The sequence below is a fragment of the Micromonospora pallida genome (assembly GCF_900090325.1).
Lineage (GTDB): Bacteria > Actinomycetota > Actinomycetes > Mycobacteriales > Micromonosporaceae > Micromonospora > Micromonospora pallida.
The window spans coordinates 2,244,530-2,475,215 of record NZ_FMHW01000002.1 but is presented as its reverse complement, the minus strand read 5'-3'; the positions used below and the strand labels follow the sequence as shown (position 1 = coordinate 2,475,215).

154 protein-coding genes, 8 pseudogenes and 2 riboswitches (2 of these 164 cut by a window edge) are annotated in these 230,686 nt (G+C 72.4%); of the genes and pseudogenes, 97 read left to right on the top strand and 65 right to left on the bottom strand.

The genetic code is table 11. The features are described from left to right. From GA0074692_RS10575 to GA0074692_RS10560, 5 genes and pseudogenes are all read left to right on the top strand, one after another. Positions 1 to 7,578, top strand: the 3' portion of a protein-coding gene (locus GA0074692_RS10575) for a type I polyketide synthase (protein ID WP_091642583.1). 1,839 nt of this gene lie to the left of the window's left edge; the window shows 7,578 of its 9,417 coding nt (coding positions 1,840–9,417); its start codon lies off the left edge, out of view; it ends in the stop codon at positions 7,576 to 7,578. Next, positions 7,571 to 10,730 (top strand): annotated as a pseudogene (locus GA0074692_RS35905) (type I polyketide synthase); the annotation flags it as partial. The gene GA0074692_RS10575 and the pseudogene GA0074692_RS35905, both read left to right, overlap by 8 nt. A gap of 415 nt (positions 10,731 to 11,145) precedes the next feature. Then, positions 11,146 to 13,074, top strand: coding sequence for a KR domain-containing protein (locus GA0074692_RS34665; protein WP_176738386.1), 1,929 nt, complete (start codon positions 11,146 to 11,148; stop codon positions 13,072 to 13,074). Positions 13,075 to 13,173: 99 nt separating this feature from the next. Continuing rightward, positions 13,174 to 14,232, top strand: coding sequence for an ABC transporter ATP-binding protein (locus GA0074692_RS10565; protein WP_091642580.1), 1,059 nt, complete (start codon positions 13,174 to 13,176; stop codon positions 14,230 to 14,232). Next, positions 14,229 to 15,074 (top strand): ABC transporter permease, encoded by an 846-nt coding sequence (locus GA0074692_RS10560; protein WP_091642577.1) that lies wholly within the window; start codon positions 14,229 to 14,231, stop codon positions 15,072 to 15,074. The genes GA0074692_RS10565 and GA0074692_RS10560 overlap by 4 nt, the downstream gene beginning before the upstream one ends. Positions 15,075 to 15,201: 127 nt before the next feature. On the opposite strand, the gene GA0074692_RS10555 is transcribed toward GA0074692_RS10560, so the two are convergent. Both GA0074692_RS10555 and GA0074692_RS10550 read right to left on the bottom strand, forming a co-directional pair. Beyond that, on the bottom strand, positions 15,202 to 18,030 hold the full coding sequence (locus GA0074692_RS10555; RefSeq protein ID WP_091642572.1) for a helix-turn-helix transcriptional regulator: 2,829 nt from the start codon (positions 18,028 to 18,030) through the stop codon (positions 15,202 to 15,204). Between the two features lie 532 nt (positions 18,031 to 18,562). Then, entirely contained in the window at positions 18,563 to 21,328 is a 2,766-nt protein-coding gene (locus GA0074692_RS10550) for an AAA family ATPase (protein WP_091642567.1), read from the bottom strand. Positions 21,329 to 22,933: 1,605 nt separating this feature from the next. Here GA0074692_RS10550 and GA0074692_RS10545 point away from each other — a divergent pair. After that, positions 22,934 to 24,316: an AMP-binding protein gene (locus GA0074692_RS10545; RefSeq protein WP_091642562.1), complete on the top strand. Its 1,383-nt coding sequence runs from the start codon at positions 22,934 to 22,936 to the stop codon at positions 24,314 to 24,316. Positions 24,317 to 24,385: 69 nt separating this feature from the next. After that, entirely contained in the window at positions 24,386 to 25,045 is a 660-nt protein-coding gene (locus GA0074692_RS10540) for a 4'-phosphopantetheinyl transferase family protein (RefSeq protein ID WP_091642558.1), read from the top strand. A 64-nt stretch (positions 25,046 to 25,109) separates the two neighbouring features. Here GA0074692_RS10540 and GA0074692_RS10535 read toward each other — a convergent pair whose 3' ends face one another. Next, entirely contained in the window at positions 25,110 to 26,516 is a 1,407-nt protein-coding gene (locus tag GA0074692_RS10535) for an acyl-CoA synthetase (RefSeq protein ID WP_091642555.1), read from the bottom strand. A 212-nt stretch (positions 26,517 to 26,728) separates the two neighbouring features. Here GA0074692_RS10535 and GA0074692_RS10530 point away from each other — a divergent pair, with 212 nt between their 5' ends. From GA0074692_RS10530 to GA0074692_RS10520, 3 genes are all read left to right on the top strand, one after another. Next, entirely contained in the window at positions 26,729 to 27,403 is a 675-nt protein-coding gene (locus GA0074692_RS10530; RefSeq protein WP_091653206.1) for an HAD-IA family hydrolase, read from the top strand. Between the two features lie 226 nt (positions 27,404 to 27,629). Then, the gene (locus tag GA0074692_RS10525) at positions 27,630 to 28,571 is read left to right on the top strand and encodes an ABC transporter ATP-binding protein (protein ID WP_091642551.1); all 942 of its coding nucleotides are present in this window, start codon (positions 27,630 to 27,632) and stop codon (positions 28,569 to 28,571) included. Continuing rightward, a complete protein-coding gene (locus GA0074692_RS10520; RefSeq protein ID WP_091642546.1) occupies positions 28,568 to 29,305 on the top strand; it encodes an ABC transporter permease in 738 nt (245 codons plus the stop codon). The genes GA0074692_RS10525 and GA0074692_RS10520 overlap by 4 nt, the downstream gene beginning before the upstream one ends. A 203-nt stretch (positions 29,306 to 29,508) precedes the next feature. Here GA0074692_RS10520 and GA0074692_RS35345 read toward each other — a convergent pair. The 4 genes and pseudogenes from GA0074692_RS35345 to GA0074692_RS10505 form a co-directional block, all read right to left on the bottom strand. Continuing rightward, positions 29,509 to 29,935: pseudogene (locus GA0074692_RS35345) on the bottom strand (transposase); the annotation flags it as partial. Between the two features lie 126 nt (positions 29,936 to 30,061). Further along, on the bottom strand, positions 30,062 to 31,306 hold the full coding sequence (locus GA0074692_RS10510; protein ID WP_091642541.1) for an MFS transporter: 1,245 nt from the start codon (positions 31,304 to 31,306) through the stop codon (positions 30,062 to 30,064). Positions 31,307 to 31,384: 78 nt separating this feature from the next. Further along, complete coding sequence (locus GA0074692_RS34655; protein ID WP_176738385.1) at positions 31,385 to 31,543, bottom strand: hypothetical protein; 159 nt, start codon at positions 31,541 to 31,543, stop codon at positions 31,385 to 31,387. A 112-nt stretch (positions 31,544 to 31,655) separates the two neighbouring features. Then, positions 31,656 to 32,948, bottom strand: a complete 1,293-nt coding sequence (locus GA0074692_RS10505; protein WP_091642537.1) for an erythromycin esterase family protein — start codon at positions 32,946 to 32,948, stop codon at positions 31,656 to 31,658. Between the two features lie 121 nt (positions 32,949 to 33,069). On the opposite strand from GA0074692_RS10505, the gene GA0074692_RS10500 reads away from it, so the two are divergent. Continuing rightward, positions 33,070 to 34,293 carry a low temperature requirement protein A gene (locus GA0074692_RS10500; RefSeq protein WP_176738384.1) on the top strand — a complete coding sequence of 408 codons (1,224 nt, stop codon included), beginning with the start codon at positions 33,070 to 33,072 and terminating at the stop codon, positions 34,291 to 34,293. A gap of 24 nt (positions 34,294 to 34,317) precedes the next feature. On the opposite strand, the gene GA0074692_RS10495 is transcribed toward GA0074692_RS10500, so the two are convergent. Next, positions 34,318 to 35,361 carry a cation diffusion facilitator family transporter gene (locus GA0074692_RS10495; protein ID WP_091642530.1) on the bottom strand — a complete coding sequence of 348 codons (1,044 nt, stop codon included), beginning with the start codon at positions 35,359 to 35,361 and terminating at the stop codon, positions 34,318 to 34,320. Next, positions 35,358 to 36,101 carry a substrate-binding periplasmic protein gene (locus GA0074692_RS10490; RefSeq protein ID WP_176738383.1) on the bottom strand — a complete coding sequence of 248 codons (744 nt, stop codon included), beginning with the start codon at positions 36,099 to 36,101 and terminating at the stop codon, positions 35,358 to 35,360. The genes GA0074692_RS10495 and GA0074692_RS10490 overlap by 4 nt, the downstream gene beginning before the upstream one ends. 533 nt (positions 36,102 to 36,634) lie before the next feature. Between GA0074692_RS10490 and GA0074692_RS10485 the strand changes: the two genes are divergently transcribed. The 12 genes and pseudogenes from GA0074692_RS10485 (at position 36,635) to GA0074692_RS10430 (ending at position 61,310) form a co-directional block, all read left to right on the top strand. Beyond that, on the top strand, positions 36,635 to 36,844 hold the full coding sequence (locus tag GA0074692_RS10485; RefSeq protein WP_091642522.1) for an MbtH family protein: 210 nt from the start codon (positions 36,635 to 36,637) through the stop codon (positions 36,842 to 36,844). Between the two features lie 42 nt (positions 36,845 to 36,886). Then, a pseudogene (locus GA0074692_RS36905) lies at positions 36,887 to 38,635 on the top strand (condensation domain-containing protein); the annotation flags it as partial. Beyond that, positions 38,621 to 42,472: pseudogene (locus GA0074692_RS36900) on the top strand (amino acid adenylation domain-containing protein); the annotation flags it as partial. The pseudogenes GA0074692_RS36905 and GA0074692_RS36900, both read left to right, overlap by 15 nt. 42 nt (positions 42,473 to 42,514) lie before the next feature. Continuing rightward, entirely contained in the window at positions 42,515 to 43,288 is a 774-nt protein-coding gene (locus GA0074692_RS36895) for a lantibiotic dehydratase (protein WP_425413384.1), read from the top strand. Further along, positions 43,285 to 46,542, top strand: coding sequence for a non-ribosomal peptide synthetase (locus tag GA0074692_RS10465; protein WP_091642517.1), 3,258 nt, complete (start codon positions 43,285 to 43,287; stop codon positions 46,540 to 46,542). Before GA0074692_RS36895 ends, GA0074692_RS10465 begins: the two co-directional genes overlap by 4 nt. Next, complete coding sequence (locus GA0074692_RS10460) at positions 46,539 to 47,900, top strand: FAD-dependent oxidoreductase (RefSeq protein ID WP_091642513.1); 1,362 nt, start codon at positions 46,539 to 46,541, stop codon at positions 47,898 to 47,900. The genes GA0074692_RS10465 and GA0074692_RS10460 overlap by 4 nt, the downstream gene beginning before the upstream one ends. A 5-nt stretch (positions 47,901 to 47,905) precedes the next feature. Next, positions 47,906 to 48,640 (top strand): DUF6875 domain-containing protein, encoded by a 735-nt coding sequence (locus tag GA0074692_RS10455; RefSeq protein WP_091653202.1) that lies wholly within the window; start codon positions 47,906 to 47,908, stop codon positions 48,638 to 48,640. Then, positions 48,637 to 51,978 (top strand): non-ribosomal peptide synthetase, encoded by a 3,342-nt coding sequence (locus GA0074692_RS10450; RefSeq protein WP_091642510.1) that lies wholly within the window; start codon positions 48,637 to 48,639, stop codon positions 51,976 to 51,978. The genes GA0074692_RS10455 and GA0074692_RS10450 overlap by 4 nt, the downstream gene beginning before the upstream one ends. Then, positions 51,975 to 56,465, top strand: coding sequence for a non-ribosomal peptide synthetase (locus tag GA0074692_RS10445; RefSeq protein WP_091642506.1), 4,491 nt, complete (start codon positions 51,975 to 51,977; stop codon positions 56,463 to 56,465). Before GA0074692_RS10450 ends, GA0074692_RS10445 begins: the two co-directional genes overlap by 4 nt. Then, a complete protein-coding gene (locus GA0074692_RS10440) occupies positions 56,458 to 57,885 on the top strand; it encodes an MFS transporter (protein ID WP_091642501.1) in 1,428 nt (475 codons plus the stop codon). The genes GA0074692_RS10445 and GA0074692_RS10440 overlap by 8 nt, the downstream gene beginning before the upstream one ends. A gap of 48 nt (positions 57,886 to 57,933) precedes the next feature. Then, positions 57,934 to 58,989 carry a methyltransferase gene (locus GA0074692_RS10435; RefSeq protein ID WP_091642497.1) on the top strand — a complete coding sequence of 352 codons (1,056 nt, stop codon included), beginning with the start codon at positions 57,934 to 57,936 and terminating at the stop codon, positions 58,987 to 58,989. Further along, positions 58,989 to 61,310, top strand: coding sequence for a lantibiotic dehydratase (locus GA0074692_RS10430; protein WP_091642495.1), 2,322 nt, complete (start codon positions 58,989 to 58,991; stop codon positions 61,308 to 61,310). The genes GA0074692_RS10435 and GA0074692_RS10430 overlap by 1 nt, the downstream gene beginning before the upstream one ends. 42 nt (positions 61,311 to 61,352) lie before the next feature. Here GA0074692_RS10430 and GA0074692_RS10425 read toward each other — a convergent pair whose 3' ends face one another. Then, positions 61,353 to 62,153: an SIR2 family NAD-dependent protein deacylase gene (locus tag GA0074692_RS10425; RefSeq protein ID WP_091642491.1), complete on the bottom strand. Its 801-nt coding sequence runs from the start codon at positions 62,151 to 62,153 to the stop codon at positions 61,353 to 61,355. 760 nt (positions 62,154 to 62,913) lie between these two features. Here GA0074692_RS10425 and GA0074692_RS10420 point away from each other — a divergent pair. From GA0074692_RS10420 to GA0074692_RS10410, 3 genes are all read left to right on the top strand, one after another. Beyond that, positions 62,914 to 64,737 carry a hypothetical protein gene (locus tag GA0074692_RS10420; protein ID WP_091642487.1) on the top strand — a complete coding sequence of 608 codons (1,824 nt, stop codon included), beginning with the start codon at positions 62,914 to 62,916 and terminating at the stop codon, positions 64,735 to 64,737. Then, on the top strand, positions 64,734 to 68,066 hold the full coding sequence (locus GA0074692_RS35335) for an MFS transporter (RefSeq protein ID WP_218106616.1): 3,333 nt from the start codon (positions 64,734 to 64,736) through the stop codon (positions 68,064 to 68,066). The genes GA0074692_RS10420 and GA0074692_RS35335 overlap by 4 nt, the downstream gene beginning before the upstream one ends. Before the next feature lie 64 nt (positions 68,067 to 68,130). Further along, positions 68,131 to 69,561 (top strand): NAD(P)/FAD-dependent oxidoreductase, encoded by a 1,431-nt coding sequence (locus tag GA0074692_RS10410; RefSeq protein ID WP_176738382.1) that lies wholly within the window; start codon positions 68,131 to 68,133, stop codon positions 69,559 to 69,561. 87 nt (positions 69,562 to 69,648) lie between these two features. Here the strand turns inward: GA0074692_RS10410 and GA0074692_RS10405 are convergent, their stop codons facing one another. The 3 genes from GA0074692_RS10405 to GA0074692_RS10395 all read right to left on the bottom strand — a co-directional run bounded on the left by GA0074692_RS10405 (position 69,649) and on the right by GA0074692_RS10395 (position 74,265). Continuing rightward, a complete protein-coding gene (locus GA0074692_RS10405; RefSeq protein ID WP_091642480.1) occupies positions 69,649 to 71,445 on the bottom strand; it encodes a vWA domain-containing protein in 1,797 nt (598 codons plus the stop codon). Between the two features lie 85 nt (positions 71,446 to 71,530). Then, positions 71,531 to 72,889: a serine/threonine-protein kinase gene (locus tag GA0074692_RS10400; RefSeq protein ID WP_176738381.1), complete on the bottom strand. Its 1,359-nt coding sequence runs from the start codon at positions 72,887 to 72,889 to the stop codon at positions 71,531 to 71,533. A gap of 173 nt (positions 72,890 to 73,062) precedes the next feature. Beyond that, positions 73,063 to 74,265 carry a S8 family peptidase gene (locus GA0074692_RS10395; protein ID WP_091642474.1) on the bottom strand — a complete coding sequence of 401 codons (1,203 nt, stop codon included), beginning with the start codon at positions 74,263 to 74,265 and terminating at the stop codon, positions 73,063 to 73,065. Positions 74,266 to 74,825: 560 nt separating this feature from the next. On the opposite strand from GA0074692_RS10395, the gene GA0074692_RS10390 reads away from it, so the two are divergent. From GA0074692_RS10390 to GA0074692_RS10365, 6 genes are read left to right on the top strand one after another with little or no spacing between them, the layout of a single operon-like run. Further along, positions 74,826 to 75,578, top strand: coding sequence for a TauD/TfdA family dioxygenase (locus GA0074692_RS10390; protein ID WP_176738380.1), 753 nt, complete (start codon positions 74,826 to 74,828; stop codon positions 75,576 to 75,578). Beyond that, complete coding sequence (locus tag GA0074692_RS10385) at positions 75,575 to 76,888, top strand: PLP-dependent aminotransferase family protein (RefSeq protein WP_091642467.1); 1,314 nt, start codon at positions 75,575 to 75,577, stop codon at positions 76,886 to 76,888. The genes GA0074692_RS10390 and GA0074692_RS10385 overlap by 4 nt, the downstream gene beginning before the upstream one ends. Then, entirely contained in the window at positions 76,878 to 77,594 is a 717-nt protein-coding gene (locus GA0074692_RS10380) for a hypothetical protein (RefSeq protein ID WP_091642464.1), read from the top strand. The genes GA0074692_RS10385 and GA0074692_RS10380 overlap by 11 nt, the downstream gene beginning before the upstream one ends. Continuing rightward, positions 77,591 to 78,757: a hypothetical protein gene (locus tag GA0074692_RS10375; RefSeq protein ID WP_091642461.1), complete on the top strand. Its 1,167-nt coding sequence runs from the start codon at positions 77,591 to 77,593 to the stop codon at positions 78,755 to 78,757. Before GA0074692_RS10380 ends, GA0074692_RS10375 begins: the two co-directional genes overlap by 4 nt. A 45-nt stretch (positions 78,758 to 78,802) precedes the next feature. Then, positions 78,803 to 80,047, top strand: a complete 1,245-nt coding sequence (locus GA0074692_RS10370; RefSeq protein ID WP_091642457.1) for an aminotransferase class I/II-fold pyridoxal phosphate-dependent enzyme — start codon at positions 78,803 to 78,805, stop codon at positions 80,045 to 80,047. Between the two features lie 17 nt (positions 80,048 to 80,064). Then, a complete protein-coding gene (locus GA0074692_RS10365; RefSeq protein ID WP_091642454.1) occupies positions 80,065 to 81,375 on the top strand; it encodes a thymidine phosphorylase in 1,311 nt (436 codons plus the stop codon). Between the two features lie 7 nt (positions 81,376 to 81,382). On the opposite strand, the gene GA0074692_RS10360 is transcribed toward GA0074692_RS10365, so the two are convergent. Genes GA0074692_RS10360 through GA0074692_RS10325 form a run of 8 tightly spaced genes read right to left on the bottom strand, consistent with a single transcriptional unit; the run spans position 81,383 to position 90,022 of the window. Beyond that, positions 81,383 to 82,657: a condensation domain-containing protein gene (locus GA0074692_RS10360; protein WP_176738379.1), complete on the bottom strand. Its 1,275-nt coding sequence runs from the start codon at positions 82,655 to 82,657 to the stop codon at positions 81,383 to 81,385. Next, positions 82,647 to 85,070 carry a lantibiotic dehydratase gene (locus GA0074692_RS10355; protein ID WP_091642449.1) on the bottom strand — a complete coding sequence of 808 codons (2,424 nt, stop codon included), beginning with the start codon at positions 85,068 to 85,070 and terminating at the stop codon, positions 82,647 to 82,649. The genes GA0074692_RS10360 and GA0074692_RS10355 overlap by 11 nt, the downstream gene beginning before the upstream one ends. Positions 85,071 to 85,088: 18 nt before the next feature. Next, positions 85,089 to 85,640, bottom strand: coding sequence for an AAA family ATPase (locus GA0074692_RS10350; RefSeq protein WP_091642446.1), 552 nt, complete (start codon positions 85,638 to 85,640; stop codon positions 85,089 to 85,091). Between the two features lie 10 nt (positions 85,641 to 85,650). Continuing rightward, a complete protein-coding gene (locus tag GA0074692_RS10345) occupies positions 85,651 to 86,460 on the bottom strand; it encodes an ABC transporter permease (protein ID WP_091642443.1) in 810 nt (269 codons plus the stop codon). Then, positions 86,457 to 87,227, bottom strand: a complete 771-nt coding sequence (locus tag GA0074692_RS10340; protein ID WP_091642440.1) for an ABC transporter permease — start codon at positions 87,225 to 87,227, stop codon at positions 86,457 to 86,459. Before GA0074692_RS10340 ends, GA0074692_RS10345 begins: the two co-directional genes overlap by 4 nt. Continuing rightward, positions 87,224 to 88,180 carry an ABC transporter ATP-binding protein gene (locus tag GA0074692_RS10335; protein WP_091653199.1) on the bottom strand — a complete coding sequence of 319 codons (957 nt, stop codon included), beginning with the start codon at positions 88,178 to 88,180 and terminating at the stop codon, positions 87,224 to 87,226. The genes GA0074692_RS10340 and GA0074692_RS10335 overlap by 4 nt, the downstream gene beginning before the upstream one ends. Positions 88,181 to 88,208: 28 nt before the next feature. Next, complete coding sequence (locus GA0074692_RS10330) at positions 88,209 to 88,781, bottom strand: hypothetical protein (protein ID WP_091642435.1); 573 nt, start codon at positions 88,779 to 88,781, stop codon at positions 88,209 to 88,211. Continuing rightward, positions 88,778 to 90,022: a hypothetical protein gene (locus GA0074692_RS10325; protein WP_176738378.1), complete on the bottom strand. Its 1,245-nt coding sequence runs from the start codon at positions 90,020 to 90,022 to the stop codon at positions 88,778 to 88,780. The genes GA0074692_RS10330 and GA0074692_RS10325 overlap by 4 nt, the downstream gene beginning before the upstream one ends. A 197-nt stretch (positions 90,023 to 90,219) precedes the next feature. Between GA0074692_RS10325 and GA0074692_RS35895 the strand changes: the two genes are divergently transcribed. From GA0074692_RS35895 to GA0074692_RS10295, 6 genes are read left to right on the top strand one after another with little or no spacing between them, the layout of a single operon-like run. After that, positions 90,220 to 92,175, top strand: coding sequence for a condensation domain-containing protein (locus tag GA0074692_RS35895; RefSeq protein ID WP_091642426.1), 1,956 nt, complete (start codon positions 90,220 to 90,222; stop codon positions 92,173 to 92,175). Next, entirely contained in the window at positions 92,100 to 93,527 is a 1,428-nt protein-coding gene (locus GA0074692_RS36460) for a non-ribosomal peptide synthetase (protein WP_281198815.1), read from the top strand. Before GA0074692_RS35895 ends, GA0074692_RS36460 begins: the two co-directional genes overlap by 76 nt. After that, positions 93,524 to 96,313, top strand: a complete 2,790-nt coding sequence (locus GA0074692_RS10310) for a type I polyketide synthase (RefSeq protein ID WP_091642417.1) — start codon at positions 93,524 to 93,526, stop codon at positions 96,311 to 96,313. Before GA0074692_RS36460 ends, GA0074692_RS10310 begins: the two co-directional genes overlap by 4 nt. Before the next feature lie 8 nt (positions 96,314 to 96,321). Beyond that, complete coding sequence (locus tag GA0074692_RS10305) at positions 96,322 to 97,338, top strand: NAD-dependent epimerase/dehydratase family protein (RefSeq protein WP_141725224.1); 1,017 nt, start codon at positions 96,322 to 96,324, stop codon at positions 97,336 to 97,338. A 45-nt stretch (positions 97,339 to 97,383) separates the two neighbouring features. Further along, the gene (locus tag GA0074692_RS10300; RefSeq protein ID WP_091642411.1) at positions 97,384 to 98,544 is read left to right on the top strand and encodes an acyl-CoA dehydrogenase family protein; all 1,161 of its coding nucleotides are present in this window, start codon (positions 97,384 to 97,386) and stop codon (positions 98,542 to 98,544) included. A 19-nt stretch (positions 98,545 to 98,563) separates the two neighbouring features. After that, the gene (locus GA0074692_RS10295) at positions 98,564 to 100,411 is read left to right on the top strand and encodes an amino acid adenylation domain-containing protein (RefSeq protein WP_091642408.1); all 1,848 of its coding nucleotides are present in this window, start codon (positions 98,564 to 98,566) and stop codon (positions 100,409 to 100,411) included. Positions 100,412 to 100,419: 8 nt separating this feature from the next. Here the strand turns inward: GA0074692_RS10295 and GA0074692_RS10290 are convergent, their stop codons facing one another. The 4 genes from GA0074692_RS10290 to GA0074692_RS10275 form a co-directional block, all read right to left on the bottom strand. Beyond that, positions 100,420 to 101,235 carry a hypothetical protein gene (locus tag GA0074692_RS10290; protein ID WP_141725223.1) on the bottom strand — a complete coding sequence of 272 codons (816 nt, stop codon included), beginning with the start codon at positions 101,233 to 101,235 and terminating at the stop codon, positions 100,420 to 100,422. 754 nt (positions 101,236 to 101,989) lie between these two features. Beyond that, complete coding sequence (locus GA0074692_RS10285; protein WP_091642402.1) at positions 101,990 to 102,358, bottom strand: VOC family protein; 369 nt, start codon at positions 102,356 to 102,358, stop codon at positions 101,990 to 101,992. 119 nt (positions 102,359 to 102,477) lie between these two features. Beyond that, a complete protein-coding gene (locus GA0074692_RS10280) occupies positions 102,478 to 102,678 on the bottom strand; it encodes a helix-turn-helix transcriptional regulator (protein ID WP_091642399.1) in 201 nt (66 codons plus the stop codon). A gap of 76 nt (positions 102,679 to 102,754) precedes the next feature. Continuing rightward, a complete protein-coding gene (locus GA0074692_RS10275) occupies positions 102,755 to 102,991 on the bottom strand; it encodes a GntR family transcriptional regulator (RefSeq protein ID WP_091642397.1) in 237 nt (78 codons plus the stop codon). A 101-nt stretch (positions 102,992 to 103,092) separates the two neighbouring features. On the opposite strand from GA0074692_RS10275, the gene GA0074692_RS10270 reads away from it, so the two are divergent. From GA0074692_RS10270 to GA0074692_RS10250, 5 genes are all read left to right on the top strand, one after another. Continuing rightward, positions 103,093 to 103,338 carry a hypothetical protein gene (locus GA0074692_RS10270; RefSeq protein ID WP_141725222.1) on the top strand — a complete coding sequence of 82 codons (246 nt, stop codon included), beginning with the start codon at positions 103,093 to 103,095 and terminating at the stop codon, positions 103,336 to 103,338. A gap of 43 nt (positions 103,339 to 103,381) precedes the next feature. Beyond that, positions 103,382 to 104,392: a helix-turn-helix domain-containing protein gene (locus GA0074692_RS10265; RefSeq protein ID WP_091642388.1), complete on the top strand. Its 1,011-nt coding sequence runs from the start codon at positions 103,382 to 103,384 to the stop codon at positions 104,390 to 104,392. A gap of 115 nt (positions 104,393 to 104,507) precedes the next feature. Then, complete coding sequence (locus tag GA0074692_RS10260; protein ID WP_218106615.1) at positions 104,508 to 106,379, top strand: FHA domain-containing protein; 1,872 nt, start codon at positions 104,508 to 104,510, stop codon at positions 106,377 to 106,379. A gap of 184 nt (positions 106,380 to 106,563) precedes the next feature. Next, entirely contained in the window at positions 106,564 to 109,089 is a 2,526-nt protein-coding gene (locus tag GA0074692_RS10255) for a GmrSD restriction endonuclease domain-containing protein (protein ID WP_091642381.1), read from the top strand. A 48-nt stretch (positions 109,090 to 109,137) separates the two neighbouring features. Then, entirely contained in the window at positions 109,138 to 111,279 is a 2,142-nt protein-coding gene (locus GA0074692_RS10250) for a UvrD-helicase domain-containing protein (protein WP_091642377.1), read from the top strand. Between the two features lie 99 nt (positions 111,280 to 111,378). Here the strand turns inward: GA0074692_RS10250 and GA0074692_RS10245 are convergent, their stop codons facing one another. Continuing rightward, positions 111,379 to 112,845: a DUF8189 domain-containing protein gene (locus GA0074692_RS10245; RefSeq protein WP_091642373.1), complete on the bottom strand. Its 1,467-nt coding sequence runs from the start codon at positions 112,843 to 112,845 to the stop codon at positions 111,379 to 111,381. A gap of 103 nt (positions 112,846 to 112,948) precedes the next feature. Beyond that, on the bottom strand, positions 112,949 to 114,373 hold the full coding sequence (locus tag GA0074692_RS10240; RefSeq protein WP_218106614.1) for a DUF8189 domain-containing protein: 1,425 nt from the start codon (positions 114,371 to 114,373) through the stop codon (positions 112,949 to 112,951). Between the two features lie 224 nt (positions 114,374 to 114,597). Between GA0074692_RS10240 and GA0074692_RS10235 the strand changes: the two genes are divergently transcribed. Next, on the top strand, positions 114,598 to 115,590 hold the full coding sequence (locus tag GA0074692_RS10235; RefSeq protein WP_091642364.1) for a helix-turn-helix domain-containing protein: 993 nt from the start codon (positions 114,598 to 114,600) through the stop codon (positions 115,588 to 115,590). A gap of 71 nt (positions 115,591 to 115,661) precedes the next feature. Here the strand turns inward: GA0074692_RS10235 and GA0074692_RS10230 are convergent, their stop codons facing one another. After that, on the bottom strand, positions 115,662 to 117,113 hold the full coding sequence (locus GA0074692_RS10230; protein WP_091642361.1) for an MFS transporter: 1,452 nt from the start codon (positions 117,111 to 117,113) through the stop codon (positions 115,662 to 115,664). Positions 117,114 to 117,258: 145 nt separating this feature from the next. Here GA0074692_RS10230 and GA0074692_RS10225 point away from each other — a divergent pair, with 145 nt between their 5' ends. Next, positions 117,259 to 117,906, top strand: coding sequence for a TetR/AcrR family transcriptional regulator (locus GA0074692_RS10225; RefSeq protein WP_091642356.1), 648 nt, complete (start codon positions 117,259 to 117,261; stop codon positions 117,904 to 117,906). A gap of 16 nt (positions 117,907 to 117,922) precedes the next feature. Here GA0074692_RS10225 and GA0074692_RS10220 read toward each other — a convergent pair whose 3' ends face one another. The 3 genes and pseudogenes from GA0074692_RS10220 to GA0074692_RS10215 form a co-directional block, all read right to left on the bottom strand. Then, positions 117,923 to 118,678, bottom strand: a complete 756-nt coding sequence (locus tag GA0074692_RS10220; RefSeq protein ID WP_091642352.1) for a methyltransferase domain-containing protein — start codon at positions 118,676 to 118,678, stop codon at positions 117,923 to 117,925. A 161-nt stretch (positions 118,679 to 118,839) separates the two neighbouring features. Continuing rightward, positions 118,840 to 119,028, bottom strand: a pseudogene (locus tag GA0074692_RS35885) (IS5 family transposase); the annotation flags it as partial. A gap of 2 nt (positions 119,029 to 119,030) precedes the next feature. Continuing rightward, complete coding sequence (locus GA0074692_RS10215; RefSeq protein WP_176738375.1) at positions 119,031 to 120,608, bottom strand: Na+/H+ antiporter; 1,578 nt, start codon at positions 120,606 to 120,608, stop codon at positions 119,031 to 119,033. Positions 120,609 to 120,866: 258 nt separating this feature from the next. Between GA0074692_RS10215 and GA0074692_RS10210 the strand changes: the two genes are divergently transcribed. Both GA0074692_RS10210 and GA0074692_RS10205 read left to right on the top strand, forming a co-directional pair. After that, positions 120,867 to 122,456 carry a glycoside hydrolase family 64 protein gene (locus tag GA0074692_RS10210; RefSeq protein WP_091642343.1) on the top strand — a complete coding sequence of 530 codons (1,590 nt, stop codon included), beginning with the start codon at positions 120,867 to 120,869 and terminating at the stop codon, positions 122,454 to 122,456. A gap of 81 nt (positions 122,457 to 122,537) precedes the next feature. Further along, positions 122,538 to 124,091 carry a ricin-type beta-trefoil lectin domain protein gene (locus GA0074692_RS10205; RefSeq protein WP_176738374.1) on the top strand — a complete coding sequence of 518 codons (1,554 nt, stop codon included), beginning with the start codon at positions 122,538 to 122,540 and terminating at the stop codon, positions 124,089 to 124,091. A gap of 103 nt (positions 124,092 to 124,194) precedes the next feature. Here the strand turns inward: GA0074692_RS10205 and GA0074692_RS10200 are convergent, their stop codons facing one another. Both GA0074692_RS10200 and GA0074692_RS10195 read right to left on the bottom strand, forming a co-directional pair. Continuing rightward, positions 124,195 to 124,932: a VOC family protein gene (locus GA0074692_RS10200; RefSeq protein ID WP_218106613.1), complete on the bottom strand. Its 738-nt coding sequence runs from the start codon at positions 124,930 to 124,932 to the stop codon at positions 124,195 to 124,197. A 138-nt stretch (positions 124,933 to 125,070) separates the two neighbouring features. Then, positions 125,071 to 125,865: a hypothetical protein gene (locus tag GA0074692_RS10195; RefSeq protein WP_091642335.1), complete on the bottom strand. Its 795-nt coding sequence runs from the start codon at positions 125,863 to 125,865 to the stop codon at positions 125,071 to 125,073. A 190-nt stretch (positions 125,866 to 126,055) separates the two neighbouring features. Here GA0074692_RS10195 and GA0074692_RS10190 point away from each other — a divergent pair, with 190 nt between their 5' ends. Continuing rightward, the gene (locus tag GA0074692_RS10190; protein WP_176738373.1) at positions 126,056 to 126,868 is read left to right on the top strand and encodes an AfsR/SARP family transcriptional regulator; all 813 of its coding nucleotides are present in this window, start codon (positions 126,056 to 126,058) and stop codon (positions 126,866 to 126,868) included. Positions 126,869 to 126,894: 26 nt separating this feature from the next. On the opposite strand, the gene GA0074692_RS10185 is transcribed toward GA0074692_RS10190, so the two are convergent. Beyond that, positions 126,895 to 128,664: an ABC transporter ATP-binding protein gene (locus GA0074692_RS10185; protein WP_245730260.1), complete on the bottom strand. Its 1,770-nt coding sequence runs from the start codon at positions 128,662 to 128,664 to the stop codon at positions 126,895 to 126,897. Positions 128,665 to 128,737: 73 nt separating this feature from the next. On the opposite strand from GA0074692_RS10185, the gene GA0074692_RS10180 reads away from it, so the two are divergent. Further along, the gene (locus GA0074692_RS10180; RefSeq protein WP_091642328.1) at positions 128,738 to 129,310 is read left to right on the top strand and encodes a TetR/AcrR family transcriptional regulator; all 573 of its coding nucleotides are present in this window, start codon (positions 128,738 to 128,740) and stop codon (positions 129,308 to 129,310) included. 67 nt (positions 129,311 to 129,377) lie between these two features. Here the strand turns inward: GA0074692_RS10180 and GA0074692_RS10175 are convergent, their stop codons facing one another. Then, positions 129,378 to 130,151: an SAM-dependent methyltransferase gene (locus GA0074692_RS10175; protein ID WP_091642325.1), complete on the bottom strand. Its 774-nt coding sequence runs from the start codon at positions 130,149 to 130,151 to the stop codon at positions 129,378 to 129,380. A 241-nt stretch (positions 130,152 to 130,392) separates the two neighbouring features. After that, on the bottom strand, positions 130,393 to 130,941 hold the full coding sequence (locus GA0074692_RS10170; protein WP_091642322.1) for an AAA family ATPase: 549 nt from the start codon (positions 130,939 to 130,941) through the stop codon (positions 130,393 to 130,395). Between the two features lie 196 nt (positions 130,942 to 131,137). Here GA0074692_RS10170 and GA0074692_RS10165 point away from each other — a divergent pair, with 196 nt between their 5' ends. From GA0074692_RS10165 to GA0074692_RS10155, 3 genes and pseudogenes are all read left to right on the top strand, one after another. Beyond that, on the top strand, positions 131,138 to 132,496 hold the full coding sequence (locus tag GA0074692_RS10165) for an aminotransferase class I/II-fold pyridoxal phosphate-dependent enzyme (protein ID WP_091642320.1): 1,359 nt from the start codon (positions 131,138 to 131,140) through the stop codon (positions 132,494 to 132,496). Positions 132,497 to 132,627: 131 nt separating this feature from the next. Then, positions 132,628 to 133,269: pseudogene (locus GA0074692_RS35880) on the top strand (M23 family metallopeptidase); the annotation flags it as partial. 731 nt (positions 133,270 to 134,000) lie between these two features. Continuing rightward, entirely contained in the window at positions 134,001 to 137,240 is a 3,240-nt protein-coding gene (locus GA0074692_RS10155; RefSeq protein ID WP_176738372.1) for a beta-N-acetylglucosaminidase domain-containing protein, read from the top strand. Between the two features lie 20 nt (positions 137,241 to 137,260). On the opposite strand, the gene GA0074692_RS10150 is transcribed toward GA0074692_RS10155, so the two are convergent. After that, positions 137,261 to 138,034: a GntR family transcriptional regulator gene (locus GA0074692_RS10150; protein ID WP_091642311.1), complete on the bottom strand. Its 774-nt coding sequence runs from the start codon at positions 138,032 to 138,034 to the stop codon at positions 137,261 to 137,263. Positions 138,035 to 138,193: 159 nt separating this feature from the next. Between GA0074692_RS10150 and GA0074692_RS10145 the strand changes: the two genes are divergently transcribed. The 7 genes from GA0074692_RS10145 to GA0074692_RS10115 all read left to right on the top strand — a co-directional run bounded on the left by GA0074692_RS10145 (position 138,194) and on the right by GA0074692_RS10115 (position 144,587). After that, positions 138,194 to 139,459 carry an ABC transporter substrate-binding protein gene (locus GA0074692_RS10145; RefSeq protein ID WP_141725221.1) on the top strand — a complete coding sequence of 422 codons (1,266 nt, stop codon included), beginning with the start codon at positions 138,194 to 138,196 and terminating at the stop codon, positions 139,457 to 139,459. Continuing rightward, a complete protein-coding gene (locus GA0074692_RS10140; RefSeq protein WP_245730259.1) occupies positions 139,438 to 140,388 on the top strand; it encodes a carbohydrate ABC transporter permease in 951 nt (316 codons plus the stop codon). Before GA0074692_RS10145 ends, GA0074692_RS10140 begins: the two co-directional genes overlap by 22 nt. After that, positions 140,385 to 141,281, top strand: a complete 897-nt coding sequence (locus tag GA0074692_RS10135) for a carbohydrate ABC transporter permease (RefSeq protein ID WP_245730258.1) — start codon at positions 140,385 to 140,387, stop codon at positions 141,279 to 141,281. Before GA0074692_RS10140 ends, GA0074692_RS10135 begins: the two co-directional genes overlap by 4 nt. Beyond that, complete coding sequence (locus GA0074692_RS10130) at positions 141,278 to 142,213, top strand: N-acetylglucosamine kinase (protein ID WP_091642305.1); 936 nt, start codon at positions 141,278 to 141,280, stop codon at positions 142,211 to 142,213. The genes GA0074692_RS10135 and GA0074692_RS10130 overlap by 4 nt, the downstream gene beginning before the upstream one ends. Next, on the top strand, positions 142,210 to 143,436 hold the full coding sequence (locus tag GA0074692_RS10125; RefSeq protein WP_091642302.1) for a hypothetical protein: 1,227 nt from the start codon (positions 142,210 to 142,212) through the stop codon (positions 143,434 to 143,436). Before GA0074692_RS10130 ends, GA0074692_RS10125 begins: the two co-directional genes overlap by 4 nt. Next, positions 143,429 to 144,178 (top strand): sugar isomerase domain-containing protein, encoded by a 750-nt coding sequence (locus GA0074692_RS10120; RefSeq protein WP_091642299.1) that lies wholly within the window; start codon positions 143,429 to 143,431, stop codon positions 144,176 to 144,178. The genes GA0074692_RS10125 and GA0074692_RS10120 overlap by 8 nt, the downstream gene beginning before the upstream one ends. A 112-nt stretch (positions 144,179 to 144,290) precedes the next feature. After that, positions 144,291 to 144,587, top strand: a complete 297-nt coding sequence (locus GA0074692_RS10115) for a GYD domain-containing protein (protein WP_091642294.1) — start codon at positions 144,291 to 144,293, stop codon at positions 144,585 to 144,587. A gap of 55 nt (positions 144,588 to 144,642) precedes the next feature. Here GA0074692_RS10115 and GA0074692_RS10110 read toward each other — a convergent pair whose 3' ends face one another. The 3 genes from GA0074692_RS10110 to GA0074692_RS10100 are packed head-to-tail and all read right to left on the bottom strand — an operon-like array spanning position 144,643 to position 147,153. Continuing rightward, the gene (locus tag GA0074692_RS10110; RefSeq protein WP_091653177.1) at positions 144,643 to 145,470 is read right to left on the bottom strand and encodes a MetQ/NlpA family ABC transporter substrate-binding protein; all 828 of its coding nucleotides are present in this window, start codon (positions 145,468 to 145,470) and stop codon (positions 144,643 to 144,645) included. Positions 145,471 to 145,516: 46 nt separating this feature from the next. Next, positions 145,517 to 146,173 carry a methionine ABC transporter permease gene (locus tag GA0074692_RS10105; protein ID WP_176738371.1) on the bottom strand — a complete coding sequence of 219 codons (657 nt, stop codon included), beginning with the start codon at positions 146,171 to 146,173 and terminating at the stop codon, positions 145,517 to 145,519. Continuing rightward, a complete protein-coding gene (locus GA0074692_RS10100) occupies positions 146,170 to 147,153 on the bottom strand; it encodes a methionine ABC transporter ATP-binding protein (RefSeq protein WP_091642291.1) in 984 nt (327 codons plus the stop codon). Before GA0074692_RS10100 ends, GA0074692_RS10105 begins: the two co-directional genes overlap by 4 nt. A gap of 365 nt (positions 147,154 to 147,518) precedes the next feature. Here GA0074692_RS10100 and GA0074692_RS10095 point away from each other — a divergent pair, with 365 nt between their 5' ends. The 4 genes from GA0074692_RS10095 (at position 147,519) to GA0074692_RS10080 (ending at position 151,497) form a co-directional block, all read left to right on the top strand. After that, positions 147,519 to 148,784 carry a sensor histidine kinase gene (locus GA0074692_RS10095; RefSeq protein WP_091642288.1) on the top strand — a complete coding sequence of 422 codons (1,266 nt, stop codon included), beginning with the start codon at positions 147,519 to 147,521 and terminating at the stop codon, positions 148,782 to 148,784. Beyond that, positions 148,781 to 149,452: a response regulator gene (locus tag GA0074692_RS10090; RefSeq protein WP_091642285.1), complete on the top strand. Its 672-nt coding sequence runs from the start codon at positions 148,781 to 148,783 to the stop codon at positions 149,450 to 149,452. The genes GA0074692_RS10095 and GA0074692_RS10090 overlap by 4 nt, the downstream gene beginning before the upstream one ends. A 78-nt stretch (positions 149,453 to 149,530) precedes the next feature. Beyond that, positions 149,531 to 150,424 carry an ABC transporter ATP-binding protein gene (locus GA0074692_RS10085; protein ID WP_091653170.1) on the top strand — a complete coding sequence of 298 codons (894 nt, stop codon included), beginning with the start codon at positions 149,531 to 149,533 and terminating at the stop codon, positions 150,422 to 150,424. Then, entirely contained in the window at positions 150,421 to 151,497 is a 1,077-nt protein-coding gene (locus GA0074692_RS10080; protein WP_091642282.1) for an ABC transporter permease, read from the top strand. Before GA0074692_RS10085 ends, GA0074692_RS10080 begins: the two co-directional genes overlap by 4 nt. 86 nt (positions 151,498 to 151,583) lie before the next feature. Here the strand turns inward: GA0074692_RS10080 and cobF are convergent, their stop codons facing one another. From cobF to cbiE, 3 genes are read right to left on the bottom strand one after another with little or no spacing between them, the layout of a single operon-like run. Beyond that, positions 151,584 to 152,348: a precorrin-6A synthase (deacetylating) gene (gene cobF / locus GA0074692_RS10075; protein ID WP_091642278.1), complete on the bottom strand. Its 765-nt coding sequence runs from the start codon at positions 152,346 to 152,348 to the stop codon at positions 151,584 to 151,586. A 5-nt stretch (positions 152,349 to 152,353) separates the two neighbouring features. Continuing rightward, positions 152,354 to 153,124 carry a precorrin-4 C(11)-methyltransferase gene (gene cobM, locus GA0074692_RS10070; protein WP_091653167.1) on the bottom strand — a complete coding sequence of 257 codons (771 nt, stop codon included), beginning with the start codon at positions 153,122 to 153,124 and terminating at the stop codon, positions 152,354 to 152,356. Beyond that, entirely contained in the window at positions 153,121 to 154,347 is a 1,227-nt protein-coding gene (gene cbiE / locus GA0074692_RS10065; RefSeq protein WP_091642273.1) for a precorrin-6y C5,15-methyltransferase (decarboxylating) subunit CbiE, read from the bottom strand. Before cbiE ends, cobM begins: the two co-directional genes overlap by 4 nt. Positions 154,348 to 154,657: 310 nt before the next feature. On the opposite strand from cbiE, the gene GA0074692_RS10060 reads away from it, so the two are divergent. The 5 genes and pseudogenes from GA0074692_RS10060 (at position 154,658) to GA0074692_RS10045 (ending at position 160,461) form a co-directional block, all read left to right on the top strand. Beyond that, positions 154,658 to 156,703 (top strand): magnesium chelatase subunit D family protein, encoded by a 2,046-nt coding sequence (locus GA0074692_RS10060; RefSeq protein WP_091653163.1) that lies wholly within the window; start codon positions 154,658 to 154,660, stop codon positions 156,701 to 156,703. Beyond that, positions 156,703 to 157,317 (top strand): cob(I)yrinic acid a,c-diamide adenosyltransferase, encoded by a 615-nt coding sequence (gene cobO, locus GA0074692_RS10055; RefSeq protein WP_091642270.1) that lies wholly within the window; start codon positions 156,703 to 156,705, stop codon positions 157,315 to 157,317. Before GA0074692_RS10060 ends, cobO begins: the two co-directional genes overlap by 1 nt. After that, positions 157,311 to 158,702: pseudogene (locus tag GA0074692_RS35875) on the top strand (cobyrinic acid a,c-diamide synthase CobB); the annotation flags it as partial. The gene cobO and the pseudogene GA0074692_RS35875, both read left to right, overlap by 7 nt. 90 nt (positions 158,703 to 158,792) lie before the next feature. Beyond that, positions 158,793 to 159,707 (top strand): uroporphyrinogen-III C-methyltransferase, encoded by a 915-nt coding sequence (gene cobA, locus GA0074692_RS35870; protein WP_245730655.1) that lies wholly within the window; start codon positions 158,793 to 158,795, stop codon positions 159,705 to 159,707. A 40-nt stretch (positions 159,708 to 159,747) separates the two neighbouring features. After that, on the top strand, positions 159,748 to 160,461 hold the full coding sequence (locus GA0074692_RS10045) for a hypothetical protein (RefSeq protein WP_091642264.1): 714 nt from the start codon (positions 159,748 to 159,750) through the stop codon (positions 160,459 to 160,461). Between the two features lie 189 nt (positions 160,462 to 160,650). On the opposite strand, the gene GA0074692_RS10040 is transcribed toward GA0074692_RS10045, so the two are convergent. Together GA0074692_RS10040 and GA0074692_RS10035 are read right to left on the bottom strand one after the other, a co-directional pair. Continuing rightward, positions 160,651 to 161,361 carry a hypothetical protein gene (locus GA0074692_RS10040; RefSeq protein ID WP_091642261.1) on the bottom strand — a complete coding sequence of 237 codons (711 nt, stop codon included), beginning with the start codon at positions 161,359 to 161,361 and terminating at the stop codon, positions 160,651 to 160,653. Between the two features lie 156 nt (positions 161,362 to 161,517). After that, the gene (locus GA0074692_RS10035; RefSeq protein WP_091642258.1) at positions 161,518 to 162,723 is read right to left on the bottom strand and encodes a M14 family zinc carboxypeptidase; all 1,206 of its coding nucleotides are present in this window, start codon (positions 162,721 to 162,723) and stop codon (positions 161,518 to 161,520) included. 496 nt (positions 162,724 to 163,219) lie between these two features. On the opposite strand from GA0074692_RS10035, the gene GA0074692_RS10030 reads away from it, so the two are divergent. Further along, positions 163,220 to 163,882: a maleylpyruvate isomerase family mycothiol-dependent enzyme gene (locus tag GA0074692_RS10030; protein WP_091642255.1), complete on the top strand. Its 663-nt coding sequence runs from the start codon at positions 163,220 to 163,222 to the stop codon at positions 163,880 to 163,882. A gap of 109 nt (positions 163,883 to 163,991) precedes the next feature. On the opposite strand, the gene GA0074692_RS10025 is transcribed toward GA0074692_RS10030, so the two are convergent. Together GA0074692_RS10025 and GA0074692_RS10020 are read right to left on the bottom strand one after the other, a co-directional pair. Then, the gene (locus GA0074692_RS10025; RefSeq protein WP_091642252.1) at positions 163,992 to 165,068 is read right to left on the bottom strand and encodes a GH25 family lysozyme; all 1,077 of its coding nucleotides are present in this window, start codon (positions 165,066 to 165,068) and stop codon (positions 163,992 to 163,994) included. A gap of 132 nt (positions 165,069 to 165,200) precedes the next feature. Next, positions 165,201 to 168,344 (bottom strand): non-ribosomal peptide synthetase, encoded by a 3,144-nt coding sequence (locus tag GA0074692_RS10020; RefSeq protein WP_176738370.1) that lies wholly within the window; start codon positions 168,342 to 168,344, stop codon positions 165,201 to 165,203. Positions 168,345 to 168,698: 354 nt separating this feature from the next. Here GA0074692_RS10020 and GA0074692_RS10015 point away from each other — a divergent pair, with 354 nt between their 5' ends. The 7 genes from GA0074692_RS10015 to GA0074692_RS09985 are packed head-to-tail and all read left to right on the top strand — an operon-like array spanning position 168,699 to position 176,846. After that, entirely contained in the window at positions 168,699 to 169,514 is an 816-nt protein-coding gene (locus GA0074692_RS10015) for a thioesterase II family protein (protein WP_091642246.1), read from the top strand. 48 nt (positions 169,515 to 169,562) lie between these two features. Further along, the gene (locus GA0074692_RS10010; protein ID WP_245730257.1) at positions 169,563 to 170,300 is read left to right on the top strand and encodes a thioesterase II family protein; all 738 of its coding nucleotides are present in this window, start codon (positions 169,563 to 169,565) and stop codon (positions 170,298 to 170,300) included. Continuing rightward, entirely contained in the window at positions 170,297 to 172,042 is a 1,746-nt protein-coding gene (locus GA0074692_RS10005; protein WP_091642243.1) for a non-ribosomal peptide synthetase, read from the top strand. The genes GA0074692_RS10010 and GA0074692_RS10005 overlap by 4 nt, the downstream gene beginning before the upstream one ends. Next, a complete protein-coding gene (locus GA0074692_RS10000; protein WP_091642240.1) occupies positions 172,039 to 173,292 on the top strand; it encodes a cytochrome P450 in 1,254 nt (417 codons plus the stop codon). Before GA0074692_RS10005 ends, GA0074692_RS10000 begins: the two co-directional genes overlap by 4 nt. Further along, complete coding sequence (locus tag GA0074692_RS09995) at positions 173,289 to 174,836, top strand: condensation domain-containing protein (protein WP_091642237.1); 1,548 nt, start codon at positions 173,289 to 173,291, stop codon at positions 174,834 to 174,836. Before GA0074692_RS10000 ends, GA0074692_RS09995 begins: the two co-directional genes overlap by 4 nt. Beyond that, positions 174,836 to 176,104 (top strand): ATP-grasp domain-containing protein, encoded by a 1,269-nt coding sequence (locus GA0074692_RS09990; RefSeq protein WP_091642234.1) that lies wholly within the window; start codon positions 174,836 to 174,838, stop codon positions 176,102 to 176,104. The genes GA0074692_RS09995 and GA0074692_RS09990 overlap by 1 nt, the downstream gene beginning before the upstream one ends. A gap of 7 nt (positions 176,105 to 176,111) precedes the next feature. Further along, positions 176,112 to 176,846 carry a response regulator transcription factor gene (locus GA0074692_RS09985; RefSeq protein WP_245730654.1) on the top strand — a complete coding sequence of 245 codons (735 nt, stop codon included), beginning with the start codon at positions 176,112 to 176,114 and terminating at the stop codon, positions 176,844 to 176,846. A gap of 20 nt (positions 176,847 to 176,866) precedes the next feature. On the opposite strand, the gene GA0074692_RS09980 is transcribed toward GA0074692_RS09985, so the two are convergent. Genes GA0074692_RS09980 through GA0074692_RS09960 form a run of 5 tightly spaced genes read right to left on the bottom strand, consistent with a single transcriptional unit; the run spans position 176,867 to position 183,385 of the window. Beyond that, complete coding sequence (locus GA0074692_RS09980) at positions 176,867 to 178,435, bottom strand: AfsR/SARP family transcriptional regulator (protein ID WP_091642227.1); 1,569 nt, start codon at positions 178,433 to 178,435, stop codon at positions 176,867 to 176,869. Beyond that, positions 178,432 to 179,394, bottom strand: coding sequence for a GNAT family N-acetyltransferase (locus tag GA0074692_RS09975; RefSeq protein ID WP_091642224.1), 963 nt, complete (start codon positions 179,392 to 179,394; stop codon positions 178,432 to 178,434). The genes GA0074692_RS09980 and GA0074692_RS09975 overlap by 4 nt, the downstream gene beginning before the upstream one ends. A gap of 55 nt (positions 179,395 to 179,449) precedes the next feature. Further along, positions 179,450 to 180,706, bottom strand: a complete 1,257-nt coding sequence (locus GA0074692_RS09970; RefSeq protein ID WP_176738369.1) for an MFS transporter — start codon at positions 180,704 to 180,706, stop codon at positions 179,450 to 179,452. Positions 180,707 to 180,708: 2 nt separating this feature from the next. Then, positions 180,709 to 182,268, bottom strand: a complete 1,560-nt coding sequence (locus tag GA0074692_RS09965; protein ID WP_176738368.1) for an AMP-binding protein — start codon at positions 182,266 to 182,268, stop codon at positions 180,709 to 180,711. Between the two features lie 34 nt (positions 182,269 to 182,302). Beyond that, a complete protein-coding gene (locus GA0074692_RS09960; protein WP_091642211.1) occupies positions 182,303 to 183,385 on the bottom strand; it encodes a ferritin-like domain-containing protein in 1,083 nt (360 codons plus the stop codon). Between the two features lie 282 nt (positions 183,386 to 183,667). Here GA0074692_RS09960 and GA0074692_RS36455 point away from each other — a divergent pair, with 282 nt between their 5' ends. Beyond that, positions 183,668 to 186,508, top strand: a complete 2,841-nt coding sequence (locus tag GA0074692_RS36455; protein WP_141725220.1) for a helix-turn-helix transcriptional regulator — start codon at positions 183,668 to 183,670, stop codon at positions 186,506 to 186,508. A 53-nt stretch (positions 186,509 to 186,561) separates the two neighbouring features. On the opposite strand, the gene GA0074692_RS09950 is transcribed toward GA0074692_RS36455, so the two are convergent. Genes GA0074692_RS09950 through GA0074692_RS09925 form a run of 6 tightly spaced genes read right to left on the bottom strand, consistent with a single transcriptional unit; the run spans position 186,562 to position 204,179 of the window. Next, entirely contained in the window at positions 186,562 to 188,133 is a 1,572-nt protein-coding gene (locus GA0074692_RS09950) for an acyl-CoA carboxylase subunit beta (RefSeq protein ID WP_091653154.1), read from the bottom strand. 44 nt (positions 188,134 to 188,177) lie between these two features. Continuing rightward, complete coding sequence (locus tag GA0074692_RS09945) at positions 188,178 to 189,410, bottom strand: metal-dependent hydrolase family protein (protein ID WP_091642203.1); 1,233 nt, start codon at positions 189,408 to 189,410, stop codon at positions 188,178 to 188,180. Further along, on the bottom strand, positions 189,407 to 193,720 hold the full coding sequence (locus GA0074692_RS09940; protein ID WP_091642198.1) for a type I polyketide synthase: 4,314 nt from the start codon (positions 193,718 to 193,720) through the stop codon (positions 189,407 to 189,409). The genes GA0074692_RS09945 and GA0074692_RS09940 overlap by 4 nt, the downstream gene beginning before the upstream one ends. Positions 193,721 to 193,726: 6 nt before the next feature. Beyond that, positions 193,727 to 198,148 carry a MupA/Atu3671 family FMN-dependent luciferase-like monooxygenase gene (locus GA0074692_RS09935; RefSeq protein WP_091642194.1) on the bottom strand — a complete coding sequence of 1,474 codons (4,422 nt, stop codon included), beginning with the start codon at positions 198,146 to 198,148 and terminating at the stop codon, positions 193,727 to 193,729. Then, the gene (locus GA0074692_RS09930) at positions 198,145 to 203,277 is read right to left on the bottom strand and encodes a non-ribosomal peptide synthetase (protein ID WP_091642191.1); all 5,133 of its coding nucleotides are present in this window, start codon (positions 203,275 to 203,277) and stop codon (positions 198,145 to 198,147) included. Before GA0074692_RS09930 ends, GA0074692_RS09935 begins: the two co-directional genes overlap by 4 nt. Before the next feature lie 14 nt (positions 203,278 to 203,291). Then, positions 203,292 to 204,179 carry a DUF5829 family protein gene (locus GA0074692_RS09925; RefSeq protein ID WP_141725219.1) on the bottom strand — a complete coding sequence of 296 codons (888 nt, stop codon included), beginning with the start codon at positions 204,177 to 204,179 and terminating at the stop codon, positions 203,292 to 203,294. Between the two features lie 211 nt (positions 204,180 to 204,390). On the opposite strand from GA0074692_RS09925, the gene GA0074692_RS09920 reads away from it, so the two are divergent. Genes GA0074692_RS09920 through GA0074692_RS09900 form a run of 5 tightly spaced genes read left to right on the top strand, consistent with a single transcriptional unit; the run spans position 204,391 to position 209,953 of the window. Continuing rightward, positions 204,391 to 205,431, top strand: a complete 1,041-nt coding sequence (locus GA0074692_RS09920) for a beta-ketoacyl-ACP synthase III (protein WP_281198796.1) — start codon at positions 204,391 to 204,393, stop codon at positions 205,429 to 205,431. Next, positions 205,428 to 205,670 (top strand): acyl carrier protein, encoded by a 243-nt coding sequence (locus GA0074692_RS09915; RefSeq protein ID WP_091642180.1) that lies wholly within the window; start codon positions 205,428 to 205,430, stop codon positions 205,668 to 205,670. The genes GA0074692_RS09920 and GA0074692_RS09915 overlap by 4 nt, the downstream gene beginning before the upstream one ends. Beyond that, complete coding sequence (locus GA0074692_RS09910) at positions 205,667 to 206,881, top strand: beta-ketoacyl-[acyl-carrier-protein] synthase family protein (RefSeq protein WP_091642178.1); 1,215 nt, start codon at positions 205,667 to 205,669, stop codon at positions 206,879 to 206,881. Before GA0074692_RS09915 ends, GA0074692_RS09910 begins: the two co-directional genes overlap by 4 nt. A 52-nt stretch (positions 206,882 to 206,933) precedes the next feature. After that, on the top strand, positions 206,934 to 208,478 hold the full coding sequence (locus GA0074692_RS09905; RefSeq protein ID WP_091642174.1) for a GMC family oxidoreductase: 1,545 nt from the start codon (positions 206,934 to 206,936) through the stop codon (positions 208,476 to 208,478). Then, on the top strand, positions 208,475 to 209,953 hold the full coding sequence (locus tag GA0074692_RS09900) for an aldehyde dehydrogenase family protein (RefSeq protein ID WP_218106612.1): 1,479 nt from the start codon (positions 208,475 to 208,477) through the stop codon (positions 209,951 to 209,953). The genes GA0074692_RS09905 and GA0074692_RS09900 overlap by 4 nt, the downstream gene beginning before the upstream one ends. A 71-nt stretch (positions 209,954 to 210,024) precedes the next feature. Here the strand turns inward: GA0074692_RS09900 and GA0074692_RS09895 are convergent, their stop codons facing one another. Continuing rightward, on the bottom strand, positions 210,025 to 211,245 hold the full coding sequence (locus GA0074692_RS09895) for an RNA-guided endonuclease InsQ/TnpB family protein (protein WP_218106611.1): 1,221 nt from the start codon (positions 211,243 to 211,245) through the stop codon (positions 210,025 to 210,027). Between the two features lie 38 nt (positions 211,246 to 211,283). Here GA0074692_RS09895 and tnpA point away from each other — a divergent pair, with 38 nt between their 5' ends. From tnpA to GA0074692_RS09855, 8 genes are all read left to right on the top strand, one after another. After that, positions 211,284 to 211,679, top strand: coding sequence for an IS200/IS605 family transposase (tnpA, locus tag GA0074692_RS09890; RefSeq protein WP_091642171.1), 396 nt, complete (start codon positions 211,284 to 211,286; stop codon positions 211,677 to 211,679). A 108-nt stretch (positions 211,680 to 211,787) separates the two neighbouring features. After that, entirely contained in the window at positions 211,788 to 212,324 is a 537-nt protein-coding gene (locus tag GA0074692_RS09885) for a flavin reductase family protein (RefSeq protein WP_091642168.1), read from the top strand. A 27-nt stretch (positions 212,325 to 212,351) separates the two neighbouring features. Beyond that, positions 212,352 to 212,561 (top strand): MbtH family protein, encoded by a 210-nt coding sequence (locus GA0074692_RS09880; protein ID WP_091642165.1) that lies wholly within the window; start codon positions 212,352 to 212,354, stop codon positions 212,559 to 212,561. Positions 212,562 to 213,044: 483 nt separating this feature from the next. Continuing rightward, entirely contained in the window at positions 213,045 to 214,409 is a 1,365-nt protein-coding gene (locus GA0074692_RS09875) for a hypothetical protein (protein ID WP_141725218.1), read from the top strand. Between the two features lie 244 nt (positions 214,410 to 214,653). Further along, positions 214,654 to 215,028 carry a hypothetical protein gene (locus GA0074692_RS09870; protein ID WP_091642158.1) on the top strand — a complete coding sequence of 125 codons (375 nt, stop codon included), beginning with the start codon at positions 214,654 to 214,656 and terminating at the stop codon, positions 215,026 to 215,028. 259 nt (positions 215,029 to 215,287) lie between these two features. Continuing rightward, positions 215,288 to 215,584: a hypothetical protein gene (locus GA0074692_RS09865; RefSeq protein WP_141725216.1), complete on the top strand. Its 297-nt coding sequence runs from the start codon at positions 215,288 to 215,290 to the stop codon at positions 215,582 to 215,584. A gap of 191 nt (positions 215,585 to 215,775) precedes the next feature. Continuing rightward, positions 215,776 to 216,036: a hypothetical protein gene (locus GA0074692_RS09860; protein WP_141725215.1), complete on the top strand. Its 261-nt coding sequence runs from the start codon at positions 215,776 to 215,778 to the stop codon at positions 216,034 to 216,036. A 104-nt stretch (positions 216,037 to 216,140) separates the two neighbouring features. Next, on the top strand, positions 216,141 to 216,437 hold the full coding sequence (locus GA0074692_RS09855; RefSeq protein WP_141725214.1) for a hypothetical protein: 297 nt from the start codon (positions 216,141 to 216,143) through the stop codon (positions 216,435 to 216,437). An 85-nt stretch (positions 216,438 to 216,522) separates the two neighbouring features. Here the strand turns inward: GA0074692_RS09855 and cobN are convergent, their stop codons facing one another. Further along, the gene (gene cobN / locus GA0074692_RS09850; protein WP_091653143.1) at positions 216,523 to 220,203 is read right to left on the bottom strand and encodes a cobaltochelatase subunit CobN; all 3,681 of its coding nucleotides are present in this window, start codon (positions 220,201 to 220,203) and stop codon (positions 216,523 to 216,525) included. Between the two features lie 51 nt (positions 220,204 to 220,254). Continuing rightward, positions 220,255 to 220,336, bottom strand: a riboswitch (cobalamin riboswitch). A gap of 68 nt (positions 220,337 to 220,404) precedes the next feature. Here cobN and GA0074692_RS09845 point away from each other — a divergent pair. From GA0074692_RS09845 to GA0074692_RS09830, 5 genes and pseudogenes are all read left to right on the top strand, one after another. Further along, positions 220,405 to 221,604: a hypothetical protein gene (locus GA0074692_RS09845; protein ID WP_091653139.1), complete on the top strand. Its 1,200-nt coding sequence runs from the start codon at positions 220,405 to 220,407 to the stop codon at positions 221,602 to 221,604. After that, positions 221,601 to 222,230, top strand: coding sequence for a precorrin-8X methylmutase (locus GA0074692_RS09840; RefSeq protein ID WP_091642143.1), 630 nt, complete (start codon positions 221,601 to 221,603; stop codon positions 222,228 to 222,230). The genes GA0074692_RS09845 and GA0074692_RS09840 overlap by 4 nt, the downstream gene beginning before the upstream one ends. Then, positions 222,227 to 222,813, top strand: a pseudogene (locus tag GA0074692_RS35850) (precorrin-2 C(20)-methyltransferase); the annotation flags it as partial. The gene GA0074692_RS09840 and the pseudogene GA0074692_RS35850, both read left to right, overlap by 4 nt. 99 nt (positions 222,814 to 222,912) lie before the next feature. After that, positions 222,913 to 223,749 carry a precorrin-3B C(17)-methyltransferase gene (cobJ, locus tag GA0074692_RS35845; protein ID WP_342672863.1) on the top strand — a complete coding sequence of 279 codons (837 nt, stop codon included), beginning with the start codon at positions 222,913 to 222,915 and terminating at the stop codon, positions 223,747 to 223,749. A 203-nt stretch (positions 223,750 to 223,952) separates the two neighbouring features. After that, entirely contained in the window at positions 223,953 to 224,558 is a 606-nt protein-coding gene (locus GA0074692_RS09830) for a hypothetical protein (RefSeq protein ID WP_245730255.1), read from the top strand. Positions 224,559 to 224,573: 15 nt separating this feature from the next. Here the strand turns inward: GA0074692_RS09830 and GA0074692_RS09825 are convergent, their stop codons facing one another. The 5 genes from GA0074692_RS09825 to GA0074692_RS09805 are packed head-to-tail and all read right to left on the bottom strand — an operon-like array spanning position 224,574 to position 227,917. Then, positions 224,574 to 225,341: a cobalt-precorrin-6A reductase gene (locus GA0074692_RS09825; protein ID WP_091642140.1), complete on the bottom strand. Its 768-nt coding sequence runs from the start codon at positions 225,339 to 225,341 to the stop codon at positions 224,574 to 224,576. After that, the gene (locus GA0074692_RS09820; protein ID WP_091653130.1) at positions 225,338 to 226,159 is read right to left on the bottom strand and encodes an energy-coupling factor ABC transporter ATP-binding protein; all 822 of its coding nucleotides are present in this window, start codon (positions 226,157 to 226,159) and stop codon (positions 225,338 to 225,340) included. Before GA0074692_RS09820 ends, GA0074692_RS09825 begins: the two co-directional genes overlap by 4 nt. Positions 226,160 to 226,176: 17 nt before the next feature. After that, positions 226,177 to 226,923, bottom strand: coding sequence for a cobalt ECF transporter T component CbiQ (cbiQ, locus tag GA0074692_RS09815; protein WP_091642136.1), 747 nt, complete (start codon positions 226,921 to 226,923; stop codon positions 226,177 to 226,179). Further along, positions 226,923 to 227,240, bottom strand: a complete 318-nt coding sequence (locus GA0074692_RS09810) for an energy-coupling factor ABC transporter substrate-binding protein (RefSeq protein WP_091642132.1) — start codon at positions 227,238 to 227,240, stop codon at positions 226,923 to 226,925. The genes cbiQ and GA0074692_RS09810 overlap by 1 nt, the downstream gene beginning before the upstream one ends. Beyond that, entirely contained in the window at positions 227,237 to 227,917 is a 681-nt protein-coding gene (locus GA0074692_RS09805) for an energy-coupling factor ABC transporter permease (protein WP_091642129.1), read from the bottom strand. Before GA0074692_RS09805 ends, GA0074692_RS09810 begins: the two co-directional genes overlap by 4 nt. A gap of 28 nt (positions 227,918 to 227,945) precedes the next feature. After that, positions 227,946 to 228,115: riboswitch (cobalamin riboswitch) on the bottom strand. Positions 228,116 to 228,358: 243 nt separating this feature from the next. On the opposite strand from GA0074692_RS09805, the gene GA0074692_RS09800 reads away from it, so the two are divergent. Further along, entirely contained in the window at positions 228,359 to 229,969 is a 1,611-nt protein-coding gene (locus tag GA0074692_RS09800; protein WP_091653127.1) for an ABC transporter substrate-binding protein, read from the top strand. Beyond that, on the top strand, positions 229,966 to 230,686 hold the 5' portion of the coding sequence (locus GA0074692_RS09795) for an ABC transporter permease (RefSeq protein ID WP_091642126.1). The gene runs 293 nt beyond the window's last position; only the first 721 of its 1,014 coding nucleotides appear in the window; it begins with the start codon at positions 229,966 to 229,968; its stop codon lies beyond the right edge, outside the window. Before GA0074692_RS09800 ends, GA0074692_RS09795 begins: the two co-directional genes overlap by 4 nt.

Genomic DNA, 230,686 nt, shown 5'->3' with positions numbered 1-230,686 from the left:
TCGGTGTTGACCGGTGACGACGAGTCGTGGTTGGAGCGGGTCGAGGTCGTGCAGCCGGTCTTGTGGGCTGTCGGCATTGCCCTGGCTGCCGTCTGGGAGCACGTCGGGGTCAGCCCGGCGGCCGTGGTCGGTCACTCGCAGGGTGAGATCGGCGCGGCCTGCGTGGCAGGAATCCTGTCCTTGGAGGACGCGGCGAAGACCGTCGCGTTGCGGTCGCGTGCCCTTGCCGTGTTGCGGGGAACCGGGGCGATGGCGTCTGTCGACCTGTCCGCCGACGCGGTCGCCGAGCGGCTACCGCTGTTTGTGGGTGTGGGTGTGGCGGCGGTGAACGGGCCGTCGACGGTGGTGGTGTCGGGTCCGCCCCAGCCGGTGGCGGATCTGGTGGCCGCGTGCCAGGCCGACCGGGTGCGGGCGCGGGTCATCCCGGTGGACTACGCGTCGCATTCGCCGGCGGTGCAGGAGGTCGCCGAGCGGTTGCGTGCGGATCTGGCGGACGTCACGCCTCGGCCGGGGCACGTCCGGCTCGTCTCCACGCTGACCGGGGAGTGGGTGGTCCCGGAGAGCATGGGGGCGGAGTACTGGTACGAGAACCTGCGGCAGACGGTGTTGTTCGACCCGGCTGTCCGGGTTGCGGTCGAGGCGGGCCACACCACGTTCGTGGAGATCTCTCCGCATCCGGTGCTCACCATGCCGGCGACCGCGATCCTGGATGACGCCGGTGTCACTGGGCACACGCTGGGGACGTTGCGGCGGGGTGACGACGACGCCGCCCGACTGCTGACCAGTCTCGCCACCGCGTACACGATCGGCCTGCCGGTCGACCTGACCCGGGTCCTGGCGGAGACGGCGACCGTCGACCTGCCGACCTACGCCTTCGACCACCAACGCTACTGGCCGGCGCCGCCACTCTTCGTCAGCCAGGGCGACGGGAAGCCCGACCTCGACCGGTGGCGCTACCGGGTCACCTGGAAGGTACTGCCCGACCTGCCGCTGACTCGGCTCTCCGGCGCCTGGCTCGTCCCGGTGCCCGCCGCGCTCGCCGAGGACCCGCTGGTCTCCGGGGTGCTGGGGGCGCTCGGCAACGTCGGCGCGGACGTCGTACCCGTGCTGTTGGACGTGACCGACGAGCAGGCGGCGTTCACCGACCGGCTGCGCGCGGCCCTTCCCGCCGACGGCCCCGCCGCCGTGCTCTCCCTGCTCGGCCTCGACGAACGGGCCCACCCGGAGCACCCGGCGAGCCCGCTCGGCGTCACCGGAACCGCCCAGCTGGTGCAGGCGCTCGGCGCGCTGGGTGTGGAGGCCCCGCTGTGGTGCGCCACTCGACAGGCGGTCGCCGTCGGTGCCGACGATGTGCCGCCGAGCCCGGCGGCCGCCGCCGTCTGGGGATTCGGCCGGGCCGTCGCGCTCGAACACCTCGGCCGCTGGGGTGGACTCGTCGACCTGCCCACCGTCCTCGATGCGGGGAGCGGCGCGCGGCTCTGTGCGGTCCTCGGCGACAGCGGCGGCGAGGACCAGATCGCTGTCCGGGACACCGGCGTCCTCGTCCGCCGCCTCACCCGGATCACCGAACCCGAGCCGGCCAGCACCGACGCGGGTGCCGGCGGCTGGCGGATGCGCGGCACGGTGCTGATCACCGGCGGCACCGGCGGACTCGGCGGACACATGGCCCGCTGGGCGGCCCGCTCCGGCGCGGCGCACGTCCTGCTGGCCAGTCGACGCGGCCCGGACGCCCCGGGCGCCGCCGACCTTGTGGCGGAGCTGACCGAACTGGGCGTCCGCGTCACCGTGGCGCACTGCGACGTCACCGACCGGACGCAGCTCGCCGCCCTGCTGGCGGCCACGCCCGACGACGCCCCGCTGCGCGCCGTGCTGCACACCGCCGCCGTCCTCGACGACGGCGTCGTCGACACCGTCACCCCGGCCCGGCTGCACAACGTCGCGGCCCCCAAGTGCACCGCCGCCGAGCACCTGGACGAGCTGACCCGGGACCTCGACCTGGACGCCTTCGTCCTGTTCTCGTCGGTCGCCGGCACCACCGGCAACGCCGGGCAGGGCGCCTACGGGGCGGCGAACGCCCACCTCGACGCCCTCGCCGAGCGGCGTCGGGCTGAGGGGTGCCCCGCGCTCTCCGTTGCCTGGGGCGCCTGGAGCGGGGCGGGTTTGCCCGCCGAGAACGAGCGCGCCCGGCAGCGGCTCCAGCGCGGCGGCATGGTCGCCATGGACCCCGACCTCGCCGTGGAGGCGCTGGCCCGGGCCCTGCGGCGTGGCGAGACCAGCACAGTGATCGCCGACATCGACTGGACCCGGTTCGCCCCGGCGTTCGCCCTGGTCCGACCCAGCCCGCTGATCGGCGACCTGTCGGAAGTGCGGCAGTTGGCCCGCGCGGCGGACCAGCCGACCGGGGCGCCGGAGGACACGCCGTCGGCGCTCGCCCAGCGGCTCGCCAGGCTCAGCTCGACCGAGCGGAACGCGGAGCTGCGGGACCTGGTCCGGCAGTGCGCGGCCACTGCCCTGGGCTACGGGGCGGCCGACGACGTTCCCGCCAGCCGCCCGTTCCGGGACCTGGGACTGGACTCACTGACCGCGGTGGACATGCGCAACCTTCTCGCCACCGCGACCGGTCTGCGGCTGCCGGCCACTCTCGCCTTCGACTACCCGAACCCGACGGTGCTCGCTGCGCACCTCGACGAACTGCTTACCGGGAAGGCCGTCGACACGAGCGCGCCCGTCGCGGCGGCTGTGTCCGACGAACCCCTCGCTATCGTCGCGATGAGCTGCCGGTTCCCGGGTGGGGCGGACACCCCCGAGCGGCTGTGGCAGCTGCTCGCTGCCGGCGGCGACGCGGTTGGGGATTTCCCCACCGACCGGGGCTGGGACCTCGACCGGCTCTTCGACGCCGACCCCGCCAACGAGGGCACCAGCTACGCCCGCCAGGGCGCCTTCGTCCCCGGGGTCGCCGAGTTCGACGCCGGCTTCTTCGGCATCAGCCCGCGCGAGGCCCTCGCCATGGACCCGCAGCAGCGGCTGCTGCTGGAGACCTCCTGGGAGGCGATCGAGCGGGCCGGCATCGACCCGCAGGCGTTGCGGGGCAGCTCCACCGGCGTCTTCGTCGGCACCAACTACCAGGACTACCGGAACTTGATGATCGGTGCCGAGGGTGCCGAGGGTCATCTGATGACCGGCAACGCCGGCAGCGTGCTCTCCGGGCGGGTGTCCTACACCCTCGGGCTGGAAGGGCCGGCCGTCTCGGTGGACACCGCCTGCTCCTCGTCGCTGGTGGCGTTGCACTGGGCCTGTCAGGCGCTGCGTTCCGCCGAGTGCTCGCTCGCCCTGGTCGGCGGGGTCACCGTGATGGCCACCCCGGGCGTGTTCGTCGGCTTCAGCCGGCAGCGAGGGCTGGCCCCGGACGGCCGGGTCAAGGCGTTCGCCGCCGCCGCCGACGGGACGAGCTGGGGCGAGGGGGCCGGCATGCTCCTGGTGGAGCGGCTCAGCGACGCCCGGCGCAACGGTCACCCGGTGCTCGCGGTGATCCGGGGCAGCGCGGTCAACCAGGACGGCGCCTCGAACGGCCTGACGGCGCCGAACGGCCCCGCGCAGCAGCGGGTCATCCGGCAGGCGTTGGCCAACGCCCGGCTCGGCGCCGCCGACGTGGACGCCGTGGAGGCGCACGGCACCGGCACCCGGCTCGGCGACCCGATCGAGGCCCAGGCGCTGCTCGCCACCTACGGACAGGACCGCCCGGCCGACCAGCCGCTCTGGCTCGGGTCGATCAAGTCGAACATCGGCCACACCCAGGCCGCCGCAGGCGTCGCCGGGATCATCAAGATGGTCCTCGCCCTGCGCAACGGGTACCTGCCACCGACCCTGCACGTCGACGAGCCCACCGACCAGGTGGACTGGAGCGTCGGCGCGGTCGAGCTGCTCACCGATGGCCGGCCCTGGCCGCTGACCGGCCGGCCGCGCCGTGCCGCCGTCTCCTCCTTCGGGATCAGCGGCACCAACGCCCACACCATCATCGAACAGGCCCCGGAACCGGCCGTGCCCGTCGAGTCCTCGGCCGAGCTGCCGCTGGTGCCGGTGCTGCTGTCCGCGCGGACCGCCGCGTCGCTGGCGGCCCAGGCCGGGCCGTGGGCCGACCGGCTCACCGGGCCGGAGGCGCCGCCGCTGGTCGACGTCGGCTGGTCGTCGGCGGCGTCCCGGGCCGCTCTGGAGCACCGGGCGGTCGTGCTCGCCGCCGACCGGGAGGACCTGCGCGCCGGGCTGTGCGCGCTGGCGGCCGGCGACGACTCCGCGCTGCTGGTCACCGGGGCGTCCACCGGTTCGCCGAAGGTGGCGTACCTCTTCTCCGGTCAGGGGGCGCAGCGACCCGGGATGGGCCGTGAGCTGGCCGGGGCGTACCCGGTCTTCGCCGCCGCACTGGACGAGGTCTGCGCGGTCCTCGACCCGCACCTGCCCCGACCGCTGCGCGAGGTGATGTTCGCCGAGGCCAGCACGGCCGAGGCCGACCTGCTGGACCGCACCGAGTTCACCCAGCCGGCGATCTTCGCCGTCGAGGTGGCGCTGTTCCGGCTGCTCACCGCGTGGGGCCTGCGTCCCGACGCGGTCGCCGGCCACTCCATCGGCGAGTTCGCCGCCGCCCACGCCGCCGGGGTGCTCACCCTGGCCGACGCCGCCGAACTGGTCGCCGCCCGGGGGCGGCTCATGCAGGCGCTGCCCGACGGCGGGGCGATGCTCGCCGTCGCCGCGCCCGAGGCCGACGTGCTCGCCAGCCTCGGCGACCGCGCCGACCGGGTCTGCGTGGCCGCCGTGAACGGCCCCACCGCAGTCGTGCTCTCCGGCGCGGCCGACGCCGTCGAGGAGTTGGCCGCCGAATGGGCCGCGCGGGGCGTACGGACCCGCCGGTTGGCGGTCAGCCACGCGTTCCACAGTCCGCTGATGGACCCGGTGCTCGACGACCTCGCCGCCGTCGCCGCGCGGCTGTCGCACCACGCCCCGGCCATCCCGCTGGTCTCCACGGTCACCGGTGCACCGGTGGACGCGGCGGAGCTGGGCGCGGCGGGGTACTGGGTGCGGCACGCCCGGGGCGCGGTGCGCTTCGCCGACGCGGTCAACGCACTGCGCCGGCAGGGCTGCACCGGGTTCGTGGAGGTTGGCCCGGACGGGGTGCTCACCGCCCTCACCCAGGCCGTCCTCGCCGACGGCGGGTCGGCCGGCGACCGGTCCCCGCTGGTCGTACCCACCCTGCGCCGGGACCGTCCGGAGCCGGTCGCCCTACTGCGGGCGGTCGCCACACTGCACACGCACGGCTGGTCGCCGGACTGGTCGGCCCTCTACGCCGACGCCCAACCGCAGCTCGCCGACCTGCCCACGTACGTCTTCGACCGGCAGCGCTTCTGGCCCGAACCGCCCGCCTGGCTCACCGCCCTGGTCGACGACCGGGCCGAGACCGACAGCCGGTTCTGGGCGGCGGTCGAGGCCGAGGACCTCGACTCGCTGCTGCGTGAACTCGAGGTCGACCGGGACCAGCCGTTCGGCACGGTGCTGCCCGCCCTGTCCGCCTGGCGGCGGCGCGGGCGGGAACGCTCACTGGTGGACGGTGCCCGCTACCGGGAGCTCTGGCAGCCGCTGGTCGCACCGACCACGCCACCGGCGACGTCGGCGCAGCGTTGGCTGGTGCTGCTGCCCGCCGCCCTGGTCGCCGACCCCGGTCTGGACGCCTGCGTCCGGGCGCTCGGCGCGGACGTGACCACCGTGCCCGTGGACACCGCCGCCGACCCGGACGAGCTGGCCGGCGTGCTGTCCGGCGCGCTCGGCCGCACCGACCAGCCCGCGTCGATCCTGTCCTTCCTCGGCCTGGACGACGCCGCCCACGCCGAGCACCCGGCGCTGCCGCGTGGCCTCGCCGCCACCGTGCAGTTACTGCAGGCGATGATCGACCTCGACGTGGCGGCCCAGCTCTGGTGCGCCACCCGGGGCGCGGTCGGAGTCGCCGACGGTGACGCGCCGGCCAGCCCCCGGCAGGCGGCGCTGTGGGGGCTGGGCCGGGCGGCGGCGCTGGAGCAGTCCGCCCGTTGGGCCGGTCTGGTCGACCTGCCCGCCACGATCGACGGCACGGTGGCGACCCGGCTCGCCGGCCTCCTCACCGGCGGCGTCGCCGAGGACCAGCTCGCGGTCCGCGAGGACGAGGTGTTCGTCCGCCGACTCGGGCCCGCCGGCACCGTCGGGGAACCCGAGCCGTGGCGACCCCGGGGCACCGTGCTGATCACCGGCGGCGCCGGCGCGCTCGGGGGGCACGTGGCCCGCTGGGTGGCCGCCGCCGGAGCCGAGCGGGTGGTGCTGACCAGCCGGCGCGGCACCGACACGCCCGGCGCCACCGAACTGCTGGCCGAACTGGAGGCGCTCGGCACCGACTGCCGGGTGGCCCGCGCCGACGTCGCCGACCGGGCCGCGATGAGCGACCTGCTCGCCGAGCTGCGTCGGGAGGGCCCGCCGCTGCGGGCGGTGGTGCACGCCGCAGGGGTCAGCGAGGTGGTGCCGCTGGCCGACACCACCCTGGAGGACCTGGCGTACGTCATCGGCCCGAAGCTGGTCGGCGCGGAGCTGCTCGACGAGCTGCTCGACGGCGTCGAGCTGGACGCGTTCGTGCTCTTCTCGTCGATCGCGGCGGTGTGGGGCAGCGGCGGGCAGGGGGCGTACGCGGCCGGCAACGCGTACCTGGACGCGTTCGCCCGGCGGCGTCGGGCACGGGGACTGCCGGCCACGTCGGTGGCCTGGGGCCCGTGGACCGAGTCCGGCATGTTCGACGACGCCGCGCCGGAGCAGCTGCGCCGCCGTGGCCTTCGGGTGATGCCACCGGGCGTGGCGATGGCCGGGCTGCGGCACGCCCTCGCCGTCGACGACACCTGCGTCGCCGTCGTCGACATCGATTGGGCCGCCTTCCACCCGCTGTTCACCGCGCTGCGGCCCAGCCCGCTCCTGGCCGACCTACCGGCCGTACGGGAGCTGACCGCCAGCCCCGCCGAGCCGGTCGGAGCCCCCGCGGCCGTCGGCCGGGACCTGCTCGCCGAGCTGCGCCCACTACCCGGTGCCGAACGCCGTGGCAGCCTGCTGGAGCTGGTCCGGGTGACGGCGGCGAAGGTCCTCGGCCACGCCATGGCGGACGCCGTCGACACCGAGCGGGGGTTCCTGGACCTCGGGTTCGACTCGCTCACCGCGGTGGAGCTGCGCAACCTCCTCGGCGCGGAGACCGGGCACGAGCTGTCCACCACGGTCGTCTTCGACTACCCGACCCCGGCCGACCTCGCCGATCACCTGCACGAGGAGCTCTTCGGCGACGAGGGCGAGCCGGTCGACGGCGGCGACGAGGAGACGGTCCGGCGAGCCCTCGCGGCGATCCCGCTGGACCAGCTGCGCCAGGCCGGCCTGCTCGACCCGTTGCTTCGGCTCGCCGGGGACACCACCGCCGCGCCGCAGTCGGCAGCCGCCGCGCCGGTCACGCCGGCCGCGCCGGAGGCCGAGATCCGTGAACTCGACGTCGCCGATCTGGTCCGGCTGGCCCTCGAAGGCTCCGACTCGTGACCCGGCCGGCTGCAAGGAGGCCCCGATGAGCGTCTCACTGGACGAGGTCGTCAACGCGCTGCGCGCGTCCCTGCTCGACAACCAGAAGCTCAAGAAGCAGAACCAGCAGCTCACCGCTGCCCTCAACGAACCGCTGGCGATCATCGGCATGAGCTGCCGGTTCCCCGGCGGGGTCCGGTCCCCGGAGCAGTTGTGGGACCTGGTCACCGCTGGCACGGACGCGATGGCGCCGTTTCCCGCCGACCGCGGCTGGGACCTCGACGCGCTCTACGACACCGACCCGGACAGCCGGGGCACCTCCTACGTGCGGGACGGGGGGTTCCTGCCCGACGCCGGGGACTTCGACCCCGCCTTCTTCGGCATCTCGCCCCGCGAGGCCCTCGCCATGGACCCGCAGCAGCGGCTGCTGCTGGAGACCGCCTGGGAGGCGTTCGAGCGGGCCGGGATCGACCCCACCACGCTGCGCGGCACGCCGACCGGCGTGTACGCCGCCACCAGCAGCCAGGGCGACTACGCCGCGCTGCTCACCGGGGTCGGCGGTGGCGTCGAGGGCTACCTGGGCACCGGTAGCGCCGCCGCCGTCGCCAGTGGTCGGATCGCGTACGCCCTCGGGCTGGAGGGGCCGGCGGTCACCGTGGACACCGCCTGCTCGTCGTCGCTGGTCGCGCTCCACCTTGCCGGTCAGGCGCTGCGAGCCGGCGAGTGCACCCTCGCCCTCGTCGGCGGGGTGTCGGTGATGGCCACCCCGACGGTGTTCGTCGAGTTCTCCCGCCAGCGTGGTCTCTCCACCGACGGCCGGTGCAAGTCGTTCGCCGCTGCCGCGGACGGCACCGGCTGGTCCGAGGGGGTCGGCATGCTCCTCGTGGAGCGGCTCTCCGACGCCCGCCGCAACGGGCATCCGATCCTCGCCGTGGTGCGGGGCAGCGCGGTCAACCAGGACGGCGCGAGCAGCGGGCTGACCGCCCCGAACGGCCCGTCCCAGCGGCGGGTCATCGCCCGGGCCCTGGCCAACGCCGGGCTGACCGCAGCCGAGGTGGACGTGGTCGAGGCGCACGGCACCGGCACCACCCTCGGTGACCCGATCGAGGCGCAGGCGCTGCTGGCCACCTACGGGCAGGGGCGGCCGGCGGACCGTCCGCTGTGGCTCGGGTCGGTGAAGTCGAACATCGGGCACACCCAGGCCGCCGCAGGCGTCGCCGGGGTGATCAAGATGGTGCTGGCGATGCGCCACGGCGTGCTTCCCGCCACCCTGCACGTCGACCGTCCCACCCCGCACGTCGACTGGTCCGCCGGCGCGGTCCGCCTGGCGACCGAGCGGATGCCCTGGCCGGACGGCGGCGGGCCGCGCCGGGCGGGTGTCTCCGCGTTCGGCGTCAGCGGCACCAACGCGCACGCCATCATCGAGCAGGCCGCCCCGCAGGACACCGCCGGCACCGCGCCGGCCGGCCCGTCCGCCCCGCCCGTGCCCTGGCTGGTCACCGCCCGCTCCGCCCCGGCGTTGGCCGGACAGGCCCGTCGGTTGCTGGAGCACCTGGCCGCCCACCCCGGGCTGCGTCCGTCCGACGTGGCGTACTCGCTGCTCACCACCCGGGCGGCGATGCCGCACCGGGCCGTGGTCACCGGCGACGACTCCGACGCGCTGGTCGCGGGCCTACAGGCGGTCGCCGAGGACCGCTCGGCCCCCGGCGTGCTGCGCGGGGTGGCCCGTCCGGCCGGGAAGCTCGCCGTCCTGTTCACCGGCCAGGGCGCTCAGCGCGCCGGCATGGGCGCCGAACTGCACCGCCGGTTCCCCGTGTTCGCCGCCGCCTTCGACGAGGTCGCCGCCGAACTCGACCGGCACCTCAGCCACCCGCTGCGCGAGGTGGTGTTCGCCGACCCGGACACCCCGCAGGCCGCGCTGCTGGACCGTACCGAGTTCACCCAGCCAGCCCTGTTCGCCTACGAGGTGGCCGCGTACCGGTTGGTCACCTCGTGGGGGCTGCGGCCGGCGTACCTGCTCGGGCACTCGATCGGCGAACTCGCGGCGGCGCACGTGGCCGGCGTGCTGTCCCTGCCCGACGCGGCGGCCCTGGTCGCCGCGCGGGCCCGGCTGATGCAGGCGCTGCCCGCCGGTGGGGCGATGCTCGCCGTCCGGGCCACCGAGACCGAGGTGGCTCCGCTGCTCGACGGCCGGGTGGCCCTGGCCGCGGTGAACGGTCCCGCGTCGGTGGTCCTCTCCGGCGACGAGGACGCGGTGCTCGCCGCCGGGGAACTGCTCACCGCCCAGGGACGGCAGGTCCGCCGGCTACGGGTCAGCCACGCGTTCCACTCCGCCCGGATGGACGCCATGCTGGACGACTTCCGGGTGGTCGCCGAAAAGGTCACCTGGCACCCGCCGACCGTGCCGCTGGTCTCCGACCGCACCGGTGCGCCGCTCACCGCCGCCGAGGCCACCGACCCCGGCTACTGGGTCGAGCACGTCCGGGACACCGTCCGGTTCCACCGGGGCGTCACCACCCTGGCCGGCGCGGGAACCGGGACGTTCCTGGAGATCGGCCCGGACGCGGCGCTCACCCCGATGGCCCGGGAGTGCCTGCCCGACCTGGAGGCGGCGGCATTCGTGCCGGTGGCCCGCCGGGACTCCGCCGAGGTGGCCGGTCTGCTCGCCGCGGTGGGGGCGGTGGACCTGCGCGGCGGCGAAGTGCGCTGGGCCGAACTCTTCGCCGACACCGATGCCGTCCGGATCGAGCTGCCGACGTACGCCTTCCAGCACGAGCGGTACTGGCCCGACCCGATCATCCCCGACCTCGCCCCCGGCCGGGCGGGCGCCGGGGAGGACCGGGAGTTCTGGGCCGCCGCGGAGAGCGGGGACCGGGCCGCGCTGGCGGCCGTGCTCGGCCTCGACGGCGACCGGGGGGAGGCGCTCGACGCGGTGCTGTCCGCCCTGGCCGCGTACCGGGGCCGGCACCGTCGTGCGTCCCGAATGGACGGTCTGCGTTACCGCACCGCCTGGGTGCGGGTCGTCGCGCCGTCCGACGGTGCCCTGGCCGGCCCCTGCCTGGTGGTCGCGCCGGCCGGCGAGCCGGTCGAGCGGGTGCTTGCGGCGTTGCACGCCGAGAAACTGTCGCCGGTCCACGTTCCGGTCTGGCCCGGCGACGACCTGGCCGGCGCCGTGCGGGCCGCGCTCCGCCCGGATCCGGAGATTCCGCTGCGGGTGCTGTCCCTGCTCGACGCGTTCGGCGACCGGACCGCACTGGCCGGCACCGCCGGCTTGGTCCGCGCCCTCGCCGACGCCGGGATAGGTGCGCGGCTGTGGTGTGTCACGCGCGGCGCGGTCGCCGTCGACGGCGACGACCCCGCGCCGCAGGTGACCGGGGCCGCTGTCTGGGGACTGGGCCGCGTACTGGCGCTGGAGCAGCCGCGCCTGTGGGGCGGCCTGCTGGACCTGCCGGCCGACCCCGACGAGGCGGCCCTCACCATGCTGGCGCGGATCGCCGCCGCCGGTGGCGAGGAGGACCAACTGGCCGTCCGGTCCGGTGTGCTGTACGCCCGACGGCTGGAACGTGCTCCGGCCGCTGCCGGCGGAACGTGGCGGCCCCGGGGGCGGTGCTGGTGCACGGCGGCGCGGCGGTGCGCGGCCCGCACGTGCTGCGCTGGCTGGCCGGGTGGGGCGCCACCCACCTGCTGCTCGCCGGGGTTCCGGTATCGGCCGAGCTGACCGCCGAACTGGCCGCCGGTGGCGTCGAGGTCGCCACCGTCGCCGATTCCGCCGGACTGCCGGCGGCGCTGGATCAGCTCGACGTGGCCGGGACACCGGTGCGCACCGTGCTGCACCTCGTCGACTCCACCGGGCCCGGCGTCCCGGTCGCCGCCGTCGAACCGGGCGACCTCGGCGCTGCGGTCGGCGAGGGGGTCGCCGCCGTGGCCGCCCTCGACGTTGCCTGCGCCGACCGACCCGTCGACGAGTTCGTGGTCTTCACCTCCACCGCCGCCACCTGGGGAAGTGGCGGCGCGGCCGTCGCCGCCGCCACCGGCGCCGCGCTGGAGGCCCTGGCCGCCGGTCGCCGGGCCGCCGGCCGACCGGCCACTGTGGTGGCCTGGGCGCCCTGGGTCGACGAGGTCGCCGAGCCGGACCAGCTGCGGCGGCGGGGCATTCTGCCGATCGCCCCCGAGGTGGCCGCCGACGCCCTGCTACGGGCGGTCGACGGACGCGACGACGCCGTCGCCGTGGCCGACGTCGACTGGTCCGCGTTCGTGCCGGCCTTCACCGCCGTGCGCCCGGCGCCGCTGCTGCGCGGCGTCCCTGAGGCGACGGGCCTCGACGGGGCCGCCGGACGGACCGCCGGGACGGCGACCGACCCGGCCCGTGCCCTGCGGGACCGGCTGGCCGGTGTCCCGGTTGCCGACCGGTACCAGATCCTGCTGGACCTGGTCCGGGCGCACGTGGCCACCGTGCTCGGGCACGCCTCGCCCGGCGCGATCGAGGCCGACCGGGACTTCCTCGAGCTGGGCTTCGACTCGCTGACCGCGTTGGAGTTGCGCGACGCCCTGCACCAGGGCACCGGGGCGGAACTCTCCGCCACCCTGCTCTTCGACCACCCCACCCCGGCCGAGCTGGCCCGCCACCTGCTCGGCCGGATCCTCGGCGACACGGCCGGGGACGTGCCGGCCGGGGGAGTCACCGCGGAGGGTGCGGGCGGGATCCTCGGCGCGTTGTTCCGGCAGCCGAAGGCACGCGAGGACGCCGCCGGGTACGCCGAGCTGCTGGTGAAGCTCGCCCAGTTCCGGCCCAGCTTCTCCGAGCCTGGACAGCTCACCCGTCCGGCAGGGATCCTGCGGCTCGCCGAGGGACCGGGCACCCCGGTGGTCTGCTGTTGCACGATGTCGCTGCTGTCCGGCGCCCACGAGTACGCCCGGTTCGCCGCCGGGCTGCGGGGCCGTCGGGACGTCTGGGCACTGCCCAACCCGGGCTTCGGGGTCGGGGAGGAGCTCCCCGCCGACCTCGACGCGCTGCTGCGGGTGCACGCCGACACCGTGCTGCGCACGGTAGGCGACGGCCGCTTCGTGCTGGCCGGGCACTCCGGTGGCGCGATGGCGGCCAACGTGCTCGCCCGCGAGTTGGAGCGCCAGGGCCGGCCGCCGGCGGCGGTGGTGCTGATGGACACCTACCCGGCCGACAGCGAGGTCCTCGGCGGCTGGACGAACCAGCTGCTCGACGGGATGGTCGAGCGGGACAGCGCGTACACCCCGATGGACGACCACCGGGCCACCGCGTGGGCCGGCTACCTTCCCCTGTTCCTGGACTGGCGACCCGCGCCGATGGAGTCGGCCACGCTGCTGGTCCGGGCCAGCGAGCCGCTGGGGGAGTGGTCCGGCGAGCCGGACGGGTGGCGCTCCCGGTGGCCGTACCCGCACGAGGCGGTGGACGCGGCGGGTGACCACTTCACGATGGTCGGCGAGCGGGGTCCGGACCTCGGCGTGACCGTGCACGAATGGCTGGCCGGACGAGATCTGTGAGGCCGGCGGGGCACGCCGTGCCCCTGGCATGCCCCTAGCACCCCCTATCGCAGCGACGAACAACTGTCCCATCGGGACCCAGGACGGGAGCATGACGACGTGGACGACGCAGTAGTGGTCGAGGAGTTGGTCAAGAAGTACCGGCCCGACATGCCGCCGGCGGTGGACGGGCTGGGCTTCTCCGTCGCCGCAGGCGAGGTCTTCGGTCTGCTGGGGCCCAACGGCGCCGGCAAGACCACGACGATCGGGGTGCTGACGACCCGGGTCCGGGCCACCTCCGGGCGGGCGGTGGTGTGCGGCGCCGACGTGCTGCGCGCACCGGCCGTGGCCCGGAAGCTGCTGGCGGTCGTCCCGCAGCGGGTGAACCTGGACCGGGCACTGACCGTCCGGGAGAACCTGCTCTTCCATTCGGCGTACCACCGGATGCCCCGGGCGCGGCGGCTCCGTCGCGCCGACGAGCTGCTGGAGCAGATGGGGCTCGCCGAGTTCGCCAAGTCCCGGACCGACTTCCTCTCGGGTGGTCTGGCGCAACGCACCATGATCGCCCGGGCGCTCATGCACGAGCCCCGGGTGCTCTTCCTCGACGAGCCCTCCGGTGGTCTCGACCCGCAGTCGCGGCTGTTCGTGCACGACCGGATCGCCGAGCTGAAGCGGGCCGGGGTCACCGTCGTGGTGACCACCCACGACATGAACGAGGCGGCCAAGCTCTGCGACCGGGTCGGCATCGTCGACCACGGCAAGCTGCTCACCCTCGGCACGCCGGCCGCGCTGACCCGGACCCTGCCGGGCAGCAGCACGCTGACCCTGGTGGTCGCCGCCGACGCCCCCGCCGAGGAGGTGCAGGCCGCCCTGGACACCATCCCGGACGTGGAGCGGGTGGAACGGCTGCGTCCCGGCGGCGCCCCGGCCGCGCCCGCCGCCCCGGGCCTGCCGATGATGCCGGGCATGCCACCGATGCCGATGCCCGCCCCGGAGGTCACCGCCGACCCGGAGACCACACTGTCGTTCCGCCTCTACACCTCCGGAGCACCGGCCAACGCCGTGCCGATGGCGTTGAAGATCCTCACCGACCTGGACTGCGCGGTCAGTGACCTCAGCATCGGCCAGCCCAGCCTGGAGGACGTGTTCATCCACCTGACCGGAAGGGAACTTCGGTGAGCGTCACCGCCCCCGCCACACCGTCCGCGCCGACGCCGGCCGCCGCCGCGCCCCCGCCGGTGCGCTGGTCGGACCAGCTCGCCACCTTCCGGGCGGTGCTCTGGCGCGACCTCTTCGTCACCAGCCGCGGGGAACTGGTCGGCTTCATCGCCCAGGTTCTCATTCAGCCGCTGTTCATGCTGTTGGTCTTCGGCAAGGTCCTCGGTGACCTGGGATTCGCCAACGACAATTTCGTCCACGTGCTGCTGCCCGGGGTGATCGCGCTCAACGCGTTCCTGATCGGCCTGGAGAACACCGCCCTGCCCATGGTGATGGACTTCTCGTTCACCCGCGAGATCGAGGACCGGTTGCTGGCCCCGATGGCGATTCCGCTAGTGGCCATCGAGAAGATCGTCTTCGGCGCGATCCGGGGTCTGATCGCCGGTGTGCTGCTCATCCCGATCGGGATGCTGATGCTCGGCGTGAGCTGGCCGCTGTCGACGGTCCTGCCGGTGCTCGGTGTGCTGGTGCTCGGGGCACTGGTCGGCGCGGCCATGGGGCTGACCTTCGGCACGCTGGTCCCGCCGCACCTGATCCAGATCATGTTCACCGTGATCCTGACGCCGTTGATGTTCACCGGCGCCACCCAGTTCCCGCTGCGCGGGCTCGACTCGCTGCGCTGGTTCCAGGTGGTCTGCTCGCTCAACCCCCTCACCTACGTCAGCGAGGCCACCCGAGCGCTGGTCGCCCCGCCCGGCGTCGAGTCCGTGCCGCTCTGGTTGGACCTGCTCATCCTGGCCGGAACGCTCGTGTTCTTCACCGTCGTCGGCATCCGTGGCTTCATGCGCCGGGCGGTGGACTAGGTAGGCGACGAAGGGCCAGCAAACCGGGGCCCGATGAAGGCCGTGCAAAACCGCCTCGGCAGGACCACCAGCACCACGTGGACGGGGCGCGTGCCGGGGATGATCCGGCACGCGCCCCGTGACGTTGTCAGGACGCCGCGCCCTGCACCTCCTCGGCCAGCGGCTCCGCGTACGCCACGAGCCGGGTTTGCAGGTCGGTGCGGCGCTTGACGTCCAGCTTCCGGTAGACCCGGGTGAGGTGCTGCTCCACCGTGCTCACCGTGATGAACAGCTTGCTGGAGATCTGTCGGTTGGTGTGCCCCTGGGCGGCGAGCGCGGCCACCCGCCGCTCGGCCTCGCTGAGCCCGTCCTCCGGCTCCGGGGGTTCGGCCGGCGGGTACGCGGGCAGCGCGCCCGGCTCCCGGCGGACCAGCCGCTGGGCCAGCACCGGCGCGCCGCAGTCCTGGGCGAGGTGGTACGCCCGGCGGACCAGCAGCCGGGCCTGCGCCCAGTCACCGGCCCGTTGCAGCGTCTGGCCGGTGTCGCCCAGCGCCCGGACCAGCTCCAGCCGGTCCCCGCAGTTCTGCAGCAGGTGGACCGCCTCGGAGAGCAGCTTGCGCCGGTGGTCGGGAGCGGCGGTGGTGGCGAGCAGTCGGAGCGTACGGCCCCGGGTGCGGTCGTCCACCCCGTGCGGGACACGTAGCTGTTCCTGGAGTAGTTGGGTGGCGTGCACCTTGTTGCCGACGCCGAGCTGCACCCGGGCCAGCTCCAGCCGCCAGGGCACCAGGCCGGCGACGTCGATTCCCCAGCCGCGTACCAGCTCGCCGCAGCGGCGCAGATCGGCCGTGGCCGCGTGGGCGCGGCCCAGCGCCAGGTGGTGCCGGGCCCGCGCGGCCAGGTAGTGCACGCCCAGCGGGGTGCGGAACGCGCCGGGCGGGACCGGCTGGGCCAGCCACTGGTCGGCCTCGGCGTACCGGCCGGACTCCGTCGCGCAGGCGATCAGGGTGGCCAGGGGCCCGGCGGCGGCCACCCCCCACGCCGGGATCGGCAGGTCCTCCAGTGCCGCCCGGGCGTGTTGCTCGGCGGCAGAGAGGTCGCCGAGGCGCAGGGCCGCCTCGGCCCGCAGCGCGCGGATCACCGCCCGCCACACCGGGGTGTGCCGGGCCGAGGGGCGGTCCAGCAGTGCCGCGCTCCAGACCGCCACCCGGTCCGAGCGACCCGACCAGAGCAGCGCCAGCAGCGGGGCGGTCAGCACGGGGAGGACGCCGTCGTCGGTGTGGTGCCGGTGCAGCAACTGCTCGGCGGCGGCGACCGCGTCCTGCTCCGCGGCGGGTGTCAGCGCCGAGCCGAGGATGGTCAGGGCGTGCAGGCGTAGGTACCCGGCGGCCGGCAGGACCGGCATCCGTCCGCTGGCGGCGACCGCCTCCCGTACCGCCCGCAGGTGGTCGGGGTGGGAGAGGGAGAGCAGCAGCCGGATGGCACGCAGTCGGCTGGCGTCGGCCGAGTGGGGCTGGCCGTCGTCGACGACGCAGCCGGCTATCGCCTCGTCGGCCTCCTCCGCCCGGCCCTGCCAGAGCAGGTACGGCACGGCGGACAGGGTCGTGTCGGCAGGCCAGCCGGCGTCGCCGGCCGCGCGCACCAGTTGAGTCAGGTGTCCGTTCACGGTCAGCGGGTTCATCTGCCAACGGGCGTCCACCAGCATCGCCGTGATGGTGGCCCGCTGTTGGTCGTCCACGTCGGCCCGGCTGACCAGCCGCAGGCAGGCGGCGGCTTCGTCCGGTCGTCCGGAGGCGAGGGCGTGCGCGGCGGCGTCCTGGAGCACCGGCACCGTCCAGGCGGCGTCCGCCCAGCCGGCGGCGACCAGGTGCTCGGCCACCGTGCGCGGCTCGACGCCGTGTTCGTGCAGGACCTCGGCGGCGCGCTGGTGCGTCCCCCGGCGCTCCTCGGGGGACATGTCGGCCAGGATCGACCGCCGGATCCGCGGGTGCCGCAGTTGGTCGCAGTCCATCAGGCCCGAGGTGCGCAGCACCCGGACGGTCGGTGCCACCGATTCGGGCACCACGTCGAGCAGGTGGCCGAGCAGCTCCATCGGGGCCGGTCGGCTCAGCACCGCCAGTGCCTGCGCCACTCGGCGGACCACCGGCTCGTGCCGGTAGAGGCAACCGAGCACCGCCTGGTCGAACGCGTCCCCGATGGTGGTGTCCGGCGTGGCGTCCTCGTCGGACTCCTCGCGCAGCCGCTCGTCGATCAGCGCCCGGGTGAGTAGCGGGTTGCCACCGGTGACGCTGAGGTAGCGTTTGGCCGTCTCCCGCGCGACGGTCTCGGCGCCGTCGACCAGTTGGGCGATCGCCTCGACGGTCAGGGGCGGCAGGGTGATCCGGGTGAAGTGCGGCTGGCTGAACAGCTCGGCCCGGAAGTGCGGGTGCGGTGGACGCAGCGTCCTGGCCTCGGTGAGCACCACGACGATCGGTGCATGCCGCAGGCGGCGGGTCACGTACAGCAGGCAGTGCAGGGACGCCGGGTCGGCGTGGTGGACGTCGTCGATGGCCAGCACCAGCGGGCCGGGCTCGGCGAGGTCGAGCAGCGCGTTGAACAGGCCGTGCAGCACCGAAGCCCACGCCCGGTTGCACGCCGACGACTCGTTGGTGGTCTCCAGACTCGCCTCGAGCAGGGGGACGACGGAGGGTGCCTCCCGCACCAGGTTCTCGACCCGGACTGCCGCCTCCTGAGGCAATCGCGCGCTGTGGAACAGTTGCCCCAGCACGCCCAGGTGCAGTTCGCGTTCCGCCCGTGAGCCCGCCGCGCTGAGCACCCGTCCTCCGACCGAGGCCGCCCACTCGCCGAAGGACTCCAGGACACTGGTCTTGCCACTGCCCACCGCGCCCGTCACGAGCGCGACGTGGCCCCGTTGCTGCCTCTCGCACATCTGGAAGGCTTCCCGCAGCCGGGCGATCTGTTCCTCGCGCTGCACCAGCACCGTTCGCGTCAGCCTCTCTCGTCCGCGATGCCGTGCCGGAACCCGACCGGCACCGCCCCCCCGATGCCGACGACGGCCCCTCCCCACGCTTACCCGGGCACGGGTAGGGGTGAGGCGTACCGGGCCGCGCCGCCGGGTCAACCTGAATCCTGTCCCCGGATCGCACCGCCGAGCGGATGGCGATCCGGATGCAGGGAGTCTGGCATCGAGGCTGAGGTGCGACAACGATCACGGGACCCCACGGTTACCTGGTTAAACCTGTGGTCCGAATGGGCCGTTAGGGGTTGCGTCGCTGGCCGTCAGGGGTGTCTCGACGAGCCGGATGAACAGTCGGCTGCGATGCTGAACAGTCAGCTACGACACGATGGACAGTCAGTGTCCTGGGAGGGGCAGCCGACGCGGCGACGCGGACATCCAATGGTAGCCGGACTACGCATGGGACACCACCTCTTGCCGCGCCCGCCTCGGGTGAACGACTCCTGGCCGTCGGCGCTCGTGGCGTCGACGGCTGGCCAGGCGGCGGGGGAGCGGGTCAGCGATCGAGCCGGAGCCGGGCCGCCAGTTCGCTGCGGGAGGCGACGTCGAGCTTGCGGTAGATACGGGTCAGCCGCTGTTCGATCGCGCTGACCGTGAGGAACATCTGCTTGGCGATCTCCCGGTTGGTGTGCCCCTGGGCAGCCAGTGTGGCAACCCGGGACTCGGTGTCGTTGAGCCCGGTGACCAGGACGACCGCCTCGTCGCGGGCGGCCGCGGGGCCGTTGCCGGTGATCCGTGGCGCGGGCCGCAGGACGGGGACGCCGCACTCCTCGGCGAGAATCCGTGCGCACCGCGACGCGTCCCGCGCCTGCCGAAGGTCTCCTGCCTGCTGGTACGCGTGACCGAGGTCGGTGAGGGCGTGCGCCAGCTCCACCCGGTCGCCGCACTGCCGCGACAGCCGTACGGCAGTGCGTAGGTGCCGGATGCGGTCGACGCTCTGCTCGACGGTGGCCAGCAGGCGCAGCGCCGCTCCCCGGTACCGGACCTGGTCGGGGCGCAGCCGGTCCAGTTCCTCCCGGAGCAGTCTCTCGGCCTGCTGCCGGCGGCCCATGTGCAGCAGCGCGCGGGCGGCCTCGGTCCGCCAGGGAACCAGGGCGGACCGGTCCAGCCGCCACGAGGTCATCAGCTGGCCGCAGAGCTGGAAATCGGCCAGCGCCGCGTCGGGGCTGCCCGTGGCCAGCGCGTGCGACCCGCGGGCGTGCAGGTAGTGCAGCCCGAACGGGGTCTCGAAGAGGGCGGGCGGCACCGGTGTGCGGAGGCAGGCAGCTGCCTCGTCCCAGTCCTGCAGGAAGGTCAGCGCCCGCAGGCGGACGGCGAGCGGCATGCCGATCAGGACGCCCCACCCCTGGGTGGAGAGCCGGCTCAGGGCCACCTCGGTGAGCTGCCGTGCCCGGGGCAGGTCACCGCGCCGGCAGGCGACCGCGGCGGCCAGGGCGGCGAGCAGCGCACCTGGGGTGCGGGTTCGGCCGGTGTCGCCGTGCGCCAACCGTTCGCACCAGTCGCCGGCGAGGTCGAGCCGGTCGGCGTAGATCAGCGCGCTCATCGCGCAGACGACGTTCCACAGGTTCGACTCGTCGTCCAGCGGGAGGGTGGCGAGTGCGCGGTCGGCGTCCCCGGCCGCGCCGGCGCCCCCCCGTTCGAGCACCGCGCCGAGCAGGGTGACCCCCCGCAGTTGCTGCTTGACCCGGGCGAGCACGAGCGGGTCCCGGCCCGCAGACTGGGCGCGGGGACCGCCGACCGGAGCCCCCGGGTAGAGCGTCGCCATCCAGCTCCTCATGACGATCAGGTCGGTGGCGGACTGCGGGTCGTGGCGGTCGCTGCGTTCCTCGAGGTGTCGGAGGAGGTCGAGTGCCCGGTCGGTCTGCCCGTGCCAGAGCAGGTACTGGATCGGTCCTGCGGCCTGCCGGCTGCTGAGGTGTCCGGCTCGGACGGCGGTGGCGATGCCAGGCAGGTGGGGCACGGCGGCCTGCGGATCGAGTCGCCACTCCGCGCGGGCGAGGGCAGAGCGGGTCCGTGCCCGCAGACAGTCGTCGGTCGCGTCGCGGTTGGCCCGGCGCAGGTACTGCCGTGCGGTGTCGGCGTCACCGTCGACCAGGGCCTGCTCGCCGGCGTCCAGCAGGACCTGGGCCATCCAGGGCTCGCTGAGCTGGTCGGTCCGGAGCAGGTGCGGGGCGACCCGCGTGGGCGGTGCGCCGTCGTCGTACAACAGACAGGCCGTGGCCCGTTGCAGCCGTCCGCGTTCCTCCACCGTCATGCTGTCGAGCACCGCCTGGCCGACCGCCGGATGCCGCAGCCCCTCCCCGGTGATCAGGCCCGCACTGGTCGACGCGTCCACCGCGTGGAGGTTCACCTCCCCCGGGGCGTCGAGGAGGTCTGGCAGCAGCGGGCCGTGCACCGGTCCGCCGGTCACCGCGAGCACCCGGGCGGTCTTCAGGACGAGGTGCTCGCACCGATAGAGGCAGCTCAGCACCGCCTCGCGGAAGGACTCCCCGGTCACCGGCCGCTCGCCGGACCCGCCGGTCAGGCGGTCGTCGGCCAGGGCGTGCACCAGTAGCGGGTTGCCGCCGCTGATCCGGTACGCCTCGTCGGCCACCCGGCGGGCAATCGGAACGCCGAGCCGGGAGGCCAGGACGCGGTAGGTCCCGTCGGCGGAGAGCAGGGGCAGCCGTACGCGGTGCGACCGCGTCGGCTGCAGCAGCTCCGCATGGACGGTGGGATGCCAGGGGCGGGTGCGGTGCGCCTCGGTGAGGACGATCAGCACGGGCAGCCCGCTCACGCGCCGGGCCACGTACGCCAGGCAGCGCAGCGACGGCCCGTCGGCGTGGTGGACGTCGTCGACCGCGACGACCAGGGGGCCCCGCGCGGCGACCGCCAGCAGTTCGCCGCCGATCGCGGCGGTGAGCGGGGCGAACGCCTCCTCGCCCTGGTCGTCTGGTTCGGACCAGGCGAGGGCGCCCCGGTCGAGCAGCCGGCCGATTCGGTCGTGGGTGACGTCGTCCAGGGCCGCCCGCCCGACGAGCTGGCGGATGATCTCCAGCGGCACGGTGCGCTCGCTGCGGGAGGCGCTCGCACCGAGGAATCTGACGCCGGCCTCGGCGCACCGCCGGGCGAACGCCTGCAACAGGCTGGTCTTGCCAGCGCCGACGGGCCCGGTCACGACCGTCACCGGTTCTGGCGCGCTGGGCAGGTCGCCGGCTCGGAGCAGGTCGTTGAGCCGATGGGTCAGGATGTCGAGCTGCCGGTCCCGCTCGGTCAGCGTCATCGGGCCGGGCTCAGGGTCGGCGCGGTGACCGAGGTCGCCTGGTTGTCCATCCGCTGTGGTCTCCCATGTCACTCAACGAAGTCAGAGACCCGCAAATCCTTGACCAATTCGGCGACGAAGGCCGACGGTGTCCGTGCCGGGCGCGGCCGGGCATTCCCTAATTCGGGAGTTGCTCGGACGTGTCTGCGGCTATCGATCTCATTACATGGTGTGAAGTATGGCAGTCCGGCAATTGGGCGGCAAGTCGAAGGATGTAAAGGATAGGCAAACCTGGTCTGTCGCGCCGCCGGCCGCGCGGAGTGGTGCCGTTCGGCAGCGTAACGTCATATCGGCAATTCGGAGCGTTACATCGAACATCCTCTTCTGCTGGGTCGGTGTGGTTTGCAGGGTATCCGCCAATGTGTTTTCGCGGTACCAACAATGCGTTACGGATTGGCTATGCCGCGCGGCGGACCGATGGGAACGGTTCCGGTCGCCTCCGGTTCTCCGGTCCGGCGCGCCGGACCCGCCTGTCTCCGGCCGGTCCGTCTGGCGGCCGGGTCGCTGGGCGTTGCGCTGGCGGGTCTCGCCCGCCGCCAACGCCCTGACCGGCATGGGGGGTGCCGCGCGACGGCTCGGTGCTGTCCCGATGGCGCCGGTCGACGAGGGGATGCGACGGTCGCCTGTCGGGGTGATCCGGTGTCCCGCAGAGTGCCACAACGTCGCTTGTGGACTCGGGTGCGGCCCGTGGTCGCGTACCGAAGCGTGCGGCGGTGCTTCGCAGCCGCGGGGCCGGGTAGCCCGATTCGTTGCACGGTAATCGCTCCGTCCGTTCCGCCCCGGGCCGAAGCCGTCGTATTAGAAATCCGCCGTCCGGCGGCGGTCGACGATCAGTCTCGGGGCCGGCGCCATTCGGTGAAATCGGAGCACCGGAGTCGCAGTCGATCGGCGGGACCCGTTTTCGGCCCGGTGGTGTCGTGTTGCGGCTGACAATTACCTCCGCCGCCTTCCGGTCGATTCACTGCCACCTCTGAATGTTTTCAGCGGAGTTTGACGCGAATGGTTGCACACCCGTGCCAGCGGGTCGGGCCGGGTCGGTCCGTGCGGGCTTCGCACGCGACGGTCACCGGCGTGTCCGCCGGCTGTCGCCGGACCGGGACGGGCCGGTGACGTGGACGACCACGTCCCGTCGCCCCCGACCCGCCCCCCCTGCCCGAGGCGTCACCGGCCTCGCCGCCCTGGTCATCGGTGCCATCGCCGCCTCGGCCGGGAGACACCCCCCCTACCGGATCGTCATCCGGTGGCCGATCACCGGAAGTCGTCCATTCCTCGCGGCGAAGAAAGACGATCAATAACCGGGTGCTGCTGATCGCCGAACGTGACCCTTCGTAGGCCGGCGCGGGGCCGGGAGCGGGTTGTCACGTGGCGGCGGGGCGGGACCCGTGTTTGTCGAGGCTAGGGGTTGTCGGCGCACCTGGCAGCGCCTAATTTCGGGGCATCCACTCCGTTCGGCAGAGATGACCGGACAACACGAAGCCCACCCCATCCGGAGTACGAAGGGTTCCCTGGCCCGATGCCCCAGCCACTGCCGAGATTCCTCGCCGCCCTCGACAGAGGTTAGCGGGGATGACTCTGCTGCCGGCGCTGCGGGGATCCGGCGTCGACCGGGCTGACGCGCTCCGGGTCGCCGGCAGGACCATCTCCAGCGAAGACCTGCAGGGCTGCGCGAACGCCGTCGCCGACCGGATCCGGGGGGCCCGGGCGGTGGCGGTCGAGGCCGTGCCCAGCATCGAGGCGATGGTCGGCATGCTGGGAGCGGTGCAGGCCGGGGTGCCGCTGGTGCCGGTGCCACCGCTGGCCACCCCGGAGGAACGCCGCCGTATGCTGCGCGAGTCCGGCGCCAGTCTGGTCCTCGGCCCGACAGCCGCTGAGGCACCCCTACCCGTCGTCCCCGTCGACCTGCGTCAGCGGTCGTGGACCGCCCAGCCCGAAGCGGAACCCGCCGCCGACGCGGTCGTTCTCTACACCGGTGGCGCGGGCGGCGCGTCGCGGGGCGTCCGCATCTCCCATCGGGCGATCGCGGCCGAAGTGGACCTGCTGGCGGACGCCTGGCGTTGGAACGCTGACGACGTCCTCGTGCAGGGCGCGCCGCTCTTCCGGGCCTACGGTCTCGTCGCCGGGCTGTTCGGCGCGCTGCGGGTGGGCAGCCGCTTCGTCCATCTCGACCGGCTCACGGCCGCCAGCCCGGTCGGCAGCATCTACCTGGCCGTGCCCGGCCAGTGGGCGCGGATCGCTCGGGACGTCCCGACCGCCCGGGCCCTGGCCCAGGCGCGGATCCTGGTCTCCGGCGACGCGCCGTTGGCATCGGCGGTGAACGAGCGGATGCGGCTGCTCACCGCACACTCGCTCATCCAGGCCTACGGCACCACCGAGACCCTTGTCACGGTGACCGGCCGAGCCGACGCGCGGGGCACCCCCGGCACCGCCGGGACCCCCCTGCCCGGTGTGCAGACCCGTCTGCTCGGCGCGGACGGGCGGCCGGTACCCGCCGACGGCGAGTCCGTCGGCGAGCTGTGTATACGTGGCCCGACGCTGTTCAACGGGTACGTCGGCCAGCCGGGCCTGGCGACCTGCGCCGACGGTTGGCACGCCACCGGAGACCTGGCCACCGTCGCCCCGGACGGCTGCCACCGGATCATCGGCCGGCGCCGGTCCGACGTGGTGCACTGCCGCGACCTGCCGGTGCCCGTCCGGCAGGTCGAGGAGATCCTGCTGACCCACCCCGGGGTCCACGAAGCCGCCGTGGTCGGCGCGCCGCACCGCGCCCTCGGCGAGGAGATCGTCGCATACGTCGTGGCGGCGGAGGGGCTCACCGCACAGTTGCTCATCGACCACGTCGGACGGATGCTGTCCGCCGCGCACCGGCCCCGCCGCGTGCACTTCGTCGCCGAACTCCCCCGCAGTCCGCACGGCCGGATCAGAAAATCCCTCCTGATCCCCACGACCTGACCCCTATGGGCGGGCCGGCATGCGAACTCCGGGTCGGCACGGCGTGCGACGGGGCCTACCATCCCGGGTGTGATCGAGCGGATCCTTCCCCCGGCCGTCGCGGTGGTCGAGTCCTTTACCGACCCCGCCGACCTGAAGCTCCATCCCGACGAGGAGCCGTTGGTGGCGAACGCGGTGGAGAAACGCCGCCGGGAGTTCACCACGGTGCGGGACTGCGCCCGCCGGGCGATGGCCCGACTGGACCTCCCACCGGTCCCCGTCCTCTCCGGTGCGCGGGGCGCCCCGATCTGGCCGGCCGGGGTGGTTGGCAGCATGACCCACTGCGACGGCTACCGGGGCGCGGCCCTTGCCCGTGCGGCCGACGTCGCCTCCGTCGGGATCGACGCCGAACCGCACGCGTCGTTGCCTGACGGGGTGCTCGACGCGATCGCGCTGCCCGCCGAGCAGATCCGTACGGCCGCCCTGCGCGCCACCGAATCCACGGTCTGCTGGGACCGCCTGCTGTTCAGCGCCAAGGAGGCGGTGTACAAGGCCTGGTTCCCGCTGACCGGCCGCTGGCTGGACTTCTCCGAGGCCGACATCGTGGTCGATCCCGGCGGGACGTTCGCCGCCCGGCTGCTCGTGTCTGGGCCGGTGCTGGACGGCAGGGAGGTGACCACCTTTCCCGGTCGCTTCCTGGTCGACGACGGGTTGATCCTCACCGCGATCACTCTCCCGGCGCCCCGCTGAGCCATCGCTACCGGTCTCCGCGCGGGTAGCCGCTGACGTGCGGTCGGGCGCTGCCCCCACCGGGTCAGGTGCCGGCCAGCAGGGTCTTCTGTACCTTGCCCATCGCGTTGCGGGGGAGGTCGTCGACCAGTAGCACCTGCCGGGGGCGCTTGTGCACCGACAGTTGCCGGGCGACGAACTCGATCAGCTCGGCCTCCCGGACGCCGTCGCCCACCACGAACGCGGTCACCTGCTGGCCGAGGTCGGGGTGCGGGGTCCCCACCACCGCGACTTCCCGGACGCCGGGGTGGGCCAGGAGCGCGTCCTCGACCTCACCGGCTCCGATCCGGTAACCACCGCTCTTGATGAGGTCGGTGGCCGCCCGCCCGACGATCCGGTGCCAACCGTCCGGGCCGATCGTGGCCACGTCACCGGTCCGGAACCAACCGTCCGGCGTGCGGCTCGCGGCATCGGCGTCCGGACGGTGCAGGTACCCGTCGAAGAGGGTGTCCCCCCGTACTTGCAGTTCACCCATGGCGACCCCGTCGGTGGGGACGGCCTCGTCCCGCTCGTCCACCACCCGGGTCCGCACGGCCGGCAGCGGCAGCCCCACGGCGCCCGCCCGGCGCGGTCCGTCCGCCCGGGCGCTGACCGTGATCAGGGTTTCGGTCATGCCGTACCGCTCGACGACCCGGTGACCGCTCAGCGCGGCGAGGCCGGTGAAGACGGGCTCGGGCAGCGCCGCGCTCCCCGACACCAGCAGCCGCGCCGGGCGCAACGCGCGGGCTGCGGCCGGGTCCGCGGCGATCCGCGACCAGATGGTCGGTACGCCGAAGTAGAGCGAGCCGGCCGCCGCCGCGTACCGCTCGGGGCGTGGACGGCCGACGTGGTGCAGCCGGCTGCCCAGCCGCAGCGGACCCAGCACACCGAGCACGAGACCATGCACGTGGAACAGCGGCAGTCCGTGCACCAACCGGTCGTCCGGCGTCCAGGACCAGGCGTCGGCGAGTCCGTCCAGGCAGGCCGCGACGGCCCGCCGGGAGAGCACCACGCCCTTGGGTGCCCCCGTCGTGCCGCTGGTGTAGAGGATCAGCGCGGTGGCGTCCGGTGCCGGTTCCGGGTGCCGGGTGTCCGAACGTCGGCCGAGGTCGACCGGCACGACCGGTGGGCCGGAGCCGTCTGCCGGCTCGGCGCCGGCGGGCCCGAGCAGGACCTCGGCCCGCGAGTCGCGCAGGATGTGGTCGCGTTCCCGGGGCCCGGCGTCCGGCGGCACCGGCACCACCGCCGCGCCGGCCAGCAACCCGCCCACCACCCCGACCACGGTCTCCAGGCTCGCCGTGGCCGTCACCGCCACCCGCCGGACGCCCCGCAGGTCGTCCGCGACCGCCGTGGCCAGCCGGCGCAACTCCACCCAGGACACCGACCGGTCGTCGACCCGGATCGCGTCCGGCCGCTCGTCGGTGGACTCGGACAGCCAGCTCAGCAGCGGCACGATGACGCTCCTTCTGCGCGGTCCACCCGGCGGCGTTCCGCCGGTTGGCGGGGGTACGGTCGATGGGCGGCCCGGACGCCCCTACGCGCCCCGGCCGGACGCCCCGAACGGTAGCCGGGCCACCCAGAACCGGCCACCCCTAGCGGTCGGGGTGTCGTGGCGCGATCGTGACGAAGGAGGTGACGCCGGTGTCCGAGGCCGTAGGCGCCCGCCTGGTCGGGGCCGGCGCGGCGGGACGGGCCCTCGTCCCCGGGAGTGTCCGCGCGGTGTTGCTCGACCTCGACGGCGTGCTCGTCGACAGTCTCGCCGTGGCCCGCACGGCGTTCGCGCTGGCGTACCGGGAGGTGGTCGGCGACGGTGTCGCCCCGGTCGACGAGTACTGCGGCTACCCCGGTCGCTACCTGCCCGAGGTGCTGCGGCTGATGGGCCTGCCGGCGGCGATGGCGGAGCCGTTCGTCCGGGAGAGCAACCGCCTGGCGCACCTGGTCACACCGGTGCCCGGCGTGCCGGCACTCCTTCGCGAACTGCGTGGACACGGCGTCGGCCTGGCCGTCGCGACCGGTCGCAGCGGGGAGCGGGCCCGGCTCGTCCTGGACCGGGTCGGTCTGCTGCCCCTGGTGGACCACGTCGTCGGCGCCGACGAGGTGCCCCGGCCGAAGCCCGCCCCGGACATCGTCCACCGGGCCCTCGACCTGCTGGACGTGCCACCCGGGCAGGCGTTGATGGTCGGCGACGCCCCGGCCGACCTGGCCAGCGCCCGCAGCGCCGGGGTGCTCGCGGTGGCGGCCCTGTGGGGCGAGTCGGACGCGGAGACCCTGCGGGCCGCCGCCCCGGACGTCACCCTGACCCGGATCGAGGAACTGGCCACCCTCTGCCTCGGCGTGTGACCGACAGGACGGACACTCTGTGTGAACCCGGGGAACCCCTGACGGGCCGGTGATTTCCGGTTCTACACCCCCAATTCATCGTCCGATGGGTTGATCATCGTCGTGGTTGCCCGGATGATGGGCGCGTCGGCCCCCGGGCTGACCTCGGACGTTCCCACCCATCGACGCCGTGACATCCCGAGGGTCCGCCCTCACGACGGCAGCCGCACGTGACGGAGGACCACCCATGCCGGTCATCGAAGTCGAGCACCTACACAAACGATATGGCGACAAGGTCGCGGTCGAGGACGTCTCCTTCACCGTGGAGCAGGGCGAGATATTCGGCGTGCTCGGTCCGAACGGCGCCGGAAAGACCACCACCGTCGAGTGCGTGCAGGGACTGCGCCGCGCCGACGGTGGGCAGGTCCGGGTCCTCGGTCTCGACCCGGTGCGGGACCGCACCGAGGTGCGCCAGCGTGTCGGTGCCCAGTTGCAGGAGAGCCAACTCCCCGACAAGCTGCGGGTGCGGGAGGCCCTGGACCTGTACCGGTCCTTCTACCGCAACAAGGCCGACATCGACGAACTCCTGGCGGACCTGGGCCTGGCCAGTCAGCGCGACACGGCCTTCCACAAGCTCTCCGGCGGCCAGAAACAGCGGCTCTCGGTGGCCCTGGCGCTGGTCGGTCGCCCGGAGATCGCGATCCTGGACGAACTGACCACCGGGCTGGACCCGCAGGGTCGGCGGGACACCTGGGACCTGGTCGAGCGGATCCGCGACCGGGGTGTGACGGTCGTGCTGGTCACGCACTTCATGGAGGAGGCGGAGCGGCTCTGCGACCGGCTTGCCGTGATCGACGTCGGTCGGGTCGTCGCCATAGATACCCCGTCCGGTCTGCTCGCCCGGGTCGGCTCGGAACACCGGGTGCACTTCTCTCCCCTCGACCCGCTCGACGAGGTCGCGCTCGACGCGTTGCCGGAAGTGACCGGGGTGCGCCGCAGCGGCGACGAGGTGACCGTGACCGGCCCCGAGGGCGTGTCCCAGGCGGTGCTCTCGGCGCTGGCCGACCGGAAGGTCCGCTACACCGGGCTGCGCGTCGAGCAGCCCACCCTGGACGACGCCTTCGTCTCCCTGACCGGTCGTCCGGTCCGGACCGGTACCCCACAGACGATCGACGAGAGGTCATCGTGAACGCCCTGTCCAAGCTCGTCGCGGTCGAGGCCAAGCTCTTCCTGCGTGAACCGGTGTCGTTGTTCTTCGTCTTCGCCCTGCCGCTGGGGCTGATGCTCGTGTTCGGACTGCCGTCGCGCGGCGGGGCGGAGCAGACCGGCGGTCAGCACGGCGAGTTGACGTTCCTGCCCGCCCTCGCGCTGTCCCTCACCATCGGGATGCTCGCCCTGTTCACCCTGCCGATGGCGCTGGGCATCTACCGGGAACGGCGGGTGCTGCGGCGGCTCGCCACCACGCCGGTCAACCCCGCCCTGCTGCTGGTCGCGCAGGTGGTGGTCAACCTGGCGATGGGTGTCGCCGGTGCGGTGGTGACCGCCGTCGGCGTCCGGTTCCTGCTGGACCAGCCGGCCCCGGCCAACGTGCCAGGGTTCGTGCTGGCCTTCCTGCTCGGGGTGGCCTGCCTGTTCGGGCTGGGTCTGCTCATCGCCGCGCTCGCCCCGTCGGCCCGGGCGGCGCAGTCCATCGGCCCGGCCCTGTTCTTCCCGCTGCTCTTCCTCGCCGGGGCCTGGTTGCCGCGTGACCAGATGCCGGCCGTGTTGGCGCGGATCGGTGACTACTCGCCGCTGGGCGCCACCGTGGACACGGTGGCCACTGCGTGGGCAGGCGGTACGCCGGCCGTGCCGCAGCTCGTGGCCCTGGGGATCACCGCCGTACTCGGTTGCCTGCTGGCGGTCCGCTTCTTCCGCTGGGAGTGAGACGCGCCGGCCCTGCCGTCCGGGATCGAAAGCGGTGCCGGATGGAGTCTCGGCTGGGGTCCTCAGGGCCCTGGTAGTGCTTTGTCATGATCGGAGTTGGTCTCGGGGTTCTCGTCTGGTGGGGAAGCGGGTCTTGCCGGTGGGGCAGGCGCCGGCCAGGCGGGCGAGGTGGGCTTGTAGTTCGCGAAGTACGGCGTAGAGGGTCAGGCCGGCGCGGGGGCTTTTGGGTCGAGGCGTTGCAGGGTGCAGAAGGCGTGGGCGGCGGACACGAGGGTGACGTGGTGGTGCCAGCCCTGCCAGGTGCGGCCCTCGTAGTGGTCCAGGCCGAGTCCGGTCTTCAGTTCGCGGTAGTCGTGCTCGATGTGCCACCGGAGTTTCGCCCACCGGATGAGGGTGCGTTTCGCTGTGGTGGCCGGCAGGTTCGACAGCCAGTACTTGGTGGGTTCCGATTGGCCGGCCATTCGGCGATCAGCCACGCCTCGGGCAGGTCGTGGTCGCGGTGGGCGGCCCGCAGGATCCGACCGGCCGGACGGACGCGGAGGAACACGAACCGGGAACGCGTCTTCACCGGCTTGCCCCACGGGTGCGGGATCCGTCCCGCCAGGCAATGGTCCGGGCCGCGTCGATGCCGGCGGATGCGACCGGGCCACCCAGAGCCAGCCACCCCCCTGCCGGTCGTGTCGTGGTGGAGGTGCCGCCGGCTCCGAAGCCGGCGGGCGAGCCCGGCCGTCGCCGACGTGCCGGGGTGGGGACCGCTCAGGCCTCTCCGGGGACGAGGAGGCGGGCGGACGCGGCCGACCCGACCGCCAGCGCGGCGGCGACGGCCAGCGCCACGGTCACCGAGTGGGTCACGACGAGGCCACCCAGCAGCGTGCCGACCGGGAACCCCATCAGGTTGACGCTGATCGACACGGTCATGACCCGCCCGAGCCAGGCCGGCTCGGTCCGACGCTGCCGTAGCGAGAGCAGGCTGACGTTGACGGCGCCCTCGCTGAGACCGACCAGGGCGAGACCGGCGCCCAGGGCGACGATCGAGCCGAGTGCGCTGACCGGGAAGATCGCGGCAGCGCAGACCAGCGTGGCGCCGACCATGTAGGCGCGCTCGCGTCCGGCGCCGACCAGCCTGCCGGCGACCAGCGCGCCGACCGTGCCGGCCAGGCCGGCAACGGCCCACAGTACGCCGACGTACCGCTCGGTCCCGTCGGTGTCGCCGAGCCACCGGCCCACGGCGACCGGCACGATGACGATCAGCATGCCGGAGGCGGCCTGGTAGAGCGAGTAGGAGACCGCGAGCGCGCGCAGCGTGGGGTTGCGCACCAGGTGGACGACGCCGTCCCAGGCCGCCCGGAGCAGGTGCTGTCGGGGCGGTGGGTGCTCCGTCTCGGGGGCGGGCTCCCGCAGCAGGGCGACGCTGGCGGCGGCCAGAGCGTACGTGACGGCCACGCAGAGCAGCGTCGGATTGGCGCCGATCCCGGCGAAGAGGGCACCGGCGATCAACGGCCCGACGACGTCGATCACCGAGAAGGTGCTCAGGTCGAGGGCGTTCGCCTTGTCGTAGGCGGGCTCGGGGACGAACCGGGGGAAGAGCGTCCGGATCCCGCCCGAGGTCAGCGGGCTGGTCAGCGAGTAGAGCGTGAGCAGCACGAAAAGGATCGGCGCGCGGAGGGCGTCCGCCCACGACAACACGGCGATCGTGGCGATGAGGACGGCGCTCGACAGGGTGTCCAGGACCACGGCGCGGACCACGCCGAGCCGGTCGAGGACGGCACCGGCGACCGGGCTCACCAGGAAGCCGGGCAGGGTCAGGAAGAACGCGCTGAGGCCGGCGAGCGAGGCGGAGCCGAACTCCACGATGACGTAGAGGACGACGACGAAGAGCAGCACGCCTTCCGCCAGCCGGGAGAGCGATGCCGCCAACAGCAGTTGCGGAACGTTGGGACTGGCGAGTACCTGCCGGTAGGACAACGGCGTTCCGGTGGAATCGTCCGAAACTCCCAACACCGGGGCGACGGTATCACCGAGCCCCGGTGGCGGGCACTCGACGCCCGTACCCGATCGGGTACGGGCGTCGAGTGCCGGTCAGCTCTTGGCCTCCCGCTTGGCGAGCTGCGGGTCGGCGCCCTTGCCGACCTTGCGCAGGGCCTGGCGCAACTGCTGTTCGGTCATCTTGGAGTTGCCCCCGATGCCGGCCTGGTGAGCCTGCTGGCGCAGGTCGTGGAGTTGCTCCCGGTCAGCCATGTCAACCTCCCCGTGTCTCGGTCACGGCCCGAGAGCGGCTCGGGCCGCCGACGATGCTGGCTTCCCGGGCCCACGGGCGGTAAACCGCCAGCAGCCGGGTCGAGCCTCGGGGTCAGACGCCGGACGGGAACGTCTCCGGTTCGCTCGGGCTGCTGCGTCGGACGCGGAGCGGCCGCAGGGCCCGGGACTCGTCGATCCAGCAGAACGCGTCGTAACGGTCACCCAGCACGGTGGGCACGTAGTTGCCCCAACTCTCCCGGTCCGGGTGGTACACGACACCGATGGCCCGATGGTCGAGTTCGTGGCTGAGCAGGTCGGCCTGCGGAGTTGACGGGAAGACGAAGAGGGCCTGCTCCGGCGCGGCGGCGTGCAGCGCCTCCTCCAGGGAGTGCCGGCGGGCCGGGGGCACCCGCATCACCTCCACCGGAGCGCCCCACGCGTCGCCGGCGAGCACGGTGCCGTGGTGGGTGCCGAAACCGACCAGCACCACCTGGTCCGGGCCGTGCCGTTCCCGGGCGAGCTGACCGATGTTGACCTCGCCGGCGTCGACCATGTCGGTCGCGCGGGCGTCGCCGACATGGGTGTTGTGTGCCCAGACGACCGCCCTGGCCTGCGGTCCGTAGTGGGCCAGGAGCCGGTCGAGGGTGTCGTCCATGTGCCGGTCGCGGACGTTCCACGACTCCCGGCCGCCCCGGACCATCGCCCGGTAGTAGCGTTCGGCGCCGGCGACGACCTCGGCGTTCTGCCAGGCCCCGAACCGGTCCGCGCCGTCGGCGGCGGCCCGCACGCGCAGCCGGACCAGCAGGTCGACGACCTCGTCCTCGCAGCTGGTGGGCACGAACCGGGTGGCCAGGGCGTAGCGCTGAGCGTCCTCGCCGTACGGCTGGAAACAGCGGTACGCCGCCAGCGCGGTGGGCACCTGCTCCGGGTCGTGCTCGCGCAGCCAGGTGAGGATCTCGCGCAGCGACTCCCACAGCGAGTAGACGTCCAGGCCGTGGAAGCCGGCCCGGTCGGCCTCGGCCACGCGGGCGTTGTGGGCGCGCAACCAGCGCGCGAAGTCGGCCACCTCCTCGTTGGCCCACATCCACGTCGGCCACCGCTCGAAGGTGGTCAGCGCGTCGCGCGGGTCGGCCGGTGCGTCGGTACGGCAGCGGACGCTGCGGTCCACCCGGTCGCAGTCCGGCCAGTCGCCCTCCACGGCCACGAACGAGAAGCCCTTCTCCTCGACGAGCCGCCTCGTGACGGCCGCCCGCCAGGTGTAGAACTCGTGGGTGCCGTGGCTCGCCTCGCCCAGCATCACCACCCGGGCGTCGCCCACCCGGTCCAGCAACACGTCCAGGTCGCCGGGATCGCCCAGCGGCGTCGCCAGCGCGGCCACCTCGTCGTCGTAGCGTCCCGTCGCCATGACCAGGCGGTACCCGCTACCGACCGGGTCATGCCGGAGCCGCCCTGGGCCGCGACCCGGTCGGATGGCGGGCACCCTGTCCCGCCTCCGGGCCGGGGTGCCACCGGCGAGCATGGCGGATATGGGCCTACTCCGGAGCGGCAAGTCAGGGGAGGACCTGCTGCGACATCGGGAGGACGTGCGGCAGGCGAACTTCCTGGAACTCTTCGTCGACCTGGTGCTGGTGTTCGCCCTCTCCGGGGTGGTCAGCCGGGTCGTCCGGGACATCACCGCCGACGAGGTCCTCGTACGGGTGCGATCGTTGGGCTACCTGCTCGTCCTGGCGTTGCCGCTGATCTGGCTGTGGATCACCACCGCCCACATCACCAGTTGGTTCGACCCCCGCCGCCACCGGGTCCAGTGGCTGGTGCTGGCCAGTGCCTTCGGCCTGCTGGTCATGTCGTCGGCCCTGCCGACCGCGTTCGTCGGTCGGGGGTGGGAGTTCGTCCTGCCGTACGTGCTGCTGCGCGTCGCCCGGCCGCTCGTCCTGATTCCTGCCCTGCGCGGACACGCGCTGCGGAGCCTCTACCTGCGGTCGGTGCTGTGGAGCGCGGGGACGGGGGTGATCTGGCTGGCCGGCGTGGCCGTCACCGGCGCAGCGCGGGCCGCCGTCTGGGCCGTCGCCATCGCGGTGGACATCGTCGCGGCACGGCTGCGCTGGCCGGTGCCGGTGCCGGGGACGCCGCGTCCAGCGGTCAGCGTGTGGGCAATGGACAGCGGTCACCACCTTCCCGCGCGCTACCAGCAGCTCCTGATGATCGCTCTCGGGGAGAGCGTGCTGGCCGCCGGTATCTCCTTCACCGGCCAGCGTCAGGACGTCGCGGCCTGGACGGCGCTGGTGGTGGTCTTCCTGTCGACGGTGCTGCTGTGGCGGATCTACTTCTACCGCTCCGGGCAGGTGCTCGCCCAGGCGGTCACCGCGTCCAGTGACCGCCTCGCCGCCGGCGAGGCCACCGGGGTGGCGCACCTGGTGATGGTGGTGGGCATCGTCGTCACCGCAGTCGGCTTCGAGGTGGCCCTGCAACACCCGGGTGGCCGACCCGTGCCGGCCTGGCTGGGGGCGATCCTCGGCGGGCCCGCCCTGTTCCTGTACGGCCGCATCCGGCTGGAACGGGTGGTGTTCGACCGCCTGTCGAGGCGCCGGGTGGTCGCCATCGCCGTCCTGGTGGTGGTGGCCCTGCCCCTCACCTTTGCTCCGCCGCTGGCCGCGTCGGTGGTCGCCGCACTCGTGCTGCTCGGCGTCGCGCTCGCCGACGCCCACCACGCCGCCGGCCGGCCTCCCGAGACGCCGTCACCGGCGCACTGACCACCGGGGAAAGGCCCTGGGCCGTCAGCCGGTCCGGGCGTCGGCCTCGGCCGCCCGACCCTCGGCCCGGGGACGCGGTCGCCTGCGCGCGGGATCCGGCCGGCTGTGCTCCCCGGCGCGGCCCTCGATCCGGGTGACCGGGGAGACCACCAGGTCGTGGATCCGCCAGTCGAAGTCGCGGGCCCAGGACCCGAGCGCCTCCAGCCGTTCGACCAGCCGGTCGGTGCCGGGGACCGGCACGACGAGCAGTTCGCCGACGAAGACGTGGCCCTCCTCGCGCAGTCGCAGCCAGGCGTCGGCGATCCAGTCGTGGTCCCGGACGGCGGTGAGCAGGTCGTCGGGCAGGGGATGCGGTCGGCTGCCGTCGACCACGCGCGGCCGGCTGTCCATCAGGTTGGCGACCGCGCTGCGCAGGGTGCGGATGCCGTCGCGGACGATGTCGCCACCGATGATCAACGCGGCCACCGCGTCGGCCCACCACAGTCCGGCGCCGATGCCGAGTACGCCGAGGATCGCCGCGCCGGCGGTCAGCCAGTCGGCCCGGTTCATCTCCGCGTCGGCGTGGAGCACCTTGTCGTGCAGTTGCCGGGCGATGCGCTGCTTGATCCGGCCGAGCAGGATCGCCGGCACCATCGTGGCGAACAGCACCGCGACCATCAACCAGCCCAGCCAGAACCGGTGGCCGAACAGCTCAACCAGTCCGATCGGCGGGCGTTCCCGGGCGAGCAGCCGGATGAGGGAGTCGTAGACGACGTACCCGCCAAGGCCGAGCAGAGCGACGGATCCGGCCAGGAAGGCGATGCTGACCGAGCGGTGGTAGCCGTACGGGAAGCGGGCGTTGGGCCGGCGGTTGCGGAACCGGGCGGCGACCAGGAAGGCGGCCGGCGGCACCAGGCCGAGCATGTCCTCGATCCACGCCGCCTTCATCGCCTGGGACTGCCCGAGGGTGAAGGCGAGCAGGGTGATCGCCACGACGAAGAAAGCGATGGTCCACCACTCCAGCCGGACCGCCCGTCGGTGCAGGGCGGCCTTGTCCGGGGGCAGCTCGAACCGGTCGTACACCCTCACACCGCCGCCTCCTCGCGCTCGGCGTCGACCAGCAGGTCCTCGACCTCGCGGTGCGACAGCGCCAGCAGGAACCGCTCCACCTCGACCTGCCAGCCGTTCTCGCCCAACGGCACCGCCCACACGTGGTCGTGCTTGGCGACCTCGTGCCCGCTGCCCCGCAGCCCCAGTTCGGCGAGCCGCCACTGACCGACGACCACAGGAAGGGGTTCCCGGCCGGTCACCTCCGGCACCGGCACCGGGACGGCGTCCTCGCCGCGCAAGGCGGCGATCTCGGCGGTCCCGGCGGTCGCGGCCACCCGCTGGCCGGCCAGCTCCGCCGGCGCGGCGACGCCGTCGGGCACGGCCACGACCGTGCGCATGGTGACGTACGGCCGGGTGAGCGAAGCCTCTCTCGTCCAGGGCGCCTTGGCGTCGAGCCCGCCGACCACCAGGTCGAGGACCCGGTCCTTCAGCGCGGCCATCAGCGTGGACTCCGAGCCGGGGTACCACTCGACCCGGGCGTCCAGTCGGTCCGCGAGGCGCTGGACCAGCCGTGCCTCGGCTCCGGTGACCATGCCGTCGTCGGCGACCCGAGTCCACGGCGGCGCCTCGCTCACCCCGACCCGCAGCACCCCGCCGCGTACGTCGTCCAGCGTGGTGCCGGTGTCCCGTGGCCACCGGCAGCCGGACACCGCCAGGAGCAGGACGACGCCGACCAGGGCCAGCGGCGCCCGCCAGGTCCGTCCACGGCATGCCGTCACCACGTCCACCCGCCTCTCGTGTCCGCGCGCGACTGGTCCGGGTCCGGCCCGACGCACCACCTCGTGAACGCGTCCCGCACGTCCCGGCCGACGTCCCTGGCGTGTTCACCCGTCGCCGACGTTCCCGTCGGATCATCCGACGAGGTGCCCGACGTGCTACCGGGCGAAACCTGGACCGTCGGCGCCGGCCACGTCGGGGCGACACTATCAGGATCCACTTATATAAGTCGCACCCGAAGTGAAGGGGTGCCGGGGACGGGGGTGCCCGCGTCGGGTGGACCCGACCCATTGAGTGGGCGAGGGCGGCTGGGTCATGGCGGAACGGTTACTGTGCGAGGTTTCGGCGTCACTGCGGCAGCGCTTTCCTGTTCGGTGGCCGTTCCCATTACCGGTCGGATGTCAGTACGCGATCAGACGATTTTCGGCAATCGATCGGATGGCTCGGCGTCACCGATCGGTCAACTGTGACCGGTCGTAATGGACGGTAGAGTCGCGGTCTAATTCGTGCACACCACCGCACCGGGAGAGTGGCGATGGAAGAAACCGAGGACCGGCGTCGGTACCAGGTCGTCGTCAACGACGAGGAGCAGTACTCCATCTGGCCGGACGGTTCGGACGTTCCGGTCGGCTGGCGTCCGGTCGGCGTCGGCGGCGATCGGGCGCACTGCCTGGCACACATCGACGACGCCTGGACGGACATGCGTCCACGCAGCCTGCGGGAGTGGCTGGCTGCCCGGGACTGATCCGGCCAGCACCGCCCCGGCTTGCGGTCCGGTGCGTCCACAGTGGTTACGGTCCGGGGCGTCGATCGATCCCGTGCCCCCGACCGGGTCGCGGAAGTCCGCGACCCGGGTGGGCGCACCACCCGTTCGGGATATCCATTGTGGAATCAGACGGGTGCCTTTCTGTCCGTATCCGACTGGTCGGTGGGAAGGCGCGCTGATTCCCCTTTTGTTGGGCGAATCGGGGCCGAACCGTCGGTTGACGCGGGTGTCGGGCCGACGGGTCACGAACGCGAATGGTTGACAGAGCCGAATCGCCCTCGTAGCTTCTTGGCTGTCAGCCCCCGCCGCCCGAAAATCCTTCCGCCGAACGCGGGTCGCGACGGTCAGAATTCGCTTTTCCGTGGTCATTCCTGGTTTCTGGGTGTTTCTGTCCGGTGTGCCGGACGTGAAGGAGTACACGTGCCGGCAGTGCCCTCCGATGTAGCCGCCGACGACCGGTACGACACGGTCACGTTGCAGCCGGGCATGCTTTTCACCCAGAAGCACCAGCCCGGTTCGGGCATCGACATCCTCCAGGTGGTCATCGACTGGCCCGAGCCGCTGGACCCGGCTGCGATGCGGGCCGCCTGGCAGCATGCCACCGCCCGGCATCCGGTGCTGCGGACCGCCTTCGTCTGGCCCGGCGACGGCGACCCGGCGCAGGAAGTCCGTCCGGAGGCGAGCCTGCCGGTGACGCACCAGGACTGGTCCGCACAGCCGCCCGCCGGACGGGCCGAGCGGCTGACCCGCTTCCTCGCCGACGATCGGGCCGCCGGTTTCGACTCCTCGACTGCGCCCTTGGCCCGGGTCACCCTGATCACGCACGGGCCGGACCAGCACACCCTCGCGGTGACCCTGCACCACGCCATTCTCGACGGACGCTCGGTCCACATGCTGCTCGACGAGGTCTGCGCCGAACACGACGCCCTCGTCGCCGGGCGCCCGTACGTCGCGCCGGCGCGTCCACCGTTCGGCGAATACGCGGTGTGGGCGGCCCGGCGTCCACGCGGCGACGACCGGCGGTTCTGGAGCGATCGGCTGGCCGGAGTGGCCGTGCCGACCCCCCTGCCGACGACCGGCCGTCCGGACGACCGGCCTCGTGACGTCGCCTCGGTCCGCGAGGTGACCCGGTCCCTCGACGCCGAGACGACCGCCGCGCTTGCCGCCGCCGCCCGGAGGGCCGGCGTGTCGCTCGGCACCCTGGTCACCGCCGCCTGGTCGGTACTGCTGCATCGCTACGCCGGACTCACCGAGGTGGTGTTCGGCTCCACCCGGACCTGCCGCAGGGACACGGTGGACGGTGCGGACCGGATGCTGGGTCTTTTGATCAACACGATCCCGCTGCGGATCCGGGTCGAGCCGGGCCAGCCGGTGGGCGACTGGCTGGTCGACGTCCGCCGGCAGATCGACGAGGTCCGCCCGCACCAGCTCGCCCCGCTGGCGGAGATCCAGCGCTGGAGCGCGGTGCCGGCCAGCACCCCGCTCTTCGACAGCCTCCTGATGTACGAGCACCACGACCTGCAGACCGCACTGAGCCGGTCGGTGCCCGGCTGGGGTGCCCGGGTCGCCCGTGTCCACCGGCGTCCCGGCCCGCCCGTGACCGTCTGCGTCTACGGCGAGCCGGTGCTGGCCGTGCTGATGTACCACGACCGGCACCGGCTGACCGAGGCCGGCGCGGATGCCATGCTGCGCCAGTTCCTGCTCGTCCTCACCGGGCTGGCCGCCGACCCCGACCGTCCGGTGTCCGCGCTGCCCCTGCTCGACCCGACCGACCGGGCCCTGCTGGGTGAGTACCAGACCGGCACCGACCCGGTGCCCGCCGGGACGTACCCGGTTGACGCCACCGTGCCGGACCTGGTCACCGCGATGGCCCGCCGGCAGCCCGACGCGGTCGCCTTGGCCGGCGCCGACGGCACCACCCTGCGCTACCGGGAACTGGAGGAACGGGCCGATCGGCTCGCCCGCCGGCTCATCGCCGCCGGCGTGCGGCCGGACGAGCCGGTGGCGGTCGCCATGCCCCGCTCGGTCGAGCTGGTCGTCACCCTCCTCGCCGTGCTCAAGGCCGGCGGCGGGTACCTGCCGTTGGACCCGGCGGACCCACCCGCCCGGATCCGGCAGTTGCTCGCTGTCGCCGGTGACCCGTTGGTGCTGGCCACCGACGAGCTGCCGGGAGCCACCCGGTTGCTCCGTCTGGACCAGCCCGCGACCGAGCGGCCCGCCACCTCCGACCAGCCCGCCACCGCCGAGCAACTGGCCACCTCCGACCACCTGGCCACCGCCGACCGGATGGCGGCCATCGACCAGTCCGCCGTCGTCCCGGCCGGACGGGCGCATCCCGCCGGACTGGCCTACGTCAGCTTCACGTCCGGGTCCACCGGCACGCCCAAGGGGGTGGCGGTCCCGCACGCCGCCGTGGTCCGGCTCGTGCACCAGCCCGGCTACCTGCGCCTCGGTCCAGGGGAGACCCTGCTGCACCTCGCCCCGGCGGCGTTCGACGCGGCCACCCTGGAGATCTGGGGGGCCCTGGCCAACGGCGCCCGGCTGGTGGTGGCCCCGGCCGGCACGCCCGACCTCGCCGAGCTGGCCCGACTGCTCCGCCGGGAGCGGATCTCCGTGCTCTGGCTGACCGCCGGGCTGTTCCACCAGCTGGTCGAGTTCGACCCGGACTGCCTCGCCGGGGTAGACCAACTGCTCGCCGGCGGGGACGTGCTCACCCCGGACGCGGTCCGCCGCGCGCTGCGGGTGCGCGGCGGCGCGCCGCTGGTCAACGGGTACGGACCGACCGAGAACACCACCTTCACCTGCGTACACCCGATGACCGATCCGCAGGACGTGTCGGACCCGGTGCCGATCGGTCGACCGGTGCCCCGATCCACGGTGTACGTCCTGGACCCGCAGGGACGTCAGGTGCCGGTCGGCGTGGCCGGTGAGCTCTACACCGGCGGGGTCGGGCTGGCCCGGGGCTACCTCGGTCGTCCGGCGGCGACCGCGGCGGTGTTCCTGCCCGACCCGTTCGACCCGCGGCCGGGTGCCCGGATGTACCGCACCGGCGACCTGGTGCGCTGGCGGCCGGACGGCACCCTCGACTTCCTCGGCCGCATCGACGGGCAGGTCAAGATCCGGGGTTTCCGGGTCGAGCCGGGCGAGGTGGCCGCGGTGCTGCGTACCCACCCGGACGTCGCGGACGCGGTCGTGGTCGTCGACGGCGACGGGGAACGACGTCGGCTGCTCGCCTACCTGACCTCCCGGCCCGGCCACTCCGCGCCGACCACCCAGGACCTGGCCCGGTACGCCACCGAGCGACTCCCGGCCCATCTGCGCCCGGCCGCGTACCTGGTCCTGCCCGCCCTCCCGCTGACCCGTAACGGCAAGATCGACCGGCGGGCCCTGCCCCTGCCGGAGCCGTCCCCGGACCGTCCGCCCGCCGACCTGACCGACCCGGTTCATCTCCGGCTGGCCGAGGTCTGGGCCGAGCTGCTCGGCACCGCCCCGGGCCGGACCGACGACGACTTCTTCCTCCTCGGCGGGAACTCGCTGCTGGCCACCCGGCTCACCTTCGTCGTGGCCGACCGGTTCGGCGTCGACCTGCCGGTCCGCCTGGTCTACGAGCGGCCGACGCTCGCCACGCTGGCCGACGCGATCGCGCACCGCGCCCCCGGCGTCCGAGCCGTGACCACCGGAGTCGTCCGGCGGGACCGGAGCGGCTACCGGCCGGCCGGCACCGCCGAGTCGCCGGTGCCGGCTGCCCCGGCCACGCAGGCTGCCCCGGCTGCCCCGGCCACGCCGGACGCCTCGCACACCCTGATCCGCGCCGGTGAACCGGCCCACCTGGTGCGTCCGGTTGAGGGGCCGTGGGCGCTGTGGCGTTGGGTCGGGCTGCGCGCCGCCGGGTTCCCGGTCGAGACACTGACCGCACTCGGGGACGCGGATCTGGTTCGGAGCGCCGACGCACTGCTGGCCGCCGAGGACCGGCTCACCGAGGCCCGTCGAGAGCTGGCCGAACGACTGCGCCGGGTCCGGGAGGCGAGTCCGGCGGGGGAGCGGACCGACTGGAACCGGGCGATCCGTCAGCTCCGGCGGGACACCGCACCGGAGCCGCTGCCCGCTGCTGCCGCGTCGGTCGACGGTGGCGCGCTCGTCCACGCCCACGGGGAGCTGTGCGCCGCCCACGACGACCGGGCCGCTGCGCTCGTGGCGTTCCGGGACGCGTACGACCAGGCCAGCGCGCGCCGGGCCGCCGCGTTGCGCGGCGTCGCCGCCGACCCGCTGTTCCGCGCGGCGGTGACCTGGCAGAACCGGCACGCGCTGCGCACCGGCATCGACCCGGTCCGGACCGCCGGGGACCGGCGCGACTCCCGGCACCGCCAGCACGAGGCGCTGGTCGCAACCTACCTCCAGCGGTACTGCGTCAAGAACGACACCATCGGGTTCTTCGGCCCGGTCGGCTGGGCCCGGATCACCGGCGACCGGCCCGCGCTCGCCGTCCAGCACGGCGACTCGCCGCTGGCCCGTCGCACCGTCTACCTGGAGAACTGGGCGGTGGTCGAGGTGGCGGAGGCGCTCGCCGCCCGTGAGCCGGCGCTGCGACCGTGGCTGGTCCCGCGCCGGATGCCCTTCCTGGCCGTCGTCGGTGACGAGCTGCGTATGCCGCTGACCCCACCGGTCGACCTGCCGCCGGTGACGGCCCGGCTGCTGCGCGCCTGCGACGGCACCCGGCCGGCCGGCGAGATCGCCGCCGAACTGGTCGCCGACCCGGCCACCGGGATCACCACCAGCGAGCAGATCTACCGGATGCTCGACGAGTTGCGGCGGGAACGCCGGATCTCGTGGTCGCTGGAGGTGCCCAAGGAGGACCTTTTCCCGGAACGCGCGCTGCGGGCCCGACTCGCCGCGATCGGTGACCCGGCCGTACGGGAGCCGACCCTGGCCGTCCTCGACGACCTCGACCGGGCCCGGGACGAGGTGACCGCGGCGGCCGGGGACGCCGACCGGCTCGGTGCCGCGATCGAGGCGCTGGAGGAGTGGTTCACCGCGCTCACCGGTACCGCGCCGACCCGCCGCGCCGGCCGGACCTACGCCGGACGGACCCTGGTCTACGAGGACTGCCGGTCCGGCACCGAGGTCACCCTCTCCACCGACCTCGTCGCCACCTGCTGGCCGGCGCTGAGCCTGCTGCTGGAGAGCGTCCGCTGGTTCACCTACGCCGGGGCGGCACTGTTCCGGCGGGCCTTCACCGAGCGGTACCGGGAACTGGTGACCCGCACCGGCAGCACCACGGTGTCCTTCGCCGACTTCTGGCTCTGGGCCAACGACCTGCTCTTCGACCCGCCCGAGAAGCTGATCGCGCCGGTGGTGCGCGGGCTTCAGGACCGGTGGGCGAAGATCCTGCCCGAGGCCGTCGGCCACCGGATCACCGCCAACTCCGCCGACCTGGGGGAACGCGTGGCAGAGTCGTTCGCCGCACCCCGCCCCGGCTGGGTCGGCGCGTACCAACACAGCCCGGATCTGCTGCTCGCCGCCGACGGGCCGGACGCAGTGGCGCGTGGGGACTTCCACTGGGTGGTCGGCGAGGTGCACCCGGGGGTGAACACCCTGCGTTCGGCGCTGTTCGTCGCCCAGCACCCCGCGCCGGAGGAACTCCGCGCCGCGATGGCCGCCGACCTGCCGTACGGCCGGATCACCCTGGCCGCCACGGGGGAGGAAGGCGGCGCGTCGTCCCGGCTGACCGACAAGCTGGTCACCGACCGGGACCTGCGGCTGATCTTCGGTCACGACAGCTGCGGCCTCGACCCGGCCACGTCGGTGTCGGTGGCTGACTGTCTTCTCGGGCCGGTCGACGGCGTGCTGACCGTGTACACCCGGGACGGCCGGCACCGGCTGCCGCTGGCCGAGGTGCTCGGGGAGGCGCTGATGGTGCAACTCGTGCAGCGGTTCGACATCCGCCGGCCCGCGGACCACCAGCCCCGGATCACCGTCGACCGGGTGGTGCTGGCGCGGGAGAGCTGGCGGTTCACCGCCGCCGGGCTGGACTTCGCCGGGCTGCCGGACGAGGGCGAGCGGTTCCACCGCGTCCGACGCTGGCAGCGGGAGCACGCCCTGCCCCGGCACGTCTTCGTGAAGACCCCGGTCGAGGAGAAACCGTTCCACCTGGACTTCGCCAGTCTCGCCGCGGTGGACCTCTTCGCCCGCGCGATGCGTCGCACCGTCGGCCACGACCCGGCGGCCACCGTACGGCTCACCGAGATGCTGCCCGGCCCGGAGCAGACCTGGCTGACCGACGCGCAGGGCCGGCACCGGACGGCGGAACTGCGCCTGGTCGCCGTCGACACGCGTACCCCCGGACCGGTCGACCCGGCCGGACTCGGCACCCCGGCCGCCGACCGGCGGTCGGACCGTCCCCACCACACCCAGGCGGGAGCATGAACACCGAAACCTATGTCCTGCCGTCGTCGTTCACGCAACGTCGACTGTGGATGATCGACCAGATGGCCCCGGGCACGGTGACCTACCACATCGCCTGGGCCGTCGAGCTGCACGGCGAACTCGACGTGGCCGCCCTGGAGTCCACCCTGAGCTGGCTGGTGGACCGGCACGAGGCGTTGCGTACCCACTTCACCGACGCCGACGGGGAACCCGCCCAGGTGGTCACCCCGGCCGCGCCGGTACGGCTGCTCGTCGTCGACGCCGGCCCCGGCGACCACTGGCGCGGCCTGGTGGACGCCGCCGCCCGGGAACCCTTCGACCTGGCCACCGGCCCGCTGGCCCGGTTCGGGCTGATCCGCCGGGACGCCGGGACGCACGTGCTCACCGTCGTGGTGCACCACAGCGTGGCCGACGGCTGGTCGTTCGGGGTCATCTTCCGGGAACTCGCCGCCGGGTACGCCGCCCTGGCCGCCGGCACCCACCCCGACCTGCCCCCACCGTCGGTGCAGTACGCCGACTTCGCCGTCTGGCAGCGTGAGCAGGACGAACAGGGCGCCTTCGACGCCGACCTGGACTTCTGGCACGCCGAACTGACCGGCGCGCCGACCCTGCTGGAACTGCCCGCCGACCGGCCCCGCCCGGCCGAGCAGTCCGACGCCGGCGGCGAGGTCCGGTTCGGCTTCCCCGAGGCGCTGGCCGCCCGGCTGCGCGCCGGCCGGGACGGCACCCTGTTCACCCGGCTGCTGGCCGGCTTCCAGGTGCTGCTGCACCGGCTCACCGGCGCCGACGACCTGCTCGTGGCGGTGCCGGTGGCTGGCCGGACCCGGCCGGAAACCCGGGACGTGGTGGGCTTCTTCGCCAACACCCTGGCGTTGCGGGCCCGGTTCACCGACCGGCCGGACTTCGCCGGGGTGCTCGCCCAGGCCCGGACCTCCGCCACCGCCGTCCAGTCCCGCCAGGACGTCCCCTTCGATCGGATCGTGGACCGGCTGGCCCCCAGCCGTAGCCTCGCCCACGCCCCCGTGGTGCAGGTGATGTTCGCCCTCGACGAACCGCCGGCCCCGGACACCTCGGCCGGCCTGCGGATCACCCCACGGCTGTGGGAGAACGGCACGGTCAAGTTCGACCTGACGTTGACCGTCGAGGACCGGCCGGACGGCCTGACGGGCCGGATCACCTACCGCACCGACCTCTTCGACCCCGCCCGGATCGACCAGTTCGCCGACCGGTACCTCACCCTCCTCGCCGCCGCCCTGGACCGGCCCGGCATCCCCGTCGGTGAGCTGCCGATGCTCGACGCGGGGGAGCGGGAGCGGCTCCTGCGCGTCGGCAACGACACCGATCTGCCGTTGCCTGCCGTGACGACCGTCGGCGAGTTGCTCGACCGGTACCCGCCCGCCGCCGGTGACGCCGTCGCGGTCGCCGGCCCGGACGGCACCCTCAGCCACCGGGACCTCGCCGTACGCGCCAACCGGATCGCCCACCTGCTGCGCCGCCACGGCGTCGGCCCGGACACCCCGGTCGGGCTCTGTCTCGGCCGGAGCACCGACCTGGTCGCGGCGGTCCTCGGCGTCTGGCGGGCCGGCGCCGGCTATCTGCCCCTCGACCCGGGGCTGCCGACCGACCGGCTCGCCACCATGCTGGCCGACGCCGCCCCGCCGGTGGTGCTCACCGACGCCACCGGCGCCGCCCGGGTCGCCGGGGCGGTGGCCGCCGCCGGCACCACCGTGCCGGTCGTGCTCCGCCTCGACCAGCTCGACCCGACCGGGCTGCCCACCGACCCGCCGCCGGTCGCCGGTCACCCGGACGCGCTGGCCTACCTGCTCTACACCTCCGGCTCCACCGGCCGCCCCAAGGGCGTCGCGGTCACCCACGGCGCGGTGGTCAACCTGCTCGTCGGGTTCCACCGGCTGCTCGACCTGACCCCCGCCGACCGGATTGCCGCCATCACCACCCCGGCGTTCGACATCTCCGTGGTGGAGCTGGTGCTCCCGCTGCTGGCCGGCGCCCGGATCGAGATGCTCGACACGGACACCGCGCTCGACGCCACCGCCCTGCACGCCGCGCTGACCGACCGGGGCGTCACCGTGCTCCAGGGCACCCCGGCGACCTGGCGGATGCTGGTCGCCGCGCGGGGCGTACCGGTTGGGGTTCGGCTGCGGATCAGCGGCGGTGAGGCGCTCACCCGCGACCTGGCCGACCGGCTGCGCGCGGACGGGGCGCGGGTGCTCAACGGGTACGGACCGTCGGAGACCACCATCTACTCGTCGGCCGGTCCGGTCGACGCCACCGGCCCGGTCGACCTGGGCCGGCCGTGCGCGAACACCCGCATCCACCTGCTCGACGCGGCCGGCGAGCCGGTGCCCGACGGAGTGGTCGGTGAGATCCACATCGGCGGCGCCGGGGTCGCCCGGGGCTACCACGGTCAGCCGGGACTGACCGCCGACCGCTTCCGGCCCGACCCGTTCGGCGACCGTCCCGGCGGGCGGCTCTACGCCACCGGCGACCTGGCCCGGCGGCTGCCCGACGGACGGCTCGAGTACCTCGGTCGGGCCGACCAGCAGGTCAAGGTGCGCGGCTTCCGGATTGAGCTGGGCGAGATCGAGGCCGCGCTGCGTGACCAGCCCGGCGTCCGGGACGCCGTGGTGACCACCTGGGGAACGGGGGCGGACGTCCGGCTCGCCGCGTACGCGGTCACCGAACCGGCCGGTGTCGACGCCGCGTCGCTCTGGCCACAGGTGCGCGCCGCGCTGGCCCGCCGGCTGCCCGAGTACATGGTGCCGGCGACCCTGGTCGTCCTCGACGCGCTGCCCCGCACCGCCAGCGGCAAGCGGGACCGGCGGGCCCTGCCCGAGCCGACCTGGCGGGAGACCAGCGGCGATGGGCCCACCGCACCGCGCGACCCGGTCGAGGAACAGCTCGCCGCCCTCTGGCGGGACGTGCTCGGCCGCGACGAGGTGGGCGTGCACGACAACTTCTTCGCCCTCGGTGGGCACTCGCTGACCGCGACCCGCCTGATCGCCCGCGTCCGCACCACCTTCGGCGCCGACCTGGCGCTGCGCAGCCTCTTCGCCGCGCCCACCATCGCCGAACTCGCCGTCGTCGTCGCCGGAAACGGGTCCGTACCCACCGTGCCCGACCGCATCGGTCCCGCCGGGCCAACCCCGCAGGACCTGCTCGCCTCGCTCGACGACCTCTCCGACAGCGAGGTCGACGCGCTGCTGGACTCCCTGATCGCCGAGGAGGGAACATGACCCCGCACCGGGAACGGGTGGTCGTCATCGGGGCCGGCCTGGCCGGCTCACTCGCCGCGCTCTACCTCGCCCGGCGCGGCTACACGGTCGACGTCCACGAGCGACGGCCCGACCCCCGTACCGCCCCACCGGGCGCGGGTGGCCGGTCGATCAACCTTGGCCTCTCCGCCCGGGGCATGCGGGCGCTGGACGGGGTGGGTCTCCTCGCCGACGTGCTCAAGCGCAGCGTGCCGATGCGCGGCCGGGTGGTGCACGCACCGGACGGGTCGGTGCGCTTCCAGCCGTACGGGGTGCGGGAACACGAGATCCTGCACTCGGTGCTCCGCGACGAGCTGATCTCGCTGGTGGTGGAGGCCGCCGAGGCCGAGCCGGGCGTCCGCTTCCACTTCGGCAGCCGGCTGCTGCGACTGGACCGGGAGACCGCGACCGTCGAGGTCGCCCCGACCGGTGGCGGGGAACCGACCCGCATCACCCCGGACTGGGTCGTCGGCGCCGACGGGGTGTTCTCCACGGTCCGTCAGCAGATGCAGCACGGGCTGCGGAGCGACTACGACCAGGAGTTCCTGCCCTGGGGCTACAAGGAGCTGACCATCCCGGTCGGCGAGGACGACCGCCCCCGGGTCCGGCTGGAGGCACTGCACGTCTGGCCCGGCCACGAGGCGTTGATGGTCGCGCACCCCAACCGGGACGGCTCACTGACCTGCTCGCTGTTCATGGCCCACGAGGGGCCGGTGAGCTTCGCCGCGCTGGACACCCCGGCAGCGGTACGCGACTTCTTCCGCCGGCACTTCCCGGACGCCGAGGAGCTGATGCCGGACCTGGTCGACGAGATCGCCGGACACCCCACCGGACACCTGGTCACCGTCCGCACCGCACCCTGGCGGCACGCCGACAAGGTGGTGCTGGTCGGGGACGCGGCGCACGCGGTCTACCCCTTCTACGGCCAGGGCATGAACTCCGCCTTCGAGGACTGCCTGGTGCTCGACGGCTGCCTCGCCGACCACCCGACGGACCGGGCGGCGGCGCTGGCCGCGTACGAGGCGGCCCGCAAGCCGCACACCGACGTGCTCGCCGACCTGTCCACCGCCAACTTCGTCGACCTGCGGGACCGGGTGCACCGGGTCGGGTACACCCTCTCCGCCGCCGCCGACCGGGTGCTGTCCCGGCTGCTGCCGGGCCGCTGGGTGCCGCTGTACACGATGGTCGCCCACACCACCACCCCGTACGCCGACGCGCTGGCCCGGGCCCGCCGGCAGGAACGCGTCCTACGCGGTGCCGGGGCCGGCCTCGCCCTGGGCGCCGCGGTCGCTCTCGCCGCCGGCGTACGCGCCAGCCGGCGCCGGACCGGGGGGCGGTGAACGCCGTGCTGACCCATTCCCTCCTGCCCGGACAGATCCTGTTCACCGCGACCGACCTGCACGCCGACCCGCCGCACCCGCTGCTCGACGGGGCGGTCGAGCAGCTACGGGCGGTCGTCGCCTGGGCCCGGGAGTACCTCTGCGAACCGCACCCGGAGCTGGGCCGCCGGGGACCGGTCTGTCCCTACGCCCAGGGCTCGCTGGACCGGGACACCTTCTACCTGGCGGTGCACCGGGGCAGTGCCGTCGACCCGGTCGGGCTGGACACGGTGCTCGCCGGGTACCGGGACTGGTTCGCCCGCCTGGAGCCGCTGGCCGGACCGGCCGCCCAGTTCAAGACGATCCTGCTCACCCTGCCCGACCTGCCCGCCGACGTGGCCCGGGAGACGGTGGACCGCACCCAGGAGCGGCTCAAGCCGGCATACACCGAACAGGGTCTGATGCTTGGGGAGTTCCACGACGGGCCACCGGCGAAGGGCGGCCTGTGGAACACCGAGTTCCGGCCGCTGCACAGCCCGGTGCCGATGCTGGTGGTCCGGCACATGGTCGCCAGCGACCTGCCGTTCCTCGTCGACGACCCGGTGACCTGCGCGGCGTACCTGAGGTTCTTCGCGCACAGCGCGCCGGGCGCGCTGCGCCAGCAGATCGCCGCGGCGGCCGCCCGGCACGGCCTCACCGTGCCCGAGGCCACCGCCGGCACGCCGGCACTGCGCCGGCTCGCGGACCAGGAGGTGGGATGAGCACGGCCGACTCCGCCGGGGACAAGCGGGCCCTGCTCGCCCGGCTGCTCGCCGAGCGGGCCCGCGCACCCCGCCAACACCCGGCCTCCTTCGGCCAGCGTCGGCTGTGGTTCCTGGACCGTCTCACCGGCGCCGATCCGGTCTACAACATCCCGGTGGCGTACCGGGTGCGCGGTCCGCTGGACGTCGACGCGCTGCGGACCGCCTTGGCGGCGGTCGTGGCCCGGCACGGGGCGCTGCGGACCACCTTCGCCGAGTCCGGTGGAGAGCCGGTGCAGGTGGTCCATCCGACCGGCGTGCCGGATCTCGCCCTGGTCGATCTGACCGGGCTGCCGGCGGCCGACCGGGACGCCGAGGCCACCCGGCTGGTGTGGGAGCAGGCACGGCAGCCGTTCGACCTGACCACCGGCCCACTGCTCCGGGTGCTGGTGGTCCGGACCGACACCGACCGGCACCACCTGTCGCTCTGCCTGCACCACATCGTCTCCGACGGCTGGTCGCTGGGGGTGCTGTTCCGGGAACTGGACGCCGCGTACGCCGCCGCGCTGGCCGGCGAGTCGGCCCGCCTGCCCGAACTGCCCACCCAGTACGCCGACTTCGCCGTCTGGCAGCGGGAGCGGCTGGACGGGGACACCCTGCGCGGGCAGCTCGACCACTGGCTGGCTCACCTGCGTGGCGCTCCGGCCCTGCTCTCCCTGCCCACCGACCGGCCCCGCCCGACGAGCCGGTCCCAGCGGGGCGCGGCGCATTACCTCACGCTCCCGGCGGAGGCCACCCGCCGGGTCGAGGAGTTCAGCCAGGCAGCCGGGGCAACCCTCTTCATGACCCTGCTCGCCGGTTTCCAGGCGGTCCTGTCCCGGCACAGCGGCCAGGACGACATCGTCGTCGGCACCCCGGTCGCCGGCCGGGACCACCCCGACCTGGAAGGGCTGATCGGGTTCTTCGTCAACACCGTCGCCCTGCGGGTGTCGACCGCCGGGTCACCGTCGCTGCGGGAACTGGTCGACCGGGTACGCGAGGTCGCCCTCACCGGCCTCGGCAACGCCGAGCTGCCGTTCGAGAAGCTCGTCGAGGAGTTGCAGCCGGACCGCAGCCTGGCCCACGCGCCGGTCTTCCAGGCCCAGCTCGTCCTCCAGAACGCGCCGCACGACGGGTTCCGGCTCGCCGGCTGCACGGCCACGATCATCGAGGTGGACAGCGGCTCGGCCAAGTTCGACCTGACCCTGATCGGGGAACGGACCGCCGACGGGGCGCTACGGCTGGCGTTCGAGTACGACACCGCGCTGTTCGACGTCGCCACCGTGGACCGGTTCGGTCGGCACCTGTGCACCCTGCTGGCGGCGGCGGTCGCCGACCCGGACCGCCCCCTGGACCGGATTCCGCTGCTGGGCGGAGCGGAACTACGGCAGGCCCTGGTGGAGTGGAACGCCACCGACCGGCCGCTACCCGGGGTCTCCTCGGTGCTGGAGCTGCTGCCCACCGGCCCGTCGACGCCAGGCTCCCCACCGGCGGTCACCGGCCCGGACGGCCAGCTCGACCGGGCCGAACTGCACCGGTGGGCCGGGCGGGTCGCCGGTCGGCTACTCGCCGCCGGAGTTGCCCCGGACACCCCGGTCGGCATCTGCCTGGACCGGGGTGTCGGGATGGTCGCCGCGGTGCTCGGGGTGTGGCGCGCCGGGGCCGGCTACCTCCCGCTCGACCCCGCCCTGCCGGCAGACCGGCTGCGTTTCATGCTCGCCGACTCCGGCACCCGCGTGGTGCTGACCAGTCGGGCGGTCGCCGACCGGCTGGCCGGAGTGCTGGACGAGGCCCCGACCGTTTTGCTCCTCGACGACACCGACACCGACACCGACACCGACACCGACACCGACACCGACGCCGACGCCGACACCGACCAGCCGGGGTCGGGGGCCGTCCCGCATCCGGACGCGCTGGCGTACCTGCTCTACACCTCCGGCTCGACCGGCCGGCCGAAGGGCGTGGCCGTCCCGCACCGGGCCGTGCTCAACCTGCTCACCTCCTTCCGCGCCGACCTCGACCTCGGACCGGGCGATCTGCTCGCGGCAGTCACCACGTGGTCGTTCGACATCTCCGTGGTGGAGTTGATCCTGCCGCTGATGTGCGACATCCCGCTGCTGGTGGTCGGTGCCGACGAGACGGCGGACGGGCCGGCCCTGCGTCGCCGGCTGGCCGAGAGCGGGACGACGGTGCTCCAGGCCACCCCGGCCACCTGGCGGCTCCTGCTGGCCGCCGGTGGGGTGCCCCCGTCGGTGCGGCTGCGGCTCACCGGCGGCGAGGCACTGCCTCGGGACCTCGCCGACGCGCTTCTCGCCGACGGGGCGTCGCTGTGGAACTGCTACGGGCCGACCGAGACGACGGTCTACTCGTCCGCCGGACCGGTGCCGCCCGCCCCGGCCGCCGTCACCATCGGCGGACCGATCGCCAACACCCGGCTGCACCTGCTCGACGAGGCGTTCCAGCCGGTGCCGGTGGGTGTGGTCGGCGAACTGTACATCGGCGGGACCGGGGTGGCCCGGGGCTACCACGGCCGGCCCGGCCTCACCGCCGACCGGTTCGTGCCCGACCCGTTCGCCGACCGGCCCGGCGCCCGCCTGTACGCCACCGGCGACCTGGCCCGACGACGGCCCGACGGCCAGGTGGAGTACCTCGGCCGCGCCGACCACCAGGTCAAGGTGCGCGGCTTCCGGATCGAGCCGGGCGAGATCGAGACGCTGCTGCGGACCCGCGAGGAGGTCACCGACGCCGTGGTCACCGCCTGGACCGGCGGGGACGGCGACGTCCGGCTGGTCGCCTACGCGGTGCCGGCCGCCGGGACCGACCCGGACACCCTCTGGGAACGGGTCCGGCCCGCGCTGGCCCGCCAACTGCCCGAGTACATGGTCCCCGCGACCCTGGTGCCGCTGGCCGCCCTGCCGCTCACCGGCAGCGGCAAGGTCGACCGGAAGGCGCTGCCCGCTCCCCGGTGGACCGATCCCACCGCCGCCCCGGTCGCTCCCCGTGACCCCGTGGAGCGGTTGGTCGCCGAGATCTGGCAGGAGGTGCTGCGGGTCGACACGGTGGGCGTGCACGACGACTTCTTCCGACTCGGCGGGCACTCGCTGCTCGGGGTGCGGGCGCTGGGCCGGATCGGCGCGGCGGTGGAGATGGAGGTGCCCGTTCCGCTGCTCTTCGCCGCCCCCACGGTCGCCGCGATGGCCGACGCGCTCCGCGCCGCCGAGCCGGCGCCCGGTCACGTCGACGCCGTCGCCGCCTTCCGGCAGGAGATGGCCGGCCTCTCCGACGAGGAACTGCGGGCACTGGTGGAGGGAACTGGATGACCGACCGGGAACGGCTGATCCGGGAGCTGATGGCCCGCCGAGGGCTGGGCACCGCGACCGCGCCGCCGGGGATTCCCCGCCGGGCGCCGGGCACCCCGGTGCCGCTGTCGCCGACGCAGGAGGGGATGTGGTTCCTCGACCGGCTCCAGCCGGGCAGCCCGGCGTACGTGATGAGCCACGCCGTCCGGCTCACCGGGCCGTTTGAGCCGGCTGCGTTGCAGGCCGCGCTGGACGACCTGGTCGCCGCCCACGAGGCGTTGCGGACCCGGTTCGTGGACCGGGACGGGCAGGTCGAGCAGGAGGTGCTCGCCGCCGACGATCCGGCGGCCCGGTGCGTGGTGGCCGTCGAGGACCTGACCGGCGGATCCGTCGCGGAGCGCGAGGCGGCGGTCGCCGACGCCGTCCGGCGGGAGACCGAGACGCCCTTCGACCTCGGCCGCGCACCCCTGGTGCGGGTCCGGCTGGGCCGGCTGGACCGCGAGGAACACCTGCTGGTGGTCAGCCTGCACCACATCGTCGCCGACGAGCGGTCCGTCGACATCGTCCTGACCGGACTGCTCGACGGTCACCACCGGCACCGGACCGGCAGCGGGGCGGCCCCCGCCCCGGTCGCCCAGTTCCCCGACCACGTGGTGTGGCAGCGCGACCGGCTGGCCGGCGGTGCCGCCGACCGGGCGCGGGAGTTCTGGTCCACCCGGCTCGAGGGTTTCTCCGGCCTGCTCGACCTGCCCACCGACCGGCCCCGACCGGCCACCCCGACCTTCGCCGGACGCACCCACGGCTTCACCGTCCCCGGCGACCTGACCGCCGCTCTCGACGCGCTGGGGCGGCGGACCGGCTGCACCCGCTTCATGATCCTGCTCGCCGGGCTCCAGGTGCTGCTGGCCCGCCTCGGCGGCACCGACGACGTCTGCGTCGGCTCTCCGGTGACGCTGCGCGCCGACGCGGCCCAGCAGGACATCGTCGGCCTGCTGATCAACACCCTGCCGCTGCGGACCGACCTGTCCGGCGACCCGATGCTGGACGAGGTGGTGACCCGGGTGCGGGCCACCTGCGTGGCGTCGCTGGCCCACGCCGAGCTGCCGTTCGAGCGGATTGTCGAGACCGTCCGGCTGCCCCGCGACCTGAGCCGTAACCCGCTGTACCAGGTGATGCTGGTGGTCAACCAGGACGGTCCGGAGGGCCCGCGCGGTGACCTCACCGTCCGGCCGGTCCCGGTGGTCCGGGAGACCTCCCGCCTGGACCTGACCGTGGCGGTGCGTGCGGTCGGCTCCGGCCTGGCCGGCCTGGTCGACTACAACACCGACCTGTTCGACGAGGTGACCGTCGCGCGTCTCGTCGACCGGTTCACCGCCGTGCTGTGGGCGCTGGCCACCGAACCGCACCGCCGACTCGCCGACCTCGACCTGACCGGTTACGCCGAACGGCGGGACCTGGCCCGGTGGAACGCCACCGACCGGCCGTACCCGACCGGTGCCGGCCTGCACGATCTGGTCCGGGCCCGCGCGGCCGTCGACCCGGACGCGCCCGCCCTGCTGGACGCCAGCCCGGACGCCCCCGCCCGGCCACCGCTGACCTACGGCCAGCTGGTCGCGGACGCCGACCGGCTCGCCGCCCGACTGCGCGACCTCGGCGTCCGGCCGGACCAGCCGGTCGGGCTGGCCCTGCCGGCGGGACCCGCCGCGCTGACCGGCATCCTGGCGATCCTCACGGCCGGCGGCGGCTACCTGCCGCTCGATCCGGCCCACCCGCCGGCCCGGTTGCGTGCCCTGCTCACCGCCGCCGGCACCACGGTCTGCCTCACCGACGCCGACCTCGCCGGGAGGTTGGCCGCCCCGCCGGACCCCGCCGACCCCGACGACCGGCCGTACGCCGGCACGCTGCTGGTCGTCGACCCCGACGGCCGGCCCACCGAGGGGTACGACGGTGCCGCGCCGGCCGGCGGGGTGCCGACACCGGTCCACCCCGACCAGCTCGCCTACGTCATCCACACCTCCGGCTCCACCGGCACGCCGAAGGGCGTGATGGTCAGCCACCGCACCGCCGCCAACCTGGCGCTGGCCTTCGCCGACCTGCACGGCATCGGCCCCGGCGACCGGCTGCTCATGCTGCCCCCGCTCAGCTTCGACGCCTCCGTCGGTGACCTCTTCCCGGCCCTGGCCAGCGGGGCGGCGCTGGTGGTGCACCGGCAGCCGGCGGCGATCACCGGGCCCGGCCTGGCCGAGCTGTGCCGGGCACACGGGATCACCCTGGTCGACACCGCCGCGCCGCTCTGGGCGCGCTGGGTGGACGACCTGGCCGCTCGGTCCGGACCGGTCGACGCTGGCCCGCTGCGCGCCATGATGGTCGGCGGGGAAGCCGTCGACCTGGACACCGTCGGGCGGTGGGCGCGCCTCACCGACGGCCGGGTGACCGTGTACAACCACTACGGCCCGACCGAGGCGACCGTCTGCGCCACCACGTACGCCACCGTCGACGGGGCGGAACTGCCCGGCCTGACCCGGCTGCCGATCGGCCGTCCGGTGCCGAACGTGCGGGTCCACGTCCTCGACGCCGACCTGCGGCCGGTGCCGGTCGGCCTGCCCGGCGAGGTGTACGTCGGTGGCACCGCACCGGCCCGGGGCTACCTCGGTCGACCCGCCGAGACCGCCGTCCGTTTCGTGCCTGACCCGTACGGCGCGCCCGGGACCCGGCTCTACCGCACCGGCGACCTGGCCCGGCACCGCGCCGACGGGACGCTGGAGTTCCTCGGCCGCACCGACCGACAGGTCAAGATCCGTGGGCACCGGATCGAGGTCGGCGAGGTGGAGGCGGCCTGCGCCGCCCTGCCCGGGGTACGCCGGGCAGCCGTGGTGGTCGACCACGCCACCACCGGTTCCCGGCTGGTCGCGTACCTCGTCGGCGGCGCGGACGCCCCGGACGGCGCGGCGGCCCGTGCCGCGCTGCGGCGGCGGCTGCCGGAGCACCTGATCCCGGCGGCCTTCGTCCGGGTGCCGGAGCTGCCCACCAACCGCCACGGCAAGCTGGACCTGGCCGCTCTGCCGGCCCCCGCCGACGCCACCGACCGGCCCGCGCACGAGCCGCCGGCCACCCCGACCGAGAAGGCCGTCGCGGAGATCTGGGCCGACCTGCTCGGCACCGGACCGGTCGGCCGGCGGGACAACTTCTTCGACCTGGGTGGACACTCGCTGCTCGCGGCCACCGTGGTGACCCGGATCCGGGCCGCCCTCGGCGTGGACCTGCCGCTGCGGGCGCTCTTCTCCGCCGCCGACCTGGCCGGGCTCGCCGCCGTCCTCGACGGCGACGGGCCGACCCCGGTCGACCACGGTGACATGCTGCGCGCCGAGGCCCGCCGCGCCGACGACCTGCCCGTGCCGGCGGGCACCGTCCCGGCGGTGCCGGAGCACGTGCTGTTCACCGGGGCCACCGGGTTCCTCGGCGCGTACCTGCTCGCCGACTGGCTCACCCACACCCGGGCCACCGCGCACTGCCTGGTCCGCGCCGACACCCCGGCCGCCGCCGTCGACCGGGTCCGCGCCAACCTGCACCGGTACGGCCTCTGGCGACCGGAGTACGCCGACCGTCTCGTCGGCGTCCCCGGGGACCTCGGCGCGCCCCGGCTCGGGCTGACCGGGGCGACCTTCGCCGACCTCGGCGAACGGCTCGACGCGGTCGTCCACAACGGCGGGGTGGTCAACTTCGTGCAGCCGTACCCGGTGCTGCGCCCGGCCAACGTCGACGGCACGTACGAGGTGCTCCGGCTGGCCACCACCGCCCGCCCCAGCGCCGTGCACTTCGTCTCCACCCTCGGGGTCTTCGTCACCCCGTCCCGCACCGGCACCCTGGTCCGCGAGGGGGACGCGCCGGACGACTGCGACGGCCTGTACGACGGCTACAACGCCAGCAAGTGGGTCGCCGACGCGCTGGTCCGCGCCGCCCGGGACCGGGGCCTGCCGGTCAGCGTCCACCGGCCGGCCCGGATCACCGGCGACGCCCGCACCGGGGTGGGTAACGTCGACGACTTCTTCAGCCGGTTGCTGAAGACCTGCGTGCAACTCGGTGCCGTACCGGACATCGACGACCCCGCCGACCTCGCACCGGTGGACTACGTGGGCGCCGGCATCGGCCACCTGACCAGGACCGGCTCCACCAGCGACCACCACTACTACAACAACCGCACCATCACCTACGCCGGCCTCGCCGAGGCGATCACCGGCTTCGGGTACCCGGTGGACCTGGTGCCGTACCCGCGCTGGCGGGCGGCGCTGCTGGCCGGGCCGGACGTCGCCCTCGCCCGGTTCACTCCGCTGTTCGGCGCGGACACCCCGGTCCGCACCCAGCCGGACTTCGACTGCACCGCCACCGAGAACGCCCTCGCGGCGGCCGGTGTCACCTGCCCGGCGGCGGACGCGCACCTGCTGCACACCTACCTGGCGGCGTTCGTCGCCGCCGGGTTCCTCGACCCGCCGGGGAGGACCCGTGGCTGACCGTACGCTGCCCACCCACCGCTGGGTGGCCATCTGGCTCGGCCAGCTGGTCTCGCTGATCGGGTCGAGCCTGACCGCGTTCGTCCTCGGCGTCTGGGTCTACCAGCGCACCGGCTCGGTCACCCAGTTCTCGATGATCTTCCTGGCCGCCACCCTGCCGGCGGTGCTGGTGGCGCCGTTCGCCGGAGCCCTCGCCGACCGTCGGGACCGCCGCCGGTTGATGCTGGCCAGCGACACCCTCGCCGCGGTCGGCACCGCCGTGCTCGCCGCGCTGGTCGCGGCCGACGCGCTCCAGGTGTGGCACATCTACCTGGCGACGGTGCTCAGCGCCGGGGCGTCCACCGTGCACCAGGTCGCCTACCAGGCGATGACCCCGGCGCTGGTCGGCAAGCGGAACCTCGGGCGGTTCAACGGGCTGATGCAGGTCTCCCGGGCGGTGCAGATCGCCGCGCCGCTGGTCGCCGGGGTTCTGGTGGTCACCATCGGGGTCGGCGGGGTGATGGTCGTCGACCTGGGCACCTTCGTCGTCGCGGCCGGCACGCTGCTGCTGGTCCGGCTGCCCGCCGAGGTGACCCGCCCGGCCGGGGACGCCCCCGCCGACGAGCCGGTGCTGCGCGGGGCCGCCGCCGGCTGGCACCACCTGCGGCAGCGCCCCGGCCTGCTCCGGCTCATGCTGGTCTTCGGGGCGTTCAACTTCCTCTTCGGTATCGCCGGGGTGCTGGTCCAGCCGCTGATCCTCTCGTTCGCCTCGGCGGACACCCTCGGCGTGCTGATGTTCGCCGGTGGGGCCGGACTCTTCGCCGGCAGCCTGCTGATGGGCGCGTGGGGTGGGCCGGCACGGCGGATCACCGCCGTGTGCGGCGGCCTCGCGATCGGTGGGGTGGCGCTGGTGCTGCACGCGGCGGCCCCGTCCGTGTGGTTGATCGGTGTGGTCGCCCCGCTGTTCCTGTTCACCCTGCCGATCGTGAACAGCTCCACCATGACGCTGATCCAGACCAAGACCGAGCCGGCCGTGCTGGGCCGGGTGCTCGCCACCGCCCGGGTGATCGGCGACGCCAGCATCCCGGTCGCGTACGTGCTGGCCGGGCCGATCGCCGACGGGGTCGAGCCGCTGCTGCGCGCGGACGGCGCGCTCGCCGGCTCGGTCGGTTCGGTGATCGGCACCGGTGACGGTCGGGGGGTCGCCCTGGTCTTCGCGGTCACCGGGGCGCTGATGGTGCTGCTCGCCGGGTCCGCGTGGGCGTGGCCGGCACTGCGCGGCGTCGACGACCTGCCCGACGCCCTTCCCGACGACCCGGTCGGCCCCGACGCCGACCCCGCCGACCGTGCCGGTCCCGACGCCGACCCCGCCGACCCCGCCGACCGGGCCGGATCGGCGGACGGGACCGCCGGCTCCGAGACCGTCCCCGCGAACCGCTGACCCTGACCCTGTCCCCGAATCCGTAACCGACCAGAAGGAGCGCCCGCCATGCCGGTGCCGCTGAGCCCGGACGAGGCCCACCTGTTCCTCGAATCCGACGCCGCCCCCGCCGCGTTCCTCGACCTGCTCGACGCGGTCTCCTTCCGCAGCGCCGCCGCCGGCCTGCGGCTGGGGGTGTTCGAGGCGCTGGCCGACGGCCCGCTGCCGGTCGACCGGCTCGCCGAGCGCACCGGCACCGATCCGCTGGGGTTGCGGATCCTGCTCGACGCGCTGGCCGGCTACGGCTACCTCACCCGCGCCCGCGGGCAGTACGCCAACAGCGCCAACACGGCCCGCTGGCTGCTGCGCGACGCGCCGGGCAGCTTCGCCCCGGCGCTCTCCTTCTGGTCGACAGTGCTTACCGGCTGGTGGCAGGACCTGGAGGCGTCGATCCGCTCCGGCGGCCCGACCGACGACTTCTACGCCTGGCTGGAGAAGCACCCGGAGGCTCTCGCCGACTTCCACACCATGCTGCGCGGCCTCGCCGACGCGCTCGGCCCGGAGATCGTCGACCTGGTGCCGGTTCCCGCCGAGGCGCGCAGCGTGCTTGACGTCGGCGGCGGGCACGCCGCGTACCCGGTCGCCTTCCTCACCGCCCACCCGCAGCTGCGGGCGACCGTGGTGGACCTCGACGGGGCGCTGGCCCAGGGCGCGCGGACCGTCGCCGACGCCGGTCTGACCGACCGGGTCACCCTGCGGCCGGGCGACCTGCTCACCGCCGACCTCGGCACCGACCACGACCTGGTGCTGCTCTTCAACATCGTGCACGGCTACCAGCGGGACGCGGTGGCCGCCCTGCTGCGCCGGGCCGCCGCCGCGCTGCGCCCGGGCGGCCGCGTGGTCCTGCTCGAACCCCTTGCCGAGGTGCCGGAGCGTCCGGCCGGGCCGGGGGAGGCGTTCGTCCGGATGTTCAGCCTGAACCTCTTCCACACCCAGGGCGGCCGGGCCTACGCCTACGACGAACTCGCCGCGCTGTTGGACGAGGCGGGCTTCACCGATGCCCGCCAGCACATGCTGACCGGCTCCGACACCGACCACCTGGTGACCGCGGTGCTGGCCGGCTGATGTCCGCTGCGCACCTGGTCCCGCTCGGCGGCGGGTGGGGGCTGTGGCGCTCGTTCTGCGTCCGCGCCGCCGGCTTCCCCGTCGACCTGCTCGAACCCCTGGCCGATCCGGAACTGGCCGCCCTCGCCGACGCGGTCGCCGCCGGGGCCGACGATGGCGCGTACCGGGCCCGGTTCCGGGAGGCCGAGCGGGCCCTCGCCCGAGCGTTGCACTCCGCCGCCACCGACCCGCGGATCCGGGAGGCGGTGGCCTGGCAGAACCCGGGGGCCCTGGACACCGGCTTCGGCACCCTGCTGCGTCGGGACCCGGAGACCGTGTCGCGCACCGGCCGGCACCGCAAGACCGAGGCCCTGGTCACCAGCTACCTGCACCGGTACGCCGCGAAGAACGACACGATCGGGTTCTTCGGGCCGCTGCGCTGGGCGCGGATCGACCCGGAGCAGCCGGAACCCGTCCGCGCCGTGCACGACGGGACCGCCGGGAACCGCACCCTCTACCTGGAGGGGTGGGCCCTCGCGGAGCTCGGCCGGGCCCTCGCGCCGCCGCTGCGGCCCTGGCTGGTGCCCCGGCTGCTGCCGCTGCTCGGCGTCGACGGGAACACCCTGCGGGTGCCGCTGGCCGACCCGGTGCCGCTGGATCCGGTGCAGGCGGACGTCCTGCGGGCGCTGCGGCCGGGGCGTACCGCGCGGCAGGTCGTCGCGACGGTCCGTGCCGACGCCGGACACGACCCGGACCGGGTGTGGGCGGCGCTGGACCGGCTGTATGCCGACCGCCGGATCGAGTGGACCCTGGAGGCGGCCCCCGACGACCTGCACCCCGCCGCCACCCTGCGGTCCGTCGTCGCCGCCGTCGACGATCCGGCGGTACGCGCACCCGCGCTGGCCGCGCTGGACCGGCTGACCTCGGCGGCGGCGACGGTGACGGCCGCGCGGGGCGACGCCGGGGCCGTGCGTGACGCCCTCGTCGGGCTCGGCGCGACCTTCACCGACCTCACCGGTGCGGCGCCGGTCCGCGAGGCGGGTCAGCTCTACGCGGGCCGGACGCTGGTCTTCGAGGAGTGCCGGCAACCAGACTCGATCCGGCTCGGTCAGGCGGCGCTGGACACCCTCGCCGCGCCGCTGTCCCTGCTACTGGACAGCGCTCGCTGGTACACCGCGGCCGGCGCGGCGCTCTACCGGCGGGCGCTACGCGCCGTCTTCGACCAGCTCGCCAACCGGCGACCGGGCGCGCCGGTGCCGTTGGCGGAGCTGTGGTTGGCCGCCCGGGGCGTGCTGATCGACGATCCGGGACCGGTCGTCCGCCCGCTGACCCGTGCCCTGCACCACCGGTGGGAACGGCTGCTCGCGGTCGCGGAGCCAAACCGTCGGGTGTGGCGGGCCGCCGCCGACCTGCGGACCGCGGCCACCGCCGCGTTCCCCGCCGGCCCGCCGGGCTGGACGGCAGCGGCCCAGCACAGCCCGGACCTGATGATCGCCGCGCCGGACCTGGCGGCGATCGCGGCCGGCGACGTCGACTGGGTCCTCGGCGAGCTGCACCCGGGCTACCACACCATGCGCTACGCCAGCTGGGTCGAGTGCCATCCCGACCCGACCGGGCTGGCCCGGGCCATGGCCGCCGACCTGCCGGGCGGGGTCGTCCGGATCGGCGCCACCGGCAGTCAGGGCGGCAGCGCGACCCGCTTCTCGCCCCGCCTGCTCGCCCCGGACGACCGGCGGCTGGTCTTCGCCCCGGACACCTGCGGCCACGATCCCGGTCACGATCTGGTGGTCGGCGGTTGCGACGTGGTCGACCGGGCCGGCCGCCTGCTCGTCCAGCGGCGTGCCGACGGCGCGTGCCACGATCTGCTGGAGGTACTGGCGGATCTGGTCGCCGCCAACCTGATGCCCCACTTCCGGGTGCTCTCCGCAGCGCCACACCGGCCCCGGGTGACCATCGACCGGCTGGTGGTCAGCCGTGAGTCCTGGACGTTTCCCGCCGGTACGGTGGATTTCGCCGGCGACCCGGACGAGTCCCGTCGCTTCCTCCGGCTCCGGGCCTGGGCGGGTCGGCACGGCCTGCCCAGGCACGTCTTCGTCCGGTGCACGGGGGAGCGGAAGCCGGTGCATGTGGACTTGGCCAGCCTGGCGTCGGTGGAGGTGTTGTGTCGTGCGGTGCGCCGGGCGGAACGGACCGCCGGTGCCGCCGCCCAGGTCACCGTGACCGAGATGCTGCCGGCACCCGAACAGCTCTGGTTCACCGGTTCGGACGGCCGCCGGCACAGCTCGGAACTGCGCTTCGTCGCCGCGCCGACGGCCGCCGCCCGGCCCGCGTCCGGGGCGTGACGGACCGGTCGGCGCGGCGGGACACTCGCGGAGCCCGTCCGGTCACGCGTCCCCCGGCGACTCGTCCGGCACCTGGTCGGTGTCGCCCCACGCGGCTTCGACGAGAGCGGGCAGCACCCGGGCGGCCGGGCCGCGCAGGTTGACGGTGGCGACCCGGTCCAGCGGCGTCTCCTCTGGATTGACCTGGATCACGGTGGCCCCGAGTCGGGCGGCCACCTGGGGGATCTCGGCCGCCGGATACACCAGGCCGGAGGTGCCCACGGTCACCAGCAGGTCGCAGGAGGACGCCGCCTCGACGGCGGCCTCCAGGGCCGCCGTCGGCAGTGCCTCGCCGAACCACACCACACCGGGCCGGATGTCGGCCGCGCATCGCGCGCACCGTGGTGGTGGCACCGGGCCGTCGGTCGGCTCGTCCGCTTCGCCGTACGGCGTCGACGCCGGGTGCGCGCAGGCCGAACAGCGTGGGGCGAACAGGCTGCCGTGCAGATGGACCGGGTTCGCCGAACCGGCGCGCTCGTGCAGGTCGTCGACGTTCTGAGTGACGAGGACGGTGTTCGGGACGCGGGCTTCGATCGCGGCCACGGCCCGGTGTCCCGCGTTCGGCTGGGCCTGCTGGACGGCGTGGCGTCGCCACTCGTACCAGCCCCACACGAGTGCCGGATCCGCGCGGAAGGCCTCCGGCGTGGCGAGCGCCTGGGCGTCGAACCGCTGCCACAGCCCGGTGAGGGCATCGCGGAAGGTCGGCACACCGCTCTCGGCCGACATGCCCGCCCCGGTGAAGACGACGACTCGCTCGGCCTGATCGAGCAGTGCCGCGGCTTCCTGCGTTGCCGGGTGTCCCATCTGGATGTGCCTCCTGTCCGACGCGGACCCACGCCGCGCGGGACGAGTGTCACAGTCGTCGGCGCCGCCCGCCACCGCACCCTCGGCGCGGGCCCGGACCGGGGTGAGGTGATCGACCGAACAATCTTCACATTGACCTGACGCAATCGTCCTTTTGCTGGTTGCATCACTGCTCGGAGCGCCGCCGGGATGGCAACCCGGGGCTCTGCTCGAATGCCTCACCAGGCAACTTCCACTGCCGACAAGAACTGCCGATCCGACCCGCCGAATCACACATCCCGCCGACCGGGCGTGACGTTTCGTATAACCGTTAGGCATTGGCCGATAGCGTACGGTAATGGTAGACCAGTGGGGTGCGTCCATGTTAGAGTCGTCCGCCGCAGTGGCCTGGATGTGGTTGGGCGGGATGCGAATAACTGACAGCGCGTGAGGCGTCTTTGGCGTCGTTGACCTCGAAGGCGTGGATGTTCCTGGCGTGCGCCCGGTCGCCGTCAGTCGAAACGATGTCGGTATGGGACGACATCTGACTGCTCTCGTCCGCCGTATCTGAGCGGGGTCAGCCACTGCGGTTTTCCGGGGTGGTGAGCTGGGGCGATTCATTGCCCCGGTCGCCACTCGTGCACAGATTCGTCGCCCTTCCGGCTCAAGTGAGGAACAGGGGAAGGCAATGGACACATCTCTTTTTGCGCGACTGACCAATCGTGACCGGAAGACTGCGTCGACCGCGTTCGACCCGGCTGCCGAATCCGATACGCGGTCCGTGTCGGACTTCGCCGGTGCCAAGGACCCCGACTTCGTGGCGCTGGGACTCGGCGCGACCGGCATGATGGCGATGCTGTGGACGGTCGCCTGCGGTCGGCGCGCCGTCGGTGTGGAGATGCGCGGCGACCCGTCGCTCGGCGTGCACTGGAACATCCGCGAGGACTTCTACCACCACCTCGGTCTCATCGACCAGTTGATGACCGAGAACTGGGGCGACGAGCGCGTTCCGACCTACCCCGACGGCCGGCCGATCAGGCTGCGCGACATCTTCTACAGCAACGACACCGAGCCGGGTGACGTCTACGCCGATGAGGTCCTCGCCGGCGTCGAGCACTCCCACATCTCCGGCCTGATCTACCACACCGAGTTCATCGACGACCGGTGGGTGGACGGGAAGCCGCACCGGGTCCTGACCATCCTCGAGCCGCAGAAGCCGCCGACCGAGAACGATTCCACCAAGATCAGGCGACCGGTGATCGACGTACTCAACGGGCCGTCGGTGTTCCAGGCCGGCGCCTCCGAGGTGCTGGTCCTGCTGCGGCGCTACCTCGAACTCGTCGAGAAGATGGACCTCGAGGCCGGCCTGGAGCCCCGGGTGCGGCTCTTCCTCTCCCACCGGGTGGTCGTCGGCGACGAGGGCGACGGTGACGGCTTCCTCAAGTGGATGCGCCAGGAGGACGGCTTCGTCTCCCTCCGGGACGGCCGCAAGCAGATCCTCATCGAGGAGATCCAGGAGCTCGACTACCGCAACAAGTTCCGCCGGATCCGCAAGCCCGGCACCGACGTCATCGACCTCGGCGTGCCCGAGGTATTCATGATCGCGGAAGGCTTCGACAGCAACGACGCCGACCGGCTCGGCTTCCGGCAGGAGGACGTCGAGGTCGACCACCAGGACGGCCGTGGTCCCACCGTCGCCCAGGCCGACTACCTCGCCGGTTTCGTCGAGCTGTACGTCGGTCCCCGGCTGCGGCGTCGGATCGCCTCCGAGTTCGACAGTGAGGGCAACGAGTACTGGGTGCGACAGATCGCGGTGGGTCACGAGGACGACCCCGAGGTGGGCTGGATCCTGGTCCAGGTGCCCGACTTCGAGACCTTCGACCCGGTCGCGGCGGGGCTGGTGCCGGCCGGCACCCCCAAGACCGCCACCGAGTACGTCGGCGCCCACCAGCGCCTGATCCGCGACTACTACCTGGAGCAGGTGGCGCTGATCCTCGAGATGCCCCGCGCCGACCTCGAGAAGGTGCAGTTGCCGTACGGGCCGAAGCTGTTCAGCCTGGTCGAGAGGGCCGGCGCGGACGCGCTGGTGGCGGCCAACGGCGTGGTCGCCGGCGACTCGTTCGGCAACGGCCACTTCCTGACCAGCGGCGGCGCGATCACCGGCATGGTCGGGCACGCCGGCCGGATGCTGACCTACTGGGAGGACCGGGACAAGGGCGTGCCGGTGGAGACCGCGATCCGGACCCTCGCCGACTCCATCAAGACGGACACCTTCGACTGGTTGCAGGTCAGCGCCCAGGAGTTCAGCCAGGCCGTGCCGATCAACTTCGGTGACGAGCGGGTCCGCGAGATCCAGAAGCGGACGAGCCGCGAAGCCGACGAACGGGCGACCACGGTCGAGGCGGTACGCCGTCGCCGGCACTCACTGGTGCCGCTGGACACCTCCGACTGGCGGCGGCTCACCGTCCGCAGCGGTCGGCTGCACACCGCCGACCTGCCGCCGCTCTCCGAGACCCATCCGGCCCTCGCCGGCGGCCCGGGGCAGCCGGCCTCCGCCGCCGACAGCGTGGCCCGCGAGCCGGTGACGCACGGGGCGGCCTCGTGACGAAGCTCGTCGAGCAACCCCACGGCGACTCGCACGGTGGCCGGGGCGAGACGGTGGTGCCGCTGCGGATTCGTTCGCAGCGGCTCCGCTCGCTCCGGCAGCGGCAACTCGCCCTGCTGGTGGTCTGCGCCGGTGCTCTCGTCGCGGCGATCGACGGCACCGCGGTGTACGTCGCGCTCCCCGACATCCAGAAGGACCTGGGCTTCACGGCGACGACCCTGGCCTGGGTGGTCAACGCGTACCTGATCCCGTTCGGCGGTCTGCTGCTGCTGGCCGGAAAGCTGGGCGACACGTTCGGTGCCAAACGGGTGTTCCTCGCCGGCCTCACGCTGTTCACGGTCGCCTCGGCGGTCTGCGGCCTGGCCGACGACCCGGCGGTGCTGGTCGTGGCCCGCTTCCTCCAGGGCGCCGGCGGCGCCCTGACCACCGCCGTCGTGCTCAGCATGATCGTCATGATGTTCCCGAAGCGCCGGGAGCAGAGCCGGGCACTCGGCCTGTACGCCTTCGTCGCGTCCTCGGGCGCGGCGATCGGCCTGCTGGCCGGGGCCGCGCTGACCCAGTGGTTGAGCTGGCAGTGGATCTTCTTCGTCAACGTGCCGGTCGGCGCGCTCACCATCGCCGCCGGGCTGTCCCTGCTGGACAACGTCCAGGAGACCCGCGAGCGGGAAGGCATCGACTGGTTCGGCGCGCTGGCGCTGGTCGCGGCGATGATGCTGACCGTCTACACGATCGCGCAGAGCGCCGACCACGGCTGGGCGAGCAGCCGTACGCTGCTGCTCGGTGGGGCCGCGGTGCTGCTGCTGGCGATCTTCGCCTTCTGGCAGACCCGGGCCCGGCACCCGCTGATGCCGATGAGCCTGCTGCGCCGGGACAACGTCGGGCGGTCCAACCTGGTGCTCGCGTTGATGGTGGCCGGGCCGGCGGCGATGTTCTTCCTCACCTCGCTGTACCTGCGTGACGTGCTGGGCTTCACGGTGATCGAGGCGGGCTTCGGCTTCCTGCCGGCCACCGTCGCGGTGGGGGTGGGTTCGCTCAAGGTGGCCCCGCGCCTGCTCCGTCGTCTGGAGCCCCGGACCGTGCTCGCGCCGGCCATCGTGCTGCTCGCGCTGGGTCTGCTGCTGCTCGCCCGGATCCCCGCCGACGGCAACTACGTCGTCGACGTGCTGCCCGCCGTCCTGCTGATGGGGACCGGCTCCGGCCTGGCCACCCCGCCGCTGCTGCAACTGGCGCTGGGCGGCGCGACCACCCGGGACAGCGGCCTGCGGTCCGGCCTGATCAACACCACCCAGCAGATCGGCTCGGCGATCGGTCTCGCAGTGCTCACCCCGGTGGCGGCCGCCGCGACCGCCGACGCGCTGGGCGCGGGGGAGTCGACCGCCGCCGCTCTGACCGGCGGGTACCGGGCGGCGTTCCTGGTCGGCCTGGGAATGACGGTGGCGTCGCTGCTCGCGCTGCTGTTGCTGCGGTCGGAGACCGCGGTGGCCGGGCCGGCCGCCCGCCGGAGCGCCGACGTCCGCAAGCCCGTCGCGGCGCACCGCGACCCGACCGGCGCCGAGGACGCGGACTTCCTCGCCCTCGGCCTGGGTGGCACCAACATGCTGGCGATGCTCTGGTCCATCGCGATGGGCCGCCGCGCCGTCGGTCTGGACCTGCGCGGCGACCCGTTCATCAACCTGATGCACTGGAAGGGCAACCGGGACCTCTACCACCACCTCGCCCTGCTGGACCGGCTCCTGGTCGAGCGCTACGGCGAGGACCGGCTGCCTCAGCGGGGCGACGGACAGCGGCTCGTGCTGCACGAGACCTTCTATCTGCCGAGCGCGGAGGGCGGCAGCGGCGGGCGCAGCGACGAGATCCTCTCCGGGTGGCACTCCGACGCGTACTTCGCTGGTCTTGCCGAGTCGTTCCACGTGATCGACGACCGTTGGGTCGACGGACGCCCGAACCGCGCCGCCGGCCCGCTCACCCTGCCCGAGGTCTCGACCGACTTCGACCCGACGCTGGTGGGTCGGGGCATGGACGAGGTGCTCGCCGAACCGCAGGCCTTCCTTATCGCCGCCGAGGAACTGCTCATCCTGCTCCGCCGGTACCTGGAGGAGATGGAGCGGATGGACCTGGCCGCCGGGCTCACCCCCCGGTGCCGGATCTTCCTCTACCACCGGGTGGCGCAGCCAGCCGCAGGCCGCTGGTGGGACCGGTGGCGGTCGCGGACCTCCCGGCCCGCACCGGAGCCGGGCTTCCAGCGCGGTCCGGACGGGCGGGTGCGGGTGCGGGTCGAGCCGGTCCGCGAGGTCGACCACAAGGGCCGGATCCAGCGGGTGCGGGACACCGACCTGGAGGTGCTCGACCTGGGCACGCCGGAACTGGTGGTGATCGCCGAGGGGGTCACCGGCGACGACGCTGCCCGGCTCGGCTTCCGGCAGGAGCCCGTCCGGATCGACCACGGGGACGGGCGCGGCCCGGTGGTCGCCCAGGCCGACTACATCTTCGGCCTGCTCGGCGTGTACGTGCACAACAACGCCCGCCGCCGGATCAGCTCGATGTTCGACGCCGACGGCACCGAGTACTGGGTCCGGCAGGCCGTGATCGGCCACGAGGACTACGCCGAGAGCGCCTGGACCGTGGTGGAGGTGCCGGACTTCGAGCGGTTCGACCCGATCCGGAAGGGCATGGTGCGCCCCGGCACGAGCCGGCGTTCCGCCGCGTACTTCGGCGGCTACAAGAAGCTGATCCGGGACTTCTTCCTGGAGCAGGCTTCCCTGCTGACCGGCCTGTCCGTGCCGGTGCTGGCCAGCACCCAGTCGCTGTCCAGCCCGCGACTGGTCACCGTGGTCGCCCGGAAGGGCGTGGACGCGCAGGTGGCGCCCAACGTCGTGGTCGCCGGTGACTCCTTCGGCACGGGCAGCTTCGTGAGCTCCAGCCGGGCGATGGTCGGCCTGCTCGGTCATGCCTGCCGGGTACGCGACTACTGGCAGGAGCGCGCCGAGGGCGCCGTTCCGGCCGAGGCGATCCGCCGCCTCGCCGACCGGATCGACGAGGACACCACGGCGTACCTGCGGATCTCCCAGGCCGACTTCGCGCAGCCGACGGCGCGCAGGGCCGACCCGGCCGCGCGGGAGCGGGCCCTCGAACAGGCCCGGCAACACCGCCGTGCCATCGCCCGGTTCGACCCCAGGGACGACTGGAGCCGGTTGCAGGTCTTCCCCGGGCGGCTGTACATGCCGGGTCTGCCCGAGATCTCGGAACTGCCACCGGAACTCCAGTCGCCTGCCGAGCGACGCGGCGACGCACCGGCACGACCGGAGCCGGCCGTGGCGGGCCGCAGTTGACGCCCGTGCCACCCGCACTGATGGATAGGGGACGTTGATGGCATCTATTGGTCACTACGATGTGGTGGTAGTCGGGAACGGAGTCATCGGTTCCTCCATCGCCTTCGAGTTGTCGCGTCGTGGGGTGAGCGTCGCCCGGATCGGCGAACCGAACCGGAAGTACGCGGCCTCCATGGCGTCTGGTGCCATGCTGGGATGTTTCGGCGAGGTGACCACCTCGCTGCTGGCGACCGACCACGGCCGGGCCAAGTTGTCGATCGACTACGAGGCGCGCGGCATGTGGTCGGACTGGGGGGCGGCCCTGGCCGACGCGTCCGGTGACGAGACCGGACTGATCACGTCCCAAGGCACCGTGGTCCTCCTCAACAGCACCGGCTCCAAGGCGATCGACACCGGGAACTTCCAGGCCATCGAGTCCACCCTGAAGGCGTACGACGAGCCCTACGAGCGAGTCGATCCGCAGACGGACCCCTGGCTGGAGCCGAACGACCTGCACCGGTCCCTGCTGGGGCTGTACATCCCCAACGAGCACTCGGTCGACTCGTCGCTGCTGATGGCCAAGCTGGACGCGGCGCTGGTGAACAGGTCGGGAACGATCGTGGACGGCCGGGCCCGGGGCCTCGTCACCGAGGGGTACCGGACCACCGGGGTCCTGCTCGAGGACGGGAGCGTCGTCGGCGCCGACACCGTGATCATCGCCGCCGGTTCGACGTCCAACGACCTGCTGGACGCCTTCGAGGACATTAAGCAGCGGGTTCCTTTCATGGTCAACGGGTACGGGGTGTCGGCGCTCGTCGAGACGGGGGACGGCCGGCTGCCCGAGTCCGTCATGCGGACGCCGAACCGGGCCTTCGCCTGTGGCCTGCACTGTGTGCCCCGGTCAGACGGCACCCTGTACCTCGGGGCCACGAACATCATTTCTCGGGAACCACGGCAGTACGCGTTGCTCAGTGACTTCAAGTTCCTGATCGAGTGCGCCATGGACCAGCTGCACACCAACCTGGACGACGCCTCCCTCCTGAAGGTCCAGGTGGGCAACCGGCCGATTCCCGTGGACGGTTTCCCGTTGTTCGGCAAGGTCGACGGTGTCGCCAACCTGTGGATGGCCACCGGCACCTACCGCGACGGCCTGCACCAGTCGCCGCTGCTCGCCCAGCAGATGGCCGACATGCTGGGGGGCAAGGAGGCACACTCGTCCCTGCGTGACTTCGTACCGGTCCGGCCGCCGCTGTCGTCCGGCACCCGCGAGGAGATCGTCGAGACGACGGTCACCCACACGCTGGGTACCGGCTGGGAGATGAAGTGGAACGTCAGCCGGGAGTGGCCCGCGATCCTCGCCCCGAATCTGCGTGACACGTACCGCCGTATCGTCGACGGTCTGCACCCGACGTTCACTCCGCCGCCGGAGTTGCTGGTCGAGTTGGACGACGTGTTGGAGGAGGACGCCGATCCGCTCCTGGCCACCCTGCTGGCCTACTACAAGGCATGGAGCTGACCCTGCGGGACTCTTCCTGACTGTACGAAACGGGTCCGTCCTGGTGGACGGACCCGTTCTCGTCGTGGTCGGCGGCGCACCTGTGCGTCAGAAGCTGCTGACCAGCTTCACGAACGCCTCGTCGATCGTGGCGGGGTCGGTGGCGTCGAACGCCTTGCCCGAGGACGCCTTGGCGATCTTGTCCAGGGTGGCGAAGTCCGAATCCCGGTCGAAGGCGATGCAGAAGACCTTGACCGGGCGGTCCGGGTCCAGGGCGACGTCGGTGAGCAGCCGGGCCAGGTCGTTGTCCCGGCTGTACTCGTTCTTGCCGTCGGTCAGCACGACGACGGCGTTGATCCGCTCCGGGTCGTACCGTTCGGTCAGCTGCTTGTGGGCGGCCCGGACCGTGGCATAGAGGGCAGTGCTCCCCTCGACGTGCAGGCCGGCGATCCGACTGGTGATTTTCTTCTGGTCGAAGTCGCCGAGCCGGACCTCCTCCCGGTACGGGCTGTTCGGCCGCTGCGACGTCTCCGAGGAGAACGACCAGAGTCCGACCCGGTCCTCCGCGTTGAGCAGCGCGAGCCCCTCGGCCGCCGCCGCCGAGGCGACCTGGAAGCGGGTCCGGTTGCCGACGGCCGCCTCCATCGACCCGGAGGTGTCCAGGGCGATCAGGATGTTGGCCTTCTTGCGTAGCGTGCTCCAGCTGTCCAGCATGGCCTCGACCACGGCCGGGTCCGGCGGGTCGAAGTAGGTCAGTCCGCCGGTCGGCTCGGGACCGACGCTGGCCAGCAGCTCCGCCGGCGCGCCGCGCTTGTGGTCGCGGAAGCCGAGCCGGGCGAAGCTGCGCTGCTGCGGGTCCTCGGTCAGGAAGTCGAAGAAGTCGTCCGCCGCGACGCGCTGCCGTTCGTCGGCGGTGGGAAGCACCACGAACGGGTGGTCCAGGTTGAAGGTGCCCTCCTTCGGGTGGACGGCGACCAGCGGGACGTTCGGCCGGCGGCCCCGCTCCTCGCCGTCCCGCCGCGGGCTCAACGCCCCCTCGTTGTAGAGGTGGACCAGCTCCTCCTGCATGACGATGGCGCTCATGTCGTCCGTGCTGGCGCCCCCACCGGCCAGGTCGGCCTCGGCGAGGTCCCGCAGCAGGTCGACCGAGTCGTCGCTGTAGTGCGACACGTTGGCCTCGATCCGCCGGACGAACTGCGTCACCGCCGGGTCGGCGAGGTCGGCGCGGGTCAGGTCGCTGGACCGCTGCACGGCCGCGTAGTAGGTGGCGATGGTCGCCGCCAGCCCCGACGTGGAGAGGTTCGGGTTGTCCTTGCCGAAGGTGAACCGCCCCCACTCCGGCTTGCCGAAGCCGGCCCACCCCTGCCGTCCGGAGAGGCCGAGGATCTCCCCCCAGCCCAGCAGTCCGCGCTGGCGGACCAGCTCGCCCTTGGGCTTGGGCATCGCGATCACCAACGGGCTGTTCGCGATCGACGGGTACCGGTGGTCCGGGGTCTGCGGTGCCCGGCCGGCGGCCTGGTCGAGCAACCGGAGCTGACCGGTCCACAGGCTCGACGTGGGCAGCCAGACCTGCGGCACCGGCAGGCCGGTGCCGGTCCAGCCGGCGGCCAACGCCTCGGTGGCCGCGCCCGAGTTCAGGCCGCTGACGTGCACCTGGGCACAGCCGCCGCCCTCCAGCGACCGGTCGCTGCTGTTGTACTGCTTGGCCAGCTCGACCAGGAGCGCAACCTTCTCGGTCGAGGAGGTGACCTCCAGCTTGGTGGCACAGTCGGCCCGGGGCCGCTCGGTGTCCCCGTCCCGCTGCCCGACGAACACGAACGCCCCGGCGATGACCACCAGTCCGGCGGTGGCGGCGGCGGTGTACGGCAACCACTGCCGGATACGACGCGACGGGGCGGCGGCCATGGATTGTCCTCCTCAGCGGTCGACTGGTGGCAGTCAACCTATCGGTTCGACGCCACCCGACCGCGCCGGACCCGACCCCCTGCCGTCAGGGCCGGTCGGACCGGTCGCCGAGGGCCATCGCGATGACCAGCCGGACCAGGTAGACCACGACGAAGGTGGCGGCTCCGGTCGCCACCGCCATGTTCACCGCGCTCGACGCGACGTAGCCGGCGGCGGCACCGACCGAACCGAGGAAGATCGCGGTCGAGACGCCCCAGGCGTCCACGGCCTCTCGGCGGAACCGCCGCCCCCAGCCACCGGACGCCGGCCCGGCGGACGTATGCGGCGCGGAGACCAATGGCGGGTGCTGCGCTGTCGGCCCGGCCACCGTCGCTGCCCGGTGGGCCTGGGGCGTCGGCCCGGCCACCGTCGGTGCGGTCGCTGCCGGTTCAGGTTGGGGCGTCGGCCCGGCCGACGTCGGTGCGGTCGCTCCGCGATGGACCGCCGGTGCCGGACCTGCCGACCCGTCCGACGCGGAGCGGGGTAGCGGCAGCGGCTGGTTGGGTGTCGGTGCGCCGGCGGTCTCGTTGCCCACCTGGAGCACGGTCTCCCGGCGCAGCGGGCCGGTGACCCTGACGTCCTGCCCGAGGAGCCGCATCAGCACCTGCTCGGCCTTTGGCCGGTCCGCCGGCTCCTTGGCCAGGCACTGCCGGATCAGCTCGTCCAGGTCCGCCGGAAGCGGCGGCAGGTCGGGCGGTTCGTTCACCACCCGGTGCATCACCGCGAAGAGCGAGTCGTTGCCGAACGGGGGTCGGCCACCCGCGGCGAAGGCGATCGTGGCACCCCAGGCGAAGACGTCGCAGGGCGGGCCCACCGCGTCGTTGCGGAAGCGTTCCGGGGCCATGTAGGCGGTGGTTCCGACGACTTGGCTGGTGACGGTCTCGCTGACCCCCAGGGCACGGGCGATACCGAAGTCGATCACCCGGGGGCCGTCCCGACCGAGCACCACGTTGTCCGGCTTCAGGTCGCAGTGCACGACGTCGGAACGGTGGATCGCGGCGAGCGCGGTGGCGGTGCCGACGGCCAACCGGTGCAGCGCGTTGCCCGCGACCGGCCCGTGCTCGCGGACGTGCCGGTAGAGCGTCGGACCCTCGATGTACTCGCTGACCACGTAGGGCCGTTCGCCGTCCACGTCGGCGAAGAGCACCTGCGCGGTGCAGAACGGCGCGACCCGCCGTGCGGCGGCGATCTCCTTCATGAACTGTGACCGGGCCCGGGGGTTGCTCAGGTCGACGTTGATCATCTTGACCGCGACCCGGTGGCCCTGGTCGTCCTCGCCGAGGTAGACCACTCCCTGGCCGCCCGCGCCCAGCCGGCCGGCCAGCCGGTAGGGGCCGGCCGTGACCGGGTCGTGCGTCCACAGCGGGGTCAGCCCCGGCACCGGCGCGCCGGCCAGTCCTGTCATCGGCGACTCCATCAGCCTCGTGTCCCGGTCACCCGGCGGCGAAGGGACACGGTCATGGTGCCATGCCGACACCGGCCGGCCGAGGGTGCCCGGCCGGCCGGCCCGACGGTGCCGCTCCGGACGGGCACCACGACGCGATTCACCGGCCGGCGGGCCGACCGGGTCGGCCAGGGTCAGGTCAGCGGGTCCATGTACAGCAGCGGTAGGTTGTTGACCAGGGTCGCCTGGGCGACCAGGTACGCCTCCACCTGGCTCGGCGTCCAGGTCGGGTTGTTCTGCAGCACGCGGGCGGCCGCCCCGGTGACGTGCGGCGCCGCTACCGACGTGCCGCTCATCATGACGGTGCCGCTGCTGAGTCCGGCCACGGAAATGTTCACCCCGGGGGCGTAGATGTCCACGCAGGAACCGAAGTTGGAGAAGCTGGCGCGGGTGTCGTTGCTCTGGGTGGCCCCGACGACGATCGCGGTGAGGACGGACGAGGGTGAGAAGTTGCAGGCGTTCGCGTTGCTGTTCCCGGCGGCGACCCCGTAGGTCACCCCGTCGGCGATGGAGTTGGCCACCGCGGTGTTGAGCGCCGTGCTCAGAGTGCTACCGAGGCTGATGTTGGCCACGGCCGGCTGGCCGGGCTGGTGGTCGGCGGTCACCCAGTTGATACCGGCGATGAGCCCGGCGGACGTGCCGCTGCCGGCGCAGTTGAGCACCCGTACCGGCACCAGGCGCACCTCCTTGGCCACGCCGAACGTCTTCCCGCCGACGACGCTGGCGACCGCCGTGCCATGGCCGTTGCAGTCGTCGGCCGGTAGTGCGCCGTCGACCGCGTCGTACCCGGGTCCTACGCGGCCGAACTCCGGATGGGTGAGGCGGATGCCGGTGTCGATGATGTACGCGGTGACCCCATTACCCGTGCTGACGTAGCTGTACCTGCCGTCCAGGGGCGGCGTCCGCTGGTCGATCCGGTCCAGGTTCCATGGTGCGTTGAGCTGGGTGGTGGCCGGCCGTACGGTGTGGTTCTGCTCGACGTAGGCGACCGCCGGGTCGGCGGCGAGACGCCGGGCGGCCGGCTCCGGCAGCCGTACCTCGAAACCGTTCAGCGCGGTGCCGTAGCGGTGTCCGACCGTCCCGCCGTAGCGGTCGGCGAGGGCGTCGGCCCGCTGCGACACGGCGGCGACCCGGGTGCCGGCCGGACCACCGACGGCGCTGTCCTTCAGCACCACGAGGTAGCTGCCGGCAACGGTGGTGGCCCCGCCGGCCCGCAGGATCTCACCGTCCGGGGGTGCTGCGGTCACCGGAGCGCCGACCAGGGCGGCGACCAGCGCCGAGGCCGCGAGCACGCCGACGGAGCCCAGCCGGCGGCGGTGGAGACGAAGGGATGTCATCGATGCGGTCCTTCCTGCCCTGGCCGCCACGGGGTGCGCGAGGAGGCCGGGCGGTGGTGGGGGCGGTACCGACGACGCTATCCATGAAATACGCAGGAGTCGATGGTGTGTGGTGCGGATCGGCGCTGACTGAAAACTGGCCGGTGTGCTCGCCCGTCGCGTCGGAGCTGCCACTATCCGCGTCGCCGATCCCGTGATCTGCCGCTGCCGCAGTACTAACAAACGACAGGACCGGCCGTCCGGGGCCACGGGCACCATGTAACGCGCTGGGCCGACGAGAGTTCGGTGGTGACACACGCACAGTCGGTCCGTCCCGTTACGGAACCGTGTCGCGCCGGGGGCGCGGTGCGTGCCCGGAACGGCGGGGACGGGCCGATCCGTCCAGGTTGGCCGGCCCGGTCGTCGACAGTCCGCGCCGCCGACGTAACGGACGCCGAGATGCCGACCGGGTGGGCCCGGCCGGGAGCGAGAAAGGGCCCTGCGAGTTGAAGCAGCTGTTCGTCGATTACCGAGACGCCGCAGCCGCGTGCCCGGTGGCTGTCGCCCCCTCCGGTCGGGGGGTGGACGAACTTGGTGACAGGCTCGACACCTACGGGTTCGCCATCGCGGAGATGCCCGGAAGCCTGTCCCCCCAGGAGGCGATCGACTTCCTCGCGAAGTCCTGGTCCCTCGGTGAGCCGTACGTCCCCGCGCTGTACCGGCTGCCCGGGGCCGAGCAGTTCAACCGACCCTACGCCGAGATCCGCGCGGACGACGGCGGTGACCATCCGGGCTTCGCGGTCCGGTCGGCCCAGGAGTTCCACGTCGACGGCACCCTGGACGGTCCCGGGGACGTGCCGACGGTGCTCATGTACTGCGTACGGCCCGCCGTGCAGGGCGGGGAGTCGCTGCTGTTCAACTCGATCGGGGCGTTCCACGCGCTGCGGGAGACCGATCCGGCGGCGGCGGCCGTCCTGACCCGCCCCACCGTGCTGCGGCGCTCGTCCACCCTGCGCGGGGTCGAGGCGCATACCGACGGGCCGGCGTTCGTCGTCCGGGACGACGGGGTCATCGTCAACCGGTACTCCGACGTCCCCAGCACCACCACCTGGATCCCGCCCGACGGGGAGGAGGACGCCCTCGCCCGCGCCCTGGCCTTCGTCCGGCAGGAGAGCAGCAGCGACGGCCGGTACCGGCTCTCCGTCCGGCTCGCGGCCGGCGAGTGCCTGATCGTCCGCAACGACCGGGTCTCGCACGCCCGACAGAGCTACCAGGACAGCGCCGCCCAACCCCGCGAACTGCTCCGCGCGACCTTCGGAACCAGCCCGCAATGACCGGCTCCACCATGCAGGGACAGCAGGCCGTGGTTGACGGCCACCGGTTGCTCGGTGAGATCGTCGACCGGCTGCGGTCGGAGGACGACGCGAGCCGGCGGGCTGTCAACCTGGTGCCGAGCGAGAACCGGATCTCCCCGCTGGCGAGCGTCCCGCTGCGGTCCGACTTCTACAACCGGTACTTCTTCAACGCCCGGCTCGCCGAGGAGGAGTGGAACTTCCGGGGTGGGCAGGGCGTGGGCGACATCGAGGTCCGGGTCGGCATCCCCGCGCTGGCCCGGCTGGCCGGCGGCGCCCTGGTCAACGTACGGCCGGTCTCCGGCATGAGCGCGATGTTCCTGATCCTGATGGCCCTCGGCGGCGAACTGGGCGACACCGTGGTGAGCATCGACCCGGCGTCCGGCGGGCACTACGCCACCGCGTCGGTCATCGGGCGGCTGGGCCGCCGACCGGTCACGGTCGGCCAGCGGGGCGGGCGGGTCGACGTCGAGCGCCTGCGGGCCGTCCTGCGGGAGCACCGGCCGGTGCTGGTCTACCTGGACCTCCAGAACAGCCTGGCCGAGATCGACGTCGCCGAGGTCGTCCAGACCGTCCGGGAGGTCAGCCCGCGTACCCGGGTCCACGCCGACGTCAGCCACACCCTCGGACTGGTGCTCGGTGGCGCGCACCGCAACCCGCTGGACCTCGGCGCGGACACCATGGGCGGCTCCACCCACAAGACCTTCCCCGGGCCGCACAAGGGCGTGCTCTTCACCCGCGACCCGGAACTCGCAGATCTGATCGCCCGGACCCAGTTCGAGACGATCAGCAGCCACCACTTCGCCGAGACCCTCTCCCTCTGCCTCGCGGCCGCCGAGTTCGAGCTGTTCGGCGCGGCCTACGCGGCCCAGGTGATCGACAACGCCCGGGTGTTCGGCGCGGAACTGCTCACCGCCGGGTTCGAGGTGGTCGTCGGCACCGACGACATCACCGACTGCCACCAGGTTTGGGTGGACACCGGCCCGGAGGTCGACCCGATGCGCTTCGCGGCCGGGCTGGCCGAGGCCGGGGTACGGGTCAACGTCATCCCCGATCTGCCGGGCTTCGACGGCCGGCCGGCCCTGCGGCTCGGGTCCGCCGAACTGACCTTCGAGGGCGCCCGCGCCGAGTCGATGTCCGAACTGGTGCAGATATTCGACCTGGTGCGCCGGGGCCGGGTGGACGAGGCGGGCGCGCGACGGATGGCGCTGCGCGACAACCTCGGTGAGCCGTTCCACCTCCGCCACTACCACCCCGACGGCCACGACCACCTTGACGGCCATGGCCGCTGACCGACCGGGCCGGAGCCGGCCGACACTGACGGTGATCGTCCCCTGTGCCGGGGTGCAACGCCGGTTCGACGCGCCGTACCCGAAGGAACTGCACCGGATCAACCACGCCGAGTCGATCATCGATCATGCCCTGGCGCCGGTCCGGGACTTCGCGGCCCGGCGCGACGCGTCGGTACGGCTGGTGGTGGTGATCCGGGCGCACAAGGCGGACACGGTGGCCTACCTGGCCCGCTACGCCGACGTGCTCGACACCGTCTTCGTCTACCAGGCCGACCGGCACGGCCCCGACCTGTCCGGCGCGGTGACCGCGGCCCTGCCCCTGTGCACCGGCCCGACGGCGGTCGTGCTGCCGGACCAGGTGGTCACCGACGACGTGCTCGCCCAGCGGTTCGCCGAGGCGTACGACCTGCTGGCCCGGCACCCGTACGCGGTGCTCGCCGCGACGATCCACGACCCGGTCCGGCTCGCCAACGACGGCGCCCTGCGGCTGCGCGGCAGGGGACCGGTCCGGGTCGTCGAGCACGCGGCGGAGAAGCCGGCCGACCCCTCGGGCTTCAACGCCGCCTGGGCGACCGTCTTCGCCGCGGCGGCGCACCGGGACGGGCTGCCCGGGATCATGACCGGTGCGGGTGCCACCGCCCTGGTCGACTCGCCGGCCATCCTGGTCGACGGGTTCCACAACGTCAACCGGGTGGACGACCTGTGAACGGGATGCGTAGGCGGCTGCTGTTCGACGCCGGTGACTACCCGGTGTCGCAGCAGGCGGCCTCCGGACTGGCCGTACGGATCGCCGAACTGGCGGAGACCCTCGCCGACGAGTTCGCGGTCACCGTCTACTCGCCGGACGTGCCCGACCCGATGCACCTGGGCGGGGCGCGGCTCGAACGACGGGCCGACCGGTGGGGCGACCTGCTGGCCGACACCGACGCCGTCTTCTTCTTCGACGTCGCCGACCCCGACCGGCTGGCCCAGGCGGTGGCGGCCGGACCGCTGATCGTCTCGGAGACCGCGCCGCCGATCGAGCACGGCAGCTACCCGTCGCTGCTGCGCCAGGACGCCCCGGAGGAGCGGTACCGGGAGATCCTCGAGGCGTACCAGCGGCAACTGCGCGCCTCCCACCACTTCATCTGCCGGTCCCGGGTGGAACGCGCGACCATCCTGGCCAGCCTGGTCACCCTCGGCCGGATCGGCGTGCGGGACCTGGCCGGGTCGGCCACCCTGGACCACCTGGTGACGTCCGTGCCGATCGGCTTCAGCCGGCACAGTCGGCTGGTCGTGGAGCGGACCACCCCGGCGCCGCTCGCCGACGTGCTGTGGACCGGCGGCGTCTGGTCGTTCTACGACCCGCACCTGCTGGTCGACGCGGTGGCGATCTGCGCCCGGCGGGGACTGCGGATCTCCGCCGCCTTCCTCTACGGCCAGCCGCACCCGGACACCCGGGAGATCGTCGAGGCGCTGGAGAAGCGCATCGCCGACCGCGCCGTGGGCGACCTGGTGACCGTCGTCCGCCAGCCGGTGACGCACCAGGCCCGCGACGCGTACCTCACCGGCGCGCGGGCCTTCGTCTGCGTGGCCCGACCGGGTGTGGAGAACGACACCTGCGTCCGCCTGCGCATCCGGGACAGCCGGCTGTACGGAGTGCCCCTGATCGTCGACGGCTTCGGCGCGACGGCGGACGAGGTACGCCGGCACGGCCTGGGCCGGGTGCTCGACGAGCCCTCCGCGGAGACGCTCGCCGAGGCCCTGGCCGAGACCATCGCGGCCCGGACACCGGGTGGCGCGGAGGACGCCTTCGAGTACCGGGACGACCTGTGGGGGCTGGTGCCACGTCTGCACGACCTCCTCGGCCGGGTCGACGACCAGAGGTAGGCGACACTGTCCACGCCGCACCTCAACGCCGCGGGGTTCCCGGACGTGCCGTGCGTCCGGTACTACCGCACCATCCGCGCGGGCGTCTCCGGCCCGTGCCGTCAACTCGGGTACGGGGTGAACCGACGGCCGGTGCCGGCTGCGGTGACCGGGTTCCTGGCCCGGCTCTACGCCGACGTCGTCACCCACCGGGTGGTCGAGTACGACGACGCCGGGCTGGTCCCCGCCCGGACCCTGGTCGGTGAACTGCTTGGCCAGTACCTGGGCATCGCACCGCTCGCCGCCGAGCAGGTGCAGCTCTTCCACGGCAGCACCGAGGCGATCAGCTTCGCCTGCGAGTACGCCGCCTACCAGGGCGTGCAGCCGGTGCTGCCGATTCCCAACTACTACTCCTTCGAGCACTCGCTGTCCCGCTACGGGGCGGTCGAGCCGGTCTACTACGGCACCGAGGGGCAGCTCGACCGGCCGGTGCCGACGGGGCGACGTCGGATGCTGGTCGACGTCGCGCCCAACGGCGTCCTCGGCTCCTGGCTGTGGCCGCCCCCGCCCGCCGACCCGGACGACCTCGCCCTGATCGACGTGCCCTTCTCGCTGCCGCAGTTCGACCGCGTCGACGACTTCCGCGCGGTGCTGTACCGCAAGATGACGGCGTACCCCCGGTGGCTGCTCTGCATGACCCCCTCCAAGGACCTCTCCGTCCCCGGCCTGCGGGTCGGGTTCCTTGCCGGCACCGAACCGGGGTTCGCCGAGTTCGCCGCCGCGGTCCGCTTCGAGCGGGGCTACTCGGTGCACGCCGCGGTCGCGCTGGTCGTCGCGGCGCACCTCGGGCTGCTCCTGCTCGCCCTCGCCGACCGCGTCGACCGGGCCGCCACGTCCGCCCGGCTGCGAGAGCTCTTCGACCGGCACGGGGTACCGTTCCTCGACCACCGGGAGGAGGCGATGTTCCTGACGGAGATGGCGGCGGCGACCCGGCACTTCGCCCGCAACATCGACCTGCTCGACGAGTGCGGGCTGTTCGAGCCGTTGGCCGGGGCGTCCCGGCCGGTGGCGGGCTACTCCACGTTCCGCTGGCTGGCCCGGTCGTTCCCCTCGCCCGACGACTACACCCGCTGGGTCAACCGGCTCGGGCACGCCGGGATGAAGGTCAACCCGAACTACCTGTTCGGGGCCGCGCCCGAGTACTGGCACCGGCTCTACCCCGACCGGTACGGCATCCGGCTCAACATCTCGGTACCGGCCACGGAGCTGCGGGACAACCTGCGGTTCCTGCGCCGGCAACTGGACGCGTAGAAACAGGAGGCACCTCGATGACGCTCGGCGTGGTGGACGTGATCGCCGCGAAGCGGCGCGGCGAACGGCTTCCGGCGGAGGCGATCGCCCTGGTGGTCGACGGCTACGTCCGGGGCGACGTACCGGACTACCAGATGGCGGCGTGGCTGATGGCCGTCGCCTGCCGGGGCATGGACTTCGACGAGGTCGTCGCGCTCACCCGGGTGTACGTCGACAGTGGCGAGCGGTTCGACCTGCACGGCTTCGACCGGGTGGTCGACAAGCACAGCACCGGCGGGGTGGGCGACAAGACCACCCTGGTCGTCGCGCCGACGTTGGCGGCGCTGGGCATCCCGGTGGCCAAGATGAGCGGCCGGGGTCTGGACTTCGCCGGCGGCACGCTCGACAAGCTGGAGTCCATTCCGGGCCTGCGGCTCTCCCTCGACCGGGAACGGATCCGTGCGGTGCTTGCCGAGGTCGGCATGGTGGTGGTCGAACAGTCGGCGACCCTCGTTCCCGCCGACGGCGCGACGTACGCGCTGCGCGACGTCACCGGGACCGTCGAGAGTCTGCCGCTGATCGCCGCCAGCATCATGAGCAAGAAGATCGCGGCCGGGACGAACGGCGTCGTGCTCGACGTCAAGTTCGGCGGCGGCGCGCTCACCGGCGACCTGTCCAGCGCCACCGAGCTGGCCACCCTGATGATCGACATCGGGGCGGCGTTCGGGTTGCGCTGCCACGCCGTGATCAGCGACATGGACCAGCCGTTGGGCTGGTCGGCGGGGAACGCCCTGGAGATCCGCGAGGCGATCGACGTGCTCCGGGGAGCGGAGGTGCCCGGACTCACCGAGGTGTGCGTCACCCTGGCCACCGAGGCGGTGCTGCTCTCCGGTGCCGAGACCGACGAGGACCGGGCCCGGGAGCAGGTCCGCGCGGTGCTGCGTGACGGCCGGGCGTTCACCGCGTTCCGGCGCTGGGTGGCCGCCCAGGGCGGGGACGTCGCCGTGGTGGACGACCCACGGCTGCTGCCCACCGCCCCCCGCGCCGACCTGGTCACCGCCGAGACCACCGGTTGGGTGCGGGCGGTCGACGCCCGCGCGATCGGCACGCTGGCCCTGCGGCTGGGCGCCGGCCGGCAGGTCAAGAACGCCCCGATCGACCACGCCGTCGGGGTCACCCTGCACAAGCGGGTCGGCGACCGGGTCGTCGCCGGGGAGCCGCTGGCGCAGGTGCACCACCGGGCCGAGTGGACGGCGCCGCTGGACCAGGCGCGGGCCGCGTTCACCATCGTGCCGGACGAGGTGAAGCCCCCGTCCGCCGTGCACACCGTGCTGCGCCCGCGCCGGTGACGGCGCCTCAGCCTCCGGTCTGGACCAGCTCGACCGTCCGGCGCAGGACCCGGTCCATCGCCGTGTCGTCGAAGGCGGCCGGGTTGACCTGCGCGGTCAGGTGCACCCCGCTCGAGTTGCGCACCCAGTCGACGAAGCAGGTGGTGCCGAGCGTCGGATAGATGGGTTCCCCGACGGCGGCGTACAGGTCGATCCAGCGCAGGCCCAGCCCGGCCAGCCGCAGATCGCGCTCGGGACGCGCGGTGTACACACCGAGTACGCACTGGGCCACCGGGCCGCTGTCGACCAGACCCTCCTGCCAGATCTGGTCAACGGGGCGCAGCGGCAGCGCGTGGTCGATGGTCTCCAGCAGCCGGTCCTGGAGCGCGCCGACCCGCGCCGCCAGCGTCCCGCCCGCCGCCGGGGCCCGGTACACCGGGATACCGTGCGAGAACAGGCCGGGCGTGCGTAGGTAGCCCGGCAGGCAGCGGCCGTGGGAGTTGGTGACCAGGCCGGTGTGCGTCGTCCCGGACACCTCGCTGAACGCCTGGAGCAGCGCCTCGGCGGCCAGGGCGAACTCGGTGACGCCGTGTCCCGCCCAGCGGGCCGTCATCGGGTCGGCGACCTCGGCGGGGATGTGCTGGCGCAGTTCCACGGCCGGGCCGTTCCCGCCGTCCGGGTTCCCGGACGGACAACCGGGCGGGTACGGCCCCGACTCCTCGCGCACCCGCCGCCAGTAGGTGGCCCGCCGTTCCCCCCAGGGCCCGGCCAGCGCCTCGCGCTGCCGGCGGGCGAAGTCGGCGTACGGGCGGGCGGGCGCCTGCGGCGCGAGGCGCCCGTCCGGGGCGGCGCACGCGGCGGCGTACAGCTCCCCGACGCTGCGCAGCAGCACCGAGATGGAGAGCCCGTCCATGATGAGATGGTCGAGGGAGATACCCAGCAGGTGGCGGTCCGGTCCGAGCCGGGTCAGCGCCACCCGCCACAGTGGCGGCTCGGCGCGGACGAAACGCTGCCGCAGCACCGCCAGCATCGCCGCCCGGACGTCCTCCTCCGGTCCCTCCGGCACGACCTCCCACCACACCCGGACGTCGTCGGTGACCCGGGCGCCGGTCGGCGTCGGGTAGGAGCGGCGCAGCACGTCGTGGCGTTCGGCCGCCCCGTGCAACGCCGCCTCCAGCGCCCGGCGGTCCAGCGGTCCGGTGATCTCCCAGCAGGAGTGCACCGGGGTCGGCGCGCCGTACGGCTGGCCGGCCAGCGAACGCAGCCAGGACTCCTCCTGGAACGAGACGGTCTCATCGGACACCGGGGTCCTCCACATCCTTCAGGTCCTGCCGGACGGAACCCTTCAGGTCTTGCACGACGGAACCCTTCAGGTCTTGCACGACGGAACCCTTCAGGTCTTGCACGACGGAACCCTTCAGGTCTTGCACGACGAATCGGAACTCGCTGGTCCTGGTCCGGCCGTCCGGGCCGGTGAGCCAGAGCTCGTCGAAGTCGGGCAGCATCTCCTGCACCTTGACCAGCGCCTCCGGCTGGTCGGCGACCTTCCGGAGCAGCCGGACGACGTTGTGCGTGGTGACCCAGCTCGTCGCGTCGCAGAAGACCGGTTTCGGTTCGCCCGGCACCCGGATGAACGAGTAGCGGGGCAGCCCCCGTTCCCGGAAGAAGCCGGCCAGCTCGACCCGGCTGGGCGGCGCGGAGAGCAGCGGCGCGAATTCCCGGACGGGAATCCGCTGGTACGCCCGCTGCACCACCAGGTCGTCGATGCGGACGCGGGGCATCCGGTCGGCGTCGGAGAACAGCGACAGCGTGTTGTAGAACGCCAACGACAGGAACTCGCCGATGAACTCGGTCAGCCGGGCCACCACCTGTCCCGTGCCGTCGACCACCACCACCGTGCCGTCCTGCTCGACGACCCGCAGGTCGACGCAGGACAGCTTCGGCACGCTTGCGGGCATTGCCGTACGCGGCCACAACGTCCAGTACCGGTGCTTGTCCGGCAGGTACGCCGCCGGTGGCGGGGCGGTCCGGGGGGAGAGGCGCGGCGTGGGCGGCATGGCCGGGATGAAGCGTTCCGCCGGGGTGGCCGCGTCGATCAGGGCTTCCAACCGGCCCGGCTCGGGCTGGTTCTCCAGGCAGAACCGGTAGTCCAGGGGGTTCACCGTGGTGTGCGCCTCGCCCAGCACCCACAGTTGCTCGTCGCCCTGCCGGGCGAGCATGACGTCCGCACTGTGCAGCGCGGCCGCCGACCAGCCCGCCCGGGGCGCCGCGAACGCCGCCCGCCAGCGTTCCCGCAGCGCGGCGCTGCGGTGCACCAGCGACCCGTCCGGCGCCACCACGCCCGGCTCCGCCGCCAGCAGGTCGGCGACGATCTGCCGCACCTCGGCCGTCACGCCCCGGAGGATCCGGCCGGGACGGCGGTCGTTCAGCTCCGGCAGCAGCTCGTCGAAGACCGCCTCCAGGGCCGGGTCCCGGCGCAGCACCACCCGTGCCCGATCCTCGATCCCGGTGGCGAACCGCCAACTGGCGTACCGGCAGGTCTCCATCAGCAGTTCCAGCGGGCCGGCCAGCCCGGCGACCGCCCGCCCGCCGAGGGTCGCGTCCCAGTCGACGGTGACGTCGTGGTACAGCAGCTCCCGGCAGTCGGGGTTGCTCGCCTTCTGGACCGAGCGGTCCACTCCCGAGATCGTCTCGAACGACTCGGCCAGCGCGTTGGTGGTCCGCCAGACCCCGGTGGCGTCACCGGCGGCGGCCGAGACGTCCTGCCGTAGCCGGCTCAGGTGGTGCAGGTCGTCGCGCAGGCGGTCACGCAGCTCCGCCGGCAGGCGGTCCAGTTGGGCGTCGAGCACCTTTTCGGAGCCGCCGACCACGGTGATGTCGAAGCCCCAGAACAGGCACTCGGCGCGCTGGAGCGTGGTGAGCACCTCGGTCAGCCGGGCCCGGTCCCACGCCGGCCCGTCGGCGGCGCGCAGCGCCTCGAGCAGCTCGTCGGCGTACCCCGAACCGCCCAGGTGGGTCAGCACCAGGCGCTGGTCGGCGGTGAGCCGGTGTGGCCCCCGACGGGGCCGGACGAAGGTGTCGTCCCGGAGCACCCCGGCCTGGTTGACGATCACCGGCAGGCGCCACCGCACCTCGGGGTCGGCCTCCCACGAGCGGGCGAGCGCGGTCAGCGCCCACGGTTCGAAGTACGTGGTGTGCCGGACCCGCTCACCCTTCCCGGCGACCTCGACGAGCAGGTCCCGGTCCTGGTCGACGTGCGCCCAGCCGATCGGGCCGAAGAACCCGATGGTCTCGTTCCGCGTCGCGTAGCGCTGGAGGTAGGCGCCGAGGCTGAGCAGTTTGCCCCGGTAGTAGGTGGGGCGCTTGGTGCCGCTGACTCCGTCGGTGGCGTACCGGCCGAGCCAGGAGTTGACGATGGTCGGGTTCTGCCAGCACAACGCCTCCAGCAGCCACGGGTCGGAGACGAACCGTTCGACCACCTCGCGCAGCCCGCTCCCGGTGTGCCGCTGTTCCTCCGCCGCGGCGAGGAAGTCCCGCAGTTGCTCCGCCGCGTGTCCGGCGGAGCGCAGCAGCACGACCGGCCACATGCCCCAGTCCTGGCCGATCGGGACGAGGGAGTCTGGGCCCCCTGGCCCGCTGACCGCCTCCGGCCGGCTGACCATCTCCGGCCCGCTGACCGCCTCCGGCCCGCCGCTGCCGCCGAGAACGTCGACCATCGCGTCCGCTCCTTTGCGTTATTGGTGTCTGCCGGCCGTCACCCAGCCCGCAATCTCGGCGGCCAGGGTGTCGGGATCGGTGGTGCCCGAGTCGAGGAACCGGGTGCCGGCCGGCAGGTGCGGCCGGGCCGCCCGGCACCGGTCGACCTGGTCCAGCCGCCACCGCCGGACCTCCGCGTCGTGCACCGGATCGGTCGGGTCGATGACCTGGGCGATGATCCGGGACCGCAGGACCTGCTCGTCGACGTCCAGCCACACGTGCCGGACGTCCTCGCCGCCGTCGACCAGCCCGCCGATGATCTCCGTCAGATAGGCGGGCACGACCAGGGTCATCGGCACGATCAGCGTGGCGTCGTAGAGCCGGCGGATCTCGCGCAGCGTGACCAGGGTCAGGCTCCGCCAGATGGGCAGGTCCTGGAAGTCGCCGGTGGGCGGGGGCGGCACCAGCCGCCGCAGCGCGAAGCCGACCTCCTCGGGGTCCACGACCAGGTTGCCCGGCAGCAGCGCGGCGAGCTTCTCGCTGAGCGTGGTCTTCCCCGCCCCGAACGGTCCGTTGAGCCAGATGATCACGTGTGCTCCGTCAATCCTCGCTGAAGTCGACGGACGCCTCGTGGCGTCCGCTGCGGTCGTACTGCCAGAAGGCCAGGGCCGCGACGAGCAGCCACCCGGCGGCGATCACCGTCTCGGTCACCGCGAGTCGGGCCACCCCGGCGGTCGGCCCGTGCGCCAACAGGTCGCGTACCGCCTTCAGGCCGTGGGTGAGCGGCAGGACCTCCGCCAGCCAGGAGACCGGCGCGGGCCAGAAGGTGGTCGGCACCTGCACGCCGGTCAGCACCATCAGGCACAGCCCGCCCAGGCTCGCGATCAGGGCGCGCAACGACACCGTACGCAACGCGAGCGCGCCCAGCAGCAGCCCGAAGCAGTACGTCGACACCCCGACGAGCACGATCAGCGGCACGGCGAGCAGGGCGGTCGGCATCGGCAGCGGCACCCCGAAGACGGGGGACAGCAGGAACAGCGAGAGCGTGCCGACGCCGATGCCGTCCAGCAGCCACAGCGCGCTGCGTCCGGCGAACACGGTGAACGGGCCGGTCGGGGAGGCCACCAGCAGCGGCAGCGTGCCGAGCAGCCGTTCCCAGGAGGTCGAGTTGACCACCTGGATGGCGGTGTTCGCCACCATGAAGACCGAGTTGCCGACGATCAGGTAGCCCACCTTGTCCGGGGCGTCGAGCAGCCGGCCCAGCAGCGCGAAGAGGCTCACCTGGCACAGGATGCGGACCATCCAGATGAAGGTCCAGGACCGCCATGTGTAGATGGCCCGCAGGTCGGCCAGGGCGCTGAGCACCGCGTACCGCAGGACCCGGAGATGGTCACGGAGGATGACGGTCACGCGTACCCCACCGTTCCGGTGCTCCGGAGCCGCCGCATGATCCACTCGATCATCCAGAACCCGACCGCGAACGCGGCCGCGCCCAGCACGAGCAGGACCGCCAGCCGGGCCGGCACGTTCCGCACGGCCGCCGGGGCAAGACAGTCCCGCAGCAGCTCGGCGGACCAGGAGAGGAAGACCACCTTGGTCAGCGGCTGCAACCACTCGGGCAGGAAGGTGACCGGCACGAGCGCACCGCCGAGCACGTAGAAGGGGTACGTCAGCGAACTCTTCAGGGTCAGCGCCCACCGGCCCAGCACGAACACCCCGGCCAACGCGGTCGCGGTGCCCACCACGGCGGCGGTGGTGCAGAGCACGGTGAGCAGGAAGACCAGCGGGTGGTGGATCTCGATGGTCACCCCGAACACCGCCCAGCCCACCATGGCCGACTCGACCAGCCCGACCTGGCTGATCACGGTGACCGCGGTGATCCGGCCGAGCAGGACGACCACCAGCGGGGCGGGGGTGGCGACCGCGGCCTCCAGCACGCCGTTGCGCCGGTCGCCCTCGATCGTGCCGCCCGAGATGTTCACCGCCATCGACCAGAGCGACATCGCGCCCGAGCCGACGATCGCGTACGGGGCCAGGTCGCGGCGGCCGGACTCGACCATCACCGCCAGGAAGGCGATGGTGAACAGCGGCAACGTCACCAGCACCATCAGGTCGTTGACGGACCGCCACACGTGGTTCACCTGGAACCGCACCGCCGCCCAGAACAACGCGATCAACGGATCCCCAGCCCGCGGTCCCCGACCACGTGCAGGTAGACCTCCTCGAGCGACGGCCGGCCGGTGGAGAGCTGGGTGACCCCGGCGTCGACCAGGATCCGCAGCACCTCGCCGGCCGCTCCGGGCGCGTCGGTCTCCACGCGTACCGAACCGCTCGGCGAGGTCTGGACGTCGACCACCCCGGACACGGTCCGCAGCACGTCCACCGTCCACGCCGGCACGTTCTCGGCGGTCACCCGCTCGTACGTGGACAGCCAGGCGCCGATGGTGCGCGGATCCTCCGTCTTGACCAGCCGTCCCCCGTCGACGAGCGACACCCGGTCGCACACCGCCTCCGCCTCGGCCATGTCGTGCGTGGTCAGCAGGATGGTGCGACCCTCGGCCCGTACCTCGCGCACCAGGACCCGGAACTCCCGCGCGGCCACCGGGTCCATGCCGACCGTCGGCTCGTCCAGGATCACCACCCGGGGGTCACCGACCAGGCCCCGGGCCAGGTGCAGCCGTTGCTTCATGCCCCGGGAGAACGTCTCCACCCGCTCGCCGGCCCGGTCGGCCAGGCCGACCCGTTCCAGCAGGGCGGCCACCCGCACCTTGGCGACGGCGGTCGGCTGGCGGTACAGCGCCGACCAGTACATCAGGTTCTGCCGGGCGGTGAGCCGCCCGTACAGCCCGCGTTCGCCGCCGAAGGCGATGCCGATGCGCTGCCGGACGGCGGCGGTCTCGGTGACCACGTCGTGTCCGTCCACCCGGGCCGTCCCTGAGGTGGGCAGCAGCACCGTCGACAGGATCTTGCACAGCGTGGTTTTGCCGGCCCCGTTCGGGCCGAGCAGCCCGTGGATCTCGCCCCGGTCGATGGTCAGGCTGAGCCGGTCCAGGGCGGTGCGGGGTTCGCCCCGGCCGCGCTGGTACACCCGGGTGAGGTCGCTGATCTCGACCGCGTGCCCGCCGCTCATGCCGGCGGCCCGTACGCGTGCGTGTCGGTCACCGGGACGGGTCCAGCTCCGCGCCGGCCACCAGGTGCAGCCGGAGGGTACGGGCACCGTTCATCGCGGTGTGCACCTCGGTGGTGTTCAGCAGGTACGCGTTGCCGTCGGCGGGCACCCGGAAGACCTCGTTGCGCTCGACGAAGACGAACGGCGCGTGCTCGGTGGTCTGGATCGCCACGTGCAGCCGGGAGGTCTCGTCGCGGTGCACGGAGTAGCAGGTCCGGCTGGTCAGGGCCAACAGTCGGGTCCGGAACAGCGGGACCGGGAACCGGGCGACGACCTCCTCGAAGTAGGTGCCCTTCAGCTCGGGGTTGAGTTCCGCGTACTCGCGCTCCGGCGCGATGTCCTTCTCCTGGTAGCAGGACTCGTACCAGGGGTCCGTCGAGCCCGGCCGCACCTGGATGGCGAGCTGCTGGGTCTGGTCGAAGATCAACGGGTGGCGGCTCAGCAGGTCGTCGGTGGCCTTGGCGAGTTCGTCGACGTCGAGACCGAGGTCGATCCGGCCGACCAGGCCGGTGTCGGACCCGTTCTCCTCGCGGGCCGAGACGACCCAGTTCACGTGGCTCATGGCGCTCCCTGCCAACCGTTGGCGTCGAAGATGTACTGCGGGGGCAGCGGAATCTGCCCGAAGGTCCGACCGTGGACCATCGTGTACGACCCGAAGGAACTGACCGCGATCCGGTCGCCCACCCGGGGCAGCCGGCCGGTCGGGCGGTGCCGCTCGGTACGCCGCAGCCGGTCGTTCTCGTACAGCGCCGGTCCGTAGACGTCGCCGACGAACTCCCAGGGCTCACCGCCGTCGAGCACGTGCACCGTGGCGAAGGTCCACGGGGCCACGTTCCACGGGGACGCGGCGACGGTGACCGCGTGCCGGGACGGATCGACGTCCAGCACCTCGGTGACCAGGTACGCGCTGTCGATCAGCAGTGCCGACCCCGGCTCCAACCAGCACCGCAGCCGCCTGCCGAGGGTGTCGGCCGCCTCGTCGAAGACCTCGCCGACCCGCTTGAAGGTCTCCGGCAGCGCGGACGGATTCCGGGACAGCGCCAGGAAACCACCGCCCAGGTTGATCTCGCGGACCTCGGGGAAGGCGGCGGCCAGCAGCACCCCCAGCCGGGCCCGGTACTCCAGGCTGCGCGTCACGTCGGCGGAGAGCGCCTCACCGGTGTGCACCCGGATCCGCTCGACCGTCAAGGGTGAGCGGGCGACCCGCTCCAGACCGGTCTGGTTCAGCTCGATGCCGAACCGGCTCACCACGTCGTACGTGCTGGGGTGCCGCAGCCGCTCCGGCAGCCGCACCCGGGCCCGGAAACCGACCGGCTCGGTCGTGCCGCGCTCCTCCAACTGGGCGAACTGTAGGGGCGACTGGACGTCCAGCAGCACCCCGTCGCGCAGCAGCCGGTCCAGGTCCGGCGGGCGGAACGACGGGCCGGTCGCGGTGACCGTACCGAACCCCACCGAGCGGGCCAGGTCCACCTCGCCCGGCGACTGCGCGTCGGCGAGCAGGCCCATCCCGGCCAGGATCGACAGCACGGTCCGGTTCGCGCAGGCCTTGAGCCCCACGGCGAGCCCGATGCCGTTCTCCGCCAGCACCCGCTGGATCAGTCCCACGTGTCGGCGCACGTTCGCCGCGTCCCACAGCACGAAGGAGACGTCCGGCACCGCCCGCGCGGCGGCCACGAACGCCGGGCTCAGCGACCCGTCCGGTGGCACGAAGACCACGTCACGGGGCGCGGCGACCAGCCATCCGTTGGCCTCCTCCTCGAGGCTGCGCAGCGGGCCCGCCAGCTCGTCCCAGACCGTCGTCACCTCGGTCCACCCTCCCTCGGCCCTGGTGAGTCGGAAACGTAACCGAGCCCGATGGGGGCAGGAGCCTGTCACCTGTCAGGGACGCTGCCGGACGACTCTGGCTACGGTCGGTGCGCGGTCTCTCGCCCGACGTGGTCGTCGTCGTGTCCGCTGAGCACCCCGTGCCATTGCCGAACCGAGGAAGACGAAGGTGTGACATGGGCCAGGAAGGTCTGTTCGACCTCTCACCCTCCCAGGAGATCGTCTGGGTCCACGAGAGCCTCTCCCCGGGTAGCCGTGCCTACAACTTCACGGCGTTCGTCGTCGTCCGAGGTGACCTCGACGCGAACGCGGTGCGCGAGGCGCTGGGCCGGGTGCTCGACCACCACGACGGACTGCGGCTGGAACTGGCCGACACCGCCGACGGCCGGCCCGCGCAGCGCGTCCGCGCCCGGTGCGAGCCCCGTTTCCGCAGCCTGGACATCTCCGGGGAGGCCGACGTCGACGCAGCGTTCGACGCGGTCGTCCGGGCCGAGGCGACGACGAGCTTCGACACGTACGAGGCCCCGCTGGTCCGGTGGTGCCTGGTGCGGACCGGTGAGCGGGAACACCGGCTGATCCACGTCGAGCACCACCTGATCCACGACGGCCGGTCCTTCCTGATCCTGGTCGGCGACCTGTTCCGTGCCTACCGGGCCCTCGTCGCGGGGGAGCCGGTCGAGCTGCCCGACACCGTGTCGTACACCGAGCACCTGCGCCGGGTGGCCGCCGTGCCGCCGGGCGACCGCGCGGAGAGCCTGGCTTTCTGGCACCGGGAGCTCGAGGACGCCACCTTCGAGGCGACCCTGCCGGGACTCGCCCGGCCCGGGGTGGTGCGCCGTAACCACGGCGCGCAGCACCGGCAGCGGTTCGCGCCGGAGGTGGCCGACCGGATCCGGGCCCGCAGCGTCGCCAGTGGACACACCGTCTACACCACGATGCTCGGTCTCTTCGCCGAACTCGTCCGCCGGCACTGCGGTCAGGACGACCTCATCGTCGGTACGGCCGTCGGCAACCGCTACGACGAGATCAACACCTCGGTCGGCATGTTCGTCAACACCATCCCGCTGCGGCTGCGCCTCTCCGGGGAGGCGTCGGTGGACGACATGCTCTCCGACGTCACCGAGACCCTGATCCGGGCGATCCCGCACCAGGACGTGCCGATCCAGCAGCTCACCCGGGCGATCGGCCGGCACACCAGCGGGGTGGAGAACCCGCTGTTCAACATCGCCTTCAGCGGCGTCGACGACGGCGTCCCCGACGTGCGCGTGCCCGGCCTGGACGTGGTGCTCTCCGAGGGGCACAACTTCGGCACCACCCGCTTCGACCTCGACCTGGTGCTCATCCCGGACGCCCGGCGGGTCGTCGGCCCCCGGGTCGGCCCGGCGGCGCTGGACCTGCACTGGGACTACGACGCCGACCTGTTCACCGAGGAGACGGTCCGGATGCTCGCCGACCGGCTCGCCGCGCTCGTCGAGGCGTACCTCGACGCGCCGGAGACGGCTCCGGTCGCGTCGCTCGCCGCCGCGCCGACCCCGGTCGCCTCGCTGGCCGCCGCCCCGGCCCCTGCCGCCTCGCTGGCCCCCGACGACGGGGCGGGGGAGGCCCGGCACCCGGTCGTCTCCGGTGTCCTGCTGCCCCCGGGCCGTGACCCCGAGGCGGTCGCCGTGGTCAGCGGCGCTCTTACCCTCACCTACCGCGACCTCGACGCCCGGGTGCAGCGTGTGGCGACCGCGCTGACCGCCGCCGGCGTGGCGCCCGGACAGCCGGTGGCCGTGCTGCTGCCCCGGGGCCTGGACGTGGTGGTCACCCTGCTGGCCTGCGCGCGGGTGGGTGCCGTGTACTGCCCGATGTCCCCCGCCGATCCGGCCGAACGGCTCCACCTGCTGCTCGACCGGCTCCGACCGGCGCTGGTGGTCACCGACGCGGCCACCGCCGGCCGGCTGCCCGCTGTCCCGGCCCCCTCGCGGTGCTCGACGGCGGCCGGTGGCCGTCCGCCCGGCCGGCGGCGACCCTCGACGGGCTCGCCTACGTCATCCACACCTCCGGCTCCACCGGGGTGCCGAAGCCGGTGGCGGTGGGCACGGCCGCGCTGTCCTACCTGGTCGGGGCGATCGTCGACCGGTACGCCCTGACGCCGGACGACCGGGTACTGATGTTCACCCAGCCGCACTTCGACGTGGCGCTGGAGGAGATCCTGCCGACCCTGGCGGTCGGCGCCCGGCTGGTGGTCCCGCAGAGCGACCTGCTGGGCGGACCGGAACTGGTCGCCGTGTCGGCCGCCCGGAGCGTGACGGTGGCCAACCTGCCGACGAGCTACCTGCTCACCGTCGGCCCCGAGTTGGCCGCGGCGCTGCGCGACGGCCGCTGGCGGCCCCGCCTGCTGGTCGTCGGCGGGGAACGGGTCACCGGTGAGTCGCTGCGGGAACTGGCCGAGGCGGGTACGGCCACCGTGCTGAACGCGTACGGCGTCACCGAGGCGACGGTCACCTCGACCGTGCACGAGGTGACCGAGGAGGACCTGGCCAGCCCGGCTACCGTGCCGCTCGGCACCGACCTGCCCGGTACCCGCACATACGTGGTGGACCGGTCCGGACGGCCGCTGCCCACCGGCGCGGTCGGCGAGATCGCCGTTGCCGGCCCGGGTCTGGCCCGGGGCTACCTGCACGACGAGCCGGCCACCGAGCGGGCGTTCCGGCAGGTCGACGCGCTCGGCGGGCAGCGGGTGTACCGCACCGGCGACCGTGGGTACCGCGACGCCGCCGGTCGGCTGCACTTCGTCGGCCGGGTCGACGAGCAGATCAAGTTCCGGGGCTACCGGATCGAACCGGGCGAGGTCCGCGCGGTGCTGGTGGACCACCCCCGGGTCCGGGACGCGTACGTGCTGCTGACCACCGCCCAGGGCACTGGCGAGGCGCAGCTCGTCGCCTACGTCGAACCCGTCGGCGACGACGGGCCGGAGCACCGGGACCTGCGGGCGTACCTCGGCGACCGGCTGCCCGAACACCTGGTCCCCTCGGCCTTCGTGCTGGTGCCGGAGCTGCCGCGCACCCCGGTCGGCAAGATCCGTCGGGACGACCTCCCGCCGGTCCTGGCCACCCCCGTCCGGCAGGACGTCCCCCTCGTCTCCGACCAGGAGGAACAGATCGCCCGGATCTGGCGGGAGGTGCTCGGCGTCGACCGGGTCGGCCGTACCGACAACTTCTTCGACCTCGGCGGGCACTCCCTGCTGCTGCTCCGGGTGCACGCGCGGCTCGTCCGGGAGCTGCGGCTGGACCTGCCGGTGGTGACGCTGTTCCGCTTTCCCACCATCGAGGCCATCGCCGCCCACCTGGCCGGGGCGGACGGGGACGCGACCGGGCGGCCCGACCTCGGCCAGGCCCGGCTGGCCGGGCGGGACCGGCTCTCCCGTGCCCGGGCCCGTCGCGGCGGCGACGACCCATCCCAGGAACCCGCACCGCTGGACCGGATAGGAACGCAGCCGTGAACCCTGACAGCAACCTGATCGCAGTCGTCGGCATGGCCGGGCGGTTCCCGGGCGCGGCGAACCTCGACGAGTTCTGGCGCAACCTCAGCGGTGGTGAGGAGTCCATCACCCGCTACCCGGCCCGCCAGTCGGGCGGGCACACGTACACCCCGGGCCGGGGTGTCCTGGACGGCGCGGACCGCTTCGACGCGGCCTTCTTCGGCTTCACCCCCCGCGAGGCGACGCTGCTGGACCCCCAGCACCGGCTGCTGCTCGAGTGCGCGTGGGAGGCGGTGGAGGACGCCGGCTACGACCCCGCCCGGTGCCCCTGGCCGGTCGGTGTGTACGCCGGCAGCTCCCAGTCGCCGTACGAGCGGCACGTGCGGGAGCACCTGACGGTCGACGACTGGGCGGTGCGGCTGGCCAACTCGATGGACCTGCTGACCGCCCGGGTCTCCTACAAGCTCGGCCTGACCGGTCCGGCGGTGACCGTCCAGACCGGCTGCTCCACCTCACTGGTCGCGATCCACCTGGCGGCCCAGGCGTTGCTCGCCGGGGACTGCGAGGCCGCGCTGGCCGGTGGGGTGTCGGCGGTGGTGCCGAGCGCCCTGATGCCGTGGAGCAAGGGCAGCCCGGTGTCCCGGGACGGGTACGTGCGGGCGTTCGACGAGGCCGGCAGCGGCTTCGTCGGCGGCGAGGGGGTCGGGGTCGTGGTGCTCCGGCGGCTGGAGGACGCGCTGCGCGACGGCGACCACGTGCACGCCGTCATCCGGGGCTCGGCGATCAACAACGACGGCGCCGCGAAGGTCGGCTTCACCGCGCCGGGGGTCGACGGGCAGACCGAGGTGATCCGGGCCGCCCAGGCGGTGGCCGGGGTGAGCGCGGACACGATCAGCTACGTCGAGGCCCACGGCACGGGCACCCCGCTGGGCGACCCGATCGAGGTGGAGGCGCTGACCAACGCGTTCCGGAGCAGCACCGACGCGCGCGGGTTCTGCCGGATCGGCTCGGTCAAGACGAACATCGGCCACGCCGACACCGCAGCCGGGGTCGCCGGGTTCGTCAAGACCGTGCTCGCCCTGCGCCACCGGCAGATCCCACCGAGCCTGCACTTCCGCGAGCCGAACCGGAAGATCGACTTCGACGCGAGCCCGTTCGTCGTCAACACCGCGCTCTGCGAGTGGGAGCCCCGCGCCGGTGTCCGGCGGGCCGGTGTCAGCGGCATGGGCATCGGGGGGACGAACGTCCACGTCGTGGTCGAGGAGGCGCCCGCCCTCGTACCGGCGCCGAGTGGCCGTCCGTGGCACCTGCTGACCGTCTCGGCCCGCAGCGCCGAGGCTCTCGACACCGCCGGCGCCCGGGTCGCGCGGGCAGTGACCGACCGCGACGGGGCCGACCTCGCCGACGCCGCCTGGACCCTCCAGCAGAGCCGCAGCGCACACCCGTACCGTCGGTTCGCGGTGTGCGCCTCCGGCACGCAGGCCACGACCCTGGCCACCGGTGGCTCGTCGGCGTCCGCCGCCGGTCGGACCGGTACCGCCGCCGGCGAGGTGGTCCACCTCTTCGCCGACGGTGACGCGGCGCACCTGCCGGTGGCCGAGCTGTACGCGCACGAACCGGTGTTCCGCAGCGCGGTCGACGAGTGCGCCGCCGCCGACCTGGACGTGGACCTGCGCGCGGCCGTGTGGGACCCGTCCGCCGCGTCCGACCCGGTGGTCGCGGCGTGCGTGACCTTCGTCGTGCAGTACGCGCTGGCCGCGCTCTGGCGGCACTGGGGCGTGGAACCCGTCGCGGTGGCCGGGCACGGCACCGGGGCGTACACCGCTGCCTGCGTGGCCGGGGTGCTCCGTCCCGACGAGGCGCTTCCGCTGGTGGCGCAGCGCGCCCGCGCCCTGGCCGGCGGCTCCGCCGACAGCGCCTGGGCCGACCTGGCGGACCTGGCGAGCCGGGTGCCGGCCCGCCGGCCCGGACTGCCGTGGGTGTCCGACGTGACCGGCGGCTGGCTGGACACTCGGCAGACCGTCGACCCGGCGGAGTACTGGGTGGCGCAGGCCCGGGCCACCGACACCTTCGACGCCGCGCTCGGCACGCTGCTCGAGTGGCGGGCGCTGACCCTGCTCGAGGTGGGCCGGGGCACGACCCTCACCGACCGGCTCGCCGCGCGTCCCGACCCGGCGCGGCGGCACACCGTCCTGGCCTCGCTGCCGGGCCAGGAACACGGTTCGACGTACGCGGCCGTCCTGACCACCCTCGGACGGCTCTGGGCCGCCGGCCTCGACCCGCACTGGCCGCGGCTGTACGAGGGGGAGCGCCGCCACCGGGTGCCGCTGCCGACGTACCCGTTCGAACGGCGCTCCTACCTGCCGGAACCCGCCGCACCACCGGCCACCCCACCCGCCCGGGAGTCGACGCCCCCGGAGCCCGTACCGGCGGTCGACACCGTCGTGCCCGCACCGGCCGCCGCCGCCGTTTCCGCGCCGGCTGAGATCGCGCCAGCCGCGCCCGCCGACGCCGGCACGGAAACGTCCGCCGGTTCCGGGCCGGGGTCGGACGACGCGGTCCTGACCACCGTGCGGGCGCTCTTCGTCGAACTCTTCGGGGTGCCGGAGGTCGGTGCCGACGCCGACTTCTTCGACCTGGGTGGGGACTCCCTGCTGGCGATCGAACTGGCCGCGCGGATCAACGAGACCTACGAGCTGGACCTGCCGCTGCGCAGCGTGTACGGGGCACCCGTGGTGGCGGACCTGGCGGCAGCGGTCCGGGCGGCGCTGGCCGCCGACGGACGCGCGGCGGGCGACGCCGGCTGATGGCGGGCATGCGGATCCTGGTCCTGGGTGGCACCTCCTTCGTCGGTCGGGCGGTCGTCGGCGAGGCCCTTACCCGGGGCCACACGGTGACCACCCTCAACCGGGGGCTGACCGGCCCGGACGTCCCCGGCGTGGAGGCGGTCCGGGGCGACCGGAGCCACGACGGTGGACTCGACGCGTTGCACGGACGCTCCTTCGACGCGGTCGTCGACCCGTCCGGGCTGGTGCCGGCCGACGTGCTGCGGACCGCCCGGATCCTGGCCCCCGGCACCGGCTTCTACGCCTTCGTCTCCAGCGTCTCGGTCTACCCGGACTGGAAGTCGGTGCCGGTGGACGAGCGGTCGCCGGTGCACCCGGGGGAGCCGGACGAGGAGGGCGATCCCGCCGACCACCGCCGGTACGGGCCCCGCAAGGTCGGCTGCGAGCAGGCCGTCCACCTGGTCTACCCGAGGGATCGGGCGCTGGTCGTCCGGCCCGGCACGATCGTCGGGCCGTACGACAACATCGGCCAGGCCCTCTGGTGGCTCGACCGGATCAGCCGGGGCGGCACCGTCCTCGCTCCCGGGGAGCCGTCCCGTCCGCTGCAACTGCTGGACGTCCGCGACCTCGCCCGGTTCGTTTTGGGGCGGGTGGAGAACTGGGCCAGCGGGGTCTTCAACACCGTGCCGGACGGCCCGAACACCACGATGGGAGCCTGGCTGGGCCACGCGGTGACCGCCACCGGCAGCGGCGCGGAGCTGCACTGGGTCGCCGACGAGGTGCTGCTCGCCCGGGAGGTCCTGCCGTGGTGGGAGATGCCGCTGTGGCTGCCCGACCTGCCGGAGAACGCCGCCGCCTGGGCCACTTCCGGCGCGGCGGCGGCCGCTGCCGGCCTCACCTGTCGGCCGGTCAGCGAGACCGTGGCGGACACCTGGCGGTGGCTGGCCTCCGGCGGGCGCGCGACGTCGATGCCGAACCTTCCGCCCGTCGGCATGGGTGAGGTGCGGGAACGCCGGATCCTGCGGACCGCCCTGGCCGGACGGTGAGGACGTCATGAACCTGGATACGACGATCGGGGTGGTGGTGCGGCCGTGACCGAGCCGTCAGCGGTGTTCGAGGACGAGTACCGGGAACTGCTCGACTCCTTCGGCGCCTTCGTACGCCGCGAGCTGGAACCGCTCGCCGCCGAACTCGGCGAGGGTGGCCATCCCTCCCACGAACTCTGTTCCTACGTCCGGCAGCGCTCCGCGCAGCTCGGCTTCTACGCCGGTGACTACCCGGAGTCCCTCGGCGGCAGCGACATGCCGTTCAGCGCGGTGGTGGCCCTGCAACACGCCGCCGGCCGCACCGGCTGCCGGCTGGCGCCGTACGCCCTGGCCGGGTCGGAGGGGCCGAGCCCGCTGCTGCTCGGCGGGACCGACGAGCAGATCAAGCGGTACCTCGAGCCGCTCGTCCGGGGTCAGCGGACCCGCTGCCTGGCGCTGACCGAGCCGGACGCCGGGTCGGACGCCTTCCGCCTGACCACCACGGCCGACCGGGTCGACGGCGGCTGGGTCATCTCCGGCCGGAAGACGTTCGTCAGCAACGCGGCGCACGCCGACCTGGTGCTCGTGGTGGCCGCCGTGCGGACCCCGGCGGGGCAGCGACGACCGGCCGTGTTCCTGCTCGAACAGGGGCATCCGGGGATGCGGTTGGGGCAACGGTACGAGGGCATGTCCGGCGAGGTGCTGCACGAACTGGTGCTGGACGCCGCCGAGGTGCCCGACGAGGCGTTGCTCGGCGACGGCGACGCCCCGGACGCGCTCGGGGCCAGCATGGGCAGCCTGTCGCGGGGCCGGCTGATGGTCGCCGCGATGTGCAACGGGATCGCGGAGTACGCGCTGTCCCTGGGCGTGGAGTACGCCCGGCACCGCCGGGCCTTCGGCCGGCCGATCGGCGACTACCAGCACGTGCAGGAGCACCTGGTGACCAGCCGCGCGGAACTCGAGGCGTCCAAGGTGCTCACCCTCGCCTGCGCCCGGCTGGTCGACTCCGGCGTGGAACCGCCGGAGAACGCGGCGCTGGCGAAGCTCACCGCGTCCACCATGGCCGTCCGGGTGGTGGACCGGGCGTTGCAGGTCCACGGGGCCACCGGCTGGGTCAGGGGACATCCGTTGGAGTTCCTGTACCGGCAGGTCCGGACGATGACCATCATCGAGGGCACCACCGAGATCCAGAAAGTGATCATCGCGGGGGCGATGGGTCTTGGCTGAGGTAGGGGAGAGGTACGGCGTGCGGGACGACACGATGGTCGGTGACGACGTTGGGCTGAGCATCGCGTACGGCGGTCCGCTGCCGCCGGCACCCGCCGAGGGCGCGGGTGTCGGCGACTGGCTCCGCCACTGGACCAGTCGCGGTACGGGCGTGGCCGTCGAGGACGGCCTCCGACGGCTGACGTACGCGGAACTGGATGCCCTGGCCGACCGGACGGCGGACGCGCTGCGGGACCGGGTGCGGCCGGGCGACGTGGTCGGCGTACGGCTGGAACGGTCGGTCGAGCTGGTGGCGACCGCGCTCGCCGTGGTCCGCCTCGGCGCGGTGTACCTGCCCCTCGGGCCCAACTTCGGTGCGCAACGCCTCGACCTCGTGCGCCGCACCGTCCGGGTGGCGTGTGTCGTGGCGGCGGCCGACGCGGGCGGGACCGACCCGGACAGGATTCCGCTGCCCGCCGCCCCCGGCCCGGACGCCCGGGCCACGGTGGCCGCCTTTACGCCGGTCCCGTCGGAGGCCGCGCCCGTGCCCGCCGACACCGGATACGTCGTGCTGACCTCGGGCACCTCGGGCACCCCCCGGGCGATCGCCGTCGGGCAGGACGCCCTGGCCGCGCTGGTGCGGTGGTACCACCACCATGCGGGCCTGGGGCCGGGGGAGAAGCACAGCCTGCTGATCAACCCGGCGTTCGACCCGCACGTCATGGAGTTGTTCGCCACCCTGTGCTCGGGCGCGACCCTGGCCGTCACGCCGGGTGAGGCGTGCTGGGATCCGTACCTGTTGACGAGCTGGTGGGCCCGGGCCGAGGTGACGGTGAGCAACCTCCCCACCCCGATCGCCGACCTGGTGCTGGCCCGGCCCTGGCCGGCGGATCTGCGCCTGCGGCACCTGGGGATCGGCGGGGAGCGGTTGCGCCGCTGGCCCGGCCCGGACGTGACCGCGACGGTCCACAACATGTACGGCCCGGCCGAGGCGACCGTGACGAGCGTGGTGTGCCGACTGTCCGGCCGAGCCGACCAGGCGGACCCACCGCCGATCGGCGCTCCGGTGGCGGGCGCGGTGGTCTGTGTCACCAACGCGGCGGGCAGAACGGTCGCCCGGGGCGAGCCCGGTGAACTCCGTATCGGCGGGAGCGGGCTGTCGCTGGCCTGCTTCGGTGACCGGGGTGGGGCGCCCTTCGTGGCACCGCCGCCGGAACTGGCCGACCTCGACCGGGTCTACCCGACCGGTGACCGGGTCCGGATGGGCTCCGACGGGGTGCTGGAGTTCCTCGGCCGGGTCGACGACCAGGTGAAGGTCAGCGGCGTCCGGGTCGAACCGGCCGAGGTGGAGGTGGCGCTCGAACGCGATCCCGGTGTCGCGCGGGCCGCCGTGGTCGCCACGTCGTCCCCGGCGGGCCTGCGTCTGACGGCCTTCGTGCAGCCCCGGCCGGGTTGCCGGATCGACGCCGACGAGGTGCTCTCCGGGGTCCGGGGGTGGCTGCCCGAACAGGCGGTGCCGGCCGTCCTGCGGGTGGTCGACCCGATGCCGGTGACCGCCAACGGCAAGACCGACCGGGCGGCCCTGGCCGACCTGGTGTCGACCCCGGCCGGGTCGCCGCAGGACACCGAGGGGCTCACCGAACAGCAGCGACTCGTCCTGGCGGTCTGCCGGGACCTGCTGGACCGGCCGGAAACCACACTGGACGACCACTTCGCCGAGATCGGCGGCAACTCGCTGATGGCCGCCCGCCTGCTGGCCGCCCTGGAGAACGCCACCGGCACCCGGCTGCGGGCCTCCGCGTTGCTGCGGCAACCCGACCTGGCGGGCATCGCCGCCCTGCTCGACGGCGTACCGGTGGCAGCCTCCCGGCCAACGCGCGACGGGTGACGGCCCCGTCATCCCACGTGCGCCCACCGTCCGCCCGGCTGGCCCACCCACTCCGGCCGGCCGGGCAGGAGGTTGAGGTGCTCCTCCCGGACCAGGTCGTAGCGGAGCGCGAAGGAGACCAGCGCCTCGCGCTTGGAGTGCATTCGACCGCCGTACGACGACATCGACTCTTCGTCGATGGGCAACTTGTACTGCCGCAGATAGTCGATGTGGTAGTTGATACTGCTGCGGTTGACATTGGCGAACCCGGGTACCGGCCGCAGCCGCTCGATGACCTGTTGCACCGATGGCACGGCCGCGGTGGATGATCCGCGCAGGCGTGGTTCGCAGAGTGCGACGAGCACCAGGAAGTACTTCGTCTGCTCGTCCAGCACCGGCAGGGAAATATGCGCGGCGAGATCCGGCATCGGTTGATCGAGAAATGTCGGGGGTGAGGCGAACACCCGGAGTTCGAGCAGGCCGCCGATCGAGGGAACGAGAACTCTCGACATCTCGAACGGCACCACCGCGTCGAGTCGCCGGGGTGCCACCTTGATTAACTCGGTCCCGCCCTCGAGGTTTTCCACCACGAAGGTCGTGTTGCTCGTCAGATTCGACAGCGACCAGCAGAGTGGCAGTGCGCGGACGGCGCCGATGGCGTGGGTGGCGTGTGGATCGACCGCGATGCTGCGTGTCGAACGCCCGAACCAGAAGACCTTTCCCGCCGGCAGTTCGCTCTTCGTGCTGGTCAGTCGTCTGCTCTCGGTCGCGCAGGCGCGCGGCGCCGACCAGTCGATCACGATTCCTTCTGGTTGCGACAGCGCGCCTGAGGGCATGCTGATCACCGAGGGGAGAGACGTCTCTGTCTGCACGTATACCTCGCCAGTCGAGTGGTGCCACCGAGAGCCAGCCCGGTATTCCGTCCGGCTCCCATGACCGTTATCCGTCGCTCGTCGGCAGTGTCGAACCACACAAGATCACGGATGTCGCATGTCGACGTACCGACCCACATCGATACCTTAACGTCCCTGGAGGGCTTTTTGGTACTGGGAGTTTCGTAATGGACAAGTCGCCCTGGTCATCGGCTTTCTCACCGTCAAGCTGCCATTGCCGTATGAGGGGGGTGAGGATTGTTTCCAGTGTGTTAACTCATGGATGTTATTGCCATGCGTCTTCACATCATGATCCTGATATGGAAATTCGCGATCATGATTGGTTGGTCGGTTCAGGACGGTGACGCGTCGATCAAACCCGACGACCTTCGTGGACAGCGCGCTCGCCAGCACGTCGTGGTCGGTGCAGCCAGGGCGCGACCCCGGGCGCCACCGCGATCAGGGCTCGAACGCGCCGAGGACCTCAGCGCCGCGACCTGTGAACTGTGGCTCCCAGGGAGCCGACCTGACTGCCTCAGCGAACGCCTGAACTGAATCGCATCGCTCCGTCGATCATGGAGTTCGGGCGGCGGCCAAACCTCTACAAAGGCAGCTAATCGGGCGCCACAACTTCATGATCGACGGGGGTGAGCGACGCTGCTGCAACAGCGCGGCGAGTGGGTCGAACGCGGTCAGCGTTTCGCCGTGCCCACCGGCCTCCGAGCAATCAGCGTTTGACCAGGCAGAAGGGATGCCCGGCCGGATCTGTGAGGACCCGCCACCGGTCCTCGTTCGGCTGGTTATCCGGTCTGCCCGCGCCCAGTTCCAGTAGCCGGGCCTCGGCCTCGTCCAGGTTCTCGACCGCGAAGTCGAGATGGAACTGCTGGGGAACGGTCTGGTCGGGCCAGCGGGGAGCGCGGTAGTCCTCGACCCGCTGGAAGCCGATGAAGAGGCCGTCCGCGCCGTTGAGACCGGCGAAGTCGGCGTCGGATCTCGGGTGCGGTTCGAGACCGGTGGCTTGCTGGTAGAACGCCGCCAGCGCCAGGGGGTCATCGCAATCGAGTGTGATCGCGCACAACGTCATCAGCGGCGGCATGCCTTCTCCGGGCCGGTCGGCGGACCTCAGCGATACCCACCCTAATGTGTTGGCCGCGAACTGGAGTGAATCTTGCCGGCTTGCCTAGGGGTGCGAGCGTCTGCGTAGACGGATGCGGTCTACGGCTCCCGGTCCTGGAGGTCCGGCCGGTGGTCCTTGATCCACCGTTCGACGTCCTCGGTGCGCCAGATCCGGCCGACCGACAGGACGGCCACCGGGTCGGGGAAGGTCTTCGAGTTGGTGATCTGGTAGGCGCGCGTACGGGAGACGCCCAGCATCTCCTGCACCTCCTGGCTCGCCGCGAGCCGAATCGTCTCCATGTATCACCCGGATTCTTCGACGGCCCTGATTCGTCCAAGGTTCTGGCGGCTACCGGCGGGCACCCCGAGTTCGGTCCTATTTCTCGTGGTCGGGGAGGTCGGCGACGAAGACGCCCATGCCTTGGCGGCCGATCAGTTCGCCGGTCTCGATCATCAGGTCCACGGCTCGCCGTACCGTCGCTGAGCTGGCCGAGTATTGGTCCATCAGCATCCGGGTGGTTGGCAGCTTGTCGCCCGGCTTCAGGATGCCCACCTTGATCCTGGCTCGGAGATCATCGCGGATTGATCTCCACAGCGGGACGGCGTAGGGCATGACTCGATAGCACCACCCGTGCACAGAGGGTTGACGAAGAACCCCGTCATTGCTAGGAATCTGAGTAAAGTTTTGTACCCTAGGTAATCAGGTGGGGCGGCGTGTCCGGGTGGTGGAAGTGGTTTTTGCGGCCGGGGGAGGTCGTGCTCGACGTGGTCGGGCAGATGTGTCCGGACCGGGGCACCCCGGGGCGGTGCCGGCGGCGGGCGGGCGCTCACGGCGTACCCGATGAAGCGGCCGGGCCGGGCGACGGCGCGGGGCGGGCGGCGCGGCTCGGGGTGCGACGGACGCCGCCGGACGGGGTCAACCAGCGGGCGGGCCGCTACCAGCGGCACGACGCACGGTGACCACCGGCGCGGTGGACCGGACGGCGAGGGGAAGGGGAGGCCGATGGCAGAGGTGACGGTGTCGACGGTGCCGCGCCGGCAGCTCGGGCGGATGCTGCGGGAACTGCGGCTCGCCGCCGGGGTGACGCTGGACGCGGCGGCGGAGGCGTTGGAGTGCAGCCGGCAGAAGGCGTGGCGGATCGAGACGGGCGGTGGCACCGTGCGCGGGGTCGACGTGCGGGGGATGTGCGAGCTGTACGGCGTGGCCGCCGACCTGACCGCCGCGCTGGTCGCCCTGGCCGGCGAGACGCGGGCCAGGGGCTGGTGGCACGCGTACGCCGAGGTGCCGGCCTGGCTGGGCCTGTACGCGGGAATGGAGGCGACCGCCCGGCGGCTCCGCGAGTACGCCGACGCGCTGGTGCCGGCGCTGCTGCAAACCCCGGGGTACGCGCGGGCGCTGCACGACGTCGATCCGGAGTTGACCGACGGCGACCGGGAACGGCTGGAGCGCGCCCGGCTCGACCGGCAGGCTCTGCTGCGGCGTCGGTTGCCGCCGCCGCCCCGGCTGGACGTGGTGCTCTCCGAGGCGGTGCTGCTACGGGTGGCCGGCGGCCCGGCGACCATGGCCGCGCAGCTCCGGCACCTACGGCAGGTGACCGCGCTGCCGCACGTCTCGGTGCGGGTGCTGCCGCTCGCCGCCGGGCTGCCGGTCGGGGCCGAGGCCGGGTCGTTCGTGCTGCTGGACTTCCCTCCCGCCGGTACCCGGGCCGTGCCGGAGCCGCCGGTGGTCTACCAGGAGTCGGTGACCGGGGCGCTCTACCTGGACCGGCCGACGGAGCTGGCCGCCTACGAGCGGGTGTGGGCGAGCCTCGACTCCCTCGCCCTCGACCCGGAGGAGTCCCGACGGTCCATCGGCAAGATCGCCGAGGAGGTGCACCACCGGGCGGGCGCGGAGCCGGAGAGCCTGGACGGCTGTACGGGCGGATCGCCTTGTCCTGCAAGCGATTCACCGTGTCGGCAACCCGATCCGAATGAGCCCGTAGGCCGACTTACCCGTTGCGGGTGGGGTGGTTAAAGTGCACATGCTTCCGGAGGATCATGGCTCTCACGTTCCGTGAGGCGACCTCTGCCGTAAGCCGTGACCTCGTGAACGCCCGCAGAAAGGCCCGGACCGAGTGGTACCTGAGATCGTGGGACGCAAGGGTCCCCTTGCCGGGCGACGGATTCCGGTCGGCGACACCCGGTTCACCTTCGGCCGCCTGAGCGACAACGATGTGGTGATCGCCAGCGGGGGCGTCTCCCGTTTCCACGCGGAGGTGGTGCGCGAGGAGCGCGGGTACGTGCTGTACGACCGGGGCAGCCGCAACGGCACGCTGGTCAACGGCCGACGGGTGACCTCGCACCTCCTCCAGCACGGCGACCTGATCACCATCACCGACGAGACGTTCTGTTTCGAGGTGACGGCCGACGTGACCACGATGATCTCCGACCTGACCCTCTTCCAGCCCCGCACCGAGCCGGCCGTGGTCGTCGACCCGGGTCCCGTCCTGCGGGTCACCGTCTCGGGTGGTGGGCCGGTCGGGCTGAGCCTGGCGCTGCTCCTCGAACGTCTCCTGGGACACCGGGTCGCCGTCACCGTGTACGACGGCCGCTGGATCCAGGACGGCTCGCGGGTCGTGTGGAAGAACGAGGCGCAGGGCAACGTACGGCGGCAGCAGGTCGTGACCGTCCAGAGTCGCCAGTACCTGAACCTCCCCGAGGACGTGCAGGATCGGCTCTTCGTCCCCGGGGCGTACTCCGAGATGTGGCCGTCGGGTCCCGACTCGATTCGCGGCTACGGCCCGCGGAACATCCGGATCGCCTACATCGAGGACAAGCTCCTGGAGTTGGCGAACGAGAAGTCCGAACGGATCCGGCTGGTGCCCACCCGGTTCGATGCGGCCGAGCAGCATGAGGCCGTCGCCAAGGAGCATGTGCTCGCCATCTGCGACGGCGCACGATCCCGTACCCGCGAGCACTTCACCACGAAGTTCGGCATCGCCGACAGTTCGATCTACTCCCTGGACGGCCGACACCTACAGGACGTCGTCCTGGGCCTGCGGGTGAAGTCCGACCTGCCGGATGCGATGAGTGTCCTGCTGACCGTGGCCCAGAACCGCTTCCTGCTCAACTCCCTGGGCGGCGAGGGCTTCCTGAACATGCGCCTCACCGACGCCGAGGCCGCCGAGGTCGTCGGGCTCGACCCGGTGCGTCGTGAATTTAAGGACTGCATCGCCTCCCGACCGTGTCTGATGGCGAGGGAGGACGACGGCGACTTCCAGTGCTCCACCCACGGCACACTGTTCCTGCCCGCCCTGCTCCGAGCCTCGCCGCTGTGGAAACGGGTGATGGAGGGGTTGGCGTTCTTCGGCGTCGCCCCGGAAAATTTGAGCGCCGTCACCGCGTTCCGCCTGGACATGGTGCAGCGACCACGCTTCACCGCCCGGTTGTACGCCCCCACGTCGACCACTCCGGGCACCTACGGCTTCCTGCTCGGGGACGCCGCCAACTCGATCCACTTCTGGCCCGGGCGTGGGCTCAACAGCGGGCTGGCGTCCGCCATCTCCCTGGCCCGGTCGCTCGCCAGCGGCTGGAACGGCAGACCCTTCCGGGACGCCGACTTCGTCCGGCACGAAGCGGCGATGTCGATGCTCCAGTACCGGCACAAGAGCCGTGCGTGGAACGCGATGGTGACGACCGACGATCAGGGCGTCAACTGCGCGATCAAGGACGTCATCGCCGACGTCATCGCCGAGAGCGGCGGCGCACCGACGACGGGCGGTCCGGACCGCGAAGCGGACATCGAGACGCTCATGGAGCGGATGCGCGAGATCCGCGCCCGGCTGTCGTCCCGCCTCACCGGCCTGCCCGACGACCAGGTTCTCCGGGATCACCTGCGGACGCTGAAGAGCGAGACCGTGCGGACCCTGCTGGCCAGCGGAGTCTGGGACACGCTGACCGTCGGCGGAGAAGAGGTCGACATCGACATCTTCTACCGGCAGGAGCTGCCCGTCCCGTCCTGATCCGTCCACCCGAGGTGCACCACGGTTTCGCCGGGTCAGCGCATCCCTTTGTCAAGCGTGGACCAACCGACGGTTGGTCGGGAGCGACAACCGGTCTGTTTGGCCTGTCAAGGTTGCTGTCCGTGTTGTCGATCTGATTGTCTTGCCAGGCTCACGGGTGGGTCTACAAAGGACGGGGTGCGGGATGGTCACGGCGCAGGAGACGACGCTGCGGGAGTTGCTGGAGGGCGCTAAGCAGTATCGAGTGCCGCTCTATCAGCGGACGTACTCGTGGACGGAGCCTCAACACAAGCGTCTGTGGGAGGACATCCGCAAGCTGGCCGAAGAGCGGGTGCAGAACCCTCGCCTCACGCACTTCATCGGCTCGCTGGTGCTTGCACCCAATCCTACGAACGGACCGGCGGGCGTCTCCCAGTTCCTGGTGGTGGACGGCCAGCAACGACTCACCACCCTGTCGATCCTGCTCTGCGCCCTCCGCGACCATCGGGCGCAGCACGAGGAACCGGGGCATCGGGACCGTATCGACCAGGAATATCTGATCAACAAATGGAAGCCCGCCCACCGGCTGAAGCTCGTCCCTACCCAGGCTGACCGACCCGCCTACGAGGCGTGCCTGGAGTCGACGCCGCAGGCCGGAGGAAGTGACCAGGTCGGTGCGGCGTACCGGTACTTCACGGCGCAGCTCGCCGCAGGTGCCACCGATTCGGACGATCCGCTGGACCTCGAACGCATCGAGGACGCCGTCATCTCGGGGATGGCGCTGGTCTCTGTGGTAGCCCAGGCCGGCGACAACGTCTACCGGATCTTCGAGTCGTTGAACAACACCGGTCTCAAGCTCACCCAGGCCGATCTGCTGCGCAACTACCTGTTCATGCGGTTGGAGAACCGCGGTGAGGCGGTCTACGACTCCCTGTGGTTCCCGCTGCAAAAGCAGTTGAACTCCGGCGAACTTGAGCAGTTGTTCTGGCTCGACCTGATCCACCGTCATCCGGAGGTCAAGCAGACCGACACCTACACCGCCCAGCAGGCGCGGCTCAACGGGCTGCACACCGAGGCGGAGATCGAGGCCGAGGTACGCCGGTTCTGCCGGCTCGGCGGCCTCCTGCGGATCATTCTGCATCCCGAAGAAGAAGGCGACCCGGAGGTACGGCGGCGATTGACCCGGCTCAACGCCTGGGACACGACGACGGCGCATCCGTTGCTGCTGCACCTGCTGGACCGCCGGGCGCAGGGCGCAGCCACCTCCTCGCAGATCGCGGCAGCCATGCTGTACGTGGAGAGCTTCTTCGTCCGACGTCTGGTGGTTGGCCGGGCCACCGCCACCGTTGGCCGGACACTACTGCGTGTCGTGAAGGAGATGCCGACGGATCTGCCCGTCGACGAGGCGGTGCGGGCTTATCTGTCTGTCGGACGAAAGTACTACGCGAACGATGCCAGTGTCCGCGACGCGGTGCGGTCCATCCCCTTCTACCTGAACGGACGCGCGACTCAGCGGAAGCTTTTACTTCAGTGGCTCGAGGAGTCCTACGGCAGCAAGGAACCGGTCGCGCCGGACGCACTGACCATCGAACACGTCATGCCGCAGAGCCCCACCGCTGAGTGGCGACAGACGTTGGGCGAGGATCTGCAGGGGGAGGAAAGCTTCGCCGAGGCGCACGAGAGCCTGGTCCACACGCTGGGCAATCTGACCCTCACCGGCTACAACGCGGAGCTGAGCAACAGCTCCTTCCTTGTTAAGCGCACTCAACTGGCCAAGAGCGGAATCTCGCTGAACCAGGAGATCGCTGCACAGAAGCGTTGGGGACGGCCCGAGATCCATGCCCGTGCCGATGCCCTCGCTGAGCGGATCATCGCCACCTGGCCGGGACCTACCGAGGAGGCAGGCAACCGTTCCGAGGTGCCCTGGGACCTCATGCACAAGGCACTTGCCGCGCTTCCCGCCGGCTCATGGACTGCCTACGGGGACGTGGCCGCGTTGATCGGGAGCCACCCCGTATCGGTCGGTGCCCGACTGGCCAGCCATCCGGCGCCGAACGCGCACCGGGTTCTCCAAGTCGAAGGCACCTTGTCGCAGAACTTCCGGTGGCCCGACCCGGTACGTACCGAGGACCCGTTCGAGCTGTTGCGCGCGGAGGGCATCGAGTTCGACAAGTATGGCCGGGCCAGCCAGGCGCAGCGCATCGGGGTCGAGGAGTTGGCTCATCTCGCCGGTATGCCGCAGCAGGATGCGTCCAAGCACCTTTCACGTCCGCGGTCCGGCCGGAACGACCCCTTAGATGATCGGTTCGTCGAACAGCTGAGGGATCTTCAGGAACCGAAGGTCGCGATGGGCACGCTGCTCGTACTTGAGGCGTGGACCAACCTGGGTGGGATGCTGTTCTACGGCTCGGGTGGCGAGACCTCGTGCTTCCTCATGGCACGAGGCAAGGAGCACGAACTCGGTAACATCTGGCCTGCGGCGATCTACCCGAGCGGGAAATTCGAGCTTGTGTTCCAGCACCTGAGTATCCGGCCACCGTTTGACGACATCGCACTCCGCGAGGAGTTCCGTCGACGGCTGAACGAACTGCCGGGCGTGAAGATCGCCGCAGCCAAGCTCGCCCTACGTCCTGGCTTTCCCTTGGGTGTCCTTGAAAGCGAAGAGGCCCGAGCACGACTGATCGAACACCTTGGCTGGTTCTACCAGCAGACCGTGAATTTTGACGTCTGAACTCCTGTCTGATCTGCTCGCCGCCCGTTCGTTACGTTGGAGATCCCCGTGCCGCAGCTCGCCTTCGCCAACAGCTTCTGGCAGAGCTTCGACGTCCTGGAGAAGCCGGTCAAGGCCGGCGTGCGCAAGGCGATGGAGAAGTTCCAGCAGCTCACCATCGCCGAGCTGCACGCCGACAAGGGGCTGCACCTGGAGTCGGTGCACAACGCCCGGGATCCCCGGATGCGGACCATCCGGATCAACGACTTCTGGCGCGGGGTGGTCCTCGCCCCCGACGACGGCAGCGACACGTTCCTGCTGCTGAGTGTGGTGCCGCACGACGGGGCGTACACCTGGGCGGCGAAGCGGCTCTACACCGTCAACACCGCCACCCGGGCGCTGGAGGTGCGCAACGTCGTCGCCATCGAGCAGCTCACCCCGGCACTGGAGAGGGCGGCGGCAGCGGCGCCCACGCTGCTGTTCGCCCGGCATTCCGACACCGTGCTACGGGATCTCGGCATCGACGACCAGGTGCTCCGGGCGGTACGGACGATCATCGACAAGCCGCAGTTGGAGGCGTTCGGCACGCTGCTGCCGGAGGACCAGTTCGAGGTGTTGCAGTACCTCGCCGAGGGGTTCACCCCGGAGGAGGTCTACCGGGACATCGTCGTCGAACGCCGTCCCGCCGACGCCCCGGCGGAACCGAGCGAGAGCCTGGCCATCGCGATCGCCAACACCGGCAACCGGATCACGCTGGTGACCCGGCCGGACGAGCTGGCCGAGATCCTCGACAAGCCGTTCGCGGCGTGGCGGGTCTTCCTGCACCCGTCGCAGCGGCGGGTGGCGTACCGGGTCTCCTACTCCGGCCCGGCGCAGGTGACCGGCGGTCCCGGCACCGGCAAGACGGTGGTGGCGCTGCACCGGGTCAAGCACCTGCTTGCCCGGCGACCGGACAGCCGGGTACTGCTCACCACGTACACCAACGCCCTGGCCGGCACCCTGCGGGAGAACCTGACGCTGCTCCTCGATGACCCGGAGCGGCTGGCCCGGGTGGAGGTGACCACGGTCAACGCGCTCGCCCATCGGACGGTCCGCGCCCTCGCCGGCCGGGTGCCGACCCCGATCGGGGACGGCGACGAACGGCAGGTGTGGCGGCGGGTCTGCCGGAAGCTCGACCTGCCCTGGCCGGAGCAGTTCCTCGCCCAGGAGTACCGGCACGTGATCCTCGCCCAGGACGTGCGCAGCCGCGCCGCGTACCGGGAGGCGAGCCGGCGGGGTCGGGGGTCGGCGCTGCGCCCGGCGCAGCGCGACCGGGTGTGGGACGCGGTGGAGCTGTTCACCGCCGAGCTGGCAGCGGCCGGCACCACCACCCACCTCCAGGTCTGCGCGCGGGCGGCGGAGTTGCTCGACGGCGCGGACCGCAGTGCCCACGGGTACGACCACGTCGTGGTGGACGAGGCGCAGGACCTGCACCCGGCACAGTGGCGGGTGTTGCGCGCCGTGGTGCCGCCCGGCCCCGACGACCTGTTCGTCACCGGCGACCCGCACCAACGGATCTACGACTCCCGGGTGTCGCTGCACGCCCTCGGGATCTCGGTCACCGGGCGCAGCCACCGGCTGCGGGTGAACTACCGCAGCACCGAGGAGATCCTCACCTGGTCGACCGGGGTGATGGTCGGGTCGCGGGTGGCGGCGCTGGGCGGGGAGGGCGACGACAGCCTGGCTGGGTATCGGTCGCTGCTGCACGGCCGGCGCCCCCGGGCGGCGGGACACCCGACGGGACCGGCCGAGGTCGCCGCTCTCGTCGAGCAGGTCCGCGAGTGGCGGGCGCAGGGCGTACGGCCGGGCGAGATCGCGGTCTGCGCGCGCTTCAACACCGTCCTGACCAGCGCGTACGACGCTCTGGTCGCGGCCGGCGTACCGGTGGTGCGGGTGCGGGACCAGCCCGGCGCGGGCGCCGACGCGGTCCGGTTGGCCACCATGCACGCGATGAAGGGCCTGGAGTTCCGGTGTGTGGCCGTGGTGGGTGTGACCGCGACGGCGGTGCCGTTCACCAAGGAGGTCACCCCGGCCGAGGTCGACCAGGCACAGCACGACAACGACCTGCTGCGGGAACGGTGTCTGCTCTTCGTGGCCAGCACCCGGGCCAGGGAGGCGCTGTACGTGTCCTGGAGCGGACAGCCCAGCCCGTTCCTGACCGAGGCGACCTGACCACGGTCCGCAGGCGAAGCCAGGGCCGGCGTACGCGAGGCGACGCGGCGTACGCGGTGCGGCCCGGCTGCCGTGGCAGCCGGGCCGGTCACTGTCGGTTCAGCAGGCTGGTGCGCCGACGGGTCCGTGTCCGGCCCAGGCGTACCAGTCGTTGGTGGAGGTCCAGGCCTTCTGGATGAGGTCGGCGCCGCTGTTGCGGCTGAACACGTCGATGCGTCCGCTGTTCCAGGACACTGCGGTCGGGCTGACGGCCAGCCAGCCGCCGAAGTCGGATTTGGGGTAGGTGGTCCAGTCCGCGCCGTCGGGGGAGTACCAGTGGATCAGGCTGTTGTCCTGGTCTCGCATGAAGATGTCGACGCTGTTGCCGGATCGGGTGCTGGCGGATGGGCGGCCGTTGAGGTTGCCGCCGCGGTCGGCCCAGTTGTACCAGCCGTGGTCGCGGGTCCACATGAGGGAGAGCAGGCTTCCGTCGGTGGCGCGGGCGAAGATGTTCATACGGGTGCCGTCGTTGTTGGCGACGGCGGCGGGGGCGCTGGTGGCGGTGATGGTGGCGGCGTTTTCGCCGATGTTGGACCAGTTGGTGGTCCAGGCGCTTTGGGCGGTGTCGAAGTGCCGGTAGACGATCTTGTTGGCGGTGTTCTTGACGAAGACGTCGATTCCGGTGGTGGAGCGGCTGGTGACGGCGGGTGGTGAGGTGATGGTGTAGTCGCCCATGTCGGCCCACTGGTACCAGCCGTGTGCGGAGGTCCAGGTGATCTTCTTGAGTCGGTTGTCGATGCCTTGGGCGAACACGTCGATGCGGCCGGAGCTGGCGATGGCGGCCGGCTCGCCCTTGATCGTCGCGTTCCCGTACAGCGTCGACCAGCAGCCCCAGGTGCCGGACGAGTAGTTGCGGTGCTTCAGCCGGCCGTCGGTGGTCACCGCGAACACGTCGAGCCCACCGACACCCCGGGACACCGCCGACAACCCCGGCATCGACGACGAGCCGGCCAGGTTCCACAGGGTGTTGACGATGATCTGGGCGTCGCTGACCTGGACGGCATACCGGTCCGGGTACGCGGACCGCTGGATCGACTGACAGATGTCGCCGATGTCGCCGCTGGTCCACGAGTTGTTCGGATACAGCGCGAGCATCTCGTTGAGGAACCGGTTCGTCGACCAGACGGCGTCGATGCGCTGTGCCTCGCTGCCCCATCCGGACCGCTGCTGGTACAGGCCGATGCTGTCGAGGTCACCACCGTCGAGGTTCTGCAGGTGGGTTTCCACGATGGCGGTGGTCACGGCGATGACCGCGGCGCGGGAGGAGAGACCTCTCGCCTTGACGGTCTCGACGATCACGCGGGCGCAGGACGTCTCGTACGACCCCATGTGGCCGCGCATGTCCTTGGTGAGCTGGGTGTTGAGCTGCTGGCCGATGGCCAGGTCCTCTGAGGTCGGTCCGCCGGTGGTGTCGCAGGCACGCCGCTCGTAGGCGAACGCCGCGGGGGCGCCGACCACGACCGCCAGGGTCGCGCTGACCGTCACGGCGGCCAGGCCGGAGACCATCTTCATGATGACGCGTTTCACGGGTTACTCCTTGTTTCGGGCGCAGCCCAGGTGGGAGACGGGGCGAAGGGTGGACCACCGGCGGCCGGAAGCAGGCCCGGCCGCCGTGCGGGTCACAGGTGTCTCAGCAGGCTGGTGCGCCGACGGGTCCGTGTCCGGCCCAGGCGTACCAGTCGTTGGTGGAGGTCCAGGCCTTCTGGATGAGGTCGGCGCCGCTGTTGCGGCTGAATACGTCGATGCGTCCGCTGTTCCAGGACACTGCGGTCGGGCTGACGGCCAGCCAGCCGCCGAAGTCGGATTTGGGGTAGGTGGTCCAGTCCGCGCCGTCGGGGGAGTACCAGTGGATCAGGCTGTTGTCCTGGTCTCGCATGAAGATGTCGACGCTGTTGCCGGATCGGGTGCTGGCGGATGGGCGGCCGTTGAGGTTGCCGCCGCGGTCGGCCCAGTTGTACCAGCCGTGGTCGCGGGTCCACATGAGGGAGAGCAGACTTCCGTCGGTGGCGCGGGCGAACACGTTCATCCGCGTGCCGTCAGCGTTCGCGACTGCCGCAGGACCGCTGGTGGCGGAGATCGTCGCCGCGTTCTCGCCGATGTTCGACCAGTTAGTCGTCCATGCACTCGACGCGGTGTCGAAGTGTCGGTAGACGATCTTGTTCGCGCTGTTCTTCACGAAGACGTCGATCCCCGTCGCCGACCGGCTCGTCACCGCCGGCGCCGACGTGATCGTGTAGTCACCCATGTCGGCCCACTGGTACCAGCCGTGTGCGGAGGTCCAGGTGATCTTCTTCAACCGGTTGTCGATGCCCTGAGCGAACACGTCGATCCGGCCGGAGCTGGCGATGGCGGCCGGCTCGCCCTTGATCGTCGCGTTCCCGTACAGCGTCGACCAACAGCTCCACGCGCCTGACGAGTAGTTGCGGTGCTTCAGGCGGCCGTCGGTGGTCACCGCGAACACGTCGAGCCCACCGACACCCCGGGACACCGCCGACAACCCCGGCATCGAAGTCGGAGTAGTCGAGCCGCAGTTCTGGCTGACGTAGGTCTCCCGACCGGTGGCGTAGTCGAACGGGTCACCGTGGAACGAGGCCGGGCGGATGTAGTCCGGGTAGCTCTGCCCGCTGCCCCGGTTGCGGTACTCGAAGTGCAGGTGAGGGCTGATACCGGGGCTGTTTCCGTCGGTGTTGCCGACGGTGCCGATCTTCTCGCCCTGGACGACCGTGTCGCCGATGTGCGCGAACTTGTCCTGGAGGTGGGCGTACAACGTGGAGTAGCCATCGCCGTGGTCGATCTCCACGTAGTTGCCGTAGTCGGAGCTGGCACCGCCTTCCCACCTGATCGTCCCGGCAGCTGCGGCGAGCACCGGCTGCCCCCGGTCGTCGGCGCCGGACGACAGATTGAAGTCGATCTCGTTGTTGCGGTGGGCGTTGCTGGAACCGGAGTCACCGGTCCACGAGGTGCCACACGAGAACGGCAGTTCGAGGTAGGGCGCGGCGGCGCTCGCAGGCGTCGGTGCGACCACCATCGACAGGGCGAGTGTCAGGGCCGCCACCGGGGCTGACAGTTTCAGGCTTGTTCGGGAACGCATCGGTTTCCTTCCGGACAGACGGACGACGGGCGACGCACCCGGAGGCACGCCCGCCACCGGGAGGTACGTGCCCGTCCTTGAGCAGGGGGGTGAGACCAGGAAACCCGGGGCGGCCCGCGTTCACGAGACATTCGACGGTTATCGAATCGGGGCTTCGTAGCTGGTGTCTCCTGTCCTACCGTTGACACGTGATCGATGTTCGTCTCGACGGGGCGGCCCTGGCGCAGATGCGACTCTCCGTCTCACCCGCTTTCGAGGCGATCGCCTGGCTGCGGCTCGCGGCCAGCGGACGCCGCCACGCCGTCCACGGCGACCCGGGTCCGGCCGCCCGGTTGGCCCTGCGGGACCGTGACGTGGCCCTGGTCGCGCAGGCCCTGCCAACGGGTGGCAACGGTGGCTACACCCTCGACCTGCTGACCCCGAAGCCCTGGATGGGCCCGGTCGAGAGCCTCCTCGACCGACAGTTGGGGGTGATGACGGAGACGCCGCCGGAGGCCGTCGCGGACCAGCTCTGCGCGGGGCGGTTTCCCCAAGGCCGGATGCCGGTCGAGGTGCGTAGCGCGATGGAGAACGGCACCTTCGCCCGCCGCGCTGCGAACGGACTGCTCCGCTTCTGGCGGTTCGTCTTCGCCGAGTCGTGGCCCGGTGTCCGGTCGACCCTCGAAACCGACCTCGCCGCCCGGTTCACCGTGATCGGTACGGCCGGCATCGGCCGGATGCTCGGTACGCTGCACCGCGACGTGGGCTGGACGGGCTCGTCCCTGTCGATCGGCACCAGCGCCTACCAGGAGACCTTCGATCTCGACGGTCAGGAACTCGTCCTCTGTCCCACAGCGGTCGGCTGGCCACGGTTGGCGGCCCAGTGTTGCGACCCGAATGACGCGGTGCTGGTCTATCCCGCGAACGGTCTCGTCCCGAGCCGGCCCGCATCCGACAGCGGACTTCCGGAGCTGGTCGGAACCAGCCGCGCGGCGATCCTGCGCGACCTGGACGTCGCCCGGTCGACCCACGAGCTGAGCACGCGATGGAGGTTGGCGCCCGCCACCGTCTCGTACCACCTCGGGGTGCTGCTGCGTTCCGGGCTCGTGTCGCGCAGACGGGACCGGCGGGTGGTGTTCTACCACCGGACCGAGCAGGGCGACGCGGTGCTCGGACTGCGGGCCGGCGTTCTTCAGAGCTGACCAGGGCGGGGGTGGGTCATCGCCCCGGGGCGGCCTTCCGGTGGCCCTTCCACGTCATCCGCCCGGGAGGGTCAGGTGTGCTGTTGCCTGGTGCGTAGGAAGACGGCCGCGATGAGGACACCGAGTGCGACCAGCGCGGCGTTGACGGCGATGGCAGTGGTGACCCCGTCCAGGATTGCTGCCGCCGTGGCGGCGCCTGTGGTGGCCGCGGTCACGATCGCGGACATGATCGGGGTGCCCATGGTGATGCCGACCTGCTGGGCCATGGTCGTCAGTCCGGTGGCCAGGCCCTGCTCCCCGTCGGGCAGTCCGCTGGTGGCGGTGACCATGAAACCGACGATGACCAGCATGTTGCCGACGCCGCCGAAGAAGGTGGCGGGTAGGAGCAACGCCATCGAGGAGACAGTGCTCGTGCCCAGGAAGAGCAGAGCGGCGGTGAAGACGGTTTGGACCAGCCCGCCTGCGACCAGCGCGGTCAGCGTGGAGGTCTTGGCGATCACCTTGGGGGCCAGCAGGCCGCCGACCACGGTGCCGAGGCCCAGGACGCCGAAGGAGATCCCGGCGGCCAGGGCGGAGAAGCCGAGGGTCTTCTGCATGTACAGGGTGAGCAGGTAGACCAGCGAGGTCTCGGTGACGAAGGCGAGCAGGCCCAGTACGTTGCCCCAGGCCACGTTCCGGCGACCCAGCACCTTGAGCGGGACGAGCGGCTGGGCCACCGTCCGTTCGACGACGTAGAACACCACCAGCAGCAGGACGCCGGTGATCAGCCCGGCCAGAGCGTGCGGGTTGGTCCAGCCATGCTCGCCGGCCTGGGTCAGGCCGTAGACGAGCCCCAACAGGCCGAGGGTGACGGCCAGGGCGCCAGGCAGGTCGAGCCTGGGACGGTCGCTGGGCCTCGACTCCCGGATGACCGAGGGAGCGACCAGCAGTACGGCAAGGGCGACGGGCACGTTGATGAAGAAGGCCCAGCGCCAGGACAGCAGGTCGGTCAGCACGCCGCCGAGGATGGCGCCGGTGGTGAACCCGGCGGACATCAACGCGCCGTTGAGGCCGAGGGCCCGCTGCCGCAGTGGGCCTTCGGGAAAGGAGGTGGTCAGCAGGGCGAGCCCGGCGGGAGTGGCGGCCGCGGTGGCCAGGCCCTGGGCGACGCGGGCGACGATCAGGAGCTCGGGGCTGGTGGCGAGACCGCCGACGAGGGAGGCCACGCCGAGCAGGCCGAGACTGCCGAGGAAGATCCGCTTGCGGCCGACGAGGTCGCCGATGCGGCCGAAGAAGAGGGTGAAACCGGCCGCGCACAGTGCGAACGAGGTGGCGATCCACTGGAGGTTGGACAGGGAGAAGCCGAGGCCCTCGCCGATCGCGGGCAACGCGACGTTCAGGATCGAGAAGTCGACGGCCAGCATGAACTGGGCGACCAGCAGAACGGCGAGGAGCAGCTTGGGACGGCCGGTCAGCCGCTGTGGCTGCGGCGAGTGAGCGATGGCAGGTGATGTTCGCTGCGTTGCGGCGTTGGTTGCGGACATGACACGCGTTTCCTTTCGAAACCTCTAACGGGTCTGGCGTTCCGTTAGTTCGGCAACCGTAGCACCGTGGGGCGTCGTAATGGAACTCCGGCCCCGATAGTGTTGTCTGTGGCATCGTGAAGCGCCGCACGAAGGAGGCCCATCCGTGGTTGACACGCCCGCTCCCGGCACCGTCCGGCCAGGCGGCCGCACCGCCCGCGTCCGCGAGACCGTCCTGCGGACGGCTGGCGACCTCTTGGCCCAGGGTGGCTTCGAGGCCCTCGATCTGGCCGAGATCGCCCGTCGGGCCGGGGTCGGCAAGACCACCGTCTACCGTCGTTGGGGCACCCCCGGCACCCTCGCCGCCGACCTGCTCGACGACATGGCCACCCAGTCTGTGCCTCGCGCCGACACCGGCTCGATCGAGGAGGACCTGCGCGCCAACGCCCACCTGGTGGTCAAGACGCTCACCGAGCCCCGACAGGGACGGCTGTTCAAGGCCCTGATCGCTGCCTCGCTCTGTGACGAACAGGCGGCTGAGGCACTTCACCGCTTCTACGCCACCCGCATCGAGGAGTGGGCCGGCTGCGTCACCGACGCCGTCCAACGTGGGGAACTCCCCGACGGCACCGACGCCCAGCGGGTGATCGCCGCTGTCTCCGCTCCCCTGTACTACACACTCCTCAACACCGGTGACCCGCTGACGGAGGCCGACGCCGACCGCGCCGCCAAAGCCGCCCTTGCCGCCGCTCGCGCCGGAACATGGTCCACAGCCGCTCCGCGGGGACGGCCAACCCCGAACTGCGACAACTGAGGACTCAGGACACGCCCTAGCCCGGGCGGCGTCCCCATGCCGAGATCAGCGGCGCGAGGGTGAGGTCGAGTTCGCCGGCATCGACGGCGGCCAGGTGCGCGTCGATTTCGACGTCGTTGGCCAGCCCTGCGGCGAGCAACTCGGCGCGGACCATGCGCACCGTCGCGGTCTCCAGCCGGTCGCAGGCCACCCCGCCGACCGGGAAGCAGCCGGCCGCCGTGACATCGACCAGGCCCGCCGCACGCAACGCCCGCGGCAGCGTACGGCCGTAGCGCAGGTCGGCGCCGCGGCGGGTCATCAACTCCCGGACGGCGCGCCGTAGCCGGTTGGCGCGCCGCTGCGCCGGGCCAACCTCATCGAGGCAGGCCAGCGGCTGCAGCTCGGTGTCGGCATCCTCTACCAACAGCCAACCGCCGGGCCGCAGCGCCGCCACCATCGTCGCCAGCGCCCGGGCACGGTCGGGCACGTGAACGAGCACGAGCCGCGCGTGTACCAGGTCAAACGTGCCTGGTTGCGGCGGCGGGTCCCCGACGATGTCGTGCCGGAGCACCTCGTACCCGCCGTGCGGGTCCAACCAGGCCGGATTGATGTCCGTGGCCAGCACGTGACCGGTTGGTCCGACGGCTGTGGCGAGTGCCTCGGGAATGCTGGGGCCTCCGGCACCAACTTCCCAGCAGCGCCAGCCCGCCCTCACTCCGATCCGGTCGAAGTGCCCACGCGTGACACCGTCGAACAGCTCGGCCAGCCAGGTGAACCGCTCGCCCGCCTCCACCCGGGCGTTGTCAAGCAGGTAGCGGTGATCCGGGGAAGACTCGGGGGAGTCCGGCGATGGCGGCCTGGACCGCGCGCCAGCAGTATTCACCGGCCCGCCCGCGGTCGTGTCCGGCTCGGGCCCGGGGTCAACGGCGGGCTGCGATGAACTCATACCCACATCCTCCCCACCGGTCGGCGCACCCGCACCCGTTCCCACACCGCCTCGAACCGGGGACTGTCGGCGGCCTGACCCGGGGTGAGGACGAAGGCCAAGGGCCGACGGCCACGGGCGGCGGCCGGGTGCACCTTGCGGGTCAATCCACCACGCGAGCGCCCCAACCCGGCCGGCGCCAGCCGGGCACGATGGCGCCCTAGTCCGGGGCCTGTGGCCCCCGCAGGCGGATCTCCTCGATGTCCAGCACCGCCTGAAGTTCCCGCAGCACGATGTCGTCGATCTCGTTCGCGTCGCGCAGTCGGGTGATCTCGCCACGTTCCCGGTCGAGCACCTTCAGCCGTAGCTCACGCTCGACCTCCCGGGTCCGCGCGGAGGTGTGGTCGTCGTCCACCGCCTGGGCGTCGTCGAGGTGGGCCTGGTAGTCGGTGCGTACCCGCTCGACGATCTCCGCCGTCGCGGCGAGGTCCCGGGCCACCTCGGGTAGCGCGGCCAGGCCGGCCCGGGTGGCGTGCAGCCGGGCCTGGCGGGTCTCCTCGTCACGTGGCTGGTCGCCGACGAGACCCGCCCACCGCACGACCGACGGCAAGGTGATGCCCTGGACCAACATGATCAGCACGATCACCACCGCCGTGCAGAAGATGATCAGGTTGCGCTGGGGGACCGGCTTGTTGCCGGGGGTGATCAGCGGTACCGCGAGCGCCGCGGCCAGCGACACCGCGCCCCGGAAGCCGGCCCAACCGGCGGCCGTACGGACCCGCCAGCCCACGTGGAGGTCACGCTGCGACCGCCGGCGGTCGAGCAGATGGAGGAGGTACGTCGACACGTGCACCCACACCATCCGGGTCGCGGCGACCGTGCCGGCCACCACCAGCGCGATGAGCAGCGCCCGCCCCAGCGACGTGCTGGTCTCACTTTGCACGATGCGGGGAATCTGCATGCCGAGCAGGACGAAGAGCCCACCGTTGATCAGGAACGTGGTGAGGTCCCAGAAGGCGAGGGCCATCACCCGGGACGGCGCCCGGATGACCCGGGGCGCGGCGTAGGAGAGCAGCAGCCCGGCGACGACCACCGCCAGCACGCCACTGGCGTGCACCCGCTCGGCGATCAGGAACGCGACGAACGGGGTGAGCACGCTCAGCGCGCCCTCCCGGAGCGGGTCGTCGAGGCGTCGCCGGATCAGGATCACCACGCCACCGACCAGCAGACCGGCCGCGATTCCGCCGACGAACGACCCGACGAGCTGCCCGAGGAGCTTCGGTGTCCCCGGTGGGCCACCCCCTTCGAGCAGGCCGAGCGCGACGGCGAACAGGACCAGCGCGGTGCCGTCGTTGATCAGACTCTCCGCGCGCAGCACGGTCAGGAACCGCCGGGGCATCCGTTTGGCCAGGCCGGCGACGGCTGCGGCGTCGGTGGGGGCCAGCACGGCACCGAGCACCCAGGCCGCCGCCGGGTCGACGCCGAGCGCCTGCGCGGCCCACGACACGGTGACCATGGTGATCGCCACCAGCACGATGGCGAGCAACGCGATGGCCGGCAGGTTGGCCCGGATCTCCCGCAGGCTGATGGTGAGGCTCTCCCGGTAGAGGATCGCCGGGAGGAAGAGCAGCAGCACCACCTCCGGCTCCAGTATCACGTGGGACAGCGGCGGGATGAGCGCCAGCAGCGCGCCCAGGCCGATGAGCAGGACGGGCGGCGCGACCCGGTACCGCCCACCGAGCGTGGTCCCGACCAGCACGGTGGCGGCCAGCACCGCGATCAGTACGAGACCTTCCACGGCACCCCCGTTCCCCGACCCTCTCGTCCGTCGTCCCAGTGTCGGACGGCGGGCCGGCGGCGCGTCGCGGAACGGCGTGGAGGAATCCGGACGGGCAGCCGGGGGCGACCCCTCGACGCCCCCGGGGTCGGCGGGAGTCACCGAAAACTGGCCCGACACCGCGCCGGCCGGAGCGGGCAGGTATTGACAAACTTTGTTTCCAGTCGCAGCCTGTGAGAGCGCTCTCTCACCCGATTTCCCACGCCGGAGGTGGTTCCATTGAGCGTTCGCCGACATCTGCTTGCCATCGTCTCCGCCCTGCTCGTCACCGGGGCGGCGACCGTCGACGCGGCACCCGCCCGCGCGGTCGGACCGGCCCTGCTGCCCGTCACGGTCACCAACAACACCGGCCGGGCCGAGGCCACCCACCTGTACGTCATCGGCACCCAGCTCTCCACCGGCCGGCTCGGCTACGTCACGGCCGGCGGCGCGTTCGTACCGTGGACCGGCGGCCAGATCCCGCCGTCGCCCGCGCCGGACGCGTCGATCCCCGGCCCCGGCAACGGGGGCCGCAGCACCATCCAGTTCCCCCGGGGCTTCTCCGGCCGGGTCTACTTCTCCTTCGGAGAGAAGCTGAAGTTCTTCCTCACCCCGGACGGCCTGGTACAACCCGCGCCCTGGGCGGCCGGCGACCCGAACCGGAACATCCTGTTCGACTGGAGCGAGTTCACCTACAACGACGCCGGCCTCTGGCTGAACAGCTCCCAGGTGGACATGTTCGCCGTGCCGCACGCGGTCACCGTCACCGGTGCCAACGGCGTCACCAAGCGCACCGGCGACGTCGTCGCGAACGGCCGCGCCGCCGTCATCGACGGGATCCGCGCGCAGGCCGGCTGGGGTAACTCCGTCTACACCCGGGGCGACGGCACGGTGCTGCGGGTCCTGGCGCCGGGCAAGGCCGCCGGAGCGGGCCTGTTCAGCCCCACCTACCTCGACTCGTACATCGCCTCGGCGTGGAACGCGTACACCACGAAGACGTTGACCGTGGTGCCCTTCACCGACCAGCCGGGCATCCGCTACTTCGGCCGGACCGCCGGCACCACAATGACCTTCACCAACGGCTCCGGCCAGGTGGTGGCCTCCTTCCAGCGGCCCTCCTCGGCCAGCGTCTGGGGCTGCGACGGCCAGCTGCACGCCCCCAATGACCAGGTTGTCGGGCCGATCGCCCGGACGCTCTGCGCGGCCCTCAACCGGGGCACCCTCGGCACCATCGACACGCAGCCCAGCCTGAACCCCGCCGAGTTCTACCGCAGCAACCCCACCAACCAGTACGCCCGGGTGATCCACGCCAACATGGCTGACGGCAAGGCGTACGCGTTCGCCTTCGACGACGTCGGCGGCTTCGAGTCGCTGGTGCACGACGGCGACCCGCGTGCCGCCGGTGTGGTCCTGAGCCCGTTCGGCGGGGGCGGCACCCCGCCGCCGACCGGGGTGCCGATCCTGAGCAACTGGAACAACAAGTGCATCGACGTGCCCAACTCGAACTTCGTCGACCGCGCGCCGTTGCAGATGTGGACCTGCAACGGCACCAACGCACAGAAGTGGACGTTCAGCGGCACGGCGGTGCGGAGCCAGAACAACAAGTGCATGGACGTCGACGGTGGCGCCACCGGCAACGGAGCGGTCGTCCAGCTCTACACCTGCAACGGCACCGGCGCGCAGCAGTTCGTCCTCTCCGCCGCCGGTGACCTGGTCAACCTGGCCGCCAACCGGTGCGTGGACATCAAGGACTGGAACGGCGGCGACGGCGCGCGGTTGCAGCTCTGGGACTGCGCCGGCAGCGCCAACCAGAAGTGGCGTACCGGCTGACCCCACGGCCCCGCGCTACCTCCGCCCGGCGGCACCCGCCGCCGGGCGGCTCCCTGAAACCCCCGATCCGAAAGGACACCCATGAAGTCGTTCCTCGCGCTGCTCGCCACCGGTGTGGCGGCCGTCGGGCTGACCGTGCCCGCCAACCTGCCCCCGCCCGATCCGGGCCCCACCGACCGGGTCGGAGTCGCCCGCACAGAAACGGCCGACCTGCCAGCCGGGATGGCCGAGGCGATGCGCCGGGACCTCGGCCTGACCGACCGGCAGCTCGCCGACCGGTTGCGGGCCGAGGCCGCCGCCGCCCTGATCGACCAGCGGCTGCGCGCCGAGCTGGGGACCCGGTACGCGGGTTCCTGGCTGACCGCCGACAACCGCCTGACGGTGGCGGTCACCGACCCGTCCGACGTGGCCACCGTCCGGGCCGAGGGGGCCGAGCCACGAATCGCCGGCCGGAGCCTGGCCGCGCTCACCGCCGCCCACCAGACTCTCGACAAGCTCGCTGCCCGCCACCGCCCGGGCGACGCGGTGCGGGGCTGGTATGCCGACGTCGTCGACAACAGCCTCGTGGTGACGGTCGCCCCCGGCCGTACCGCGTCGGCCCGGGACTTCGTGGCGCGCAGCGGGCTCCCCGCCGACCTCGTCCGCTACGTCGTCGAAGCGGAGGCACCCCGCCCGCTGTACGACATCCGGGGCGGCGACCAGTACGTGATCAACGGCAACACGCTCTGTTCGGTGGGCTTCGCCGTCGCGGGCGGCTTCGTGACCGCCGGCCACTGCGGGGGCACCGGAAGCCCCACCCTCGGCTACAACAACGTGTCCCAGGGCACCTTCGCCGGCTCGTCGTTCCCGGGCAACGACTACGGCTGGGTCCGGACCAACGGCAGTTGGACGCCCCGACCGTGGGTCAACAACTACGCCGGTGGCACCGTGTCGGTCGCCGGTTCCGTGGAGGCCGTGATCGGCAGCGGGGTGTGCCGTTCCGGCCGGACGACCGGCTGGCGCTGCGGCACGCTCCTCGGCCGCAACGAGACGGTCAACTATCCGCAGGGCGCGGTGTCGGGTCTCCACCGCAGCAACGCCTGCGCCGAGGGCGGCGACTCCGGGGGCGCCTGGCTCGCCGGCAACCAGGCGCAGGGCGTCACCTCCGGCGGCAGCGGCAACTGCTCGACCGGCGGGACGACGTGGTTCCAGCCGGTCAACGAGATCCTCGGCGTCTACGGGCTGTCGCTGGTCACGACCGGCGGCGGGGGACCGGGCACCCGGATCATCAGCAACTGGAACAACAAGTGCATCGACGTGCCCAACTCCAACTTCTCCGACGGCGTGCCGTTGCAGACCTGGAACTGCAACGGCACGTCCGCGCAGAGTTGGAACTTCACCGGCGGCACGCTGCGCACCCAGAACAACAAGTGCATGGACGTGGCCTGGGGCTCCCGCGAGAACGGCGCGGTCATCCAGATCGCCAACTGTAGTGGCAACCCCGCCCAGCAGTTCGTCCTCTCCGCCGCCGGTGACCTGGTGAACCCGCAGGCCAACCGGTGCGTGGACATCAAGGACTGGAACGGCAACGACGGCGCGCGGTTGCAGCTCTGGGACTGCGCCGGCACCCTCAACCAGAAGTGGCGCACCGGCTGAGACGTGTCGGCGTCCACCTGGTGGCGACGCACCGGCCGGGCCGTCTTCCGGTCCGGCCGGCGCGTCCGCGCTCCGAGCAGGGCGCGATGTCAGGGGTGCCCGGCTACGTCGTCAGCCACTCACGTAGTCGTGCGACGTTGGCGACCTCGTTCTCCACGCGCTGTCGGTCGGCGTCGGTCAGCTCGACCGTCCGGAGCTGGGCGATCCACTTGTCGGCCTGGTCAGGCTCCTCGAGGGCGACTGCCAGCTCGGCCAGCGCCGCCAGGGCCAGGGCACGTTCGACCGGCGGGGCCGTGTCGCCGTGCCGGCGCAGTGCCGAGGTGAGCGTGCGTACCGCCGCCCGGTCGTCGTTCTTGAACTCGCGGAAGATGCGGGCGTTGTCGAGGGCCCGGGGGATGCCCTGCAACTGCTTCGACCCGCCGTACTCCAGCGTCTCCTCCTCGTCGCGCTGGATGAAGATAATCGAGTTGCCCGACGGGTCGACGAGCGTGAACCGGCTCGCCCCGGGCCGGTAGCGGGTGATCCGGGGTACCCCCCTGGCCAGCACCTTGCCGTACGCGCCGCGCATCGCCGCGCTGAACGCCGCGTGGTACGGCGCGACGGCGTCCACCATCACCAGACACCCACCGGCGTTCTCCTGGCTCGGGTCCACGTGCGGGGGCGCGGACCCGAAGTGCAGCTCGAAGCCGCTCCAGGCGAAGGCGAGGTAGACGTAGGGGCGGGTCTGTCGGTAGGTCACCCGGAAGCCGAGCGCCTGGTAGAAGGCGAGTGTCTCGTCGGGAGAGACGCAGGGCAGCAGTGGCACGGTGGTCTCGTTCGGACGTACCTCGGGATCGGTCACGCCGGCCATTGTGCCGGCGTGACGGTCGAACCCGGGTGGACGACCGGCACGGTCGGTCCTGCCCGCGGGTCGGGGGGCCGGCCGACGGTCGGCACGGTGACGCGGCAGCGCCTCCGTGCCGACCCGCCATACTCACCGTCAGTCGAGAGTGGAGACTCCGCCGGTCGTCGGGGTGGAGAGTCGGCCGTTCTCCTTCGTCCGGATGTAGAACCGGTAGAAGGTGTTCGACACGAGTCCGGTGACCGTGTGGGTGTACCAGCCGGTCCCCGCCCCGGGGCCGACGTGCACGGTGCGGGACTCCGGGGTGAGCACCCAGTGCCCGTCGTCGTTGAACTTGCGTTCCATCCAGTCGTAGGTGATCTGGTAGCCCTCCTCGTTGTGGGAGAGGTCGGTGAAGCCCACGGTGATCGCGTCCTGGCCGTTGACCATGGTCGGCGTCAGGCTGAGGTTGGCCGGCGGGGTGGGTTCGATCGTGTAGGTCAGGTAGCTCAGGGCCGCTGAGTACGGCGCGGCCGGCTGGGTGCCGTCGGGGACGTTGACGAGGGTGATCAGCACCTGGTGGGTGCCGACCGTCGACGGCGCGGGCACGGTGATGTCGAAGCCGACGTAGCCGTTCTGGCCGGCGTGCCAGTGCCCGGCGGTGTGCGCGCCGACGAAGGGACCGTCCACGTTGACCCAGATCGTCACCGGGCCGCCGTTGACGTCGCGGGCCCAGCCACGGACGTTGAAGAGGCCGTTGGCGTAGCCGTACGACTCGACCCGGCCGGTGGGGGACTTGTCGCTGCCCTCCGGCGGCGGTGGCGGTTCCTCGATCGGGTTGCAGGCCGGCGGCGGCACGGGAACTTCGCAGTAGGGTTCGGCGGCGGCGGGAGAGGCGACGGCGAGGGTGGCGGCCACCACCGTCGCGGCGACGACCGCGAGGAAACGTCTCATGCCAGCAGCGAAGCGGGCGGATCTGGGATCCGTCTGGGAAGCCGTCCGGACAGTCGGCTACCCGACTTGTCCGGCCCCAACCTTCCCGGCGACCAAGGGCGTCTTCTGTGATCGACAGGGGAACCGTCGTGGTCGGTCGACGCCGGCACCTGTCCGGAGGGGGATGGCGGTGGGGGAGGGGATGACACCGGTGACGGAGCTCGACCTGTGCGTACTCGGGCCGATCGGGGCCATGCGTGCCGGCCGACCGGTGGCGCTCGGCGGCCGCCGGCAGCGGATGGTGCTGGCGGCCCTGCTTGTCGCCCGGGGCCGGATGCTGCCGGTGGAACGGTTGCGGGAACTGGTCTGGGGCGACGGCGGCCCGGTCGCCAGTCGCGCCACGCTCTACGGGTACGTCGCCGGCCTGCGCCGCGCGCTGGAACCGGAGCACGCGGCCCGCCAGGGTGACGTGCTCGTCCGGGCGGGCACCGGCTATGCGATCCGCCTGCCCCCGGGCCGGGTCGACGCGGAGCGGTTCACGGCGCTGGTGGACCGGGGTGGGGCGCTGCTCGACCGGGGGCGGCCGGTCGAGGCGGCGGCCACCCTCGACGCGGGGCTGGCCCTCTGGCGGGGGCCCGCCTTCGCCGATCTCGGCGACGCGCCCTTCGTTCTGCCGGCGGTGACCCGGCTGGAGGCGGCCCGTGCCACCGCGATCGAGCTGCGGTTGACGGCCCTGCTCCAGGCCGGTCACCACGCCGCCCTGCTCGGTGAGCTGGCGGCGCTGGTGGTCGAGGAGCCCCTGCGGGAGCGGGGGTGGGAGCTGCTGGCGACCGCGCTCTACCGCGCCGGCCGGCAAGGTGACGCGCTCGCCGTGCTGCGGCGGGCCCGTCGGACGCTCGCCGAGCAGCTTGGCGCGGACCCGGGGCCGGCCCTGCGGCGGCTTGAGGCCGCGATCCTCCACCACGACGAGGCGCTCGCACCGGTCCTCGCCGCCGCCGGCCCCATCGGGTGTGCCCGACGCTGACCCCCGCCGGCCCCGCTTCGCTCGGTCTACGCGCCCACCGCCACCGGCTCCTCGGCCGCGATGCGCAGCGCCTCGACCAGCCTGCGGTAGAGGTCGTCGCTGGCCAGCAGCTCCGCGTGGGTGCCCTGGGTCCGGATCCGGCCGTTCTCCATCACCACGATGCGGTCGGCGTCGAGCACCGTGGAGAGCCGGTGCGCGATGGTCACCACGGCGCCGACCGCCGCCCGCTGCCGAACGCACTCCTGTAGCGCCGCCTCGGTGAGCCCGTCGACCTGTGCGGTCGCCTCGTCGAGGAGCAGGACGTCGGGGGTACGCAGCATGGCGCGGGCCAGTGCGATGCGCTGGCGCTGTCCGCCGGAGACCTCCGTCGACGACAACAGGGTGTCCAGGCCCTCCGGAAGCGAGTCGACCTTCTCGTCCAAGCGCACCGCCCGCAGCACCGCCCGGATCTCCTCGTCGGACGCGTCCGGATGGGTGAACCGCAGGTTGTCGCGGATGGTGCCGGGCACCACCGGCGTCTCCTGCTCCACGTACGCGAGCCGGGACCGCACCTCGTCGTGCCCGTATGTGGCGTACGGGCGGCCGTCGAGGAGCAACTGCCCGTGCTCGGGTTCGAGGAAGCGCAGAACGAGCGAGAAGAGCGTGGTCTTGCCGGCTCCCGACGGACCCACGATCGCGGTGTGCCCGCGCCGGGGGACGACCAGGTCGACCTCGCGTACCGCCGGGGGCGCGTCCGGCCCGTACCGGGCGGTGACCCGGCGGAACTCCAGTACCGGCTGGTCAGGATCCGGAGTGGCCGGACGGGCCGTCGCGGTGGTGGCCGGGGCCGCCGGCTCGACGGCCATGCTCTCGACCTCGCGGATCCGTCCGGCCGCGGCGATGCCGGCCTGCAACGCCGTGGTGTTCTGGGTCAGCTCGGTGATCGGGCCCATCAACTGGAACACGTAGAGCAGGAAGGCGATCAGGCTGGAGATCTCCAGCAGGTCACGCTGGGCCCGCCAGGCGCCGACGCCGAGGATCACGATCACCGCGAGCTGGATGCCCGTCCAGGCGATCGTCCAGACCGACGCGGTCACCACCGCCGACCGGACGCTGTGCGTCGCCACCTGCCGGGCGTCAGCGACGATCCGCTCGGTCACCCGGGCCTCGGCGCGGCTGGCCTTGACCGTGCGGACCGCGCGCAGCGCCCCCTCCAGCGCGCCCCCGAGCCGGCCCATGGACTCCTGCGCGGCGGTCTGCGCTGCCGCGATGCGCGGCATGAGGGCGCCCATCACCGCCGCGACCACCAGCACGGCCGCGATGGTGCAGCCCAGCAGGAACAGGTCCAGCACCCCCATCAGCACCAGCGTGCCGACCAGGGCGATGCCGGCGTTGACCAGACCGACGATGCTGCTGGACGCCTCGCGCAGCAACTGGGTGTCGGAGGTGGCCCGGGTGACCAGCTCGCCGGTGGGCCGGCGTTGCAGGTCACCGACCCGGGCCCGGAAGTAGTGCCGGACGATCGCGGTCCGCGCGTCGAGCACGATGTGCTCGGCCAGCGTCCCGAGCAGTCGCCACTGCCACAGCCCGACCGCCGCGCCGAGGACGACGAGCAGCAGCAGCACCCCGATCGGACGGGCCATCGACCCGCCGGCGCCGAGGGTGTCCAGGACCCACTTGGTGACCATCGGAGTGGCGAGTCCGGCCGCGTTCGCGGCGAGGCCCAACCCGAGGCCGAGGAGCATCGTGCGTCGGTACGGGGCGAGGAACGAGGTGAGCGTACGCAGCCGGGGGAGCGCCCGGTTGGATGATTCCATACCCTGAATGGAACATATGTGTTCCATAACAGTCAACCGTTATTCCGGAAAGGCTCGTTGATATCCTTCCTCCGTGACAGACGCGCAGGTTTCCGGCAGCCGGGCCCGGACCCGCCAGGCCATCGTCGACGCGGCGATCGAGGTGCTGGGGCGCAACCCCGCCGCGTCCCTGGGCGACATCGCCGCCGCCGCCGACGTGGGGCGGACCACCCTGCACCGGTACTTCGCCGAGCGGGCCGACCTGCTGACGGCGGTCGGCGCCGAGGCGGTCGCCCGGCTGGCCCGCGCGACTGCCCAGGCGCGCACGGCCGAGGGCACCGGCGCCTCGGGCGTACGCCGGCTCTGCCAGGAGTACTTCGACCTTGGGGACCTGCTCTCGCTGATCTTCAGTGAGCCGGAACTCTGCGCCGACCCGACCGCCGGCGGGTTCACGGGATGCGACCCGGAGTTCACCGCGCTGGTCGAGCGCGGCCACCGCGACGGCAGCATCGACCCGGAGTTGCCGGCGGGTTGGGTGCAGAGCATCGTCTGGTCCCAGCTGTACGCCGGGTGGGCCTATCTTGCCGAGACCGGCGCCTCCCGGCACGAGGTGCTGCGCCTGATCCTGCGCACCGTCGACGGCGCGATCGCGGCCAGACCAGACTGACGCCCGCCCGGTCGCCTGCGCCGCTCGGCCTCGAGTCGACGCGTCCCGCGCGGCGCCGGGGGAATGGTCAGTACGGGATCTCGCCCTCGTCCTCGAGCGGTGCCACGCGGCCGGTCCGTCGCGCGGTCAGCCGGAACGAACCGGTGAGGTCGCCCGCCTCGGCCTCCATGAAGGTCACCATGTCCGATTCCTCCGGGTCGTCCCGGAAGCGGTCGAGGTACCGGGTGCGAATCGCGTCGCTGCCCGGCAACAGTTCGGCGAGCGTGACCTCGAGCAGACCGGTCCGGGTCAGGTGCTGGCGCCACCAGTCGATGGTGTGTGCCAGGTACCAGCTACCGTCGAGCCACTCCTGGCGCAGGGCGGGCTTGAGGTCCTCGGCGGTGGAGATCTCCCGGCTCGTGCAGGCGTCGACGATGCCGAGCAGGCCGTCGGGACGCAGGTGCCGCACCAGACTGCTGAGGAAACGCTGGTCGGTGCCGAAGTACCGGTAGGAGTCGACGGCGACGGCCGCGTCGAAGAAGTCGTGCGGCAGCGGCAGCGCCCGCACGTCCGCGCGTAGCGGTCGGACCAGTTCGCCGCAGCCGAACTCCTCGATCCGGAGTTGGTTCGCGCCGGGGTCGACGCCGAAGTCGACCGCCCATACGCGTACCCCGAACTCGCGGGCCAGGAAGATCGAGCTGAGCGCGTGGCCACAGCCGAGGTCCAGGATCCGCATCCCGGGCCGCAGTTCCATCACCTGGCTGAGCGACTCCGTGAAGTGCAGCACGTTCTCGCCCACCGAGTGCTGCTCGATCCAGTCCCGGTCGTACGAGGCGCTACGGGGGAAGAACTCGCGCGGCATGCGCGGAAACGTAACACCACGGAAGTTCCGTACGCTGTTTACAAATCGACACAGTGCCGACCCGGCCAGGCTGTGGGGTTCGGCCCCGCCGCCGACGCCCGGGCTGGCCGGGTGGGGCACCTGCGACTGTTCCTCCGGACGTCCGTCCGGTTAGGACGGTCGGTCACGTTGACCGAACGATCGGTCCCAGATCCCGGCGGCCCGGGAGGCGGCCCCGGGGGCGCTGGCGGGCGGAGCGCGGCTACTCGAGGCAGGCCAGGAGGTCGCGGTAGGTCTGCTCCACCTCGCCCACCACGCTGCGCACGATCCGGGTCGCCGGCCGGGCAGAGACCACGGCCAGCAACCGGTCGTACATCGCCGCCAGCTCGGCGGGACCGCCGTGTCGGTCGAGCATCCGCTCCGCGTCGAGGTGCGCCGGGTCGCCGGTGCTCCGGCCGCGTTCCGTGAACCGCCGAAGCGCGTTCTCCCGGGTGTCCAGCAGAGCGATCTCGTGGAAGGTGGCGTCGACCTCAGTCGCCAGCCGCTCGGCCTGTTCGATGAACTCCGTCCGACCGAGGAACTGCGGGACGATCACGTCGTGACCGGCGGCCAGGTGGGTCCGGGCCCCGGCGAGCGCGACGGCCCGGGCGAGGAGCCCGGCGGGCCCCGGATGGTCCCGCCACTGGCCGATGAGGTCCCGGACGCGGTCGACGTCGAGGTCGAGGGTGAGCGGGTGGTCGTCGGCGTACCTGCGGGCCAGCGTCGACTTGCCGCAACCCGGCGGCCCGTTGAGCACGATCAGTCGGGGCACCGGGCGAGGGTAGCGCGGGGCTGTCCGTGGGTGGCCCCGCCCCGCTGGCGGCGTGGTCACCGGTGCCGGTCGGCCGCGGCCCCGGTGGAGCGGGAGACGAGTCAGGCTCGAGAGGCTGCGGCTAGCTTGTGTCGCCCCGCCCGACCCATCTGTCCACAATGGACAGCGCTCGGGCCCGCCGTGGACTGGAGCAACGATGCTGACAGTTGACACCCTCCGTACCCTGCTCGACGACGACCTCCTGCCCAGCCGGATGCCGGACGTGGGCCTGCTGGTCGACTACCTGAGGACGGGGAGCCGGCACGGCGACCCGATCTGTCTGAGCTTCGGCGAGACCTGGAGTCAGGTGGCGCCGGGCCTGGTCGGGCACCTGACGGCCGAGCCACCGCACACCCACGGGTACCAACTCTCCCTCTACGGGTTGCCCGTCCTGCGACGGCAGGTGCGGGACGGGATCCAACGTGAGCACCGGCTTCCGGTCGACAGCGTCGCAGGCCGGGACTTCGAGGTCGCCGTCACCTGGACCGGCACCCGCTCCGCGATGTTCGACTTCGGGCGCCTGCTGCGCGACCAGGACGAGGGCGACCGCCGTACGCCGGTGGTGGTCGCGGCCGGCCCGAGCTGGGACTACCAGGGGGTGTACGAGGCGCTCGGCTACCGGGTCCGGTACCACCAGTTACGGCCGGAGCGTGGGTTCGCCCCGTCCGAGGACGATCTGGACGCGCTGCTGGCGGAGATCGACGCGCGCCCGGACGAGCGGCTGGCGCTGCTGATCGTCAACGCCCAGCACAATCCGACGGCGGTCAACTGGGCTCCGGAGTTTGTGGCGTCCTCCATCCGGAAGGCGGCCGGGCGTGGCGCCGGGATCCTCGTCGACGACGCCTACTACGCGGTGCACGACGAGGGGACGGTGCCGACCTCCGCGCTGGCGGTGCTGCTGGAGCAGTTGGCCGACCTGCCCCCGGCCGCGCGTCGCCGCTGGCTGATGGTCCGTTCGCTCGGCAAGCAGTTCCACTGCAACGGGTGGGGGATCGGGGCCATGGTCGCCGATCCGGAGACGCTGGACCTGCTGGTCAACCGGTACCGCCTCCACAACTGCCTGATGTACGGGGGCGGTTACCAGCAGGCCATGGCCCGCTGGTTGGCTGATCCCGCGAGCGGGGAGTTCCTGGCCCGGCAGCGGGTGACCTACCAGCAGCGGCGGGCGCTGATCGGCGAGTTCCTCACCGGCCGGCTGGGTTACCCGGCCGGCGCGGTCCACCTCGGCGAGTGCAGCTCGTACCTGATGCTGGCGGTGCCCCGGGAGTACGCCCCGATCCCGGACGGCGTGGAGCGGTTCCGGCGGGACTGCTTCGCGGCCACCGGCGTGCTGCTGGCGCCCGCCTGGCCGTGGCCCTACCCGGCGTCCATCGACACGCCCCTGCCCTACCTGCGCATGTTCATCGGGCCGAAGACGGAGTTGATCCAGGCGGCGCTGGCCCGGCTGGAGGCCGCCGGTTTCCACTACGACATGCCGGTCCACCGGGCGGAGGCACGGTCGGTGCTGACCGGGTAGGCAGTCTCGCTGCTTATTTACATTGATCGATATCGTGCCTACGATCTCGGTACTGCGTGCGCATCGACAGAGTTCTATCACCGGCCCCTCAAGGATGAACTGTGCGATCAATCAGATCTGTCGTCACGCTCGTGGCCGCGCTCGCCACCGCGCTGACCGCCATCCTCTTCGTCGCCGCACCCGCCCAGGCGGCCCCGAACTTCAAGGCGCCCTATCCCTGCGGCCAGCGGTGGACGTACAGCCACCACAGCGCCGAGGTGCGCCTGGCCCTCGACTTCGTCCGTGCCGACGGGGGCGGCACCGCCGGCACCCCCGTGCTCGCCTCCGCCCCCGGCACCGCTACCCGCCACTACCAGTCCGGCGGCGCCGGCAACTACATCGTCATCGACCACGGCGGCGGCTGGAAGACCTACTACTTCCACCTCGCCGCGTACTCCGTCGGCAGCGGCGTGTGGGTGAACACGGGGCAGCAGATCGGCACCACCGGCAGCACCGGCAACTCCTCCGGCGCGCACATCCACTACGAGCAGCTCTACAACGGCGTCGGCCAGACCATCCGGATCAACGGAGCCTCGCTCGCGCCGTACCCCGGCTCGTACCACCAGAAGTACCTGACCAGCGACAACGGGTGCGGTGGCGGTGGCGGCACCGCGTTCTGGACCTGGGGTTCCGGTGTTCGGATCCGCAGCGACGCGTACCTCTCCTCCCCGACCGTGGGCACCCTGGCTGGGCCCACCCTGGTCTACGTGCTGTGCCAGAAGCAGGGTGACTGGGTCTCCGCCGAGGGCTACACCAACAACTGGTGGTCGAAGCTGCGGGACCAGAACGGCTTCATCACCAACATCTACATCGACCACCCGGCGTCACAACTACCGGGCGTCCCCGTCTGTTAGTCACCCCCAGGTTCGTGCTCCCGGCCATTTGGCCTCGGACACGAACTGGACACCCACGGTCCGCGCCGGAATTCCGGCGCGGACCGTGTGCTGTCCGGGGCTCCCCGTGCGCGGCGCGAAGACCGCCGTGAAGGTCACCGCAGGCAGCGGGCCATGCGCGGTGCGTCAGGGTGAGGACAGGCATAGACCAGTATTTCAGGCCGGGTGGTTGATCCCCATGAACCCACTTGAGCAGGGAAAATCGGGGGCGGTCGGGGCTCGGCGTGGGTGCGGCAGGCGGCTCGGTGATCATCGGTTTCGTCGGTGTGGTCTTGACGTATCCAGGCACGGGAGGGATTCTCGTTACTGGCATAGACCAATACTCAGAACCCCGCCAGGCCCCCGGGCCTCGATGGCCGATCCCCGCTCCCGCTGACCCGACCGGATTGGCGGATCTTGCGTAGGTCAGCCATCTGCGGTGGCCACACCACCGCGCTCCGCGCCGGCACCCCACCGGCAGAAGACACTGATTTGGACCGGCAAGTGGAGGTCGCGTGTTACTGGCACGCTCTTTTCGCGGTGGTCGTCACCGCGCTGTCACATTCGCCGTATCGGCCACGCTCGTCGTAGGTGTGCTGAGCCCGCTGCCGGCCGGTGCCGAGCGACCGGCCCCTGCCGGCGCGGCGCGGATCCTTCCGGTGCCGCAGCAGATCGACCCGCGCCCGGGAACCGTGCTGCTGCCCGGTGCCGTCGACGTGGTAGCGGGCGAGGCCGCCGACCCGGCGGCGCGGACGTCACTGGTGGAACTGCTCTCCGAGCACGGCGTCACCGCCCGGGTCGTCCCCGACAGCGACCTGTCGGCCCGCGGCCCGATCATTGTTCTGGGTGGGCCGGGGGAGACGTCGGCAAGCGCGGACGCGCTGCGTGCCCTCGGCGTCACCGGACCGGAGGCACTGCCCGGTGAGGGGTACGTGCTGGCGGCCGGTCGCGACGGAAGCGACCGGCAGCGGATCGTGCTGTCCGGGAAGGATGGCGCCGGCACGTTCTACGCCGTCCAGTCGCTGCGTCAACTGCTCGAACGGAAGGGTTCCCGGGTCGCCGTCGACGGCGTACAGATCCGCGACTGGCCGGGGTACAAGATCCGTGGTGGCATGGAGTCCTTCTACGGGGCGGTCTGGTCGCAGGAGGACCGGCGCTCGCAGATCGAGTTCCTGGCCCGGCACAAGATGAACCAGTTCTTCTACGGGCCGGCGGACGACCTGCGCACCGGGTCGAACTGGGACTCGCTGTACGACGCGGCGGAGCTGGCCCGGTTGAAGGAGATCCTCGACCTGGCGAAGGCGCGCCACGTCGACTTCGTGTACCGGATCTCACCGGAGGCGCCGATGGCGCCCAGCAAGGGGATCTGCCACGTACGCGACACGGACCGGGCCAAGCTGCTCGCCCGCTTCGAGCAGATGTGGGAGATCGGCGTCCGGAGCTACGTCATCGCCTGGGACGATGTGTCGGGCAACTTCGCCTGTCAGGAGGACCGGGACGCCTACGGAGGCGACTCGTCGCCGCTCGCGGTGGCCCAGGCCGAGGTCACCAACTTCGTGCAGAAGGAGTTCATCGAGAAGCGCCCCGGGGCCAGTCGCATGGTCACCGTGCCGACGGAGTACTGGGGCATGACGAAGACGGCGTACACCAACCGCTTCGACGAGCTGCTGAGCACCGACGTCGACCTCTACTGGACGGGTCCGGCCGTGGTCCCGGCGAGCATCACCGAGGAGGACCTCCGGGCCGCTCAGGACGTGTGGTCACGGCACCGGATCATGCTCTGGGACAACTACCCGGTCAACGACTACAGCCCCAACCGGCTGCTGGTGGGCCCCCTCCAGAACCGCGACGCCGGCATGGCGGACAAGGTCATCGGTATCTCCTTCAACGGGCTCGTCACCTTCCAGGAGGCCTCGCAGATCCCGCTCGGCACCCAGGCCGACTACGCCTGGAACCCGGGGGCCTACGACGCGGACCGCTCGTGGACGCGTACGTTGCAGACGCTCGGCGGCGACGCGTACGACGAACTGCGGCTCTTCGCCGACAACAACCGGGCCAGCGTCCTCGACCAGACCGCGCGGCCGGAGTTCGCCACGCTCATCAACAAGCTCATCGCCGACTACCGGGCGGGCCGACCGGTGACCGCCCAGCTCGACCGGGTCGACAACGAGCTGCGCCGCCTCGAGGAACTTCCCGCCGCGCTCCGGGCGAAGCTCGACAACCCGCTCCTGCTCCAGCAGATCGGGCCCTGGCTGGACCGGGTCGGTGTGACCGGCCAGGCAGGCCGGGCGGCCGTCCGCATCCTCCGGGCCCAGGACAAGGGCGCCAGCGAAGCCGCCTGGCTGGCCCGGCGCGACCAGGCCGCCGCCCGTGGCATCCTCGACCGCACGTGGCACCAGATCAGTCCCGGGCCGGTCGACGACCTGCTCAGCTTCGCGGCGGCCCAGAACGACGCGTACGTCGGCGACCGCTGGTTCGGCGACCTCGGTGCCCCCACCGGTGCGCCGGCCGCCGCTGCCGGGTCCGGGCTGGGTCTGCTGACCGACCGGCGTGACGACACGGCGTACGTCGCCGCCGGCGCGCCACAGGCCGGGGACGCCATCACGGTCCCGATCACCAAGCCGCACCGGCTGTCGGCGGTGACGGTGGTACAGGACGCGACCACCCCGGCGGACGGCGTGATCCAGGCACTCGTCGACGGCAACTGGGTGGACCTCGGGCCGCTCGCCGAGGGGTTCACCAAGGTGCCCGCCAAGGACCTGGCGGCCAGCGCGGTACGGATCCAGTGGACGCCCGGCAGCGTCGCGCCGCGCGTGTACGAGATCGTCCCGCACTACGCCGACGTGCTCCGTGGTCGGATCTCGCTCGAGCCGTCGGGCGCGCTCATCGCCCCCGGGAAGACCAAGCAGTTCCAGGTCGCGCTCGAGGTGTTCGCCGAGGACGAGGTGAGTGGCCGGGTCACCGCCAGCGGCCCGGACGGCTGGACCATCACCCCGGTGACGCAGGTGCTCCGCGCCCGACCGGACGGGCGGACCATCGTCACGAGCGTGCCGGTCGCCGTCACCGTCCCGGCCGACGCCGCGGAGGACCGGCACCAGGTGACGGTGACGTTCCAGAAGGACGGGGCGGCGCCGGTGAGCCTGTCGTTGCCGATCATCGTGGGCGACGGCAGCTATCCGGAGTTCGTGACCGGGGCCGACCCGGCCGGCTACTGGAGGCTGGGCGACGCGGCGGGTTCCCGGACCGCCGTCGACAGTTCCACCAGCGGTCGAAACGGTACCTACCTGGGCGCCGAGCCGGGTGTCGAGGGTGTGCTCGCCGGCAACGGCGCGGCCGACCTCAAGGACGGCTACGTCGACGTGCCCCGGGGCCCGCGGACCAACCTGACCGGACCGTTCACGTTGGAGGCGTGGGTCAAGCTCGACCTGATCGTGCCCACGCCCGGGCAGGCGATCATCGAGAGCTACCACACGCCGGCGACCAACGGGTACGTCCTGCGGGCGGACAACGGTGTCGTGCAGGCGTGGACGCTCGGCGCTCCCGGCCAGGGACACGGCGTGGTGTCTGGTCGTACCCGGATGACGCCGGACCGGTGGCACCACGTCGCCGCCGTGTTCGACGGGTCGCGACTGACCGTGTACCTCGACGGCGTGGCGGACAACAGCGTCGCGACGACGGTCGCCCCGGGCAGCGGCACGGCGAGCGTCAAGCTCGGTGGCCGTGGGGACGACACCTTCCAGCGGCTCCAGGGTGACCTCGACGAGGCGGCGATCTACGATCGCGCGCTGACAGCGGCGGAGATCCAGAAGCACTACTTCGCCGGACTGCGGTAGCCGTACCAGCCGGATGCGCGTCAGCCGCCCTGAGGCGGGGGGCTGACGTGCATCTGGATGGCGTACCGATCTCCCCGGTAGAGCGACCGCCCGTACTCCACGACCTTGCCCATGTTGTCGACGGAGATGCGCTCGATCAGGAAGGCCGGGGTGTCCTCGGTGACCTCGAGTCGCTTCGCCTCGGTGGCGGTCAACCGCGCGATGGTGACGATCTGCCGGGCGGACTCGAGCCGCACCCCGAAGGCGCGGCCCAGGACCTCGTAGAGCGAGTCGTCGCGTCCCAGCACGTCGAGCAGGGTGGGGAAGCGCGCGGCGGCGAGGTTGGTCCGTTCCAGGGCCATCGGGATCCCGTCGGCGGTACGGATCCGCTCGATGTAGTGGGTCGGCTCGCCGGGCGCGATGTCGAGGTTGGCGGCGACGGTGCGGGTGGCCGGGCGGGTACGGCCACGGTAGCTCTTGGCGCCCGGCGTCATGCCGCGCATCCGCATGTCCTCGCTGAAGGAGCGGAAGATCTCCGAGTGGGTCAGGGTCGGGTGCTGCACGAAGGTGCCGCGTCCGGGCACCCGCCGCACCATCCCCTTGCTCTCCAGCGCGTCGATGGCGCCCCGGACGGTCATCCGGGCCACCGCGAACCGCTCGGCGAGGACCCGTTCGGAGGGGAGCAGCGCACCGTCTCGTGAGTCCAGGACCAGGGCGGTGAGCACGTCGGTGATGTGCTTGCCCTTGCCGCGGTTCTGCTCCGCCAGCAACGATTCGAGCGCTCCGTCGCTCGGCTCGTGTCGCGTCCTTGGCACGACCCCGTTCTCCCTTCCCCGCTGTTGACGCCATCGTACGGGCAGTTCGTCTCACCTCGGGGGAGGCCGAGCCACCCGTTGACCGCCGGTCTATACCAGTATTACAGTCGAGCTCCCCGACGCTCTGACGGGGTGGTCGCGACGACGATCGGAGACGTGATGACCAGGAAGTATGGTGTGTGGGGAGCGGCGGCGATGCTCACCGTCACCCTCGCCGGATGCGCACCCAGCAGCGGGGACGGCGACGACGCCGTCAACCTGAAGGTCTGGGGATGGCGGCAGGAGGACGTCGCCGCGTACAACAAGATCTTCCAGATCTACGAGGACGCCAACCCCGGCGTGACAGTCGAGTACGTCCCCTACAAGAACACCGAGTACGACACGATCCTCAAGACCGGGCTGACCGACGACAACGGCCCCGACGTAGCGCAGTTGCGCTCCTACGGTCTGCTCCAGCCGCTGGTCGCCGCCGGTGGCCTGGTCCCCCTCGACGACGTCAAGGAGTTGGGCGGCTTCCCGGAGCCGGTCCTCGACGGCGCCCGGGGCGAGAGTGACGAGAAGGTCTACGGCGTCCCGTTCGCCCTCCAGACCCTGCACGTGATCTACAACCAGAAGCTCTTCGCGGACAACGGCATCACCGCCCCCACCACCTGGGCGGACATGATCGCGGCGTTCGACAAGCTCAAGGCCGCCAAGGTCATCCCGCTGGCGAGCACGGTCACCGACACCTGGATGCTGCCGATCCAGCACGAGATCTTCGGGGCCACCACGTACGGCGGGCACGACTACCTCGACAAGATGCTCACCGGCGGGGCGAAGTTCACCGACGCGCCCTGGGTGACGTCGCTCGAAACCTGGAAGAGCACCGACAAGTACTGGGCGCCGCAGTCGTCCGGGATGAGCTACGCCGACGCGCAGGCGCTCTTCACCTCCGGCCGGGCCGCGATGTTCCCCGGCGGCATCTGGGAGCTCGCCGTGTTCCAGAAGGCCAACCCCGACCTGAAGATGGGCATCTTCAACGTGCCGCCCGCCCCCGGCGCGCCGGTCGACAAGACCCTCGTCCCCGGCTACGTCGACGGGTCCTTCGGGGTCTCGGCGAAGTCCGCCAAGCGCGAGGCGGCGCTGGACCTGGTGCGGTGGATGGCGTCGGAGGAGTTCGGCCGGGCGTACTCCGACGAACTGCGGCAGATCTCGGCGGTGCCCGGCGTCCAGCCCAAGGACGAGCTCCTGGCCCAGGCGCTGAAGGCGTACCAGGAGAACCCGAGCCCGTACGTCACCTACGCGTACTTCTCCGGTGGCACGCCCACGGCGTGGGACCTCGCCTCGGCGGCGTTCTCCGACTACCTGCTCGGTCGACGCACCGCCGCCGACGCGGCCGGACACATCCAGCGAGGGGTCGACCAGTGGTTCCGGCCCAAGAACTGACCGTCCGTCCCGCCCGGCGGCGACGCCGCCAGGCGGGACGGACCGCGCCGGGGTGGATCGCGGCGTTCTGCCTGCCGGCCTTCACCCTCTACGGCCTTTTCCTCGTGGTGCCCCTGCTCACCGCCTTCTACTACGGGTTCTTCCGCTGGGAGGGCACCCGCCAGGGGGAGTTCGCCGGGTTCGGCAACTACCAGGAGATCCTCACCCGCTATCCGCTCAGCGACCAGATCTCCGCCGCGCTCGGACACAACGTGCTCTTCTTCGTCGGCACCATGGCCATCCAGAACACCGTCGGGTTGGGCCTGGCCGTGCTCCTGCACCGCAGTCCCCGGGGCAAGCGGTTGTTCCAGACCCTCTTCTCGCTTCCCTACCTGATCAGCCCGCTGATCGTCGGCTACATCTGGTCGCTCCTGCTCAGCCCCACCTTCGGCCCGATCAACGTCGTGCTCAGAGGGGTCGGCCTGGATTCGTGGGCGCGTCCGTGGCTCGGTGAGCCGGACACCGCACTGCCGGTGCTGATCCTGGTCAACGCCTGGCAGTGGGTCGGCGGTCCGATGCTCATCTTCGGCGCCGCCCTGGCCGGTGTCCCGCGCGAGCTGGAGGAGGCGGCCGCCATGGACGGCGCGTCGGCCACCCGGACCTTCTGGAGCGTCCGCTTCCCCCTGCTGATGCCGGCGGTCGGGGTGATCACCGTGCTGACCTTCATCGGCTGCTTCAACATCTTCGACCTCGTCTACGCGCTGGGCGGATCCGACGGCGGACCCGGCGGCGCCATGGACGTGCTGGGCCTCCTCTACTACCGGACCGCCTTCCAGGGCGGCAGCAACGCGATCGGAGAGTCCTCGGCGTTGGCCATGCTCATCTTCGTGCTCATCTTCGGGGTCTCCGTCGCCCTGGAGCGGGTGCTCCGCCGCCGGGAGGTCACGTGAGTGCCCTGCTGACCACCCCTCGCCCCACCTCGGCGGCCACCGGCGGCTCCCCGCGTCCGGGCGTCGCCCGCCCCCGGTCGCTGGCCCGTGGCATCGGCGTCCAGGTCGTGCTCTGGGCGTACGCGGGAGTCGCCTTCGGCCCGCTGCTGCTGGTGCTGATCGGTTCGTTCCGGTCCAACGCGGATATCCTCCGCGCGCCCGTCGGGCTGCCCAGCTCGTTCGACGTCAGCAACTACACCCGCGCCTGGGAGACCGCGTCGATCTCGACGTACTTCCTCAACTCGCTGGCGGTCACGGCCGCCTCGGTGGTGCTGTGCGTCGGCGTGTCGGCGCTGGCCGCCTACGCCCTGGCCCGGTGGCGGTTCCGGGGACGCGCCCTGCTGGCGGCGTTCTTCCTGTCGGGCCTGATGATCCCGGCGAAGCTCGGCCTGCTGCCGGTGTTCTACATGTTCCAGTCGATGAACCTGATCGACAGCCGGATCGGGCTGGTGCTGCTCTACGCGGCGAGCGGCGTCCCGTTCTCCGTCTTCGTGATCATGGGCTTCATGCGGGGACTCCCCGGGGAACTGGAGGAGGCCGCGCGGATCGACGGCGCGCACGAGGGACGCCTGTTCGTGTCGATCGTGCTGCCCCTGATGCGTCCGGCGCTCGCGGTGGTGACCGTCTTCCAGTTCGCGCCGACCTGGAACGACTTCTTCTATCCGCTGGTGCTGCTGCGCAGCAGCGAGAAGTACACCATCCCCGTCGGGCTGACCCGGTTCTTCGGCGAGTTCGCCGCCGACCGCGGCACCCTGTTCGCCGGACTCGTGATCGCGCTGGTCCCGCTGGCCGTGGTGTTCGCGCTGGCCACCAGGCAGATCGTCGCGGGCCTGACCGCCGGGATGTCGAAATGACCAATACGATCACCATCGACGGCGGGAAGTCGCAGCTCAGGATGCTGCTGCGCACGCCTGCGGGCCGTCAGCTCGGGGTCGGGCCCGGCTTCTCCTACCGGCCCCACGAGGACGGCGTCGAGCGGATCATGGCCGCGGTCCGCGACGCCGCGGCCACCATCTCCCGTCCCGAGCGGGTGGCCGGTGTGGTCGCCGGTCTGACCGGCGTACCGGGCGAGAACGCCGAGCGTCGACGTCTCGCCCGTGCCCTCACCGGGCTCCTCGGCGGTCCGGCCGTGGTCGTGGAGGACAGCCTCCTCGCCCACGCCGGCGCCCTCGGCGGTGCCGGTGTGGTCCTGTGCGTCGGCACCGGGACGACGGTCCTGGCGGTGGCCGCCGACGGCACCCACGCCCGGCTGGACGGGTGGGGTCCACATCTCGGCGACCGGGGCAGCGCGTACGCCATCGGGCTGGCCGGGATGCGTGCCGCCACCGCCGCGCACGACCGGGTCGGGCCGGAAACCGTGCTGGTCGACCGCCTCGTCGCGGCGCTCGGTGGCAGTGACCTGGCCGCGCTCCAGCGCTACTACCGGGACCCGGAGCTGGTTCCCCGGACCGCGTCCTTCGCCCGCGACGTCCTCGACGCCGCCGACCGGGCCGACCCGGTCGCCAGCCGGATCTGCGCCGGGGCGGCGACCGATCTCGCGGACGCGGCGCAGGCGGCGACCGCGCGACTACACCTCGACGGGACGGAGCGCCGGGTGTCGTACAGCGGGCGGCTCCTGGCCCCGGGAAACGTCCTGCACCGGGCGCTGTCGGCGGAACTCGCCGCCCGGGGGCTGCCGCTGGTCGCTCCCCGGGCGGAGCCGCTCGACGGCGGGCCCACGCTGCTGGACGGCACCGGGCCCTACGCCCGCCTGCTGGCACACCAGGATCCGGGCGGTGCCGCATGAGGGTCGGACACGGGACGGCGCACCTCGCGGTCGTGCCCGGCGAACCGATGGGTGGATACGTCGACCGCTCCGAGGGAGTTCAGGACGTCCTCGACCCGCTCGAGGTGCACGTGGTGACCGTCGCCGACGACGATCACCGGTTCGCGCTGGTGGTCGTGGACCTGATCTGTGTGAACGCCGATATCGTCGAGCGGATCCGGGCCGCCGTGCGGGGCGTCGGCGTGTCGTCCTGCTGGGTCGCGGCCACGCACACCCACGCGAGCCCCGAGGCGGGTTGCGCCCCCGGCGGCGGGGCCACCCCACAGCACCTCGGCGACCGCCTCGTGGCCGCGTCGCTCGCGGCCGCGCGCCGGGCCGTGGCGACCGAGCGCCCAGCCCGGCTCGCCGCCACCCGCAGCCTGGTCTCCGGGCTCGCGGGTCGCCGCAACGTCGTGGACTCGCCACCGATGGACATCCCCGTCGACACGATCGCGGTCACCGTGGGCACCGACGTGGTCGGCCTGATCGTGGTCTCCCCGGTCCACCCGACCATCCTCCCCGCCGCCAACAACCACGTCAGCGCGGACCTGACCGGGGGGATCCGTCGCGCGTTGTCCGCGCCCGACCGGTGGGTGGTCGTCGCCACCGGTGCCGCCGGCGACATCAGTACCCGGCACACCCGTCAGGGCCACGGCCCGCCCGAGGTGGGCCGGCTGGGCGCCCTGGTGGCCGACCGGTTCGTGCCCCCGCCGTCACCCGTCGAGGACCGTCCGGCGGCCCCGGTGCGTCCGCCGGTCTCGCGGTGCGTGCGACTGCGGCCCAAACAGCCGGCGGAACTCGACGCGTCCGCGCGCCCGATTCCCGAGGTCCGGGACGGGCGCATCCGCCAGGTCCTACACCAGGGGCTGCGGATCGCGCGGGAACAGGCCGCCCGCCAGCGCAGCGAACCGTACGAGGTCGAGGTAGCGGCGGTCGACCTCGACGGCGTCACGCTCGTCGGCGTGCCCGGCGAACTGTTCCTGGAGCTGGGGGAGGCGATCCGCGCCACGGCGGGCGACGTCGTGGTCCTCGGCTACACGAACGGCTACCTCGGCTACCTGCCCGCCCGCGACACCCCACCCTGCTACGAAACCTTCGCCAGCCCGGTCAGCGCCGGCAGCGGCGAGATCGTCGTCGAAACCGCCGTCGAAGTGGCCCTCGAGGCTGCCCGCGACCGTGACCGTTCCAGGAGGAACAGTGTCTGAACCCGCCTACGCCGCCATCGCCCGGACCGCGCTCGACCAGGTCCTCGCCACCCAGCTCGCGGCCATCGAGTCGGCGGCCACGCTCGTCGCCGACGCGATCGCCGCCGGGGGTGTGTTGCAGGCCTTCGGGACCGGCCACTCGCGGATCGTCACCCTCGAACTCGCGGCGCGGGCCGGTGGCCTCGCCCCCGTCGGCATGCTGGCGGTCAAGGACCTCGTGATGTTCGGCGGCGCCGACCCGAAGCCGATCCTCGACCCGACGTACGAGCGTGAGTCCGGTCTGGCCGAGCGGATCTACAAGCTCGCCGCGCCCGCCGCGCACGACCCGTTCCTGATCGTGTCCAACTCCGGCATCAACGCCGCCGTGGTCGAGATGGCGACGCTGGCCCGGGACCGGGGGCACCCGATCATCGCCGTCACCTCGCTCACCCACACCCGCTCCGCCGGAGCACGTACGACCCGGGGCCAGCACCTGGCCGACCTGGCGGATGTGGTGATCGACAACCTCGCCCCCGCCGGGGACGCGGCACTGGAGATCAGCCCGGGAGTTCGGATCGGGGCGGTGTCGTCGCTCACCGGGGTGTTCATCGCCCAGATGCTCACCGAGCTGGTCTGCCGTCGGCTCCTGGACCGGGGCCTCGACCTGCCGGTCTACATCTCGGCGAACCTGGCCCAGGGCGACGCGCACAACGAGGCCCTCCAGGAGCGGTACGGCGAGCGGGTCCGCCCGATCGAACCGTGACCCACCCGGCGGCGGCACAGTGGAGCCAGGGATTCGACCAGGTCGGCATATTTGGGGCCTTATGCCCCGGAATTGACCTTACGATGAGGTCTCTTCATGGAGGTGAAGGACCATGCCGACGTACGTCGCGTTGCTGAACTGGACCGATCAGGGGATCCGAAACTACAAGGACACCGTGAGGCGCGCCGAGGCCTTCGCCGCAGGGACACAGAATGTCGGGGCGAATCTCCTGAACCTCTACTGGACCGTCGGTCCATACGACCTCGTGGCCGTCGTCGAGGCGCCCGACGACGAAACCGCCGCCGCAGCGCTCCTGAAGCTCGGCGGGGCGGGCAACGTCCGTACCGCGACCATGCGGGCCTACGGTCGCGACGAGATGGACCGCGTCGTCGCCAAGGCCGCTGGCTAGGACCGGTCCGGCGCAGCCCACCGGGTCGTCACCTGGTGGGCTGCGCGCGGGGGGCTCAGAAGGCGGCCACCACCGAGCCCTTGTACTTGCCCTCGATGAACGTCTTCACCTCGGGCGAGTGCAGCAGCTCCTCCAGCTTCTGCACCCGGGGGTCGCTGTCGCCGCCGTCGCGCACCACGACCAGGTTGGCGTACGGGTTGTCCGCACCCTTCTCCAGCGCGAGGGCGTCGGTGGCCGGGGTGAGGCCGGCGTCGATGGCGTAGTTGCCGTTGATCACCGACGCCGCGGTGTCGTCCAGGCTGCGGGGCAGCTGCGCCGCCTCCAGCTCCCGGAACTCCAACTGCTTCGGGTTGTCGACGATGTCCCGGGTGGTGGCCTTCACGCCGGCGCCGTCCTTGAGCGTGATCACGCCGTTGGCCGCGAGCAGGTTGAGCGCCCGGCCCGAGTTGGACGGGTCGTTCGGGATGGCGACGACGCCCTTGTTCGGCAGGTCGGCGAGGCTGTCGACCTTCTTCGAGTACACCCCGAGCGGCTCGATGTGGACCGGCTTCAGGGCGGTGAACTTGTAGCCCTTGGCGGCCTTCTCCTCGTCCAGGTACGGGACGTGCTGGAAGTAGTTCGCGTCGAGTTGGCCGTCCGCGAGCGCCCGGTTGGGCTGCACGTAGTCGGTGAACTCCACGATCTCCAGCTTCAGCCCGGCCTTCTCCGCCAGGTTGTCCTTGACGTAGGTGAGGATCTCGCCGTGCGGCACCGGGCTGACGCCGACCTTGAGCGCGGCGTCGGTGGGTGTCGAGGTGCCGGTGTCCTCCGCGCCGGAGCCGCAGGCGGCGAGGCCCAGGACGAGGGCGGTGGTCGCGATCAGCGTAGGGATGGTGCGTCGCACGGTGGCGCCTTTCTTCTTGTCGTCCACGGCGGTGTGGCGTGGGTGACTATCGGTGGGACAGGTGCCGGGCGATCCGGTCACCGAGCATCTGGACGGCCTGCACCAGCACGATCAGCAGCACGACGGTGCCGATCATCACGTCGTCCTCGAACCGCTGGTAGCCGTAACGCAGGGCGAGGTCGCCGAGGCCACCGCCGCCCACCACGCCGGCCATCGCGGAGTACCCGACGAGCGCGACGACCGTGATGGTCAACCCGGCCACCAGGCCGGGCCTGGCCTCGCGGAGCAGGACCTTGACGATGATCTGCCAGCGCGAGGCGCCCATCGCCCGGGCCGCGTTCACCACGTCCCGGCCGACCTCCCGGATCGAGGTCTCGACGATCCGGGCGTAGAACGGGATGGCGCTGACCGTCAACGGGACGATGGCGGCGGTGGTGCCGATGGTGGTGCCGGTCACGGCCCGGGTGAACGGGATGATCGCCACCAGCAGGATGATGAATGGCAGGGATCGTCCGACGTTGACGACCAGGCCGAGCAGCGCGTTCACCGGGGGAGCCGCCAGCAGGTTGTCCCGGTCGGTGAGGACCAGCAGGACGCCGACCAGCAGCCCACCGACGCCGGAGAGCAGGGTGGCGACACCGACCATGTAGGCGGTCTCGGCGAGTCCCTGCCGGAGCAGGTCGATCAGGTCCGGGGCGATCATCGGGCGGCCTCCACGGTGAGCCCGGCCCCGCGCAGGTCGTCCAGCGCGGCGGCCAGTGTCGGCGCCGCCTGGGGGAGCGCGATGCGCAGCCGGCCTGCCCGGGTGGCGGCGAGCTGCTCGACGGCGCCGGCGACGATGCGGACGTCCAGGTCGTGCCGGCGGGCCAGGTCGGACACCACGGACCCGTCGTCGGTCTGTCCGGTCAGGGTCACGTCGAACAGGGCGTGGTCGGGCATGGTCGGCACCGGGCCCAGCGGGAAGAGGTCCCGGGCCAGGCGGGAGTCGGGGCGGCCGATCAGCTCGGCGACCGGCCCCGACTCGACGAACCGGCCCTCCTGCATGATCGCCACGGCGTCGCAGAGCCGTTTCACCACGTCCATCTCGTGTGTGATCAGCAGGATGGTCAGGCCGAGCCGCTTGGTGAGGTCACGCAGCAGCTCCAGGATGGCTCCGGTGGTGTCCGGGTCGAGCGCCGAGGTCGCCTCGTCGGAGAGCAGCACCCGGGGGCGGCTGGCGAGGGCCCGGGCGATGCCCACCCGCTGCTTCTGGCCGCCGGAGAGCTGCGCCGGGTACGCGTCCGCGCGGTCGGCGAGACCGACCAGGTCGAGCAGTTCCTCGACCCGGGCGGCCCGGTCCCGGCGCGGCACGCCCATCACCTCCAGGGCGAAGCTCACGTTGCCGGCGGCGGTCCGGGAGTGCAGCAGGGCGAAGTGCTGGTGGATCATGCCGATGTCCTGCCGGACGCGTCGGAGCTGGTTCTCCCGTAGCCCGGTCAGCTCCACCCCGGCGACGGTCACCCGACCCTCGTCGGGACGTTCCAGCAGGTTGACGCAGCGCAGCAGGGTACTCTTGCCCGCGCCGCTGCGCCCGACCACGCCGAACACCTCGCCTTCGGTGACGGTCAGGTCGACGCCGTCCACGGCGATGACCGGGCCGCCCCGGGTGTGGAAGGTCTTCCGCAGACCTTCGATGCGAATCACGGTGGTGTCCTCGTCAGTTCGGCTCGGTCACGGGTCCTGCGGGGCCGGCGGGCGCGGGTGGGTGTCCCCCGTGGTCGCCCGTCGTCCGGGCCCCGACGAAATAGTCAAGCTTCCCTATCTGATTAGTAGGTTAGCTCGCGATGTCCGCATACCGGCAGGCCAGCCACCCAGACGTGAGGGGGAACACGCTGCGCGAACATCGACCGGACGCCGGACGGATCGCCGCTGTGGCCGGACCGGGGCGGCCGCCGGTCCCCGGCCGGGCGGGAGCTTTCGTGCCGCATGGGCGAGATGCCGGGTCACCGTGGGCGTCCGGCACCACAGCCGTTCGCCCTCGGTTGGCCCGGTGTGCCATCGTCGCGGCCATGAAGGTGGAACCGACGCCGTGGCTGCGGCCCGGTCCGTCGCCACGACAGCGGCGCGACGACGTCCTGGTCGGCGCGGCCGTGGCGGCGGTGGCGCTGCTCAACCTCACGCTGGCCAACAGCGCGGGCGCGTTCGTCCTCGGTCCGCCGCCGGCCTGGCCGGAGCAGGTGTTCTGGACGCTGGCCTGCACGGTGCCGCTGGTCGTGCGCCGGCGCTGGCCGGCCGCCGTGGCGATCGTGATCTCCGCGGCGTTCATCGCGGCCCAGTTCCGCCAGTCGCCCGAGCAGCAGGTCTCCCACGGCGCGCTCTATGCGGCCCTCTACACGGTCGGCGCCTGGAGCGCCGACCGGATCCGGGCCCGCCGGGTGCGGATCGGCATCATCGCCGCGATGTTCGGCTGGCTCGCCCTCGCCCTCGTGCTGGCGGTGGCGGATCTCCCGCCGGACGCGTTCGCCGAGGCGAACGGTCCGCTGGAGCCGCTACTCGCGTCCCTGGTCAACGGCGTGCTGGTCAACGTGTTCTTCTTCGGCTTCGCCTACCTCTTCGGCGACACCGCGTGGACGGCGGCCCGCCGGCGGCACGAGCTGGAGGTCCAGGCCGAGGAGCTGCGCCGGTCGCAGGCCGACGCCGCGCAGGTCGCGGTCATGGGCGAGCGGGTACGCATCGCGCGTGAGCTGCACGACGTGGTGGCCCACCACGTGTCGGTGATGGGGGTGCAGGCCTCGGCGACCCGACGAGTGATGGACAAGGATCCGGACAAGGCGCGCACCGCCCTGGCGGCGGTCGAGCAGAGCGCCCGCACGGCCGTCGACGAGCTGCGCCGGATGCTCAACCTGCTGCGCGCCAGCGGCCCGGACGAGCGGCCGGGCGGCGTGGGCATCGACCGGGTCGAGGACCTCGTCACCAGCGTCCGGGACGCCGGTCTGGCGGCCCGCGTCGGCGTGTACGGTCAACCGGTGCCACTGCCGGAGTCGCTCTCGCAGGCGGCGTACCGGATCGTGCAGGAGGCGATCACCAACACGCTGAAGCACGCCAGCGCCACGGAGGTCGACGTGCGGGTCCGGTACCACGCCACCGAGCTGGAGGTCGACGTGGCCGACAACGGGCGCGGCGCGCCGACGTACGGCACCGCCGGCGTCGGGCTCGGCCTCATCGGCATGCGGGAGCGGGTCACCGCCCACGACGGCACGCTGGAGGCCGACTCGCGGCCCGGCGGCGGGTTCCGCGTACGGGCCCGCTTCCCCCTCGTACGGGTGCCGGCATGACCGGCATCCGGGTGCTGCTGGCCGACGACCACCATCTGGTGCGGACCGGGTTCCGGGTCATCCTCGAGACGGAGGACGACATCGCGGTGGTCGGCGAGGCCGCCGACGGTCGGCAGGCGGTCGACCTGGCTGTCCGGGAGCGGCCCGACGTGGTGCTGATGGACGTCGAGATGCCCGGCGTCGACGGACTGGAGGCGACCCGGCGGATCGTCGCGGCAGGCACCGGACCGGCCGTGCTGATCCTCACCACGTTCGACCGCGACGACTACCTGTTCGCCGCGCTCCAGGCCGGCGCCAGCGGCTTCCTGCTCAAGAACGGCACCCCGGAGGCACTGGTCGACGCGGTGCGGGTGGTGGCCCGGGGCGACGCGCTGCTCGCCCCCGAGATCACCCGCCGGGTCATCGCGACGTTCGTCCGGCCGGGCGGGACGGCCGGGGGCCGCCGTACCGACTCCGCACGCCTGTCCGAGCTGACCCCGCGTGAGCACGAGGTGCTGGTGCTGCTGGCCGGCGGGGCCACCAACGCCGAGATCGCAGCCACCCTCGTCCTCGGTGAGGCGACCGTGAAGACCCACGTCAGCCGGGTGCTGGCCAAGCTGGGCGTGCGCGACCGGACGCAGGCGGTCGTCTACGCGTACGAGCACCGGGTGGTCACCCCCGGGAGGTGAGGTCCGTCGTGCGGTGGACCCCCATGATCGGTCGCGCGACGGACGTCGCCGGGGTCGATTCTGCCTAGCCTCGTGGACATGACTTCGCTCTTGCGTCTCGAGGCGGTGAGCCGCGCCTTCGGGGACCGGAGGGTGCTCAAGGAGGTCACGTTCGACGTGGCGCCGGGGCGCCTGACCGGGTTCGTGGGCGCCAACGGCGCGGGGAAGACGACCACGATGCGCATCGTCCTGGGCGCCCTCGCCGCCGACTCCGGCACGGTGTCCTGGGGCGGTGCGCCACTGACCCGCGACGTCCGGCGGCGGTTCGGCTACCTGCCGGAGGAGCGCGGGCTCTACCCGAAGATGTCTGTTCGCGAGCAGTTGGTCTACCTGGGCCGGCTGCACGGCCGCGACGCGGACGCCGTCACCCGCACCGTCGACGCTCTCCTCGACCGCCTCGGCCTGGCCGAGCGGGCCGGCGACAAGCTGGAGAAACTGTCGCTGGGTAACCAGCAGCGGGCGCAGATCGCCGCCGCGCTGGCGCACGAGCCGGAGCTGCTGGTGCTGGACGAGCCGTTCTCCGGTCTCGACCCGCTGGCCGTGGACACCGTGCTGGCGGTGCTGCGCGAGCACACCGAGCGGGGTGTCGCGGTGCTGTTCTCCAGCCACCAACTGGACGTGGTCGAGCGGCTCTGCGACGACCTGGTCATCATCGGCGACGGCACGATCCGGGCCGCCGGCAGCCGCGAGCACCTGCGCCAGGCGTACGCCCTGCCCCGGTACGAGATCCGGGTCGACGGCGACGCCGGCTGGCTGCGCGACCAGCCCGGGGTGACCGTGGTCGACCTCGACGGCGCGTACGCCGTCTTCGACCTGGCCGACGACGCCGACGACCAGTCGGTGCTGCGCGCGGCGCTCGACCGTGGACCGGTGCGCGCGTTCCGTCCCGTCACCCCGTCCCTGGCCGAGATCTTCCGGGAGGTCGTCCGTTGAGCACCTACGAAGCCGTCCGCCTCGTCGCGGCCCGCGAGATCCGGGTCAAACTGCGCGACAAGGCGTTCATCTGGAGCACGGTCGTCTTCCTGCTGATCGCCGGCGCCGCGACGGTCCTGCCCAGCCTGTTCGACGGTGGCAGCTCGTCGGTGGCCGTGGCGCCGGGTCCGGCCGCCACAGCACTGGCCGACGCCGGCCTCGACGTCCGTACGGTCGCCGACGACGCGGCGGCCGAGCGGCTGGTCCGTGACGGCGACGTCGACGCCGCGGTGGTTGCCGGACCACGGGTCCTTGCGCTGGACGACGCACCGTCGGACGTGGTCAACGCCCTCAGCGCACGTCCGCCCGTCGACCTGCTCGACCCGAACGCGGTCGACCCGACGCTCGCCTTCCTCGTCCCGTACGCGTTCGCGTTCGTCTTCTTCATCACGTCGCTGACCTTCGGATTGCAGATCGCCCAGAGCGTCACCGAGGAGAAACAGACCCGGATCGTGGAGATCCTGGTGGCGGCGGTGCCGGTCCGGGTGCTGCTGGCCGGCAAGGTGGTCGGCGGGGCGATCCTGGCGTTCGGACAGATCGCGCTGATCGCGGTCGTGGCGTACGTCGGGGCGTCGATCGCCGGCGCGCCGAACGCCGTACTCTCCGCACTCGGCCCGGCCATCGGCTGGTTCCTGCCGTTCTTCGTGGTCGGGTTCGTGATGCTGGCGGCGCTGTGGGCCGCGGTCGGCGCGTTGGTCAGCCGGCAGGAGGACATCGCCGGCGCGTCGACGCCGGTGCAGATGGTGGTGATGCTGCCGTTCTTCGCGGTCGTGTTCCTCCAGGACAACCCGACGGCCATGACGCTGATGTCGTACCTGCCGGTGTCGTCGCCGACCGCGATGCCGGTGCGACTGTTCACCGGCGACGCGGCCGGCTGGGAACCGGTGCTGTCGCTGGTGATCCTCGCGCTGACCGCGGTGGCGATGGTGTTCGTCGGGGCCCGGGTCTACCAGGGATCGCTGCTGAGGACCAGCGGCCGTACCGGGATCGCGGCGGCGTGGCGCGACCGGGAGGCCGCCCGCCTGGCCGACTGAGCGCCGCTCGTCTCGGCCCGGACCCGCTCTTGTCCGGCCCGGACCCGCTCGGGAACTCCCGGCGGGTCCGGGGCCGCCACCGCCGGTCAGCCGCCCGTGTCGCGGCGACGCAGCAGGTAGGTGTCCATGATCCAGCCCTTGCGTTCGCGGGCCGCCCGCCGCGTCTCGACGATCTCCTGCGCCACCTCGGCCAGCGGGCCGGCGACCAGGATCTCGTCGGCCGTGCCGAGGTACGCCCCCCAGTAGATGTCCAGGTCCGCATCGACGTGCCGGGTGAAGGTGCAGTGCGCGTCGAGCATCACCACGACGTCGTCGACATCCGGCGGCAGCCCGTCGGCGATCCGCCGGCCGGTGGTCACCAGGAACGGCCGACCGACCCGGTTGAGCCCGATCCGGTGCCGGGCGGCCAGCGTCGACACGCTGCTCACCCCGGGGATGACCAGGTGGTCGATGTCGACCTTCCCCCGGGCCTCGATCTCCTCGACCACGGCGAGGGTGCTGTCGTACAGGGCCGGGTCCCCCCACACCAGGAAGGCGCCGGTGCCGCCGTCGGCGAGGTGCTCGGCCATGGCGGCCTCCAGCAGGTCGGCCCGCTCCCGCCGCCAGTCGTCCACCGCCCGGACGTACCCCTCGGCGGTGCGGTCCCGATCCGGGTCGCGGACCTCCACCACCCGGTGGTCGTCCCGGGCGAAGCGGCGCATCAGCTCCTGCCGCAGGGCGATGAGGTCCTGCTTCTCCGCGCCCTTGTCCAGGACGAAGAAGACGTCGGTGCGGCCCAGGGCTTCCGCCGCCGCCAGGGTGAGCTGGCCCGGGTCGCCCGCGCCGATACCGATGATCAAAATGGTCCGCACGGCGCTCAGTCTGCCCCAGGCCGGCGACGCTTCGCCGCCCGGTCCCGGGCGGGGGAGTAGAGGTAGCTGTCCGGGAACGCCTCCGCCGCCAGCACCTGACCGACGATGATCACCGCGGTCCGGCGTACTCCGGCCTGTTCGACCTGGTCGGCGATGTCGGCCAGGGTGCCGCGCAGGATCACCTCGTCCGGGCGGCTGGCGTTGGCGACCACCGCGACCGGGCAGTCCGCGCCGTAGTGCACGGCGAGCTGGGCGGCCAGCTCCCGGGTCCGGGCCACCGCCAGGTGCAGCACCAGGGTTGCCCGGCTGCGACCGAGTTCGGCGAGGTCCTCTCCGGGCGGCATCGGCGTGGACCGGGCCTGGGTGCGGGTGAGGATCACCGTCTGACCGACCGTCGGCACGGTCAGCTCCCGACCCAGCGACGCCGCCGCGGCCGCGTACGACGGCACGCCGGGCACGATCTCGTACGGCACGCCGGCCGCGTCGAGCCGGCGGACCTGCTCGGCCACGGCGCTGTACACGGCCGGGTCACCGGAGCAGAGCCGGGCCACGTCCTCCCCGGCGGCGTGCGCCGAGATCATCTGCGCGACGATCTCGTCCAGGTTCAGGTCGGCGGTGTCGACCAGCCGTGCCCCGGGCGGGCAGACGGCCAGCAGTTCGTCCGGGACCAGGCTGCCCGCGTAGAGGCAGACCCGGGCGCGGGCCAGGATCCGCTGCCCCCGGACGGTGATCAGGTCGGCGGCCCCCGGGCCGGCGCCGATGAAGTAGACGGTCACGGCCGTACCACCGCCCACTGCACCAGCGGCCGGGCCGGTTTCCAGCCGGTGAAGCCGCCCAGCGGCTCGGCCCGTTCCACGGCGAGGCGGGTCAGGTCGCCGCCGAGCCGGGCGGCCCGCTCGCCGAGTTCCCGCTCGCCCTCGAGGGTCACCGCGTGCGCGACCAGCCGGCCGCCGGGCCGCAGCGCGGTCCACACGGCGTCGAACAGCCCCGGCGCGCTGAGTCCACCCCCGACGAAGACCGCGTCCGGGGTGGGCAGGTCGGCCAGCGCCTCCGGGGCCCGGCCCTCGACGATCCGGAGCTGCGGCACGCCAAGCGCGCGGGCGTTCGTGGCGATCCGGGCGGCCCGCTCGGGTCGGCTCTCCACCGCGATCGCTTGCCCGGTCGGGTCGGCGCGCAGCCACTCGACGCCGATGCTGCCGCACCCCGCGCCGACGTCCCACAGCAGCTCGCCGCCGGTGGGGGCGAGGCGGGACAGGGCGAGCGCGCGGCCCTCCCGTTTGGTCAGCGCGCCGTCGTGGTCGTACGCGTCGTCGGGCAGCCCCGGCACCGTGGACAGCGTCCGCGTCCCGTCGGCGGCGACCACCCGGACGGCGACCACGTTGAGCGGGTCACCGGGGGTGGCCGTCCAGCCCCGCGCGGTGCCGGTGGTGCGCTGCTCCCGGTCGGCGCCGAGGGCGGCCAGGACGGTCAGTTCGCTAGGCCCGTACCCGGTGTCGGTCAGCAGGCGGGCCAGCGCGGCGGGGGTCTGCGCGTCGGTGCTGAGCACCAGCAGCCGCCGTCCCGGGGTGAGGTCGCGGCGGACCCGGTCCAGGTCCCGGGCGACCGCGCTGTGCACGGTGACCCGCTCCACCGGCCAGCCCAGCCGGGCACAGGCCAGGGAGATCGACGACGGGTGCGGCAGGACGTGCACCCGGTCCGGCCCGAGCAGCCCCACCAGGTGGGTGCCGATGCCGAACCACATCGGATCACCGCTGGCCAGGACGCAGATCCGCCGGCCGGCGTGGGCGGCGAGCAGGCCGGGCAGGGCGGGCAGTAGGGGCGTCGGCCAGGGCACCCGCTCGGCGCCGACCGATTCGGGCAGCAGGTCGAGGTGGCGCCGGCCGCCGATGACGACCTGGGCGTCGGTCACCGCTTGGCGGACCGCCGGGCTGAGGCCGGTCCAGCCGTCGGCGCCGACGCCGGCCACGGTGACCAGGTCCGCGGGTGTCGAGAGGCTCACGCGGTCGAACGGTAGCCGAGGATGATCGGCACCTGTCGTGGCGGGGGTGGATGTGACATCATCGGCGGCGACGGCGCGGTGAGGAACACCGGTGAGTCGGCTCGGACGGGCCGGCGAATCCGGGGCGGTCCCGCCACTGTGATCCGTCCGGCGAGGTCGTCGGGCGGAAAGCCAGACACTCGCCCCGCCGTCTCGTGCTGCCGGCGGACTCCTCCGGCGGTGCGGTCGTTGGCCGGTCGCGGGCGAGGAGACCCGTGCGAGGTGAAAGGTGCTGACCGTGCGGTCGTATCCGTTCTCCGCCGTCGTCGGGATGGACGACATGGCGTTGGCCCTCAGTCTCTGCGCCGTCTCACCCGCGATTGGCGGGGTGCTGGTCCGGGGCGAGAAGGGCACCGCGAAGTCCACCGCTGTGCGGGCGTTGACCGCGTTGCTGCCCCCGGTCGAGGTGGTCGAGGGCTGCCGGTTCTCCTGCGACCCGGCGGCGGTCGACCCACGCTGCCCGGACGGCCCGCACCCCGAGCCGGTGACCGTGCGGGTGCGTCCCGCCCGGCTGGTGGAGTTGCCGGTGGGCGCCAGTGAGGACCGGGTCCTCGGTGCGCTGCACCTCGAGCGCGCCCTCAGCGAGGGCGTCACCGCCTACGACCCGGGCCTGCTGGCCGGCGCGCACCGGGGTCTGCTCTACGTCGACGAGGTCAACCTGCTGCACGACCACCTGGTCGACGTGCTGCTCGACGCGGCGGCGATGGGCCGCGCCACGGTGGAACGGGAGGGCGTGTCGGTCACCCACGCCGCCCGGTTCGTGCTGGTGGGCACGATGAACCCCGAGGAGGGGGAACTGCGTCCGCAGCTGCTCGACCGGTTCGGCCTGACTGTCGAGGTCGCCGCCAGTCGGGACCCGCAGGTGCGGGCCGAGGTGATGCGGCGGCGGCTGGCCTACGAGGCCGACCCGGACGCTTTCGCCGCCCGCTACGCCGACGCCGACGCCGCCCTCGGCGAGCGGGTCGCCCAGGCGCGGGCCCTGCTGCCGAAGGTCCGCCTCGACGACGACACCGTCGGGCGCATCGCCGCGCTCTGCGCCGCCGCGGAGGTCGACGGGATGCGCGCCGACCTGGTCATCGCCCGTACGGCGATGGCCCACGCGGCCTGGTGCGGGCGGACCGACGTGCAGGTCGGCGACGTCCGGGTCGCGGCCCGGCTGGCGCTGCCGCACCGACGTCGCCGCAACCCGTTCGACCCGCCCCAGCAGGACCAGGCCGAACTGGAGCGGTCGCTCAGCGAGGCCGGCCTCGACGAGCCACCCCCGCCACCGGAGGACCCGGAGCCGCCAGCCGGCCCGGATGACCCCACCGACCCCGACGGACCGGATGACCCCGGTGGCCCCGACGACCCGGGTGGGCCGGACGACCCGGGCGGCCCCGAGGGCCCCTCCGGCGGCGGACAGGACACCCCACCGGCCGGACAGCCGTCCACCGGGGAACCGTCCGGACCGTCCGGGTCCGCGCCGGGTACCCCGACGCCGGTGCCGGCGGGCGCGCCCTACCGGGCCCGGCTGCTGACCGTCGCCGGTACCGGTGCCGGCACCGCCGGCCGTCGCTCCGCCGCCGTCACCTCGGTCGGCCGGACCGTGGGCACCGTCCGCCCCAGCGGCCCCGCGACGGGCCGACCCCACCTGGTGGCGACGCTGCGGGCCGCCGCCCCGCACCAGCGTGCCCGGGGCCGCCGTGGCCCCGGCGTCCTGGTCCGGCCCGGTGACGTCCGCCTGCCGGTACGCCAGGGCCGGGAGAGCAACCTGATCCTGTTCTGTGTGGACGCCTCCGGCTCGATGGGGGCCCGGCAGCGGATCGGCGCGGTGAAAGCGGCCGTGCTGTCCCTGCTGCTCGACGCCTACCAGCGGCGCGACAAGGTCGGTTTGGTCACCTTCCGGGCCACCGACGCGGAACTGACCCTGCCGCCGACGTCCAGCGTGGACGTGGCGGCGGCCCGACTGGAGGCCCTGCCGACCGGGGGCCGGACCCCGTTGGCCGAGGGACTGCTGCGCGCCCGTGAGGTGCTGCGCGTCGAGGCGATCCGGGACCCCCGGCGGCGTCCGCTGCTCGTCGTGGTCACCGACGGCCGCGCCACCGCCGGACCGGATGCGCTGCCGCGTGCCCTGCGCAGCGCCCGGCTGCTTGCCGCCGACGGCGTGCCTGCCGTGGTGGTCGACTGCGAGCAGGGCCGGATCCGGATGCGGCTGGCCGCCGAACTCGCCGCGACCCTGGCCGGTGAACACCTGCCACTGGAGGACGTCGCCGCGCCCACCCTCACCCAGGCGGTGCGGTCCCGCACCGCCGTCCGACACGGAAGCGGGGCAGCCTGATGCCACAGGGTCAACCGGTCACCGTCCCCGAGGACGGCCTCACTACCCGGCAGCGGCGCAACCGGCCGCTGCTGATCGTGCACACCGGGGAGATGAAGGGCAAGTCCACCGCCGCGTTCGGGCTGGCCTTGCGCGGGTGGAACCAGGGCTGGTCGATCGCCGTGTTCCAGTTCGTCAAGAGCGCCAAGTGGACGGTGGGGGAGGAGCACGCCCTCACCACGCTCGGCCGGGTGCACGAGGAGACCGGCCAGGGCGGCCCGGTGTCCTGGTACAAGATGGGCGCCGGGTGGAGCTGGAGCCGCACCCAGGGCACCGAGGCCGACCACGCCGCGCAGGCCGCCGAGGGCTGGGCGGAGATCAAGCGCCGGATCGCCGCCGACGAGCACGACCTGTACGTCCTCGACGAGTTCACCTACCCGATGAAGTGGGGCTGGGTCGACGTCGACGACGTGGTGACCACCCTCGCGGAGCGTCCCGGCCGGCAGCACGTCGTCATCACCGGCCGCGACGCTGACCCGCGTCTGGTCGACGCCGCCGACCTGGTCACCCAGATGACCAAGATCAAACACCCGATGGACGCGGGCCAGAAGGGCCAACGGGGGATCGAATGGTGACCGCGCCGCCCCGGATCCTGGTCGCCGCCCCGGCCTCCGGACAGGGCAAGACCACCGTCGCCACCGGCCTGATGGCGGCCCTGCGGCAGCGTGGGCTGACGGTCAGCGGCCACAAGGTCGGCCCCGACTACATCGACCCGAGCTACCACGAACTCGCCACCGGCCGCCGGGGCCGCAACCTCGACCCGTTCCTCCAGGGCGAACAGCGCGTCGTCCCGCTCCTGCTGCACGGCGCCACGGTGGGCGCACCCGCCGACGTCGCGGTGATCGAGGGCGTGATGGGCCTGCTCGACGGGGCCGTCGGCCGCGCCGGCTTCGCCTCCACCGCCCACGTCGCCCGGCTCACCCGTACCCCGGTGCTGCTGGTCGTCGACGTGTCCGGCGCCTCCCGCAGCATCGCCGCCCTGGTGCACGGCTTCGCCACCTTCGACCAGCGACTCACCGTCGCCGGGGTGATCCTGAACAAGGTCGGCTCCGCCACCCACGAGGCGGAGATCCGGGAAGCCCTCGTCGCCACCGGCGTGCCGGTGCTCGGCGCGCTGCGCCGGGACGCGTCGCTGGACACGCCCAGCCGGCACCTCGGGCTGGTCCCGGTCGCCGAACGGGCCGCCGCGGCCCGCCGTACCGTCGACGCGCTCGCCGCGCACGTCGCCGCCGGGGTGGACCTCGACGCGGTGCTCGCGGTCGCCCGCCGCGCGCCCGCCCTCACCGGACCGGCCTGGGACCCGGTCGCCGAACTCGGCGGGTTCACCGCCGACGCGACCGTCGCGGTCGCGTCCGGCGCGGCCTTCACCTTCCGGTACGCCGAGACCGACGAACTGCTCACCGCCGCCGGACTGCGCCTGGCCACCGTCGATCCGCTGCGTGACGAGGCGCTGCCCGTCGACTGCGCCGGGCTCTACCTGGGCGGCGGCTTCCCCGAGGTGTACGCGGCCGACCTTTCCGCCAACCAGCCGATGCGTACGGCGGTGGCGGCCGGCGCCGCCGCCGGGCTGCCCGTGGTGGCCGAGTGCGCCGGCCTGCTCTACCTCACCCGGGAACTCGACGGCGCGCCGATGGCCGGGGTGCTGGACGCCACCGCCCGAATGACCGACCGGCTCGTCCTCGGCTACCGGGAGGCCCGCGCGGTCACCACCAGCGTGCTGACCGACGCCGACGACGTGGTCACCGGGCACGAGTTCCACCGCACCCGGGTCGAGCCGACCGGCGAGCCGGCGCACGCCTGGCGGTTCCGGCCCCGCCCGTCGGTCGCCCACGGCACCACCACCGGTGCGGTGGACGGCTTCGTCACCGGCCCCGACGGCGCCGTGCACGCCTCCTACCTGCACGTACACTGGGCCGGTCACCCCCACCTGGCGGCCGGGTTCGCCGCCGCCGCGCACCGCCACCACACCGGCACGCCGCTGCCCGCGCCGCGTCGCGCGGTCACCCCCACCGCCCTGCCTGCTCCGACCTCGCCGGACGTCCCGGCCGTCGTGCCTGTTCCCACCCCGGCCGTCGTGTCCGCTCCGACCTCGCCGGACGCCCCGGTCGTCGCGACTGCTCCCACCCCGCCGGACGCTCCGACTGCCGGGTCTGCTCCCACCTTGCCGGACGACCCGGTCATCGGGCGGGTGACCCTGGTCGGCGCCGGCCCCGGCGACCCCGACCTGGTGACCCGGCGCGGACTCGACCGACTCGCCGAGGCCGACGTCGTGGTCGCCGACCGACTGGTGCCGCACGCGCTGCTGCGCGAACTGCGCCCCGGCGTACGGGTGATCGACGTGTCCAAGGTGCCCCGGGGCGCGTTCGTCCCGCAGGAGCGGATCAACGAGATCCTCGTCGAGGAGGCCCGCGCCGGGCACCGGGTGGTCCGGTTCAAGGGCGGCGACTCCTTCGTCTTCGGCCGGGGTATGGAGGAGGTCCTGGCCTGCCAGACGGCGGGCGTCCCGGTCGAGGTGGTACCCGGCATCTCCAGCTCGATCTCCGTACCGGAGTTGGCGGGGGTGCCGGTCACCCACCGGGGCCTGACCCAGGGCTTCACCGTCGTCTCGGCCCACCTGCCCCCGGGCGATCCGGGCAGCACCGTCGACTGGGCCGGAGTGGCCCGCGCCAACACCACGATCGTGCTGCTCATGGCCGTGCAGACGCTGCCCGAGGTGACCGCCGCGCTGCTCGCCCACGGCATGGACGCGGCGACCCCGGCGGCCAGCATCGAGAACGGCGGCACCGCCGCGCAGCGGGTGCTCACCGGCCGGCTGGACGACATCGCCGACGTCGCCGCCGCGCACCGACTCCGCCCACCCGCCATCACGGTGATCGGCGACGTCGCGGCGTTTGCCCGCGCCGCACGTCCCACTTCGGTGGGGACGGACCACGCCGACACCGAAAGGACCGGGACGCTCGGCTAACATTTGCCAGGGTCTGAGACGGCTGCGGAGACGAGGCGACATGCGGTGGCTCCAGCGGGTGCTGGGTAGGAACCAGGTCCAGCAGGATCCTGGCCGACAGGAGGCCCTGTTCCGGGACGTCCAGCAGCGGTTTGGCGCCGGCGTGCGGGTTCCGGCCGGGGAGCAGGTCGACGCGGTCACCCGGCTGCTGGACGGTGACGACGGCGTGGTCGTCGCGGCCAGGATCGTGGGCCAGGTCGCCGACGAGGCCCACGCCGACCTCCTCGCCCAGGTTTCCGACCTCCACCAGCGCACCGGACGCCGGCACCTGGTCAACCGCCGGAACTACCGGCCGCTGTGGAAGGAGGCCGGGCCCGCGCTGCGGTCGCCCCTGTACGCGCTGCCGTGCGGCTTCCATCCGTACGTGCAGGTGGCGGCGGCGGCCACGGTGCTCGGCGCCGGGGCGTCCCGGCTCGTCCGGCTGACCGATCCGACCCCGCTGCTGGCCCGGCTGTTCGAGGTGTTCGACCTGACCACCGCCGGCTGGGAGTACGGCCGGATCCGGGCGGACGTCGACGCCGCCGCCCTGGCCCATCGGCTGATCGTGACCGCCCGGGAGATTCGGGTGGCCATGGACGACCCGCCCCCGTTGCCGCCCCCGGCCCGGGAGCTGATGCGACGCAACAACACCACCGACGTCTACGACCCCAGTGGCGGCCGGGTGGTCGGCGGGATAAACCTGGGCGCGGAGATGAGACCGGCCCTCCTGGTCTGACCGTAGGCGGCCAATCCGTTCGACGTGTTTCGCTGGGGGTGCATGTCGGTGACGTCCTTTCGGGTGCGCCGCCCCTCGGCGTGGGGCGCCGCCGGCTGTCGATGAGCGCGAGCTACCAGCCAGGCCAGCGCCATTGATCGATGTCTGGCCATCTTGCTGGCAGGGCGGTGGACAACAGCCCACCGAACGCTACGGTCCTTTCTGGGAGGCGTATGCGATCCAGGTCAGGCTGTCGTCGCTCCATACGCCTTCGGCGCCGTTGTACCTGGTGGTAACCAGATCCAGATCGAGCAAATAGTCGGGTCCGGACTCTCGTAGCTCGACGACGCGTCCGGTGCCCACATCCCGTAAAGCCTGCCGGACCCGTGCACTGCCGTGCTCCTCCCACATGCAGGGCTCCTGAAGCACCAGGACATCGCTCGGCACCGGGTCTGGCAACAGCGGGTGCCAGACATCCGTCAGGGCCCATCGCCGCTGCAGGCGTCGCCGCCAGTCTGCGGACTCCTCATCGGTCAGCACACGACGATAGCCCAGAGGCTCGCCGCCAGCGCTCCAACTGCGGATGACGGAGGCGAACCGCCGGCGCTCGTCGCGGATCACCTCGGCCCCAACCTGATCTTGCCCGTCGGTGAACGGAGAGCGGGCGTCATAGGCCGACCGCAGTAATGCGATCGTGAGATTCGACCAGTCGGGGAGCCGGTCGGGGTCGAGCCGTTCGACCTGTTCCAGGAACGCTTCCACGGCCCGGTACCGGGGAAAGACGCGTCGGGCATCGTCGGTGTAGTGGTAGCCGTCAGCTGCTCGGCCTTGATTGGGCAGTTTCGCGTACGCGCCGGTCAGCGTGTCGTACCGCTGGATCAGGTACCGACGCGCCGCCTGATGCAACTCCTCCGGGCTCACCGCCCGATCATCGCGCAGGTGTCACGGACGGTGAAGGCCGGACGTCAGGAGTTCCGATTCCTCCCCGGGGATTGGCGACAGGAAACCGGTTCGCACCTGCTGATGCGAGCGGCCCCCGGAGCAGGAGCTCCGGGGGCCGCCAGCGATCAGGGAACGTCAGTCGTTCGTGGTGTCCCAGCCGTAGTCGGGCAGGTCGAAGAAGTCGTCACCCTCGACCTGGTCGACGGTGCCGTCGGCCAGACCGTCGATCAGCGACTGGATGCCGGTCTGCACGCTCTGCACCAGCATGCCGCTCTGCTTCTGGCCCAGGTCGTCCTGCTGGCCGCGCACCTCGAACAGCACCGTACCGGTGCCGTTGAGGGCGAACGCCGAGCGACCCTGGCCCGCGTACTCCCGGGCGTCCGGGTGGAGGTACCGGCCGATGGCCGCGAGCTTCGACTGGCTGCCGTACTTCTCGAGCATGCCGTTGGCGACGGTGAGGGCGTAACGACGGGACTTGTCCTGGTCCAGCGCCGGCCACTCCGCCTTGTACTTGGCGCCGTCCTGCACGCCCAGCGGCGGGTAGTCGAGCGTGACGTTGATCAGGTTGCCGTCCTGCTCACCGCCGGTGATCCGGTTGCACGGCCCCATGTGGTGCAGGTCGATGTACGCGTCGACGCCGCCCTTCTCCGCCTGCAGACCCACGTAGACGTCACGGGTGGCCCGCGACTCCGGGGCGAGGAAGAACCCGGCGTCGGTGTCGCGGCCCGGCAGGTCGGCGGCGTTCGGCACGTAGTCGAGGTCCGGGTTGAAGTCCCGGTTCAGGTCGAAGCCGGGCAGGTCGATGCCGTCGCCGTTGAGCCGGTGGTACCAGGCGCGCGGGGCACCGGCGAGCTGCGGGAACTCCGCGACCGTGTCGTCCCAGGACTGCACGTTGATGCGCCGGTTGAGCTCGCCGCCGTCGGGGTTGGTCATCGGCATGGCGACGAAGGTGACCTCGCTGAGGATCTTCCGCGTCTGCGCGTCGCCAGCGCTGCCCAGGTGCTTGAGGATGTTGAGCAGCGCCTCGGTGCCGGTCCGCTCGTTGCCGTGGATCGCGCTGGTGACCAGCAGCACCTTGTCACCGGTGCCGACCCGGGCCGAGTACAGGTCCCGGCCCTCCGCCGACTTCCCGACCACCTCGACGTCCACCCGGCCGCCGCTGGTGCGCTCGATCTGCGCCAGCTTCTCGCCGACCTGCTCGTGGTTGCTCCAGCCCGACCAGGACGGGTCGTCGGCGATCTTGCAGCTGCCCTGCCCCGGTCCCTCGGGCGCGGCAGCGGAGACAACGGACGGAGCGGTGAGGATCGAGCCGGCCAGCGCGGCCGTCACGGCGGCGGCCATGGCTCCGCGGGAGCGAAGGGTCGTTGACTTTGTGTGTGACTGCACGTTACTCCTCTCGTGGATCCGCCGACCGCGAGCGAGGCGCGTGTAAAGCGCTGGTGACGCCCGGGAGCGGACCACTTTTTGCTTAAGGGGATCTTGACCTGCGCAGACACCAGGAGGCAATAGAGATCTTGAAGTTTCTCGAGTTAAAAGCGTGTTTCAGGCCGACGTGGGGGCTCGTCACCCAGCGTGCAGGGGTTCTCCCGCTCGGCCTGCGCGGTGACTCAGCGTTGCGGGCCTTTCCCGGCGGACGGCCGTCGTCACCGCGAACGAGTTCGTCGTGAACGGCCCCATCCGGCCCTTCGTCCAACCGCCCGTGTCCGGGATGGATCGGCTATACGTCGAAGGCGATTTTTTTGCGGATGAGCGACGATCGCGGCGCGTGGCGACAGTCTCCACTCCTGACAGCCGGATCAACACGGATCCGGTGCGTACCGACAGGAAGACCGTTCGCATGACCAACCAGCAGTACGAGGGCCGCCGCGCCGACCGTGGGAGCGACACCTGGGCGCGCATCCACGCCGAGCGCGCCGCCCTGGCGGCCAACCTCGCCGACCTGCCGGCGCAGCGGTTCGCGACGCCGTCGCTGTGCGCCGGGTTCACCGTCCGCGAGGTGCTCGCCCACCTCACCGCCGCCGCCAGCCTCAACGGCTGGCAGTGGTTCGCCGGCGTCGTCCGCTGCCGGTTCGACTTCGACAAGCAGGTGAGGATGCGCCTCGACGAGCAGTTGGGCGCCGACCCGGCCGAGACGCTGGCGCGGTTCCGCGCTGTCGTCATGAGCCGTACCAAGCCGCCGCTTCCGCTGCTGGCGATGCTCGGCGAGACGATCGTCCACGGTGAGGACATCCGCCGGCCGTTGGGGCTGCGTCACGCGTACCCGATCGAGACGGTCATCAGGGTCGCCGAGTACTACCGGAAAACCGACCAGGTCGTCGTGGCGAAAGGACGCATCGGCGGGCTGCGGCTCGTCGCCACCGATGGCCCGTTCGCCTGCGGCACCGGCCCACTGGTGTCGGGCACCACCCTCGCGTTGACGATGGCGATGACCGGGCGTGACACGTACTGCGACGAACTCTCCGGTGACGGCGTCTCGATCCTGCGCGAGCGGATGGGCTGACGGGCCGCTCACTGACGGTAGTGCGTCAGCCCAGGTGGCGGGCACGGGAGTGCTTCGACGGGGTGAGCGGACCGGCGCGGCCCGCTCACTCGATGCGGCGTAGTCGGCGTCAGTCCCACCGGTCCTGGTTGAGGAACCGGGCGAAGCCGCGCCACGAGTTCGGCCCCATCACCCCGTCGATCGGGCCGGTGTAGCCCCAGCCGGCGGCGAGTCGCTGCACCGCCTTCCAGGTGTTCGTACCCGGCACGCCGTCGATGGGGCCGGTGTAGCCGTAGCCGCGCATGGCCCGTTGCAGGGCCGCGTACGTGTTCACCCCGGGCACGCCGTCGATCGGACCGGTGTAGCCGAACTCCATCGACAGCCAGTTCTGGGCGCGCATCCACATCACCGGGCCGGGTACGCCGTCCTGCTCGGTGGTGGTCTTGGGCAGCGGGTCGTCCGGCGGCGGGTCGGTCGGCAGGTCGTCGACGATCTCGAACGCCTCCGGCTTGGCCACGTTCAGATCCACCCGTGCGATCCCGCCGGTCGAGCCCGCCGAGGTGTACTGGTGGGCGCTCCAGGTCGGATAGGCGCCGCCCAGGTTCGGCTCGCCGGGGTAGCTGCCGTTGTTGGCGCCCCACATCGCCACCCAGAGTTTCACGCCGGCGGCGATCGTCTGCGGCCACGTCCTCGAGCGCAGGTCGGCCGCGCCCATGTACACCCAGGGCACATGGTTGCCGACCCGGTCGCGCATGCGCTGGAAGAACGTCACGACGTCGGCGTCGTTCCACAGCCTCGTCGAGTCGTCGAGCACCTCGTTGTCCAGCGCGATCACGTCACCGGGTCGGTAGTCGTGCAGGTGGTCGGCGAAGTAGTCGGCGGCCTGCACGGGGGTCTGGAAGTCTCCGGCCAGCCAGTAGTGGCCGACCCGGAGCCCCGCCGCCCGTGCGCCGTTGACCTGGATCGCGTACTGCGAGCCGATGTACGGCCCGTCGGACAGTTGGGAGCCGCCGGCCTTCACGATGGCGAACTGGTAGCCGTCGGCCCGGACGTCGACGAAGTCGATGCCGGCCTGCCAGGTGGACACGTCGATGCCGGACACCGTGCCGGGCGGCACCGCTGCGGCGGCGGGCGTCGCCGCGACGCTCACCGGCAATACGACAGCAACGACGACCGCTGCCGCGAGCCGCCCCAGGATATTGGTCATACTGGATCTCCTCCGCAGCTGCTTCGCCACAGCGTAGCGATCCAGTCGACTCCCGTATATTGCAATCTGTCGATTTGTTTGGGCGATTCTCTGGTCCAGGATGTCCCTGAGCCCTTGGTTCGCCGGTGGGGCTCACCGGGCGTCGAGCTGACTCAGCCGAGCGGCGGGGTGAGCGGCCACCTGTGCCAACAGACCTGCCAGATCCGCCGCGAGCCGCTCCACGGTCTCCCGGCGGAACAGGTCGGCTCGGTACTCCACCGAGCCGAGCACCCCCTGCGGCTGGCCGTCCGCGTCGCGTCGTTCCACGAACCGGTACGACAGGTCGAATACCGCGGTGTGCGTGCCGATCGGCTCCGCCGCCACGCCGAGGCCGGGCAGGTCGACGCCGCAGGGCATCGTGGGTCGGCCGCCCGTCATGACCTGGGCCAGCGGATGGCGGCCGGTCGAGCGCACCGGGTCGAGCTGCTCGACCAGCCGTTCGAAGGGCAGGTCCTGGTGCGCGTGTGCGGCCAGCTCCGCGGTCCGCACCCGGACCAGCAGTTCCGCGAAGGTCGGGTCGCCGCCGGTGTCCACGCGGGTGACCAGCGTGTTGGCGAAGGGTCCGACGAGCTGTTCCAGGGCGGCCTCGGCCCGACCGGGCACCGTGACCGCGAGCGGCAGATCGGTGCCCGCGCCGACCCGGGTCAGCAGTGCGGCCACCGACGCCTTCAGCACCATGGTGACGGTCGTGCCGCTGGCACCGGCCAGTCCGGCGAGCCGGGCATGCAGGTCGGCGTCGATGTCGACCACGACCGGGTCGATGCCCGACCGCGAGTCGGTCGCCCCGGTCCGGTCGTACGGCAGCGCGAGCGCGTCCGGCATGCCGTCCAGGTAGCCCGTCCAGAAGGCCGACTGCCGCGCCACGACGCTGTCCGGATCGTCGGCGTCGCCCAGCAGCTCCTGCTGCCACCGGACGTGGTCGGCGTACTGCACCGGCAGCGGCTGCCAGGATGGCGGGTGCCCGGCGAGCCGGGCACCGTACGCCTCGGCCAGGTCGCGCAGCAGCGGCTGCCACGACCACTCGTCGGCGGCGATGTGGTGCAGGACGAGCACCACCGCCGAGCGGTTCTCGTCCACGACGAACAGCCTGGCCCGGACGGCGGGATTCCGCTGGAGGTCGAAGGGCTCCTCGGCGACCGCCGCGACGGAGTCGGCCAGCTTCTCCCCGGTGACGTGATCGACGACCAACAGCGGCTGGACCGCGTCGGCGTCGGCGGTCCGCGCGACCGGCGTGCCGTGCTCTTCCGGGAACAGGGTCCGGAGCACGGCGTGCCGGCGTACGACATCCGTGAGCGCGGCGTCCAGCGCCGCCACGTCGACCCGACCGGTCAGGTGGAGCACGTACGCCCCCTGATCGCCGGCCGTCTGGTGCCGGGACCAGAGATACCGCTGCGCGGTCGACAGGGGCACCGCGTCGCGGTGGTTCTGTCGGACCAGTGGAGGACGGTCGGCCGCGGCGGTCCTCTTCGCGGCGAGGGCGGCGACGGTGGGCGACGCGAACAGCTCCTGGATGCTCACCTCCAGGCCGAGGACCGCTCTGATCCGCCTGACCAGGCGAACAGCGGACAGCGAGTGTCCCCCCAGTACGAAGAAGTTGTCGTCCGGGTCCACCACGGGGCGGCCGAGCACCTGGGCGAAGAGCTGACAGAGCAGCTCCTCCACCAACGACCGTGGCGCGCGACTGGCGACGGCGGCCAGGACCGGGTCCGGCAGGGCCGTCCGGTCGAGCTTTCCGTTGACGGTGTGGGGAAGAACGTCCAGCAGCACGAACGTCGCCGGCACCATGTACCCGGGCAGGACCAGCGAGAGGTCGTCGCGGAGCCGACGCGGGTCCGGCGCTGTCCCGTCGGCGGGCACGACGTATCCGACGAGGGCCTCGTCCCCGGTCGGCAGGGTGCGGACGGCCACCGCGCCGGCGTGTACCGCCGGATGCCGGACCAGCGCGGCCTCGACCTCGCCGAGCTCGATCCGGAGCCCGCGGATCTTGACCTGGTCGTCGGCCCGACCCAGGTATTCGAAGTCGCCGTCCGGTCGGAGCCGGGCGAGGTCACCTGAACGGTAGCCACGGGTGGCCTGCCCGTCAGCGTCGGTCAGCTCGATGAACCGTTGCCGGGTCAGCTCCGGCTGCGCGTGGTACCCGAGTCCGACACCCGGACCGATGATGACGATCTCACCCATGTCGCCTGCTGGTACCGGACGGAGGTGGTCGTCGACCAGCAGGAAGGAGGAGTTCGGCAGCGGTACCCCGATGAGGCTCGCCCCCTGGCGCAGGTCGGCTTCGTGTATCCGCCGGTAGGAGGAGATGACGGTCGTCTCGGTGATGCCGTACAGGTTGATAAGCTCGACGGCCTCGTCACCGTACTTGGCGACCCACGGCGCCAGGCTGGAGAAGCGCAGCGCCTCGCCGCCCAGCACGACCCGGCGCACCGACAACCTGTCGTCGTGCTTCAGCTCCTCGGCGACGAACTGGGTGAAGGCGGTCGGCGTCTGGCTGAGCACCGTCACTCTCTGGTCCCGCAGCAGTTTCCGGAACGCGGCCGGGTCGCGGACGACGGGCTCCGGTACGACGACCACGGAACCGCCGTGGAGCAGCGGCCCCCACATCTCCCAGACAGCGAAGTCGAACGCGAAGGAATGGAACATCGACCACACGTCGTGACCATCGGACGCGAAGAGTGCATCCATCGCGTCGAACAGATGGAGAACGTTGTCGTGGGATATCCGCACGCCCTTGGGCTGGCCGGTCGTGCCCGAAGTGAAGATCATGTACGCGCAGGCGGAGGGAGCCACCGACGGCGGTGAGTAGCGCAGATCCCCTGGTCGGTCATGGTCCAGCCGGATCACCGCGGTGCCCGGTGGCAGGTCGCCCGCCAGGTCGCTCGTCGTGATGACCAGGGAGGGTTCGGCCACGGCGAGGATGCGTTCCAGCCGGGCCCGGGGGTTCGCCGGATCGAGCGGAATGTACGAGCAGCCCGCCTTGATCACCGCGATCGCCGCCAAGACCAGGTCAGCGGTACGGGGCAGGTAGATGCCGACGTGGGCGCCAGGAACGACGGTCCGGGCCTGAATGTGCGCGGCCAGCGCCTCGGCGGCCTGGTCCAGTTCGGTGTAGGTGAGCACTCGCCCGTCCGCGACGACGGCAGTCCGGTCGCGGTGACGACGCACGGAGTGGGCGAAGCCGGCCAGCAGGGTCTCGGCCCCGCCCCCGACACTACGGCGCGATTCGGTTGGGGTCATGCTCATCCCCTTTACTCGCGGTGACGCAAGCACGGCGCTGACGGTGAGCCCGGCCAGTTCGGCGGTGCCTGCTCGGCCAGTGCCGTTGCGGCACGGCCCAGCCGCGCACCGGAGAACAGCGGCCCGGCGAGTTCTCCGATCATGTCGTTGATGCGGCGGCCTGTCTTCAACCGATGGTGGAGGACGAGCGCTGAGCCTCCACCATCGGTGGAGGTTCGGCACCGCGCGGGCCGGCTGCCCCGACGTGTCTCCCCGACCGAGGACCGGCCGTTGCCTTCCACGCCGATTCCACAGTGGTTCCACAGCCGAGTGCTTCACTGGGCCGAGATCCATTGATGAAAGAGAGTGTGCCGCATGGCGCTGGAGCCGATAACGCGTGGGCTGTGGCGGTACCGCGGCGATGCCAGCGAGCCCAGCCGCCCCACCACCCGTACCGTGGTGGTGGCGCCGTACGGCGGCGGCAGCGCCTACTCCGTACACGAGTTGCTGCGGCACCTGGCACCCACCGCCGACGAGACGCTCGTCCTCCAGTACCCGGCACGGGGACCACGCATCGGTGAGCCGCCCACGGCCAGCCTGCACGATCTCGCCGATCAGCTGGCGCAGGACATCGACCAGCACACCACCGGCAACCTGGTGCTCCTCGGGCACAGCCTGGGCGGGCTGCTCTGCTTCGAGTTGGCACACCGGCTCACCCGATCCGGCCGTCACGTCGAACTTCTGGTGATCTCGTCGGCCCTGCCGACGGCGTTCCGGAAACTGCGCGCCGACGAGATCGAATCACGCGGCGTCGAACAGTGGGTCGCCGTCCTCCGGGCGGAGAACGGCGTCACCGAGGAGATCCTCGACGACCCGGAGATGCGGCGCCTCGCGATCCAGGCGCTCCGCTCCGACACGCTGCTGGCTGCGCGGCACGTCGAGTCGCCGCAACCCCTGACCTGCCCGATGTTCGTCGTCGCCGGAGACGCCGACCCCGACATCACTTCCGAGCACCTGCGCGGCTGGGAGGAGCTGACCCTCGGGCCCGCGACCACCGTCCTGCTGCCTGGTGACCACTTCTACTACCGCGACCGGGCAGCGCAGCTCGGCGATCTCATCCGCCAGCAGCTACCTCTGCTGTGCGGGACCGGCTCGGCACCGATGTACCCGACGCAGGAAGAGGACGGATGACACATTCGCTGGGCGACCACCCGGCCCGCCGCCGTGGGGGGCCGGGTCGTGAAGCGTAACCGCTGGCTGCTGCGCGACCCGTCCGACGAGTCCGTCGGCCGCATCTTCTGCTTCCCGTACTCCGGTATGGGTGCGTCGATGTTCAACCAGTGGCCCCGCTGGATCGACGGCATCGAGGTGTGCCTGGTGCAGCTACCTGGCCGGGAGAACCGTGTCCGGGAACCCCACTACCGCAGTTACGCGCAGTTGGCGGACGTGCTGGCCGAACAACTGCTACCGCTGCTCGACCGACCGTTCGCCTTCTTCGGGCACTGTGCCGGGGCGTTACCGGCGTACGAGACGGCACGTCGCCTGCCCGTCGACCGGATGCCGTTCCCGGCCAGCCTCGTGGTCTCGGCCCAGGTCGCTCCGCACCACTGCCCGCACGATCGGTTCCTGACCCTCACCGACGAGGAACTGCTCGACGAACTGGCCGCCCTCACGGTGCGGCGCGGCGGTCAGCCCGACCCCGCGATGCTGGCACTCAGCATGGCGGTACTGCGTGCGGACCTCGAGGCCAACCGTTACTACCGACTCGACGAGCCGGCACCGGTCCCGATGGCCGTCACGGTGCTGCACTGGGCCGACGACCCCGAGGTGACCGAGGCTGAGCTGCGCGGATGGCAGCACTACAGCGACGACGTGCGGTTCGACGTCCTCGCGGGGGGCCACTACGAGTTCCTGAGCGCACCCGAACCGCTGCTCGCCCTGCTGGCGGCGCGACTGGGGGAGCGTGCCACGCGATGATGGACGAGCTGTTCCAGCAGATCGCCGCACGGTATTCCGCCCGGCCGGCCGTACGGGCCTGGGACGGTGAGCTGACCTACGGCGAACTGCACCGCCGCGTCGACCGGTTCGCCCGCCGGTTGCAGCGGGCGGGCACCGTACCGGGGGCGGTGGTCGGCGTGCACCTGCCCCGTTCCGCCGCAGCCGTGGTCGGCCTGCTGGCTGTCCTCCGGTGCGGCGCCGCGTACGTCGCGCTCGACGAACGCTATCCACCGCAGCGCCGCGCCGCGATCCTGCGCGACGCGGCCGTCGACCTGGTGCTCACCACGTCCTCGGGGATGTCCGACCTGCCGACGGGCTGCCGGGGCCTGACGGTGGAGGACGTCGTGGACGAAGGGCCGGTCGCGTCCCCCGACCACCACGCCGGCCCGGACCATCTCGCCTACCTCGCCTACACCTCCGGGTCCACCGGCCGCCCCAAGGGGGTGTGCGTACCGCACCAGGCCGTGCTGCGGCTGGTGGTGGAGAACGGCTTTCTGCCGGTCCGCCCCGACGACGTGTTCGTCCAGTACGCGCCGCTGGCGTTCGACGCGTCGACGCTGGAGGTGTGGGCCCCGCTGCTGAACGGGGCCTGTCTGGTCATCCCACCGCCGGGCGACCTCGCACCGGAGGAGCTGTGCGCCTACGTCGCGGCGCAGCGTGCCACGGTGCTCTGGCTCACCGCCGGCCTGTTCCACCGGGTCGTCGAGGTCGGCCTCGAGGGCCTGCGCGGGCTGCGGCACCTGCTGGCCGGCGGGGACGTCCTGTCCGTACCGCACGTGAACCGTGCCGTGGCGGCGCTGCCCGACACGGTGGTGATCAACGGGTACGGGCCGACGGAGAACACCACCTTCAGCACCTGCCACCGGATGGACTCCGTGGTCACCGGCAGCACGGTGCCGATCGGGCGGCCGATCCGCGGCACCACCGCGTACGTCCTGGACGATCGGCTCGACCCGGTGGACGACGGTCAGGTCGGCGAACTGTACGTCGGCGGGACCGGCCTCGCCCACGGATACCTCGGTGACCCCGCCCTCACCGCGACCCGCTTCGTCGCCGACCCGTTCGCCGCCACCCCCGGATCGCGCATGTACCGCACCGGCGACCTCGTCCGGCGTACCGGTGGGCAGGTGGAGTTCGTCGGTCGGCGGGACCAGCAGGTCAAGATCCGAGGGTTCCGGGTCGAGCCGGCCGAGGTGGAGGCGGTGGCGGCGGACGTGCCGGGCGTGACGAGTGCCGCGGTCGTGGTGCAGGACGACATGAGCGGGGGGCGGCGCCTCGCGGCCTTTGTCACCGGCACCGTGTCCGTGCCGGAACTGCGCAGACGGCTGACCGCGGTGCTGCCGTCGTTCGCCGTGCCGGCCCGGCTGACCATGGTGGACGCACTGCCGCTGACGGCGAACGGCAAGGTCGACCGGACAGCCCTGGCCAACTGGCCGTCCCACGGTCGGCCGGAGGTGAGCGCCGACCACCGGGCACCGGCTACCGAGCTGGAGCTGACCATCACGCGGATGTGGGAGGACCTCATGGGCCTCGACGCCGTCGGCGCCGACGACGACTTCTTCGAACTCGGCGGCCACTCGCTGCTCGGCGTGCAGATCCTCGCGGAACTCCGGCAGGCGCACGGCGTCGAGGTGTCCCCACTGGCGTTCTATCTGGACCCGACACCGGCCGGACTGGCCCGGACCGTGCAGGCGGCTCACCAGATGCAGGAGATCCGGTGAGGATCTCCGGCGGCACCCAGACCCTGACGGTGCCGGTGGCGGACGTCGACCTGTTCGCCGCCGACTTCTACGCCACGGGCGATCCCCACCCGGTCTGGGCCGAGATGCGGGCCCGACACCCCCTGCACCGGCAGGAACTGCCGGACGGGCGGACCTTCCTGTCGGTCACCAGGTACCGGGACGCCTGCCGGGTGCTGGGCGACCACCGCGGGTTCACCTCGGAACGGGGCAGTCTCCTGCAACAGTTGGGCCACGGCGACCGGGCGGCCGGGCTGATGTTGGTCTCGACCGACCCACCGCGGCACACCGAGCTGCGCGCCCCGCTCAACCGTGTGCTGAGCGCCAAGGCGGTGCGCGACCTCGAACCGGACGTCGTCCGGGCGGTCCGCCGGATCCTGCGGCCGGTGCTCGACCATACGGAATGGGATCTCGCCGACTGCGTCGCCCAGTTGCCGATGGCGGTCGCCGGGACGCTCATGGGGATCCCCGAAACGGACTGGGCCCAGCTGACGCAGTGGACCGCGATGGCCGCCGCGCCGGAGGACCCCGGGCTGTGCGTGCGTCACCCGGCCGCCACCCTGGCCATCGCCCACCACGGCCTGTTCGACTACTTCGCCCGGCACCAGCGCGACGACCGGTGCCAGCGGCCGGACGACCTGGTCGGGTACCTGACCAGCATGCTGGCCGGTGGCCGGCGGCTCACCCCGGAAGAGGTCGTCTACAACTGCTACAGCCTGCTGCTCGGCGCGAACGCCACCACCCCACACGCTGTCACCGGCACCATCCTCGCGCTGATCGAGCATCCGGCGCAGTCCGTCGCCGCACCGGAGGCACTGACCGGTCTGGTGGAGGAGGGCCTGCGGTGGACCTCGCCGGCCAACAGCTTCCTGCGCTACGCGCGGCAGGACGTGGAGCTCAGCGGTGGCCTGGTCCGCGAGGGCGAGGCGGTCGCGGTCTGGGTCGGGTCGGCCAACCGGGACGAGGACGTTTTCGTCGATCCCTACCGGTTCGACATCACCCGCGCGGACAACCGGCACATCGCCTTCGGGTTCGGCCCGCACTACTGCCTGGGGGCGCCGCTGGCGCGGATGACGCTGACCGTCTTCTTCGCCGAGCTGTTCCGGGCGTTCGACCGGATCGAGCTCAACGGCCCGGTCACGCACCTGGCCTCGAACTTCATCGCCGGCATCACACAGCTACCCGTGCTGACCCGCCGCCGCACGGCATCCTCGAGGGAGTTCGCCGCATGAGCGACACGACGCAGGTCATGGTGGAGATCTGGCAGAGGCACCTGGGTGACCAGCCCGTCGGCCCCGACGACGACTTCTACACCCTCGGTGGCGACTCGCTCATCGCCCTGCGGGTCGTCGCGGACGCCAACGCGCGGGGCATCCCGATCGAACTGCGCGACCTGCTCTTCTTTTCGACGGTCAGCGAGTTGGTGGCGGCGGTGGCCGACCGCGACGAGCGTGCCGACGGGGTGCCGGATCACCAGCCGTTCGGTCTCCTGGATCCGTACGACCGGGCGCTGATGCCGGCCGGGGCTCGGGACGCCTGGCCCGCCTCAGCCCTCCAGGTGGGGCTCATCTACCTGAGCGAGGCGTCCGGTGACCCCCGTCTCTACCAGGACCTCGTCGGCGTCGAGGTGACCGGGCCGTTCGACGAGGCGTTGTTCAGGGCCGCGCTCGACGAGCTGTACGACCGCCACCAGGTGTTACGTTCCTCCTTCGACCTGGGCGGATACAGCGTTCCCGTGCAACTGCTGTGGTCCTCGGTGGACTCGCCGCTGACCGTCGAGTACGCCACCACGACCGAACCGGTCACCCGCTGGCGCGAGACGCAGCTGTCCCAGGCCGTCGACTGGGGGCGTCCGCCGGTCGTCCGCTGCCACGTGGTGGCGCTCGAGGACCGTTTCCACGTCACCCTCACGATCCACCACGCGATCCTCGACGGCTGGAGCTACGCCCGGGTCTGCTACGAGCTCCTGGCGCTGTACGACGCGAAGCTCACCGGCCGGCCGGCGGACCTGCCGCTGCCGCCGGCCACCGGCCAACGGGAGTTCCTCCGGCTCGAACGGGAGGCGATCGACAATCGGGAGGCCGCCGACTTCTGGCATGCGGAGGCGGACGCTCCCGGACTCCTGCTCGACCGGGGACGCTTCGGCGGCACGGCCGACCCACGGGAGATGCTCTCCTTCGACGTCGGGGAAGCCCTGCTCAAGGGCCTCAGGACGGCTGCCGGCAGCATCGGCGTTCCCCTGAAGAGTCTGGTTTTCGGCGCTCACGTCCGGGCACTGAGCGCCTGGGCCGGTCGTGACCGCGACGTGGTGACCGGACTGGCGGTCAACGGACGGCCGGAGACCGTCGGCGCGGACCTCCTCGTCGGGTTGTTCCTCAACACCGTTCCGATCCGTTTCCCGGTCGTGCCCGACGACCAGGTGGAGCTGTGCCGGAGCGCACTCGCGGCCGAGCAGCGGGGGATGCGTCACCGCCGGTACCCGCTGGCCATGATCGAGCAACGACTGGGCCGGCCGCCGTTCGACACAACGTTCAACTTCACCCACTTCCACGTGTACGAGCAGTTGGAAAAGCTGACCGCGATCAGGCCCGGCGAGTGGTGGGCCTTCGACAAGACCAGCTTCCCGTTCGTCGTCGACTTCATGATCAACTCGCGGGATTTCGGTACGGCCGTCGCGGTCGCCTACGACCCCGACCTGATCGACAAGGCACAGGCGACGACCTACCTGGAGCGGTACCGCAGCGCGCTGCGATCGTTGGCGGGACTGTCCGACTGATGGCCGGCCCGCTGGTTGTCGTGTTCGACCGGGGGGCGGCGTCCGCTGCGGAGATCGCCGTCGGTCTGGGGGCACTCGGCCCGGTGACGTTCCTGGTCAACCCGAGCGAACACACCCGCCGGACCGGGGACGTGCTGCGCCGGCTGGGCGACGTCGTACCGCTGACCGGCGACCGTGCGGCGGACCTGGCGGCGCTGCGCCGGCTCACCCCGGCGGGTGTCCTGACCTTCTCCGAGCCGATGCTGCCGGCCACGGCGTGGCTGGCCGACGCGCTGGGCCTGCCGTTCCACTCGATCGCCACGACCGAACTGCTGACCAACAAGGCGCGGCAACGTGAGCGGCTGCGCCGGCACGGCGTCGACGACGTGCGCAGCCGTCCGATCTCCTCGATCGACGAGTGGGCCGCCGCCCGGGAGCACGTCGGCCTGCCCGCCGTGGTCAAGCCCGTCCACGGCCAGGGCAGCCGGAACACGTACGTGATCACCGACGACGCGGCGGCGCACCGGGTGCTCGTCCCGCTCCTGCCGGCCGGTCGGGCGTCCACCGTGATCGTGGAGGAACTTCTCGTCGGCCGGTCGGGCGGACCGTACGGCGACTACGTGTCGGTGGAGAGCTACCACGGGCCGCAGGGGCTGCGGCACCTCGCCGTCACCGGGAAGCTTCCGTTGGCCCCGCCCTTCCGGGAGACAGGGCAGTTCTGGCCGGCGGCGGTGAGCGACGTCGAGCGACAGGAGATACTCGACCTCGCCACGCGTGTCCTCACCGCGCTCGACCTGGGACCGGGGCTGACCCACACCGAAATCAAGCTGACCGACCGTGGGCCACGGATCATCGAGGTGAACGGCCGTCTGGGCGGCCACATCAACGCCCTGGCCCGGCACTGCGCCGGCTTCGACACGGTCCAACTCGCCGGACGGTTGGCCCTCGGTCAACCGGTGACCGTGCCCGCGCTCGACCAGCCGAGCAGGGTCTACTTCCAGTGCCACACGCTGGCCCCGGTCGAGCCCTGTGAACTCCTCTCGGTCACCGGCGCGGCCGAGGTCCGCCGCATGGACGGCATCGACGGGTTCCGGGCGTACGCACGGGTGGGCGACGGCTTCGAGGCCGACGTGATGACCCGGCATCTCGACCTGCTCTGGGGGCACTGCGACGGGCATGCCGACCTGGCCGCGCTCCTCGACGACGCACAGCGCCGGATCTGCTACGAGTTCCGGTTCGGCGACGGCAAACGTCGACTGAGCGCAGCCGACCTCCGACGGGGGTGCTGAGTTGACGGTGGTTCGGGGTGCGGCGCACCAGTTCCGGTCGCGGTCGACGCCCGACGGTGGCGCGTCCCGCGCGCAACCGCGCACCCGGGTGTTGGTCGCCGACCACGACCCGCTCTGGCGTCACCTGCTGCACGACGTGCTGAGCGGAGACGGCCAGCTCGACGTCGTGGCCGAGGTGGACAGCCGTCGTCCGTTGGCGGACTGGCCGCTGCAACGCGTCGACGTGGCCGTCCTCGGCGCCAGCCACGGTGACCAGCTGGTCGGTGCGGTCCGGCAGTTGACCGCCTGGCGGATCAGGGTGGTTCTCCTGTGCCTGGAATGGTCCCGGCGCAGTCTCGATGCCGCGGTGCTGGCCGGTGCCGCCGGCTGTCTGGTGAAGGAGGTCGATCTCAGCGGCGTGGCCGCCAGTGTGCAGGCGGTCACCGGCCGGACCCGGGTACTGTCCACGGCCCTGCTGAACCTCTACGTCAACCCGGCTGCGGCGGACCGCCGGTTCCAGGACGCCGTGCAGAAGCTGACCGCGCGGGAACGTGAGGTGCTGCGCCGTCTCGGGGAGGGGCTCACCACAGCCGAGGCGGCGGAACGCTGCGGAGTGTCGAGCGCCACCGTCAAGAGCCACGTCTCGCACGCCCTCGCCAAGCTCGGCGCCCGCAACCGCCTGGAAGCTGTCCTCATGGTGCGTGACGTCCTGGGCACCCCCGCTCCCGCGACGTACGAGCTTCCGGATGCCGTCGCGGGTTGACCACGCGCCGAGCGGACGCGTCACCCGGCCGACGTGAACTCGGGTACCCGCAGTTCGGCGACCAGCTGCGCCAGTCGTAGCCCCGGAAAGTCGGCTGCCTGCGCGGCGATGACCGCCAGGGCCAGCGGGTTGCCGTCGCAGTAGTCGACGAGTTCGGTCGTGGCCACCGGCTCGGCGGCGGTCCGTTCGGCGCCCAGTCGCCGATCGAGCAGTTCCCGCGCCTCCATCCCGGACAGTGGGCCGAGGGAGAGCGGCAGACTCGCCCCGGTCGCCACCAGGCTCGTGAGCCTGCTTCGACTGGCCACGATGACGGGGCAGCCCGCCGCTGCGGGCAGCAACGGCCGGACCTGCTGGGCGCCGGCCACGTTGTCGAACACGATCAGCATCCGACGGTCGACGAGCAGGCTGCGGTACAGCGCCAACTGGCCGTCCACGCTGACGGGCAGCCGCTCCGGCGACACGCCCATGGCCCGCAGCACCGTCCGGATGACGTCCGGGACGGACAGCGGTGGCCGGACGGCATCGAACCCGCGCAGGTCGACGTAGAGTTGCCCGCCCGGCAGGTCGTCGGCCAGCCGGTGCGCCAGGTGGACGGCGAAGGTGCTCTTGCCGATGCCCGCCGGGCCGCCGAGGACGAGCGTCCTCGGACTCTCGCCTGTGCCGGCCAGGAGTCGAATGCCCGCCGCCAGTTCCGCGTGGCGACCGACGAAGATCGGCGGCGCCGGTGGCAGGACGCGCGGCACCGGCGGACGCCTCCCGACGGAGACCGTCCGGCGCAGGATTCTCCGCTGGAGCTCGTGGAGGTCGGGTGCGTCGAGGCCACGACACGCCAGCAGGGTCAGCCCCTCCCGGCAGACCTCAGCCGCCTCGTCCACCCGCTGGTCGGCATAGAGCGCCAGCGCCAGCAGACGCCGCACCTTCTCGTTGTACGGATCGACGGCGACCATGCCGGCGAGCTCACCCGTGGCCTCCAGGTAACTGCCGGTCTCGATGAGCGCCTCCGCCCGAACCTGCATCGCGGAGCGGCGCAGTGCGTCCAGGCGATTGATCTCGGCCGTGGCACCCCACCAGTGGGCGATGTCCGCGAACGCGGTGCCGCGCCACAGCGCCAGCCCATCCCGGAGCAGCTTCGCGGCCCGCCGTGCCTCCGCCGTACCGCCGGTCCGGAGCAGCCGGCTACCCTCGACGACCGCGCTCTCGAAGACCTGTACGTCGACGCTGTCCCGGGCCAGCTCGAGAAGATAACCCCTGCTGGCCGACGTACCCACGGTCCGTACGGTGGCCACCGGGCCGTGCGGGCCGGGCGGGAGTCCGAGCTTCTGGCGCAGGTGGGAGACGTGACTGCGGAGCGTCGTCTCGGCCGCCGCGGACGCGGACTTCCCCCACAGCAGGTCGATGAGCTGGCCGGCGTCGGCGGGTTTCCCGGCGTGCAGGACCAACGCCGAGAGCAGGCCGGAGACCTTCGGCCCGAGGTGCACCGTGTGGTTGAGGTGCTCCAGGCGTAACGGCCCGAGGACGGAGATCCTCGTCGCGGGGAGATCAGGTTGGTGGCCGGGCATGGATCCGCCCGGCACGAGGTCCGTGTTCATGGAGACATCCGGATCCGACGGTCCACCCGCGCCGGCAGGTCGGCGCGGCGGGCCGTGTCGACGGTGCGGGTGGTGTACCGGTTGATGTCGACCTCCGGCCCGGCGCCGAAGACGTGAGCGGTCAGTCGGGGCGTGCCGACGTCCTGGGCGTCGGCATCGGCGTACCCCAGCATGACCACGGGCGTGGTCAGTGCCTCGACGGAGAGCAGCAGGTCGGCGCAGTCGCCCGCCGGGGCCTTGCCGACGGGTCTGGCGGGTACCGGGTCGAAGCCGAGGCGGGTCTTGAACAGGAACAGGCCCGGCTTGGCGACGTGTCCGTAGAGGTTGGGATCGTTGCCCATGGTCACTTCGGGATAACCACGCCTGCGGGTCTCCTCGAAGGCGTGCAGGTAGATCACCCGGGCGAGGCTGTGTTCCCGCCAGCGTGCGTCGACGGCGGAGAAGAGCAGCCACACCGAGTCGTCCTGGGGGAACTCCCGACACAGGCAGCCACCGACCAGCTCGCCCTTCTCGTAGGCGAACACGCCGAAGGTCGTCGGATTGTCGATCATGCCGGCGCGCATCGAGCCGGCGAACGAGAAGCCGAAGCGCATGCCGTTGACCCGGTTCTCGTACAGGGTGAGGAACGGGTCGAGTTGGTCGGCGCTGAGCGTCGGGTGCACCTCGATCCGCAGCTCGGCGTCGGCCGCCCGGTCGACGGCCCGGCGGAGGTCCTGGCGGGCCTTGCGGGTGAGCCGGGCGGCGTAGTCGTCGACCGAGCGCGGAGTGGGTGCCCGCCAACTCAGCCACGTCGGCTTGCGGATGAACCCGGCGTGGGCGAGGTCCGCCCAGGCGTCACGCGGCGGGTCGGTGACCCGGACGAGGACGACCGGGGGTAGCTCGCCGGCGCGGTGTGCGGTCAGTGCCTCGTGCGCGTCCGCGTCGGCGATGGGAAGCCCGTAGTCGTCTCGAACGTGCATGTCGTTGGCGCCTTCCGCAGTGGGGTCGGTGGCGGCCAGAGGGCCGCGCGGGTGCTCACGTCCGGGCCGGTTCGGCGGCGGTCGCCGTGGTGGGCGGTGGTTCGTCCAGGCGGCGCCACCGGGCGGGGCGGAGCACCAGGGTGAGCGCCACCAGCAGGTACAGCAGTCCGCTCAGGGCGATCGAGACGGTCAGTCCGAGGGCGGACGCGGCCCAGCCGCCGAGCACGCCGCCGAGCGGGATGCTGGCCCAGGAAACCGCGGTGGCCAGGCCGAACATCCGGGCCTGCAACGCTGGCGGGGTACGTTCCAGGATGGTCGCGGCGATGATCGGGTTGACGGAGGAGAGCGCCACGCCGGAGACGAAGGTGATGGCGATCACCACCAGCAGGTCGTGGCTGAACGCCAAGGCCAGGAAGCGCGGAGCCCCGCCGACGAGCAGACCGATCGTGAAGGTGACGTAGCGAGGCAGTCGGGTGGCGGCGATGGTGAAACCGATGTTGCCGACGATCGCGCCGAGGGCGAGCGCGCCGCTGACCGCGCCAAGTGCGGCCGGGTTGTCGAGCACCCGGTCGACCCAGAGTGGGATGTAGACGGCGACACTGGCCTGGTTGAACAGGTTGACGATGAACATCACCGCGAAGATCCCGACGGCGACCTGGTCCTGTCGCAGGTGGCGTAGCCCGATGCCCAACGCCTTCAGGTACGGTTCCCGCTCCGTCGTGTCGGTGTGGGTGGGGCGTCCGATGGACGCGGGGATCAGCGCCGTCACGATGGCGGCGGCCACGGCGAAGGACGCCGCGTCGATGAGGATGGCCTGGGTGATGCCGAACCAGGCGATGATCACACCGGCTGCCGGCGCGCCGACGAGGATGCTCATCCGGTGCAGGCCGTCGTCGATGGAGCTGACCCGTGCCATCGAGGCGCCCGCCGCGGCGATGGTGGCGTGCGCCATCGCCCGTTTGGCGTTGTCGCCGAGACCCCGGAGGACACCGATGACGGCGACCAGGCCGAGCAGCGTGGCGAAGCCGAACCCGTAGGTGGCGGCCAGCAGCGCCATGCAGCCGGCGCTGGCCAGGTCGGCCGTGATGGAGACCCGGCGGGCGCCGAGCCGGTCCACCAGCGGTGGGCCCAGTGCGCTGACCAGCACGTACGGCAGCATCTCGGCTGCGACGACCAGACCCATCCGGGTGGGGCTGCCGGTGCTGACCAGGACCAGCCAGGGCAGGGTCACCGTGGACACCCGGGTGCCGGTGTCGGAGATCGTTCCGGCGGTGAGCAGCCCGACGAGGGCTGCCCGGGACCGGCTGGGCACCCTCACTCCCGTGGACCGACTGCCGTGCCGGTACGGGCGAGATAGCCGTCGCGTAGCGCGCGTTTGTCGACCTTTCCGTAGCCGATCATGGGTAGGGCGTCGACGAACTCCACGTCGCGAGGGGTCCAGTTGGTGTCGAGTCGTTCGGTGACCAGGTCGCGGAGTTCCTCGGGAGTCACCGTGGCGCCCGGTACCGGGACGACGCAGGCGTACACCGCCTCACCGAAGGCCTCGTCGGGTACGGCGAACACGGCCGCGTCGTGGACGTCGGGGTGGGCGGTCAGGACGTCCTCGATCGGTCCCGGATAGACGTTGACCGCGCCGGCACCGGTGACGATGAGTTCCCGCTCGCGTCCCACCAGGTAGAGATAGCCCTCCTCGTCGAGACGACCGGTGTCCCCGGTGCGCAGCCAGCCGTCGACCAGCGTCTCGGCGGTCAGCTCCGGCTGCCCCCAGTACCCGGCCATCACCAGCGAACCGGAAACCCACACCTGGCCGTGCTGTCCGGGCGGCAGATCCCGGCCGGCGTCGTCCCGGACGGCGATGCGCACGTCGCCGTAGGCGCGTCCGCAGGAGCGCAGCAGGTGGGGGCGGCTAGGGTCGTGCTCGTCGCCGTTGAGGTCGGTGATCAGGGGCGCCTCGCTCATCCCGTAGGCGACGCGCACGATGGGCCCGAAGCGTTCGAGTGCCTGGGTCAGCCGGGCGGGGGCGACGGTCGAGCCGCCCAGGGTGAGCATCTCCAGGCTGCTCAGGTCGGTCCGGTCGAGCAGTGGGCAGTCCAGCATCTCGTACAGGCGGGGCGAGGCGGCGTTGGTGCTCGTGATCCGCTCCCGCTCGATGATGGTGAAGAACTGCGTGACGTCGAAGGAGTCGCACACCACCTGCGTCCCGCCGGCGAACAGCATGCCCATGACGCCGAGCTGCGAGCTGACGTGCCAGAAGACGCCGTAGTAGAGGTGGCGGGTCGGGTGGCCGTCGTCCACCCACCGGGTGGCGAGTTCCAGGATCGTCTGGAACAGCAGGTTACGGTGGTGGACCAGCTTGGGCCGTCCGGTCGTGCCGCTGGTCTGGAACACGGACGCGGGCTCGCCCAGGGTGTCGGCCGGGTCCAGTGCCCTCCGGGGCGCCTGCCACAGGTCGGTGCCGACACCGGGACCGAGGCTGAACACGGTCCGGGTACCGGCCCGCCGGGCCAGTTCGACGCCGGCCTCGGCGTGGGTACGGGGGTCGTACACCAGGACGTCCGGGCCGGCCTGACCGAGGAAGTCCAGTTGGTGCTCCAGGGGTGCCTGGGCCACCCAGATGGACCGGCAGCCCAGCAGATGCAGCGCGAAGTGCAACATGACCACGTCGGGGTGGTTGTTGGCGACCACCGCCACCGCACGGCCCGCACCGATGCCCTGCCCACGCAGGGCCTCGGCCAGATGCTGAATACCGCTCCGCAGGTCGGCGAAGGTCAGCCGGCGGCCCTGGTACACGATCGCTTCTGCCGGACCGTACTTCTCGAACAGCGCCAACGCCTGGGGAACGTAGTTGGTGGATGCAGCGGTTGGGATGTGCACGGGCAATCTCCTCGGGCCGGCCGCTCGGTGGGGGTCAGGACGACTCGGAGCCGAGCCGGATCGCCTGCGCGACCTGCTCCCGGCGCAGCCGGTCGACCTCGTCGGCGACGGTCTCGTCCTCGGCCATCAGCCGGTCGAGGTTGGCGTTCTGGTAGTCGAGCACTCCCATGTCGGCGAAGGCCCGTTGCAGCTTCGGGCCGAACAGGCCGATGTCCTTCAGCGTGGGCACGATCCGGGAGAACAGCTTGGACCGGAAGTACTGGTAGTGCTCGGAGCCGCGCATGAAGGCCATGCACTCGGCGGCGTCCAGGTCGAGCGCGGTCCAGACCTCCTCGCCGACGAAGCGTTGCTGGAGCATGTGGCAGGCCTCGATGCAGAACTCCTCACGCTCGTCCCGCTCGGCCTGGGTCAGCTCGGGGTAGTAGTCGCGCAGGGCCAGCCGACCGAAGGCCACGTGACGTGCCTCGTCCTGCATGACGTAGGCGTTGAGTGCCTGGGCGAGTGGCTCCTTGGAGTAGTCGCGGATCTGGCCGAACGCGGCCAGGGCGAGACCCTCGATGAGCACCTGCATGCCCAGGTAGGTCATGTCCCAGCGGGAGTCGGAGATGATGTCGTTGAGCAGGCTCTTGAAGTGCGGGTTGATGGGGTAGGCGAAGCCGATCTTCTCCCGTAGGTAGCGGGAGTACACCTCGACGTGGCGGGCCTCGTCGACCACCTGGGTGGCGGCGTAGAACTTGGAGTCGATGTCCGGCACGGTCTGCACGATCTTGGCCGAGCAGATGAGGGCACCCTGTTCGCCGTGGAGGAACTGGGAGAATTGCCACGAGTTCATGTGTAGCCGGACGTTGGCCTTTTCTCTGCGGTTAAGCGACTGCCAGGTGCGTGACCCGTAGATGGCCACCGACTCCTCCGGGATGCCCATCGGATCGTCATGATCGATCTCGATGGTCCAGTCAAGTCGTTCTGCCGCGTTCCACTGCCGCTGTTTGCCCTTTTCGTAGAGGCTGAGCAGTTTGTCCCGGCTGTCGTCGTAGTCCCAGTCGAATACGGTGGTGTTGCCTGCCTTGATGTGCCAGCCCGTCTGGTCGACAGGCAGGGCGTACAGCCGGGTGGTCAATGATGCCTCCGCCTCATAAATGGCTATCGTCGATTATGGGCGTGCGGTCGTTTGGTGGGCACTGGGGAGTTCCCTAGGGTGGGGATCATCCGTACGTGCTGGTTCGCTGCGTGGCCTGGTTCTCGCATCGCCGACCACTCGCAAACGAATCGAATCCTGCTAATGTCAACGTCGTTGATGGCTCGCTGTGGAAGACGGGAGTCGATCTAGAATGGTCGGATCCTCGGTTTTTTGGTGGAAATCTGACGGCTGCTGCGGGCCGGCGTCGGGACAGTGGCGCTGATGACCCCGTTCGTGGGCCGTGACATCGAGATTGCGGCTCTGTGGAGCACCCTGGAGGCGACCGGCCGCGCCGGACTCCAGGTCGTGGCGGTGACCGGCGAGCCCGGCATCGGGAAGTCCCGGCTGCTCAGCGAGTTCGGTGAGATGGCCCGGCGCCGGGGATCCCGCGTGGTGTCCAGCTCGGCCACCCCGGGGCAGCGGTCCCAGCCCCTGGCCCCACTGCTCGACGCGGTGGTCGACGGCGATCGCCGCGCCACCCGGCAGACCGGCCCGGGTGCCGCGTGGGCGAGGTCCACCGCTTCCGTCCACCTGGTGCGCGACCTCGTGGACCGTGCCGGCGACGCGGATGCCCACCGGCTGGTCGTCCTCGTCGACGACATGCACCGGGCCGACGAGACGACCATCGCACTACTGGCCCAGGTCGTGCGGGCCCCGTCCCCGGTGCCCCTGCTGCTCGTGCTGGCGTACCGGCCCCGACAAGCGCCCGTACGCCTGCACACCGCGCTGGTCGGTGCGCCGGGTGACGAGCGGGTACGGGAGATCCCCCTCGGCCCGATCGGCGAGCAGGACGCCCAGACTCTGCTCGGTGTCCGGTGCGGCACACCGTGGCAGTGGGCCGTCTACCGACACAGCGGCGGCAATCCGCTGCACCTGGACGCGCTGGCCGCCGCTGCCACCGGGTTGCGCAGCACCGCGTCGGTGGTCGTCGGCGAGTTACCGGTCGCGCTGCGGATGAGGCTGGTGGGGGAGTTGGAAGCCGCCTCCCCGCTGAGCCGCATCGTCCTGGACGCCGCGGCAGTGGCGGGAGAGGTGTTCGAGCCGGCGCTGGTCGCGCAGATCGGCCAGTGCCGCGACGCCGAGGTGCACCGCGCGCTCGACGAACTGGCCGACCTGGACGTCGTCCGCCCGGTCGCCGGTGGCCGGCTGATCAGCTTCCGGCACGCCGTGCTGTGGCGGGCGGTCTACGACGCGGTCAGCCCCGGCTGGCAGTTGGCCGCGCACGACCGGGCGACGGCTGCCCTGTACCGGCGCGGAGCCCCGCCCCAGGCGCTGGCCCCGCACGTCGCCCGTACCGCCCGCCCCGGTGACGTGGCCGCGGTGTCGCTCCTGCACCGGGCCGCCTTGGCGGTGCAACACCAGGATCCGGTCACCGCGGCGCACTGGCTTCGCGTGGCCCTGCGGTTGCTGCCGCATCGGCCCGACCATCACCAGCGGCGCGGGGTGCTGCTGGTACGCCTCGCCCAGCTCGCCGCGGTCGCTGGCGACCTGCCGGCCAGTCGTGACGCGCTCCACGAGGCACTCAAGCTGCTGCAACGTCGACCGACGACCCGTCGTGCGCACGCGGTCGCCCTCTGCGTCATGGTGGAGCTGTCGCTGTCCCGACGCGCCGAGGCGACTGCGTTGGCGCGGGCGGAGCTGGCCGGGCTGCCCGCCGCACCGAGCATCGGACGGGCCATGCTCACCTTCGAACTGGCCTGTTCGGAGCTGGCCGCCGGCCACGCCGACACCGCCCGCGAACTGGCGGCTGCGGCGTACGACGTGGCCCGTCGCTACCCGGTCCGCTCGGCGGTGGCCACCACCCTCGCCCTGCTGACGGTGGCGGACACCGCCGCACTGGACATGCCGGCCGCGCGCCGCCACCTGGACCGGGCGGTCGACCTGCTCGACGCGATGCTCGACGGCGAGTTCGTCCGCAGCCTGCGGGCCGCCGTGTGGGTGATCGAGGCGGAGATCCTGCACGAGCGTTTCGACGACGCGCTCCGTCACCTGGACCGGGCGGTTTCCAGCGCCCAGCAGAGCGGGCAGTTGCTGCTGCTGGCCCGCCTCTACGCCGCCCTGGTGGTGGCGTTGCAGGTCAGCGGCAGGTTGCCAGAGGCCCAGGAGTCCGCGCGGCGGGCCGTGGAGGTCGCCATCGCGGCCGGTGGTGACCGAGAGATCGCCGTGGCCCGTATCCTGCGGGCCTGGCTGGACAGCCAGGTACGGGCCACCGCCGAGACCGACCCGGAGGTCGACGCCCTGCCGATGCTGCCCGACGGACCCTACTCGCTGTTGGTCCGCCGGCTGCTGGTGGAGATCGGGCTGGCCGGCGGGAACGTGACCGGACACCCGGCCCACCCGGGCCTGGCTGACAGCGACGGTCTGCTCGCCTCCGACCTGTGCTCACAGGCCAGCTGGTGCGAGACCATGACGCGGGCGGAACTGGCCGCCGGCAGGGCCGAGCGCGCGGCGCACTGGGCTGACCGCGCCGCCACGGTCGCCGCCGTGCTCGACCTGCCCGGCAACACCGGCCTCGCCCTGCTCGCCCGGGCACAGGTGCTGGCCGTCGACGATCCGGCGCGGGCGGTGCCCGCCGCGCAGGTGGCGGCGCGGGAACTGGCCTCCGCCGGAATGGTGGTGGACGCCGCCCGGGCCCGGATGGTCGCCGTCGGACCACTGGCCGCTCTCGGATTGGTCCACGACAGCTACCGGGAGGTCAAGGCGGCCCAGGCCGCGTTCGAGGGATGGGGCGCGCATCGGCTGGCCCGGCAGGCCGTGCTGGAGCGGCGCCGGCTGGCAGCGCGTTCGTCGCGCCGCGCAGGCCCGGAGGACGGGGAGACGGCGGCCGGCCTGAATCTGCTCACCCGTCGGGAGCGTCAGGTCGCCGTGCTGGTCAGCCAGGGACTGACGAACCGGCGGGTGGCGCAGGAGCTGTTCGTGACCGAGAAGACGGTGGAGATGCACCTGGCGAACATCTTCGCCAAGCTGGGCGTCTCCTCCCGGGCGGTGGTGGCCCGTCTCATCGGGGCCACGGGGCATCCGGTCGGTGCGGCGGTGCCGGCCGGGGAAGCGGCAGCGAGCTGACGGCGGCCACCGCCCGGCACGCCTGGGCGGCGCTGCCCGGTCCGGCCGGCAGGTCACAGCGGGATGTTGCCGTGCTTCCTGGCCGGAAGGATGACCCGCTTGGTGCTCAGGGCACGCAGCGCCCGGACGATCGCGGGTCGGGTCTCCGACGGCAGGATCAGGTCGTCCACGCACCCGTGTTCGGCGGCCCGGTAGGGCGTGAGCAACCGGTCCTCGTACTCCCGCAGGAGGACCTGACGCAACAGCGCGGAGTCGTCGGCCTGGGCGAGCGCCCGGTGGTGCAGCAGGGCGACCCCGCCGGCCGCACCCATCACGCCGATCTGCGCGGTCGGCCAGGCGAAGCACAGGTCGGCCCCCAGCTCCCTGGAGCCCATGACCGCGTACCCGCCACCGAAGGCCCGCCGCACCACGACGGTGACCTTCGGTACCGTCGCCTCGATGTAGGCGAACGCGAGTTTCGCGCCCCTGCGGATGATGCCCTGGTGTTCCTGGGCGGTACCGGGCAGGTAACCGGGCACGTCGACGAGGGTGAGCACCGGGATGTTGAACGAGTCGCAGAAGCGAACGAACCGGGCGGCCTTCTCGGCGGCGTCGATGTCGATGGCACCGGCCAGGTGCAGTGGCTGATTGGCGACCACGCCCACCGTGCCCCCGTCCACGCGGGCGAAGCCACAGATGATGTTGGGAGCGAAGTCGGGGTGCACCGGCAGCAGGTCGCCGTCGTCGACGATCCGTCTGATCACCTCGTGCATGTCGAACGGGACGGTGGCCCGGTCGGGTACGAGGGTGTCGAGTTCCCGGTCGGCGTCGGTGGGATCCAGGGGGGATGCCGGTGGCCAGACCGGAGCCGGGTCGAGGTTGTTGGCCGGCAGGTAGGACAGCAGGTCCCGGACGTAGTCGATGGCCTCGGCCTCGCTCGCGGCGGCGTAGTGGGCGTTCCCGCTCCGGGTGGCGTGCACCGTGGCGCCGCCCAGGCTTTCCATGCCCACCCGTTCCCCGGTCACCGCCCGGATGACGTCCGGGCCGGTGACGAACATGTGCGAGGTGTTCTCCACCATGACCACGAAATCGGTGAACGCGGGCGTGTAGACGGCACCGCCCGCGCAGACCCCCATGATGAGGGAGATCTGCGGGATCACCCCGGAGGCGGTCACCATCCGACGGGCCACCTCGCCGTACGCGGCCAGGGCCAGCACCCCCTCCTCCACCCGGGCACCGCTGGAGTCGTTGATGCCGACCACCGGGCAGCCGACGCGCAGGGCGTGGTCGAGTATCTTGCCGACCTTGGCGCCGAAGACCGCCCCCGCGCTGCCACCCCGGTGGGTCGAGTCGTGCGCGTAGACACACACCTGGCGGCCGTCGACCGTGCCGAAACCGGTGATGACACCGTCCCCGGGTGGCTGCGGCCCGGTGTGGCCCTCGATGTCCCGGCGGGCCAACCGGTCGGTCTCCACGAACGAGTCGGGGTCGAGCAGCGCCAGGATGCGCTCCCGAGCGGTCATCCGGCCCCGGGCGGCCAGGCGGCGGGCCGCTCGGGGCGAGCCGGGCTGATCCGCCTCGGCACGCCGGCGACGTAGTTCGGCCACCTTCTCGGCGGTGGTCGGGGCGGGCCGGGCGGCGGCCATGCCGTCCCGCCGGCCGTTGGTCCGCTCCGGTTCCACGGCGGCGGTCACTTGCGGGTGTCCTTGACAATCGTGCCATTGCTGACGACGAGGACGACCCGGTCCGGGTCGTGGAACAGGTACGGCTCGCTGAGCGGGTCGAAGTCCACGGCGACGAGATCGGCCAGTTTGCCCACCTCGACCGACCCGAGACGGTCGGCGACCCGCATGATACGGGCGTTGACCGAGGTGGCCGACACGATCGCCGCCATCGGCCCCAGCACGCGGGCCTTGAGTACGAGCTCCAGACCGCGGTGGTTCTGGTCCGGTCCGATCAGGTCGGAGCCGGAGCCGACCAGCACGCCGGAGTCGCGGGCCAGCAGCATGCCGTCGATCATGCGCTGTGCGGTGTCGCCGACCCGGTCCCGGAAACCGGGGGCGAGTCCCTGCCGCTCGGAGTCGGTACGCATCATCTCGGCGATGGCCAGGGTGGGCACCAGGTGTACGCCGTGGGCGGCCATCATCGCGGCGGTGGCCTCGTCGATGCCGGTGCCGTGTTCGACGCAGCCGACGCCGGCCTGGACGGCGTTGCGGATGCCCGCGCCGTTGTGGGCGTGCACGGTGACATAGGTGTTGCGGGCCCGCGCCTCGGCGACGGCGACCGCGATCTCCTCGACGGTGTACTGGGTGTCCTCCAACGCGTCGGACACCGAGATGACCCCACCGGTGACGGCCATCTTCAGGAACGACGCGCCCTGACGGAAGCACTCGCGGGCGGCCCGGCGGACCTCCTCGACGCCGTCGGCGTTGGGGGTCATCCCGGTCAGGCCGCGCACCGACAGGGGTGACGGGCCCGCTGGCGCCAGCGGCGAACCCAGCCGACCGTGACCGCCGGTCTGGGACAGCGCGACGGCGGCGGCCCAGATGCGGGGGCCGGGGACCAGCCCTCGTCGCACCGTGCGCAGCACCCCGAGGTCGAGGCCGCCGCAGTCCCGGATCGTGGTGAATCCGGCGTCCAGGGTCTCGCGCAGGTTGCGGAAGATGTCGGCGGCCCGTTCGGCTACCGACAGCTCCCCGTTCAGCACCGCCCGGACGTCGCTGGAGTAGCCCACATGGGTGTGCGCGTCGATCAGTCCCGGCAGCAGGGTCAGCCCGCCCAGGTCGACCAGATCCGCGCCGTCGGCCGGGCTCCAGGCGCCCACCTGCGTGATCCGGTCGGCTTCGATCCGTACGGCCCGGTCGGTCACCGGGTCGCCGCCGAGCCCGTCGATGAGCGTGGCACCGGTCAGGAGCATGGTCATGGCAGGTTCTCCCGGGTGGTGTCGGGGACAGCGGGACGCGGATCGGCGTCCGGCGGTGCGGGCAGGACCCCGCGCCGGGCGAGGAAGCCCAGCATCCGCGCGAACAGGGCGACGTCCAGCTCCGGCGGGCGGGCCAGGTCGGCCGGCAGCGCCGACCAGACGTTGTCGCAGCGCATCCGGGGCATGTCCCGGTCGGTGGTGTCGCCGAGCATCGCCATCAGCGGGGCGAGGGTGTTGGCCGTTTCGTCGGCCTCGATCTGTTCGGTGAGCTGGTGGCGCCAGTGCGGCCAGTCGACGCTCGGCACCCGGTAGCCGGAGGCCCGCAGGTGACCGAAGATGTCGTTCCAGTCCAGCGGCTCGGGGTTGACGGTGTGGAAGGTGCAGCCGAGGGTCTCCGGTCGCAGGGACAGCGCGACCACGGTACGGGCGACGTAGTCGACGCTGGCGGCGGCGAAGGCGTACCGACGGGTGGGCGCCAGCCCGAGGTCGAGGCAGCCCTGGATGACCTTGGTGACGTAGTCCTCCCGGTTGGTGGCGCCGGTGCGGCTGTCACCGAGTACGGCGCCGGCCCGGTAGACCGACACGGGTACACCCCGCTCCCGGGCAATGCCGATCAGGCCCTCGGCGACCCACTTGCTCTGGCTGTAGGCGGTGTCGTGACCCACCGGCGGCGGCAGCGGGTCGTCCTCGCGGACCTCACCGGCGCCGCCGGCGACGGCTCCGGCGAGCACGGCCAGGGTGGAGACGTAGTGGACCGGGGTGGTCCGACCCCGGGTGGACAGTCGCAGTACCTCCTCGGTGCCGCGCACGTTGGTGGCCTTGAGGGACCGGTAGGGGCGCACGAAGTTGACCCAGGCGCCACAGTGGTAGATCGCGTCGACCTCGTCGGCGAGGGCGTCGAACTCGGCTGGCGTCAGGCCGAGTCGGGGCTTGGCCAGGTCGGCCGGGACGACGCGCAGCCGGTGCGCGGGCGGCGACGGCAGACCGTAGGAGGCCAGCGCGTTCTGGAGGCGTTCGGTGCCCTCCTCGGGACTGGCGGCCCGGACCAGGCAGACGATCTCGGCGCTGGTCTGCCGGACCAGTTCGGCGCAGAGGAACGCGCCGACGAATCCGGTGGCACCGGTGAGCAGCACCACCTTCGGGGGGCCGGTGCGGGCCGGTGTGCCCGGGTCGGGGGCGACCGCCGGGTCGAGGAGGACCTCGGCGGCGAGGTCGGGGCCGTTGCCGTGCACCTCGATCAGCGGTCGCCCGGAGACGGCGGCCTCGATCCGGGCGGCCAGGCCGGCGACGGTGGGGCTGGCCAGGACGTCGCCGGCGGTGAGCTGGGGCGCGCCGAGGCGGCGCAGCTCCCGGGCGGCCTGCGTGATCATCAGGCTGTGGGCACCGCAGTCGAACAGGTCGTCGGTGACGCTGATGCGGTCCACGCCGAGCAGGTCGCACCACACCCGCGCGACCTGGCGTTCCCGTTCGTCACGGGGGGCGAGGTAACCGTCCTCCGGCGCGTCGGCCAGGTCGGCGGCGTTGGAGGCCACATCGACGGCGGCGGTATCGGAGGATGGAGCGCCGGCGGGGTCGGCCGGTCCGGGGACGACGGCGGTCGTCCCCGGCTCCACCCAGTACCGGCGGCGCTGGAACGGGTAGCCGGGCAGGCTGACCCGCCGGGCCGGTCGTGAGCTGTGCAGCGCCGGCCAGTCCACGGTCACCCCGGCCTGCCAGAGCCGACCCACGGCGGCCATCAGATGCGCGGTGTCGGGCAGCCGGTCGCGGGGGTGGCCCAGCGAGGCGACCGCGGTCGGGGTGGGGGCGAGCCGCTGGCCGGGTACCAGCGCGGTCAGGGCCCGACCGGGCCCGACCTCCAGCAGCACCCGGTCGGGCGCGGTCACGACGGTCCGTAGCGCGTCGGCGAAGCGTACGGGTTGGCGCAGGTGACGTGCCCAGTAGTGCGGGTCGGTGGCGTCCTCGGCGCGGATCCAGTCGCCGGTGACCCCGGAGACGAACGGGGAGTGCGGTGGACGCAGGTCGCACTCCTTGACCCGGGCGGTGAACTCGTCGAGCATCGGCTCGACCAGCCAGGAATGGCTCGCCGCCGGCACGTTGATCCGTCCGCAGTCCACGCCCCGGTCGGCCAGCCGGCGGTCGAGGGCGGCGATGTCGCCGTCCGGGCCGGCCACCACGGTCAGCTCCGGCGCGTTCACCGCGGCGATCGACAGTCGCTCGTCGAGCAGCTCCGCGACCTGTGCCTCGGGCAGCGGTACGGCGAGCATCCGGCCCGGGGCCATCCGGGCGAACAGCTCACCACGGGCGTAGGTGACGGCGAGCGCGTCGCCGAGGGTGAACACCCCGGACAGGCAGGCGGCGACGTACTCGCCGAGGCTGTGGCCGAGCATGGCGGCCGGTTCCACGCCCCAGGACATCCACAGTTTGGCCAGCGCGTACTCCACCGCGAACAGCGCGGTGACCACGCCGGGTCCCTCGGCGCGGCCGAGTCCGCGTCCCCGTCCCGGGCCGCCACCACCGGCGGGGAACAGCAGCGCGGTGAGGTCGACGTCGAGTCGGTCGCGGAGCAGGGCGGCGCAGCGGTCGATCTCCGCACGGAACACGGGATGACAGCGGTAGAGGTCCGCGCCCATCTCCCGGTGCTGGTTGCCGCCGCCGGGAAACATGAACACGGCCCGGTGGACGGTGTCCGCAGCGGTGCGGGTGACCAGCCGGTGCGGGTCTTCCCCCCGCAGCACGGCCACCAGGTCGGGCAGGTCGGCGCAGGCGGCGAAACGGCGTACCGGGAAGTCGCGCCGACCGTCCTGGAGGGTGAAGGCGACGTCGGCGAGGTCGAGGTCCGGGTGTTCCTCCAGGTGGTCGGCGAGCCGACGGGTGGCGGCGTCGACGGCGGTGCGGCTGCGGGCGGAGAGCGGTACCAGGTGCCAGCCGGTGGCGGGTGCCGGGACGGCCGGCTCGGGGATGGGCGGCGGCTGTTCCAGGACCACGTGGGCGTTGGTGCCGCCGACACCGAAGGCGCTCACCCCGGCGCGGCGTGGTCCGGCGTCGGCCGGCCACTCGGTGACGCGGGTGGGCACGTAGAAGGGCGAGGTGTCCAGGTCGAGGTCGGGGTTGGGGGAGCGGAAGCCCGGCATCGGCGGGATCCGTCCGTGCCGTACGGCCAGCGCGGCGCGCATCAGTCCGGCGGCACCGGCGGCGGCGTCGAGGTGGCCGATGTTGGCCTTGACGGAGCCGAGGGCGCAGAACCCCCGCCGGGCGGTGCCGACGCGGAACGCCTGGGTGAGCGCGGCGACCTCGATCGGGTCGCCCACCCGGGTGGCGGTGCCGTGGGTCTCCAGGTAGCCGATGCTGCCCGGGGAAATCGCCGCCAGGGCGTGCGTGGCGGTGACGACACGAGCCTGCCCGTCGACGCTCGGCGCGGTGAACCCGGCCTTGACGGCACCGTCGTTGTTGACCGCGCTGGCCCGGATCACCGCGTAGATGTGGTCCCGGTCGGCCAGGGCGTCGGAGAGCCGACGCAGCACCAGGACCACGGCGCCGTTGCCGGGTACGGTCCCGGCGGCGTCGGCGTCGAAGGGTCGGCACCGCCCGTCGGGGCTGAACACCCCGCTGTAGGCGTGCGAGTAGCCGGCCTTCAGTGGCAGGTTGATCGTCACCCCGCCGGCCAGCGCCAGGTCCGACTCGTAGGTCAGCAGGGACTGGCAGGCCAGGTGGGTGGCGACCAGGGAGGTCGAGCAGGCGGTCTGTACGGTGCACGCGGGACCGTTCAGGTCGAGGAGGTAGGCCACCCGGGTGGCCAGGAAGTCCTTGTCGTTGAAGATGCGGGCCAGGGGCGCCATCGCCGACCGTTGGAAGCGGGGGTTGGTGGCGAGGTTGGCCATCAGGTACTTGTTCATGAAGGTGCCGGCGAAGACGCCGACGGCGCCGTCGGTGCGGTCCGGGGTGTGGCCGCTGTCCTCCAGGGCGGTCCAGGCGACTTCGCAGAAGATCCGCTGCTGTGGGTCCATCGTCTCGGCCTCGGCGGCGTTGTAGCCGAAGAACTCCGCGTCGAAGTGGTCGGCGTCGTCGATCACCGCGCCGGCCGGGACGTACTCGGGGTCGGCGAGCAGGTGGGGGTCCACGCCGGCGGCGCGAAGCTCGTCGGCGGTGAACCGGGTGATCGAGTCGACGCCGTCGAGCATGTTGGCCCAGAACCCGGTGACGGTGTCGGCACCGGGTACCCGGCAGGCCATGCCGATGATCGCGATCGGTTCGACCCCGTCGGGCGGACCGGCGTCCGGTGCGGCTCCGGTGCTGTCCAGGTGTGCGCTCACGGTCGGTCAGCTCCTTCGTGCCCGGCGCGAGACGGCGGCGGTGAGGGCGGCGGCGCGGCGCCCGGCGGCCTGCTGGACCCGGGCCAGCGTGTCGGGGCGTTCGCCGGTGGTGGAGCAGGCCGCCGCGAGCGCGCGTACCGACGGGTAGCGGAACAGGTCCACCAGGGACAACCCGGTCAGGTCGCGGGCCAGCAGCCGGGCCCTGGCCTGGACCGCCAGCAGCGAGTTGCCGCCGAGCTGGAAGAAGTTGTCGTCGAGACCGACCTGGTCGCGGTCGAGCAGCTGCGCCCACACCTCGGCGATGGTCTGCTCGACCTCGGTGCGGGGTGGCTGGTAGTGGGTGGGTCCGGCGGTGTGCGGGTCGGGCAGCCGGTTGCGGTCGATCTTGCCGTTCGGGGTCAGCGGCAGCTCGTCGAGGACGGTGACGGTGGCCGGCACCATGTAGTCCGGCAGCGCGCGGGCCAGTGCGGCCCGCAGTGCCGCCGGGTCGGGCGCCGGGCTGTCGGTCCGGCTCGGTTGGCAGTAGGCGGCCAGGCTGCGGTGGGCACCGGCGCCGCGTACGACGACCACCGCGGCGCGGACGTCCGGCTGGGCGGCCAGCACGCTCTCGATCTCGCCGAGCTCGATGCGGTGGCCGTGGATCTTCACCTGGTGGTCCAGCCGGCCGAGGAACTCCAGCGTGCCGTCGGGACGCCAACGGGCCAGGTCACCGGTGCGGTACAGGCGGGAACCGTCGGCGGCGAACGGGTCGGGGACGAACCGTTCCGCGGTCAGGGCGGGGCGGCCGTGGTAGCCACGGGTGACGCTCGGGCCGCCGAGCAGCAGTTCACCGGGCACGTTGATCGGGGTGGGACGCAGGTCCGCGTCCACGACGTAGGCGCGGACGCCGGCCAGGGGCTGGCCGAGCGGCACGGTCGAGGCGTCCGGGTGGTCACCGGTGACCGGCTGGGTGCTCGCCCACACCGTCGCCTCGGTGGGGCCGTACATGTTGTGCACGCCGCCGCCGACCAGGCCGGCGAGGTCGGCGCCGAGTGCGGCGGGCAGCGCCTCCCCACCGACGAGCAGGCGGCGCAGGTCACCCAGCGCCGCCCGGGTGTCGGGATCCTCGGCCAGCACACCGGCCAGCGAGGGGGTGCACTGTAGGTGGGTGACGCGGTGGCGGCGCAGTTGCGTGGCGACCGGCTCGTCGGCCCGGGCCACCCGGCGGCGTTCCTCGCTGATGTCCCGCGCGGCCCGCAGGTGCGGCAGGGCGGCCAGGACGTGGTCGTGGTCGACACCGAAGTCGATCAGGCAGGCGACCTCGTCCACCTCGATCGCCTTGAGCCGGTCCACCAGGTCGGCAGCGGCCTCCGGGGTGCCCAGCAGGGCGGCGGTGTCGAAGAAGCGGTCGAAGGCCTGCTGGACCAGGGCGTCGAGTTCCGCTTCGGGCAGGGCGCGGAAGTCGCTGCTGCTGCCGGAGACCGCGCCGAGACCGGACAGCAGGTCGAAGGAGCTCTTCAGGTACGCGCACAGCGGCGCGCGGACCAGCTCGCGTACCTGCTCGGCGTCGGTGCCGAGGAAGGTGTGCACCATCAGGGTGACGTGGCCGGAGCCGGCGTGGCCGGCCTCGCGCCAGGCCCGGCGGTAGATGGCGATCTTCTCGCCGAGCTGGTCGACCGAGTGGCCGAGCAGGTGCGTGAGCAGCCCGGCGCCGATCTCGCCGGCCATCCGGAAGGTGTCGGGGCTGCGCGCACTGGTCACCCAGACGGGCAGTTCGGGCTGCACCGGTGGCGGGTACACCCGCACGCTGACGTGGTCGCCGCCGGGACGCGGACGGCTGACCGTCCCGCCCCGCCAGAGCCGTCGTACCTCGTCGATGCCCGCCAGCATCAGGTTCTTCCGGTCGGCGTACCGCTCCGGAGCGAGGACGAAGTCGTTCGGCTGCCATCCCGAGGCGACCGACAGGCCGACCCGCCCACCGGAGAGGTTGTCCACCACGGCCCACTCCTCGGCGACCCGGAGCGGGTCGTGCAGCGGTACGACGACGCTGCCGGCCCGGATCTGCACCCGTTCGGTGATGGTGGCGATGGCGGCGGCGGTGACCGACGGGTTCGGGTAGAGCCCGCCGAAGTCGTGGAAGTGCCGTTCCGGGGTCCAGACGGCGGTGAAGCCGTGCCGGTCGGCGAAGCGGGCACCCTCGATGAGCAGTCGGTACCGGTTGTCGGCGCTGCCGCCCCGGTCACCGCCGAAGTAGAAGAGACTGAAGTCCATCGGCCGGGCCTGCACCTCGGCGGGTACCGGGGCCCCGGTCACGGTCGCGGCGCCGGAGGTGGGTTCGTCGCCCCGGATGACGACCTCGAAGCCACGGGTGAGGGTCCACAGCAGCTCCAGCACGGAGATGTCGAAGGAGGCGCTGGTCACCGCCAGCCAGGTCGGTCCGGCCGGGTCGCTGCCGGCGTCCGGACCGAACTCGCGGTCCATGCCCGTGAAGAAGGCGCCCACGTTGCGGTGGGTGACCAGCACACCCTTGGGACGTCCGGTGGAGCCGGAGGTGTAGATGACATAGGCCAGGTCGTCGGCGCACGCCGGTACGGCCGCCCCGGTCGGTGCTGGCTCGGCCGGCGGTGCGGTCGGTGCCGGCTCGACCGGCGGTGCGCCGGGGGCGACGGCGACGACCGGCAGGCCGCCCAGGCGGCCGGCGAGGTGGTCGGTGGTGACCACCACCCGGGTACCGGAGTCGGTGACCATGAAGGTGAGCCGGTCGGCCGGCAGGGCGGGATCCAGCGGCAGGTACGGTCCGCCGGCCTTGAGGATGGCCAGCAGCGTCACCGCCAGGTCGGTGCCGCGGTTCAGCAGGACACCGACCGGCACGTCCGCGCCGACGCCGTGGCCGCGCAACGTGACGGCGAAGCGTTCGGCGCGTTCCTCGAGCTCGCGGTAGCTCAGTCCGGGCTGGTCACCGGGTCCGGCGTCCCGCACGGCCACCCGGTCGGGGGTGCGTCGGGCCTGCGCGGCGACGAGGTCGTGCACGAGCACGTCGGTACGGTGGTCGACACCGGTGGCGGTCCACTCGGTGAGCACCCGGTGGCGCTCGTCCGGGGTCAGGACGTCCAGGTGGCCGACCGGGGTGTCCGGGTGCGCCAGGGCCGCGGCGAGGACCTGACGGAAGCGGGCGGCCATCCGTTCGGCGCTGTCCGGGTCGAACAGGTCGGTGCTGTATTCCAGGCGACCGGTCAGCTCCGGCCCGCGTCGGGTGAGGGACAGGGTGAGGTCGAACTTGGCGGTGGCGGTGTCGCCGGGGACCGGGGTGACCGTGCAACCCGGCAGGGTCAGCCCCACGGCGTCGGTGTCGTGGTAGCTGAACAGCACCTGGAACAGCGGGTTGTGCGCCAGGTCCCGGCTCGGGTGCAACTCCTCGACGAGCTTCTCGAAGGGCAGGTCCTGGTGGGCCAGGGCGTCGCGGGTCTCGTCGCGGGTCCGCTCGACCACCTGCCGGAAGGACGGGGCGCCGGTGAGGTCGATGCGCTGCACCAGGGTGTTGGCGAAGAAGCCGATCAGCGGCTGGATCTCGGCGCGCTGCCGGCCGGCCACCGGCGAACCGACGACGACCTGCGCCGTACCGGTGTGGGCCCGCACGACGACGGCGAAGGCGGCCAGGAGCACCGCGAACGGGGTCGCGGCGACCTGCCGGGCCAGCGCGTCCACCTTCCCGGTGACATCGGGGTCGAGCGGCAGGTCCAGGTGCGCGCCACGGTAGGTCTGGGTCGGCGGGCGGGGCCGGTCGGTGGGCAGGCTGGCCAGCATCGGTACGTCGGCGAGCCGGTCCCGCCAGTGGGCGACGAGCCGGTCGAGGGTGGCGCCGGTGAGGTGACCGTGCTGCCATTCGGCGAAGTCGGCGTACTGGACGGGCAGGTCGGGTAGCTGCCGCCCGGTGTAGGCGGCGGTCAGTTCCCGCTCGAGGATGGCCAGTGACCAGCCGTCGCAGACGATGTGGTGGACGGTCAGGCACAGCCAGTGCTCCGTCGGGCCCAGCCGCAGCAGGGTGGCCCGCAGTACCGGGCCGTCGACCAGGTCGAACCGGGTACGCGCCTCGGCCCCGGCCAGCGCCGCCGCCTCGGCGGCGTCGGCGACGTCGCGCACGGTCAGGGGGACCCGCGCCGGCGGCAGGACGATCTGGCGCGGCTGACCGTCCACCGCGCGGAACACGGTACGCAGCGCCTCGTGCCGCCGTACCACCGTGGTCAGCGCGCGTTGCAGGGCCTCGACGTCGAGCGGGCCGTGGATGCGGTAGCCCAGCGGAATGTTGTAGACGGGGTTGTCGGGGGTGAGCTGGTCGAGGAACCACAACCGCTGCTGCGGGTAGGACAGTGGGTGGCTGCGTTGGGCCAGTCGCTGGGCCAGCTGCTGGGCCAGGAGGGCCCGTCGTGCGTCCGTGCCGGTGTCACTCATCGGTCCACCTCGTTGTCCGCGAAGGTGTGCAGCAACTGCTCGACCTGCTCGGGGCTGAGCTGGTCGATGTGCTGCAGCAGGTCCTCCAGCTGCCGCCATCCGCCGGGTGCGATGCCGCCGGGCCCGGCCGGATCCGTGGCCGCGCGGCCGTGGAGGGCGGCCACCAGGCAGGCGATGGTGGGCGTACGCAGGAAGCGGGCCAAAGCCACGTCGGCGCCGAACGTCTCGTTCACCCGGGCCACCAGCCGCATGGCGAGCAGCGAGTGCCCACCGAGGGCGAAGAAGTCATCGTCGAGACCGACCCGGTCGAGCCCGAGCAGGTCGGCGCAGATCGCGGCGACGGTCCGCTCGGCGTCGCTGCCGGGCGGACGGAAGGCCACCCGCAGGTCGGGACGTTCGGCCTCGGCGGCCGGCAGGGCAGACCGGTCGAGTTTGCCGTGCTCGGTCAGGGGCAGGGCCGGCAGCGGCACGTACGCCGCGGGTACCAGGTAGGGCGGCAGCCGCTCGACGAGCCAGGCGCGCAGCTCCGTGGCGGCCGGTCCGGGCCGGCCGGCCGCGGGTACCACGTAGGCGACCAGGCGTCGTCCGGCCGGGCTGTCGTCGACCACGACCGCCGCGCCGGCCACCGCCGGATGGCCGAGCAGGGTGTTCTCCACCTCGCCCGGCTCGATCCGGAAGCCGGAGATCTTGACCTGGTCGTCGATCCGGCCGAGGAACTCCAGCACGCCTCCGCTGCGCCAGCGCACCACGTCGCCGGTGTCGTAGAGGCGGGAGCCGGCGGCGCCGAAGGGATCGGGGACGAACCGCTGCGCGGTCAGCGCGGGCCGTCCGGCGTAGCCCCGGGCCACTCCGGGGCCACCGAGGTAGAGCTGACCCGGTACGCCCTCGGGCACCGGGCGCAGCTCGCCGTCGAGCACGTACGCGGTGGTGTTGGCGATGGGGCGGCCGATGGGCACGGAGGTGGCCTCGTCGGGCAGGTCGGTGATGTGGTGCACCACCGCGAAGGTCGTGGTCTCGGTGGGGCCGTAGCCGTTGAGCAGCCGGACCGGGGCGTGCGGGCCGCGCAGCAGCTGCCGGATCCGGACCGGGTTCAGCGCGTCCCCGCCGACGAGCAGGTTGGTCATGGTGGCGAAGCTGTCCGGCCGGTGCGCCATGACCTCGTTGAACAGGGCCGAGGTCAGGAACATGCTGGTGATCCCGGACCGGCGCAGCTCGTCGCCCAGGTGGCCGGGGCTCAGGACGGTGTCGCGGGGGATGACGCAGACGGTGCCGCCGTGCAGCAGGGCACCCCAGACCTCGAAGGTGATCGCGTCGAAGGACGCGTCGGCCACCTGGGCGATGCGTTCGTGCGGCCCGAACCGGACGAAGTCGGCGCCGCAGACCAGGCGCAGAATCGCACGGTGGGCGACGACCACCCCCTTGGGGCGTCCGGTGGAGCCGGAGGTGTAGAGGACGTAGGCGGCGCTGTCCGGGCGGGCGACGGATGCGGCGCCGCCCTCGGGCCGGTCCGTCGGCCCGACCTGCGGGTCGTCCCCGATGACCACGTCCACGGTTCCGGCGGGCAGCAGCCCGGCCAGGTCGGCCCGGGTGACCACCAGCCGGACCCCGGAGTCGTCCAGCAGCCAGCGCAGCCGTTCAGCAGGATGCCCGGGGTCGAGCGGTACGTAGGCGCCGCCGGCCTTGAGCACGGCCAGGAACGCGGTGATCAGATCGCTGCCCCGTTCGAACAGGACACCGACCGGGGTGTCGACCCGGACGCCCCGGCGGCGCAGCAGTCCGGCCAGCCGGTCGGCGCGGGCGTCGAGTTCGGCGTAGCTGAGGGTCCGGCCGTTGTCCTCGACGGCGGGGGCGTCCGGTCGCCTGGCCACCTGTTCGGCGAACAGTTCGGGCACGGTGCGTGCGGCCGGAAAAGGAACGTCGGTGCGGTTGTACGTCTGGACGACCTGGGTCCGCTCCTCTCCGCTGAGCAGCGGCAACCCGCTGACCGGGCGGTCGGGGCCGCGCATCGCCGCGTCGAGCAGCCGGGCGTAGTGCGCGGCCATCCGCCGCATGGTCGAGGAGTCGAACAGAGCGGTGGCGTACTCCCAGATCAGGGTGATCGGGGCGTCGTCGTCGCGGTGGCCGCGCCCGGCACGCTGTTCCGCGCGGGGCAGGACCACGATGTTCAGGTCGGTCTTGGCGGTGCCGTTGTGTCGTTCCAGCACGGTGCCGGTCAACCCGGCGAAGCTCAGCAGCGGCATCGGGGAGTCGTGGAAGCTGAACATGGTCTGGAACAGCGGGTTACGGGACGGGTCGCGGACCGGGTCGAGGGCCTCCACCAGCCGGTCCAGCGGCACGTCGGCCCATTCGTAGGCACGCGCGGCGCGGCTGTGTACCCGGCGGACCAGTTCGGTGAAGCCGGGACGGCCGGACAGGTCGACGCGCAGCGGCAGGGTGTTGACGACCATGCCGATCATGCGTTCGGTCTCGGCGAGGCGGCGATTCGCCACGCCACTGCCGATGATCATGTCGTCCTGGCGGGCGTAGCGGCTCAACAGGGCGGCGAAGCCGGCGAGCATGGTGGCGTAGAGGGTCACCCCGTGCCGGCGGCTGTACGCGCGCAGTCGCGCACACAGCTCACCGGGTAGCTCGATCCGCAGCGCCGCGCCGGTGAAACTCTGGCTCAGCGGACGGGCCCGGTCCAGGGGCAGCGCCAGCTCGTGCGGCGCGCCGGCCAGTTCCCGGGTCCAGTGCGACAGGTGACGGTCGAGGGCCTCGCCCTGCATCCATCCGCGTTGCCAGAGCGTGAAGTCCCGGTAGCGGCAGGCCGGCGGCGGCAGGTCCGGTTCCCGTCCGGCGGCGTGGCTGCCGTACAGGGTGGTGAGCTCGTCGACGAAGACGGCGAACGACCAGCCGTCGTGGACCAGATGGTGTTCGACATGGACCAGGGTGTGGTCGTGCGCGGCGTGGCGGATCAGCGCCCACCGGGCCAGCGGTGGGCTGGCCAGGTCGAACGGTTCGCGCAGGTATCCGGCCACGACCTGCTCGGCCTGCCGGTCGCGCTCCGGCTCGTCGTACCCGGACAGGTCGACCAGCGGGAGAGCGATGGCGCAGTGGGCCGCGGTGCGCTGTTCGGGGCCGTGCGCACCGGCCACGAAGCCGGTACGGAAGATGTCGTGCCGACGGACGATCTCGTTGAGCGCGGCCTCCAGCGCGGCCGGGTCGAGCGGCCCGTGGAGCCGGATGGTGGCCTGGGCGTGGTACGCCCGGTTGCCCGGGTCGAGCTGGTCGAGGAACCAGATCCGCTCCTGGGGCAGCGACAGCGGCACGACCGCGTCGGCGTCGGCCGGGGTCAGCGGCGGTGGGCTGGGTGCGCGACCGGTGTCGTCGGCGTCGTCGAGCGCGACGGCCATGGCGGCGACGGTGGGGGATTGGTAGATGACCCCGACCGGCAGTTCACGGCCGAGCTCGGCGCGGACCCGCGCGGCGAGCCGGCCGGCCATCAGCGAGTTGACGCCGAGGGCGAAGACGTCGTCGTGCACACCGAGGCGGTGGCCGTCCGACGTGCCCACGGCCGGCTCGGCGCTGGTGTGGCCGAGCAGCTCGGCGACGAACCCGGCGAGGAGTCGCTCGGTGCGGGTGCGCGGCGCGGTGACGGGTCCGGTGAGGCCGGCGCTGGCCCGGTCGGGCTCGGGCAGGGCGGACCGGTCGATCTTGCCGCTCACGGTCAGCGGCAGCGCGTCGAGGGTGACCACCACGTCGGGTACCAGGTAGGCGGGCAGTCGTTCGGTGAGGAAGGCGCGCAGACCGGTCGGGTCGTGGTCGCTGGCGGCGTAGCCGACCAGGCGGGTGGCCTCGCCGGTGCCCCGGGCGACCACCACCGCGTCGGCCACGGCGGGATGCCCGGCCAGTACGGCCGCCACCTCCTCCGGTTCGACCCGGTGCCCGCGCAGCTTGATCTGGTGGTCGATCCGGCCGAGGTAGTCGAGGGTGCCGTCGGGGTGGCGGCGTACCCGGTCGCCGCTGCGGTAGCGGCGTGCGCCGGGTGGACCGTCCGGGTCGGGGACGAATCGTTCGGCGGTCAGCGACGGCCGGGCGTGGTAGCCCAGGGCGACGCCGGCCCCGCCGATGACCAGTTCGCCGACCTCACCGTCGGGCACCGGGCGGCCGTCGGGGTCGACCACGGCGACGTGGACGCCGGTGACCGGTACGCCGATGGACGGCCGACGGTCGTCGGGACGCACCTGCGCCACGGTGGCCCAGACGGTGGTCTCGGTGGGGCCGTAGGCATTGAACATGCGCCGGCCGGGAGCCCAGCGCCGGACCAGTGCCGCGGGGAGCGCCTCACCGGCGCAGACCAGGACCGTCAGGTCGGGCAGGGGCTCGTCGGGCAGGGCGGCCAGCACCGACGGGGGTAGCGTGAGGTGGCTGACGCGCCGGTCCCGCAGGGTGGCGATCAGGTCCGGCCCGGGGGCGATGGCGGCCCGATCCGCGATGACCAGGGTGGCGCCCGCCGCCAGCGCCATGGCGGTCTCGAACACCGAGGCGTCGAAGCTGGACGGGGCGAACTGGAGGACCCGGTCACCGGGGCGCACCCCGAAGGCGTCGGCCTGCGCGCGGACGAGGTTGGCCAGGCCGCGGTGGCTGAGCAGGGCGCCCTTGGGACGCCCGGTGGACCCGGACGTGTAGATCATGTAGGCGAGATGCCGCCCGTTCGGTCGCTGCGCAGGCAGGCCGGGCACCGGCCCGGACGCTGCGGCGACCTCGGTCGGGTCGACGCGGCGTACCCGCCCGGCGGGCAGCCGAGCCATGGCGGACGCCCCGGCGACGACCAGGTCCACACCGGAGTCGGTGAGCATGTACGACAGCCGCTCGGCGGGGTAGGACGGGTCGAGCGGCACCCAGCCGCCGCCGGCCAGCAGGATGCCGAGTACCGCGACGACGAAGTCGGTCGAGCGGTCCAGGGCGATCCCGACCGGCACGTCGGGCCCGACGCCGTGGCCGCGCAGGTGGAGCGCCACCTGCTGGGCTCGGGTGACCAGGTCGGCGTAGCTCAGCGACCGGTCGGCGGACTCCACCGCGACCGCGTCGGGGGTACGGGCGGCGTGCGCGAGGACCGCCTCGTGGAACAGTACGGATTCGCCGGGCATCGACGCACCTATCCTCAGGCTGGTGGGGTGAACGTCCAGTGGGCGGTGCCGTGCTGCCGTAGGACCAGGCGTGAGGTGTCACCGAAGACGAACTCCTGATCCCGCTGCGGTGCGTCGTGCAGGTCCGTGGTGATGTCGAGGACTCCCTCGGGCGCGGTGGCCGAGCCGACGAGGGTGATGTCGACACCCGGACCAGCAATCCGGTACGTCGGCCCGGAGCCGGCGGCGGCATCGTCGGTGGCGTCGGTCGTGGTCCGGTAGCCCAGGGCGGTGAGCGCGTCGGCCATCCCGGCCGCCCGCTGCGGGCGGACCCGCAGCGTGACGGCGGTGATGTCGCGCAGCCAACGCCGGTCGCGCGTCCCGGTGCCGAACGCCGCGTCGAGGTACCCGCTGCGCAGCAGCTCCCCGCCGGGTCCGCGACGGGCGGACACCGAGTCGAAGTACTCGGGGGTGACCTCGTTGAAGAACAACAGCAGTGGGCTGTCCTCGCCGAGATCGGTGCGGAACATGTGGTACCAGGGGTGGAACTCGTCGGTGTCGGCGGTGTGGCGGTGGACCAGTTCGTAGTGGCCGCCGATGCCGGAGCCGGTGTCGAACAGCGCCCGGGCCCGTTGCACGGAGCCGGGGTGTTCGAAGGAGAAGACCAGACCACCGGTGAGGCGACGCGGGCCCGGAAGCGCGCCGTCGAACAACTCCAGCAGGGTGTTCTCGCCGGCCAGCCCGAGTGCCGAGTACTGCCCGGCGACGGAGCTGGTGACGTTTTTTGGTTTTACCCGGGCGAATTGTTCGCGCAGCATGTCGCAGGCGGATATATCGCGGAAGGTGGGCCCGTCGAGCAGTACCACAACGTGGTCCAGCAGTGGGGCGGGGATGGTGCGCGAATCCCCCTGCGCGAATGGCACGTCGGTTTCCTCTCGTCGCTTTGCGGGCGTTCCACCAGGGGATACAGCCGTGATCAGCGTAATTTCGCCACTGTGCGCCGAGTACTGGGGGAAACCCCACCGGGCGAAACCTAGGGGGCGCGGTACGGAGTTCGCAGGGTTAACTGGTTACCGGGTTCGAACTCGAGAGACGCAAGGGACTCACCATGAAACTGTCCATTCGGCGGGTACCGTGACGGCCCGGTCGGCAGTGCTCGCCGGAGTGGGTGGCTGGGTGCCGCCGCGTGTGGTCACCAACGCGGAACTCTCCGCCGGACTGGACACCTCGGACGAGTGGATCCGGTCCCGCACCGGCATCGCGCAACGCCACCTCGCCGATCCCGGCACGTCCACCGCCGACCTCGCGGTCGAGGCGGCCCGGCGGGCCCTGGCCTCCGCGGGGACGCCCGGCGTCGACGCCGTCGTGGTGGCCACCATGACGCCGGACCGGTCCTGCCCGGCCACCGCACCCGAGGTCGCCTCCCGGCTCGGCCTGACCGGGGTGGCCGCCTACGACCTGGGTGCGGTCTGTAGCGGGTTCGTCTATTCCCTGGCCACGGCCGCCGGCCTGATCGCCACCGAGCTCGCCGACCGGGTTCTGGTCATCGGCGCCGACGCGCTCTCCAGCGTCACCAACCCGGCCGACCGCACCACCGCCGTGGTCCTGGCCGACGGGGCTGGTGCGGTCGTCCTGCGCGCCGGCGGACGCGACGAGCCCGGCGCACTCGGCCCCTTCGACCTGGGCAGCGACGGGGAGGGAAGCGACCTGATCCAGGTGGCCGCCGGTGGGGCCCGGCAGCGGCTGTCCGGCCGGCCGCCCGCTCCGGCCGACTTCTACTTCACCATGGACGGACGCGAGGTGTTCCGTAACGCGGTGCAACGGATGGCCGCCTCGTCCCGCGCCGTGGTCGAACGGGTCGGCTGGCAGCTGGACGACGTCGACCGGGTCGTCAGTCACCAGGCCAACATCCGCATCCTCAACGCCCTCGCCGACGAACTCGACCTTGCCCGGAAACAGATCGTGTCCAACATCGACCGGGTCGGCAACACCGGTGCCGCCTCGATTCCTCTGGCCCTCGCCGACGCCGACGCCACCGGTGCGGTCACCGCTGGCGACCGCGTCCTGCTCACCGCCTTCGGCGGCGGCCTGACCTGGGGGTCGACGGTACTTGTCTGGCCACGACTGCGACCGGGCGACCCGCTGGAACCCACCGCCGAGGAGCGTGCGAAATGACCGACGTCTACCAGCAGCTGGTGGAGATCCTCACCACCCGCTTCGAGACGGAGCCCGACGAGATCGGCCCGGACGTGACCTTCGAGGAACTCGATCTGGACTCGCTGTTCATGGTGGAACTGGCGCTGGTCCTACAGAAGGAGTTCAACGTCAAGATCGCTGACGAGGACGCCACGCCGCGTACCACCATCGGCGCGCTCGCCGGCGTCATCGAAGCCTCGTTGTCCCGCGCGGCGTGACCGGTATGGAGATCGCCGTCACCGGCCTGGGACTGGTCACCCCGGGCGGGATCGGCGTGGCCCGTACCTGGCAGACGGTCTGCGCCGGGGTGTCCACCGCAACCCACGACCCCGACCTGGCCGGCACACCCGTCGACCTCTCCTGCCGGGTGCCCGACTTCGACCCGCGCGCCGTCGTCGGTCGCCGCCACTGGCAGTACGACCGGCTCGTGCAGTTCGCGTTGGTGGCGGCCAGGGAGGCAGTGGCCGACGCCGGCCTGGACCCGGCGACCTGGGACGGCGCCCGGGTCGGCGTGGTGATCGGCTGTGGCATGTGGGGGGTGTCCACCACGGCCGCCCAGCATGCCGTTCTCGCCGCCGAGGGGGCGCACGCCGTCTCCGCGCTGACGCTGCCGAAGATGCTGTCCAACATGGCCGCCGGTCACGTCGGCATGGACCTGCGCGCGGGCGGTCCCAACCTGGTCGTCGCCACGGCCTGCGCCTCCGGCAGCACCGCCATCGGCCTGGCGTACGACCTGCTGCGTGGCCGGACCTGCGACGTGGTGGTGGCCGGCGGCACCGAGGCCGGCGTCACCCCGCTCGTCGTCGCCGGGTTCGCGCAGATGGGGGCACTGTCGCGGCGCGCCGACCCGACCGCGTGCCGGCCGTTCGACGTCGGCCGGGACGGCTTCGTGCTCGGTGAGGGATGCGGTCTGCTGGTAATGGAACGCGCCGAGGACGCCGCCGCCCGGGGCGCCCGGGTGCGGGCCCGGCTGCTCGGGTTCGGGGCCAGCGCGGACGCGTACCACCCCACCGCCCCCGATCCTGAGGGCCGTGGTGTGCAGCGGGCCGTGCAGGCGGCGCTGACCGGAGCCGGCCTCGTACCGGCCGACGTGGACCACGTCAACGCGCACGCCACCGGCACACCCGCCGGTGACGTGGCCGAGGCGCGGGTGCTCCGCCGCCTGCTCGGCCCGTCGCCGGTGGTGACCGCGAGCAAGGGGTCCCTCGGTCACGCCCTGGGCGCCGCCGGTGGGATCGAGGCGGCCCTGACCGTGCTGGCGGTGCAGCACGGCCTCGTCCCGCCGACCGCGAACCTCGACGAACAGGACAGCGCCGTCGACCTGGACGTGGTCACCAAGGCGCCCCGGGAGCAGCGCGTCGAGGTGGCCCTGAGCAACTCGTTCGGCTTCGGCGGCCAGAACGCCGTCCTGGTGCTGGCCGCCGCCTGAGACCACACGTCGCCCGGACGGACACCGCGTCGGGCGGAAGGGGGCAACGCACGTGACAGCGACACCTGCCGGCGCGGACATCGTCGTCGTCGGCGCCGGATCCGCCGGCTGCGCCCTGGCCCGCCGGCTCGTCGATCGCGGGCTACGCGTCGTCGTGCTCGAGGCCGGCGGCGCGGACACCAACCCCGACATCGCCACGCCGGGACGGCTGGCCTACCTCTGGTTCGCCGAGGAGGACTGGGCCTATCACACCGCGGCACAACCCCACGCCGGGCACCGGCGCCTGCACTGGCCACGCGGACGGGTGCTCGGTGGTTCCAGCGCGCTCAACGGCATGATCTGGGCGCGTGGCGCCGCGGCCGACTACGACCACTGGGCGTACCTCGGTAACGACGGCTGGTCCTGGACGGACGTCCTACCGGTCCACCGGCGCATGGAGGACCTCGATGCCGTCTCCCCACTGCGCGGCACCGGCGGACCGATCCACGTCATGTCCCAGTACCGCCCCGATCCGATCTTCGAGTCCTGCCTCAAGGCCGCCCAGGAGATCGGTGTCGGGATCAACCCCGACTACAACTCCGGCGAACTGGACGGGGCGTCGCAGACCCAGTTGACCATCCGCGACGGCCGGCGGCAGAGCGCCGCCGTGGGGTACCTCCACCCCGTCCTCGACCACCCGGGGCTCACCGTCGTCACCCGCGCGCACGCCCGTCGGCTGCTGTTCGCCGGCGACCGCTGCACCGGCGTGGAGTGGGAGCGCGACGGGCGCACCCACACCACCCACGCCGACGTCGAGGTGATCGTCTCCGCCGGCACCGTCGAATCGCCCCGCCTGCTGCTGCTCTCCGGCATCGGCGACGCCGCCGACCTACGCCGACACGGCATCGACGTCCGGGCGCACCTGCCCGGCGTGGGCCGCAACCTGCACGACCACCTGCTCACCCCGGTCATCTTCGGCACCACCCGCCCGGTCGGACGCAGTCCCGACCTGTCGCCGATGCAGAGCCAGCTGTTCTGGCGTAGCCGGTCCGGCCTGCCGGTACCCGACGTCCAGATGCTGCACTTCCCGGTCCCGATGTACCAGCCCGGGATGTCCGGTCCGCCCGACGGGTTCACCCTCCAGGCTGGTCTGGTCCGGCCGGCGAGCCGGGGACGGATCAGTCTCGTCGACGCTGACCCGCACGCCGGGCTCGACATCGACCCGGCGGCGCTGTCCTGCCCACAGGACGTCGAGGCGCTCGTCGACGCGGTGCTCCTGTGCCGGGAGATGGGTGCCGCGTCAGCCCTGACCGGCGAGTGGGGCGCGCGGGAAGTTCATCCCGGCCCGCAGATCCGTACCCGTGACGACCTGCGCGACTACGTACGCGCCACCGCCGGGACCTACCACCACCAGGTCGGCGCCTGCAAGATGGGCGCCGACGACCAGGCGGTGGTCGACGCCCGCCTCCGGGTACACGGCGTGCGGGGACTACGCGTCGCCGACGCGTCGATCATGCCGGCGGTGACCACCGCCAACACCAACGCCCCGGCGATCCTCATCGGTGAACTCGCCGCCGACTTCGTCACCGCCGACCACACCCGGCAGGACCAGCCGTGACCCCGGCGGTGACCGGCCAGGTGTGCCGGCTGTTCATCGACGGTGACTGGGCCGACCCGGCATCCGGCGGGTACGACACCTCGCTGGACCCGGCCACCGGACAACCGCTGGCCCGCTACGCCGTGGCCGGCCCGGCGGACGTCGATGCGGCGGTGGCCGCCGCCCGTACCGCGCTCGCCAGCCCGGCCTGGGCGCTGATGACGGCCGCCGCGCGAGCCCGGCTGCTGTGGCGGGTCGCCGACCTCGTCGACGAGCACGCGGGCACCCTGGCCGAGCTGGAAACCCGCGACCAGGGCCAGCCGCTGCCCGCCGCCCGGGGCTGCGTGGCCGCCGCGGCCGAGCACCTGCGCTACTTCGCCGGCTGGTGCACGAGGATCGAGGGCCGCACGACGCCGGTGTCCTTCCCGGACACGCTGCACTACACCCGCCGGGAGCCGGTGGGGGTGTGTGCCCTGATCGCGCCCTGGAACTTCCCGCTGCTCATCGCGGTGTGGAAACTCGCCCCGGCCCTCGCGTGCGGCAACACCGTGGTGCTCAAGCCGGCCGAGCAGACCCCGCTCACCGCCGCGTACCTGGTGGAGTTGTGCCGGCAGGCCGGCGTACCGCCGGGTGTGGTCAACCTCGTCACCGGCGGGCCGGACACCGGCCGCAGCCTGGTCGCCCACCCGGGCATCGACAAGGTGTCGTTCACCGGTTCCACCGCCGTCGGCCGGGAGATCGGGCGGGTCTGCGGCGAACAGCTGAAGCGGGTGACGCTGGAACTCGGTGGCAAGGCGCCGGTGATCATCGCCGGGGACGCCGACCTCGACGCCGCAGCCGCCGGCTGCCTACGCGGCGGGCTGGCCAACAGCGGCCAGTCCTGCACCGCCTACACCCGGCTGTACGTGCAGCGGCGGCGGGCCGACGAGTTCGCCGAGAAGCTCGCCACCATGGCCGGAAAGGTGCGGCTCGGCCCCGGCCTGGCCCCCGACAGTCAGCTCGGTCCGCTCATCTCCGCCGAGCACCTGCGCCGGGTGGACCACCTCGTGCGTACCGGCACCGCCGAGGGCGCGCACCTGGTCACCGGGGGCGCGCAGGCCACCGCCGGCGCGCTCGCTGACGGCTACTTCTACCAGCCGACCGTGTTCAGCGGGGTGGACGACACGATGACCATCGCCCGTACGGAGATCTTCGGGCCCGTGCTGTGCGTCCTGCCGTACGACGACCGGCCGGACGTCGTCGAGCGGGCCAACGACAGCGACTACGGCCTGTCCGCCGCAGTGTGGACCCGCGACCTGGCCACCGCCCACCGGCTCGCCGGGGCGTTCCGGGCCGGAGCGGTCTTCGTCAACATGCCGCCGCAGCCGGATCCGGCCGGACCGTGGGGCGGCGTCAAGTCCAGCGGTGTGGGCCGCGAGATGGGCGCCGCCGCGATCGAGGCGTACACCGAGATCAAGGGGGTGTGGCTGCACACCCCCGCTGCCGACCACCCCTGACCCGCGTCCGGTACGAGCGGCAGCGCTGAGCCAACCGTCCAGCACCAGCACCAGCACCGGGGAGGAACGTGTTAACGATCCCCACGGATAAATCCGGGGGATTCTCCTCCGGGGCCAGGCCCTGGATTCCCAGCTCGGACCGCACCTGATCCACCGTCCCGGAAGGAGGCGATCAGATGTCTTACGTCGTCGGCACTGGCACGGTCGCGTTCGGCCGTGGCGAGGATCGTCCTCGCGGCGTTTCGGTCGCGGCATGCGGTATAGCCGCATGCCGCGCACTCGAAGGTACGGATACCCAGTCCGAGGCGAAGATTGGCTCTCTCTCCGCACTCGGAGCAGGTCATCGTGGTGTAGGCGGGCGGTACCAGCACCACCTTGCGGCCCGCCCGCGTACCACGCTCGATCAGTTCTTTCTTACATGCGCCGATCGCCGCGTCGGCCGCTTTGCGGGCCATCGTGGTGCGGGCGAGGAATGTCGGCTTGAAGTCCTCGACCGCGATCAGCGCGTGGTGGTCAGTGACGTTCTTGGCCCAGACGCGGGCGTCGTGGGTGTTCTGTCGGGCGGCCTTCTTCGCGACCCGGGCGGCCTGCCGCTTTGCGGTCTGGTAGCCCTTCGACGGGGCGTGTCCCTTGGGACGACGGCGGCGGGCCATCTTGCGCTGGGCCTTGGCCATCTCGGCGGCGCACCGGCGGCGATGGCCGAGGTGCGGCAGGTCGAACGCCGGGTCGGTCGTGGCGGCGGTGGTCTTGACGCCCCAGTCGACGCCGATACCCGGCGAGTCCGACTCGGGTGCGGTGGTGATCTCACGGCGGACCACGAACGAGGCGTACCAGTGGCCGAGGGTGTCTTGGTAGACGCGCACGCTGGTCGGCTCGGACGGCAGTTCCCGCGACCAGACGACCGGAACGGTCACCTTGCCCGGCAGGCACAGCCGGCCGTCTTTGATCCGGAAGCCGCGGGTGGTGTACTCCAGGGTCGGCAGCGAGTCCTTGAGCCGCTTGACCTTCGGTCGGCCCCGGCCCTTGACCTTGAACGAGTGGTCCAGGGCGGCACCATAGGTGCGCAGTGTCTGCTGCTGTGCGACCTGCGATCCCTCGCGCAGCCAGGCATTACGGCTGCGGGCCTCGGTCAGCAGCTTCGACAGCTTCCCGAACGTCGGCTTGCGGCCGGTCTTCTGCTGGTGCACAGCTTCGTTCCACAACCACCGGCACCGGCCCCACTCGTCGAGCAGTGCGGCCTGCGCGATGCGGCCGGGCCGCAGGCGATAGGTGTAACGCACTGTCTCGTCCACGCCGAACACTATATACCACAAAGCTATATAGTCTCGGCATGGACGAGGTCAGGTCGAACAACAACGTCGTGTACCGCTGCCACTACCACGTCGTCTGGTGCCCGAAGTACCGCCGCAAGGTCATCGACGGCAAGGTGGACGAGCGGCTCAAAGAGATCATCCGCGAGGTTTGCGCCGAGCGGAACGCACCGATCGAGGCGATCGAGACGATGCCCGACCACGTGCACCTGCTCGTGGTCGTGGACCCGCAGTACGGCATCCACCGCCTGGTCAAGCAGATCAAGGGCCGATCCTCCCGACTGCTGCGCCAGGAATTTCCGCACCTCAAGTCCCGGATGCCGACCCTGTGGACCAACTCGTACTTCGTCGCCACGACCGGCGGCGCCACTTTGGAGGCGGTCAAGAGGTATGTCGAGAACCAACGCAACATGTGACCAGACGCCCATCCGCCTTGGCGGCGAATGGGCTATCCCTGACCTGCTCCGCAGGGGTTCCGTTTCCTCCCCACGGCTAAAGCCAGGGGTTTCCACGGAAGACATCCGATGACCGAGCCCGCCGACAGCTCTCCGCCGGTCGACGTCGACGCGGAGACCCTGCGGACGCTGCTGCGCCACCAGGCCAGCACCGTCACCGTGGTCACCGCTGCCGGCGCCTCGGCGGTCGGCTTCACCGCCACGTCGTTCACCTCGGTGTCCCTGCGACCGCCGCTCGTCCTGTTCTGCGTGGCCCTCGGCTCGTCGAGTTGGCCCACCATCTCCCGGGCCCGGCACGTCGGCGTGCACCTGCTCGCCCGCCAGCAGCAGGAACTGGCCCGACGCTTCGCCACCGGCGGCATCGACCGGTTCGCCGCGCCGACCCGCTGGCGGCCCGGACCCGAGGGGGTGCCGATCCTCGACGACACCCTGGCCTGGCTGGTGTGTCGCGTGATCGACCGGGTGGTCGCGGGCGACCATGCCGTCGTGCTGGCCGCGCCGGAGCTGCTACGGCACGGCGAGGCCGGTTCGCCGCTGCTCTACCACCAGGGCCGGTACACGGACCTGGCCGAACGACCCGAGCCGGTCGTCGGACGAGCGGCCTGAAGTCAGTCAATGCGAAGGAGAAGCCTGATGGACAACTCTGAAGACCTGCGCCGCTACCAGGTCGTGGTCAACGACGAGGAGCAGTACTCGATCTGGCTGGAGGGATCGGAGATTCCGGCCGGATGGAGTCCGGTGGGGATCACCGGTGACCGCGTGCGCTGCCTGGCGTACATCGACGAGGTCTGGACCGATCTGCGTCCGCGCAGCCTACGGGAGCGACTGACCGCGCAGGGCTGATGTCGACGAGGGTGGAGTGGGAAGTCAGTCCGGAGACGGGTCGGTGAGCTGTAGACGCCCGCGAAGGCGCCGCGCCTCGCGACCGCGGTACGCATGCAGGACGCCTTCGAGGGCGTCGCGTACGTGGGGATCGGGATGATCTGCCAGGTACGCCAACTTGATCGGACAATCCATCTCCGTCGGGATTCCCACAACGTCGACCTGTCCGGAACCGTATCCGGTGCCCCAGCCCCACCTCCATTTCGGACGAGCCTGGCCGCCAATATCTGTATCCCTGTGTCCAAGGTCAGGGGTCGAGCCTTCTGGGAAACGCGAATCTTGTCAGACGCGATCTACGGGATCTGCGCGGTGCGTGCCTGCTTGGTGTGAATCTGATCAACGCGGACCCTGCATCGGTCGGGAACCCGACCTGCCCTTCCCCTGTCACGTCCGTTGCTGGTATTCCTGGTGCCACTATGCATCACGTGTCCGAGGGGGCCGGCGATGGCGATCAGACAGGTGACCGTGCCGTGGGTCAGAGGCTACGACTTCGGAGTCGGCGCGGATCTGGCGTCCGGTAGTCCAATGGGGATGGTGGTGGCCGGTGGGGCCACTCCCGTGGACAATGCCCAGGGCGCCACGGTGAACATCCAGATCCAACGTATTCAATCGACCGAAGAGCTTGAGCAGGCACTCGGGATCGACGTCGAAGCCAGTTACGGCTGCGCCGCGTTCGGCGCCGGTGTGTCGGGGCGCTTCTCGTTCGCCAGAAAGGCGAAGGTCCAGGCGAGTTCACTTTTCCTGAGCATCAGCGTGCAGGTCGAACTGGCGTTTCTCTCCATCGACGATCCGGTACTCACCGCACCTGCGGCGGAGAGCATCAACCTGCCGGACAACTTCGCCGCCCGGTACGGCAACATGTTCGTCCGGGGCATCGGCCGAGGTGGGCTTTTCGTCGGTGTGCTTCGGATCGACACCAACTCGTCGGCGGAGTCGACGGATATAACGGCCAAGCTGGGTGGCTCGTACGCCCTGTTCTCCGGGGAAGCCGAAACCAAGTTCAGGGAGGTGCAACAGCAATACCGGAACGAGGTCTTCGTGCAGATGTACCACGAGGGCGGGCCGACCGACCTGCGGATCGCCGACCCCGGTGATCCACTCCAGTTGCTCACCAACGCCAACCTTTTCCTGCAGAGCTTCCAGACCAACCCGGACCAGGTGGCGCGGCCCTACTTCGTCACCCTCGCGCCGGTGGTGATCGCGCGCGGCCCGCTGCCGTTGAACGCCGCAGAGATCGAGCACGCGCAGGATGTTCTGATCTACTGCGCCAAGCGCCGTAGTGCCTTGCTCGACCAGATGAACCTGCTCGACTACATCAACGACAACCCGTCCCAGTACGCCGATGGTGACACGGCCAGCCGTGATGCGGTCCGCCGGGCCATTCAGGACTTACAGACGGATCTCGATCTCATCGCTGCCTGCGCCAGTGCAGCGATCAACAATCCGGCGAAGGCCAAGATGCCGGCCGAGTTCGCGGCAGATCGCGGGACCACCTTTCCGAAGGCTTCGCTACCTGATCCTCTACCGGCAGCGAAGGCGGGGCAGAACATGGTCGCGGTGCCCGACTTCCGCGGGTGCGCGACGCAGGCGGCCTGCAGGGAGCTGGCCGAGCGCTCTGGGCTGCGGCTCGCCTACGAGTACCAGGGCAAAGAATTCGCCGATTTCCGCGTGCTCGACTTCCGGCCACCGAAGGGAACCATGCAACCGGCCGGCAGCATCATCACCATCAGCTGCCCGCCATCCCGGCGATCCATGCAGATGAACATCACCCGGGTCTGGGGTACCCGGATCGCTGACTTCGGACGCTGATCGGCGTTCCATCGGTCGCCCAAGGAACCACACCAGAGCGAAATGCATCGGAGGACGTCATGGATTTTCGCGAGGACCAGACGTGGGTGGGCGCCGGAGGGAAGGTCGGCGGGATCGCCATCTTCGGTGCCGAGTCGTTCGAGGGAGTAGCCGTCCGGGTCGACTCCGTCGACAACAGCTGGCACGAGGTCAACGTCACCAGTGTCCGGCTCGGCTTGGGGCTGGGGGATCGGTCGGGCTCTCCGTGTTCGTCGGGTTCAACATGCCATTGCTGGAGTCGGCGAACGGTCTCTCCGTGACCGACTGGGGGCTGAACATCGCCATCCCCGAGGTCAAGGTCGGACTCGACGACCTGCGCTACGGCCTCGAGCTCGACAAGTTTCTCAGCGGTAGCGACTTTCTTGCGCCGCTGTTTCTCAGCGAGATGAAGAACGCCGAGCGGTTCGGCAAGTTGCGGGACTTTGCCTCGTGGCTCTGGTCTACGGGCGAGTTCTACGGGACGGGTACGTCCAGCGACCCGGCGATCATGGTCATCGACGTCCCCGGGGCGGGCTGGGGTGCCGAAGTTTCCGCCTTCGTCACCGGTGGCGAGTTCTCCTGCGGCGGAGTGGTCGGCTGACCGGTTCGGTCGGGGGTCGAGGTCGGCCGCGCGAGACGGGGTGGTCAGCCGCGTCTACCGGGCAGGGGGGAGTCCCGGTAGAGCGTTCAAAGGTGGCCCGAACGGGTGGCTGCACTCGCCTGCGACCACCCCCCCGCCTGCTCGTGTGGTCGGGGATGAGGCGCCCCGGCCGGACCGGTTGGTGAGGGTTTCCCATACCGTCCGACGCTCGTGTTGATCGATAATTGGGGCCGTACCTGCCCACATCGAAAGGACACGAGTGAAGCGCCGAATTCTGCACGTGCTGGCGGCCATGACCGTCGTTCTCGCCGGCTCGGCCGTGGCGGCCGCCCCGGCCTCGGCGAGTGACCGGTTCGGCTTCGTGTGCAACCTGAAGGAGAACACCTGGCTGCGCACGGCGCCCCACGGCTCCGTGCTGCTCACCCTGACTGCCGGTCGCGGGTTCCGCTGGCACGGCGAGGTCTGGGCGATCGACAACGACACCTGGATCTACGGCCACGGCGCCGAGTACCCGTCGGTCGACGGCTGGGTGCCGGCTGGCAACACCACCTGCTGAGAAACAGTCGCGCACAGGGGGTGGCCGCATCGTCTGCGGCCACCCCCTGGCTGCTTGTGCGACCAGGAGGCGGGCCGGTTGGTGAGGGCTTCCCATACCCACCGGCAGGCGACGTGATCACAATGAGAGCCGCATCTGCCCACAGTGGAAGGACAAGAGTGAAACGTCGGCTTCTGCACACGATGGCGGTCGTGACCGTTGTTCTCGCCGGCTCGGCCGTGGTGGCCGCCCCGGCCTCGGCGAGCGACGCTCCCGGCACCGTCTGCCTCCTGAAGGAGAACACCTGGTTGCGCGACATGCCGCACGGCTCGGTGCTGCGTACCCTGACGGCCGGGCGCGGGTTCCGGTATCACGGTTCGGGCTGGGTCGGAGACGACGTCTGGATCTACGGCCACGGCGCCGAGTACCCGGACATCGACGGCTGGGTCCCGGCCCGTAACACCACCTGCTGAGTGCCGGCTCGCAACACCACCTGCTCGGTGTGACCCAGGCCGGGGATGGTTGTCCCCTGCCGTCGACGCGCAGGCCGATCACAGGAACACGAGGAAGGATACGAGTGAAGCGCCGAATTCTGCACGTGATGGCGGCCATGACCGTCGTTCTCGCCGGCTCGGCCGTGGTGGCCGCCCCGGCCTCGGCGAGCGACGCGCCCGGGAGCATCTGCACCCTGACGGAGAACACCTGGCTGCGTAGCTCGCCGCACGGCTCGGTGCTGCGGACCCTGACGGCCGGGCGCGGGTTCCGGTATCACTGGCACGGCTGGGCCGAGGACGACGACGTATGGATCTACGGCCACGGCGCCGAGTACCCGGACATCGACGGCTGGGTTCCGCGACGCAACACCACCTGCTGAGCAGGTAACTCCACCGGGGACGGCTGCAGGCGACTGCGGCCGTCCCCGTGTTCCAGGTAACCCTCAGGCGCAGCCCCGGGCGGGCTCAGTCGCCGTCCTCCAGGTCGCCCTCGACCTCCAGGTACGCCTGGCGCAGCGCGTCCATCAGCGCCGGATCGGGCTTGGCCCACAGGCCCCGGTCGGCGGCCTCGGTGAGCCGCTCGACGATGCCGCGCAGCGCCCACGGGTTCGACCGGCGCAGGAAGCGCTGGTTCTCCTCGTCCAGCACGTAGCTCTGGGCGAGCTGCTCGTACATCCAGTCGGTGACCACCCCGGCGGTCGCGTCGTAGCCGAACAGGTAGTCCACCGTCGCGGCCATCTCGAACGCGCCCTTGTACCCGTGCCGGCGCATCGCCGCCATCCAGCGCGGGTTCACCACGCGGGCCCGGAACACCCGGGCGGTCTCCTCGGTCAGCGAGCGGGTCCGTACCGCGTCGGGCGTGGTGCTGTCGCCGATGTACGCGCGCGGCGCCTGTCCGGTCAGCGCCCGCACCGTGGCGATCATGCCGCCGTGGTACTGGAAGTAGTCGTCGGAGTCGGCGATGTCGTGCTCGCGGGTGTCGGTGTTCTTCGCCGCCACCGCGATCCGCCGGTACGCCGACTCCATGTCCTGCCGGGCCGGTCGTCCCTCGAGGCCGCGACCGTAGGCGAAACCGCCCCAGACCGTGTACACCTCGGCCAGGTCGGTGTCGTCGCGCCAGTTCCCGCTGTCGATCAGCGGCAGCAGCCCGGCCCCGTACGCCCCCGGCTGGGAGCCGAAGATGCGGGTGGTGGCCCGCCGCTCGTCGCCGTGGTCGCCCAGGTCGGCGCGGGCGTGTGCGGCGAGGTAGTTGTCCTCGTCCGGCTCGTCCAGGGCGGCCACCGCCCGGATCGCGTCGTCGAGCAGGAGCACCACGTGCGGGAAGGCGTCCCGGAAGAACCCGCTGATCCGTACGGTCACGTCGATCCGGGGCCGACCCAGGTCGGCGAGGGGGACGACCTCGAAGCCGGTCACCCGGCGGGACATCTCGTCCCAGGACGGCTGCACGCCGATCAGCGCGAGCACCTCGGCGATGTCGTCGCCGGCGGTACGCATCGCGGAGGTTCCCCACACCGACAGCCCGACCGACCGGGGCCACTCGCCGGTGTCCCGGCGGTACCGCTCGGCCAGCGAGGTGGCCATCGCCTGCCCGGTCTCCCAGGCCAGCCGGCTCGGGATCGCCTTCGGGTCGACGGTGTAGAAGTTCCGGCCGGTCGGCAGCACGTTGACCAGCCCGCGCAGCGGGGAGCCGCTCGGTCCGGCCGGGACGTACCCGCCGTCGAGGGCGTGCAGCACCGCGTCGACCTCGCCGGTGGTGCCCGCGAGGCGGGGCGCGACCTCGGTCGCGGCGAAGGCCAGCACCGGCCGGACGGCGTCGGTGTGCGGATCATCGGCGCCGAGCACCTCGGCGCAGACGCCGTCGACAGCCTCGGGCGCCCAGTCGTGCCGCTCCATCGCCTCGGCCAGCCGCCGGGCGACCGCCTCGACCCGGTCCACCTCGGCGGTCTGCTCCGCCGCCGTCTCGTCCAGACCGAGCGCGGTCCGCAGGCCGGGCACCGCGCCGACCTGCCCGCCGAAGACCTGCCGGGCGCGCAGGATGGCCAGGATCAGGTTCACCCGGGCCTCGCCGGTCGGCGCCGCCCCGAGCACGTGCAGGCCGTCGCGGATCTGCGCGTCCTTGATCTCGCAGAGCCAGCCGTCGACGTGCAGCAGGAACTCGTCGAACTCGGCGTCGTGCGGGCGCTGGTCCAGCCCGAGATCGTGGTCGAGGCGGGCGGCCTGGATGAGCGTCCAGATCTGCTGCCGGATCGCCGGCAGCTTCGCCGGGTCCATGGTGGAGATGTTGGCGTACTCGTCGAGCAGTTGCTCCAGGCGGGCGATGTCGCCGTAGCTCTCCGCGCGGGCCATCGGCGGGACGAGGTGGTCGACGATGGTGGCGTGCGCGCGGCGCTTCGCCTGTGCGCCCTCACCCGGGTCGTTGACCAGGAACGGGTAGATCAACGGCAGCTCACCGAGGACGGCGTCCGGGCCGCACGAGGCGGACAGGCCGATGTTCTTGCCGGGCAGCCACTCCAGCGACCCGTGCTTGCCCAGGTGCACCACGGCGTGCACGCCGAACTCCTCGTCCAGCCAGCGGTAGGCGGCCAGGTAGTGGTGCGTCGGCGGCAGGTCCGGGTCGTGGTAGATGGCCACCGGGTTCTCCCCGAATCCGCGCGGCGGCTGGATCATCAGCAGCACGTTTCCGGCGCGCAGGCCGGCCAGCACGATGTCCCCGTCGAGGTTGGTCGACCGGTCGACGAACAGCTCACCCGGGGCCGGACCCCAGTGCTCGGTCATCGCCTCGCGCAGGTCCTCCGGCAGCGCGTCGAACCAGCGCCGGTAGGTGGCCGCCGGCACCCGCACCGGGTTGCCGGCCAGCTTCTCGTCGGTGAGCCACTCCGGGTCCTGCCCACCGGCGGCGATCAGGGCGTGGATGAAGCGGTCGCCGTCGGCGTCGTCGCCGTCCCCGCTGGGTACGAGGCCGGGCAGCGCGTCCGGACCGTCGACCGGCCCGACGTCGTAGCCCCGGTCCCGCAGCTCCCGCAGCAGCCGGACCGCGCTGGCCGGGGTGTCCAGACCGACCGCGTTGCCGACCCGGGCGTGCTTGGTCGGGTACGCCGAGAGCACCACCGCGATCCGCCGCTGGGCCGGCGGGACGTGCCGCAGCCGGGCGTGCCGTACGGCGATCCCGGCCACCCGCCGGGCCCGCTCCGGGTCGGCCACGTAGTGCGGCAGCCCGTCGGCGTCGGTCTCCTTGAACGAGAACGGCACGGTGATCAGCCGCCCGTCGAACTCCGGTACGGCGACCTGAGTGGCCGCGTCCAGCGGGCTCAACCCGTCGTCGCTCTCCGCCCACGTCCGCCGGTCGCTGGTCAGCGCCAGCGCCTGGATGATCGGCACGTCCAGCGCGGCCAGCGCGCCCACGTCCCAGGCGTCGTCGTCACCACCGGCGGACACCTCCGCCGGCCGGGTGCCACCGGCGGCGAGCACCGTGACCAGCAGCGCGTCCGCCCGGCCGAGGGTGCGCAGCAGCTCCTCGTCGGCGGTACGCAGGCTCGCGCAGTACACCGGCAGCGGCACCCCGCCGGCGTCCTCGACCGCCGCGCAGAGCCCCTCGACGAAGGCGGTGTTGCCGCTGAGCTGGTGCGCCCGGTAGTAGAGGATCGCCACGGTCGGCCCGTCGACCGTGTCCGGACGGTGTCCGGGCGCGGTGCGGGTGTCGCGCGCCAGCACTCCCCAGGTGGGCTGCTCGGCCGGCGGCGCGAAGCCCTGCCCGGTCAGCAGCACCGTGTCGCCGAGGAAGGCGTGCAGTTCGCGGAGGTTGTCCGGGCCGCCCTGGGCGAGGTAGGCGTGCGCCTCGGTGGCGATGCCCTGCGGCACCGTGGAGCGGGCCATCAGGTCCGCGTCGGGCAGCGCCTCGCCGCCGAGCGCCACCACCGGCACGTCCCCGGCGAGCAGGGTGTCCAGGCCCTGCTGCCACATCCGGTAACCGCCGAGGATCCGGACCACCACCAGGTCGACGCCGTCGAGCAGTGCGGACAGCTCCGCCGGGTCGTCGCCGAGCCGGGCCGGGTTGGCCAGCCGGTACGCCGCCGCGCTGGCCCGCGCGCTCAGCAGGTCGGTGTCCGAGGTGGACAGCAGCAGGATAGAGACATCGCGGCCAGACATGGCTGACTCCTCCTCGGGTCCGCGCCCGTGGTCGTCGGTCGCGGCCAGCCGGAGTGTCTGGCTCCCGGGCACGGCGCGAGCGCCGCATCCGGTGACAGTGGCGGGACCGCCCCGGACTCACACCGGGTTCCTCCACACCGACCGCGTGATGCTGATCTCGACGCGGATCCGCGCCGAGTGCCACGACTCTACGATGATCAGGTGCCTGATGTCTCCTCCCCGTCCCGTCGTCCTGCCGACGACCGGTGCCCGGGAGCGCTCCGCGCCCACCAGGCCGCCGACGGGGCCTTGGTCCGCGTCCGGATTCCGGGCGGCCGGATCACCTCTGCCCAACTGCGCTGTCTGGCCACGGCGGCCCGCCGCGACGGTGACGGCACGCTGGAGTTGACCTCCCGGGGCAACGTGCAGGTGCGCGGCATCACCGACCCGGACGGCGTCGACCGGATCGCCACCGCGCTGGCCGGGGTGGGTCTGCTGCCCAGCGCCACCCACGAACGGGTCCGCAACATCGTCGCCTCGCCGCTGAGCGGGCTGGACGACACCGGCCACGCCGACGTACGCCCGCTGGTGGGCGCGGTGGACGCCGCGCTCTGCGCCGCCGCCGACCTGGCCGGGCTCAGTGGCCGGTTCCTGATCGCCCTCGACGACGGCCGGGGCGACGTGACCGGGCTCGGCGCGGACCTCTGCTGGACGGCCGGCACCGGCGCGCTGCTGGTCGACGGCCGGGACGTCGGCCTGCGGGTCACCACCGACGTGCCCGCCGCGCTGGTCACCGCCGCCCGGGTGTTCCTGCGGCTCTGCGCTGGGCGTACCGGACTGTGGCGGATCGCCGACCTGCCGGACGCGCCGGATGCGATCACCGCCGAACTGGGCGGCCCGCACGCCCCGCCGGTGGAGCCACCGCACGGCGCGCCGCCCCCGGTCGGTGTCCACCCCGGCGGGTTCGTCGTCGTCGCAGCCCCGCTCGGCCGGCTCACCGCCGACCAGGCCGACACGCTCGCCGCCGTCGCGGACGGCTCCGACCTGGTGGTCACCCCGTGGCGCACGGTCGTCGTCGGGTCCGCCGAGCCCACGACGGTGTCCACGCTGGCCGCCGCCCGGCTGGTCGTCGACCCGGCCTCACCGTGGGTCGGGGTGACCTCCTGCACCGGCCGGCCGGGCTGCGAGAAGGCCCTGGCCGACGTCCGGGCCGATGCCGCCGCCGCCCTCGCCGCTGCCGGGCCCCGCTCCTCCGAGGCGCTGCCGCTGCACTGGGCCGGCTGCGACCGGTGCTGTGGACGGCCGACCGGGCCGGTGGCTCTGGCGGTGGCCACCGGCTCGGGATACCGTGTCGCGGGCCCGGCGGGGGAACAGCACGGCCCGCTCGGCGTCCGACTGGCACAGGCACGGGGAGCACAGTGAGCTACGACTACGTCCGCGAGGGCGCCGAGATCTACCGGCGTTCCTTCGCCACCATCCGCGCCGAGGCCGATCTGTCCCGACTGCCGGCCGACGTCGGCCAGGTCGTCGTCCGGATGATCCACGCCTGCGGCATGGTGGACCTCGTCGACGACGTGCAGGCCCACCCGGACGTGGTCTCCGCCGGCCGCGCCGCCCTGGCCGCCGGTGCGCCGATCCTCTGCGACGCGGCCATGGTCGCCGCCGGGGTCACCCGCGCCCGGCTGCCCGTCGACAACGAGGTGGTCTGCACCCTGCGCGACCCGGCGGTGCCGGAGCTGGCCACGCGACTCGGCACCACCCGCAGCGCCGCCGCGATGGAGCTGTGGCGGGACCGGCTCGACGGCGCGGTCGTCGCCATCGGCAACGCCCCGACGTCGCTGTTCCGGCTGCTGGAGATGATCGACGAGGGGGCACCCCGACCCGCCGCGATCATCGGGGTACCGGTCGGTTTCATCGGCGCCGTCGAGTCCAAACAGGCCCTCGCGGCCCACCCGGCGGGCATCCCGTACCTGGTCGTACACGGTCGCAGGGGCGGCAGCGCGGTCACCGCCGCCGCGGTCAACGGCATCGCGAACGAGGTGGAGTGAACGTGTCCGCAATCGGCAGGCTCTACGGCGTCGGCGTCGGCCCCGGCGACCCCGAACTACTGACCGTCAAGGCGGCCCGGCTGATCGCCGAGGCCGACGTGGTCGCCTACTACTCGGCCCGGCACGGCCGCAGCATCGCCCGCTCCATCGCCGAGGGCCTCCTACGCGAGAACCACGTCGAGGAACCGCTGGTCTACCCGGTGACCACCGAGGACACCGACGACCCGGGCGGCTACGAGGGCGTCATCCGGCAGTTCTACGACGACAGCGCCGAACGGCTCGCCGTGCACCTCGCCGCCGGGCGTACCGTCGTGGTCCTCTGCGCCGGTGACCCGATGTTCTACGGCTCCTACATGTACCTGCACGAACGCCTCGCGCACCGGTTCCCCGCCGAGGTGGTGCCCGGGTGACCTCGGTCAGCGCCGCCTCGGCCGTCCTCGGTCGCCCCCTGGTCGAACGGGACGAGGTGCTGACCATCCTGCCCGGCACCCTGCCCGCCGAGGAACTGGCCCGCCGGCTCGCCGACACCGACGCCGCCGCCGTGCTCAAGCTCGGCCGCACCTTCGACAACGTCCGCGCCGCCCTCGACGACGCCGGCCGCCTGCCGGAGACCTGGTACGTCGAGCGGGCCACCTCGTCCCGGGGGCGGCACGCCCCGCTGGCGGAGGTTCCCGCCGACGAGGTGCCGTACTTCTCGCTGGCCCTGCTGCCCAGCCCCACCAGCGCGGCGGCCCGCGACGACCTGCCCGCCCCGGCGCCGGTCACCGGCCAGGGCGAGGTCACCGTGATCGGGCTCGGCCCGGCCGGGCCCCGTTGGCTCACCCCGGAGGTGGGCCGGGCGCTGCGCGAGGCCGAACACCTCGTCGGCTACGGCCCGTACGTGGACCGGGTGCCGGTGCGCCCCGGCCAGGAGCGGCACACCTCCGGCAACCAGGTGGAGACCGAACGGGCCGCGCACGCCCTCGACCTGGCGCTCGGTGGGGCCCGGGTGGTGGTGGTCTCCTCCGGTGACCCGGGCGTCTTCGCGATGGCCAGCGCCGTCTACGAGGTGGCCACCGCCGAACCCCGGTTCGCCGGAGTGCCGGTGCGGGTGCTGCCCGGCCTGACCGCCGCCCAGGCCGCCGCGAGCCGGATCGGCGCGCCGCTCGGGCACGACTTCGCGATCCTGTCCCTCTCCGACCGGCTCAAGCCGTGGCCGGTCATCGAGTCCCGACTTGCCGCCGCCTCGGCGGCGGACCTGGTGCTGGCCCTCTACAACCCGGCCTCGGCCAGCCGCCGCTGGCAGGTCGGCGCGGCCAAGGACGTCCTGCTGCGGCACCGCGACCCGAAGACCCCGGTGGTGGTCGCCCGGGACGTGGGCCGGCCGGGGGAGAAGCTCACCGTGGTGTCCCTCGGTGACCTCGACCCGGAGACGGTCGACATGAAGTGCCTGCTGATCATCGGCTCGTCCACCACCCAGGTCAGCACCCGGGGCGACGAGTCGGTGGTGGTCTGGACGCCGCGCACCTACCCGGCCTGACGCGACGACCGGCCCGGCTGGCGCAGCTCAGCGACCACCCGGGCCGTGCCGCACGTGCGGGCCGGCGGTCGGCCACCCGGGCCCGACCACGACGGGGTCGTCGAGCTGATCTTGATGTAGGTGGCACCGGTGGGACGTGGCCCAAGCGTGGGCGACCACCTTGTGCGGGCGGTCGGAGTGCCGCCGCTGTGCATGATGGTCTGGTGGACGAAGGGGTGCGGCTGCGGCGGAACACGGCGAAGATGCGCGGGAGATACTTGTTTCCGGCTGTCCTTGGGGCTGGTGGTTGGGTCGCGGCCCGGGCTACTGCGGCGGATCCGAGCTCTGCCTTCAACAACTCAGGGCCTTTCATGTACCTCAGCGCGGCCATGTTTCTCGTTTTCGCCTGTGCTTTGGTTGCCCTCTTCTGGTCGTTCTACATTGACGTCGACGAGGCGGGGATGACTGTTCGGGCGCGTGGTGCCACGACGCGGCTGCCGTGGAGCTCGGTGGAGATGCTGACGGCGGTGAAGATTGGCACCGACTGGAGCAATCCGGTGTTGGAGATCCAGGTGGCGCCCGGTGTGCGGATCAGGAGGCGCTTCAACCGCGGGCACGAGGGCCGGCGGGTGTACGGCCTGGAGTCGCTGGAGAACTTCACTCTTCCGCCCGAGCAGGTGGTCGCCATTCTGGACAAGTACAGCGGCGGCAAGGTCGACGCGCAGGACTACCTCAACTATCGGGCGGGCAAGCGGGCAGTCGCGCAATGGTTGACCGAGCAGCAGCGCATCCGTGACCGGCCCGACGACGAAACCGGCAAAGACGGGTAGCTGGGCGGCGTCCGATCACCCAGCCTGCAGGTGCCGGTCCAGCCAGCGCACCGCGTCGTCGACCGTGGTCACCGTCGCGGGCGGACGGGCCGGCGTCGGCCGGTCGACCATCAGCACCGGCAGACCCAGGTGACGGGCGGCGGTCAGCTTCGCCTCGGTGAGCGCGCCGCCGCTGTCCTTGGTGACGACCACGTCGATCCGGTGTTCGCGGATCAGCGCGGTCTCCCCGTCCACCGTGTACGGTCCCCGGCTGCGCAGCAGGCGTACGTGCGCCGGCAGCGGGCCGTCCGGGGCGTCGACCACCCGGGCGAGGAACCACAGGTCGGTCAGGGGCGTGAACGCGCCCAGGCTCTGCCGACCGGTGGTCAGCAACACCCGCCGCCCCAGCGCTGGCAGCGCGGCCACTGCGGCGGGCAGGTCGGGCACCCGGTGCCAGCGGTCGCCCGGCTGCGCCGTCCAGCCCGGCCGCTCCAACCGCAGGTGCGGTACGCCGGCCGTGGCGGCGGCGTCGATGCCGGAGACCCGCATCCGCGCCGCGTACGGGTGGGTGGCGTCCACCACCGCGTCGATCCGCTGTTCGGTCAGCCATCGGGCCAGGCCGGTCGCGCCGCCGAACCCGCCGATGCGTACCTCGCCGACCGGTAGCCGGGGGTCGGCCACCCGCCCGGCCAGCGACGAGACGACCCAGACGTCGGGGCGGGCGGTGACGGCCGCCGCCAGCGCACGGGCCTCGGCCGTGCCACCGAGGATGAGCAGCCGCCACTTGGTCGTCCCGGCGGTCATCCGGCCTTCTCCTCGGTGGTCGTCAGTAGCGCCGCCAGTTCGGCGGCGGATCGGGGGCGGGCCCCGGACAGCTCGGGTAGCCGGTCGATCAGCCGGTGCACCAGGGGTGCCCATGCGGGCGTCAGCCGCGCTGCCGTGAGTAGTTCCGGGTCGGCCAGCGCCTCGGTGGTGGGCACCCGGCGTACGCCGCCGCCGGCCACGACCACCACCTCGTCCGCCCAGCGGAACGCCAGGTCGACGTCGTGGGTGGAGACCATGATGGTGGTCCCGTCGGCGTGCAGGTCGTCGAGGGTACGCAGCAGCGCCTCCACGCCCGCCGGGTCGAGACCGGCGGTCGGCTCGTCCAGGATCAGCAGCTCCGGGCGCAACGCCACCGCCCCGGCGATGGCGACCCGCTTGCGCTGCCCGTACGAGAGCAGGTGGGTGGGGCGGTCCGCCAGCGCGGTGACCTGCAACGCGGCCAGCGCCTCGTCGCAGCGTTGCCGCACCTGCTCGGCGGGGAGCCCGAGGTTCACCGGTCCGAACGAGACGTCCTGCCGGACGCTGGCGGAGAACAACTGGTCGTCCGGGTCCTGGAGCACCAGTTGCACCCGTTGCCGCAGTTCCAGCAGGCCGGCGCGGGTGCGCCGTACCGGGCTCCCGGCCACCTCGATGAGTCCCGCGTCCGGGCTGAGGGCACCGACCGCCAGCCGGAACAGGGTGGTCTTCCCGCCGCCGTTGGGCCCCACCACGGCCAGCCGCTGACCGGGCAGGACGGCCAGCTCCACTCCGGTGAGCACGGGCTGGCGGGGCTGGTAGGCGAAGTCCACCCCGGACATCCGCAGCAGCGGTCCGGTCACCGCCACGACGCACCCGAGACGGTCGTCGTCGCCACGATCGCCGCCAGGAGCGCGACGGTGGCGACCACGAAGGTCGGCGACACCCGCCGGTCCTCCACCTGCACGGCGAGGGAACCGGTGTAGCCGCGTACCGCCAGCCCCTCCTCGAGGCGGCGGGCCCGGGTGAAGGCGCGGACGAAGATCGCCCCCGCCTGCCCGGTCAGGGAGCGGTACGTGGTGCGCCAGGTCCGGTGGCCCAACCGTGCCGCCTGCGCCTCCCGTACCGCGCGCACGCTGTCGACCAGCAGGAAGAGCATCCGGTACGTCAGCGCGGCGACCTCGGTGACCGCCGCCGGCACCCCGAGCCGGACCAGCCTCGGCAGGACGTCCGACAGGGGAGTGGTGGCACTGAACAGCAGCACGCACAGCAGGCCCGCCACCGCCCGGCCGGTGGTCGTCGCCGCCGCCTCGGCCCCGGCCGGATTCCAGCCCAGCCGGGTCGGGGAGTGCACGGACACCAGCAGCGGCAGCGCGGAGGTGGCGATGAACAGCGCCGGCACCCGGGCGGCCCGCAGCAGCACCGGCAGCGGGACCCGGGCCGGACCGACCAGCAGCAGCGCGGCGGCGGTGCCCGCCAACGCGGCTCCCGGCCACGGGGGCAGCGCCACCGCGCAGCCCAGCAGGCCCAGGGCCAGCAGTGCCTTCTCGCCCGGGTGCCGCAGTCGCCAGGGGCCGGTGTGCGCGGCGACGTCGATGGCGAACACTAGCCGGCGGTGCGGTCGGTGTCGCGCAACCGTTGCCGGGTGCGGGCGACCCCGAAGTAGTAGCCGAGGAAGCCGGCCCCGACCGCCGCCTGGAGGGCGAACAGTCCCGACTCGATCTCACCGGAGGGCGGCTCGTAGATGGCGGAGAACCACGGTTCGTAGTCCGGGTGGTCGGTGACGATGGCCGCCTCGGCCTGGGCGTCCGCCCCGGCGAACGGCTCCTCGTGTGAATCGCCGAGCCCGAGGGCCAGTGGGGCGACCGCCAGCGCGACCACCGCCAGCAGCAGGAGCAGGTTCACCCGTCCGAAGCGCTTCACGCCGGCACCTCCTCGGTCTTGCGCAGCACGCCGAGGCGGCGCAGCTCGTCGCCGCTGACCCGGGTCAGCAGCCGCACCACCAGTACCGACAGCAGCCCCTCGCCGATCGCCAGGGGGATCTGGGTGACGGCGAAGATGCCGCCGAACTTCGCCACCGCGCCGAGGAAGCCGGACGCCGGGTCGGGGAACGCGAGGGCGAGCTGCACGCTGGTGACGCAGTAGGTCGCCAGGCCGCCCAGCGTGGCGGCGAGGAACACCGCCACGTCGAGCCCGCCGCCGAGCCGGCGGGCCAGCAGGTAGGCGCCGTAGGCCACCCACGGGCCGACGATGGCCATCGAGAAGACGTTGGCACCGAGCGTGCTCAGCCCGCCGTGGGCCAGCAGGAGCGCCTGGAACAGCAGGACGATGCTGCCGAGGACGCTCATCACCGGCGGCCGGAACAGCACCGCGCCGAGGCCGGTGCCGGTGGGGTGGGACGACGATCCGGTGACCGACGGGATCTTCAACGCCGAGAGCGCGAAGGTGAAGGCACCCGCCGCTCCCAGCAACAACTTGGCTTCGGGATCCCGGCGGACCTGCTGGACCAGGGCCCGGCTGCCGTGGACGACGAAGGGTGCGGACACCACGAACCACGCCGCGGCCTGCACCGGGGGTAGATACCCCTCGGCAATGTGCATGGGAGACCTTCCTCTCCAACACCTCGTGGACGAGATCACTGTCAAGGCCGGTCTCCTGGCTCCCGGATCGATGCTCCCCCCGGCCTTCCCAGGCCGTCGGCCCAGTGGCGCAAGTCGGAGGTCACTCCCCGGTCACAGTGGCGAGGGCCGCGCCGGTCTTCCACCGGCTTCCCGAGCACCTTGACGGCGAGAGGCTATCCACCCGCGACCCGGCGGGGCAAGGGATCGGCCGCCATCCGATCACCGTGTGCCCTGGATGTGCAGGTCAGGGGCGGGACGGGAGATTGTGATCATCATGACGCTCCGCCCCCTGGGCCGCTATTGCCAAGTTTTGGCAACTACGTGAGGATGGCCTCTGCGTGGGTCGCATGGTGCCCCGGGATGGCGGGGCCGTTCCGGGCCGACGCAGTCGTACCGGTCGAGCAACGGTGGGAGCGTGTCATGGGTACCCCTTCAGGCCGGTGGCCGGCCGGGCCAGCCCGGTGGGTGGCGGCGGCCGTCGTCGGCGTACTGGCCCTGGCCGGCTGTTCGGCCCCGACGGCCACGTCGCCGGGCGTCGGCGGCGGCACCCTCGTGGTGGCGACGGCGGCTGAGCCGACGACGCTGAACCCGGTGCTGAACTACGGGGTCGACGGCGCCTCGCTGATCTTCGACGGCCTGGTCGCCCGGGACGACCGCAACCAGCTCGTGCCGGCCCTGGCCCGCGAGCTGCCCACCGTGTCGGCGGACGGGAAGACGGTGACCGCGAAGCTGCGCGACGGGGTCCTCTTCCACGACGGCAGCCCGCTCACCGCGCAGGACGTGGTCTTCACCTACCAGACTGTGCTGGACCCGAAGGTCGACTCGACGCTCCGCTCCGATCTGGACATGCTCGCCTCCGTCACCGCGCCCGACCCGGCGACCGTGGTGTTCACCCTCCGGCACGCCTACACGCCGTTCCTGCAACGGCTGACGCTGGGCATCGTGCCGGCGAAGGCGCTGGCCGGGCAGGACGTCAACAAGGCCGCGTTCAACCGCCAGCCGGTGGGCACCGGCCCGTACCGGGTGACCTCGTGGACTCCCGGTGACCGACTCGTGCTCGCCGCCAACGACCGGTACTGGGGCGGCAAGCCCGCCAACCCGGGCGTGGTGGTGGCGTTCGTCCCCGACGACAACGTCCGTGCCCAGCGGACGCGGGCGGGGGAGTTCGACGCGGCGGAGTTGGCGCCGAAGCTGGCCACCGGGTTCGACGAGCGCGACGGCTACCGGGTGTTCAAGGTGCCCACCGCCGACTACCGGGGCGTCGTGCTGCCGATGGGCAATCCGGTCACCGGGGACCCGGCCGTACGGCGGGCGCTCAACGCGGCGGTGGACCGCGCGGCGATGGTGACTGGTGTGCTCGGCGGGGCGGGGGAGCCCGCCTTCGGGCCGGTGCCGCCGTCGTCGGAGTTCGCCGAGCCCGCGATCGTCGGCAAGCCGACCGCCGACCAGGCCGCCGCCACCGCCGCCCTCGACGCGGCCGGCTGGCGGCCCGGCCCGGACGGCGTCCGGGTCAAGGATGGTCGCCCGGCGGCCTTCGCGCTGATGTACCCGGCCACCGACAGCCTGCGCAAGGAACTCGCCCTCGCGGTCACCGCCGACGCGCGGAAGGTCGGCATCAAGATCACTCCCGAGGGGCTGACCTGGGACGCGATCACCCCACGGATGGCCAGCGACGCGGTGGTCATGGGCTTCGGCACCCCGTACGACCCGGACTTCGTCACCTTCAAGCTGTTCACCTCGACCTTCGCCGGCCAGGGCTTCTTCAACCCCGGCTCCTACCGCTCCGACATGGTCGACCAGGCGCTGCGGGACGGCCGGGCCAACGCCGACCCGGCGGCCCGGAAGGCCGCGTACGCCACCTTCCAGAAGCAGCTCGCCACCGACCTGCCCTGGGTGTTCCTGACCTACCTCCAGCACACCTACGTGGTCCGGGACGGGGTCACCGGCGTGACGCCCCGGGTGGAGCCACACGAGCACGACGTGGCCAACAGCATCTGGTGGAACATCCACACCTGGACGAAGTCGTCGTGACCGCCCCGGTGAAGACCGCCACCCGTCGAAGCCGGCTGGCGGGGGCCGGCACGGTCGTCCGCCGTCGGCTGCTGGTCGCCGTGCCGATCCTCGCCGCCACCAGCGCCGGCATGTTCGTCCTCGGCGCGGCCTCGCCGATCGACCCCGCCCAGCAGTACGCGGGCGCCGCCGCCTTCACCAGCAGCGAGGAGAACCTCGCCCAGATCCGCGCCAACTGGGGCGTCGACGACCCGCTGCCGGTGCAGTACGCCCGCTGGGTGGGCAACCTGCTCCGGGGCGACCTGGGCTGGTCGACCAGCCGCCACGAACCGGTCGCCTCGGTGCTCGCCGCCCGCGCCGGCTGGACCCTGCTGCTCGTCGGCACCGCCCTCGCCCTCGTCCTGGTGGCGAGCCTGCTGCTGGGCACCCTCGCCGCGTACCGGCGCGGCGGATGGTTCGACCAGTCCCTGCGTGCCACCGCGTACGCGGTGCAGTCCATGCCGGTGTTCTGGATCGGGCTGGCCGCGATCGCCCTCTTCGCGCTCACCCTCGGCTGGCTGCCCGCCGGCGGCCTCACCGACATCACCGCCACCCGCACGAACCCCGCCGACGTGGCGGTGCACCTGGTCCTGCCGGTGACGGTGCTGGCCCTGTCGCAGGCGCCGTGGTTCGTGCTGTTCATCCGGGACGCGGTGGCCGACAGCCTCCGCGACGACCACGTGCTCGCCGCCAAGGCCC

Bases quoted from the DNA above. Each gene is read 5' to 3' on its own strand.
- GA0074692_RS10330 (WP_091642435.1), bottom strand. From the start codon at position 88,781: ATGAGCCACGTGAACTGGGTCGTCTCGGCCCGCGAGGAGAACGGGTCC.
- GA0074692_RS35895 (WP_091642426.1), top strand. From the start codon at position 90,220: ATGGGCCAGGAAGGTCTGTTCGACCTCTCACCCTCCCAGGAGATCGTC.
- GA0074692_RS09950 (WP_091653154.1), bottom strand. From the start codon at position 188,133: ATGGCCGCCGCCCGGCCCGCCCCGACCACCGCCGAGAAGGTGGCCGAA.
- GA0074692_RS09995 (WP_091642237.1), top strand. From the start codon at position 173,289: ATGAGCGACACGACGCAGGTCATGGTGGAGATCTGGCAGAGGCACCTG.
- GA0074692_RS10035 (WP_091642258.1), bottom strand. From the start codon at position 162,723: ATGGCCGCCGCCGTGACGGCCGCGCTGGCCGGCTCGATCCTCACCGCT.
- GA0074692_RS09800 (WP_091653127.1), top strand. From the start codon at position 228,359: ATGGGTACCCCTTCAGGCCGGTGGCCGGCCGGGCCAGCCCGGTGGGTG.
- GA0074692_RS10505 (WP_091642537.1), bottom strand. From the start codon at position 32,948: ATGGCGACGGGACGCTACGACGACGAGGTGGCCGCGCTGGCGACGCCG.
- GA0074692_RS10485 (WP_091642522.1), top strand. From the start codon at position 36,635: ATGGAAGAAACCGAGGACCGGCGTCGGTACCAGGTCGTCGTCAACGAC.
- GA0074692_RS09825 (WP_091642140.1), bottom strand. From the start codon at position 225,341: ATGACCGCCGGGACGACCAAGTGGCGGCTGCTCATCCTCGGTGGCACG.
- GA0074692_RS10305 (WP_141725224.1), top strand. From the start codon at position 96,322: ATGCGGATCCTGGTCCTGGGTGGCACCTCCTTCGTCGGTCGGGCGGTC.
- GA0074692_RS10130 (WP_091642305.1), top strand. From the start codon at position 141,278: ATGACCAATACGATCACCATCGACGGCGGGAAGTCGCAGCTCAGGATG.
- GA0074692_RS10265 (WP_091642388.1), top strand. From the start codon at position 103,382: ATGGCAGAGGTGACGGTGTCGACGGTGCCGCGCCGGCAGCTCGGGCGG.
- GA0074692_RS10395 (WP_091642474.1), bottom strand. From the start codon at position 74,265: ATGACATCCCTTCGTCTCCACCGCCGCCGGCTGGGCTCCGTCGGCGTG.
- GA0074692_RS34655 (WP_176738385.1), bottom strand. From the start codon at position 31,543: ATGGCTGACCGGGAGCAACTCCACGACCTGCGCCAGCAGGCTCACCAG.
- GA0074692_RS09915 (WP_091642180.1), top strand. From the start codon at position 205,428: ATGACCGACGTCTACCAGCAGCTGGTGGAGATCCTCACCACCCGCTTC.
- GA0074692_RS10045 (WP_091642264.1), top strand. From the start codon at position 159,748: ATGCGGTGGCTCCAGCGGGTGCTGGGTAGGAACCAGGTCCAGCAGGAT.
- GA0074692_RS10165 (WP_091642320.1), top strand. From the start codon at position 131,138: ATGCTGACAGTTGACACCCTCCGTACCCTGCTCGACGACGACCTCCTG.
- GA0074692_RS10195 (WP_091642335.1), bottom strand. From the start codon at position 125,865: ATGAGACGTTTCCTCGCGGTCGTCGCCGCGACGGTGGTGGCCGCCACC.
- GA0074692_RS10550 (WP_091642567.1), bottom strand. From the start codon at position 21,328: ATGACGCTGACCGAGCGGGACCGGCAGCTCGACATCCTGACCCATCGG.
- GA0074692_RS10450 (WP_091642510.1), top strand. From the start codon at position 48,637: ATGAGCACGGCCGACTCCGCCGGGGACAAGCGGGCCCTGCTCGCCCGG.
- GA0074692_RS10090 (WP_091642285.1), top strand. From the start codon at position 148,781: ATGACCGGCATCCGGGTGCTGCTGGCCGACGACCACCATCTGGTGCGG.
- GA0074692_RS10275 (WP_091642397.1), bottom strand. From the start codon at position 102,991: ATGCCCTACGCCGTCCCGCTGTGGAGATCAATCCGCGATGATCTCCGA.
- GA0074692_RS09875 (WP_141725218.1), top strand. From the start codon at position 213,045: ATGGCGATCAGACAGGTGACCGTGCCGTGGGTCAGAGGCTACGACTTC.
- GA0074692_RS10145 (WP_141725221.1), top strand. From the start codon at position 138,194: ATGACCAGGAAGTATGGTGTGTGGGGAGCGGCGGCGATGCTCACCGTC.
- GA0074692_RS10385 (WP_091642467.1), top strand. From the start codon at position 75,575: ATGACCGGCTCCACCATGCAGGGACAGCAGGCCGTGGTTGACGGCCAC.
- GA0074692_RS10465 (WP_091642517.1), top strand. From the start codon at position 43,285: ATGAACACCGAAACCTATGTCCTGCCGTCGTCGTTCACGCAACGTCGA.
- cobN (WP_091653143.1), bottom strand. From the start codon at position 220,203: ATGTCTGGCCGCGATGTCTCTATCCTGCTGCTGTCCACCTCGGACACC.
- GA0074692_RS10435 (WP_091642497.1), top strand. From the start codon at position 57,934: ATGCCGGTGCCGCTGAGCCCGGACGAGGCCCACCTGTTCCTCGAATCC.
- GA0074692_RS10355 (WP_091642449.1), bottom strand. From the start codon at position 85,070: ATGGTCGACGTTCTCGGCGGCAGCGGCGGGCCGGAGGCGGTCAGCGGG.
- GA0074692_RS36895 (WP_425413384.1), top strand. From the start codon at position 42,515: ATGGCCGCCGACCTGCCGTACGGCCGGATCACCCTGGCCGCCACGGGG.
- cobO (WP_091642270.1), top strand. From the start codon at position 156,703: ATGCCACAGGGTCAACCGGTCACCGTCCCCGAGGACGGCCTCACTACC.
- GA0074692_RS10285 (WP_091642402.1), bottom strand. From the start codon at position 102,358: ATGCCGCCGCTGATGACGTTGTGCGCGATCACACTCGATTGCGATGAC.
- GA0074692_RS10525 (WP_091642551.1), top strand. From the start codon at position 27,630: ATGCCGGTCATCGAAGTCGAGCACCTACACAAACGATATGGCGACAAG.
- GA0074692_RS10400 (WP_176738381.1), bottom strand. From the start codon at position 72,889: ATGACAGGACTGGCCGGCGCGCCGGTGCCGGGGCTGACCCCGCTGTGG.
- GA0074692_RS09945 (WP_091642203.1), bottom strand. From the start codon at position 189,410: ATGACCATGCTCCTGACCGGTGCCACGCTCATCGACGGGCTCGGCGGC.
- tnpA (WP_091642171.1), top strand. From the start codon at position 211,284: ATGGACGAGGTCAGGTCGAACAACAACGTCGTGTACCGCTGCCACTAC.
- GA0074692_RS10230 (WP_091642361.1), bottom strand. From the start codon at position 117,113: ATGTCCGCAACCAACGCCGCAACGCAGCGAACATCACCTGCCATCGCT.
- GA0074692_RS10015 (WP_091642246.1), top strand. From the start codon at position 168,699: ATGGCGCTGGAGCCGATAACGCGTGGGCTGTGGCGGTACCGCGGCGAT.
- GA0074692_RS10335 (WP_091653199.1), bottom strand. From the start codon at position 88,180: ATGAGCGGCGGGCACGCGGTCGAGATCAGCGACCTCACCCGGGTGTAC.
- GA0074692_RS09820 (WP_091653130.1), bottom strand. From the start codon at position 226,159: ATGTCCGGGGTGGACTTCGCCTACCAGCCCCGCCAGCCCGTGCTCACC.
- GA0074692_RS09885 (WP_091642168.1), top strand. From the start codon at position 211,788: ATGACCGAGCCCGCCGACAGCTCTCCGCCGGTCGACGTCGACGCGGAG.
- GA0074692_RS09880 (WP_091642165.1), top strand. From the start codon at position 212,352: ATGGACAACTCTGAAGACCTGCGCCGCTACCAGGTCGTGGTCAACGAC.
- GA0074692_RS10085 (WP_091653170.1), top strand. From the start codon at position 149,531: ATGACTTCGCTCTTGCGTCTCGAGGCGGTGAGCCGCGCCTTCGGGGAC.
- GA0074692_RS36455 (WP_141725220.1), top strand. From the start codon at position 183,668: ATGACCCCGTTCGTGGGCCGTGACATCGAGATTGCGGCTCTGTGGAGC.
- GA0074692_RS10405 (WP_091642480.1), bottom strand. From the start codon at position 71,445: ATGGCCGCCGCCCCGTCGCGTCGTATCCGGCAGTGGTTGCCGTACACC.
- GA0074692_RS09975 (WP_091642224.1), bottom strand. From the start codon at position 179,394: ATGCACGTTCGAGACGACTACGGGCTTCCCATCGCCGACGCGGACGCG.
- GA0074692_RS09990 (WP_091642234.1), top strand. From the start codon at position 174,836: ATGGCCGGCCCGCTGGTTGTCGTGTTCGACCGGGGGGCGGCGTCCGCT.
- GA0074692_RS10005 (WP_091642243.1), top strand. From the start codon at position 170,297: ATGATGGACGAGCTGTTCCAGCAGATCGCCGCACGGTATTCCGCCCGG.
- GA0074692_RS10095 (WP_091642288.1), top strand. From the start codon at position 147,519: ATGAAGGTGGAACCGACGCCGTGGCTGCGGCCCGGTCCGTCGCCACGA.
- GA0074692_RS10020 (WP_176738370.1), bottom strand. From the start codon at position 168,344: ATGACCCCAACCGAATCGCGCCGTAGTGTCGGGGGCGGGGCCGAGACC.
- GA0074692_RS10365 (WP_091642454.1), top strand. From the start codon at position 80,065: ATGACGCTCGGCGTGGTGGACGTGATCGCCGCGAAGCGGCGCGGCGAA.
- GA0074692_RS10030 (WP_091642255.1), top strand. From the start codon at position 163,220: ATGACCAACCAGCAGTACGAGGGCCGCCGCGCCGACCGTGGGAGCGAC.
- GA0074692_RS09930 (WP_091642191.1), bottom strand. From the start codon at position 203,277: ATGCCCGGCGAATCCGTACTGTTCCACGAGGCGGTCCTCGCGCACGCC.
- GA0074692_RS10255 (WP_091642381.1), top strand. From the start codon at position 106,564: ATGGTCACGGCGCAGGAGACGACGCTGCGGGAGTTGCTGGAGGGCGCT.
- GA0074692_RS10430 (WP_091642495.1), top strand. From the start codon at position 58,989: ATGTCCGCTGCGCACCTGGTCCCGCTCGGCGGCGGGTGGGGGCTGTGG.
- GA0074692_RS10425 (WP_091642491.1), bottom strand. From the start codon at position 62,153: ATGGGACACCCGGCAACGCAGGAAGCCGCGGCACTGCTCGATCAGGCC.
- GA0074692_RS10380 (WP_091642464.1), top strand. From the start codon at position 76,878: ATGGCCGCTGACCGACCGGGCCGGAGCCGGCCGACACTGACGGTGATC.
- GA0074692_RS10445 (WP_091642506.1), top strand. From the start codon at position 51,975: ATGACCGACCGGGAACGGCTGATCCGGGAGCTGATGGCCCGCCGAGGG.
- GA0074692_RS10185 (WP_245730260.1), bottom strand. From the start codon at position 128,664: ATGGAATCATCCAACCGGGCGCTCCCCCGGCTGCGTACGCTCACCTCG.
- GA0074692_RS10025 (WP_091642252.1), bottom strand. From the start codon at position 165,068: ATGACCAATATCCTGGGGCGGCTCGCGGCAGCGGTCGTCGTTGCTGTC.
- GA0074692_RS10205 (WP_176738374.1), top strand. From the start codon at position 122,538: ATGAAGTCGTTCCTCGCGCTGCTCGCCACCGGTGTGGCGGCCGTCGGG.
- GA0074692_RS10175 (WP_091642325.1), bottom strand. From the start codon at position 130,151: ATGCCGCGCGAGTTCTTCCCCCGTAGCGCCTCGTACGACCGGGACTGG.
- GA0074692_RS10060 (WP_091653163.1), top strand. From the start codon at position 154,658: ATGGACGACATGGCGTTGGCCCTCAGTCTCTGCGCCGTCTCACCCGCG.
- GA0074692_RS10280 (WP_091642399.1), bottom strand. From the start codon at position 102,678: ATGGAGACGATTCGGCTCGCGGCGAGCCAGGAGGTGCAGGAGATGCTG.
- GA0074692_RS09805 (WP_091642129.1), bottom strand. From the start codon at position 227,917: ATGCACATTGCCGAGGGGTATCTACCCCCGGTGCAGGCCGCGGCGTGG.
- GA0074692_RS10500 (WP_176738384.1), top strand. From the start codon at position 33,070: ATGGGCCTACTCCGGAGCGGCAAGTCAGGGGAGGACCTGCTGCGACAT.
- GA0074692_RS10125 (WP_091642302.1), top strand. From the start codon at position 142,210: ATGAGGGTCGGACACGGGACGGCGCACCTCGCGGTCGTGCCCGGCGAA.
- GA0074692_RS10545 (WP_091642562.1), top strand. From the start codon at position 22,934: ATGACTCTGCTGCCGGCGCTGCGGGGATCCGGCGTCGACCGGGCTGAC.
- GA0074692_RS10115 (WP_091642294.1), top strand. From the start codon at position 144,291: ATGCCGACGTACGTCGCGTTGCTGAACTGGACCGATCAGGGGATCCGA.
- GA0074692_RS10105 (WP_176738371.1), bottom strand. From the start codon at position 146,173: ATGATCGCCCCGGACCTGATCGACCTGCTCCGGCAGGGACTCGCCGAG.
- GA0074692_RS09980 (WP_091642227.1), bottom strand. From the start codon at position 178,435: ATGAACACGGACCTCGTGCCGGGCGGATCCATGCCCGGCCACCAACCT.
- GA0074692_RS10460 (WP_091642513.1), top strand. From the start codon at position 46,539: ATGACCCCGCACCGGGAACGGGTGGTCGTCATCGGGGCCGGCCTGGCC.
- GA0074692_RS09935 (WP_091642194.1), bottom strand. From the start codon at position 198,148: ATGAGTGACACCGGCACGGACGCACGACGGGCCCTCCTGGCCCAGCAG.